This window comes from Streptomyces sp. NPDC026538 (assembly GCF_055567535.1).
Genome location: NZ_JBVHQG010000007.1, coordinates 1 through 230,686, shown reverse-complemented (window position 1 = coordinate 230,686; position 230,686 = coordinate 1). Strand labels below are relative to the sequence as shown.

General features: G+C 69.8%; 174 protein-coding genes and 32 pseudogenes (1 of these 206 cut by a window edge). 100 read left to right on the top strand and 106 right to left on the bottom strand.

Features of this window, described 5'->3' with window-relative positions; genetic code table 11:
• The 3 genes from ACZ4N4_RS27665 to ACZ4N4_RS27655 form a co-directional block, all read left to right on the top strand.
• On the top strand, nucleotides 1-288 hold the 3' end of the coding sequence (locus ACZ4N4_RS27665; protein WP_467593404.1) for a hypothetical protein. 846 nt of this gene lie to the left of the window's left edge; the window shows 288 of its 1,134 coding nt (coding positions 847-1,134); its start codon lies off the left edge, out of view; it ends in the stop codon at nucleotides 286-288.
• Between the two features lie 382 nt (nucleotides 289-670).
• A complete protein-coding gene (locus ACZ4N4_RS27660) occupies nucleotides 671-1,846 on the top strand; it encodes a glutathione-independent formaldehyde dehydrogenase (protein ID WP_467593399.1) in 1,176 nt (391 codons plus the stop codon).
• A gap of 312 nt (nucleotides 1,847-2,158) precedes the next feature.
• A complete protein-coding gene (locus ACZ4N4_RS27655) occupies nucleotides 2,159-4,336 on the top strand; it encodes an FUSC family protein (protein ID WP_467593395.1) in 2,178 nt (725 codons plus the stop codon).
• A 127-nt stretch (nucleotides 4,337-4,463) separates the two neighbouring features.
• On the opposite strand, the pseudogene ACZ4N4_RS27650 reads toward ACZ4N4_RS27655, so the two are convergent.
• The 4 genes and pseudogenes from ACZ4N4_RS27650 to ACZ4N4_RS27635 form a co-directional block, all read right to left on the bottom strand.
• Nucleotides 4,464-4,619 (bottom strand): annotated as a pseudogene (locus ACZ4N4_RS27650) (phosphate-starvation-inducible PsiE family protein); the annotation flags it as partial.
• A 584-nt stretch (nucleotides 4,620-5,203) separates the two neighbouring features.
• Nucleotides 5,204-5,584: a DUF2267 domain-containing protein gene (locus ACZ4N4_RS27645; protein ID WP_453579647.1), complete on the bottom strand. Its 381-nt coding sequence runs from the start codon at nucleotides 5,582-5,584 to the stop codon at nucleotides 5,204-5,206.
• A gap of 113 nt (nucleotides 5,585-5,697) precedes the next feature.
• Nucleotides 5,698-6,093 carry a DUF2267 domain-containing protein gene (locus tag ACZ4N4_RS27640; protein WP_453579546.1) on the bottom strand — a complete coding sequence of 132 codons (396 nt, stop codon included), beginning with the start codon at nucleotides 6,091-6,093 and terminating at the stop codon, nucleotides 5,698-5,700.
• A gap of 99 nt (nucleotides 6,094-6,192) precedes the next feature.
• The gene (locus tag ACZ4N4_RS27635; protein ID WP_467594309.1) at nucleotides 6,193-6,624 is read right to left on the bottom strand and encodes an Hsp20/alpha crystallin family protein; all 432 of its coding nucleotides are present in this window, start codon (nucleotides 6,622-6,624) and stop codon (nucleotides 6,193-6,195) included.
• A 127-nt stretch (nucleotides 6,625-6,751) separates the two neighbouring features.
• Between ACZ4N4_RS27635 and ACZ4N4_RS27630 the strand changes: the two genes are divergently transcribed.
• Complete coding sequence (locus ACZ4N4_RS27630) at nucleotides 6,752-7,399, top strand: type III effector protein (protein WP_467593390.1); 648 nt, start codon at nucleotides 6,752-6,754, stop codon at nucleotides 7,397-7,399.
• A 508-nt stretch (nucleotides 7,400-7,907) separates the two neighbouring features.
• Nucleotides 7,908-8,339 carry a hypothetical protein gene (locus ACZ4N4_RS27625; protein WP_467593387.1) on the top strand — a complete coding sequence of 144 codons (432 nt, stop codon included), beginning with the start codon at nucleotides 7,908-7,910 and terminating at the stop codon, nucleotides 8,337-8,339.
• A 26-nt stretch (nucleotides 8,340-8,365) separates the two neighbouring features.
• On the opposite strand, the pseudogene ACZ4N4_RS27620 reads toward ACZ4N4_RS27625, so the two are convergent.
• The 4 genes and pseudogenes from ACZ4N4_RS27620 to ACZ4N4_RS27605 form a co-directional block, all read right to left on the bottom strand.
• Nucleotides 8,366-8,935, bottom strand: a pseudogene (locus ACZ4N4_RS27620) (IS701 family transposase); the annotation flags it as partial.
• Nucleotides 8,936-8,965: 30 nt separating this feature from the next.
• Nucleotides 8,966-9,454: a hypothetical protein gene (locus ACZ4N4_RS27615; protein ID WP_467593384.1), complete on the bottom strand. Its 489-nt coding sequence runs from the start codon at nucleotides 9,452-9,454 to the stop codon at nucleotides 8,966-8,968.
• Between the two features lie 99 nt (nucleotides 9,455-9,553).
• Entirely contained in the window at nucleotides 9,554-10,342 is a 789-nt protein-coding gene (locus ACZ4N4_RS27610; protein WP_467593378.1) for a class I SAM-dependent methyltransferase, read from the bottom strand.
• Between the two features lie 583 nt (nucleotides 10,343-10,925).
• Nucleotides 10,926-11,516 (bottom strand): SMI1/KNR4 family protein, encoded by a 591-nt coding sequence (locus ACZ4N4_RS27605; RefSeq protein ID WP_467593375.1) that lies wholly within the window; start codon nucleotides 11,514-11,516, stop codon nucleotides 10,926-10,928.
• Nucleotides 11,517-12,176: 660 nt separating this feature from the next.
• Here ACZ4N4_RS27605 and ACZ4N4_RS27600 point away from each other — a divergent pair.
• Nucleotides 12,177-13,013: pseudogene (locus ACZ4N4_RS27600) on the top strand (IS110 family transposase); the annotation flags it as partial.
• 269 nt (nucleotides 13,014-13,282) lie between these two features.
• Here the strand turns inward: ACZ4N4_RS27600 and ACZ4N4_RS27595 are convergent.
• Nucleotides 13,283-13,981 carry an SDR family NAD(P)-dependent oxidoreductase gene (locus ACZ4N4_RS27595; protein ID WP_467593371.1) on the bottom strand — a complete coding sequence of 233 codons (699 nt, stop codon included), beginning with the start codon at nucleotides 13,979-13,981 and terminating at the stop codon, nucleotides 13,283-13,285.
• Between the two features lie 105 nt (nucleotides 13,982-14,086).
• Between ACZ4N4_RS27595 and ACZ4N4_RS27590 the strand changes: the two genes are divergently transcribed.
• Both ACZ4N4_RS27590 and ACZ4N4_RS27585 read left to right on the top strand, forming a co-directional pair.
• Entirely contained in the window at nucleotides 14,087-14,965 is an 879-nt protein-coding gene (locus tag ACZ4N4_RS27590) for a helix-turn-helix transcriptional regulator (protein ID WP_467593366.1), read from the top strand.
• Nucleotides 14,901-15,620: a winged helix-turn-helix transcriptional regulator gene (locus ACZ4N4_RS27585; RefSeq protein ID WP_467593363.1), complete on the top strand. Its 720-nt coding sequence runs from the start codon at nucleotides 14,901-14,903 to the stop codon at nucleotides 15,618-15,620. The genes ACZ4N4_RS27590 and ACZ4N4_RS27585 overlap by 65 nt, the downstream gene beginning before the upstream one ends.
• Here ACZ4N4_RS27585 and ACZ4N4_RS27580 read toward each other — a convergent pair.
• The 3 genes from ACZ4N4_RS27580 to ACZ4N4_RS27570 form a co-directional block, all read right to left on the bottom strand.
• A complete protein-coding gene (locus ACZ4N4_RS27580; RefSeq protein WP_467593360.1) occupies nucleotides 15,551-16,375 on the bottom strand; it encodes an MBL fold metallo-hydrolase in 825 nt (274 codons plus the stop codon). The two genes, ACZ4N4_RS27585 and ACZ4N4_RS27580, sit on opposite strands and share 70 nt — an antisense overlap.
• 140 nt (nucleotides 16,376-16,515) lie before the next feature.
• Nucleotides 16,516-17,352: an enoyl-CoA hydratase/isomerase family protein gene (locus tag ACZ4N4_RS27575; protein ID WP_467593355.1), complete on the bottom strand. Its 837-nt coding sequence runs from the start codon at nucleotides 17,350-17,352 to the stop codon at nucleotides 16,516-16,518.
• Nucleotides 17,353-17,398: 46 nt separating this feature from the next.
• Nucleotides 17,399-17,971: an alpha/beta hydrolase gene (locus ACZ4N4_RS27570; protein WP_467593349.1), complete on the bottom strand. Its 573-nt coding sequence runs from the start codon at nucleotides 17,969-17,971 to the stop codon at nucleotides 17,399-17,401.
• Between the two features lie 518 nt (nucleotides 17,972-18,489).
• On the opposite strand from ACZ4N4_RS27570, the gene ACZ4N4_RS27565 reads away from it, so the two are divergent.
• Together ACZ4N4_RS27565 and ACZ4N4_RS27560 are read left to right on the top strand one after the other, a co-directional pair.
• Nucleotides 18,490-19,065: a CGNR zinc finger domain-containing protein gene (locus ACZ4N4_RS27565; RefSeq protein ID WP_467593344.1), complete on the top strand. Its 576-nt coding sequence runs from the start codon at nucleotides 18,490-18,492 to the stop codon at nucleotides 19,063-19,065.
• Nucleotides 19,066-19,259: 194 nt separating this feature from the next.
• Entirely contained in the window at nucleotides 19,260-20,774 is a 1,515-nt protein-coding gene (locus tag ACZ4N4_RS27560) for an MFS transporter (RefSeq protein ID WP_467593341.1), read from the top strand.
• A 29-nt stretch (nucleotides 20,775-20,803) separates the two neighbouring features.
• On the opposite strand, the pseudogene ACZ4N4_RS27555 reads toward ACZ4N4_RS27560, so the two are convergent.
• The 3 genes and pseudogenes from ACZ4N4_RS27555 to ACZ4N4_RS27545 form a co-directional block, all read right to left on the bottom strand.
• A pseudogene (locus tag ACZ4N4_RS27555) lies at nucleotides 20,804-21,024 on the bottom strand (transposase family protein); the annotation flags it as partial.
• Nucleotides 21,025-21,244: 220 nt separating this feature from the next.
• Nucleotides 21,245-21,409: pseudogene (locus ACZ4N4_RS27550) on the bottom strand (glycoside hydrolase family 15 protein); the annotation flags it as partial.
• Nucleotides 21,410-21,772: 363 nt separating this feature from the next.
• Nucleotides 21,773-22,183, bottom strand: coding sequence for a winged helix-turn-helix transcriptional regulator (locus ACZ4N4_RS27545; protein ID WP_467593337.1), 411 nt, complete (start codon nucleotides 22,181-22,183; stop codon nucleotides 21,773-21,775).
• 100 nt (nucleotides 22,184-22,283) lie between these two features.
• Here ACZ4N4_RS27545 and ACZ4N4_RS27540 point away from each other — a divergent pair, with 100 nt between their 5' ends.
• Complete coding sequence (locus ACZ4N4_RS27540) at nucleotides 22,284-23,153, top strand: alpha/beta fold hydrolase (protein WP_467593333.1); 870 nt, start codon at nucleotides 22,284-22,286, stop codon at nucleotides 23,151-23,153.
• A gap of 38 nt (nucleotides 23,154-23,191) precedes the next feature.
• Here the strand turns inward: ACZ4N4_RS27540 and ACZ4N4_RS27535 are convergent.
• A pseudogene (locus ACZ4N4_RS27535) lies at nucleotides 23,192-23,593 on the bottom strand (transposase); the annotation flags it as partial.
• A 150-nt stretch (nucleotides 23,594-23,743) separates the two neighbouring features.
• Here ACZ4N4_RS27535 and ACZ4N4_RS27530 point away from each other — a divergent pair.
• Nucleotides 23,744-24,046 carry a hypothetical protein gene (locus ACZ4N4_RS27530; RefSeq protein ID WP_467593330.1) on the top strand — a complete coding sequence of 101 codons (303 nt, stop codon included), beginning with the start codon at nucleotides 23,744-23,746 and terminating at the stop codon, nucleotides 24,044-24,046.
• Between the two features lie 91 nt (nucleotides 24,047-24,137).
• Here the strand turns inward: ACZ4N4_RS27530 and ACZ4N4_RS27525 are convergent, their stop codons facing one another.
• On the bottom strand, nucleotides 24,138-25,112 hold the full coding sequence (locus tag ACZ4N4_RS27525; RefSeq protein WP_453579601.1) for a TrmB family transcriptional regulator: 975 nt from the start codon (nucleotides 25,110-25,112) through the stop codon (nucleotides 24,138-24,140).
• A gap of 218 nt (nucleotides 25,113-25,330) precedes the next feature.
• On the opposite strand from ACZ4N4_RS27525, the gene ACZ4N4_RS27520 reads away from it, so the two are divergent.
• Both ACZ4N4_RS27520 and ACZ4N4_RS27515 read left to right on the top strand, forming a co-directional pair.
• A complete protein-coding gene (locus tag ACZ4N4_RS27520; protein ID WP_467593326.1) occupies nucleotides 25,331-29,464 on the top strand; it encodes a S53 family peptidase in 4,134 nt (1,377 codons plus the stop codon).
• 398 nt (nucleotides 29,465-29,862) lie between these two features.
• Nucleotides 29,863-30,085, top strand: a pseudogene (locus tag ACZ4N4_RS27515) (IS256 family transposase); the annotation flags it as partial.
• Here ACZ4N4_RS27515 and ACZ4N4_RS27510 read toward each other — a convergent pair.
• From ACZ4N4_RS27510 to ACZ4N4_RS27500, 3 genes and pseudogenes are all read right to left on the bottom strand, one after another.
• Nucleotides 30,069-30,239: pseudogene (locus tag ACZ4N4_RS27510) on the bottom strand (helix-turn-helix domain-containing protein); the annotation flags it as partial. The pseudogenes ACZ4N4_RS27515 and ACZ4N4_RS27510 sit on opposite strands and share 17 nt — an antisense overlap.
• Nucleotides 30,240-30,270: 31 nt before the next feature.
• The gene (locus ACZ4N4_RS27505; RefSeq protein ID WP_467593323.1) at nucleotides 30,271-30,837 is read right to left on the bottom strand and encodes a GNAT family N-acetyltransferase; all 567 of its coding nucleotides are present in this window, start codon (nucleotides 30,835-30,837) and stop codon (nucleotides 30,271-30,273) included.
• Nucleotides 30,838-31,212: 375 nt separating this feature from the next.
• Entirely contained in the window at nucleotides 31,213-32,406 is a 1,194-nt protein-coding gene (locus ACZ4N4_RS27500) for a PP2C family protein-serine/threonine phosphatase (RefSeq protein WP_467593320.1), read from the bottom strand.
• Nucleotides 32,407-32,875: 469 nt separating this feature from the next.
• Between ACZ4N4_RS27500 and ACZ4N4_RS27495 the strand changes: the two genes are divergently transcribed.
• The 4 genes and pseudogenes from ACZ4N4_RS27495 to ACZ4N4_RS27480 form a co-directional block, all read left to right on the top strand.
• Nucleotides 32,876-33,136, top strand: a complete 261-nt coding sequence (locus tag ACZ4N4_RS27495) for a hypothetical protein (RefSeq protein ID WP_467593317.1) — start codon at nucleotides 32,876-32,878, stop codon at nucleotides 33,134-33,136.
• A complete protein-coding gene (locus tag ACZ4N4_RS27490) occupies nucleotides 33,091-33,312 on the top strand; it encodes a hypothetical protein (RefSeq protein ID WP_467593314.1) in 222 nt (73 codons plus the stop codon). Before ACZ4N4_RS27495 ends, ACZ4N4_RS27490 begins: the two co-directional genes overlap by 46 nt.
• Before the next feature lie 86 nt (nucleotides 33,313-33,398).
• Complete coding sequence (locus ACZ4N4_RS27485; RefSeq protein WP_467593311.1) at nucleotides 33,399-34,106, top strand: hypothetical protein; 708 nt, start codon at nucleotides 33,399-33,401, stop codon at nucleotides 34,104-34,106.
• Nucleotides 34,107-34,155: 49 nt separating this feature from the next.
• Nucleotides 34,156-34,542: pseudogene (locus tag ACZ4N4_RS27480) on the top strand (transposase family protein); the annotation flags it as partial.
• Nucleotides 34,543-34,673: 131 nt separating this feature from the next.
• On the opposite strand, the gene ACZ4N4_RS27475 reads toward ACZ4N4_RS27480, so the two are convergent.
• The 3 genes and pseudogenes from ACZ4N4_RS27475 to ACZ4N4_RS27465 form a co-directional block, all read right to left on the bottom strand.
• Complete coding sequence (locus ACZ4N4_RS27475) at nucleotides 34,674-35,456, bottom strand: ALF repeat-containing protein (RefSeq protein WP_467593308.1); 783 nt, start codon at nucleotides 35,454-35,456, stop codon at nucleotides 34,674-34,676.
• Nucleotides 35,457-36,203: 747 nt separating this feature from the next.
• On the bottom strand, nucleotides 36,204-36,992 hold the full coding sequence (locus ACZ4N4_RS27470) for an MFS transporter (protein ID WP_467593306.1): 789 nt from the start codon (nucleotides 36,990-36,992) through the stop codon (nucleotides 36,204-36,206).
• A 296-nt stretch (nucleotides 36,993-37,288) separates the two neighbouring features.
• Nucleotides 37,289-38,347, bottom strand: a pseudogene (locus tag ACZ4N4_RS27465) (ISL3 family transposase).
• Between the two features lie 222 nt (nucleotides 38,348-38,569).
• Here ACZ4N4_RS27465 and ACZ4N4_RS27460 point away from each other — a divergent pair.
• Nucleotides 38,570-39,805: a PP2C family protein-serine/threonine phosphatase gene (locus tag ACZ4N4_RS27460; RefSeq protein WP_467593304.1), complete on the top strand. Its 1,236-nt coding sequence runs from the start codon at nucleotides 38,570-38,572 to the stop codon at nucleotides 39,803-39,805.
• Here the strand turns inward: ACZ4N4_RS27460 and ACZ4N4_RS27455 are convergent.
• Nucleotides 39,747-40,418: a Ppx/GppA phosphatase family protein gene (locus ACZ4N4_RS27455; protein WP_467593300.1), complete on the bottom strand. Its 672-nt coding sequence runs from the start codon at nucleotides 40,416-40,418 to the stop codon at nucleotides 39,747-39,749. The genes ACZ4N4_RS27460 and ACZ4N4_RS27455 overlap by 59 nt on opposite strands.
• 166 nt (nucleotides 40,419-40,584) lie before the next feature.
• Nucleotides 40,585-41,001, bottom strand: a complete 417-nt coding sequence (locus ACZ4N4_RS27450) for a transposase family protein (protein WP_467593297.1) — start codon at nucleotides 40,999-41,001, stop codon at nucleotides 40,585-40,587.
• Nucleotides 41,002-41,340: 339 nt separating this feature from the next.
• Here ACZ4N4_RS27450 and ACZ4N4_RS27445 point away from each other — a divergent pair, with 339 nt between their 5' ends.
• The 5 genes from ACZ4N4_RS27445 to ACZ4N4_RS27425 all read left to right on the top strand — a co-directional run bounded on the left by ACZ4N4_RS27445 (nucleotide 41,341) and on the right by ACZ4N4_RS27425 (nucleotide 46,786).
• Entirely contained in the window at nucleotides 41,341-41,712 is a 372-nt protein-coding gene (locus tag ACZ4N4_RS27445; RefSeq protein WP_453580655.1) for a response regulator transcription factor, read from the top strand.
• A 4-nt stretch (nucleotides 41,713-41,716) separates the two neighbouring features.
• Nucleotides 41,717-43,201 (top strand): sensor histidine kinase, encoded by a 1,485-nt coding sequence (locus ACZ4N4_RS27440; protein WP_467593292.1) that lies wholly within the window; start codon nucleotides 41,717-41,719, stop codon nucleotides 43,199-43,201.
• 93 nt (nucleotides 43,202-43,294) lie between these two features.
• A complete protein-coding gene (locus tag ACZ4N4_RS27435; protein WP_467593289.1) occupies nucleotides 43,295-43,876 on the top strand; it encodes a hypothetical protein in 582 nt (193 codons plus the stop codon).
• 25 nt (nucleotides 43,877-43,901) lie between these two features.
• Nucleotides 43,902-44,978: a TRAP transporter substrate-binding protein gene (locus tag ACZ4N4_RS27430; RefSeq protein ID WP_453580662.1), complete on the top strand. Its 1,077-nt coding sequence runs from the start codon at nucleotides 43,902-43,904 to the stop codon at nucleotides 44,976-44,978.
• A gap of 38 nt (nucleotides 44,979-45,016) precedes the next feature.
• Entirely contained in the window at nucleotides 45,017-46,786 is a 1,770-nt protein-coding gene (locus tag ACZ4N4_RS27425) for a sensor histidine kinase (protein ID WP_467593284.1), read from the top strand.
• Between the two features lie 219 nt (nucleotides 46,787-47,005).
• On the opposite strand, the gene ACZ4N4_RS27420 is transcribed toward ACZ4N4_RS27425, so the two are convergent.
• From ACZ4N4_RS27420 to ACZ4N4_RS27400, 5 genes are all read right to left on the bottom strand, one after another.
• On the bottom strand, nucleotides 47,006-47,368 hold the full coding sequence (locus tag ACZ4N4_RS27420) for a hypothetical protein (protein ID WP_467593281.1): 363 nt from the start codon (nucleotides 47,366-47,368) through the stop codon (nucleotides 47,006-47,008).
• 43 nt (nucleotides 47,369-47,411) lie between these two features.
• A complete protein-coding gene (locus tag ACZ4N4_RS27415; protein ID WP_467593278.1) occupies nucleotides 47,412-47,978 on the bottom strand; it encodes a DUF6232 family protein in 567 nt (188 codons plus the stop codon).
• 15 nt (nucleotides 47,979-47,993) lie between these two features.
• Complete coding sequence (locus ACZ4N4_RS27410) at nucleotides 47,994-49,235, bottom strand: SH3 domain-containing protein (RefSeq protein ID WP_467593275.1); 1,242 nt, start codon at nucleotides 49,233-49,235, stop codon at nucleotides 47,994-47,996.
• 427 nt (nucleotides 49,236-49,662) lie between these two features.
• Nucleotides 49,663-50,319 (bottom strand): response regulator transcription factor, encoded by a 657-nt coding sequence (locus ACZ4N4_RS27405; RefSeq protein WP_453580672.1) that lies wholly within the window; start codon nucleotides 50,317-50,319, stop codon nucleotides 49,663-49,665.
• A gap of 849 nt (nucleotides 50,320-51,168) precedes the next feature.
• Nucleotides 51,169-51,474, bottom strand: a complete 306-nt coding sequence (locus tag ACZ4N4_RS27400; protein ID WP_467593272.1) for a hypothetical protein — start codon at nucleotides 51,472-51,474, stop codon at nucleotides 51,169-51,171.
• Nucleotides 51,475-51,786: 312 nt separating this feature from the next.
• On the opposite strand from ACZ4N4_RS27400, the gene uppS reads away from it, so the two are divergent.
• Nucleotides 51,787-52,473, top strand: coding sequence for a polyprenyl diphosphate synthase (uppS, locus tag ACZ4N4_RS27395; protein ID WP_453579450.1), 687 nt, complete (start codon nucleotides 51,787-51,789; stop codon nucleotides 52,471-52,473).
• Nucleotides 52,470-53,933 carry an oxygenase MpaB family protein gene (locus tag ACZ4N4_RS27390; RefSeq protein WP_467593269.1) on the top strand — a complete coding sequence of 488 codons (1,464 nt, stop codon included), beginning with the start codon at nucleotides 52,470-52,472 and terminating at the stop codon, nucleotides 53,931-53,933. Before uppS ends, ACZ4N4_RS27390 begins: the two co-directional genes overlap by 4 nt.
• A 224-nt stretch (nucleotides 53,934-54,157) precedes the next feature.
• Here ACZ4N4_RS27390 and ACZ4N4_RS27385 read toward each other — a convergent pair.
• The 3 genes and pseudogenes from ACZ4N4_RS27385 to ACZ4N4_RS27375 all read right to left on the bottom strand — a co-directional run.
• Nucleotides 54,158-54,629, bottom strand: a pseudogene (locus tag ACZ4N4_RS27385) (saccharopine dehydrogenase); the annotation flags it as partial.
• Nucleotides 54,630-54,676: 47 nt separating this feature from the next.
• Nucleotides 54,677-54,913 (bottom strand): annotated as a pseudogene (locus ACZ4N4_RS27380) (aldo/keto reductase); the annotation flags it as partial.
• Nucleotides 54,914-55,161: 248 nt separating this feature from the next.
• Nucleotides 55,162-55,719, bottom strand: coding sequence for a hypothetical protein (locus ACZ4N4_RS27375; RefSeq protein ID WP_467593266.1), 558 nt, complete (start codon nucleotides 55,717-55,719; stop codon nucleotides 55,162-55,164).
• A 110-nt stretch (nucleotides 55,720-55,829) separates the two neighbouring features.
• Between ACZ4N4_RS27375 and ACZ4N4_RS27370 the strand changes: the two genes are divergently transcribed.
• The 3 genes and pseudogenes from ACZ4N4_RS27370 to ACZ4N4_RS27360 form a co-directional block, all read left to right on the top strand.
• The gene (locus ACZ4N4_RS27370; RefSeq protein WP_467593264.1) at nucleotides 55,830-56,519 is read left to right on the top strand and encodes a TetR/AcrR family transcriptional regulator; all 690 of its coding nucleotides are present in this window, start codon (nucleotides 55,830-55,832) and stop codon (nucleotides 56,517-56,519) included.
• Nucleotides 56,520-57,067: 548 nt separating this feature from the next.
• Nucleotides 57,068-57,622, top strand: a complete 555-nt coding sequence (locus ACZ4N4_RS27365; RefSeq protein WP_467593261.1) for an NUDIX hydrolase — start codon at nucleotides 57,068-57,070, stop codon at nucleotides 57,620-57,622.
• 101 nt (nucleotides 57,623-57,723) lie between these two features.
• A pseudogene (locus ACZ4N4_RS27360) lies at nucleotides 57,724-57,906 on the top strand (IS256 family transposase); the annotation flags it as partial.
• Between the two features lie 52 nt (nucleotides 57,907-57,958).
• Here the strand turns inward: ACZ4N4_RS27360 and ACZ4N4_RS27355 are convergent.
• Nucleotides 57,959-58,525, bottom strand: a complete 567-nt coding sequence (locus ACZ4N4_RS27355) for a GNAT family N-acetyltransferase (protein WP_467593258.1) — start codon at nucleotides 58,523-58,525, stop codon at nucleotides 57,959-57,961.
• 74 nt (nucleotides 58,526-58,599) lie between these two features.
• Nucleotides 58,600-59,538: a MerR family transcriptional regulator gene (locus tag ACZ4N4_RS27350; RefSeq protein ID WP_467593255.1), complete on the bottom strand. Its 939-nt coding sequence runs from the start codon at nucleotides 59,536-59,538 to the stop codon at nucleotides 58,600-58,602.
• A 156-nt stretch (nucleotides 59,539-59,694) separates the two neighbouring features.
• On the opposite strand from ACZ4N4_RS27350, the gene ACZ4N4_RS27345 reads away from it, so the two are divergent.
• The 4 genes from ACZ4N4_RS27345 to ACZ4N4_RS27330 all read left to right on the top strand — a co-directional run bounded on the left by ACZ4N4_RS27345 (nucleotide 59,695) and on the right by ACZ4N4_RS27330 (nucleotide 64,891).
• Nucleotides 59,695-60,237, top strand: a complete 543-nt coding sequence (locus tag ACZ4N4_RS27345; RefSeq protein WP_467593252.1) for a hypothetical protein — start codon at nucleotides 59,695-59,697, stop codon at nucleotides 60,235-60,237.
• A 403-nt stretch (nucleotides 60,238-60,640) separates the two neighbouring features.
• Nucleotides 60,641-61,468 (top strand): alpha/beta fold hydrolase, encoded by an 828-nt coding sequence (locus ACZ4N4_RS27340; RefSeq protein ID WP_453579420.1) that lies wholly within the window; start codon nucleotides 60,641-60,643, stop codon nucleotides 61,466-61,468.
• Nucleotides 61,469-62,120: 652 nt separating this feature from the next.
• Nucleotides 62,121-62,987: an alpha/beta fold hydrolase gene (locus ACZ4N4_RS27335; RefSeq protein WP_467593249.1), complete on the top strand. Its 867-nt coding sequence runs from the start codon at nucleotides 62,121-62,123 to the stop codon at nucleotides 62,985-62,987.
• Nucleotides 62,988-63,148: 161 nt separating this feature from the next.
• Nucleotides 63,149-64,891 (top strand): MOSC domain-containing protein, encoded by a 1,743-nt coding sequence (locus ACZ4N4_RS27330; RefSeq protein ID WP_467593246.1) that lies wholly within the window; start codon nucleotides 63,149-63,151, stop codon nucleotides 64,889-64,891.
• A 435-nt stretch (nucleotides 64,892-65,326) separates the two neighbouring features.
• On the opposite strand, the gene ACZ4N4_RS27325 is transcribed toward ACZ4N4_RS27330, so the two are convergent.
• The 4 genes from ACZ4N4_RS27325 to ACZ4N4_RS27310 form a co-directional block, all read right to left on the bottom strand.
• Complete coding sequence (locus ACZ4N4_RS27325; protein WP_450972531.1) at nucleotides 65,327-65,674, bottom strand: VOC family protein; 348 nt, start codon at nucleotides 65,672-65,674, stop codon at nucleotides 65,327-65,329.
• Between the two features lie 15 nt (nucleotides 65,675-65,689).
• Nucleotides 65,690-66,778, bottom strand: coding sequence for an alkene reductase (locus tag ACZ4N4_RS27320; RefSeq protein ID WP_467593237.1), 1,089 nt, complete (start codon nucleotides 66,776-66,778; stop codon nucleotides 65,690-65,692).
• Nucleotides 66,779-66,840: 62 nt separating this feature from the next.
• Nucleotides 66,841-67,443 carry an NADPH-dependent F420 reductase gene (locus ACZ4N4_RS27315; RefSeq protein ID WP_467593232.1) on the bottom strand — a complete coding sequence of 201 codons (603 nt, stop codon included), beginning with the start codon at nucleotides 67,441-67,443 and terminating at the stop codon, nucleotides 66,841-66,843.
• Nucleotides 67,444-67,463: 20 nt separating this feature from the next.
• Nucleotides 67,464-68,507: a zinc-binding dehydrogenase gene (locus ACZ4N4_RS27310; protein ID WP_467593228.1), complete on the bottom strand. Its 1,044-nt coding sequence runs from the start codon at nucleotides 68,505-68,507 to the stop codon at nucleotides 67,464-67,466.
• A 71-nt stretch (nucleotides 68,508-68,578) separates the two neighbouring features.
• Here ACZ4N4_RS27310 and ACZ4N4_RS27305 point away from each other — a divergent pair, with 71 nt between their 5' ends.
• Entirely contained in the window at nucleotides 68,579-69,187 is a 609-nt protein-coding gene (locus tag ACZ4N4_RS27305; protein ID WP_467593222.1) for a TetR/AcrR family transcriptional regulator, read from the top strand.
• A gap of 956 nt (nucleotides 69,188-70,143) precedes the next feature.
• Here ACZ4N4_RS27305 and ACZ4N4_RS27300 read toward each other — a convergent pair.
• The 6 genes from ACZ4N4_RS27300 to ACZ4N4_RS27275 form a co-directional block, all read right to left on the bottom strand.
• Nucleotides 70,144-70,602 carry a carboxymuconolactone decarboxylase family protein gene (locus ACZ4N4_RS27300; protein ID WP_467593218.1) on the bottom strand — a complete coding sequence of 153 codons (459 nt, stop codon included), beginning with the start codon at nucleotides 70,600-70,602 and terminating at the stop codon, nucleotides 70,144-70,146.
• 125 nt (nucleotides 70,603-70,727) lie between these two features.
• The gene (locus tag ACZ4N4_RS27295) at nucleotides 70,728-71,210 is read right to left on the bottom strand and encodes a cupin domain-containing protein (protein WP_467593214.1); all 483 of its coding nucleotides are present in this window, start codon (nucleotides 71,208-71,210) and stop codon (nucleotides 70,728-70,730) included.
• Nucleotides 71,211-71,221: 11 nt separating this feature from the next.
• Nucleotides 71,222-72,145, bottom strand: a complete 924-nt coding sequence (locus ACZ4N4_RS27290) for an NADP-dependent oxidoreductase (protein ID WP_467593210.1) — start codon at nucleotides 72,143-72,145, stop codon at nucleotides 71,222-71,224.
• Nucleotides 72,146-72,322: 177 nt separating this feature from the next.
• On the bottom strand, nucleotides 72,323-73,213 hold the full coding sequence (gene sigJ / locus ACZ4N4_RS27285) for an RNA polymerase sigma factor SigJ (RefSeq protein ID WP_467593207.1): 891 nt from the start codon (nucleotides 73,211-73,213) through the stop codon (nucleotides 72,323-72,325).
• A gap of 164 nt (nucleotides 73,214-73,377) precedes the next feature.
• On the bottom strand, nucleotides 73,378-74,649 hold the full coding sequence (locus ACZ4N4_RS27280; RefSeq protein WP_467594306.1) for an MFS transporter: 1,272 nt from the start codon (nucleotides 74,647-74,649) through the stop codon (nucleotides 73,378-73,380).
• A 25-nt stretch (nucleotides 74,650-74,674) separates the two neighbouring features.
• Nucleotides 74,675-75,313, bottom strand: coding sequence for an HD domain-containing protein (locus ACZ4N4_RS27275; RefSeq protein ID WP_467593204.1), 639 nt, complete (start codon nucleotides 75,311-75,313; stop codon nucleotides 74,675-74,677).
• Between the two features lie 424 nt (nucleotides 75,314-75,737).
• On the opposite strand from ACZ4N4_RS27275, the gene ACZ4N4_RS27270 reads away from it, so the two are divergent.
• Nucleotides 75,738-76,457, top strand: a complete 720-nt coding sequence (locus ACZ4N4_RS27270; protein ID WP_467593201.1) for a hypothetical protein — start codon at nucleotides 75,738-75,740, stop codon at nucleotides 76,455-76,457.
• 7 nt (nucleotides 76,458-76,464) lie between these two features.
• Here the strand turns inward: ACZ4N4_RS27270 and ACZ4N4_RS27265 are convergent, their stop codons facing one another.
• The 4 genes from ACZ4N4_RS27265 to ACZ4N4_RS27250 form a co-directional block, all read right to left on the bottom strand.
• Nucleotides 76,465-77,346, bottom strand: coding sequence for an IS5 family transposase (locus ACZ4N4_RS27265; protein WP_467593198.1), 882 nt, complete (start codon nucleotides 77,344-77,346; stop codon nucleotides 76,465-76,467).
• 356 nt (nucleotides 77,347-77,702) lie between these two features.
• On the bottom strand, nucleotides 77,703-78,737 hold the full coding sequence (locus ACZ4N4_RS27260; RefSeq protein WP_467593195.1) for an NAD-dependent epimerase/dehydratase family protein: 1,035 nt from the start codon (nucleotides 78,735-78,737) through the stop codon (nucleotides 77,703-77,705).
• Between the two features lie 11 nt (nucleotides 78,738-78,748).
• Complete coding sequence (locus ACZ4N4_RS27255) at nucleotides 78,749-78,916, bottom strand: hypothetical protein (RefSeq protein WP_467593192.1); 168 nt, start codon at nucleotides 78,914-78,916, stop codon at nucleotides 78,749-78,751.
• A gap of 283 nt (nucleotides 78,917-79,199) precedes the next feature.
• Nucleotides 79,200-80,249, bottom strand: a complete 1,050-nt coding sequence (locus ACZ4N4_RS27250; RefSeq protein ID WP_467593189.1) for an aldo/keto reductase — start codon at nucleotides 80,247-80,249, stop codon at nucleotides 79,200-79,202.
• A gap of 75 nt (nucleotides 80,250-80,324) precedes the next feature.
• Between ACZ4N4_RS27250 and ACZ4N4_RS27245 the strand changes: the two genes are divergently transcribed.
• Nucleotides 80,325-80,861 (top strand): TetR/AcrR family transcriptional regulator, encoded by a 537-nt coding sequence (locus ACZ4N4_RS27245; protein WP_453579388.1) that lies wholly within the window; start codon nucleotides 80,325-80,327, stop codon nucleotides 80,859-80,861.
• Between the two features lie 273 nt (nucleotides 80,862-81,134).
• Here the strand turns inward: ACZ4N4_RS27245 and ACZ4N4_RS27240 are convergent, their stop codons facing one another.
• Entirely contained in the window at nucleotides 81,135-82,094 is a 960-nt protein-coding gene (locus ACZ4N4_RS27240) for a helix-turn-helix domain-containing protein (RefSeq protein ID WP_467593186.1), read from the bottom strand.
• Nucleotides 82,095-82,347: 253 nt separating this feature from the next.
• Here ACZ4N4_RS27240 and ACZ4N4_RS27235 point away from each other — a divergent pair, with 253 nt between their 5' ends.
• From ACZ4N4_RS27235 to ACZ4N4_RS27215, 5 genes and pseudogenes are all read left to right on the top strand, one after another.
• Entirely contained in the window at nucleotides 82,348-83,193 is an 846-nt protein-coding gene (locus ACZ4N4_RS27235; protein WP_467593183.1) for an SDR family NAD(P)-dependent oxidoreductase, read from the top strand.
• 24 nt (nucleotides 83,194-83,217) lie between these two features.
• Nucleotides 83,218-83,394 (top strand): annotated as a pseudogene (locus ACZ4N4_RS27230) (nitroreductase/quinone reductase family protein); the annotation flags it as partial.
• 382 nt (nucleotides 83,395-83,776) lie between these two features.
• Entirely contained in the window at nucleotides 83,777-84,757 is a 981-nt protein-coding gene (locus ACZ4N4_RS27225; protein WP_467593180.1) for an aldo/keto reductase, read from the top strand.
• A gap of 199 nt (nucleotides 84,758-84,956) precedes the next feature.
• Nucleotides 84,957-85,496, top strand: a complete 540-nt coding sequence (locus tag ACZ4N4_RS27220; protein WP_453579376.1) for an NAD(P)H-dependent oxidoreductase — start codon at nucleotides 84,957-84,959, stop codon at nucleotides 85,494-85,496.
• A 1,237-nt stretch (nucleotides 85,497-86,733) separates the two neighbouring features.
• A complete protein-coding gene (locus ACZ4N4_RS27215) occupies nucleotides 86,734-87,159 on the top strand; it encodes a DUF6003 family protein (RefSeq protein ID WP_450758383.1) in 426 nt (141 codons plus the stop codon).
• A 13-nt stretch (nucleotides 87,160-87,172) separates the two neighbouring features.
• Here ACZ4N4_RS27215 and ACZ4N4_RS27210 read toward each other — a convergent pair whose 3' ends face one another.
• Genes ACZ4N4_RS27210 through ACZ4N4_RS27200 form a run of 3 tightly spaced genes read right to left on the bottom strand, consistent with a single transcriptional unit; the run spans nucleotide 87,173 to nucleotide 90,646 of the window.
• Nucleotides 87,173-87,955, bottom strand: coding sequence for a phosphatase PAP2 family protein (locus ACZ4N4_RS27210; protein WP_467593172.1), 783 nt, complete (start codon nucleotides 87,953-87,955; stop codon nucleotides 87,173-87,175).
• Complete coding sequence (locus tag ACZ4N4_RS27205) at nucleotides 87,955-88,908, bottom strand: YihY/virulence factor BrkB family protein (protein WP_453579367.1); 954 nt, start codon at nucleotides 88,906-88,908, stop codon at nucleotides 87,955-87,957. Before ACZ4N4_RS27205 ends, ACZ4N4_RS27210 begins: the two co-directional genes overlap by 1 nt.
• Before the next feature lies 1 nt (nucleotide 88,909).
• On the bottom strand, nucleotides 88,910-90,646 hold the full coding sequence (locus ACZ4N4_RS27200) for a bifunctional phosphatase PAP2/diacylglycerol kinase family protein (protein WP_467593168.1): 1,737 nt from the start codon (nucleotides 90,644-90,646) through the stop codon (nucleotides 88,910-88,912).
• Nucleotides 90,647-91,028: 382 nt separating this feature from the next.
• Here ACZ4N4_RS27200 and ACZ4N4_RS27195 point away from each other — a divergent pair, with 382 nt between their 5' ends.
• Nucleotides 91,029-91,181 (top strand): hypothetical protein, encoded by a 153-nt coding sequence (locus ACZ4N4_RS27195; RefSeq protein ID WP_467593165.1) that lies wholly within the window; start codon nucleotides 91,029-91,031, stop codon nucleotides 91,179-91,181.
• Nucleotides 91,182-91,650: 469 nt separating this feature from the next.
• Here ACZ4N4_RS27195 and ACZ4N4_RS27190 read toward each other — a convergent pair.
• Nucleotides 91,651-92,049, bottom strand: a pseudogene (locus ACZ4N4_RS27190) (cellulosome protein); the annotation flags it as partial.
• Nucleotides 92,050-92,406: 357 nt separating this feature from the next.
• Between ACZ4N4_RS27190 and ACZ4N4_RS27185 the strand changes: the two are divergent.
• The 6 genes from ACZ4N4_RS27185 (at nucleotide 92,407) to ACZ4N4_RS27160 (ending at nucleotide 99,073) form a co-directional block, all read left to right on the top strand.
• Nucleotides 92,407-93,447 carry a LacI family DNA-binding transcriptional regulator gene (locus ACZ4N4_RS27185; protein WP_467593161.1) on the top strand — a complete coding sequence of 347 codons (1,041 nt, stop codon included), beginning with the start codon at nucleotides 92,407-92,409 and terminating at the stop codon, nucleotides 93,445-93,447.
• A gap of 116 nt (nucleotides 93,448-93,563) precedes the next feature.
• Nucleotides 93,564-94,805, top strand: a complete 1,242-nt coding sequence (locus ACZ4N4_RS27180; protein ID WP_467593156.1) for a sugar ABC transporter substrate-binding protein — start codon at nucleotides 93,564-93,566, stop codon at nucleotides 94,803-94,805.
• Nucleotides 94,806-94,825: 20 nt separating this feature from the next.
• The gene (locus ACZ4N4_RS27175; protein ID WP_467593152.1) at nucleotides 94,826-95,809 is read left to right on the top strand and encodes a carbohydrate ABC transporter permease; all 984 of its coding nucleotides are present in this window, start codon (nucleotides 94,826-94,828) and stop codon (nucleotides 95,807-95,809) included.
• Nucleotides 95,806-96,657: a carbohydrate ABC transporter permease gene (locus ACZ4N4_RS27170; protein WP_453579354.1), complete on the top strand. Its 852-nt coding sequence runs from the start codon at nucleotides 95,806-95,808 to the stop codon at nucleotides 96,655-96,657. The genes ACZ4N4_RS27175 and ACZ4N4_RS27170 overlap by 4 nt, the downstream gene beginning before the upstream one ends.
• Before the next feature lie 50 nt (nucleotides 96,658-96,707).
• Entirely contained in the window at nucleotides 96,708-98,480 is a 1,773-nt protein-coding gene (locus tag ACZ4N4_RS27165) for an amylo-alpha-1,6-glucosidase (protein ID WP_467593150.1), read from the top strand.
• 203 nt (nucleotides 98,481-98,683) lie between these two features.
• Nucleotides 98,684-99,073 carry a hypothetical protein gene (locus tag ACZ4N4_RS27160; RefSeq protein WP_467593148.1) on the top strand — a complete coding sequence of 130 codons (390 nt, stop codon included), beginning with the start codon at nucleotides 98,684-98,686 and terminating at the stop codon, nucleotides 99,071-99,073.
• Nucleotides 99,074-99,208: 135 nt separating this feature from the next.
• On the opposite strand, the gene ACZ4N4_RS27155 is transcribed toward ACZ4N4_RS27160, so the two are convergent.
• Nucleotides 99,209-99,655, bottom strand: coding sequence for a hypothetical protein (locus tag ACZ4N4_RS27155; RefSeq protein WP_467593145.1), 447 nt, complete (start codon nucleotides 99,653-99,655; stop codon nucleotides 99,209-99,211).
• 141 nt (nucleotides 99,656-99,796) lie between these two features.
• Between ACZ4N4_RS27155 and ACZ4N4_RS27150 the strand changes: the two genes are divergently transcribed.
• The 4 genes from ACZ4N4_RS27150 to putP all read left to right on the top strand — a co-directional run bounded on the left by ACZ4N4_RS27150 (nucleotide 99,797) and on the right by putP (nucleotide 104,599).
• Nucleotides 99,797-100,024, top strand: a complete 228-nt coding sequence (locus ACZ4N4_RS27150) for a hypothetical protein (protein WP_467593143.1) — start codon at nucleotides 99,797-99,799, stop codon at nucleotides 100,022-100,024.
• The gene (locus ACZ4N4_RS27145; RefSeq protein ID WP_467593140.1) at nucleotides 100,021-100,710 is read left to right on the top strand and encodes a SpoIIE family protein phosphatase; all 690 of its coding nucleotides are present in this window, start codon (nucleotides 100,021-100,023) and stop codon (nucleotides 100,708-100,710) included. Before ACZ4N4_RS27150 ends, ACZ4N4_RS27145 begins: the two co-directional genes overlap by 4 nt.
• Nucleotides 100,685-100,843, top strand: a complete 159-nt coding sequence (locus tag ACZ4N4_RS27140; protein WP_467594372.1) for a hypothetical protein — start codon at nucleotides 100,685-100,687, stop codon at nucleotides 100,841-100,843. Before ACZ4N4_RS27145 ends, ACZ4N4_RS27140 begins: the two co-directional genes overlap by 26 nt.
• 171 nt (nucleotides 100,844-101,014) lie before the next feature.
• Nucleotides 101,015-104,599 carry a sodium/proline symporter PutP gene (putP, locus tag ACZ4N4_RS27135; RefSeq protein ID WP_467593138.1) on the top strand — a complete coding sequence of 1,195 codons (3,585 nt, stop codon included), beginning with the start codon at nucleotides 101,015-101,017 and terminating at the stop codon, nucleotides 104,597-104,599.
• On the opposite strand, the gene ACZ4N4_RS27130 is transcribed toward putP, so the two are convergent.
• Nucleotides 104,596-105,513, bottom strand: a complete 918-nt coding sequence (locus ACZ4N4_RS27130; protein ID WP_467593135.1) for an inositol monophosphatase family protein — start codon at nucleotides 105,511-105,513, stop codon at nucleotides 104,596-104,598. The genes putP and ACZ4N4_RS27130 overlap by 4 nt on opposite strands.
• A 75-nt stretch (nucleotides 105,514-105,588) precedes the next feature.
• Between ACZ4N4_RS27130 and ACZ4N4_RS27125 the strand changes: the two are divergent.
• Nucleotides 105,589-106,009, top strand: a pseudogene (locus ACZ4N4_RS27125) (transposase family protein); the annotation flags it as partial.
• Nucleotides 106,010-106,073: 64 nt separating this feature from the next.
• A complete protein-coding gene (locus ACZ4N4_RS27120; protein ID WP_467593132.1) occupies nucleotides 106,074-106,274 on the top strand; it encodes a transposase in 201 nt (66 codons plus the stop codon).
• Nucleotides 106,275-106,814: 540 nt separating this feature from the next.
• On the opposite strand, the gene ACZ4N4_RS27115 is transcribed toward ACZ4N4_RS27120, so the two are convergent.
• Both ACZ4N4_RS27115 and ACZ4N4_RS27110 read right to left on the bottom strand, forming a co-directional pair.
• Nucleotides 106,815-107,369, bottom strand: a complete 555-nt coding sequence (locus ACZ4N4_RS27115; protein WP_467593127.1) for a hypothetical protein — start codon at nucleotides 107,367-107,369, stop codon at nucleotides 106,815-106,817.
• Nucleotides 107,370-108,131: 762 nt separating this feature from the next.
• Entirely contained in the window at nucleotides 108,132-109,166 is a 1,035-nt protein-coding gene (locus tag ACZ4N4_RS27110) for a helix-turn-helix transcriptional regulator (RefSeq protein WP_467593122.1), read from the bottom strand.
• Between the two features lie 493 nt (nucleotides 109,167-109,659).
• Here ACZ4N4_RS27110 and ACZ4N4_RS27105 point away from each other — a divergent pair, with 493 nt between their 5' ends.
• From ACZ4N4_RS27105 to ACZ4N4_RS27050, 12 genes and pseudogenes are all read left to right on the top strand, one after another.
• Nucleotides 109,660-113,766, top strand: a complete 4,107-nt coding sequence (locus ACZ4N4_RS27105) for a carboxypeptidase regulatory-like domain-containing protein (RefSeq protein WP_467593119.1) — start codon at nucleotides 109,660-109,662, stop codon at nucleotides 113,764-113,766.
• Nucleotides 113,767-113,842: 76 nt separating this feature from the next.
• A pseudogene (locus tag ACZ4N4_RS27100) lies at nucleotides 113,843-114,665 on the top strand (IS701 family transposase); the annotation flags it as partial.
• Between the two features lie 1,141 nt (nucleotides 114,666-115,806).
• Nucleotides 115,807-117,405 carry an arabinofuranosidase catalytic domain-containing protein gene (locus tag ACZ4N4_RS27095; protein WP_467593115.1) on the top strand — a complete coding sequence of 533 codons (1,599 nt, stop codon included), beginning with the start codon at nucleotides 115,807-115,809 and terminating at the stop codon, nucleotides 117,403-117,405.
• A 412-nt stretch (nucleotides 117,406-117,817) separates the two neighbouring features.
• Entirely contained in the window at nucleotides 117,818-118,966 is a 1,149-nt protein-coding gene (locus ACZ4N4_RS27090; RefSeq protein WP_467593112.1) for a ricin-type beta-trefoil lectin domain protein, read from the top strand.
• A 64-nt stretch (nucleotides 118,967-119,030) separates the two neighbouring features.
• Nucleotides 119,031-120,491 (top strand): annotated as a pseudogene (locus ACZ4N4_RS27085) (glycoside hydrolase family 10 protein); the annotation flags it as partial.
• Nucleotides 120,492-120,971: 480 nt separating this feature from the next.
• A pseudogene (locus ACZ4N4_RS27080) lies at nucleotides 120,972-121,946 on the top strand (arabinofuranosidase catalytic domain-containing protein); the annotation flags it as partial.
• 42 nt (nucleotides 121,947-121,988) lie between these two features.
• The gene (locus ACZ4N4_RS27075) at nucleotides 121,989-123,620 is read left to right on the top strand and encodes a glycoside hydrolase family 27 protein (protein ID WP_467593109.1); all 1,632 of its coding nucleotides are present in this window, start codon (nucleotides 121,989-121,991) and stop codon (nucleotides 123,618-123,620) included.
• Nucleotides 123,621-123,660: 40 nt separating this feature from the next.
• Entirely contained in the window at nucleotides 123,661-125,241 is a 1,581-nt protein-coding gene (locus tag ACZ4N4_RS27070) for an arabinofuranosidase catalytic domain-containing protein (protein WP_467593106.1), read from the top strand.
• A 69-nt stretch (nucleotides 125,242-125,310) separates the two neighbouring features.
• Entirely contained in the window at nucleotides 125,311-127,143 is a 1,833-nt protein-coding gene (locus ACZ4N4_RS27065; RefSeq protein WP_467593103.1) for an RICIN domain-containing protein, read from the top strand.
• A 46-nt stretch (nucleotides 127,144-127,189) separates the two neighbouring features.
• Nucleotides 127,190-129,589, top strand: coding sequence for a ricin-type beta-trefoil lectin domain protein (locus ACZ4N4_RS27060; protein WP_467593100.1), 2,400 nt, complete (start codon nucleotides 127,190-127,192; stop codon nucleotides 129,587-129,589).
• A 50-nt stretch (nucleotides 129,590-129,639) separates the two neighbouring features.
• The gene (locus ACZ4N4_RS27055; RefSeq protein WP_467593097.1) at nucleotides 129,640-131,622 is read left to right on the top strand and encodes an alpha-L-fucosidase; all 1,983 of its coding nucleotides are present in this window, start codon (nucleotides 129,640-129,642) and stop codon (nucleotides 131,620-131,622) included.
• A 58-nt stretch (nucleotides 131,623-131,680) separates the two neighbouring features.
• Nucleotides 131,681-133,015: a ricin-type beta-trefoil lectin domain protein gene (locus ACZ4N4_RS27050; RefSeq protein ID WP_467593094.1), complete on the top strand. Its 1,335-nt coding sequence runs from the start codon at nucleotides 131,681-131,683 to the stop codon at nucleotides 133,013-133,015.
• A 50-nt stretch (nucleotides 133,016-133,065) separates the two neighbouring features.
• Here ACZ4N4_RS27050 and ACZ4N4_RS27045 read toward each other — a convergent pair whose 3' ends face one another.
• Nucleotides 133,066-133,767, bottom strand: a complete 702-nt coding sequence (locus ACZ4N4_RS27045) for a FadR/GntR family transcriptional regulator (RefSeq protein WP_453579066.1) — start codon at nucleotides 133,765-133,767, stop codon at nucleotides 133,066-133,068.
• A 381-nt stretch (nucleotides 133,768-134,148) separates the two neighbouring features.
• On the opposite strand from ACZ4N4_RS27045, the gene ACZ4N4_RS27040 reads away from it, so the two are divergent.
• A complete protein-coding gene (locus ACZ4N4_RS27040) occupies nucleotides 134,149-136,380 on the top strand; it encodes an alpha-L-fucosidase (RefSeq protein WP_467593091.1) in 2,232 nt (743 codons plus the stop codon).
• Nucleotides 136,381-136,476: 96 nt separating this feature from the next.
• Here the strand turns inward: ACZ4N4_RS27040 and ACZ4N4_RS27035 are convergent, their stop codons facing one another.
• The 13 genes and pseudogenes from ACZ4N4_RS27035 to ACZ4N4_RS26975 all read right to left on the bottom strand — a co-directional run.
• Nucleotides 136,477-137,196: a FadR/GntR family transcriptional regulator gene (locus ACZ4N4_RS27035; RefSeq protein WP_457683606.1), complete on the bottom strand. Its 720-nt coding sequence runs from the start codon at nucleotides 137,194-137,196 to the stop codon at nucleotides 136,477-136,479.
• A complete protein-coding gene (locus tag ACZ4N4_RS27030; RefSeq protein ID WP_467593088.1) occupies nucleotides 137,187-138,197 on the bottom strand; it encodes an aldo/keto reductase in 1,011 nt (336 codons plus the stop codon). The genes ACZ4N4_RS27035 and ACZ4N4_RS27030 overlap by 10 nt, the downstream gene beginning before the upstream one ends.
• A 22-nt stretch (nucleotides 138,198-138,219) precedes the next feature.
• On the bottom strand, nucleotides 138,220-139,257 hold the full coding sequence (locus ACZ4N4_RS27025; protein WP_453579059.1) for a PfkB family carbohydrate kinase: 1,038 nt from the start codon (nucleotides 139,255-139,257) through the stop codon (nucleotides 138,220-138,222).
• Nucleotides 139,254-139,883 carry a bifunctional 4-hydroxy-2-oxoglutarate aldolase/2-dehydro-3-deoxy-phosphogluconate aldolase gene (eda, locus tag ACZ4N4_RS27020; protein WP_453579056.1) on the bottom strand — a complete coding sequence of 210 codons (630 nt, stop codon included), beginning with the start codon at nucleotides 139,881-139,883 and terminating at the stop codon, nucleotides 139,254-139,256. Before eda ends, ACZ4N4_RS27025 begins: the two co-directional genes overlap by 4 nt.
• Entirely contained in the window at nucleotides 139,880-140,641 is a 762-nt protein-coding gene (locus ACZ4N4_RS27015) for an SDR family oxidoreductase (protein ID WP_453579053.1), read from the bottom strand. Before ACZ4N4_RS27015 ends, eda begins: the two co-directional genes overlap by 4 nt.
• Nucleotides 140,638-141,681 (bottom strand): zinc-dependent alcohol dehydrogenase, encoded by a 1,044-nt coding sequence (locus ACZ4N4_RS27010; protein WP_467593083.1) that lies wholly within the window; start codon nucleotides 141,679-141,681, stop codon nucleotides 140,638-140,640. The genes ACZ4N4_RS27015 and ACZ4N4_RS27010 overlap by 4 nt, the downstream gene beginning before the upstream one ends.
• Nucleotides 141,678-142,115: an RbsD/FucU family protein gene (locus ACZ4N4_RS27005; protein ID WP_467593079.1), complete on the bottom strand. Its 438-nt coding sequence runs from the start codon at nucleotides 142,113-142,115 to the stop codon at nucleotides 141,678-141,680. Before ACZ4N4_RS27005 ends, ACZ4N4_RS27010 begins: the two co-directional genes overlap by 4 nt.
• Nucleotides 142,116-142,127: 12 nt before the next feature.
• Nucleotides 142,128-143,015: an amidohydrolase family protein gene (locus tag ACZ4N4_RS27000; protein WP_467593073.1), complete on the bottom strand. Its 888-nt coding sequence runs from the start codon at nucleotides 143,013-143,015 to the stop codon at nucleotides 142,128-142,130.
• A complete protein-coding gene (locus ACZ4N4_RS26995; RefSeq protein ID WP_467593068.1) occupies nucleotides 143,008-144,333 on the bottom strand; it encodes an L-fuconate dehydratase in 1,326 nt (441 codons plus the stop codon). The genes ACZ4N4_RS27000 and ACZ4N4_RS26995 overlap by 8 nt, the downstream gene beginning before the upstream one ends.
• Nucleotides 144,334-144,425: 92 nt before the next feature.
• Nucleotides 144,426-145,466 (bottom strand): ABC transporter permease, encoded by a 1,041-nt coding sequence (locus tag ACZ4N4_RS26990; RefSeq protein ID WP_467594303.1) that lies wholly within the window; start codon nucleotides 145,464-145,466, stop codon nucleotides 144,426-144,428.
• Nucleotides 145,467-145,470: 4 nt separating this feature from the next.
• Entirely contained in the window at nucleotides 145,471-147,036 is a 1,566-nt protein-coding gene (locus ACZ4N4_RS26985) for a sugar ABC transporter ATP-binding protein (protein ID WP_467593063.1), read from the bottom strand.
• 46 nt (nucleotides 147,037-147,082) lie between these two features.
• On the bottom strand, nucleotides 147,083-148,147 hold the full coding sequence (locus ACZ4N4_RS26980; RefSeq protein ID WP_467593058.1) for a sugar ABC transporter substrate-binding protein: 1,065 nt from the start codon (nucleotides 148,145-148,147) through the stop codon (nucleotides 147,083-147,085).
• A 625-nt stretch (nucleotides 148,148-148,772) separates the two neighbouring features.
• Nucleotides 148,773-148,926, bottom strand: a pseudogene (locus ACZ4N4_RS26975) (IS5/IS1182 family transposase); the annotation flags it as partial.
• Nucleotides 148,927-149,003: 77 nt separating this feature from the next.
• Between ACZ4N4_RS26975 and ACZ4N4_RS26970 the strand changes: the two are divergent.
• Complete coding sequence (locus ACZ4N4_RS26970; protein ID WP_467593055.1) at nucleotides 149,004-149,204, top strand: hypothetical protein; 201 nt, start codon at nucleotides 149,004-149,006, stop codon at nucleotides 149,202-149,204.
• Nucleotides 149,205-149,236: 32 nt separating this feature from the next.
• Here ACZ4N4_RS26970 and ACZ4N4_RS26965 read toward each other — a convergent pair.
• A pseudogene (locus ACZ4N4_RS26965) lies at nucleotides 149,237-149,797 on the bottom strand (helix-turn-helix transcriptional regulator); the annotation flags it as partial.
• A 128-nt stretch (nucleotides 149,798-149,925) separates the two neighbouring features.
• Here ACZ4N4_RS26965 and ACZ4N4_RS26960 point away from each other — a divergent pair.
• Nucleotides 149,926-151,509, top strand: a complete 1,584-nt coding sequence (locus ACZ4N4_RS26960; RefSeq protein WP_467593052.1) for a helix-turn-helix transcriptional regulator — start codon at nucleotides 149,926-149,928, stop codon at nucleotides 151,507-151,509.
• 7 nt (nucleotides 151,510-151,516) lie between these two features.
• Here the strand turns inward: ACZ4N4_RS26960 and ACZ4N4_RS26955 are convergent, their stop codons facing one another.
• Nucleotides 151,517-153,889, bottom strand: a complete 2,373-nt coding sequence (locus tag ACZ4N4_RS26955) for a carboxypeptidase regulatory-like domain-containing protein (RefSeq protein ID WP_467593048.1) — start codon at nucleotides 153,887-153,889, stop codon at nucleotides 151,517-151,519.
• A gap of 655 nt (nucleotides 153,890-154,544) precedes the next feature.
• Between ACZ4N4_RS26955 and ACZ4N4_RS26950 the strand changes: the two genes are divergently transcribed.
• Both ACZ4N4_RS26950 and ACZ4N4_RS26945 read left to right on the top strand, forming a co-directional pair.
• Nucleotides 154,545-154,883 carry a CbrC family protein gene (locus ACZ4N4_RS26950; protein WP_467593043.1) on the top strand — a complete coding sequence of 113 codons (339 nt, stop codon included), beginning with the start codon at nucleotides 154,545-154,547 and terminating at the stop codon, nucleotides 154,881-154,883.
• 380 nt (nucleotides 154,884-155,263) lie between these two features.
• Entirely contained in the window at nucleotides 155,264-155,824 is a 561-nt protein-coding gene (locus ACZ4N4_RS26945; RefSeq protein WP_467593039.1) for a transposase family protein, read from the top strand.
• A 56-nt stretch (nucleotides 155,825-155,880) separates the two neighbouring features.
• Here ACZ4N4_RS26945 and ACZ4N4_RS26940 read toward each other — a convergent pair whose 3' ends face one another.
• The 7 genes and pseudogenes from ACZ4N4_RS26940 to ACZ4N4_RS26910 form a co-directional block, all read right to left on the bottom strand.
• Complete coding sequence (locus tag ACZ4N4_RS26940; RefSeq protein WP_467593033.1) at nucleotides 155,881-156,405, bottom strand: hypothetical protein; 525 nt, start codon at nucleotides 156,403-156,405, stop codon at nucleotides 155,881-155,883.
• A gap of 337 nt (nucleotides 156,406-156,742) precedes the next feature.
• The gene (locus ACZ4N4_RS26935; RefSeq protein ID WP_467593030.1) at nucleotides 156,743-157,498 is read right to left on the bottom strand and encodes a hypothetical protein; all 756 of its coding nucleotides are present in this window, start codon (nucleotides 157,496-157,498) and stop codon (nucleotides 156,743-156,745) included.
• Nucleotides 157,495-159,126 carry a serine/threonine-protein kinase gene (locus ACZ4N4_RS26930; RefSeq protein WP_467593027.1) on the bottom strand — a complete coding sequence of 544 codons (1,632 nt, stop codon included), beginning with the start codon at nucleotides 159,124-159,126 and terminating at the stop codon, nucleotides 157,495-157,497. The genes ACZ4N4_RS26935 and ACZ4N4_RS26930 overlap by 4 nt, the downstream gene beginning before the upstream one ends.
• A 343-nt stretch (nucleotides 159,127-159,469) precedes the next feature.
• Nucleotides 159,470-159,598, bottom strand: a pseudogene (locus tag ACZ4N4_RS26925) (IS5/IS1182 family transposase); the annotation flags it as partial.
• A 56-nt stretch (nucleotides 159,599-159,654) separates the two neighbouring features.
• Entirely contained in the window at nucleotides 159,655-161,181 is a 1,527-nt protein-coding gene (locus ACZ4N4_RS26920) for a hypothetical protein (RefSeq protein WP_467593024.1), read from the bottom strand.
• Nucleotides 161,182-161,255: 74 nt separating this feature from the next.
• Nucleotides 161,256-162,098, bottom strand: a complete 843-nt coding sequence (locus ACZ4N4_RS26915) for an IS5 family transposase (protein ID WP_467593021.1) — start codon at nucleotides 162,096-162,098, stop codon at nucleotides 161,256-161,258.
• Between the two features lie 361 nt (nucleotides 162,099-162,459).
• The gene (locus ACZ4N4_RS26910; RefSeq protein ID WP_467593018.1) at nucleotides 162,460-163,347 is read right to left on the bottom strand and encodes an SCO6745 family protein; all 888 of its coding nucleotides are present in this window, start codon (nucleotides 163,345-163,347) and stop codon (nucleotides 162,460-162,462) included.
• Nucleotides 163,348-163,735: 388 nt separating this feature from the next.
• On the opposite strand from ACZ4N4_RS26910, the gene ACZ4N4_RS26905 reads away from it, so the two are divergent.
• From ACZ4N4_RS26905 to ACZ4N4_RS26895, 3 genes and pseudogenes are all read left to right on the top strand, one after another.
• Nucleotides 163,736-165,487, top strand: a complete 1,752-nt coding sequence (locus ACZ4N4_RS26905) for a DEAD/DEAH box helicase (protein ID WP_467593015.1) — start codon at nucleotides 163,736-163,738, stop codon at nucleotides 165,485-165,487.
• Nucleotides 165,488-165,553: 66 nt separating this feature from the next.
• On the top strand, nucleotides 165,554-165,943 hold the full coding sequence (locus tag ACZ4N4_RS26900; RefSeq protein ID WP_467594300.1) for a CBS domain-containing protein: 390 nt from the start codon (nucleotides 165,554-165,556) through the stop codon (nucleotides 165,941-165,943).
• A gap of 52 nt (nucleotides 165,944-165,995) precedes the next feature.
• Nucleotides 165,996-166,198 (top strand): annotated as a pseudogene (locus ACZ4N4_RS26895) (SCO5918 family protein); the annotation flags it as partial.
• A gap of 720 nt (nucleotides 166,199-166,918) precedes the next feature.
• Here ACZ4N4_RS26895 and ACZ4N4_RS26890 read toward each other — a convergent pair.
• Together ACZ4N4_RS26890 and ACZ4N4_RS26885 are read right to left on the bottom strand one after the other, a co-directional pair.
• Nucleotides 166,919-167,590 (bottom strand): hypothetical protein, encoded by a 672-nt coding sequence (locus ACZ4N4_RS26890; protein WP_467593012.1) that lies wholly within the window; start codon nucleotides 167,588-167,590, stop codon nucleotides 166,919-166,921.
• 291 nt (nucleotides 167,591-167,881) lie between these two features.
• Nucleotides 167,882-168,547, bottom strand: coding sequence for a hypothetical protein (locus ACZ4N4_RS26885; RefSeq protein WP_467593009.1), 666 nt, complete (start codon nucleotides 168,545-168,547; stop codon nucleotides 167,882-167,884).
• Between the two features lie 125 nt (nucleotides 168,548-168,672).
• Here ACZ4N4_RS26885 and ACZ4N4_RS26880 point away from each other — a divergent pair, with 125 nt between their 5' ends.
• Nucleotides 168,673-169,095, top strand: coding sequence for a PPOX class F420-dependent oxidoreductase (locus ACZ4N4_RS26880; RefSeq protein ID WP_467593005.1), 423 nt, complete (start codon nucleotides 168,673-168,675; stop codon nucleotides 169,093-169,095).
• Nucleotides 169,096-169,585: 490 nt separating this feature from the next.
• Here ACZ4N4_RS26880 and ACZ4N4_RS26875 read toward each other — a convergent pair whose 3' ends face one another.
• Both ACZ4N4_RS26875 and ACZ4N4_RS26870 read right to left on the bottom strand, forming a co-directional pair.
• A complete protein-coding gene (locus tag ACZ4N4_RS26875; protein WP_467593002.1) occupies nucleotides 169,586-169,948 on the bottom strand; it encodes a hypothetical protein in 363 nt (120 codons plus the stop codon).
• Between the two features lie 29 nt (nucleotides 169,949-169,977).
• On the bottom strand, nucleotides 169,978-170,637 hold the full coding sequence (locus tag ACZ4N4_RS26870) for a hypothetical protein (protein ID WP_467592999.1): 660 nt from the start codon (nucleotides 170,635-170,637) through the stop codon (nucleotides 169,978-169,980).
• Nucleotides 170,638-170,762: 125 nt separating this feature from the next.
• Here ACZ4N4_RS26870 and ACZ4N4_RS26865 point away from each other — a divergent pair.
• The 11 genes and pseudogenes from ACZ4N4_RS26865 to ACZ4N4_RS26815 form a co-directional block, all read left to right on the top strand.
• A pseudogene (locus tag ACZ4N4_RS26865) lies at nucleotides 170,763-170,876 on the top strand (IS5/IS1182 family transposase); the annotation flags it as partial.
• Nucleotides 170,877-170,990: 114 nt separating this feature from the next.
• A pseudogene (locus tag ACZ4N4_RS26860) lies at nucleotides 170,991-171,191 on the top strand (hypothetical protein); the annotation flags it as partial.
• A gap of 885 nt (nucleotides 171,192-172,076) precedes the next feature.
• Nucleotides 172,077-173,540, top strand: a complete 1,464-nt coding sequence (locus tag ACZ4N4_RS26855; RefSeq protein WP_467592996.1) for a sensor histidine kinase — start codon at nucleotides 172,077-172,079, stop codon at nucleotides 173,538-173,540.
• Nucleotides 173,541-173,615: 75 nt separating this feature from the next.
• Entirely contained in the window at nucleotides 173,616-174,008 is a 393-nt protein-coding gene (locus ACZ4N4_RS26850) for a roadblock/LC7 domain-containing protein (protein WP_351959241.1), read from the top strand.
• Between the two features lie 3 nt (nucleotides 174,009-174,011).
• Nucleotides 174,012-174,398 carry a DUF742 domain-containing protein gene (locus tag ACZ4N4_RS26845; protein WP_093498008.1) on the top strand — a complete coding sequence of 129 codons (387 nt, stop codon included), beginning with the start codon at nucleotides 174,012-174,014 and terminating at the stop codon, nucleotides 174,396-174,398.
• Nucleotides 174,376-174,996: a GTP-binding protein gene (locus ACZ4N4_RS26840; protein WP_467592991.1), complete on the top strand. Its 621-nt coding sequence runs from the start codon at nucleotides 174,376-174,378 to the stop codon at nucleotides 174,994-174,996. The genes ACZ4N4_RS26845 and ACZ4N4_RS26840 overlap by 23 nt, the downstream gene beginning before the upstream one ends.
• Nucleotides 174,962-175,573, top strand: coding sequence for a GAF domain-containing protein (locus ACZ4N4_RS26835; protein ID WP_453580125.1), 612 nt, complete (start codon nucleotides 174,962-174,964; stop codon nucleotides 175,571-175,573). The genes ACZ4N4_RS26840 and ACZ4N4_RS26835 overlap by 35 nt, the downstream gene beginning before the upstream one ends.
• A gap of 337 nt (nucleotides 175,574-175,910) precedes the next feature.
• Nucleotides 175,911-177,638, top strand: a complete 1,728-nt coding sequence (locus tag ACZ4N4_RS26830; protein WP_467592986.1) for a fatty acyl-AMP ligase — start codon at nucleotides 175,911-175,913, stop codon at nucleotides 177,636-177,638.
• 147 nt (nucleotides 177,639-177,785) lie between these two features.
• A complete protein-coding gene (locus ACZ4N4_RS26825) occupies nucleotides 177,786-191,474 on the top strand; it encodes an SDR family NAD(P)-dependent oxidoreductase (RefSeq protein ID WP_467592982.1) in 13,689 nt (4,562 codons plus the stop codon).
• Between the two features lie 91 nt (nucleotides 191,475-191,565).
• Entirely contained in the window at nucleotides 191,566-194,025 is a 2,460-nt protein-coding gene (locus ACZ4N4_RS26820) for a thioester reductase domain-containing protein (RefSeq protein ID WP_467592979.1), read from the top strand.
• Entirely contained in the window at nucleotides 194,022-195,161 is a 1,140-nt protein-coding gene (locus ACZ4N4_RS26815; RefSeq protein WP_467592977.1) for an alpha/beta hydrolase, read from the top strand. The genes ACZ4N4_RS26820 and ACZ4N4_RS26815 overlap by 4 nt, the downstream gene beginning before the upstream one ends.
• 553 nt (nucleotides 195,162-195,714) lie before the next feature.
• On the opposite strand, the pseudogene ACZ4N4_RS26810 reads toward ACZ4N4_RS26815, so the two are convergent.
• The 5 genes and pseudogenes from ACZ4N4_RS26810 to ACZ4N4_RS26790 form a co-directional block, all read right to left on the bottom strand.
• Nucleotides 195,715-196,470 (bottom strand): annotated as a pseudogene (locus tag ACZ4N4_RS26810) (transposase family protein).
• Between the two features lie 138 nt (nucleotides 196,471-196,608).
• Nucleotides 196,609-196,815, bottom strand: a complete 207-nt coding sequence (locus ACZ4N4_RS26805; RefSeq protein ID WP_467594370.1) for a hypothetical protein — start codon at nucleotides 196,813-196,815, stop codon at nucleotides 196,609-196,611.
• 71 nt (nucleotides 196,816-196,886) lie between these two features.
• A pseudogene (locus ACZ4N4_RS26800) lies at nucleotides 196,887-197,213 on the bottom strand (ATP-binding protein); the annotation flags it as partial.
• Nucleotides 197,210-197,722 (bottom strand): hypothetical protein, encoded by a 513-nt coding sequence (locus ACZ4N4_RS26795; protein ID WP_467594367.1) that lies wholly within the window; start codon nucleotides 197,720-197,722, stop codon nucleotides 197,210-197,212. The pseudogene ACZ4N4_RS26800 and the gene ACZ4N4_RS26795, both read right to left, overlap by 4 nt.
• A gap of 36 nt (nucleotides 197,723-197,758) precedes the next feature.
• Nucleotides 197,759-197,917, bottom strand: a pseudogene (locus ACZ4N4_RS26790) (Mu transposase domain-containing protein); the annotation flags it as partial.
• A gap of 677 nt (nucleotides 197,918-198,594) precedes the next feature.
• Here ACZ4N4_RS26790 and ACZ4N4_RS26785 point away from each other — a divergent pair.
• Together ACZ4N4_RS26785 and istB are read left to right on the top strand one after the other, a co-directional pair.
• Nucleotides 198,595-198,876: pseudogene (locus ACZ4N4_RS26785) on the top strand (ankyrin repeat domain-containing protein); the annotation flags it as partial.
• Between the two features lie 37 nt (nucleotides 198,877-198,913).
• Nucleotides 198,914-199,630 (top strand): annotated as a pseudogene (istB, locus tag ACZ4N4_RS26780) (IS21-like element helper ATPase IstB); the annotation flags it as partial.
• Between the two features lie 18 nt (nucleotides 199,631-199,648).
• Here istB and ACZ4N4_RS26775 read toward each other — a convergent pair.
• From ACZ4N4_RS26775 to ACZ4N4_RS26765, 3 genes are all read right to left on the bottom strand, one after another.
• Nucleotides 199,649-200,287, bottom strand: a complete 639-nt coding sequence (locus ACZ4N4_RS26775) for an HAD family hydrolase (RefSeq protein WP_467592974.1) — start codon at nucleotides 200,285-200,287, stop codon at nucleotides 199,649-199,651.
• A gap of 344 nt (nucleotides 200,288-200,631) precedes the next feature.
• Nucleotides 200,632-204,207 (bottom strand): trypsin-like peptidase domain-containing protein, encoded by a 3,576-nt coding sequence (locus ACZ4N4_RS26770; RefSeq protein ID WP_467592971.1) that lies wholly within the window; start codon nucleotides 204,205-204,207, stop codon nucleotides 200,632-200,634.
• 46 nt (nucleotides 204,208-204,253) lie between these two features.
• A complete protein-coding gene (locus ACZ4N4_RS26765; RefSeq protein WP_453580099.1) occupies nucleotides 204,254-204,598 on the bottom strand; it encodes a CU044_2847 family protein in 345 nt (114 codons plus the stop codon).
• 330 nt (nucleotides 204,599-204,928) lie between these two features.
• Between ACZ4N4_RS26765 and ACZ4N4_RS26760 the strand changes: the two genes are divergently transcribed.
• Nucleotides 204,929-205,363, top strand: a complete 435-nt coding sequence (locus ACZ4N4_RS26760; RefSeq protein ID WP_467592969.1) for a hypothetical protein — start codon at nucleotides 204,929-204,931, stop codon at nucleotides 205,361-205,363.
• Here ACZ4N4_RS26760 and ACZ4N4_RS26755 read toward each other — a convergent pair.
• A pseudogene (locus ACZ4N4_RS26755) lies at nucleotides 205,345-205,785 on the bottom strand (IS5 family transposase); the annotation flags it as partial. The gene ACZ4N4_RS26760 and the pseudogene ACZ4N4_RS26755 overlap by 19 nt on opposite strands.
• A 99-nt stretch (nucleotides 205,786-205,884) precedes the next feature.
• Between ACZ4N4_RS26755 and ACZ4N4_RS26750 the strand changes: the two are divergent.
• Nucleotides 205,885-207,086, top strand: a protein-coding gene (locus ACZ4N4_RS26750) for an IS3 family transposase (RefSeq protein ID WP_467592966.1) whose coding sequence is annotated in 2 segments (ribosomal slippage) — nucleotides 205,885-206,170 and nucleotides 206,170-207,086 — 1,203 coding nt in all. Because the reading frame shifts where the segments join, the coding sequence is not laid out codon by codon here.
• A gap of 454 nt (nucleotides 207,087-207,540) precedes the next feature.
• On the opposite strand, the gene ACZ4N4_RS26745 is transcribed toward ACZ4N4_RS26750, so the two are convergent.
• On the bottom strand, nucleotides 207,541-208,344 hold the full coding sequence (locus ACZ4N4_RS26745; RefSeq protein ID WP_467592963.1) for an 8-oxoguanine DNA glycosylase OGG fold protein: 804 nt from the start codon (nucleotides 208,342-208,344) through the stop codon (nucleotides 207,541-207,543).
• Between the two features lie 320 nt (nucleotides 208,345-208,664).
• Between ACZ4N4_RS26745 and ACZ4N4_RS26740 the strand changes: the two genes are divergently transcribed.
• Nucleotides 208,665-208,787 carry a hypothetical protein gene (locus tag ACZ4N4_RS26740; protein ID WP_467592960.1) on the top strand — a complete coding sequence of 41 codons (123 nt, stop codon included), beginning with the start codon at nucleotides 208,665-208,667 and terminating at the stop codon, nucleotides 208,785-208,787.
• Between the two features lie 497 nt (nucleotides 208,788-209,284).
• On the opposite strand, the gene ACZ4N4_RS26735 is transcribed toward ACZ4N4_RS26740, so the two are convergent.
• The 4 genes from ACZ4N4_RS26735 to ACZ4N4_RS26720 form a co-directional block, all read right to left on the bottom strand.
• A complete protein-coding gene (locus ACZ4N4_RS26735; protein ID WP_467592957.1) occupies nucleotides 209,285-209,581 on the bottom strand; it encodes a hypothetical protein in 297 nt (98 codons plus the stop codon).
• A gap of 74 nt (nucleotides 209,582-209,655) precedes the next feature.
• Complete coding sequence (locus ACZ4N4_RS26730) at nucleotides 209,656-210,432, bottom strand: DUF4253 domain-containing protein (RefSeq protein ID WP_467592954.1); 777 nt, start codon at nucleotides 210,430-210,432, stop codon at nucleotides 209,656-209,658.
• The gene (locus tag ACZ4N4_RS26725; protein WP_467592949.1) at nucleotides 210,432-210,836 is read right to left on the bottom strand and encodes a hypothetical protein; all 405 of its coding nucleotides are present in this window, start codon (nucleotides 210,834-210,836) and stop codon (nucleotides 210,432-210,434) included. Before ACZ4N4_RS26725 ends, ACZ4N4_RS26730 begins: the two co-directional genes overlap by 1 nt.
• Before the next feature lie 46 nt (nucleotides 210,837-210,882).
• Complete coding sequence (locus tag ACZ4N4_RS26720) at nucleotides 210,883-211,302, bottom strand: DUF4259 domain-containing protein (protein WP_467592946.1); 420 nt, start codon at nucleotides 211,300-211,302, stop codon at nucleotides 210,883-210,885.
• A gap of 61 nt (nucleotides 211,303-211,363) precedes the next feature.
• Here ACZ4N4_RS26720 and ACZ4N4_RS26715 point away from each other — a divergent pair, with 61 nt between their 5' ends.
• The 5 genes and pseudogenes from ACZ4N4_RS26715 to ACZ4N4_RS26695 form a co-directional block, all read left to right on the top strand.
• Nucleotides 211,364-211,582: a hypothetical protein gene (locus ACZ4N4_RS26715; RefSeq protein WP_467592941.1), complete on the top strand. Its 219-nt coding sequence runs from the start codon at nucleotides 211,364-211,366 to the stop codon at nucleotides 211,580-211,582.
• On the top strand, nucleotides 211,563-213,674 hold the full coding sequence (locus ACZ4N4_RS26710; RefSeq protein WP_467592938.1) for a HEAT repeat domain-containing protein: 2,112 nt from the start codon (nucleotides 211,563-211,565) through the stop codon (nucleotides 213,672-213,674). The genes ACZ4N4_RS26715 and ACZ4N4_RS26710 overlap by 20 nt, the downstream gene beginning before the upstream one ends.
• Nucleotides 213,675-214,120: 446 nt before the next feature.
• Nucleotides 214,121-215,521, top strand: coding sequence for a hypothetical protein (locus tag ACZ4N4_RS26705; protein ID WP_467592935.1), 1,401 nt, complete (start codon nucleotides 214,121-214,123; stop codon nucleotides 215,519-215,521).
• Nucleotides 215,522-215,541: 20 nt separating this feature from the next.
• Nucleotides 215,542-219,012 carry a hypothetical protein gene (locus ACZ4N4_RS26700; RefSeq protein ID WP_467592932.1) on the top strand — a complete coding sequence of 1,157 codons (3,471 nt, stop codon included), beginning with the start codon at nucleotides 215,542-215,544 and terminating at the stop codon, nucleotides 219,010-219,012.
• A 173-nt stretch (nucleotides 219,013-219,185) separates the two neighbouring features.
• Nucleotides 219,186-219,515, top strand: a pseudogene (locus ACZ4N4_RS26695) (transposase); the annotation flags it as partial.
• An 18-nt stretch (nucleotides 219,516-219,533) separates the two neighbouring features.
• Here the strand turns inward: ACZ4N4_RS26695 and ACZ4N4_RS26690 are convergent.
• Complete coding sequence (locus ACZ4N4_RS26690; RefSeq protein WP_467592928.1) at nucleotides 219,534-219,701, bottom strand: hypothetical protein; 168 nt, start codon at nucleotides 219,699-219,701, stop codon at nucleotides 219,534-219,536.
• Nucleotides 219,702-220,757: 1,056 nt separating this feature from the next.
• Between ACZ4N4_RS26690 and ACZ4N4_RS26685 the strand changes: the two genes are divergently transcribed.
• From ACZ4N4_RS26685 to ACZ4N4_RS26670, 4 genes are all read left to right on the top strand, one after another.
• On the top strand, nucleotides 220,758-221,651 hold the full coding sequence (locus tag ACZ4N4_RS26685; RefSeq protein WP_467592925.1) for a hypothetical protein: 894 nt from the start codon (nucleotides 220,758-220,760) through the stop codon (nucleotides 221,649-221,651).
• Nucleotides 221,652-221,804: 153 nt separating this feature from the next.
• Nucleotides 221,805-222,572 carry a hypothetical protein gene (locus tag ACZ4N4_RS26680; RefSeq protein ID WP_467592922.1) on the top strand — a complete coding sequence of 256 codons (768 nt, stop codon included), beginning with the start codon at nucleotides 221,805-221,807 and terminating at the stop codon, nucleotides 222,570-222,572.
• A gap of 99 nt (nucleotides 222,573-222,671) precedes the next feature.
• Entirely contained in the window at nucleotides 222,672-224,330 is a 1,659-nt protein-coding gene (locus ACZ4N4_RS26675) for a hypothetical protein (RefSeq protein WP_467592920.1), read from the top strand.
• Between the two features lie 122 nt (nucleotides 224,331-224,452).
• On the top strand, nucleotides 224,453-224,653 hold the full coding sequence (locus tag ACZ4N4_RS26670) for a hypothetical protein (RefSeq protein ID WP_467592917.1): 201 nt from the start codon (nucleotides 224,453-224,455) through the stop codon (nucleotides 224,651-224,653).
• Between the two features lie 142 nt (nucleotides 224,654-224,795).
• On the opposite strand, the gene ACZ4N4_RS26665 is transcribed toward ACZ4N4_RS26670, so the two are convergent.
• From ACZ4N4_RS26665 to ACZ4N4_RS26640, 6 genes are all read right to left on the bottom strand, one after another.
• The gene (locus ACZ4N4_RS26665) at nucleotides 224,796-225,674 is read right to left on the bottom strand and encodes a hypothetical protein (protein WP_467592914.1); all 879 of its coding nucleotides are present in this window, start codon (nucleotides 225,672-225,674) and stop codon (nucleotides 224,796-224,798) included.
• Nucleotides 225,671-225,910 (bottom strand): hypothetical protein, encoded by a 240-nt coding sequence (locus ACZ4N4_RS26660; protein ID WP_467592911.1) that lies wholly within the window; start codon nucleotides 225,908-225,910, stop codon nucleotides 225,671-225,673. Before ACZ4N4_RS26660 ends, ACZ4N4_RS26665 begins: the two co-directional genes overlap by 4 nt.
• 390 nt (nucleotides 225,911-226,300) lie before the next feature.
• Nucleotides 226,301-227,389 carry a serine/threonine-protein kinase gene (locus ACZ4N4_RS26655; RefSeq protein WP_467592906.1) on the bottom strand — a complete coding sequence of 363 codons (1,089 nt, stop codon included), beginning with the start codon at nucleotides 227,387-227,389 and terminating at the stop codon, nucleotides 226,301-226,303.
• A gap of 917 nt (nucleotides 227,390-228,306) precedes the next feature.
• Entirely contained in the window at nucleotides 228,307-229,323 is a 1,017-nt protein-coding gene (locus ACZ4N4_RS26650) for a hypothetical protein (protein WP_467592901.1), read from the bottom strand.
• Nucleotides 229,324-229,737: 414 nt separating this feature from the next.
• Nucleotides 229,738-229,968 carry a hypothetical protein gene (locus ACZ4N4_RS26645; protein WP_467592898.1) on the bottom strand — a complete coding sequence of 77 codons (231 nt, stop codon included), beginning with the start codon at nucleotides 229,966-229,968 and terminating at the stop codon, nucleotides 229,738-229,740.
• A 289-nt stretch (nucleotides 229,969-230,257) separates the two neighbouring features.
• On the bottom strand, nucleotides 230,258-230,686 hold a 429-nt coding region (locus tag ACZ4N4_RS26640), incomplete at its 5' end, for a DMT family transporter (RefSeq protein ID WP_467592895.1).

Below are 230,686 nucleotides of genomic sequence, written 5' to 3'. Positions count from 1 at the left end.
GTGGGTATCGGGGTGCTCGTCTGCTACGCGGGTTTGATCGTCATCAACTTGGTGTGGGCCCTGTTCATTCTCAACGGCCAAGTTTTCGCCTCCACAACACGAACCCCGCTGCACGCCGCGGAATACTGGACGTTGTCCTGGTTCGTCGCTTCGGTTGCCACGGTGGGCGGCGCGCTGGGATCGGGCTTGGAAAGCGACGAGGCGATCCGGGCAGCCGCCTACTCCAAGCGCGAACAGGAACGCCGCCACCTGCTCCAGGACGACGACGGTGACCAACTGGCGACCTGAGTCGGAGATTCGTCGGTGATCGGTGATCGGTGATCGGTGATCGGTGATCGGTGATCGGTGATCGGTGATCGGTGATTGGCGATTGGTGACTGGTGGTTGGTGGTTGGTGGTCGTCCGCGTTCGAAGAATCCGCTGATCGATCGGTGCGTGGCTGTTTCGCGTCGGGGGCCGACGGGGACTCGGAAGGCACGCCGCCGGAGCGCCGAAGCTCCGCCGGGCAAGCCCGCGGCTGCACCACCGTTCCACCCGAACCGGGTGAACGGCCCACAGAGGCGTGCCGGAGCCGCCGAACCCGTCGCACCAACTCCCGGGAGTCAGGCTCTGTAGGCCGTCTCCATCGCACCCGTGCTGCGGTCACGCCGCGGCACCGAAGGAAGCGATCATGAAAGCAGCGGTATATGAAGGCCCGCGAACGGTCACTGTGAAGGACGTACCGGACGCGAAGATCGAACACCCCTGCGACATCATCGTCAAGATCACCACCACCAACATCTGCGGTTCGGACCTGCACATGTACGAGGGCCGCACCTCGTTCGAGTCCGGCCGCACCCTGGGACACGAGAACATGGGCCAGGTCGTGGAGGTCGGCTCGGCCGTCCGCAAGGTCCAGGTCGGCGAGTATGTGGTTCTGCCCTTCAACATCGCCTGCGGCTTCTGCAAGCAGTGCGAGCGGGGTCTGACCAACTACTGCCTGACCATGCAGCCGGAACCGGCCCTCGCCGGAGCCGCCTACGGATTCGCCGACATGGGCCCCTACCAGGGCGGCCAGGCGGAACTGCTGCGCGTGCCCTACGGCGACTTCAACGCGCTGCGTCTGGGTGAGGACGCCGCCGAGCGGCAGACCGACTACGTGATGCTCGCCGACATCTTCCCCACCGGCTATCACGCCACCGAGATGGCCCACGTCAAACCGGGCGACCAGACGATCGTCTTCGGGGCCGGCCCCGTCGGGCTGATGGCGGCCTACTCCGCCGTCCTCAAGGGCGCCGGGCGCGTCTGGGTGGCCGACCACCAGCCCGACCGGCTGCGCAAGGCGGAGGAGATCGGGGCCATCCCGATCAACTCCGCCGAGCAGGAGCCGGCGGAGGTCGTCAAGGAGGCCACCCTCGGTCTGGGCGCCGACAACGGCTGTGAGTGCGTCGGATACCAGGCGCACGACCCCAAGGGACACGAGGACGCCAGCCTCACGCTCAACGGCCTGATCGACTCGGTCAGGTTCACCGGCGACATCGGTGTGGTGGGCGTGTTCCTGCCCCAGGACCCCGGCGGCGCGGAGGCCCAGGGGGAGCTGGAGGCGCAGGGCAAGGTCCCGATCGACTTCGGCATGATGTGGTTCAAGGGCCAGCACATGGGCACCGGGCAGGCGCCGGTGAAGAGGTACAACCGGGCGCTGCGGGATCTGATCGCCGGAGAGAAGGCGAAGCCGAGCTTCGTCGTCTCCCACGAACTCAGCCTGGACGAGGCCCCCACCGCCTACGAGCACTTCGACGCCCGTGACGAGGGCTGGACCAAGGTGGTCCTGCATCCGAACGGACACGGGAACGGCCACAAGCGGTAGGCGATCCGGGGACGCTGTGCCGCCGGTTTCCTCCGGACCGGTCCGGAGGAAACCGGCGGGCGGCGATCGGCCCGCACTCCGGCCGGGGCCAGGGGCGTTCGCCCGCGCTCCGGTCGGACCTGATCCAACGGCGATTGCCCGCGCTTTGGCCCGGTAGGACGCTCAGCAGTGTCCGCGGTGGCCGCACCCGGCCCAGCGGCTGTGGCCCCCGGCCTGTTCGCGGGGCCTGTGGGAGGCTTCCTTGCCCGACGGCTGCCGCACCTCGACCAGGCCGATGCGACCCGGCAGGGTGTTCCGGCTAGGCTCACACCCGTGACGTGGCTGCGGACCTTCGGGGAGGTCGTCCGATCCGGGCTCACGATCGAGGAGACGCGGCTGGAGCCCCTGCTCGCGCTGCGCACGGCCGCTGGGGTGGCGATCGTCGTCGGGCCGGCGCTGTGGCTGGTCTCTCCTGCGTATGCCGCGTCCGCCGCCCTCGGTGCGTACTCCGCGGGTGGGGCCACCTTCCAGCGCACCTGGCGTCCACGCAAGGTGATCGCGCTCGGCGCGGGTGCGGGGCTGGCGCTCAGCACCTTCGTGGGCTACCTGGCGGCGGGGCGACTCGTGACGTTCCTCCCACTGCTGGCCGTGTGGGCCTTTGTCGCGGGGATGGCGTGGGCCGTCGGATCCACCGCTGGGATCGTCGCAGCGACGACGGTCGGCAGCATGCTGGTGACCATCACCCTGCCCACGAGCGTCGGACGAGCCCTGGAGCACGCCGGGGTCATCGCGCTCGGGGGCGTGGCACAGGCCGTGCTGATCCTGCTGTTCCCGATCCGCCGTTGGGGGGCGCATCGTGACGCGCTCGCCGACGCCCTGGCCGCCGTGGCGGACTACGCGCGCCGGCTGCGGCACGACCCGACCGCCCCGTTCGACCCGGAGCCGTTGATGACGGCCCGGGACGCGGCCGCCGTGACGCCGTCCCAGGCCCGCACCCGTCCCCCTGTCCTCCACGGACCCCGGGGGCTCGCCGAGCGCATCCGGCCGGTCGTCGCCGCGCTCGCCGACCCGGACGTCGGCGCCCCGGCGGAGGGACCCGGGCGGGACCGCGCTCGGGAGTTGCTCGACGCGGCCGCCGACGTCCTGGACGCGGCCGCCCGTTCGATCCGCCGCGGCACTCCCGCCGAGGTGCCGCCCGGGAGCACGGACGTCCTGCGTGTCGACGAGGAGCACGAGGTTCTGGAGGGCCCCGCGCGGCAGGCCGCCGAGCGGCTCGTGGAACTGCTCGGCGAGGCGTTGGAGATCGCCGGGTGCGGCGGCGCACACGGGAGGACGCCCACGCCGCCCGGCCCCGCGGGCGCCCAGCTCCTGGTGCGCCCGACCATGTTCCGGCTGGTCCCGGTCGTCGTCCGGGCGGTCCGCCGTGAGCTCCGCCGGGACTCGCCCGTGTTCCGGCACGCCGTCCGCCTGGCGGCGGTGGCCACGCTCGGCTATCTGATCGCCGCTCGGCTCCCCCTGGGCCACGGCTACTGGGCGCCCATCGCCTCCGTGATGGTGATGCGGCCGGACTTCCACCGGACGTACGCGCGTGCGGTGGCCCGTCTCGCCGGGACCCTGGCGGGGGTCGCGCTCGCCACCGGGATGGTGCGGGCCCTGGGCCCGGACGCCCATGTGTTCGGCGCGCTGGCGGTGGTCTCGGCGGGCCTGTCGTACACGCTGATCCGTACCGGCTACGCCTACTCCCAGTGCTTCACTGCCGCATACGTCGTCTTCCTGCTCGGCATGGGCGGCCAGGCGTGGGAGCAGACGGTCCCGGAGCGGGTGGTGCTCACCCTGCTCGGCGGGGCCCTGGCCATGCTGGCCTACGTGGTGTTCCCCGCGTGGGAGACACCCCGGCTGCCGGGCCGGCTTGCGGACTGGCTCGCCGCCAACGGCCGCTACGCGGCCGCGGTGCTCCGCAACTACGCCGAACCGACCCGGGAGCATCACGCCGACATGCGCAGGGCACTGCTGGCGAGCAGGGAGGCACGTGCCGCCTGGCAGGAGGCATACGACCGGGCAAGGCAGGAACCGGTCCGCCCCAGGGGTCTGACGTCGCGCGAGGCCCAGGAGGCGCAGGAGGCGCTCAAGGGGTTCGGCCGGGCGGCGATGCTCATGGAGAGCCACGTCCCGCGGGCCGACAGTCGTTTCGTCCCCGCGGCGGAGCGGTTCGCCGAGGCCCTCGAGACGGACACCGCGAAGGCAGCGGTCGACGTGCGCGAGCACAGGAATCCGGACTGGGGGCGCGTGGAGGAGGCGCTCCACGCGTGGGAGGACGCTGCCGCCGGCAACCGGAGCCCGGTCGTGCGGCGCGAGGCGGAACTGCAAAAACGGGCCTTGGAAGACCTCGCGACGGCCGTGAGTCGCACACCCGTGGAACGGGACGTCGGCTCTGCTCGCGAGGAGCAGCGGGTGCGGGCGGCCATGGCGGCGGAAGGTGACGGATCAGGACCCGCGCACGGGGGTGGGTGACGGATCCGGCGACGGGGAGCGCCGCGTCTCCTGGAGCGGGATGTAGTCTCCCGGCCGTTGTCGAGAGCCGCCACACGTACGCCGGTGTCGCCATCACGAGGATCAGCCCCGCCAGGATGAGCAGTTCGATCCCTTCGACGTTCCACCGGAAGGTCTTCTCCGCCTCGGCTGTCACGATGAGCACCTTGCGGATGCCGGCAATAAGGCCGACGACGAGGAACGGCTCCGCATCGAGGGTCTGGTTCCTGATGGAGAGGCGGACGGTGTGGAGCAGTTCGGCCACGATGAACAGCCCCAGGCCGTTGTCCAGGGCGGAGAGAACGACCGTGTCCTCGCGGTACGGGCCTTGGACCGGCGTGATGACGTCGTGGACGACTCCGAGGTCAGGAGCCCCGCGAGCAGTACGAGGAGTGCCGCGACGACGAGGTGGATGCCGTCCTCGATGAGCTGCAGCCCTGTACCCGCCGCCCTCGATCTTCGGGAACGGGTCGCACAGTGAGCATGCTGGGCGTGCCCCGTCCCGCAGGCGAGGCGTGCTGCGGAACGGGTGCACGAGCGGTTCCCGCCCCTCTCCGTGGTGACAGCCCGGGGGAGGGGCGAGCGCGTCGCCAGGCAACAGGCCGCGCAGGACGAAGAGCCGCCGGCCCGTCGTCGGCGGTCCGGCACCCGCGGACCAGATCTCGCGTGGGTCGTGCGGTTGCAGCACGAAGCCCTGGTCCCGGGTGGACCAGGGCTTCGATCGATGGCCGGGAAGGGGGAACGGGTATCGCGGCTACGGCACCCGCGGTACGAGTCCCGTGGGGTCTTCGCACCCCGTGTACGCGTCATCGTGACCGACGCGCCCGGCGCCGGATGGGCACGCTGCGCTCAGGCGGCGGGGGTGAGTTCGGCGCGGCCGAACAGCAGCGCGAACCCGGAAGGGAGCTGGCGCAGGATGCGGGTGACGAGGTCGGGGCCGGCCAGGGCGGCGACGGCGGCGAAGACGGCTCCGGTGTCCCAGCGGGTGGTGGCCAGGGAGGCTTCGGCGCGGGCGGCGAGGTCCTTGACGAAGGCCCAGCCGGTCAGGGGCCGGGCCTCGGGGATCTGAGCGGTGAGGAGGCATGCGGCTTCGAAGGGGAGACGGGCGGCGAGCTCGACGCGCTCGTCGCCCGTCAGCTGGCGCCCGAGTCCCGCGACGACAAGACGGATGGCCTCATCGGCCCGCTCGCGGGTGGGGTAGGCGCCTTCGTAGCGGACCTTCTCCAGCATCTGTTCGTACGACGGGGCGGGCACAGGATGCACCGGGAAGTGCGGGTCGGGGAACACTTGGTGGGACTGCCTTTCTCTCGCCGGGACGGTGGTCACCGGGAGTGCGTGGGTGGTCAGGCGGGCTGGGGGCGTCCGAAGAGGAGGTCGTAGCCCGCGGGGAGCTGGAGCAGGATCTGCCCCAGCAGGTCGTCACCGGCCGCGTCGGCGGCGGTGCTGAGGACGGCGCTGACGTCCCAGGCCGCGGTCTGCTCGGTGGCCCCCTCGATCCAGGCCGCCGTCGCCCGGACGAACCGCTCCGGTGGCAGCGGCTCGGCGCTCTGCAGCGGGTTGAGCAGGATCAGGGCGAAGCCCTCCGGCAGGCGCGCCGCGAGCTGGGCGCGCACCTCGCCGACCAGGTGCGCCCCCAGCAGGGCGAGCACCACACGAGACGCGCGTTCTGCTTCCTGCAGGCTGTCGTACTCACCGCGTTCCTTCACCCGGTCGAGGAACGCCTCGCGTCGCAGAGTCACCGCCGCCACCTTCTTCGGTCGATGGGGTGCGGAGGACGGGAGAAGGGGGAGATCAGTGCCACCGCCCTCCGCCGTTGTTCGGGCCTTGTCGCCCTCGGGTCAGCCGGAGATCTCCCTGCGGCCGGATTCGCCGCCGATGGAGATCTTGCGGGGCTTGGCGCGTTCCGCGATCGGGATCCGCAGGGTGAGCACCCCGGCCTCGTAATCGGCCTCGATGTGCTCGGTGTCCAGCGTGTCGGCCAGCACGATCTGGCGGGAGAAGATACCCAGCGGCCGCTCCGACAGTTCCATCTGCACGTCGTCGGCTTTCGACACGGGCCGGCGCTCGGCCTTGACGGTGAGCATGTTCCGCTCGACGTCGATGTCGATCGCGTCCGCGCTGACGCCAGGAAGGTCGAAGGCCACCACGTACCGGTCGCCCTCGCGGTAGGCGTCCATCGGCATCGGGGACGGCCGAGACCAGGTGCCCGGGCCCATCAGCTGCTGCGCCAGCCGGTCCAGCTCACGGAAGGGGTCAGTGCGCATCAACATCGTGAAAACACCTCCAGCAGGTTCGGGCAGTTGCTGCCAATGCGCTTCACTGGAACCGTTGTAACATGTCATCCAGCGGATGACAAACACGTTGTCGTCCATTCGATGACAGACCCAGGGAGGTGCCGTGACGGCAGCCGACCAGCCTTCCGCGTTCAGCGCCGACGGCCGAAGTCCGGCCTCGTTCCACGCCGCCGCGGCGGCGCTGCACGCCATGGACGACGCCCTGCACACAGCCCGGCAGGGGACCTCCGACACTCTCGCCGCCAGCGCCGAGCAGGCCTTGGCCTCCTTGCTGCTGTTGCGGCAGATCCGCGAGCAGCTCGCCGGATGGGAGACCGGCCTGATCGAAACGGCCCGGCATGCGGGAGCCAGTTGGGCCGACCTCGCCCACCCCCTCGGCGTCGCCAGCCGTCAGGCCGCCGAACGCCGATACCTGCGCGGCCGGCCCGGCCCCGCCGGAACCACCGGTGAACAACGCGTCCAGGCCACCCGCGAACGCCGCGCCGCCGACCGCACCCAAGCCGAATGGGCCCGCCGCAACGCCGCCGACCTGCGCCGCCTCGCCGGCCAGATCACCGCCCTCACCGACCTCCCCCCCGCCGCCCGCGACCTGCTCGGCCAACTCCACGCGGCCCTCGCCCACAACGACCCCGCCGACCTCATCCACCCCCTCAACGCCACCCGCCCCCACCTGACCACCACCCACCCCGACCTCGCCACCCGACTCGACACCCTCACAGGTCCCGCCACGGCCCCGCCCCCACCCGACTGACCGAACACCCGCGAGCGGGCGGCCCGGTGCCCGCCGTTTCCGTTGCCGCCATTGGCAGCCGACAGGCCATCAATTCGCCATCTTCATTGCATATGTGCGTCTTGCCGTTGAGTTGCGCTCAATTCACTGGTCATGGCCGTCCCCGCCGTGCGCTCGCGCCGTGGGCCCCGATGCCGCAGATCCGCCAAGCTCCGCGCGGACAAGGGCTACGACTGTTTCGAGCTCCGCGACTGATTACGGCACCGGAACATCACGCTCAAGATCGCCCGACGCGGCATCGAGTCGAACGAACGCCTGGGCCGCTACCGCCGGAAGGCCGAACGCAGCATCTCCTGGCTGTTCAACTACCGGCGTTGAACGTCCGCTACGAACGCAAGAGCCGCCACTACGCCGCCTTCCTGAGCCTTGCCAACACCTTGATCTGCTACAAGCACCTCGCCAAACTCACCACGTGAGATGACGCTCCAGGCCGTGTGTCGGAAGTGAATCTTGCCCGTAGGGTGTCGGCATGTCGCTGAGCCACATAGCCCTCTCGTCCGGACGTTCGATCGAGCTCACCGAGTTGCGAATGTCTTCGACCTACGGAGGGATGCTGGAGGGCTACCCGTGCAAGCTCATCAACGACATGAAGGTCAGGAGCCTTCAGCGGCAGGCTGAAAGCGCGTTTTCCTCCACGCCAGTACACCTGGTTCCCCCCTCCCGCGAGTACCCGGACCAGACTGCCGGCGCCTTCGGCCCCGTTGAGGTGCTGCCTTCCGTGGCCTGCATCGGCGCCTTCCGCTCGATAGCGGTCGCCCCGGAACTCGACCCGGTGCTGCACCGGTCCGCTCTCACCGTGGTCTGGTTCCAGACCAGCTTGGATGTCCCGTCGGGCAAGGACACCGACCTCGTGCTGCGCAACATTCGCTGGGAAGAGCTGGCCCAGGACTACGAGCTCTAGCGACGGGTGCCGATCTCTTTGGGGTCGACGGCCATGACATACGACCAGCTGCGTTCTTCGAGCGCGAGCCGGAAAGAGACGCTGCGGCCATAGCCGGCATCCGCCACGATCACCGGCACCCGCAGTCCCTACGCGGCCAGCCGGTCCAGCAGCCCCAGAGCCAGATGTGTCTTGGACGCATGCCCGGCCTCTTCGGGGATCCCTTCCCGCCGCCTGTCGTCGTGCACCCATTCCTCGGGCAGGAACAACTCCCACTCCAACGGGCACGATGCCGTGTCGGTGGCGGCGTGCACGCTGACCGCGACCTGGCAGTTCGCCCGCTTGCCCAACGCCCCGCAATACTGGCGGCCCACCCCGACCGACGCCCGCCCGCACTTGGGAAACGACACGTCGTCGACCACCCAAACCTCGGGGCGGATCGCCTCGCACAACCGCTCGGCGATCCGCCGCCGCACCGGCAACGGATCCCACGGCGACTGGTTCACTAACTGCTGCAACGCTTGCATGTTGCCGTCCGGTAGGCGCTCAGCCATCGGCTGGATCGACTTCCGTCGGCCGTCTTCCACGGCACCGTCACCGTCGCAGCGATCCGACTCTGGCTGCGGTCTTGATCCGCTGGCTCAGCCTTAGTTATCGAACCAGACCACCAGACGGACGTTCTCGGCCCCGTGTCGCTTGGCAAGCACGGCCATTACCGACCAGACGTCACTCCAGTCCTCGTCACGCACGACCTGGCGCCGGGTGAGACGTGTCTCAGGCGCGGACGACCCCGCAATGGATTCCGTGCTGTCCCAGTCAGCCTCTTCCAATTCCGCCCAGTTGATCCATGACGGGCTGTGCGAGTCCTCCCGTTCCCACTCGAAGGCCCGCGTTGCAGCGCGTGAGGCGTCCAGCGGAAAGCCACGCTGCGCTGCAAGCGGCTCGAAGGACCCTCCGCGGACGCCGAAGAGGCAGCCGAAGGCCGCATAGGACCGGCCCTCGTAGACATGATCCAGAGCCATCGCCGGGTGCCAGCGGAAGAACGGCTCATCGTCATCATCGGGCTCGGAGCTGTCCATGTAGCTGTTCCTGACCTCGATGAATCCATGGATATCCGTGCCCATGAAGCCGATCATGGCAGCCGCGCCAGGTCGCTGGCCAGCAGATATCGCTGCTGCTGGAAACGGCTCACCTGGCGCGCGACGCCGAAGCAACGTTGATCCGCCGGACAGGCCCTAGTCGGCCTGCAGGACGAAGAACAGGAAGCACAGGAAGCGCGGCATGGCCTCGATGACTTCGGGGAACAGCTCGCGGGCGGCTGGGTCAGGCTCTGGCTCGCTGATGACCGTTATCCGGAAACCGGCACCGGTGAAGGCCTCGATCATCGCGTGCAGAGGCCTGTGCCAGATACTCATCAGTGCGGTCTGGCCGCCCATGGTCCACTCTTCGGTCCAGTTGGTGGTGTCGAAATAGTTGTACTCGGCCTCGCGTCCGGCCTGGCGGTGCATGAGGTTGATGGCAAAGGGGTGTTCGACGGACGTGATCAGCCGACCGCCGGGCTTGAGTACGCGTCGCAGTTCGGCCAGCGCCGGCCCCCAGTCCTCCAGGTAGTGCAGCACCAGGGACGCGACTACATCGTCGAACGTGTCATCGGAGTAAGAAAGTGGGCTGCCCAGGTCGGCCACCTGCAGGTCCGCACCGTTGCCGAGCCGCCGCCGGGCCAGCTCCAGCATCCCGGCACTCGCGTCGAAGCCGCTCACGATGGCGCCACGGTCGCGCAGCGCCGCGAACAGGGGCCCGGAGCCGCAGCCGGCGTCGAGGATCCGCCGGCCGGCCACGTCTCCGGCGAGGCGCAGCATCGCGGGCCGCTCGTAGTAGGCATTGATGAGGTTGGTTTCATTTTCGGCCGTGTACGCCTCGGCGAAGCTGTTGTAGTCGTTGACTTGCGGACGAGCCCCAGTCACCGCGGACGACGAGGTGGGTCCGGTGGGACTCGCGTGCTCCTGGCGCTCGTTAGGAATCATGGTGCGGGAGACGTGTGCTGTATCAGTTCGGTTCCTGGCCGCTCCCGATCGTCCGCACATCCTTGAAGATCCAACGAGTCGTTTGTTTGAGCATCACGATCACTGGTATCTCATTCGGCCTCGGGAACAGGCGTTCAGAGATCCCGGGGCCGCAGCATCCGTGGGGGCCGCGCGCCGTCCCCGCGGGGGACCAGGGGCGGTGCGGTGGGCAGCGCCGTCACCGGCTGCGTATCGTCGGCCGCGTCGGGCGGGCCGATGTCCCGGCGCCGTCGGCTGCGTAGGCCGGGTGTGCCTGTTTGTCTCGTTGCCGGTGCTGCTGTGCGGTCAGGCGTCGGGGGATGGCTGCGCATAGCCGCCCGGGCCGTTCGGGTTGTCCGCCGTTGTGGTGGGCACCGCGGTGGGCGTGTCCGGGGTGGTTGCCTGGACAGCGTCGGGGTGGAGGCGTCGGTGATGCACATGGCGACCGGGCCGGCCGCGATAACGCTTCGGAACGTCACGCGTGAGAGCCGACCGCGACGTTGCATCGCCTCCAGGCGGGCGCAGGCATCCTCATCTGGACCCGAAGCTAACCAGAAAACAGAACCTAAAGGTGAACAACAGGATTTGGTGGAAGGGATGGCCCCCAGCCCGGCGGCAAGAGAGCCCACGAACCGTGATTCAACCACTCCCCGAATTGGATGGGTCGGGCGCCGCCGACGTGGTCCAAGGACAGCGGGACGATCCGGTCACAGGTAGCCCGTCCGTCCCACCAAACCGTGCCAGCCAGTGAGCCGGCGAGGGCTAACAGGGTGGAGAAGCCGCAGCCGTGCTCCTGGATGACGATCGCACCGGCTGTCTTCAGGCGCTCGAACTTGTCGGCCTCGTCGTCCCAGGCACGCCAAGCTGTTCGATACGCGGCGTCGTCCCCAAACGCCTCAGCCCGTGGCTCACGCGCCATCAGTTCGTCGTCGGCTTCGGCATAGGAGTCGGGATGCGGAAAGGGAATGGCTAGCAGCTCGCGCCGCCACTCATCGTTCCCGGCCCACCACCAACCACGCCTGGTCCGCTCAAGCCTGAAAAGCGCCCCACCTGCGCTCACCTTGCGGAGATATGCCCGGTATTCCTCGGAAAAAGACACACCGAGTTCCTGTTCGGCCTCGACGATCTCGACTTCGGTGAGTGGCGAGTCTGTCATGGGACGAGCCTAAGCCGTGTCGTGCAGACCATCGGCCCGATCAAACGGCCCCAGCGTGACAGAGTCGAACTGATCCAAGAGACACGGCCTAGTGCTGGACGACCTCGGTCGGAACGGTGAGCTGGACTGGTCACAGTGCAAGGGGGAACTGACAGGCCCGAATGCTAATGGGCGGCGAAGCGAGTCATCACTATCCGAATCCCGAGTGATAGCTCCTTCGAAAGACCGCGAGGCTCGGTTCGTAGCGTTCGGTGCCGGGAGAACCGCACAGAAGCCCTGGGATTGGATCCCTATCTGAAGAGTCGGTCCCCGGCACCGTCCGACGTCACCACGCTCTGGTTGTCGGAGCCATGTCTTAAGTCCAGGGCCGTTGGGCCCTCTGCAGAGACGCCCAGGTCCCGCGTTCCAGCAGCCACATCGCATCCGGTCCGATGATCAGAGCGTTGGTGTTCGTGGTCCGAGCCACCCGCAGGAACCACCTCTCACGACGCCCGGGGCCTTCGAGCGCTCGCCAAGACTGAGGACCCTGCGGGGAGCTGGGGTCACGAACGGCTAATCGGATGCTGGGCCATAGAGCCCTTCCATTAGGGAGACGCGTGTCCCTACACGGCTGTGACCAGCAGCAATGCACCCTGAACCGAAAAGACGCGACAGCACTTCATGCGCGATTACTGCGGGATCCACTGGGCAAGTGACCACCACGACGTCGCGCTGGTCGACCAGGACAGAGCCCTGTTAGCCGAGGCCCGGATCGGCGACAACGCTACGGGCCTGCAACAGCTCCTGGACCTCCTGGCTGCCCACGGCGACAGCCAGGACGCCTCATCCCGGTCTCGATCGAGACCTCCCGCGGCCTGCTGGTCGCTTGCCTGCGCGCGACCGGACAGCCGGTCTATGCGATCAACCCGATGGCCGCCGCCCGCTACCGTGACCGTCGCGCGGTCGCCCGGCGCAAATCTGACCACCTGGACTCCATGGTCCTGGCCAACGCGTTGCGGACCGGTGCATCGGCCCATCGGCAGTTGCCACGTGATTCCGAACTGGCCCAGGCCATTGCGGCCCTGGCCCGCGCCCAGCAGCACGCGGTCTGGGACCGCACCTAGGTCGGCAATAAACCCCGCTCCCACCTGCACGAATACTTCCCCTCTGCCCTGGAAGCCTTCAGCACTCGCGATGGATTGTGCGTCCCCGCGACCCTGGTCATTCTGACTGCCGCCCCCACTCCGGGGCAGGCCGCCAGGCTCACCCGCGCCCAGTTGCGAGCGCTGCTGAAGAAGGGGCGGCCGCCAGCGCGGCATCGACGCGGAGGCCGAGATGCTGCGCGAGGTCTTCCGACGCCCCCATATGCGTCAACTGCCGCTGGTGGAGGAGGCGATGGGCCGTCAGACCCTCACGCTGGTGCGGAAACTGGAGATTGCCTGCACCAGCGAAGATGACCTCGCTGCAGCGGCGGTGGAGTCTTTCGACAAGCACCCGGACGCACAGATCATCACCAGCAGAGCCTCCGCCAACTTGAAGGCAGAGGTCAAAGGGCTGGCGTGACGGTCTCCCGAGGTTCTCACGCTGGTCGGAGGCGGCAGTCTCCGGAGTAGATCGTCTGTCAGCGGTTGACTTCAAGATTCGTCATGACGAGCAGGGCACGCACCCGGGCCCGACGGCGGCTACCGTCTCGACGTGCCGGGCCCCGGCTCGTACGTCCTGATCATACCGGTCTCGACGTTCGGCCCGTTCTGTTCTTCAGGGCCGGTGACCCGGCACTGACGGTGTCAGGACCAGGCGATCTCGCCATGGCGGTCGATGAAGCGTCCGGTGCCGGCACCGGGCCCCTCGGTGGCGAGGGCGACGATCGCGTCCGTGCCCTCGGTGACGGTCTGGGAGCCGCTGTGACCGTTTATGTCGGTCGCGGTGTAGCCGGGGTCGGCGGCGTTGACGCGAATGCCCTTGAGCCCTTTGGCGTACTGCGTGGTCAACATCGTCAGCGCCGCCTTCGAGGAGGCGTACAGCGGCACGACGACGTGCGACTCGGACCGGCCGGGGTCGTGGGTGAAGGCGAGGGAGCCCATGCCGCTGCTGACGTTGATGATCACGGGGTCGTCCGAACGGCGCAGCAGCGGCAGGAACGCGGTGGTGGTGCGGACCACGCCGATGACGTTGACGTCGAGGACGGCGCGGGCGTCGGCGGCGGTGAGGTCGCCGGGATCCCCGAAGGGACCCTGGACCCCCGCGTTGTTGATCAGGACGTCGATCCTGCCCTCGTGCTCGGCGACGTCCGCGGCGGCGGCGGCTACGGACGCGTCGTCGGTCACGTCGACGGGGACGAAGCGTGCGCCCAGCGCGGCGGCTGCCTCCTCACCCCGCCCTCGGTCGCGGGCTCCCAGGAGAACGGTGTGACCGCACGCGATGAGGCGGCGGGCGGTCTCGCGGCCGATGCCCTTGTTGGCTCCGGTGATGAAAGTGATCGTCATGCCTTCGATGGTTGCCTGGACGAGGGAGCCGGACCAGAGACGCTTCGACGGTGGGAAGACCAGTACCACCCTCGCGCCCCCGCATGTGATCGGGGACGCGGGAGGATGGAGAGCATGACGACGACACCCCCCGGGGCCGGACTGGGCGCGATGATCCGCACATGGCGGAACCGGCTGCCCCCGTCAGCCGCCGGGCTGCCGGTCGTCCGCAAGCGCCGGGCTGTCGGGCTGCGGCGCGAGGAACTGGCCGACCTGGCCGGAGTGTCGGTCGACTACGTCGTGCGCCTGGAGCAGGGGCGGGCCACGACACCCTCGGCGTCGGTGGTGGCGTCCCTGGCGCGCGCCCTCCAGCTGTCCACCGCCGAGCGGGACCACCTCTACCGGCTGGCCCAGATCGTGCCGCCGGCGGACGGCACGATCTGCGACCATCTCCCGCCCGGTATGCAGCGGGTACTCGTCCGCCTCGGAGACGTACCGGTGGCCGTGTTCGCGGCGGACTGGCAACTGGTGTGGTGGAACCACGGGTGGGCCGCCCTGCTGGGAGACCCCGTGGCCTCGCCGCCGCGGATGCGCAACTTCGCCCGCGACAGGTTCCCGGTGGACGTCGATCACATCCCCCTCGCGCTGTGGCCGGTCACCGAGACGGACCCCGACACCGCCGACGCCGCCCTCGTCTCCGATCTGCGCCGCGCCACCGGCCGCTTCCCCCGGGACAGTCGCCTGGCCGCGCTGGTCCGCGACCTGAACGCAGGCAACGAGAGGTTCGCCGAGTTGTGGGCGAGGGGAGAGGTGACCGCGAACCGCGAGGTCCGCAAGACGGTCGATCACCCGTCGGTGGGCCCGGTCTCCGTGGACTGCGATGTCCTGACCGACGGCGACACCGAGCTCAAGATTGTCATCATGACCGCCGCGCCGGGCAGTGAGGACGAGACCAAACTCCAGCTCACCACCGTCGTCGGCCCACCGGCCGGCACGCGCAACTGATCCGCCCCGCCCCTCGGCCGACCGACGGCTCACGGTTTTCGTGACGCACCAAACCGTTGGACACGCACCGACGGGTGATCAGGACGGCCCGCTGGCGGACTGCCCGGACAGCGCCCTCGTTCCGCCTGGCCACGAACCGCGGTGCCCTGATGACATCTCCCTCGCCGCGCTGGGTGGTCGGTGGACGCCGCTGGTAGTCCGCGAGTTCCTACGCCGCGGTCAGACCACATACTCCGAACTGTCCGCCGCCCTGCCCGCTCTCTCGGACAGGCCGACCCAGTTGACCAGTGCGGGCGTCATCGAGCGTCACCGCACCCCGGGCTGGCCTCCGCGCGTCCGCTACATTCTGACCAGCCAGGACCGCGCCCTGAAGAAGGTGGCCAAGCAGGGCCGGGAGGTAGTCCTGATCGACGGCGCCCTCATCCCCACCCGACGCAGCACAGGAAAGGCCGACCGAAGAAACTACAGTAACGGCCCCGTCGTGGTGCGAGTTCGGGGGGTGGTCAGCCCCCGAACAGCCGTGCCAACAGTCCTGCGGGTCAATACACCTAGGGCGTCCAGCTGGTGGACGTGCTGCTCCGTGGGTCACAGACCGAACATCAACCACGCCTGGTGGCTGACCCAGTCGGGATACAGCTCGGTCATGGCGTCGTAGAGTTCGCGGTCGCTCGACGCCTCCTCCTGGACCCGGCCGAAGTCCACGAGGTAGCGCTTCGTCGCGTCGATGATCTCCGGTCCGTCCGGGGCGCCCGGCTTCTTGTGGCCTGCGACGACAGTCTTCGGGTTCAGGGCCGCCAGACGGTCGAGCGCGGCGATCCACTCCTGCCGGCTCTCGGGTGTTGTCGCGCCGACGAACATGTGGCACCGGTTGTAGACGACGTCGCCGCCGACGACGAGGTCGATCGCCGGTACGTGCAGGGACGTGCTGTCGACGGAGTCGGTGCGGCCCTGTTCGATGATGCGAAGCTCGTGGTCCTCCAGGGTGAAGATGTCGCCGTCGTGGGGCTCGGGCACCGCGATCGTCGCCGGAAGCTGACCCGGCCAGAGCTTGCGGTAGGTCGACAGCCGCGGCGACTGTGCGCGCATCAACTCCACCGACTTCGGTGTGGCGATGGCCCGGGCGTCGGGAAACCGCTGCAGCAGCACGCTGAGCCCCGCGTAGTGGTCGATGTGACCGTGGGTGATGTAGATCGTGGTGAGGTTGCGGTGGTGCAGGGCAACCCAGTTGGCCAGTGCCTCGGCCTCTGCAACGGTGGTGAGCGTGTCGACGAGGACGGCGTCGGTCTTGCCGAAGATCAGGGTCGAGGTGGTCGGATCCCATGCCATCGGTGGCCCGAACGGCCGTGGCCGCTCACCCACAACGGCCTTCTCAGGCGCGGTGAAGACGTTGACGCTCAGTGTGGATGTCATGTCCTGCGTTTCCTCTCGGTGTCGGCGTGGCCGTGGCCCCTGCCGCAAGTGAAAGACCCTGGCCTGCCCGGGCCGCGGAGGCCGGCCGGTCATGTCAGGCCGGTCCTGGGCCCGGGCCGCCGCACGCGCGGGTTCGCGCCTCAGCCGGGGAACTCCTCCACGGCCTTGCCCAGGTCGCGCTCGAGATCACCGGGGGTCTGCAAGCCTCGTCCGGCCAGGTAGTCCAGGCGCTCGCGGGACTCGGGCAGGGCGAGCAGGCTCTGGAACGTGACGGCGTCGGAGCGGACGTCGGTGGGTTTCGCCAGCGTCAGGTCGTTGACAGCACGCTTGGCCGCCTTGACTCCCTCGGGCGGGAAGCCGGCGATGCGCTTGGCCAGGCGTTCGACGAAGCCGTCCAGTTCGGCGTCGGGCAGCGCGCGGTTGATCCAGCCGTAGCGTTCGGCGAGGTCGGCGTCGAAGTCCTCGGCGCCGGCGATCGCTTCGATGGCCCGGTGCCGGCCGAGCCGCCTGGTCAGGTGCTGGACGCCGCCCGCGCCCGGGAGGGCACCGGTGGCGGACTCGAACTGGCCGAAGACCGCGTTCTCGCGCGACGCGAAGATCATGTCGCAGGCCAGGGCGAGTTCGTCGCCTCCGCCTCGGGCACGGCCGCGCACCTTGGCGATGGTGATCACCGGGACCCGTGCCAGCTTGTACAGGAACATGCCGAGCGAGGCGTCACCGGGACGTCCGGCCTTCGCCGCCTCCGCGGTGTACTGCGGGACCGCGGTGAGGTCGACGTGGGCGGAGAAGTAGTCGGGCGAGGCGCTGTCGATGACGACGACGCGCACATCGCCGGGTTCGGTGTAGAGGGTGTCGACGAGGGAGACCAGGTCACGGACCAGGTCGACTCCGATGAGGTTGAGCGGACCTGCGTCGAGTGTGGCGAACAGGACGCCGTCCTCCAGCCGGGTACGGATCGACGAGTAGGTGAAGCTCATGGCGAATCCTGGGTGTGAGGAGAGCAGGGTTGCGGGGGCCGGTCTGTCACAGGTTCTGCTGGAACCACTCCAGGGCGGCGCCGGACGCCGCCTCGAACTGCGCGTGGTACGGGTCGAAGTGACCGCCCTCCAGCAGGACGAGGCGTTTGGGCTGCAGCGCCCGTTCGTAGGCCGTCAGCACTAGATCTGCGCCGGTGACGTGGTCGTGCTTGGCGACGAGCATCATGACCGGGGTCGTCGGGCCGATCTGGTTGATCCACTGTCCCGGGGTGTACATGCGAGCCCACCGCATCGCGCGCAGGGTCGCGACGTTGTCCATCACCTTCCCGTCGATCGGCAGGGTGTAATAGGCGACGGCGTCGGGGTCGGTGTAGAAGGCGGGGATCGACGGGTCGTCGCTGACGACGGCGCGAGTTGCCGGCGGCTCGCCGCGCAGCTGGGCTCGCTCGTCGTCGTCGAACAGCTTCTCCAACGCGACCAGTGCCGGGCCCGACGCCCTGCGCTGCCCGGTGGCGCGCCCGTCCACGGTGGGGACCTGGGCGACCACGGCCTTGATCCGGCGGTCGGTGGCAGCGAGGACGAAGGTGTGGCCGCCGGCGTAGCTGCTTCCCCAGCGCATACACCGAGTACCGGCTCACACAGAAGGGCAAGGCCCTGCGGGTCGCGCTCGTCGCACTGCGGCAATGGGGCGAGGACAACCTGTTCGACCCGGAGGGGGAACGGCTCGGACTCGTCGACCGTCGCGACGGCCTGCCAGTGGCCCACCTGGAGATGCGCGCCCATGACGGCCGCGTCCTGGGGCCCGACGATGTCGAAGTCCGCAGCATCGGCGCCTGAACTGATCACCGCCCGCCGACGGCGACCGATCCGACGGGGAGGTGTGATGCGGGTGCGCGCCATCGGCGAGCCGCGACTAGGTCGCGTCGTAGGAGTACAAGCTCTCCGGCGCCACGGCTCTCGGCGTAGCGGACGGCCAGGCCGTCGTTCGTGCGGAAGTGGGGAGTGACTCATCGCGTTCCCCTCTCAGAGCCCGAGAGATAGTAATTGGTATTCCTGTCAAGACACTTACGGCATGTAGCACGCACGGGCCCAGGTGTAATGGTCTTCATTAAATAGACCATGTGCTATGGTGGCCGCATGGCAGGAGAGGGCGGTACGCAGGGCGCGCGGCGGATTCCGGTGACTGCCGCGGCGATCGTGGATCTGCTCAATTCGCGACCGCACGGGACCGACCCCGCGTTCCCCGACCGGCTCGAGGACGCCGGGACGGCAGGGGCCGTCCTGCGTCCGTTCGGCCAGTCGCAGGATGCGGTGCCCGGGCCGGAGCGCATCGCCAAGGTCCGTGACCTGCGGACGATCCTCGTCGGAGTCGTCTCGGCCCCGGACGGCTCTCAGGCGGAAGACCTCTGGGCGGATCTCACTACGAGTGCATCCTCGGTCACGTTGTGCCACGATTTCTCGGCGTCCGGGAGCGTGCGGCTGCGGCAGGTGGGCGGCGATCGCGTCGTGGGAGGTATCACCCGTACGGTGGCCGAGCTTCTGGGCGACGGCACCTGGACCCGGATCCGCGTCTGCGACAACGAAGCCTGTCGTCATGTCTTCTACGACAGCACACGCAGCCGGACCCAGCGATGGCACTCGTACGAGACCTGCGGCAACAGGACGAACGTTGCCGCATACCGGGCCCGGAAGAATGCCAGGTCAGAGAACTGATGCGTGGCCCTGACGATCACTTGGGGAAACGTGCCCACCCTCGGAGGGCCTGCGGCACGGCCTCACCGCGCACCCAGGTGCACATCCTCGCACGTCACCGCCGACGTCAGCCCGCGCGCCGTCCCACTGGGACTCACGCCGCGGCGGCACCTTCCCTCGCCGGTGGTCAGGGGAACAAGGACGGAAGAACAGCCATGGCAACACAGGGATCTTCGACCGCCCGGCGCGGACGGGTGCTGGCACCGGTGCTCATCTACCTGAGCTCAGTGGTGGCGGTGATCAGCAGCCTCGGCGCGCCGCTGATCCCCACCATCGCCGCCGCCGACCGCGTGTCGCTCTCCGAGGCCCAGTGGTCCCTGACCATCACCTTGCTTGTCGGGGCGGTGGCCACACCCACCATGGGACGGCTCGGCGACGGCGCGCTGCGGCGCCCGACGATCCTGGGCGCACTAGCGGTCGTGCTGGTAGGGAACGCGCTGGCGGCCCTTCCCTTCGGCTTCGGCTGGCTCATCGCGGGCAGGGCGCTGCAAGGCGTGGGGCTCGGCCTGATCCCGCTGACGGTGGCGACCGCCCGAGACAGTCTGCCGCCCGAGCGCTCCCGTTCAACGATCGCGCTGCTGTCGGTCACCGTCGTCTCCGGCATCGGCGTGGGCTATCCGCTGACCGGACTGATCGCCGAGAACTTCGGGTTCCACGCGAGTTTCTGGTTCGGCGCGGCGGTCAGCGCGGCCGCCCTCGTGGCGGCGGCGCTCGTCGTGCCCAGCACGCGGCACCTCAGTCGGCGCCCCCTGGACGTGACGGGTGCGGTTCTGTTCGGCGCGGTCCTGGCAGGACTCCTCCTCGTCCTGAGCGAGGGACAGTCGTGGGGCTGGACCTCACCCACGCTGCTCGGCCTGAGCGCGGTGTCGCTGGTGTGCTTGGCGGTCTGGATCGTGTTCGAGCTGAAGACCGGTCAGCCGCTGGTGAACCTCCGTCAGCTGAGGAACCGTGTGGTGCTGACCGCGGCCGTGGTGGGGCTCGTCGCGGGCATGGGCACCTATCTTCTGCTGTCCCTGGTCACCCGACTGGCCCAAACCCCCACGGGCCCGAGCGGTGGCTTCGGGGTGTCGATCGTCGTCGCCGGGCTCATCCTGTTCCCCTTTTCGGCCGGCACCCTGGTGGCGAACAAGGTCGTCCACCTGGTGGCACAGCGCATGTCGTGGCGGCTGACCCTGCCGCTGGCCTGCGCGGTCACCTTGTCGTCCCTGCTGATGTTCGGACGGGCCCGGACCGGCCTGTGGGAACTCTTCGTCGTGATGGGCCTGAACGGGCTTGGCGTGGGCTGTGTGTTCGCGCTCATACCCGGCCTGGTCGTGACCGCAGTGCCGGCCGACGACGTCGGCAGCGCCATCGGCTTCAACCAGGTGCTCCGCTACGTCGGATTCACCACCGGAAGCGCCCTGAGCGCCGTCGTACTCGAAAGCCACACCGCGGCGGGAGCGGCCCTGCCGGACCCCGGCGGCTACGGCGTCGCCGCCGTGTGCGGGATCGTGATCAGCGCGGCAGCCACGGTGGCCGCGATCGTACTTCCGGGACTGCGGCGTTCGGGCGTGGATACCGCCGCGGGCGACGGGCACCCGACGGTGGTGAAAGGCGCGGTGGCCGTTCAGTCCTCCCCTCCGGCCAGTCCGAACCTCACCGTGTCCGTCAACGAGTCCGGACCGCATTAGACGATGCTCCCGGACGGTCGGCGTCCCGCCGGGGACGTGCAGCCCCGCTGCGCGAGCAGGGGACGCACTTCGCTGATTGCACGGGTGATGGTGGAGCGGTCCACGCCGAACCAGCAGGCCAGCACGTCATTGCCTGGTGCTGTTCGTGCCACAACGGCCCCACCTCAGCGACGAGTTCAGCGATCACTTCCGGCGACAGTCCAGTGACCCGGTACTCCGCCACAATCAACTCGCGTGCCCCAGCCCCCATCGTGCCCCGTTCAACGAGCTACCTGGGCGCCAAGCCACAGCCAACCGTGCACGAGGTCGTTAGCATGGCGTTCTGCCGGTAGGGCCGGGTCCTCAACTAGGTGTGCCGTGCCGAGGTGAGGGATCTGCGCAGCCGAGCGCGGCGTAGGCTTCCAGCACGAGCCGGGATCGGGGGCTCGCACGGCGAATGCTCCAGGGACGCCGCCGGGCCCGCCCGTCAGCACAGTGCGGTCGAGATTGAAGGCGGCGCTGATGAGGGCGAGGTGGATGAACGCCTGGGGGAAATTGTTCAATTGCTCACCGGCATGGCTGACCTCCTCGGCGTACAGGCCGAAATGGGTGGCGTAGGTCAGTATCTTCTCGAAGGCAAGACAGGCTTCGTCCAAGAACAACCGCGGATAGGTGCCCTCGACGGCCGACTTCGGGATCTTGGTGCACTTCGGGCAGAACCGGAAGATGCCCCCTCTCGAACACCATCTCCCCGTTGTCCTTCACCAGCTCCTTCGTCGCCAGCCACTGCGCCGGCGATTTCCCTTCCATCTCCTACTCGCCCAGCAGCCCGCAGCACCGCTGCATCGCGTCCGCGGCCGTTGCCGTGCCCTGCCCGTCGAAGTGGAACGGCGTGCCCAACACCATCGCGTCGAAGTCCTCCTCCGGCGTCGACCTGACAAAGCGACGTGGTATCAGGGCGGCGACGCCGGCTACATCGAGTACCCCAGCCACCAGTGCTGAGCGCGGAACCGGCCTGCCTACCCCTCATCGGCCTCCTGGTCGGCGGCTTTGTTGGCGCGGTCGATCTCGGCCATGTGCTCCTCCGCCCAGGTCCGAAGCCCCGCAAGCGCGGCTTCCAGGGACAGCCCGAGTCCGGTGAGACGGTAGAAGACCCGCGGCGGCACGGTCGGTTCGACCCGGCGCGACACCAGCCCGTCGCGGGTCAGGCTTCGCAGCGTCACGGACAGCATCTTCTGCGAAACGCCGGGCATCCGGCGTCTCAGCTCCGCGAAGCGCACCTCGTCCGGTGCGGCATCGGCGAGCGTCTTGACGGCCATGGACGTCCACTTCGTACCGATGCGGTCCAGCAACTGCCGCGTGGGGCACCGGGGATCGAACAGATCGCCGCGCACCCCGCGACCGGCGGCCCGGGCTCCTCGGGTGGTCACCTGTGGCTCACCACCTTCCCTGAAAGTGCCGTCTAGGAAGCGGTTGGACGGTTACCTATCGTTCTGTGGTCACCAATGGTAACCAGTCGGAGGAGCCGTCATGCCCGCCACCACCGCACACCAACTCCGCCGCATCGCGACGAACGGCATCCAACTCAATGTCGCAATCGCCGGGGACGGACCTGCGGTTCTCCTGCTGCACGGCTTCCCCCACACCTGGCAACTCTGGAGCGGCATCATGGGCCGACTGGCCGGGCAGTACCGGGTCATCGCCCCGGACCTGCGAGGCTTCGGTGCCAGCACACGTGCCATCGAGGGCTACGACGCAGGCACCCTCGCCGCCGACGCCGAAGGGCTGCTCGATGCACTCGGCGAGCCCTCGGCAGCGGTGGTGGGCATCGACGCGGGCGCCGCCCCCGCCGTCCTGCTCGCGCTGCGCCGCCCCGGCCTCGTCCGGCGCCTGGTCGTGATGGAGGCACTGCTCGGCCGCCTGCCCGGAGCAGAGCACGTCATCGCGGGGGGCGCTCCGTGGTGGTTCGGTTTCCACGCCGTCCCCGGCCTCGCCGAGACCGTCCTGGCCCGCAACGAGGCCCCGTACATCGACTGGTTCCTCGACTCGGGGACGCTCGGGCGAGGAGTACCCGACGATATCCGTGCGGCCTTCGTCCACGCGTACACCGGGAGCGAAGCCCTGCGCTGCGCGTTCTCCTATTACCGGGCCCTGCCCACCAGCGCGCAGCAGATCCAGGACGCCGTCGCGACAGCTCGGCTGACCGTGCCCACCATGGCCGTCGGCTCTCACCCCGTCGGCACCGGGCTCGAACGCCAACTCCGTCCCATCGCCGATGACCTGGTCGGACACCACCTCCAGGACTGCGGCCACATCATCCCCCTCGACCGCCCCGACGCGTTGTTCGCGCTCCTTGCTCCCTTCCTCTCCGCCGATCTGCCGATCTGCCGAAGTGACTGAAGCGGGGCCGAAGGATCACGGTCGGCGCTTCGGGCGTTCGTTCCTTGTCTGCCGCAGTCGACCGGTGAACGTCCGGTGGCCTCCCCGCCTCCAGGTGCCTTGGTGATCGCTCCGTCGACGGCGGTCTGGTCGAGGACGAGACCGACGATCCGGTCGTAGGACTTCAGTGCGAGCTGCATGAGCCGGGCGAAAGCGCCCAGTCGTATCCATTCGTCGCGGCGGCTGCGGATCGTGGTGGCCGAGCAGGTTGTGTCGGCGATCGCCTCGTAAGAACGGCCGAAGCGCAGCAGTTGCAGCATCTTGTCGAAGATGATCCGGTGGCTGATGCGTCAGCGGTGGCAGCCGAGTGGATGGTCCGGGTGGTACTCCGGCCGCTCGGGCAGCACGGCTGCGAATTGGTCCCAGAGCGGTTCGGTCAGCCATGATGGACGGGCGGGCACAGGTCTCCCCAGTGATCACGGAGCGTCCAACTCCATGATCACCGGGACCTGTGCCCGTCTGTTGCCGGTGTCCCCAACCGCGCCTGTCCGCGCGACCTCTAAGCGTCCGGCGCGGCTTCGCCTTCGACTGCGCCGGCGTGCCGACGGTCTGTGAGCAGGCCGTCCGTCGTGCTCGGCCTGAACCGAGTCCTCATCCTGGTCGGGATCAGCCCCAGGCCGATCACCCTCCGCGAGGGTCTGGCCTTCAACTATCTGGGCAAGCAGGTGCGCGGTCACTACGGCGGCAGCCCCGAGTCCGTCACCGAGCCGGTCCGGCTGGCCGAGGTCGGTCGTCTCGACCCGGCCCCGTCCATCACCGACCACATCCCGCTCGCCGAGGCCGCCGACGCGGTCAACCGGCTGGAGAAAAGAACGATGACCCGATCCGCCTCATCCTCGTCCCCTGACAACTGAACAGAAAGTTCATCAAGACCACCTCGGGCAGGGGCGAGTGAGCGCCGGTGCCCGAGGTCTTTCGTTCGCGGCCCCCTGATCCACAGGGGGTTCAGAGCCACCCGCGGCGGGCCGCCTGCGCGCCCGCCTGGAATCGGCTCGTCGCCCCGAGGCGGGTGGTCAGGTCGGTGATCCGGCGGCGCAGGGTGCGTTCGCTGAGGCCGAGTTGGCGGGCTATGGTCTCGTCCTTCAGCCCGGCATGGAGCAGGTGCAGCAGAGCACGGTCGGCCTCGCTGAGGTCGGGCTGCTCTTCCGTCTCCTGGGCCTCGCTGCCGAACACGGGGGTGGCCTGCTGCCAGCTGGCCTCGAAGAGGTCGACGAGGGCGTCGCACAGCGGTGACCCGTGGACCAGGGCGGCGGTACTGCGCAGGCCGTCGGCGCCGGCGGTGAGCGGAACGAGGGCATCGCGGCGGTCGAAGACCAGCAGTTTCAGCGGCACATGGGGCAGCACCCGGGCCTGTTCCCCGAGGAGCACGAGATGCTGGAGCAGTTCCGCGCGTTCCGGGACGGCCAGCACCTGGCTCGAGTAGATCGCCCGTGCCCGTACGCCACGGGCCAGCAGGTCCTCCTCGAACTGCAACGCGCTCGCGTCGGCCGTGAGATAGGGCGGGGTGTCGAAGCACAGGACCTCGTGCTCGGCGCCCGCCATCAGCTCGGTCAGCCAGGCGGTGATCGCGGTCGGCCCCTCGACGATCTCCACCAGCCGGCTCGGATCAGAGCTCAGCTTGCGCTCGTTGAACTCGGCCCCGTAGGCGTCCAGCGTGGCCGCCGCGCGTTCCAGCTCCAGACGGCGCGCGCGGATCAGGGCGGCCAGGCCGATGCGCGGGTCCAACGGGGCGTAGCGGGTGGGCCGTCCCGCCGAGGGAACCGCGAGGCCCGCGGCGACCAGTTCGTCCAGCATGCGGCGAGCTTGTGCCGTGCCGCAGGACTGGTGCCTGGCCAGTTCGGTCGCCGTCAGTGGCGGCGAAGCCAGCAGATGGCGATAGGCGCGCTCGGTCGGATCGTCGAGACCCAGGGACTCCAACACAGGTACGCCTCTCCTTCGCACGGACCGGCCCGGGCAGCGTGTGGCCGCTACCGGCCGCTGACTGGTATCGGCCAGCCATTCCTCACCCGGTGGGACGGGCGTGCTGGAACAGTACCGGCATCTCCCTAAAGGCGGTTCACCAGTGCTTTCTGCGACGCGACCGCCCTGTTCCCACCCGAGAGGCACACAGTCCATTGAGAATCCGAATACGCGCTGGCATGGTCACCACCGTGCTCGGGCTTACCGCGGCCCTGCTGGTCACGCCGCCCGCTCGGGCGGACGCCCCGCCGGACGCGAGGGGCATTCGGCTAACCGCCGCCGCGATCGAGAAGCTCAGCAAGCGGTACCAGACACGGATAGACGGCACGCCCGGACAGGTGGCCGCCCAGCAGGGCCCCGCCGCTGCCGCCCCGGCCCCGCAGGGCACGGCGCCGACCCTGAAGGCAGGCGCGGAGAACCGGACTGACGCCGCGCCCACCGCTCCGGGCCTCAAGCGGACCGGCCAGTGGGAGACCGCGCGGGGCTTCGCCGAGGGCGTGGCGCTCGGCGGAACCAAGGACTGGGTGGGCGTTTTCAGTGGCGGCACCGTCGCCCGTTACGACGCGCAGGGCAAGCAGGTGTGGGGCCGCGGAGCCACCTCCTTGTACAAGGACTGGCAGGTGACCCCTGACAACTGGTTCCAGCCGTACGACTATCTACCGAATCTCTATGTCGGCTACAACCCGTACCAGATGTCTGCCAGCGGCAAGCACCCGTACGTGACAGGCGACTTCAACGACGACGGTGTCGACGACGTCGCCGTGGCGTACGCGGTGGGCGACTGGCCGGGCCGGCCGTACTCGTCGCCCGGTTCGCAGCTCCACTACGGCACCTTCGTCACCGTCCTGGACGGCCGTACTGGAAAGGCTGCGTGGCACAAGCTGCTTCCCGGCTCCGTCGGAACCATGCTGGTCCAGGACGGCAAGCTGCTCGTCGCCGACTCCACCGGCCCGGACTGGGGCGCCGATCCGGTCGCCGAACAGGGCGACAGCCGCAGCAACCTGACCGCCTTCAGCTTCCGCCGGGCCGCTCACGGAAACCTCGCCGGGACCGCCGACTGGACCTACTCGACGCACGCGCCCTGGGCCCGCTGGGGCGATCTGACGTCGCTGGGCGCCGGCCGGATCGCCGCGTCCTGGTCCGACACCCCCATGGGCCTGGGCAACCCGCGCCCGGCCGGCGGCAACGTGCTGGTGCTCAAGACCTCCGACGGCAAGGTCGCGTCGCACGTCAAGACGCCCGGCTACCCGCGCATGCTGTTCAAGGACCCAGGCGCGGACCGCGTCCTGGTGGTCGAGCAGAACGACCCGTTCGACAAGGTTCGCTGGGACCTGACCGCGATCGACGCGCACAGCGGTGACCGCAGGGTGCTCGCCTCTCGTGAGGGCACCGTGCCGGAGGCGTTCCAGGTCCTGCCGAACGCCCACGGTGGTCAGCCCCGGTTCGCGGTAGCCGAGCTCGGCGTCGACGCGGACCTGTCGGACGGTCAGAGCACCATCTCCGGCTGGGACGGTCAGGGCCACGCCCTCTGGTCGTATACCACCGCCTCCACGGTCGGTGGGCCCAATGCCCCGACTATGGAGCTGTCGTCCGACGCGAAGGGCAGCGAGGTGTTCGCCTCGCTCTCGGACCCGACGAGAGACACCGCCGCCACCCCCGCGGGTCCCGAGCACACCCAACTGCTCGGACTGAATGCCGCGACCGGTCACCTCGACTGGCGGCAGGAGGGGGCCGTCTCCGGCGACACGCTCACCCGCTACCAGGGCGGACTCCTCACCGTCGGCTATGACGACACCGCCTACACGGTCAACCCCCGCAGCGGCAAGGCGCAGGCCATGCCCCTGGCCGGCGACCTCTACACGGCCGTCGCCACGGACGTGAACGGCGACGGGACCAAGGACCTGATCACCGGTGGTCAGAGCCGCGGCGTCTTCGCCCTCGACGGCAGGACCCTGAAGAAGGCGACGCCGACCGTCCTGTGGAGGGCAACGGTCGACAGCTCGGTGCACTCCCTGCGTCTCCTGCCGAACCCCGGCAAGGGGACCGGCGACTCCGTGGTGGCCGCGACCGATCAGGGTTTCGCCGTTCTGAGCACGCACACCGGTGACCTGCGGACGCATGTGCACACCGGCGGCTTTGTCGCCTCGCTCACGGTCGTGGGCAACGGCCACAGCGGCTCCGAGATCGTTGTCCCGGGCAGCAGCCTGACCGCATACACCGCGCAGGGCAAGAAGCTCTGGACGTACCGGCCGAAGGGCACGGAGGGCAAGAGCCTGTTCTTCTCCAGCGTCACCACGGACGACGCCGGACACCTGTTCTTCGAGTACGGCGGCACGCACAACGGGGGCCTACCCAAGGAGGCCACCGATCCGGCGCCGACGGCGGTCGGCCTGGACGCCGTCACCGGCACCCCGATCTGGACCGAGACCCCGACCGGTTCGGGCGCCGTCGCGATCGTGCCGACCAACCCGGCCCTGGCCGATCCGAACATCCCGGGCGCGGACGGGCACGGTGTCGCCTTCGCGTACACCGGCGATTTCACGACCTACCACCACCTGGTCCAGATCCTCGATTCCCGCACGGGCGCAGTGATCAAGACCTACGACAGCCCCGGGATGTCACAGGGCTTCGTCGCGTCCAAGAAGACCGGCCTGGTCGAGATGCGCGAGTTCAACGACATGGTCTACCCGGCGGACGGCAGCGAGCCCTACGACGTGCCCACCTTCTTCGGCTTCCACTCCGGAGTGTTCGCCAAGTCCGTCGGCGGAACCGAAGCGTTTGTCGGCGCCTACCAGGCTCTGTGGTCCTACGACACACCCTTCGCGGACAACGACGGGTTCCTCCGCGAGAGCGCCGTGGACTCCGCCCTGGGGGCGAGTCAGGTCCAGACAGCCGAGCTGGGCGACGGGCCGGGAGACGACATGATCGGTCTCGCGCTCGACTGGCGCGCCCTGCGAATCTCGGCCTCGGCGATCGGCGACGGCGTCAACGACATCGACTACTTCCCGCACGGCCTGACCACCTACCAGCTCTCCGAGGACGAGCCCACCCGGATCCCGACCCCTCCGGGCGGCGGCACATCGGTCGCGGCCCCGTCAGCCGCTGCCCGGGCCGATCAGCCCGACGACAACCGTCCCCGCAGCGCGAGCCCGCTGAAGGAACTCGACATGCCGATCGGCACCGCTTCGGTCCCGATCGAGATCCAGAGCAAAGCCGCGGCAGCCAAGAAGCTGAGCGTGGGCCGGGACAACACCAGTGAGGTCACCCGCGGCTACACCCCGCAGCAGATCCAGGCACGCCTGGGCCTCAAGGGTGACGGCACCGGCCAGACGATCGCGATCGTCGACGCCTACCACTATCCGACGGCGAAGCAGGACCTGAACCACTTCTCCGCGCACTTCGACCTGCCGCAGACCTGCGACACGGCGAGCGCGGGAGCGGACTGCTTCGACTTCCAGCAGGTCTACGCGGACGGCACCCAGCCCGACGTCGACACCGGCTGGAACGAGGAAGCGGCGCTGGACATCGAGTGGGCGCACTCGGTGGCCCCGCACGCCAAGATCGTCCTGGTCGAAGGCACAGACCCGACCATGGCCGCGCTCTACCGGGCCGATGACGTCGCCGCGGCACTGCACCCGGCCGCGGTCAGCAACAGCTGGGGCTCCGGCGAGTTCTCCGAGGAGGCCTTCTACGACGGCCACTGCAAGCTGGCCGACTCGGTCTGCGTCCAGTCGACCGGGGACTCCGGCTACCCCAGCGGCTACTCGGCCACCAACCCCTACGCCCTGGCCATCGGCGGCACCAACCTCCAACTGGACGCCGACGGCAACACCACAGGCGAGACGGCGTGGAAATCCACCGGCGGCGGCCTGAGCTACTTCGAGCCGCGCCCGGCCTACCAGGACGGCGTGCAGTCCTCGCCGCTCCGGGCCACGCCGGACGTCAGCTTCGTGGCCGATCCCACCACCGGTGTACCGGTCTACATGACCATGACCGTCGGTGACACCACCAGGTCCGTGTGGTTCGAGGTGGGCGGCACCAGCCTGTCCGCCCCGATCTGGGGCGCGATCATCGCCTCGGCCGACCAGCTCCGGGCCACCGCCGGCAAGCCGCACCTGGCTTCCGACGGCCCTGAGGGTGACACCGCGCACACCGATGTGTACGCGCTGGACAGCGCCTCCCTGCGCGACATCACCTCCGGCTCCAACGGCCCCTGCGGTGCCGAGTGCACCGCCGGGCCGGGCTACGACACGGTCACCGGTCTCGGCTCGCCCATTGCGGGCGTCGACGCAGCCCTGGCGGCGCTGAGGTAAGCGCCCAGCGCAAGCACGCAGGGGCCCGGCATCCCTTCTGGACGCCGGGCCCCTGAGCTGTCAGTCGAGGCCGGGCAGCGGGCGCTGGGTGACCTCACGGGCGTCGTCGAGTTGCCGCTCCAGGGGTGTGGCGGGCTGGGTGCCGGCAGGCGGCCGACCGAGGCTTCGCCGATGTCCTGACGATGAGCACTTGCGGAGCCGGCGAAGGACGAGGAGATCGCGTCCTTGCGCAAGCAGGTGCGCGAGCTGGAGATGGAACGTGGCATTCTGCGCCGGGGAGCAATGCTCGGCACCTGTGGATCAGTTTCGGGAGGGACGCGGAAGGCGTACCTTCCCGATGATCCTTTGATGGTCTCCGGGTAGGCCCGCGTCACAGCGCGGGTCGGGAAGGCTCGCCCGTGTTGCGCGTAGTCACCGACGACGGCTCCACCCAGTCCGGCTCCCTGATCGACGAGATCGTCCGCGAGGGCGCCCGCCGGATGCTCGCCGCCGCCCTGGAAGCAGAAGTCAACCAGTACATAGTCGAGTTGGCGGCCGAGGCAGATGAGGCGGGCCGCCGCCTGGTCGTCCGCAACGGCCACCACCGGCCCCGGACCGTAATCACGGCGGCCGGTCCAGTCGACCAGCGGTTCGCCGACATCCGGGTCACCCTGAACCGTCGGGCCACCTCCCGGTCTCTGGCTCCGGCCTCGATCAGGTCAGCGGCAGCGAGCCGGACTTGCTCACGCCGAGCCCATTCCTCGCCCGTCAGTCCACCGCCATCGGGATACCTCATTCTCCTGGCATAGCGCGGCCCACGACGGCCGTCACGGGTCATGCCTCGCCCCGTGGCGCAAGTCGTGAGCATCTCGGGGGATCCGGTACAGCACGCACTGGCGAAGCGACCCCTCGGGCACGCTCGGATCCTCGAAGTCGTCGGCTGGATCCCGGGTCATGCCGATCCGCCGCATCACTGCCTGGGAACGAAGGTTGTGGACAGTCGTCGACGCCACCAATTCCGGCAGCGCGAGGGCCTCGAAGCCGAAAGCCAGGCAGGCCAGGGCGGCCTCGGTGGCGTAACCGTGACCCCACGCCGAACGCATCAACCGCCAACCGATATCCACCCCCGCGAACGGCATGTCCTCGCCCACTTCGTCCAAGCCGACACGCCCGATGAACTCACCAGTCTCCCGCGCTTCGAGCGCCCACCACCCAAAACCTCGCTCGTCAAACTCCGTCTGCATGAATGCCACCGCTGCATCGCTCTGCTCCCGCGTCAGCAGTGCTCCCAGGTGTTCTCGGACTTCAGGATCGGCGTTCATAGCCGCCCACGGTCCGAGGTCGGACTCCCGCCACCGGCGGAGCAGAAGACGATCGGTTCGCAACTCTGGCATGCCACCCAGCCAATCTGATCAAGATCAGGGTGTCGATCGGTTATGTCGAACCCTACGGTCCTCGTCCATGCCAGACCCGCTGCGCAGATCCTCACGGCTGACACCACCCGGCGGGACGCCATCCCGTCACGACCCGAAGTGACCCACACCATTAAAGATCTCTAGAGGAATACGGCCCGGATGCGAACATCGCCCGGCACATCAAGACCGGCATCGTCTCCGGCCAAGACGAAGGGGAATAGGCACCGATGGGAATCCTCACCGACAGCCTCGACAAGGCCAGCGCCGCACACTTCACCCGCCCCCTGCCGAAGTCGGCCCAGAAGCAGTTGCAGTGCCGCTCTCAGTAGGGACTCAGGAGCAGGCCGTTGCGGCTCATCGCTGCGGGTCGGGTCTGGTCTCGGCTGGCCGGCTGCGATTGCCGTGCCAGTCCAGTATCAGGACCGTAGCGTCGTCCTTGAGGCTGCCGTGGCAGGCGTCAAGCACCGCGGCGGTCAGGGTCCGGACGGCTTCTCGGGGGTGCAGCGCGCGGGTGTCGTGAACGACCGAGGCCAGGTCGACGGCCGCGGCACCGCGCTCCTGCATTCCGTCGGTGAGCAGGACCAGGCGGTCCCCGGGACGCAGGTGCAGTTCCTGTAGGCGGTAGGTGGTGGGTGCCGCCACACCGAAGGGCAGGTTGGCGGCGAGTTTCACCTCTTCGACGGCGTTGTCACGCAGCAGCAGCGGCCGGGGGTGGCCGGCGTTGACCAGTTCGCACAAACCCGTTTCGAGGTCGACACACAGCAGCTGCCCGGTGGCCAGGCCGCGGCTGTGACTCAGCAGGGTCTCGTGGGCGTGGCGGGCCTGCTTGAGGGCGTCACAGCCGCTGCGACGTGCCCGCCGCAGCGCGCCGACCAGCAAGGTGGCCAGCAGAGCGGAGTTGGTGTCGTGGCCCATGGCATCGGTGATGGACAGGTGCAGGGTGTCGCGGTCGAGGGTGTAGTCGTAGGTGTCGCCGCCGATGTCGTCGGCCGGGACCAGCCCGGCGGCGAGGGTGAACTGGGCCGCCTCGCAGCAGGGCGCCGAGGGAAGCAGCTGGTGCTGGATCTCCGCGGCCAGGCTGGTCCTGGTGGTGCGCCGGCCCAGGTGGTACAGATCGGTGAAGCGGCGGTCCGTGACGATGATGTAGGCCAGTGCGTGGGCCGCGTCGCGGACCTGTCGGAGCACGGTCTCGTCGGCGGACTGCAGGGTCACCTCCAGGACGCCGATGCAGTCGCCGCGGTTGGTGACCGGCGTGATGACGCGCCGCCCACCCTGTCCGTCCGGCTCCACATGCTGGCGCTGACTCTGCAGAACGCTGTCGTAGACACTGCCCTGCAAGGCGATCGTCTCGCCAGGGTCGGCGGCCTCATCGCCGGCCGCGGCGAGGCGTACCAGTCGCTGGCCGATGAGGTCGACGAACAGGAAGGACGCGTGCTCGGCACCGAAACGCTTTTGCAGGTCGTGTGCCACGACGTCGACGGACTCACCGGGCGGGGCCGCTTCCGCAGCGGCCAGCAATTCGCCCAGTTCCAGATCTCCACCCTTCACAGCAACCTCCTGTCGGTTGCCGCATCTTCTTCCCCGAGTCTGCGCAGCATCACCTGATCTGCCCATTTCTCCTGGTCAGGACAGCGGGCCAGATCGGTACGAGCAGGGCCCGGGTCCGTCAGGGGGCGCCCGTGGGCGGTCGTGCGGCCAGTGCGTCGGCGGCCCTGGATACAGAGGAAACAGCATGTCGACTGCATGGCGCGCGATCCGGGGACGGACCGATGCGCTGTACGGGGTCGTGTACCAGGCCGCGCTCTTCCGGTACCTACCGGAGCAGTTCGCGGTTGCACCTGGCCCTTCGGACGAGGCCGCTGGTATGCCACCGTCCCGCAATGGTGCCCGCAGGCGGAACCTGCGGTGAGTGTCCGCGTCGCATGTCCGGCTCGCACGTGTCCTGGAGGTTCCTCGCGGGATAACCTCGGGCGGATCGCGCGGCCTCACGCCACCACTGGTGAGGGCGCCGTGTGCTGTGACCGAAGTGCTGCCCAGCTCCGACAACGCCGGCGACGACGACGCCGACCGCGAAGCTGTCGAACAGGAGCGGGCCAAACTGCGGGAGTTTGTCGCAGGGCTGACCGCCGACGACATCAAATCGGGCGGCTGGTTCACGAAACTCTGCACCCAGGCGTTACGGTCGTACGCCGAGAAGGCCACTTGGGAGTACTTCCAGCAGAAGTACAAGGCGTGCCCGCGCACGGCATCGTCGGGCAGCAGATCAAGCTCGCGGTAAAGAACGCCATGATTGAAGGCGGGATCGCCTCCAGCCTCTACGACGGGACGATCGCCGTCACCATCGGGCCGTTGGGTGGCGCGAGCCCCGTCACTGTTCCGGCCATTGTCGTCACCTTTATGGTTGACCTGACGTACATCACCCAGCTGCAGATGCGCCCAAGGGCTGTCCAGTAATCGATCACGGGTGGCTGTCCTGTGCGAGGCGCATGATGGAGGGCTCGCAGGTCACAGGCCCGTTGGCCAAGCCTTAGCATGCCTTCGTGACGCGGCCCTGGACGAAGGGCGAGATGGCGGATGAGTTTGCCCAGTTGCTCGGGATGGCTCCTGTCGGCGTGGACGGCGGCAACCTCACGTTCGCACGGGGAGACTTGCAGTCCACACTCTCGATCTGGAAAGACCGCTACGACCGGGCGATGTTCGGCTGGATGGTCGTCACCTACGACACCGCTCTTCGTGGCCCGATGGAGAGCTTCGGCGGAATGAGCATCCGGATCGACCACCCGACGCCAAGTTTCGAAGCGAACCCGACCAACATCCCCCCGGGGGCCTGCCACCGCTGGCCGGCGAGTGGAAGTCCCCTGGGGAGGGAGGCCACTGCCGCCGTCACTGATTACGGGCGTCCCTCCTTGCACTTCGTCCGCGACCGCCACGACCTGGGCCTGCTCCTGCTGGCAGATACCCACGTTCACCGCGACAGCGTCTGGTCCTTCGCACCGACCAACAACGAGCCGGGACGGCTTGCACAGGCGATCCTGCTGGCCCGGCACTGCGGGGACCAAGAGCTGGAACGGGCGGCCGTGGCCAAGCTGCGGAGGCGAGGCGAGGAACCTGTGTCGCCCTGGCCTGACTACCTCTTCCGGCAAGCCGTCGCCGACTGGGCCAAGCAGTACTCCAAGGCCACCGGGATCCACCTCAGTGACTTGGCCATGCTCAAGCGGAAACGCCCTCACTGTCCCGAGGCCCCGTAATCTCAAGGTCCCCGTTCCAGTGCTTGCTTACCCGCAGCATGATCTCCATGTGGCTGCCGTGATCACATCCTCGGAACCGTGCTGGATAACCCCGTTCACGGGGCTGACCCCACATAGCTACAACAAGGTCGTTGCCGCACTGCGCACAGGCGGCGCCGACGATGCACGGCGGGGACGGCCCTGGAGCCTTCCGCTGGAAGGCCGGGTGCTCCTAGTGGCTGCGTACTGGCGCACCAACCTCACCATGCGCCAGCTGGCACCGCTCTTCGGGATCTCCAAGTCTGCCGCTGATCGCATCATCGACCACATGGCTCCTCTGCTGGCCCTGCAACAGCGCAGGCGCTTCAGCGCGGTCACCGTACTGGTTGTTGACGGCACCTTGGTGCCGACGCGTGATGACACCGTGGCTGAGCAGTCGAAGAACTATCGTTACTCCATCTAAGGCCTGTCCGGCGGTTCATGCCGCAGATGCGGGGCTGCGCGGACCCGCGTCTGCCGCGTTGCCGGGCCGGGCCGCGTGCGGCGCGGCCCGCCCCGGACGGTTGGGTTTCCGCGGATGTGCTGTGCTCAGCTGTCGATCTCGTACTGGCCGATGGTGCGGAAGTAGCGGAGTGCCTCCGGGCTGCCGTCGTCGAGGACCGCCTGGATCGCGTCGTACATGGCGTCGCTGATGTTCGGGTCCGTGAGCATGTGGGTGATGTACACGCGGTCGTCCTCGGCCTGCGCGAGCCGGTATCCCGTCCATCGGAAATAGCTCAGGGCTTCGGCGGTACCGGCATCGAGGGCGGCATTGGCCTCCGCTATCACCCTCTTGTCACCGTTCTGAGTGGCCACGTACAGGATGTGTGCCACGGCCACGGAGTCGTCCTCGACCTGGGCCTGGGCGTACCCCGTCTCCAGGAAGGCACGCAGCGCTTCCGGGGTGTTGGCGTCGAGGGCGGCGTTGGCCGCCTTGATCACCCGCTTGTCACCGTTCTGGGTGGCCACGGCGAGGACACGGGCGACCGCGACGGAGTCGTCCTCGGCCTGGGCGAGGCGGCATCCCGTCTCCAGGAAGGCCCGCATGTCCTCCGTCGTACCGCTCAGCGCCTTGTTGGCCTCGCGTAGTACGCCCGCCCCGGCGTTGTCGTCCATGAGGATGTTCTGGATCGCGGCCCTGACTTGGTCGTCGGTCAGCTCATCGACCGGCGTCCCAGTGCCGGACGAGATGTCCGGGCAGGCCGTGGCAGGCGTGGTGGTGACGGGCGTGGTCGGCGTGGACGCGTCGGCGGCGAAGGCCGGTGCGGTGAAGAGAAGGGCGGGCGTCAGAACAGTCGCGGCGACCAGCATCGCGGCGCGGGTCGGTCTCATGGATGTGCCTCCGTATTCGGTGGGTTGATCGGTATGAAGCATCCACATGCCAGGTGCACGGATCAACACGTTTCTCGGCGTCGGACGGTCCTCAACTGTGCGGAGATGGTGGCGAGTTCGGACTTCACCGATGTCAGCGTACGCAGTCCGTCCCAAGTCCTTCGTTCGGGTTCGGGGCGGGCAGAGAGCCGCTGGAGGCGGCAGCAGGTGGCTGGCGTTCGCGCGGCTCGAGCGGCGCCGGCGATCAAGCAGGAACGGGTTGAGGGCCGGCCCAGCGCCTTCCTCCCGGTGGAGGTCGTAGACCGAGCGGAGAACGGTCTCGCAGCGCACCTGCGTTCGCGCCGCGTACTTCGGCCCCAGCGTCGGCTTCCCCGTCACCTGATTCGGTAGGCCCGCCGATAGCGGTCTCTTACGCTGCTGCGCCGGCGCCATCACCGCGGTCAGTTCCGCCCGCTGGTGCCGCCAGTGCGCCTGCACTGGTGTGTCTGCGCTCTGCATCCGCCGCATTGATCCCGGGCATCCGCCCGCTCCGCGCGATCTCACACGATCACGCAGCGGTGAAAATGGCCGACCTCTTCGATCCCAAGCCGGAGGGGTGGGGTCTGCGTGGCGACCCCTACGTCTGGCGGTCCCTTCGCGACCACCTGTCCGGTACCGACATTCCGACATCGGTTGACGAGGTGGCCGGCCTACTGCGGGCAACATTCAATGAGCTCGTGGGGGCTCGACCTTGCCACCGCCCCAGAGTCACACGTGTACCGGGGGCAGTACGCCCACGGCGGCATGTCCAGCGGCCGCATTCATCGACACTTGGAGGGATCGGTTGGTGCCCATGCTCGTGGAACGTGTGAAGACTCGGTCGAGTTTTCGGCGTTCAACGAGCCCGTGACCCTCACACCGCCCTCTGCCGACGACGTCTTGGACCTGGACAAGCTCCAGCAGTGACCCGGGCCCCGCCGCCTCCCGTACAGGTCGGACCACCACACCGGCGCAGGGTCCGCACGGGCCGCCGACGGCACTGGGACGCAAGTGAGGCCGGGCGCCGTTCACCGCACCCGGGCGGCTGGTGCCGGCGGTCTCTGCCGCGGAGCGGACCTGGAAGGCCCAGGGCGCGCCGATGGAGCCGGTGTACGCGCTGAGGTGGGGTGCGGTGCCGCCGAAAAGCGCCGCGGCGATCGAGCTGACGGCGCCGCCGACCGGGGCGCGGTGCCGGGTCGTGACGTTCTCGGACTGCACGGCGGGCGGCTGGGGGCCGGACATGCCCCACAGGGCGAAGATGACGGTCGCGGGAACGGCGAGCGTCCACCATGTGGACCCGATGATCGTGAACGCCGGGTAGACGAGCGCAGCGAACACGATGCCGTAGGCGATGGCCAGCGGACGGCGCCCGACGCGGTCGGAGGCCCATCCCCAGAACGGCATGAACGCGAGTCCCACGACCTGCGCGACCAGCAGCGACCAGTAGGCGGCGCTCGGACTCATGTGCTTCTGCGTGATGGCGTAGGTGCCGGCGTAGGCGCTCCAGGTGTACTGCACTACGGAGCCGAGGCTCAGTGTCCGGAGATGCCGGAATCGCGCGGCCAACGGCGCCGTGCCGGCTGCCGCGGCCGGCCCTCGGGCTCAGGTCCTCATCGCGGGCGGCGGACGGAGGGAAAGGCGCCGCGCCGGGCCGCGTGCGCACATCCCGTTACCGGCCACGGCCGGCTGATCCTGAGCGAGCAGGCGTCGATCCGCGCGCCGGGTGTCCGCGAAACCCACGAATTCCGATTTGCCGGTTCGTTGACTGGGCAAGGCTGCCCTATGCCATCCGGCAGGCTTGCCAAACCGGGCCTTCACAGTCGAGCGGTGCGGAGGTGGCCACGGACTCGGCGGGTGGTGACGCAGCGTGTGCGTAGCCGCTGGTTCGTGGCGTTGCGGAACCCGAAGGCGGCGCGGACGACGAGCTTGATCACGCGGTTGATGCCCTCGCTCTTGGCGTTGCTGTGTCCGCTGTCGATGAACGTGGCGATCCCGTTCCACCAGCGGTCCACGGTGACGGCGAGGGTACGTACTTCCGGGATGTCGGTGTCGGCGCACCAGGTGAGGAACCTGTAGCGGGCCTGGCCGATGCGGTGGCGGTCGGCGCCGGCGCGGGCCAGAGCGAGGGGGCGCAGCCTTTCCTGGGCGATCCAGGCGCTCAGCAAAGTCTGTCCGATCTTTCCCTCGTCCAGCAGCGGATTCCACATCGTGGCGAACTGCTCGTCGGTGAGGTCCTCGCGGTTGCGCAGCAGACGCCTGCGAGCCTTCCATTCCGGGTCAGGGGCGCGCCCGCGTCATCCGCGGAGTTCGGCGGTGGTGCGGCGCCGCACCAGGGACAGCCTCTTGTTCGCGAGCTGCACGACGTGGAAGTGGTCGACCACGACGGTGGCTTGGGGCAGGCCGGTGTTCAGGGCGGCTCGGGAGGTGGCCGACATGTCGATGGCGACGTGCCGGATTTTGTTGCGCCAGGTCAGGGGAGGGGTGGCGAGCCAGGCCAGCGCGTCGGCGACCGTGCGGCCTTCGACCTGGCCGAGAAGGCCACCGGCCCCGAGCGCGTCCAGGAACCCGGTGTGCCACCGGTCCCTGGTGAGCTGCCACTTGCTGCTGTCGGGATCCTGTTCCCAGCGGGGCCGTCCCCGCCTTGTCTCGTCGATTCCCAGCACCTCGACCTCGGGCAGCGGTGCTTCGACGAACTGCCGGGCGGCCTTGAAGGCGTCCATCACGGTCGGCCAGGAGAGGTGCAGATCGCGGGCGGCCTGGATGACCGTGGAGCCGGTGTCCCGTATCCGGCGCCCGGCCGCGCTCCGCAGCCTCCCGGTCAGCCGGGCGCCGGCCGGGATCCGCGGGATCTGTTCGGTGAGGTCGACGACCACCCGGCGGACCGCCCACCAGCGGGGCAGAGGCGGCCAGCCCCTCGTCGAGTTCGCGACCGGAGCAGTGGTGACTGCCGCGCCCGCGAGCGGACGTCGGGAAACAAACTCATTTCCGTGAACGCATAACATAATAATGTGCACCTATTGTGACTTTTCATGTGGTGATGCTCGCCCTGGTGATTCTCAGGCTGGTAGGCGGGGCGGTTGGAAGGGGCTGCGGTCGTGAGCGCTGAGCAGAGTGGACTTCCCCGGTTGCTGACGGCAGCGGAGACCGCGGCGCCGGTGGATGCCGTCGGTGTGATCGCGGAGGACCTGCGGCGGCGCTTCGAGGCCACGAAGGTCTCTTTCCTTATCGTGGATCTGACAGGGAAGGCGGTGGCGCGGCTGTCGACCGCCCCTGCGGGGGATGGGCGGAAGGTGGAGCGGATCCCCTTGTTCGGCAGTGTCTACGAGGAGGTGATCCGTACGCAGAGGCTGTATCAGGAGGCGACCGCTCAGGGGCAGCGGGTGATCGTGCCGGTCACCAACCGGGGGGATGCGATCGGGCTGCTGGAACTGCTCCTGCCGGTCGATCCCGGCGAGGACGTCCTTGCCGAGGTCGGGGAAGCCGCCCACATCCTGGCCTACATCGTGATCGCCAACGGGCGTTTCACTGACTTTTACACCTGGGGCAAACGCTCCAGACCGCCCACCCTGGCAGCAGAGATCCAGTACCAGCTGCTTCCCGCGTCGCTGTCGTGCGAGGCCGCGCAGTTCACGCTGTGCGGGAGTCTGGAGCCCTCCGAAGACCTCAGCGGCGACACCTTCGACTACACCCTGGACCGGGACACACTGCACGTGTCGGTGACCGATCCCATGGGCCACGACATCGATGCTGCCCTGGCCGCCACGGTCCTGGTGAGCGCCCTGCGCGGCGCGCGCCGCGCGGGAGCCGGTCTGGCCGAACAGGCCCACCGGGCCGACCAGGCACTCGCCGACCACGCCCACGGGCACGCCACCGGGCAGCTACTGCGCGTCAATCTGCACACCGGGCAGGCCCAGCTCGTCAACGCCGGGCACCCCTGGCCACTGCGCATGCGTGAGGGCAATGTGGAGGTGATCGCCTGCGAGGTGGACCATCCCTTCGGGCTGTCCGAGTTCGCGACCCTCTCCTACCGCGTTCAGGACCTCGATCTGCGCCATGGTGACCGTTTGCTCATGTTCACCGACGGCATGGTCGAACGGCACGGGGAGAAGGTCGACCTGCGCGCCTTGGTGGAGCGCACTCGGGGCCTGCACCCGCGGGAGACCGCTTTGATGCTGACATCCGCAGTCCGGGATGCTGCCCACGGCCGGCTCGAAGACGACGCCACCGTGATGTGTCTGGACTGGCACGGCCCCCAGGAGACCCAACGACACGTCAGCTCCGGCGCGGACGTCCAACAAGCCTCAGCCAGCCGCGCGAAGCAGAAGCCGTGATCAGAGTGCTCTCCTGGACGGTGCCGGGGTACCGCGAAGGTCCGGCAAGGACTTGGCACGCTTGAAATCGCAGATCGTTACGGAATGGAACCGGAAGGTGACAACGGTCCTGCTCGTCCGCGACAGGCAGGCCGTGTGGCGCGCGATCGGATTCACGGGAAGGAGGGCCTGCTGCCTGAGTCCCTGACGGCGATCGCGTGCTGCGGGACAAGGACGCAGCCCCACATGAGTTGAAGGGGCCTCTGGGCCCACTCTTACCCTTCTGGGTGCGGCCGGCGTTGATCACACCGAGGCGTTCGAGTAGCAGTCCCTCCCGGGTGGACCACGGGCAGATCTCGACACTCTCCACGCCGCACATTTCTATGAGGCTCTCGGCGATCAAGCCTCCCGCCATGGATTGCTCGGCGCGGTGCCGGGAGATGCCTGGCAGCGTGGCACGGCGGTCCGGGCCGAGTCTGGCCAGCAGGGAAATCACCGGCCGGAGTGGAGGCAGGGTCAGGTTTGGTCCCGTACGAGGTGGTTCGTTACGTGTGGCGTTGGGGGGGGGCCGTGCAAGCTGCTCGAAAGTTTTCGAGCAGGCAAGGACCCGCTGGCCGGCCTTGGCCCGCGGCACGTCGGGTTGCGCACTAAGAACTCCTAACGGAATGATCTTTCGGGTCAGGAGTCGATCTCCCAGTGAGCAGTGTGCATGGTGAAGTTGCAGGTCACGGGTCTGGTGTGCGCGGGGTTCTCGATACTCGGGCTGGTCGCGGGTGGATGACTTCGGTGAAGATCGTCGGTCATCGGGAGACTTCGCGGTTCGTCAGGACCAGCAGGGCCCTGATCAGGGCCGTCGCCCACTTCGGGCCGGTGCGGACCTTGCCGAGGACCCGCCAGTTCTTGAGATGGGCGACGTGCTCGACCGGCGCCCGGACGGCGGCCAGTGCTTTGTTGGACAGTTTCTGCCCTCGGGTCAGGGGCCGGTTGCGGGCGGCCTTGTAGCCGGTGATCACCGTCGGGTCGGCGTCCGGGTCGCTGTCGTCGACGCCGACGAACCCCAGGTCGGCGATGGCGCCAAGCCCGGCCGCCCGCAGTTTCGCGGTGAGCTGGTCGTGGCGGCAGACGGTGATCTCCGAGGATCGTCCGGGGCGGGCCGCCGAGACCCACAGCAGGCGGCCCGGTCGTCGGTGAGCGCGATCACCAGCAGGCCATGGCATTTGTGCTTGCCGGAGTAGTTCTTCCGGTTCGCTGTGCCGGTGCGCCGCCGGGTCCGTATCAGGGTGCCGTCGAGCAGAACCACCCCGCCACCCGTTCGGGCGATCTTCTTGAGTGCGCGGTCCAGGCGCGGGGCGCGGGCGGCGAGCAGGCTGACGGGTGAGAGGGAACTCGACCGCGTCCAACGTCTTCTCCAATCGACGACCGCGGGTACTCTCCGCAGCCCTCCGAGGAGGATGCGCCCCGATCCGGGCGCCGGTCGAGCATGGCTTCGCGCACCTGAAGAAGAGTCCAGGGTCTACCCCGGTGTGCCGGAGTCATGGGCGTGTCACCATGCGTCCATGAGGCCGACGGTGCTCATCGTCGATGATCACGCCCCATTCCGGGCCGCCGCACGGGCGGTGCTGGAGGCCGAGGGGTTCGGTGTCGTGGGCGAAGCGGGGGACGCCACGTCGGCTTTGGCCGCGTACGCGCGGCTGCGTCCCGAAGTGGTGCTGCTCGACGTGCAGTTGCCGGGCCCGGACGGGTTCGCGGTGGCGGAGCTGCTCGCCGTGGGGCCGGGCGGCGGCCCGGCCCCGTTCGTCGTGCTGATCTCCAGCCGTGCGCACAGCAGCTACCGCGAACGGTTGCGCACCTGCCCGGCCGCCGGGTTCCTCACGAAGGACGAACTGTCCGGGGCCTCGCTGCGAGCCCTGCTCGGCCGGGGACGGTGAGGCTGTGGACGGGTGGGATCTGTTCGCCGGCTGCGTCCTGCTCGCCGCGGGCATCGCGTGCGGCCGGCGGCGAGCCGGGAAACTGCTCGTCTGCTGTGGGGTCGCCTGGTTCCTCGGCGACGCCACCGGTGGAACGGTGTTCGCGCACCGAGGGGTGCTGTTCTTCCTGATCCTCACCTACCCGGCGGTGCGGCTGCGGCCGGTCGCGCCGGTGCTCGGCGCGGCCGCGTTCGGCGGCCTGACCGCGGCCTACCCGCTGACACGGATCGACCCGGTGGCGGTGGGGGAGGCGGTGCTTGTCGTGGCGGGGGCGGGGCTGCGTCTGCGCGCCGCCCCACTCGCCGAGCGCGGGGCCCGGGGCATCGCCTGTGCTGCGGCGGTGCTCCTCGCGGGCGCGGTGGGGTGGGGAGCGGTGGCGCGAGCGCGGGGGCTCGCGGACGACGTCGCCGTGCTGCGAGCGTACGAGATCGTGGTGGCGGTGGGCGGGTTGGGACTGTGCGCCGGGGTGCTGCTCGCCGGGTCGTCCAGGGCGACCCTCGCTCGCCTCGTCGTAGACCTGGGTGAAGCCGACGGCGACGGTCCGCTGCGCGCCAGGCTGGCACCGGTGCTGGGCGATCCGCGGCTGGTGCTCGGCTACTGGGTGCCCGAGCAGGGCCGCTACGTCGACGAGTCCGGGCGCCCGGTACGGCTGCCGCCCGCGGGGGCGGGCCGCGTGGCGACGCCGCTGAGCGACGGGGAAAGGCCGCTCGCGGTGTTGGTGCACGACGACTCGATGCCTCACGACCGGGCCCTGCTGTCCGCCGTGGCTGCGGTGGCCCGCCTGGCGGTCAGCAATGCGCGGCTCCAGGCGGACGTACGCACCAGGGTGGCTGAGCTGGATTCCTCGCGGCGCCGGCTCGTCGAGGCCGCCGACACCGAACGCCAGGCGCTGGAACGGCGGTTGGACGACGCGGTGCTGGCCCGGCTCGACCGCGTCGCCGAGTTGCTGGGCGGGGCCGGCGACTGGGCCGTGCCCGTGCGCGACGCGCTGGGGCCCGTGCGCGCCGAGCTGCGGGAGTTCGCCCGCGGCCTGCATCCGGCGATCCTGATGCGCGATGGTCTGGGCCCGGCCCTCGCCGAGCAGACCGCTCACTGTCCGCTGCCGCTCACCCTGGAGGTGCCCGAGCGCCGCTTCGATCCGGCGGTGGAGGTGGCCGTCTACTTCATCTGCTGCGAGGCGCTCGCCAACGCCGTGAAGCACGCGCACGCCACCCGGACCACCGTCCGGATCACGGCCCGCCCGGACGATGGTGTCGAGGTGGAGGTCCGCGACGACGGAACCGGCGGCGCGAGTCCGGGGCTGGGCTCCGGGCTGCGCGGGCTCGCCGACCGGGCCGAGGCGCTGGGAGGCACGCTGCGCGTGGACAGCGAACCGGGGGCCGGCACCCGCGTCTTCGCACAGATTCCCCCAGGGACAACCCTGGGAGCGAGCGGAAGTTTCAAGGGCTGACCCGGATGTGCGCGCCGCGTCCGATCCGTACCGTCGAAGCAGCCAGAAACGGCAACTGGCCGCGGGGGACGCGGCTGAAGGGGGGACGGCGGGATGAACGGGCTCAGAACGGCGACGTGGTCGGTGGTCGCGGCGCTGGCACTCACCATGACGGCGGCCTGCGGTGACGGCGGAAAGCCGCAGGCCGCAGCGGGGCCGGACGGGCGCTCGGGGGGTGCGTCCGTCCGGCCGAGCGGGGTGTACACGGTGACCACCACGCTCACCGACATCCGCAGGGCGGGAGCGTCGCGCGGCGAGGAGATGCCGGAGAACTACGGCACGTGGGTCTACGTCTTCAACGGCGACCGGCTCGCCTACAGCCAGGAGAACGAGGCCTCGTGCACCTGGGCGTACGGCGCAGTCCGCTTCCACGGAAGGCAGCTCACCTGGGAAGTCCTCAAGGGCGGCTTCACCAGGTCGCCCAACCAGGCGTACAACAAGCCGGGCGAACTGTTCTCGTTCAACATGAGCATGTACCGGGACACGCTCACCATGTCCGAGGCACCGGGCTCCATCTCGCCTGCGCCTTTCTTCGCGAAACCCTGGCACCGGATCAGTACGGTCCCGTCCGACAAGCACTTCAGCCGCAACTGCCCACCGCCCAAGGACTGGACGACCGCCGGAAAGGGGGCGTGACGCCATGCGCGCACGACGTAGGGCCATGAGCGGATCGCCGGCCGTGATCCTCGGCCTGACCCTCCTCGCCGCCACCGCCTGTTCCGGCTCTGCATCCGCCGACAAGGCAGGGGGCCAGAGTGCGGCGAAGCCGGTCCTGCTGACGCTGGAGACGACCTTCGGCACCACCGAGGACATGGACGCCTTCCTCGGGAACGTGCAGATGCTGTCCCACGACACGCTCCGTATCCAGGTGGAGACGGACGCACACCATGAGGAGGGGCCCGACTTCGACGAACAGACCCTGCTGGACGTCAAGCGGGGCAGGGCCGACCTCGCCGCTGTCGGCAGCCGTGCCTTCGACGCGACCGCCGACGCCCGATCCGTGGGGGCGCTGACGGCACCTTTCCTGATCACGAGCTACGACGCCCAGGACAAGGTGCTCGCCGCTCCGGCGGCCCGGCGCATGGTGCGGGCGATGGACGGCGACGGGCTGACCGGTATCGGCCTGCTGCCCGGCGGCCTGCGCCGTCCCTTCGGTGCGCGCACACCGCTGCTCGGCCCCGCCGACTACCAGGGCCGCACGTTCGGCGTCCAGGAGTCCAAGGTGGCGGAATCGACCCTGCGGGCCCTCGGAGCGAAGCCGGATTGGTTCGCGGCCGGCGGAGCCGTGGATGCCTACGGCGGGTACGAACAACAGCTCCCCTCGGTCGCCGGCAACGAGTACGACAAGAACGGCATGATCGCAACGGCCAACGTGGTGCTGTGGCCGCGGCCCGTGGCCATCGTCGCCTCCACCGCAGCCTTGAAGCGACTGACGCAGGAACAGCGGTCCGTCCTGCGCAAGGCGGCGCAGCTGGCCGTGCCCGGCTCGGCCGCGGTGCTGCGCGCCCACGAGAAGGAGGCCCGGGACAACCTCTGTCGCCGCGGCCAGAAGTTCGTCGCCGCGAGTTCCGGTCAACTGGCCGCCCTGCGCAAGGCCGTCCAGCCGGTGTACGACCAGCTCGCGCGCGATGGGCAGACCAAGGCGAACCTGGACGACATCACCGCACTGGTGAAGGGCGTACCGCCCGAGCCCGCCGTCTCCTGCAAGGGAACGTCCGGCGTCGCGAACTCCCAGTGAGGCCGGCCGGGGCGCCGCCGGGCTGCCGCTATTCGGCCATGACACGGGGAGCCGTCGCGCATCTCCCGCTCTGGGTGGCCGGTCTCGCACTGGGACCGGCCACCGTCGTCCTGGTGCGGGCCCACCCCGCCCAGGCCCTCGCCGACACCCCGGAGCGGGCCGTGCTGGAACTTGCCGCCGGCTGGGTCCTGTTGGCCGTGGGGCTGGTGGCGCGGCTCCGAGAGCCCGGCAACCGGACCGGCGGTCTGCTGGCGGCCGCCGGGGCGGCTTCCTTCCTCGTCGAGTGGGCCAACCCCGGCATCGGCTGGACCTCGGCGTTCACCGCGGGTCTGGTCCTCTACGCGGCCGGACCTCCCCTGGTGGCCCACGCGGTGCTGGCCCACCCCGCCGGACGCCTGGGCTCCTGGCCGGCCCGCGGTCTCCTCCTGCTGGCATACGGCAACGCCGTGCTGGTCCTCGGTCTGCTCCAGGCGGTCGTCTACGACCCCTGGGGCGCGGGTTGCACCGACTGCCCGGGCAACGGTCTGCTGATCGTGGCGAGCTCCGGCACGCTGGACGCGCTGGCCCGGATCGGCATGGCGGTGGGCGCCGTCTGGCCGTGCGCCCTGATCCTGCTACTGATCCGGCGGGCCGTGCGGGCCTCGCCCGCGCTGCGCCGGGTCTCCGCCCCGGTGTGGGGGGCGGGCGGGGCGTACGCGACCGCGGTCGTCGCCGACTTCCTGCACGGCCTGCCCCGGCACACGCTCAGCAACGACCCGACCGACCAGCAGCTCTGGCTGGTCCAGGAAGCGGCTCTGCTCCTGCTGGCGGCCGCCGCGACCTGGCCGTGGCTGCTGGAGCGCCGCACCAGGGGAGCCCTGGCCGACCTGGTCGTCGAACTGGCGGCCGCCCCGGCTCCCGGCGGCCTGCGCGACGCGCTCGCCCGCGTGCTGGGCGACCCGTCCCTGACGCTGGCGTATCCACTGGCGGACGGCAGGCTGGTCGACGCGCGGGGACGACCCACCGCCCTGCGCACCACGGGCGGCGAGGCGAGCGGGGGTGACCGGCACGGCCGCGCCGCGGCCGACGACAAGAGCTCCGATCTGCCCGTCACCGTCACCGAACTGGCCCGCGGCGACCGCACCCTCGCCCTCCTTGGCCACCGCCGCGAGCTACTCGCCGAACCCCGGCTCGGCCCCGGCGCGGAGATCGCCCGGATCTCCCGGCTGGCGCTGGACAACGAGCGGCTGCACGCCGAACTGGCCGCGCGCGTGGCCGATCTGCGGGCCTCGCGGGCGCGGATCGTGGCCACCGGGGACACCGAGCGCCGGCGACTCGAACGCGATCTGCACGACGGGGCCCAACAGCGCCTGCTGGCACTGGTGTTGATACTGCGCCTCGCCCGCACCGGCGCGGTCCGCCCGTCTCCAGAGGCCGACGAGGCCGAGCGTGAGCTGCGCGCCGCCATCAAAGAACTGCGTGCGCTGGCCCACGGCCTCTTTCCCACCGTCCTCGCCGAGGAAGGGCTCGCCTCGGCGGTCGGCGCCCTGCTGGAGGAGACCCGCTCATCCGCCCGGATCACCGCTCTGCCGACGCGGCGACTCGACCCGGCCGTCGAAGCCGCCGCCTACTTCGTCATCGCCGAGGCCATCGCTCACCACGCCACCACCGTGAGCGCCGTAATCACCGACGATCGGCTGCTCCTCGACCTGGACGGCACCCGCGACCTGGGCCTGCTGCGGATCGCCGACCGGGTCGGCACGCTCGACGGCATCGTCACCGCGCCCGAACCACCGCACACCGCGATCCGCGTGGAGATCCCATGCTGACCCCGCCCTGCGTCCTGGTCGTGGACGACGAAGTGCTGCTGCGCCAAGGACTCCGGCGACTGCCCACCGACTCCGGCCTGGACGCGCGGCTGATGGCCGAGGGCTGCTCCAACCGTGGCATCCGCGATCGGCTGCACATGAGCCCCCGAGACTCTGGAAGGCCACGTCCGCGGCATCTTCGGCGCATTCGGCCTCCGCGACCTGGGAGCCGCGGGCTGCTCACCTTCCTCCGACGAGCCCTGTGACCAGCGCCGCCACGCCGCCCCGTACCGCCGCCAGCACCGCTTCCGTGGCACCGCTCGCAACCGCCCGGCTGAGCGCCCGCAGGCGGCCCGGCCGAGAGCGTACCGCCGTGACGACCGCACCGGGATCGGTGACGCTGCCATCCGCCGCCACCACCCCGTCTTGGATCAACTGAGCGACGAAGGCCCGTAGTTCACCTACGGCGGCGTCCAGCTCGGCGGGGGAGACCCCCTGGGAGTTGTCGGTCCTGAACGTGTTGCCGCTGCCGCCGGTCTGGATGTTCTTGTCGCGGCCGACCTTGTCGCCGCCGAACTTGTCCCCGAAGACGTAATCGGACATCCCTGGCCCTTTCTCCTCTTGATCGCGATCGTGGTCCTGATCGTTATGCGGGGGACCCGGTCTGGATGTTCTTGTCGCGACCGATCTTGTCCCCACCGAACTTGTCCCCGACGACGAGGTCCCCTCGCACGTGCAGGATCTGTTCCGTGGACGGCGGATCCTCGATCGCGGCGACGATCGCCGCCTGGATGCGGTGGATCTCGTTGCGGGCCGTCCCGGACAGCGCGGTGTACTGCGTGCCCGCCGTCTCGATGAGCAACGCGTACCACTTGCGCCGGAACAGCAGCCGGTAGAGCAACAGGCCGAGCAGGTACGCGATCCGGACGGCCAGCAGCGCGGCGAAGGCGGTGGCGATCCGCCGTGCGGTCTCGGTCTCTGCGGCGCCGAGCCGGGATCCGAGGTCGACGCGCGGCAGCAGCAGGGTGATCGCCCCGCCCAGGAGCAGGAGGGAGGTGATCTCGCGGAGCGGGTAGAACGTCGCGAGCTTGCCGTGCCACACCACGCGCAGGGTCTGGACCCGCGAGATGTTGGCGAGCGGGTAGGTCTCGTGGCCGATGGTGAGGACCCGCTTGGCGATGCGGATCTCTCCGACCCTCTTGGTCCTGCTCATCGCTGTCGTCGCCTCTCACTCGGCCACGGTCGGAGCGGCGCTCGACGGGGCGTCGGTCGTCGGGTCCGGGGGGTCCGTTGTCGGGTCGGAGGGCTCGACGCAGTCGGGGAGCGACACGGCGTCGGGGCCGCCGGTGAGCGCGGTGGCCGTCACCCACCCCGTGCCGCCGGTGGCGCGGAGCAGTTCGACCCACAGATCGCTGTCGTAGCCGTGGGCCTGCACGCGGTCGCCGTGCGCCGCGCACAACGCCTGGTACCGGCCGCCTGCCTGGACGTAGCTGATCTGGGCGTCGGCGGTGCTCGGCCCGGTGCGCACGGGTGCCGCCACGGCGCCGGTGACGGGCGTCGTCGCCCCGGGAGTTTCGCTGTCGGTGGGAGTCTCCGTCGGCGTGGCTGCCGGTGGGTCCGTCGGTGTGTCCGAGGGCGCGGGCGCGGGGGCGGCCACGTACACCGTCGTCGGCGTCCGGCGGCTGGCCGTCACCCGGTCGCCCGGCCGGGGGGCGGCGTCGTCGGCGGGAGGCAACTGTACGGCGTCGGCCGCGTCGTCGGTCGGGATGACGACCCGCGAGACCGCACCCTCCTTGATGCCGTCCGCGGGCGCGGCCGCGTACTGCACCTGGAGGCACTCCGCGGCCAGTCGCGCCACGACGCCTTTGACGTCGGCGCCCGCGGTCACCTCGGGCAAGGTGATGCGGACGCCGCCGGTGCCGGCGGCGCAGGAGGACGCCGAACTGGTCGGCAGGGGAGAGTCCTGCTGCTCGGGGGCGTCGGCGATCTGCAGGCGCGTCACTTTGCCGGGACGCGTACGGGTCGCGTCGACCAGCACCGTGCCGCCCTGCGCGAGCGCGAGATCCTGCCCGTTCAGAGAGGGCTGGACGTGCCGGCCCTTGGTGTGGACCTCGTACGCGGAGTAGACATATCCCGTGCCATGAGCGCCCTGGACGAACGCCGCATTCCGGGTGGTCGTCGCGGCGCGCGCCAGATGCCGGATCAGGACCACCAGATCCTTGCCGGTGCCCAGTTGCCGCTGGAATCCGCCGACAGACACCTCGCCGAGCGGCGTGACGATCTTCGCGTCGGCGGAGACACTGACGTGGCCCGCCGAGTCGATCGTGAACGACATCGGCAGGAACGCCGGTTTGACGGACACCGACCCCGAGCCGCAGCCCTCGAAGCCGGCGACGAGCAGTCCCGCGACCATGACCAGGGCGAGCGGCCTGACGGCCTTGCCCCGTGTGTTCCCCGTGTCCCCCTGCATGGCGTTCCCCCCAATTCCCCTGATGCGACGTCCCACCAGTCTCCGCGCGGAGGGGATCGGGAACCTCCAGGCAGACACCGGTCCGTGGGCGGGCCATCTCAGGGCTGACCCTGATGCCGTGGCCGCCGCGGGCCGTCAGCATGGGGATCATGAGGCGCGGCGTGCGGCGGTCACCCGCGAAGAGCACCTGGGATCGTGCTCCTCGACCTGGAGCTGCCGGGGGAGAACGGCTTCCCCGTGACGCGGGAGCCGAACGCCCTGACGGTCGACACGGTCCTCGTGTTGTGCCCGGTTCACGAAGCCGACGGGGTCGCCGCGCGCATCGCCCGCTCACCGGCGGCCGGTTTCCCGACGAAGGAGCGCCTGGCGGTATCAGGGCCCTGGCGGCCCCTTCACCGACTAGAGACCGTGACACCGGGACCGCACCTCAGCAGTCGCGTGACTGGAGGTACGTCAGTACGGCCAGGACCCGGCGGTGATACTCCCCCTCGCTCTCGTCGGGCAGTTCGAGCCGCCGGAAGATGCTGCCGACGTGGGTCTCGACGGTCTTCACGGTGACGACGAGCTGGTCGGCGATCGCCGGATTGGTCAGGCCCTGCGCCATGAGTCCGAGTACCTCCACTTCGCGTCGGCTGAGTCCGGCCAGACCGCCACGCCGGCGCGTGCCGTTGAGGAGGAGTCCCAGCACCTCCTGGTCGAACTCGCACTCGCCGGCGGCGATCCGGCCGACGGTGTCGAGGAAGTGCTCGTCGGCGACGCGTTCCTTGAGCAGATAGCCGACACCCCTGACATCGGAAGCGGTCAACTCGGCAAGGTGCGTGACCTGGACGCTCTGGGACAGCAGGAGGAGCCCGATGCCGCGGTGGGACTTGCGGATGTCCACGGCCGCCTGCAACCCTTCCAGGCGTTTCGTCGGCGGCATCCTGATGTCGATCACCGCAAGGTCGGGGACCGTACGGGCCACTGCCGCGCGCAGCGCGTCCGCGTCGCCGACCTGAGCGGTGACCCGATGGCCCCGGCTCTCCAGCAGCGCGGCGAGGGCGGCCCGGAAGAGGCGTTCGTCGTCGGCCAGCACGATCCGCAGGGGCCTGGGCGGGGGCGGAACACTCGTGTTGCCCCCGAACGGGCCGCGCTTCGGCCTCGGAAGGCCTTTCGCCGCATCGTATTCCGTCATGCCCGTCCGTCCTCCCCCTCGCCGGAAGCCCCCGCGGCCGCGGACGCCGGCATGGCCAAGTCCCCGCAGCGCGTGGCAGTTCCGCCGAGACGACCGTTCCCCGCCTACGCTCGCTGAACACCGCCATGCTGCCACCGAAAACCGCCACCCTGTCCCACAGCCCGAGCACCCCGGTGCCGCCACCCGGGTCGCCACCGCCGACGCCGCCGGCGACCGTCGGGCGCAGCACGAGTGCCGTACCGCCCGGGCGCGCTCATGACCAGCCCATAAACCCCGAAATTGACCTCGCCGACGACCCGCTCTGCTGACAGGTGAGGGAGACTGGGGTCTGCCCGGGTGCTGCGGCTACTTACCGAACTCCACAGGGCTGGCGTGCGCGATGTCATCGTTCCCTGCCCGGTTGAGCACGTCACACTCCATCAGTACGGCGCCAACAGAGCCGTGCGCTACCTGCGCGGCGCGCTCGTCACGGCCGGCGCCCTCGTCCCATGGTCCGGCTCCACACCGGTGAGACCGCGGAGCGGACGTCTTCCAGGACCGCCGCGCCTACGTCTGGAACAACGACCGGGACACGGCGATCCTGCGCAACGACCACGGCCGTTTCGTCGACGACCTCGCGTGGGGCCACCGCGGCGACCATCGCAGCAGCGGCGGCACCTGCCTGCCGGCGGTGACTGGTCCGGACGTAATGCCCGGTTGCCGCCGCGTACCGTCTTCCTCTGCCTGGCCCGTCACCCACTTCCGCCCTGGTGACGGGCCTCACGCATGCCCCTTGCGGTCGAGGGTGACGGTGATGGGCTGGTCGGGGCAGACGGCAAGGCGCTCGGCGGGGGTGATGGTCAGTTGGCGGGTTTTTTCGGCAACCCAGTCGGTGACGTACGTGCACCAGTAGCCGGCGTACGGCGGCAACCACTCGGTCGGGTCCTTGTCGGCCTTGGACCGGTTGGAAGCGCGCGAGTTCGCGGATTCTTGGATGCGGGCACGCTCCGACCCGCCCATCGATTGGAGCTGTGAAAGGACCTGTGCGCGAGTTCGCCGCTCTAGCACTCGGACAGATTCGATCATACGAGTCAAGGGTGACGGCCACTCATTCGGCCGGTCAGCGCCCTTTCGCGCTGTCAGACTCCCGGGAGGGAACGCGCCGGTGGGGCGTGGGCGAGGCGGGAGCGGCGACGCAGGGTGGGCGTGACCGAGTGCGGTTCGGCCGGCCGTGCCGCTCCGGACGGGGTGGGGCCGAGCGTGACGGACCACGGCGTGCCGCGCGCACGCGCGGTGACGGAGGACCGGCCGGGCGAGCGACAGCGCGGTGGCGGACCCGGCGGGCAGCAGCAGGACGAGGGGGCGGCGCGTGCGGGGCCGCGGCACGTGGCCTGCGTGATGGACGGCAACGGCCGTTGGGCGCAGCGGCGTTCGCTTCCCCGTACGGCGGGTCACCGGGCCGCGGAGACCGCCGTCATCGACGTCATCGAGGCGGCCCGCGCCGCCGGCGTGGAGTGGCTCAGCCTGTACGCCTTCTCCACCGAGAACTGGAACCGCCCTGGCAGTGAGGTCGAATTCCTGATGCGTCTGGTGCGCCGGGTTGTGCGCAAGCATGCGCCGCTGCTGCTCGCGCGCGGCATCCGGTGCCGTTTCCTCGGGGCCGCCGACCCGCGCATCCCCAGTGAACTGGCCCAGGACTTTGACGACTTGGCGGTACTGACCGCTGACAATCGGGGGATGACGCTGACCGTCGCCTTCGACCACGGGGGGCGTCGGGACATCGTCGAGGCCGCAAGGTCGCTGATCCGCAGTGGGACGCCCGCCGACGAGGTGACCGAGCGGCTCTTCGCGGACCACCTGCCTTTCCCCGACACCCCCGATGTGGATCTGGTCATCCGTACCTCCGGTGAGCAGCGCATCTCCAACTTCATGCTCTGGCAGGTCGCCTACGCCGAGTGGATCTTCCCCGAGGCCCTCTGGCCGGACTTCCGTGCTCCGGACTTCCTCGCCTGCCTGCACACCTACCGGCACCGCGACCGCCGCTTCGGTGGCGTGCCCGCCCGGACGAACGGAGATCCATCATGACCACCGAAACCACGGGAACGGCCGACGGGGCCTCCCTGTTCGGCCCGAAGTCGCAGTTCAGCGCCTTCTTCGATGACCCGCGCTGGGCCCTGGCCATGATCCGCGCCACCGTGCTGGAGGCCGCTCACCCGCAGATCGGCGCCGCCCTCGTCGACAACTCCACCTTCGTCGCCCACCCCTGGCGCCGACTGCGCAACACCTTCCTAAGCATGCGGCGCATGTTCGGCACCGACCCCGCGGTACGCGAACGGGAGGCCGCCCGACTCAACCGGCTGCACGCCCGCATGAGCGGCTCCGACTCCCGCGGCCGCGCCTACGACGCGATGGACCGCGCGACCCGCGCCTGGGTGGTCGCCACCCTCTTCGAGAGCGCCGTCACCATGTGCCGGCTGAGCGGCCAGCCGCTCGGCCAGGACACGATGGAGCGGATGTACGCCGAGTACCGCGCGTTCCTCGCCGCGCTCGACGGCGACGCCGCAGAACTCCCCGAGGACCTCAACGACTTCTGGCGATACTTCGACCGGGTCGTCGAAAACGAGCTGGAGAACACCGAGGCGGCCCGCGTCATCCTCTACCGGCTCTTCGACCACCTGCCCGCCCCTGCGCTGCTCGACGGCGCGCCGACACTGTGGGCGGCCGGCCGCGCTGTGGCCGGTCCGCTCCTCGGCGCGATCACCGTCGCCTCGCTCCCCGAGCCCTACCGGCGCCGGGCCGGCCTGCCCGAGATGCCCGGCGCCCCAACCCTCATGCAGGGCGTCTACCTCGCAGCAGGGCTCGCCCGATTCCTGCCCGAGGGCTGGATCAACGCCGAAAGCATCATCGAAGCCCTCTCACTCTCACCCGACAGCGACGACCCCCGCGCCCGCACCGTCACCGCCTTGCGTGCCCGCATGAAGCGGGCATCGGCCCTGCTCCGCCTCCTCACACCACTGAGCGGCTACATCAACCCCGACCCGGCCCCTTCGGCGGGCACAGGGGAGAACCGACGCTCGGCGGAGGAGTTCTTCCGCCGAGTGCTGGACCAGACCGGCGACGGCCACCTTGACTGGCCTGACCTCGCCGCCATGGCACGCGAACTCTCCACCCGCCTCGACCTGGACGAACCGGAGGAGACCCGGCTCTACGATGCCTTCGCCGCCTGGTGGCGCGAGCTCCAGGCCGCCCTGGACACGGACGGCGACGGCCGCGTCAGCGCCGAGGAGTACGCCACCGCCGTCCCCTCCCTTGCCGGACCCGCGCTCATCCGCGTTGCCGAGGTCCTCTTCGACGCCACCGACAAGGACGGCAACGGGAGCATCGACGCGGACGAGTACCGAACCCTCTTCCGCACCGCCTTCCACCGCGACCTCACCACCACCGACGGCGCGTACGGCCAAAGCGCCTTCGTGGGCGACTTCCTCTCCTTCATGGCGGGCCGCCGCACGGGCACCCCGTACGACCCCCTCCTCGCCGACGCCTGAGAGGTCGTTCTCTTTCCGAACCTTGTGTGCGGATTCCGCTGGTCAGACATGGGATGGGGGTGGTCGCGGAAGCATCGAATCGTTGCTGATCGAGTCGCCGTGGCGGTGTCGGACGCCGTCAATGCGGGCGGTTCTGGAAGCGCGGCGGAAGGCCGCGAGGGCTGCGGCAGGAGGATCCGGGTGCCGTCCCGGTCGGTCACCGACGCCGGGGTGACCAGCACGGCCAGGAGCAGTCCGATGTGCGGGTCGAGCGTGCGCAGGAAGTCGGGGGCGTCGAAGGTCTCGCCGGCGGAGGCGCCGCCGACGGTCTTGGTGCGACCGGTCAGGACGCGTTCGAGGGCCTCGGTGACGAGGGGTGCGGTGACGGCGTAGATGTCCTGGCCGCCGGCCGTGGCCCGGCGTTCGTCTTCGCCGGAGCGGACGACGACGTCGACGAGGAAGGTCTGGTCCGAGCACCCGCTCGCGTCGGCGGCAGTGGGGGCCGGTGTGTGGGGAGTGGCGACGTCGCGAGCCGCCTCGGCGCTCACGTAGGTGATTCCATCGGGGATGGCGAGGTGCTGCGTGACGGTGACGACGTCCGGCATCGTGAACTCCCCGATCACCGCCCGACGACCTATCGGTTCCGGGAACGTCCACTCCAGGGTGGGTGCGGCGGTTCCACTGTCCGCCGTTGTAGCGCAGCCGACGGTCGCCGCGTGCTCCGCCGCGACCTCGGAGAGGCCGACGTGCGCGATCTTGCCCTCGTCCCGCAGCTCCTCCCTCGTGCCGATCTGGTCGGCGAAGGGCACGTCCGGGGCGACACGGTGAAGGTAGAGAAGGCGGATCCGGTCCACGCCCAGCCGGGGCAGGGTTATCTCGCACTGGTGGCGCGGAAAGGCGGGACGGCCGAGCTGCGCCCATGCGCCGGGCCGCGGTTGCACCTGGCCCACCTTCGCGGCGACGAGCAGACGGTCGGGGTAGGTGTGCAGGGCCTCGCGCAGGATGTCCTCGACGACGCCGAAGCCGTAAGTATCGGCCGCGTTGATGTGATCGACGCCGAGCCCACTGTCCGCCGGACCAGCCGGATCGAGCGGTCCCTGTCCGTCGGCGGCCCTCAGACCCCCGGCTCGGCAAGCCTTGTAGCGCCGAACACCATCCGCCGCACCGGCCTGTCGCCGAGCCGGCCCCGGTCGGGGACGCGCCGACTCGCGCGCCGCGTCCGGTTGCCGCGATCCTCGGTCGCCGCCGGTCAGCCCCTGCGGGTCGAGCGGGACAGGCGGAACGCCGAGACGAGGAAGAAGATCCCTCCGAGCGTGGCGTAGCCGGCGAGGGTGGTCAGCGAGGGGTCATCCTGTGAGGCGTCTCGGATGAAGGAGGCGCCGGCCAGCACCGAGATGCCGCCGCTGAGGATCATGGCCCATTGGCCGCCCATCGACCGTCGCGCGATGCCTACGAGGAGCTGGATGAGACCGGAGACGACTGCCCACGCGCCCCAGACGCGGAGCACGTCGGCGACGCCCGAGGTACTGGCGACCGCGACGCCGACGGCGGCGAGCGCGCTGATGGCCATGTTGGCGTACAGGCCCTTGACCTGCCCGGCGGCGCGTGCGGACCTGGCGTCGACGACTGCCGCGGCCACGTCGAAGGCGGGATAGAGGAACAGCAGCAGCTTGGCCTCGGCGGTGAGCTCGGAGCCGGACACCAGCAGGAGCGCGGCCCAAGCGGCGGCGAAGACGAAGCGGATGACGTACAGCCGACGCAGGGCGGCTGCGGCACCGACGGGCTCGGCGAAGGTGGTGGATGCCATGGGGTTCTCCAATGACTGCGGGATAGAGAGAACGTTCTCTCTTGTGCGCAGCTTGGCATGCCCTTCCCGTGAAAACAAGAGAGAGCGTTCTACCCGCTACAATGAACGATATGACCAAGAAGGAAGCCGGCTCAGGCACCGGCCGGCGAGTCTCCGAGGCCCGGGAACGGCTCTTGAGGACCGCCGGGCAGCTCTTCTACGCGGAGGGCATCCACACGGTGGGCGTCGACCGTCTGGTCTCCGAGTCGAAGGTCACCAACGCCACCTTCTACCGCCACTTCCGCAGCAAAGAAGACCTTGCCGTCGCCTACATCAAAGTCGTCGACCAGGCGATCCGCACCCAGATCGACTCCCTGATGGCCGCGGACGTGCCGACCGACGGCATCCTGCGGGGCATCGGCGCGTCCCTGGTCGAGCAGATCCGCTCGCCCGGTTACCGCGGATGCGCCTTCCTCAACGCGGCAGCGGAATTCCCCGATCCCGACCACCCGGTCCACCGTGCCGTCGTGCAGCACCGCGAATGGTTCCTGCAGACGATCACCGGACTGTTCGCCGAGATCGCCGCAGCAGAGGCCGAGCACGCCGGGCGGCACTTCGTCATGCTCCGTGACGGTGCGATGAGTGCCGGTTACCTCGGCGACCCCAACCTGGCCGGCGAGACCTTGCTGCGTGGCATTGAAGGACTGCTGCGGATCCACACCGCCCGTGGGCTCGACGAGCGCGCCGCCTCCGCGCCCGGCAAGGCCTCCTCGGCGGCCGCGACGGTCTTCGACATCGAGTGCTCGCCGCCCAGCGCGTAACAGCGGCCGGGGCGCGACCATGGGCGTCGACGTGGCAGGTGGCAAGGCGCTCGGTGAGCGTGTTCTGCTCGGCGGAGTCGATGTTCAGCTGGGGTAGTTTCACGTAATTCCCCAGGTGCCCGTCTGTCCGACGGCTGCTGACGCGTGTCGTCAGAGGTCGATGTGATGCTCGGAAGCCGATGCGTCATCGACCGAGCGGTAGCGCGAGACGCTGTGTGCCGGGCGGAACGGCAGGTCGTGCAAGCGCACGCCATCACGGCGAAGTGTGCGTCGGTGTCCGGTCCGTAGCGTAGGGGGCCACCTCGCCCCCTCCGTATTCGTTTCCGTCGAACTCGCCGGCGCCGGCTCGCTCGATCACCTGGTCAACGGAGTGTAGTGGCCGATGACGGCATGCTCGGCGTCGGCTTCTTCCCCTGTGTCGGCCCGGGAAACGATCTCGTCCGAACCCGACGTCGCCTGTCAGTGCTTCCTGCCAGGATGCGCGGATGACCTCAACTGACCATCCGCACATCCACTGTGACGATCGGCCGCAAGGCTGCCTTCTGGAGTTGGTCGGCGCGATCGAGCCCTGGGACGAGCTGGAGCGCACGCACCTCGAGACCGCCACGGAGTGGATCGCCGGCGGAGCCCCGGTCTACCGGGTGCGCAAGCCGGATGTTCCTGCGATGCACCTGGTGAGCTACTTCGTCGTCCTTGACGACGCCCGCGGGCAGCTGCTGCTCGTGGCACACCGCAAGGCGGGCCTGTGGCTGCCGGCCGGCGGACACGTCGAGCCGGGTGAGGACCCGTGGGCTGCGGTGGTCCGAGAGTGCCGTGAGGAACTGGGCATTGAGGCCGTGGCATCGTCGATCACCGGGGAGATTCCCCTCTTCCTCACCGTCACCCAGACCCGGGGGCAGGGCGCACACACCGACGTCTCGTTCTGGTACCTCCTCGACGCCGACGCTGAGACCGTCACCTCCTATGATCAAGGCGAGTTCGATGGGATCCGGTGGCTGACCGATGAGCAGGTGCTCGAGGAGCCGGACGAGCTGCTCGACCCTCACATGCACCGATTCACCCGCAAGCTGCAGCATGCCCGGGCCGGCAGGCATTGCGGGTAGTTTCTCCCGACCGTCCGCGGTGCCCCATGACCCGCCGCGACGGCACAGTGCCGTCACCGACACAAGCACCGCTCACGCCGGCGGCCACCTACCGGCCGGCCTCCTCCGTGCGGCTGCGGACCAAGGTGACGGAGGGTGCCTGCAGCCGGGCCGCCGGGCTGGCGCTGGTCTTCAAGCTGGTCGAGTCAGCCCAGGCCCGCTGGCGGGCTGTGAACGCTCCCCACCTCGTTGCTCTGGTCCGTGCCGGGGCCCGCTTCGAACGCGGCCACCTCGTGAACGCTCCGAGACCCTCTCGGCGTGAGCAGCCTCAGCCGATCCGCAGAAGCCGGGAGGATCTCAGGCACTCGGGCGCCGTATGTGCAGGTGGCCATCGCGGGGGAAGGAGGGCGGTGCCGCGGGCAGGATGGTGTCGAAGTCGTAGCGGCTCTTCTGTGCAACCCGGCACGATGCCAGGTTGTCCACCTGGTGCAGGAGTTCGAGACGCTCCAGCCCGTCGGGTTCGAAGGTGTCGAAGGCCCAGCCGCTGAGGGCCTCCAGAGCGCGGGAGGCCACTCCCCGCCCGCGAGCGTGCGCCGCGGTCCAGTAGCCCACTTCGGCCGCCGGTTTGCCGGAGGTGACTTCCTTGAGGACCACGTTGCCTACCAACTGTTCGCGAACTGAACCGGGTTGTGCCTCAAGGACGGCGAAGCCGAACCGGTCCCCCGTTGCCCAGCCCCGCTGCTGAGCCTGCACCCGGCGTGCCCCGTCGGCATCGTTGTCCACGACAGATCTCGTCCACTGGCGCAGTGCGGGATCCCGGCTCACCTCGACCAATGCGGCAACGTCCTCCATGCGCCAGGGGCGAAGAACGAGAGCGGGAGAGACCGGCGACGCGGCCACCTGAAGTACGACCGGGGCACTCATCAACCGATCATATGTGGCGGCGTTTTCACCCGACGCCAGCGGCGTCCGCCCCATGCCGCCTTGCGACCGCCCCGTCATTGCTGTGTCCGGACGCGCAGAGCCTGGACGGACCAATCGAACACTGGAGCCAGACTCTCCGGGGCCGGCCAGCCGTTGACCACTGCGAGCAGTTGGAGGTACCGCTCCCTGCGGGGGTCACTCACGGTCTCCAGCCGCGTCGCCAGCCGGCGGCGAAGCTCAACGTCGTCGGGGCGGCCGAGGAGGTGCGCGCAGTGCGCCGTGAACGCCGCGACGATAGGATCGGCCTGGGGCGAGGCCGGGTCGATACCGGCGGCCAGGGCCGGGCCGACCTGGTCACGGACGACTGCGGCAATGTCGCGTCGCGGGCCCATCGTGTCGCTTCGGGTTTGCTCGGCCGCCTGGTCCTCGGCCATCCGCCGCATGACCGCGCGGAAACCCGGGTCCAGGGACATTTCGGCCAACTCCACCCACGCCTGGACCTGCTCTGCCTCCGAGTTGTCGGGCAACTCGGGGGTCATCGAGCGCATGACCCCCGCGAATGCGGGGGCGGCGTCAAAACCGCCGAAGACGGCGTCGAGGAAATCGCCGATCAGACGTCGGCGTTCGTCCTCGGAAAGCTGGGCCAGCCGGTGCATGAGTTCCGTCTCCTCAGGTGTGGACCCGCGCTCGGCCACCGTCATCAGCACCGCGCGCCGCAGGCGCAGGACGCGGATCTGCGCTGCCAGTGCTTCGGCGTGCGCCGCGGCGACCTCGGGAAGCGAGAGCTCGCGGTCCACGACCTTGCGGATCGTGGGAAGGTCCAGTCCCAGCTCGCGCAGGGTCCGCACGAGGTCCAGGCGTGCGACGGCGTCGATGCTGTAGAGGCGGTAGCCGGCCGGGCTGCGGTCCGTCGGCGCCACGATTCCGCGATCGGAGTAGAACCGAATGGTCTTGACCGTGAGACCGGTCCGTCGAGCGAGTTCGCCGATCGAGTAGAGCGTGTCGCCGTCCATGCCCCCACCTTTGTGTCTCCCCCTACTGGAGACTCAAGTCCCTTCGCCTGCCGGCAGGCAACCACTCCTCATCCACAAGTCTTGACGATTCCTCGGAGTTGGCAGTGCCAACAGACAGAATCGGAGACCAAGTCGGCCATGACGGAGGCACCTTCAATGAAGGTGCTTGTCAGTGACGAGGTGCACGATGACTACGGTCAGATCTTCGTGCAGAGCGGCGAGGTCCAATGCGACCTGGAGGAAGCCTTCATGGGACAGGCGGGTGTCGGGCTCTGTGGGGGCGGGACGGACGGGATGCTGCTCTTGCTGACCGGTCTGAGGATCGGCGGCGTCCGCTTCACCGCCGAGCTGCATTACAGCCGACCAGAGCTGGACGAGACGTGGGAGGAGATCGTCGAGGTCACGTTCCAGCCGGTGTCCGAGGAGACTAGGTTGCAGCAGTGGAACGGAAAGAGGTCGTGGGATTTGGGACTGGAGGTGCGCGACTACCGCGTGCGGTACTCCGCCACCGGTATGGCTGCGGGGAAGAGTAAAGACGTCCGGGAGGACGACGAGCCTCAGACCGGTGAGCGGTATCTACTGCAGTTCTGGCCTGCCGTCCCCGAACCTGTCCGGCTGCTCAAGCAGACCAGCCACAGTGCTGCGCACTGGCACACGTTCGCCGACCAGGTGAATAGATCTGAACCAAATGCAGGCTGATCACTGGACATTCGGCGAGCGCTCGCGGACTGCGTCGCTGAAATTGCTGCGGTCGACGTTCAGCGCGCCGAGCGTGCGCATATCGTCGGCGCGTTACGGGGCGCCTGCACCGATCACGGTAGCCGAGGCAAACGCCGAGTGAGCGGCCTCGGCCGTACGGGGATGAGCGCGGGGGCCTGCGCCTGGGCGCGCGTGAATTCGGTGCGGCGGGTAGCGTGAAGGCGCGAGGCGCTCAGCGATCGCCCGGCGCATCGTGCGCCTTCCCCAGGTACCGGCTCGACTTACCGACCATCGAGTTGACGGCACCGATGGCCTCATGCGAGCTGACGCCCATGTTCTCCGGACGAGTCAGACCGCACGGGGCTGCGGCACTTCACGTCGATTCGATCGAGAGGGGCATGCGATGCCTTTCATCACCACCAGGGACAATACCGAGATCTTCTACAAGGACTGGGGTACCGGACAGCCCGTGGTCTTCAGCCATGGCTGGCCGCTGAACGCCGACGCCTGGGACCCCCAGACCCAATTGATGGCCGACAACGGATTCCGCGCCATCGCCCACGACCGCCGCGGCCACGGGCGCTCCGGGCAGACGTGGAACGGCAACGACCTGGACACCTATGCCGATGACCTGGCGCAGCTGATCGAAACCCTTGACCTACGTGATGTCATTCTTGTCGGGCACTCCACCGGGGGTGGCGAGGTTACGCGCTATGTCGGCCGCCACGGCAGCGGCCGGGTCGCCAAAGCGGTCCTGCTCAGCGCGATCCCGCCGCTGATGCTCAAGACAGATGCCAACCCCGAGGGGCTGCCGCGGGAGGTGTTCGACGAGATTCGCAAGGGCGTGGCGACCGACCGTTCGCAGTTCTACCAGGACCTGAGTGCCCCCTTCTACGGCGCGAACCGCGAGGGCCACCAGGTGTCCCAGGGCACCCGTGACGCGTTCTGGCTGTGGTCGCTGCAGGTGGGGATCAAGGGTTCCTACGACTGCATCAAGGCATTCTCGGAGACCGATCTGACCGAGGACCTGCAACGCTTCGACTTCCCTACGCTCATCGCGCACGGTGACGACGACCAGATCGTGCCCATCGTCGCGGCTGGTGAGAAGTCCTCGAAGATCGTCAAGGACAACACGTTCAAGGTGTACGCCGGGGCCCCGCACGGCCTGTCGATGGTCGCTCCGTTCAAGGACGTCTTCGACGCCGACTTGCTGGCCTTCGCCCGCGGCTGAACACACGAGACCCCGGGCGCCGGCCGGCCCCCGGACGACACCGTGAGCACAGGCCGCCGCGGGTGTCGTGTGCGGTGCCGGACGGCGGCCGGGGTCCCGTTCAGGGGCGCGGTGGAACGCTGGTCTGACGCCCAGTAGCGGCACGATTTGCCGCTGGTTCGACGGACATTGACACCAAGCTCCGATACAGGGGGAAGTCGGCGGTAGCCGTCGGAATCCAGCACAGAGCTGGGCGGTCAACTCGGCCTCGCGGTAGGAGGCCGGACGGGAAGGGCTATACGGCATTGCGGCATTCCTGGCTGACGTCAGGGATGTCGGGCCTACTGCCGGGAGATCCCGCAGAGACAACGACGCGATTGCTGTGACTCTCTGCTGTGATTGTGTTCCGTAATGTGTTGGTACCCGTGATCAAGCGAGCTGCACGTGAATTCCGTGGTCCCATTTATTGGTTCTGCTGCGTTGTGCTCCCTGCGGGTCAGGTCTAGCGTGAGGAAGGTGGCAACCGGCGCCATCTGCCGCGAGGCACCACGCCGCCGAGGGAAAATGGTTCCCGAGCCTCGACGGCGACCGTCCTGACCTTGGTCGTGTCCAGCCGGGTTTTACACGGGCGGATTTGACGCAGTTCCGCGCCCACGGGCGCCCGGAGGTCGATGTGCTTCCCACGCGACACAAGACAGCAACCATCAAGGGCCAAGAAGTCTTCTACCGCGAGGCCGGCCCCAGCGACGCTCCGGTCGTGCTGCTGCTGCACGGATTCCCGAGCAGCTCGCACATGTTCCGCCATCTCGTCCCCGCGCTGGCCGACGATTATCACGTGATCGCCACCGACCACATCGGATACGGCCACTCCGCCATGCCCAAGGTGGACGCATTCGACTACACCTTCGACAACCTCGCAGGAATCACCGCCGGACTGCTCGACCACCTAGGCATGAACCGTTTCGCCATGTATGTGCACGACTACGGAGCACCGATCGGCTGGCGCCTTGCGCTCGACCCTTCCTTCGACGTCAGCGCGATCATCTCGCAGAGCGGCAACGCCTACATGGAAGGATTCGCCAAGCCCTTCTGGGACGACCTGTTCGCGTACGCCACCAATCCGGGCCGCGACACGGAGCCGGGCGCACGGGCCAAATTCAGCCCGAGTACGACCCGTTGGCAGTACGAGAACGGCGCCCCCGACACCAGCCTGGTCAGCCCCGACACCTGGACCCTCGACCAGCTCCTGCTGGAACGGCCGGGCAACGATGAGATCCAGCTGACGCTGTTCCGCGACTACCCGAAGAACATCGAGGGGTACCCGAAGCTGCAGGAGTACTTCCGCACCAGCCAGGTGCCCCTGCTCGCGGTATGGGGCCAGGGGGACGAGATCTTCGGGCCGGACGGCGCGCGGGCGTTCTCCCGTGACCTGCCGGAGGCGGAAATCCACCTGCTGCCTGCTGGGCACTTCGCCCTGGAGACGCACCTGGACGCCATCAGCGGATACATCCACGGATTCCTCGGACGCGTCCTGACCTGAATCGTGTCGAGACCCGCACACCGATGCCGACAACGAACTGCCCCGATCGACACGGCGGCCACGGGCCAGAAGCTGATACCAGGGCTTCCCAGTCGGAGCGGCGTGGGAGGCGCCACAAGAGAGGTGGCGTGGTGGCCACGTTGACAGCAGTGAATATCGGAATGCCGAAAGACGTCCCCTGGCACGGAAAGACCGTGCACACCGGCGTCTACAAGCAGACCGTTGCCGGACCTCGGATGGTGCGGCGGCTGAACATCGACGGGGACGGCCAGGGAGATCTGGGCGGCCACGGCGGTGAGCAGCGGGCCGTGCTGGTCTACCAGACCGACTCCTACCGCTTCTGGGCGAACGAGCTGGGCCGCGACGACCTCACCCCCGGGCAGTTCGGTGAGAACTTCACCGTGGACGGGTTGCCCGACGACGAGGTCTGCATCGGGGACCGATACCGCATCGGGGATGCCCTGTTCGAGGTCACCCAACCTCGGGTGACCTGCTACCGGGTGGGCCTGCGTATGGGCGAGCCACAGATGGCCGCACTGCTCGTGGCCCACCACCGCCCCGGCTTCTACCTACGCGTCATCGAGGAAGGCGAGGTCGAGGCCGGGCAAGAGATCGTCAAGGTCTCCACCGGCCCGGAGGCGATGACCGTCGAAGAGATCGACCGGGTGCTCTACCTGCCCGGACACACCCGTGAACAGGTCGAACGGGCCCTGCGGATCCCCGCGCTGAGCCCCGGCTGGCAGGGTTCCATGCGGACCCTGCTGGACCAGGCCGACGGCGAGGGTGGTGCTTCCTCGGGCAGCGCCGGACTGAACACCGCGGCCACCGCACCGCCGCCTGCCTGGCCGGGCTTCCGCCCGCTGACTGTCACGCATATCCAGCCCGAGAGCCGCAGCGTGTTCTCCCTGCACCTGGCCGACGCAGACGGCTCGGCGCTGCCGGCCGCGCTGCCGGGCCAGTTCCTCACCGTCAAAGTCCAGCCCGCGGGCGGCGTGCCACCCCTGATCCGCAGCTACTCCCTGTCCGGCGAGCCAGGCACCGGCGCGTACCGGATCAGCGTGAAGGTCGAACCGCACGGCTCCGCCAGTAACGAGCTGCGGGCCCACATCCGGGTCGGGGACCAACTGGAGGCCGCCGCGCCCCGCGGCACCTTCTGCCTGACCGGCGGCGACAACCCGGTGGTGCTGCTGTCGGCCGGGGTCGGGGTCACCCCCGTCCTGGCCATGCTGCACGCCCTCGCGCATGACCGCTCCACCCGTCAGGTGTGGTGGCTGCACGGAGCCCGTGACGGGAGCGAGCACCCCTTCGCCCAGGAGAGTCGCGACCTGATCGCCACCCTTCCTATAGCCCGGTCGACCGTCTTCTACAGCAGGCCTGCCGCCGACGACCACCTTGGCGTGGACTACGCGGAAGCAGGCCGCCTCTCGGCCGAGCCCGTCCGCCGACTCGGCCTACCCACCGATGCCGACGCGTACCTGTGCGGCCCCACCGCATTCATGGACAGCCTCACCTCCGCTCTCGTGGACTGCGGTCTCGACGCCTCCCGCGTCCACACTGAGATCTTCGGCGCGGGCCCCGCCATCACCCCCGGGATCAAGGGCTCGGCAACCGGGCCCGCGCCCCACCAGCCCGCGGGGCCGCCCGGCACCGGACCCGAGGTCTCCTTCGCCCGCAGCGGACTCACCGTCCCCTGGAACGACGCCCAGGAGTCCCTGCTCGAACTCGCCGAAGCCTGCGACGTCCCCGTCCAATGGTCCTGCCGCACCGGGGTCTGCCACACCTGCGAACTCGCCCTCATGTCCGGCACCGTCAACTACTCACCCGACCCCGTCGAACCTCCCGCCGAGGGCAACATCCTCATCTGCTGCTCCAAACCCGCAGGAGGGGTTGTACTGGACCTGTGAGACGACGGCCCGTATCCCTGATGTGGCGCAGGACCTCGACTTTCCAGTGATCTCGGACGAGCGCCGCGAGTTGGGCGGGTGTCCTGCCCGGCGGTCAGGATGGTGACGGCATAGACGGTCTTGATGGTGGTCCTGCCGGTCTTGCGGTTCACCCGACCGCGCTTGATCTGGAGCGCTTGGCGGGCGGCCGGCGCGGTCGGTGAAGCAGAGCCGGCGGACCCTTGTCTCAGCGGGAAGGCAACGGCCGGGGAGCACGGGGTCGGCGCGTACGCCGAGCCGTTCCCGGACCTGGGGAGGGGCGTCGGCGTTGCAACCCGTTGACGCCGCAGTAGGTCAGCGGGCGGATCCGTCCATGCGATAGGGCCCTGACTTGTGTCGAAGCCCGCTCAACTTGTCATGCGGGGCTCAGACCCACGCCTGGAAGGTAGGACAAGCTCAGGCGCGGGGCTGCATGTACTCGAAGACAGAGCCGTCCGGGTGGCGGGCGACGATCCTGGTGCCGTTGGGTACTTCGTTGGGCGCTTCGAGGATCTCGGCGCCGGCCTTGCCGAGGGCGTCGAGAACGGGGGTCAGGGACTCGACGATGACGGTCGCGTTCTGCGACACGTACTTCTCCAGCGGGCCGGAGTAGAGCAGGAAGGGTCCTACCAGTGCCAACTCCAGTTCGCGGTAGGGGAATCGGCGGACCTCCACGTCCCCGGCCAGGTCCTGGTAGAGAGGGATCGCGTCTTCGAGGTTCTCGACTTCGACATTTGCGATCATTGCTCGGATGTTGCTGCTCACGGAGATCTTCCTTGCTCAGTTGGCGGTGAAGACGGGGTAGTCGGTGTAGCCCTCGGTGTGACCGGCGTAGTAGGTGTCCCGGTCGCCGTCGGCCAGCGGGTGGCCCTGCGCGAAGCGCTCGACGAGGTCGGGGTTGGCGATGAAGGGGGCGCCGAAGGACACCGCGTTGACGATCCCGTGGTCGAGGATCTCGTTGCCGAGGGCCTGGGTGAAGCCGAGGTTGGCGACGATGTTGCCCAGGTAGTGGGCGCGGTAGCGGGAGAAGAGAGCGATGCGCTCCTCGATGGTGCCGGGGGTGCCCAGGAGGTGCAGGTAGGCCAGGTTGCTGTCGTTGAGCTTCTTGAGCAGCTGGTCGTAGTCGGCGAGCGTCTCCTCGTCCGCGGTGAACGTGGTTCCGTTGTTCCAGCCCGGGGACATCTTCACGCTGATGCGGTCGCTGTCCCACACGTCACTGACGGCGTCGAGGATGTCGAGGAGGAACTGGGCCCGCTTCTCGCTGCTGCCTCCGTAGGCGTCGGTGCGCTGATTGAGACGTGGGTTGAGGAACTGCGGGATCAAGTGGGACTGCTGGGCGTGGATTTCCACGCCGTCGAAGCCGGCGCGGCGGGCGTTCTCGGCCGCATGGCGGTAGTCGGCGATGGTGGCGGCGATCTCGGCGGCGGTGTAGGCGCGCGGGGTGACGGTGTCCTTCGGGCCGGAGGGGGTGAAGGACTTCTCGCCGGGGTTGATGGCCGAGGGTCCGGCGGGCAGGCGGCCGCCGAGGTGGTCGGGGTGGGAGGCCGCGCCGAGGTGGCCGAACTGGGAGACGATCCGCCCGCCGGCCTCGTGGACGGCTTCGGTGACCTTCACCCAGCCGGCGGTCTGCGTGTCGGTGTAGATGCCGGGCGCGTTGATGAAGCCGATCGCGTCGGGGTTGACCCAGGTTCCCTCGGTGACGATCAGGCCGGCGCCGGCGCGCTGCGCGTAGTAGGTCGCGTGGATGTCGGTGGGGGCCAGCTCGGCGTTCTGAGCGCGGGCGCGGGTCATGGGGGCCATGACGACGCTGTTGGGGAGCTCCAGCGCGCCGAGGCGGACGGGCTGCAGCAGGGGCTGGGTGGTGGACATGAGCAACTTCCTTGTGCTGAGGGGGGATGAGGAGGAGAGCGAGGAATGGGCGAGGGCCCGGCTCAGTCCTGTTTGAGGGCGTGGAGGCCGGACAGTGGGCCGCCGAGCTGCATGAGGCGTCCGCCCTCGCGCAAGGAGCCGAGGTCGACGGGGGCGAAGCCGAAGGCGGCGGTGAGGTCCTTGACGGTGGTCTTGGCGTCGGCGTCGTCACCGGCGAGGAAGAGCACCTGGCGTCCGGCCTGGTGGCGCGGGTCCGCGGCGATGTACTGGCCGTAGAGGGTGTTGAACGCCTTGACGACGCGGGCTCCGGGCAGCAGTGAGGCGACGTGTTCGCTGCCGGTCAGCTCGCCAAGGTCGGCGATCTTCATGGGCGGCGGCGGGGAGGCGAACTGGTTGGTGGCGTCGATGACGATGCGCCCGTCGAAGGGTGGCAGGCCGGCTACCGCGTCCGGGATCTGGGGCCAGCCGACTGCGAGCACGACGAGTTCCGCCGCGGCGGCTTCCTCCGGGGTGCCGGCGTGGGCGAGCGGTCCGAGTGCGTCGGCGAGGCCGGCCAGGGAGGCGGGGCCCCGGCTGTTGCTCAGTACGACCTGGTGGCCGTGGGCCACGGCGTGGCGGGCGATGGCCTGGGCGACGGTTCCGGCGCCGAGGGTTCCGATCTTCATGGCGGTGCCCTTCGTGGGGTTCAGGGTGCGGGACTGGTGAGCAGGACGGTTCCGCTCTTGCCGGGCCGGCGGACATGGTCGATGGCCTTCGCGAAGTCGGCGAGGTCGTAGCCGGCGGCGACCTCGAAGAGTTCCGGGGCCGTCGCGGCCAGACGGGAGGCGAAGGCGACGTCCTCGGCCCGTTCCTCAGGGGTGCGGGCCATCCACTGGCCGATAGACACGCCCCGCACGGTCAGGGCCCGCGGGGTCAGCGCGAGCGACTCCAGCGGCGTGCTGCCGGAACCGAGCTGTCCGTAGGTGATCAGCGTGCCGCCGTCGGCGAGCAGCCCGACCAGCTCACCGGTCAGGGATCCGCCCACCGCGTCCAGTACCACCTGGGCACCCCGGCCGCCGGTCGCGTCCCGGACCTGAGTGCGCCAGTCCGCGTCGGCCGTCGAGATGGTCGGCAGTCCGGGGAAGCGCTGCCGCAATCTCTGCGCCCCCGTGGCGCTGCGTACCAGATTGACCAGCGGGATGCCGTGCTTGAGTGCTGCGGCGCTGACCAGCTTTCCCACCGACGAACCGGCGGCCGTCTGCACCACCGGACCGGCCTGGCCGTGCTGGGCGTCCTCGACCGCCCGCAGCAAGGAGAGCAGGGTCAGCGGGTTGACCAGCATCAAGGCCGCGGTCTCGTCGCTGAGGTCCTCGGGCACCGGCACCACAAGATCGGTCGGCGCCGTGATGAGTTCGCTCCACGCGCCCGGCACCGGGAAGAACGCCACCCGCTGACCGGGCCGCAGATCCTGCACACCCTCGCCGACAGTCTCGATGACACCCATTCCCTCCACGCCGGGAATCCGTGGCGTGGCGAACCGCTGCCGCGGCCCACCAGGAAGGCCCTCCACTCCCGCCAGGTCGCCGGGGTGGATCGGCCGGGACAGCACCCGCACCCGCACCTGCCGGGCCGCGGGCACAGCAGGGGCCGGCTGCTCGCTCAGGCGTAGTACCTGCCCGGCTTCTCCGTGCTGGTCGTGGGCGATGGCGCGCATGACGGTCCCCTTCCACGGACTATTGATGATGGTCATCATTGGAACTTCTGCTATGATGAGAGACATCATTAAAAATGTCAAACGGAGAGCGACGCGAGAGGACGGCCATGCCGCGGATCACCAAGGAGGACAAGGCCCGCAACCGGCAGAACATCCTCGAAGCGGCGGGCCGCATGTTTCGCTCGCAGGGCATCGACGCGGTCGGCATCGCCGAGTTGATGAAGGAAGCCGGACTCACCCACGGCGGCTTCTACAACCACTTCGCCTCCAAGAACGACCTGGCCGTAGAGGTGTGCGCCGCCTCCTTCGCCGCCTCGCTCGGGAGCCTGGCCCGGACGATCGAGGACGGTCCGGGCCAGGCCGGCTCTCCGCTGGAGCAGGTCGTGGCCGGGTATCTGTCCACCGCGCACCGTGACGCCCCGGACGGCGGCTGTCCCTCCGCCTCCCTGGTCACCGACGCCGGACGGCACAGCGAAGCCGTACAGAGCGCGTACGCCGAAGGCGTCGAGGGTTACCTCACCGGCTTCACCGCCGAGTTCCTGCGCGAAGCCGAGGAGAAGGGCCACGAGCTCGACCCGGCCGAGGCCCGCCACAGGGCCATCCGCCTGCTCAGCGAAATGGTCGGCGCGCTGATGCTCGCCCGCGCCGTACGCCACGTCGAGCCCGACCTCTCCGACGAGATCCTGCAGACCGGCCGCAGCCACGCCCTCGACTGATGCGACTCAGGGCAGCTGCGGGACGTGGAGCTGAGGCGTTCGCGATAGACGGCCCGGCCCCGACGGGCGCGGGAATGGACGCGCTCCCTACAAGGCTGATCGGACTGACCTGGTTGAGGGCTCTACTCCTCCGCGCCGTCTTCGTCGAGCTCGATCGCGTCCGGGTCACGCAGCGGACGTAAGCCCTCGGCACGGCACGGGGGCGTCGAAGCTGTAGCGGCCCAGGGCGATAAGGGTTCTTGCCAACGGCTGTATCGATGTTCCCCACGGCCGAGCTGGGCCCCTGCGCACGGTTCACGGGATCCGATTGGGCCGCGGCTGCGTCGACAGTGCTCAGACCGGGGAACTGGGCTGCGACAGCGCACCGCGTAGTTGCCGGTTCTCCACGGTCAGCTGGTTGACGGCGCGGACGAGGTGATCGATGTCGGTCTGCAACAGCGACAGCACTTGGCGTCCTTGACGCGGAGTTCCTTCAGCTTGACGATCTGCTTGCGTAGACGGATCTCGGAGTCTGGCGTCTTACCGCGCACCCTGACCTGCGCATAGAAATCGTTCTTGAGGTCCGGGTGCCGCTGGGTCAGCGCGGGTCTCCTGATGCTCTATGGATTCGACACCCACGAGCTGTTCAGGAGGCCCCGTCTCCATGCTCTCGCCCGACGAGGATCACCCCACCGGGCACCACGTTCGACTATCACTGCTCAAGATCGGATGGACCGGCGCGGCCTGGCCGCCCTGTTCTGGTACATCGTCAACCCGTACGGCACCTTCCGCCTCGACATGGACAAGCGGCTCGGCCTGGCTCCCCTGGCCGTTCCCCGTGCGCGTACGCCGTCGGAGGCCTCCGCGCTTGTGTGGGCCGGGGCAGCTCGGACCAGCTGCCCGAGTGATTCCACCATCACCTTCACGACGGTGGAGGCTTCGGCAGCCCCGTATCACCGCCGGTGTCACCGTCGAGGTCAGTATCCGACGGGGTAGCGGCTGGTGATCGCGACGCGGTTGAAGGCGTTCATCACCGTTGCCAGCCAGGCGATTGCCGAGACCTGGTCCGGGGCGAGTACGGCCGCGGCGGCGTTGAAGTCCTCGTCGCTGACGTGTCCGTCCGGCACGCGTGTGATCGCCTCGGTCAGGCGGAGGGCGGCGCGGTCGGTCTCGGAGAAGTAGCCGGTCTCTGCCCAGGCGGGCAGCACGGCGATCCGGTCGGGGTTTTCGCCCTTCTTGAGGGCGTCGCGGGTGTGCATGTGCAGGCAGAACGCGCAGCCGTTGATCTGAGAGGTGCGGATCCTCAACAGCTCGACCAGGAGCGGGTCGAGGCCCGCTGCGGCGGCGGCCTCTTCCACCTGTGACGACAGAGCGATGAGGGTCTTGTAGGCGGCCGGGTGCTGCTTGCCGATGTTGACGCGCTGGGGGTCGGTCATGATTCCTTCGATTCGTTCGGGTCGCCTGCGCCGCGCACTTGGCGTGCGTGGGGGTGGCCGTTCGGGTGTGTTTGGCAAGGGCCGAGTGTGGGGCGGGGCGGTTGCCGTCCGCTGCGTGCCCCGGCCTACGACGCCGGGTCGTCGACTTTGAGCTTTTCTCCGGTGTTGGAGACGAAGACGACCAGGAGCCTGGCCCGTTCGGTCGGGCTGGTGTTCTCGGTGAGGAGGTGGTGCGCACCCGGCGTCTCGACCCAGTTCTCGCCCTGGTGGTAGGTACTCACGGGCTTGCCTGCGAGCTGGCTGCGCACGGCGCCTTCCAGGACGTAGGCGTAGACGAACGCCTGGCCGTGCCGGTGCGGCATCGCGCGTGCGTTGGGCGGGAAGTCGACGATCACCGAGGTGAACGTCTTGCCCTTCACATTCGGAAGGGCCTGCTGGAGCAGCGGCTTGAGGGTTTCGGTGGGGCGTGTCGATGCCATGGCCGCAGGCGATGCCACGGCTGCGGTCGTCCCCTTGACGTGGGTGGGCTGGGCCGAGGTCGAGCAGGCCGTGGCCGCCGTCAGCGTGGCGACGGCCAGGAGGCCGGCGGCGATTCGTATTCCGATCACAAGGGGTCTCCTTATTCAGCTTCCGTGACGCGGATGATCGTCTTGCCTGGGGTGCGCTTGCCGGGGGCGAAGGCGGAGGGCGCTTCGGCGAGCGGCCGCACAGCACCGACGAACGGCTTGAGCCGGCCGTCCCTCAGCCGCGCGGCGAGATCGGTGAGCCGGGCGCGGTCGGGTTCGACGACGAAGAAGATTGCCCGCCCGTCCTTGGGGTGGACCTTGGGCGGCATGACGATGGTGACCAGCGTGCCACCGGGGCGCACCAGGGCGGCCGAGCGGTCGAGGATGTCGCCGCCGATCACGTCGAACACGACGTCGGCCTCGCCGGCGTCCTCCAGCTTCTCGGTCTGCAGGTCGATGAAGGTGTCGACGCCGAGTGCGAGTGCCTTGTCCCGCCCGGAGGCCCGGCCGGTGCCAATGACGCGGGCGCCGGCCTCGTGGGCGAGCTGAACCGCGATCGAGCCGACGCCGCCCGTGGCACCATGGATCAGGACGCTCTGACCTGCGGTGAGGCGGCCGTGGTCGAACAGGCCCTGCCAGGCGGTCAGCCCGGAGATCGGCAGCGCGGCGGCCACGGTGTGGTCGATGTCCGCCGGCAGCGGGGCGAGGTTGCGGGCCTCCACCGCGGTGAACTCGGCGAGTGTGCCGTTACGGGTCCAGTCGGTCAGGCCGAACACCCGCTGTCCGACGCTCAGGCCGGTGGTGCCGTACCCCAGCTCTACGACGACACCGGACAGCTCGTGCCCGGGCACGCTCGGCGTCCGGTCGCGGCCGGCACGATCGGTCCACGTGGCGGGCCAGTCCAGCTCGCCAGGGGTGAACCCGGCGGCGTGCACCCGCACGACGACGTCGTTCTCGGCCGCATGAGGGTAGGGCATGTCCGTCAGGGACATGCCGGCCAGACCGGCGTCACGGTCTCGCACAGTGATGGCTTGCATACAGGTCCTTACTACGGGGGGCGACTCGAGCGCACGGCGCTCGCGCGCAGGGCTCACAGCGGCTGCAGGTGGATGTATGCCGTGCCGCATGATCGATCTCACCTGCTCTGGCGTCTTCCTTCGTCGCCCGTTGCGTTCTCACCAGGGAGACGAGGTGGCCCCTACGTGTGTGACAGCTCAGACGCGCACGAGTTTGTCGGGATTGAGGACCCTGCGGTACGCGGTGATCAGACCACCTGTGATCTGGACCGTGTCGACGGAGTAGACCCGGCCTTCCCGGTGGAACACGAGCGCCAGCTCGCCGCCGACCTCGGCGAAATCGATGTGGTCCGGATGCCACCGGCGCCCCGTACGCACCATGACCTCGGCGACGCGCTCGCCGCCGTGAACGAGCTTGCGTGCCGCCAAGACCTTGCCGCCGCCGTCGGTGACGTAGACGGCGTCTGGGTGGAGGAGCCTGACCAGGCCGGCCAGGTCCCCGGCCTCGTACGCGGCGCGGAAGACCGTGAGGACGCGTTCGCGCTCCGCCTTCGACGCCTGCGGCGTGGACTGCTTCGCCTTGGCCACCCGCCGTCGTGCCCGCGAGGCGAGCTGCCGGGCAGCCGGCACGGAGACGTCCAGCACTTCGGCGATCCGGCCGAACTCAAGGCCGAAGACATCGTGCAGGACGAAGGCCACCCGCTCAGGCGGGCCCAGCTCTTCCATGATCAGGAGCATCGCCGAGCTGACGGACTCGTCGACGAGTACCGGCTGCGACGCGTCCGGCCCTGTCAGCAGCGGCTCCGGCAGCCACGGCCCGACATAGGTCTCCCGGCGGAAGCGGGCGCTCTTGAGAATGTCGTACGACCGTCGCGCAGCCACTGTCACCAGCCAGGCCCGCAGATCACTGATGTCCTGCAGATCCGCTCCGGCCGCCCGCAGCCACACGTCCTGGGTGACATCCTCGGCATCAGCCACAGTCCCCAGCAGCCGGTAGGCCACACCGAAGACCGCGGGCCGGTGCCTCTCCCATTCGGCTCCGAGCGGGTCCTCCTGCTTACACCGTCCGGGCCCGTGCCCGTCACCCATACAGATCGCAGCCTCCTCCAGCTTGCGGATGCAGCGTAGCTATTTCGATCTCAGGATCTTCGAAGACAGCTCCGCAGAAGCGAGCCGACCCGCTCCGACATGACAGCCGCAAGTCCTGATCAAGCTGCTTCGGGGATGGTGTCGGCGCAGGGCGTGCGGCGCGCTCAGCAGCGGGACCGTTCGCTACGAGGTCCGCTTTCCCGACCTGTGGGTATCGGATCGTCGGTGGGCCTGTGAGCATGTGATCGTCCGGCGCGCAGGGCCGCACCCAAGGACAGCGCCCCGACGAAGCCGACGTACAGATAGCCCGTAGTCTCCAGCCCCCATGAGGGCGCCGCGAGCCCGGCGGCGAGGGCCGGAAGACTCAACGCCGCGTAGCTGATCACGTAGACGGCCGAGAAGACCTCCGACCGCGACTCCACGGTGGTGACCGCGCTGATGGCGCGGAGGTTGCCGTTGAACGTCAGGCCGACGCCCAGCCCCGCGACGACCGATCCGCCCACGTATACGGCCGGCGATGCGACAGCCATGGCCACCGCCAGCCCGGACGCACCCAGAGTCAGGAGAACCGCCCCCAGCAAGGTGGCGAGCCGAGCCGCATGCCGAACGGACCACAACCCGCCCACGCTGTTGGCCACAAACAGCGCCGCGATGCTGAGCCCGCCCGCAGCGCCGGACCGCACATGCAGGACATTGCTCACCAGGGACGGAGTGAGCGCGAGGAACAGACCCGTGACGGACCACCCCGCGACGAGGGCGGGAACGGAGGCGAAGAACTCCGGCCGGGCTTCCCGAGGAACCCGGACTCTGGGTCGCAACGACGCCAGTCCCACCGCTCGCGGGACGAGTGTCTCAGGGATCGTGAGGACGACCGCGGCCAGAACGACGAAGGTCAGCGTCAGGACGGGAAAGACATACGCATCGGGACGTGAGGTCGACTGAACCAGCAGCCCCACCACTCCGGCACCGGTGGCCATGCCAATACTCGTGCCCACCGCTGTCGTCGTGGGCCCCAGATGCGGACGTCTCTCGGGTGAGAGCTCGACCAGTCCGGCGGCAAGAGCGCCCGTGGCCGTCCCCGTGGCGATGCCCTGCACCACCCGGGCGATCAGGAGGGAGACGACGCCGTCGGCCGTCCAGAAGATCGCCGTGCTGGTCGCCGCCACCAGAAGGGCGGCGACCAGCACCGGGCGGCGACCCAGCTGGTCGCTCAGCGATCCGACCATCAGCAGGGCGCCGAGCAGACCCACGACATACACGGCGAAGATCACTGTCAGCATCGTGACCGACAGGCCCCAACGTTCCCGGTACAGCGGGTAGATCGGTGACGGTGCGCTTGCCGTGGCCATCATCACCACATTGGTGCAGGCCAGCACGGCGAAGGCCGCACGTCGCCCGAGACGACGCCCGTCGCGAGGGCCACTCATACGTTGCATCACGTTGCCCTTTGTGGCGCCTTGATCAGCTCGGCCAGGGAGCGCCCATGATGCGCTCGACCGTGGTTGTGCGCCGGAAGTCGGGAATGAAATGCTCCAGCACATCCGAATTCACGGTTCCGTTCGTGGTCTCCGGGCGGTGCTTGAGTCCCTCGACGAAGGCCTGCAAAAACTCGTTCTTGAAGTCACCCCGCGGATGGACGGCAGTGATCTCGTGCACCTGGCTGCGATCCAGCTCTTCCAGGCCCAGGCCGAGCACGTCGGTCAGAACCCCCAGATTCGTGATGGCGATCTCCGGGCCCATCCGCCCGGGAATTCCCGGGGTCGTGTGCAGCGCGATCGCTGTCCACACCACGTCGGCGGCCGTGGCCGGGAAACCGCGGTCGAGCATGAACGTGCGTGCGTGGTCGGCTCCATCGACCTCGAAGCGCTGCTCGACGTCGGAAAACGGCGTCAAGAGGCCCGTGTCGTGAAACATGGCGGACAGGTAGAGAAGCTCCGGATCGGGCTCCAGGCCCAGCCTGTGCGCATGCATGGCGCCGAAGACGAAAACGCGCCGGGAGTGGTGGTAGATGAGGGGGCTGGTCATCTCCTGCATGAGGCGGGTGGCCTCGGCGACCGCCACCGTTTCAGGAATCTCTACCCCCGCGATGATCTCGCTCATGATCTCTGCTCCTTCCGAAGTCGGTGTGTCACGAATGGACGGTGCGTCCGTCTTCCACACTGCCAACCACCCGGCGTCCGGCGCTCCCTCGGTCCGGCCATGAGTCACCCGAATCCGGACAGGCGTGCGAGGGGAGAGCACACACGGCCTGCCGTTCTCCTGTTGGCCCGTGCCCGCCGCCGAGCAGACAAGCTGTCCGGTGTCCCCCGGCGGGTGATCTTGGGTGGGCGGACGTGACCGGCCCGGTCTGTGCGGGAGTTGATCGCGTGTGCACCCAATCCGACGTCTGCTCACCACGGCGGCCGCCGTCGCCGCCGTCTTGTCTGCTAGGGCCTGTCCGATGGGTCCCTCGGAGCCACCACGACAGACTGCGAACGCGGAGGTGGAGTCGCTCCCGGCCGCCTTGGGAGGGTTCAATGCCCAGGTGGTGAACTGGGCACAAATGCGCGACTGCAGATTCGACGTCGATCGCGTTCCTGAACTCTTGGAGCGGGTGGAGCGCCAGGACGAGCATGAAGCGTGGAAGGAGCTGGGGTGGCGGCTCGTCCTTGAGCACGACCTGCTGTCTCCCGCCAGTTTCGCTGCCTTGCCGCGCCTGGTGCGCCTCGCGCCACACAGCGCGGAGGCGCGTGGCCTGGCCGGGAAGATCCTTGAGCGCGCGGCAGGGCGGCACGGCTGCGATGGTCTGCTGGCGGACTGCACCGACGCGATCAGGGAGTTCCGTGAGGTGCTGGACGGGCATCTGCGGTCGCGGCCGGCTGACTACCTGGTGTCCTTCCGTGCCCTGCTCGCGGTCGAAGAGGAGTACCACTGGGCGAACGCTCTGGAGGGCTTCACGGACGACATCATTGGCGTGGACTGTCCTCATTGTGGCGTCGGCGTGACGATCGCCATCGGCGGCTTCGGCTGCTACTCGCAGGTATGCGACGGGGGTGAGGAGATCCGGCGGGACCTGCGTCCGGCGGCCGCTGAGGAACTCACCGGAACCGGGAGATGGATGCATGAGATCACTGTCCGCGACGGGCAGGAGGCGCTCGCCGACGGGATTGCTAACCTGTTCGGTAAAGCGGAATGCCCGCGCTGTGCCAGCGTCTTCACCGTCGCGGACGAGTACACGTCCGCCAACCGTCCGGTCATGCGGTAAGCCACGGCTACGAGCGGAGCCACAGCCGGATCGCGGCGACGGTGACCGTGCCGTGGAAAACGTAGGCCCTCTTGTCGTAGAGGGTTGCCACTGCTCGAAAGCTCTTGAGCCGGTTGATCATTCGCTCCACTTCGTTGCGACGGCGGTAGATCGCCCGATCAAAGCCGGTCGGTCGGCCGCCCTTACTGCCTCGACGTCGGCGGTTGGCGCGCTGGTCCCGCCTCTCCGGAATGGTGTGCTTGATCTGGCGTTGCCGCAGGTAATGGCGGTTGCGACGGGACGAATAGGCTTTGTCTCCGCCGAGGTGGTCGGGGCGAGTGCGTGGGTGTCCGCCGCCTGGCCGAGGAACTCGGATCTGCTCAAGCACGGGGATCATCTGTGGGGCGTCGCCCCACTGGCCGGGCGTGATGATGAGGGCGAGCGGGCGCCGCCCGCCCTCACCAGCCAGGTGGATCTTGCAAGTCAGTCCACCCCGTGAACGCCCCAGGGCCTCGTCCAATCGGTGCCGAGCCGGTGTGCTGCGCTGTCCCAGGATTCTTGGTGGGCTTGAGCGAGCGCCTGCTGCGTGCTGATGGGCGCGGCAGAAAGTGGAGTCCACGCTGACCATGCTCCAGTCGATCCGGCCTTCAGCGTCGGCCGCGGCCTGAATCGACCGCAGGACCTTCTCCCATGTTCCGTCCGCTGACCACCTGCGATGACGGTCATGAACCGTCTTCCAATTCCCGAAGCGCGACGGCAGGTCCCTCCAAGGCAGGCCAGTCCGCTGCCGGAACAGAATCCCGTTGATCACTCTGCGATGACACTGCCAACGCCCGCCCCGTCCGCGGTTCTTTGGGACGTGTGGTTCCAGCAGAGCCCACTCGTCATCCGAAAGATCACCCCGCCCCACGAGACTCGAAACGATCCACCTGCAGACGAGTCGCTCGACCCATCGGACAGGGCTTAGCTCGGCGTGCGGTGCGGGGGCGCCCTGCGGGCGGAAGCCGGTCTGCGTGGGCGGAGCCGAGGGGATGGTCGAGGGTGGCGTACAGGCAGCTCGGAGCCCGGGTCGCTGATCACGTGGGCTGCCACCACCCTGATGAGCAGACACATCACCCGCCGGATTTCCCGCCGCGCCGGCCAACAGCCCTCCGGGAGCGGGAACGGGACTGGTCATCATGGTCCTGCCGACGGGGAGGGCCACGTCGTCCCGGCCGTGACGCCAACGCCGTCGCCCGGCCGGCGGAGGGCTGCCGCTGCGGTCTGTTACGAGGCGGTCTTTGTCCCAATGCCGTGGGCGAGGAGGCTCTCGGCGGTGTCTGTGATGGTGTCCTCGATGGGGCGGGCTCGCCACCCGAGGAGCTTCTCCGCCTTGGTACTTGTGGCGTCGAGATCCTGGCCGAGTTGGTGTTTGAGCAGTCGCAGTTCCGGGTTCACGATGGCCAGTGTGCGAGCGACCCATACGGGCAGTTCGCGGGTGGGGGCCTTGGCGGCCCGTTCACCGAGGCGGTCGTGCAGGATGCGTGCGATGTCGATGACGCGCAGGCTGTGCCCGGCGATTGCCAGGAAGCGTTCGCCGGCGGCTGCCGGATCGGTCATCGCGCGCAGGTGCAGATCCGCGACGTCGCGCACGTCGACGAAGCCCATCCCGAAGGGCGGGCACGCGGGAACCTGTCCCTCGAGCATTCTGCGGACCAGACGCAGGGATGGCGGGTCGTCCGGGCCGAGCAGGGGTCCAAGGACCCCCACGGGATGAACGGCTGCCAGTTCCAGATCACCACCCTCGTCCTGGACGAAGTGCCAGGCGGCACGTTCGGCGAGTGTCTTGGAGCGCTGGTAGGGCGGGATGTCGCTGTAGAGGTTGGTCCAGTCCTCCTCGGTGAACGGGGTCGAGCGTGAGGGGTGCCCGATCCCGATGGCGCCGAAGGCGCTGGTCAGGACGACCCGGCGGACGCGGGCGTCGCGGGCGGCGCGCAGCACCCGCAGGACGCCTTCGCGTGCCGGGACCACCAGGTCGTCGTCGTTCGCCGGCGTGTGGCGCAGAGTCGGCGAGGCCACGTGGAGGACGAAGTCGCAGCCGGCGACGGCCGAGTCCCACCCTTCAGGGTGTTCGAGGTCGGCGCGTACGACGGTGAGACGGTCGTCGTCGAATGGTGTGACCGCGTGCAGCCAGGAGCGCAGTGCCGGCTCGCGTTGCAGGTCGCGGACCGTGGTGCGGACGGTGTGCCCGGCGTCGAGCAGGGCGTGGATGCACCAGCTCCCGACGAATCCTGTCCCTCCGGTGACCAGGACTCGTGTCATCTGTCTCTCCTTCAGCTCTCGGCTCGTGCGGTAAGGGGTGCCAGCGGGTGCGTCGCCCGGTGGCGTTGGGTGGCGGCCACGCTGCTTCCGAAGAGGGCGTGGCCGATCATGATCGGGTAGATGACGGCGCGCTCGAACAGGCCGATGTTCCCCAGCCAGCCGGTGAATACGTCGGTCATGAAGAGGCGGAACGCGATCAGTCCGGCGGTGCCGAGCGTGGAGGATGCCGGAGATGACCCAGCCGGTGTCCATCACGGCACCGAGGGGGAGTGGGCGACTTGTCCGAACGCGGTCTGCGGCGGCCGGTCAGGCCGAGGTGGCTAACCCGGTTGTACAGGGGCAAGTACGGCGGGTCCTGCCATGCGGCGCCGGTGATGAACTCGGCGATCCAGGACACGAGCGGGCCGAGAAGGATGAGGAGGGCTCAGGCGCGGGCAGCGGCGCCGGAGCGGACGATGGGGTTCATGCGAGAGCCATTCCGGGGACGCGCCTGCGGATGGCCTCCATCTCGGCTTCGTCCGAGATGCCCTGCCAGTCGTACCGGGGCGTGTACGGGGCCTCCAGGGCGCGCACCTCGTCGTCGGTGAGCTCGACGCCGAGGGAGGCCACGGCCTCGTCGATCTGCCGGATCGAGCCGGCGCCGACCAGCGGCGCGGTGACGACCGGCTGGCGCCGCAGCCAGGCGAGCGCGACCTGTGCGCGGCTGACGCCGCGGGCGTCCGCGGCCTGCCCGACCGCGTCGATGATCGCGTGGTTGGATGCCTCCTCTGTCGGCGAGTAGAGAGTGTCCGCGTAGGCGCCGTCGGTCTCGGAGCGCACCGTCGAGCGGGCGTCGTCCCACGCGCGGGTGAGGCGGCCGCGGGCCAGCGGCGACCAGATGATCGTGCCGACGCCCTCGTCCAGGCACAGCGGGATCATCTCGCGCTCCTCCTCACGGGCGAGGAGGTTGTAGTGGTCCTGCATGGACACGAACCGTGCCCAGCCGTTCTGCTTCTGCAGGTGCAGCGCCTTCGCGAACTCCCACGCGTGCATGGATGAGGCGCCGAGGTAGCGGACCTTGCCGGCCTTCACGAGGTCGCTGAGCGCTTCGAGGGTCTCCTCCCAGGGGGTGGAGTTGTCGTTGCGGTGGATCTGGTAGAGGTCGATGTAGTCGGTGCCGAGGCGGCGCAGCGAGTGGTCGACCTCGGTCATGATCGCCTTGCGCGACAGGCCGCGGCCGTTGGGTCCCAGCCGCATCGGATGGCGCAGCTTGGTCGCGATCACCACGGCATCACGGTCGGCGAAGTCCTTGAGCGCCCGGCCGAGGATCTCCTCGCTGGAACCGTTGGAGTACATGTTCGCGGTGTCGAAGAAGTTGATCCCCGCCTCCAGCGCGTGCTTGATGAGCGGGCGTGCGTCCTGTTCGCCCTTCGACCAGACGGGGTGCCCGCGGTCGGGCTCGCCGTAGGTCATCGCGCCGATCGCGATCGGGGACACGTCGAGGCCGGTCGTGCCGAGCTTGATGTAATGCATGACGCTCCTTAGAGTATGTGGAGAGCTCTCCGCATAACGTAGTGGAGAACTCTCCACTTAGCAAGGTGAGGTCCCGTGGTCCGCTCGGACGCCCGTGAGAACAGGGCGCGCATCCTCGCCGCCGCACGCGAAGCGCTCGCGGCGGACGGCAGCACGTCGATGAACCAGATCGCCCAGCGCGCGGGAGTCGGCGCGGGCACCCTGTACCGCAACTTCCCCACCCGCGAGTCGCTGGTCCTGGCCGTCTATCAGGACGAAGTGGCACGCATCGTCGGCACCGTGCCCGACCTGCTGGCCCAGATGCCGCCACTGGAAGCGCTCCGCAGCTGGACGACCGACCTCGTCGAGGCCATGCGCAGAAAGCACGGCCTCGGCGATGCCCTGGGCCCGGGCGCGCACCAGGCGATCAGCGAGCAGAGCTACGGGCCGGTCATCGCCGCGATCACCCAGCTCCTCGACGCCGGGAAGAAGGACGAGAGCATCCGCCCGGACGCCGACCCAGGAGACTTCCTCCAGCTCACCGGCGCCTTGTGGCGCGCCGCGTCCAGTCCCGAGGACCGGGCACCCCACATGCTCGCGCTCATCCTCGACGGACTCCGCCCGCACCGGTAAACGACGCGCACGCGACAGGGCCTGTCAGATGAATGACTCTTCTGGGAAATCGGCCCGTTTATGGCGGGGGTTGGCAGTTGTCCGTTTGTCCGCAGTGCCGCGAGCTGGAGTGCTATGTCACCCCAGCGGCCTCGCGTAGCCGGCTGCGTATCTCTTGGTGGACTCACACAGAGCGACGCGTAGACGGCTGCGCTGTCCTGGCCTCGATATCGGTGGCGGATGCTGCCGCTGGTCCGCAAAAGTTGCCGCAGATCGAGTCGCGTGGTTCGTCGGTCAGTCGGGTGTCTCGGCCGGGTCGGCGGGCTGGGAGTCGGTGGCCGGCGCGGACCGCTCGATGTCGTCGTTGGTCGCGGCCCAGCTGGCCAGCAGGTTCAGGGCGTCCTGCGAGGGTGACGCGGGCTCGGGGGTGTAGGTGAGGAGGAACTGGCTGGGGCCGTCGGGGAGCGGGAAGGTTTCGAAGGGCAGGTCGAGGTCGCCGACGACCGGGTGGTGGAGGAGTTTCACGCCGGTGGTGTGCATGCGGACGTTGTGGGCGGCCCAGCGGCGGCGGAATTCCTCGCTGCGGGTGGACAGTTCCCCGATCAGGTCCGTCAGCCGTCGGTCGTAGAGGTCGCGGCCGGCCTCGGCGCGCAGCATGGCGACTGTGTCGTTGGCGACTTCGTCCCAGTGGCGGAAGAACTCGGTCGCGTGTGGGCTGAGGAAGACGAACCGGGCGTTGTTCGGCGGCCGTACGGGGTCGGCGTAGACGGGGGAGAACAGGGCGCGCCCGAGGTGGTTGGCGGCCAGGATGTCCCCGCGTCCGCTGAGGATGAACGCGGGTGTGCCGGCCATCGAGTCGAGGACGCGCTGCACCGCGGGCCGCACCCGCTGCTGGGCCGGGCGGCGGCGTGGCGGACGGGTCGTGCCGGCGCCGCGCAGGAGGTCGAGCAGGTGGATGCGTTCGGCCTCGTCGAGCTGGAGTGCTTGCGCGATGCCGTCGATGACGCTCTCGGAGACGCCGGTGGCGTTGCCGCGCTCCAGCCGGGTGTAGTACTCGCTGGAGATGCCCGCGAGGAGGGCGACCTCCTCGCGGCGCAGCCCGGTGACCCGTCGGCGCTCTCCGCCGTACAGGGGCAGTCCGGCCTGCTCGGGGGTGACCTTGGCCCGGCGCGTGCCCAGGAATTCCCGGATCTCCGCGCGGAAATCATCGCGGATGTCGCGGTTGGTGCCCTGTGGGTGGTTTCTGCCTGCCATGCGTTTCACTCTACGAGTGCTTCCGCCGGGTTGGGGGTCCCTGTCAGTGACCCCCTCAGCAGGGACTCCCACACGCGCGTGACAGGCGGTTTTGTTGGTGGTGCACCGCCCACGGCGGTGTGAACCGTCTGGACAGACGGCGCTTGTGCCGCCGGTCCCAGCCCCCTCTGTGGCGCTGTCGGCGCTGCACGCATCACGAACCTCCCCCGCACACAGCGGGTGCCGGATCACGGCGCCTGAAAGGAACCCCCCCATGAGCAAGGTCATTCTCGTCACCGGTGCCGGACGCGGTCTGGGCACGGACATCGCCCGCGAGGCCCTCGCCGCAGGCCACCAGGTCGTCGCCACCGGCCGCCGCCCCGAAGAGGTCGAGAAGACCCTCGGCGGACCGCACGACAACCTGTTGGCCACCAGGCTCGACGTCACCAGCCAGGAGGATGCCGAGGCCGCCGCGCAGGCAGCCGTCGACCGCTTCGGCCGCATCGACGTCCTGATCAACAACGCCGGGAACCTCTTCACCGGCTACTTCGAGGAGATCTCGCCCGCCCAGATGCGCCGGCAGTTCGAGACCAACCTCTTCGGCCCGATGAACGTCACCCGCGCCGTCCTGCCGATCATGCGCAAGCAGCGCGCCGGCCACGTCATCACCATCACCTCGACCGCCGGCCTGGTCGGCATGGAGTTCACCTCCGCCTACGCCGCCTCCAAGTTCGCGGAAGAGGGCTGGATGGAGTCCCTGCGCCACGACGTCGAGCCGTACAACATCCACACCACGATCGTGGAGCCCGGCTACTTCCGCACCGAACTCCTCGTGGACGGCTCCACCAACTGGCCCGAGCTGTCCATCGACGACTACGCCCCGCGCACCGCCCCCAGGATCGAAGGCATGAAGAGCATGAACGGCAAGCAGCCCGGCGACCCCGCCAAGCTCGCCCGCGCCCTGCTCACCATCGCAGGACAGGACAAGCCGCTGCTGCGCTTCGTCGCCGGAGCGGACGCCATCGAGGCCGCCGAGGCCAAGGCGAACGAACTCCTCGCCCAGGCCGAGGCATCCCGCGAACTGGGCGACAGCCTGGCCTACGACGACGCCCACGCCTGACCACCACGCCCCGCCCGGGACGGCGACCTGCAGGACCGCCCGGCGCGCCAGGACATGCTGGCCCGCGAGGTGGCCGGGGAGGAGAAGGCCGTGTGGTGGGCCCGAGCCGTCGAGGCGCTCCCCGACTACGCGGAGTACCAGAAGAACACGGACCGCGAGATCCCCGTCCTCGTCCTGGAGCCGGCGGCCCCCAAGCACTGACCCGACGCAGCCGGTTCAGCCCGCAGACCGCCCCGCTGCCTCGCCCTGGCAACACCAGCGCCGGTCTTCACCTGACCGCGGCCGCCTCGAATCCCCCAAGGTTCGGCCAGGGCACGCCCGGCTGCCTGGACGAAGCACAGCACGGACGACCGCGGCATCGCCGTCCTCGGAAGCCTGACCTACGACCACGCCCACGCCTGAGCACCATTCCCCGGCCGAGGCCGGAAGCCGCCGGGTGCGCCCACGGCGCTGAGCCGCCACCGGGAACGACGCCCGCGCCAGCGGCGCACGGACCACCCAAGCACGGCCCACCAACTGGTGGCACACCCCCCTGACCATGCCCACCGACCGGCCTGACGGCCGTCACGACAAGGAGTACCGGATGAAGCACGTATCACTGGGCGGGCTCGATGTCTCCCGCATCGGCCTGGGAGCCATGACCATGGCCGGCACCTACACCACGGGCGGAGGACTCGATGACGCCGAGTCGATCCGCACCATCCACCGGGCGCTGGACCTCGGGGTCACCCACATCGACACCGCCGAGATCTACGGCCCCTTCCACAGCGAGGAACTCGTCGGCAAGGCCATCAAGGGCCGCCGCGACGACGTCGTCGTGGCGACGAAGTTCGGCCTCGTCTCCCACGCCGGCGACGGCCCCGGCGTCATCGACAGCAGCCCCGGCAACGTGAAGACCGCGGTCGAAGGCTCGCTCCTGCGGCTCGGCACCGACCACATCGACCTCTACTACCAGCACCGCGTCGACCCGAACACCCCCATCGAGGAGACCATCGGCGCGCTGGCCGAGCTGGTCGCCGAGGGCAAGGTGCGCCACATCGGACTCTCGGAGGCCGGTCCCGAGACGATCCGCCGGGCGCACACCGTGCATCCGGTGGCCGCGCTGCAGACCGAATACTCCCTGTGGACCCGCGACGTCGAGGCCGAAATCCTCCCGCTGCTACGCGAGTTGGGCATCGGGTTCGTTCCCTACTCGCCGCTCGGCCATGGCCTGCTGACCGGGCAGATCCGCACCGTCGACGACTTCGCCGACGACGACTGGCGCAAGACCAACCCGCGTTTCACCGGCGAGAACTTCCAGCGCAACCTGCGCATCGTCGACGAAGTGCAGGCCATCGGCGCCGAGATCGGCGCTACCCCGGCCCAGACCGCGCTGGCGTGGGTGCTGACCCGCGGCGACGACATCGCCCCCATCCCCGGCACCCGGCGGGTTACGCGCGTCGAAGAGAACACCGCCGCCGACGCCATCGCACTCAGCGCCGCCCAGCTCGACCGCCTCGACAACCTCACACCGGCCGCGGGCGAACGCCACGACGAGGTCAACATGGCCAGCATCGACCGCTGACCGCTGACCGCTGACCGCTGACCGCTGACCGCTGACCGCTGACCGCTGACCGCTGACCGCCGGCGCCCCTGCGCCCGGATCAGCCCACGCGCCTGGACTTCGCGAAGGACTGACGCCCCGGCGAAGTTCCCGACGCGTCACACCCGACCACCCTGCATCCCTTCACCCATTTCACTGATCACTGAAGAGGTTTCTCGCCATGTCCAAGGTTCTCCTCGTCGTAGGCCACCCCGACCTGTCCCGGTCGAAGGCCAACGCGGCGCTCGTGGACGCCGTCCGCGATCTGGCCCATGTCACCGTGCACGACCTCTACGCCGCCTACCCCGACTTCCAGATCGACGTCGACGCCGAGCAGGCGCTGCTGGCCGAACACGATGTGATCGTCTTCCAGCACCCGGTGTTCTGGTACAACACCACGCCCCTGTTCAAGCAGTGGCAGGACAAGGTCTTCACCCTCGGCTGGGCCTTCACCATGGACGGCGCTGCCTCGCAGCTGGCCGGAAAGAAGGCCGTCGTCGCCGTCACCACCGGCGTCCCCGCCGACCACTACACCCCCGAAGGCGCCAACCAGGCCCCCATCGAGACCCTCCTCAGCAACTGGCACGCCACCCTGCGGCTTTGCCAGTTCGACATCCAGCCGATGGTCAAGCTCTACGGCACCGCCTTCGGCCTCTCCGACGAGGACTTGACCGCCGCCGCCAAGCAGTACAACGAACTGCTCGCCTCCTTCGCGGCCTGACCGCACGACGACAGCCGCCCTCGCCGATCGCGACGCGGCGGCGATGTGCCCCACCGGTCTCCGGTCGTTTTTCGCCGGATCGGCGCCAAGCGACCGGAGATCAGTGTCGTAAGTATCGGCGGCGACCGTGTCGTGAAACAGCGACCGCTCGTCGCCCAGCGCCGTCGGCTCGCAGGAGCTGGATTGCGGGGTGAGCACGTCAGCCGGACCCGGCTCCTGATCTCCATCCGGGTCCGGTCTTCGTATCGGATGAGGTCAGGGCCGTGACCTCGGGGTCTGTCGGGCGCGTGCGGGCAGGGGCAGGGGCAGGGGCAGGGGCAGGGGCAGGGGCAGGACGGCGGCTCCCTGGTCTCACGCCACCCGGACGGGAATGCCCGACCGGCCCACCGCGTTGTACGGAGCGTGGTTGTGGAGGGGACAGTGTCCCCGGGCCTCACCTATAGCCCATGAGGACGATCGTTCGGCTGAAGCCTCATGGAGCCTTTCGCCGCGTAGGCGACCGCCCTTCACGACCACGCGCACATCTGCCCGCCCGCGGGACCTCGAGGGCGGGCAACGCCATGTCCGGCCGCGTCGGCTACCACCGCATGCCGAGTTCATGCAGCGCCATACGCCGCTCCGGGCTCAGCTTCCTCGCCCTGCGCCGGGTGTTGTCGAGCCACGCCCCGAGCTGGGCGAGCCTCTCTTCTGCGCCGGCGAGACTGACCTGGAATCCTTCGACTTCGCCGAGCCAGTCTTCACCTTGGGCCTCGACTCTTCCACGCCGTCGGGCATCATCTGGGGTCGAGGTCGGGCAGAGCCTCCACACGGGCCTCTGGCAGCTCCCCGGCATACGGGACGCCCGTTTTCCCCGGGCCGCGCGCCGTTCGGCGTTCTCCACTGTCTTCCGGGCCGCTGCGCGCTGGTTCTTCAGCCATACCCCGAGGGGGAAGCCGTCCCGTCCTGCTGCGGTCCGGGGGGGGGGGGGGGGGGAGCAGATGCCCGTCTGCTTGCGCGTACGACCTTGCGACGGCGAGGCCGGCTTCCCACGCGGATGCCTGCACCGACCACACCATCCGGAGCGTCTCCAGCTGCTCCACGCGTGCGGCTTGCAGGTTCGCGGCCGCGCAGTACGGCGCTGATCGGCGATCCACACCCCGAGCGGGTGCCCGCCGGGCGCGCCCCAAGCCTGTGGGGTGCGGCGGCATTACCATCTGTGTCCGCACTCATATCGACACCGACAAGGCGGAACCGCCCGATGGCTGACGAGGCTTACCTCTTCCTGCTCCCCGACCGTCACCCGAGCCTCGGCGCCGCCATGGCGGCCGTCGCGCCGCTGGAATGCGACCAGACTCCGGCCGTGCGGGGCTGGATCTCCGCCCACGATGTGGCCCCCTCCTCCGAGCAGTTGAGGATCCTTCCCGCCGGATCGGAGATCCTCATCCCCGAGGAGGCCGAGCGGCTGCCGATCCCGCTGACCGCGGAGGAGGAGGTCCGCGTTCAGCAGGAGTGCGCACCCCAGACGGTCACCGACATGGAGCGCGAACTGCTGGACTACCGGGACACCACCCAGGGCTGGGAGACCTTGGTGCACCGGGCGCTGACCGCGGGCATCCCAGCCCCGCGCATCGCCCGGCTGACCGGACTCGACCCCCAGGAGATCGGCCGCATGACCGGCGTGTGACGCAGGGCCGCCCTCAGCGGGAGGCGGAGTCCGGTTCGGGGCTCGGGCCGGTGAGCTCCGGCTCCAGCCCTTCACCGACCGGCGCGGGCCGCCGGCCCGCGTCGGCCCGCCATGCCTCGAAGGCACGGCCGGTCAGCACGACGACGGCGAGCCCGAGTAGCCATCCACCGAGCACGTCGCTGAACCAATGCACGCCGAGCGCGACCCGGGTGAAGCCGACTCCGAGCACCGACAAGACCGCAACGGCCCAGCACGCGACGCGAGCCCGGCGCGGCACCATGGGCAGCAGGACCAGCAGGAACACGGCGAACGAGGTGGTGGCGGTCATCGCGTGCCCGGACGGGAAGGAATAGCCCGGGGCGTGCGCCACGGGGTCCTCCAGCGCCGGCCGTGCCCGCTCGACCAGCGTCTTGACGCCGAGCCCGATCAGTCCGCCGGCCACCGCGGTCACCGCCGCCCACGCGGCCAGCCGCCGGGCACCGCGCCACAGCAGCCAGCCGGTCAGCAGCGCCACGCCCACGCGCAGGGTGAGGGGGTCCCACACGTCGTCGGAGAGCACGCGCAGCGTGCGGGTCCAGGCCGGGTGGTCCAGGGCGATCCGGTGCAGACCGTTTGCCGCGTCGCGGTCGAGGTCGCGCAGTGGCCGCCACCGGCCCTCCACGAGGACCAGCACCAGGGCGAACGGCACCGAGGCGGCCGCGGCGACGGCGACCGCCGCGAGCAGCCGGACACCGAACCGGCGGTCGGCGTCGCTTCGGCGGCCGGGAGAACGCGGCGTATGGGGTTGTGTCGGCATCAGACCCCCGGGTCGGGTTGGATCGGTTCGGGCCTGCGCCCCCGCACCGCCTCCAGTTGCGCGGCGAAGGAGAGCCCGAGGAAGAGGGCGATCGAGGTCAGGTAGGCCCACAGCAGCAGGGACATGAAGGCGCTGAGGGGGCCGTAGACCGTGTCGAAGGAGCCGCTCAGATCGAGGTAGAGGGTGAGCAGCCAGGTCAGGGTCATCCAGAGCACCAGGTAAAGTGCCGCGCCGAACGCCAGCCAGGTGTAGCCCGGTTGGCTGCGGCGCGGTGAGTACCGGAAGATGGCGCTGGCGGAGATCAGGGCGAGCAGCAGCCCGAACGGCCAGCGCACCACGTTCCACGTCGTCTGCGCGGTCGAGCCGAAGCCGTAGACCGAGCCGGCGGCCGAGGCCAGGTCGTCGCCGGCGACCATGACGACGAAGCCCAGGCCGAGGGGGAATCCCGCGCAGAGCGCCATGACCAGCCCGCGCGCGTACTTGAGGTGGAAGGGCCGGTCGCGTTCGTTGCCGTAGATACGGTTGGCGCCCCGCTCGATCTGGCACATCGCCGTGGTGACGTTGACGATCGAGAAGATCGCGCCGAACCAGAGGGCGAGCTGGCCGTCGTCGCCCGCCTTGCGCCTGCTGCGGTCGAGCGCGTCATCGACCACCTCCGCACTGGGCCCCTCGGCGATCCGGTGGATCGTCAACTCGGCCATCCTGCCGATGTCCTCGGTGTGCAGGCTGGTGGAGAGGCCGACGAAGGCCAGCGCCAGCGGGATCACCGCCAGCACCGTCTGGAGGGCGAGCGCGCGGGAGTGGCTGAACCCGTCGGCGTAGCGGAAGCGGAGGAACGCGTCGCGCAGCAGCGGCCAGCCGCCGTAGCGGCGCAGCGTCACCCACGCCTCGTCGGCGGAGAGCTCGTCCCCGCTCATGTCCCGGGTCTCCGGGACCTTGGTGGAGCTGCCCATGTCAGCCCTCCAGGTCCGGGACCAGCACGGTCAGCGCGCCCGGAACGACCTCGACGGACAGTCGGCGGCCGGAGCCGACCGCGTCCCCGTCGATCTCGCGGGGCTGCGGGGACTCGAAGGTGAACTCGGCCCGTTTGAAGGTACGGAACTCCGGCTGCCCGCCGCCCTTCCGGCCGGCGCCCTTCCGCCCGTCCCGCCTGCGGTGCGGCAGCAGCGCGCCCACGGTGCGCAGCCAGCCGCCGGGGCCGCGCGGGTCGAGCATCAGCAGGTCCAGCAACCCGTCGTCCGGGCGGGCGTCGGGTATCAGGCGCAGGCCGCCCTGGAGGGCGCCGGTGTTGCCGACGAGCACCATGCGGGCCGTACCGCGCAGGGGCTCGGCTCCGTCCAGCCGGACGCTCAGCCGCATCCGGGAGCCGCGCATCGCCTTCGGGACGGCCAGGACGTACGCGGGCCAGCCCAGCACGGCCTTGGCCCGGTCGTGCTCCTGCGTGTACTGCATCATCGCGGCGTCCAGACCGACGCCGGACATGACCGCGAAGTGGGTGGCGGGGATGCCGTCGCCCTCGACGCGGGCGAGGTCGACCGCGCGGGTCGTGCCGCCGAGGGCGGCGTCGAGCGCCTCGGCCGGAGCCAGCGGGAGGCCGAGGTTGCGGGCGAGGAGATTGCCGGTGCCGCACGGCACGACGGCGAGCGGGACGCCACTGCCCGCCAGACGGTCGGCGGCCGCGCGCACGGTGCCGTCGCCGCCGCAGACCACGACCAGCTCCGCCCCGTCGCCGAGGGCCTGGGCGGTCTGGCCACCGCCGGGGTCGGCGGCCGTCGTCTCCAGGAACACCGGTTCCCGGTGACCGTGCCGGGCGAGGACCTCGCGCAGCTCGTCGCGCGTGCCCTCGTCGGTCGCGGTGGGGTTGACGACCACGGCGATCCGGCCCGGCCGGCGTCCCGCGCGGCCGGTTTCGGCGGCGACGGGCCGGGCGACGGGCGCCGACACGCGGGCGTCGCGGAGCAGGGCCTGACCGACCACCAGCAGGGACAGCCCGCCGTTGATCAGGCCGCCCAACACGTCGGTCGGGTGGTGCATGCCCCGGTACAGGCGGGACACCCCCACCACGAGCGGCAGCAGGAGCAGCGCCGCGGCCACCACGCGCCGCCAGGGCCCTCGTAGGCGGGTCAGCGCGAGGACGGCGAGACCGCCGTAGAGGGCGGTGGCCGCACCGGTGTGGCCGGAGGTGTAGCTGGAGGTCGGCAGGGAGCCGTCGAGCCGGTGCACCTCGGGTCGCTGCCGCTCCACCGCGATGGTCACGACCAGGAAGACCAGCGACTGCAGCGAGACCGCGAGCGCCAGGAACGACGCCTGGCGCCACAGCGACAGACGGGGTGCCAGGATCAGTGCCAGGCACGCCGCCAGCGTCACGACGATGACGGTGAGCGTGTTGCCCATCTGGGACCCGATCGAGGAGAGCGTGGTCAGGGTGGACGTACGCAGCCGCTCCAGGCCCCGGTTGACGCCGTCCTCCGCCGTGATCGGCCAGATGTGCCGGGCGGGGCCGGTGATCAGCAGGCCGAGCCCGATCATCAGGGCGGCCTGGCAGGCGGCCCCCGCACCGATGGACGCGGCGGCCCGCGCAAGTCCGCGAGGCATCCGGCGGCCCCGCCCGGTGGTTGTCGCCCCGGCGGTGGCGGGGCGGGGGCTGTGCTCGGGCAGGCCCGCTGATCTCTCCGGTACGGCGGTCGGCATCGCTTCTCCCTGGGTCGGCGGTCGGCAGGTGGGGCCGCACCACACGGGGCAGCCCCATCGCACTGATGCCCCCGGAGGCGCGGAGCAGGCGGTACGAAAGAAGGGGCGGCCCGCGCGGGACCGTCCCTTCGCCGTTCGCGGAGGACATCAGGCCAGGAGCTCCACCTCCGCCAGGGTCGACGAACCGTGCGGCACCAGGCGGTACTTGCCGTACGTCCCGCGCTTGGAGCCCAGGCGCTCGCGACAGCGGGGCGCTGGACCAGCTCCTGCTCGGTGTTCGCCCGGAGCCCTAACGCCGCCCGGGTCTCGCCCCGATGCCGACGCCGTCATCGCCCGCACCACACTGATCATCGGGGACCGGCAGTCCCAGCATGTACGCCTGGTGCACGACCTTGTGACCGGTGCCCGGGACGGCGCCCTGTTCACCGACGACATCCGCTGCCCCGTACATGTCGTCGACCTGGGCGCAGCCCTGCTGGAACTCGGGTCCGCGAAGCGAACGGCGTTCATCACCCTGGGGGAGCCGACGCCGTGAGCCGCCATGAACTCGGAACCCTCATCGCATGGCGTGACGGGCTCAACGCCTCGCGGCTTCCTGCGGGCCTGCGGGTCGCCAGCCCCGTACCCGGTGCACTCGAAGTCCGCCTCGACAGCCACGCCACTCAGCGCAAGCTGCCCACCACGCCGCGGGGCGCCCGCCACTTCCCCGCTGCGGGGCCGGCATCATCCTCATGACCCGCGGCCTGGCCCACTCCCGCCGCCAGCCCGAGGCGACCCCATCCCGAACCCCCGGCCCGTCCGAGCCCCCCGGCCTCTGTCCTGCTCGAAAAAGCCCTGAGCCACCTCGACACACGGCCGCCCACCAGCCTCCGGCCAGACCACCCCGCCCTGTGCGACTCCCTCGGCGTCGTCCCCCTCTCCTACGCGGCGCTCGACGCACGACTCGCACGGCGCGCCCTGGCCGCCGTACTCGAACCCCGTCCCCGAGGCCTGGTTGGACGACACAGGACCTGCTGGACCTGCTTCTTGATCTTCGCCTCGAAGTCGGCGAGCCGTGCCGGACCGTCGTCGCCCGGCCACTCGTACGGGAAGCCGCGGTAGATGTCGGTCATGTAGATGTAGACGTCCTTGCCGCCGGCGTCCACGAACGGCGGCAGCATCTCCAGGGCGTCCGCGCCCGGGTGCTGGGGTCCGTCCTGTGCCTTCGTCGACACCGTCCGGACGTGCATGCCCTCAAGGACGTTGCGGCTGGGCACGCCATCGCCGTAGACGCCGTAAAGCGAGCCGGAAGCGCCTCCGTGGAAGGCACCGGTATCGGTGGCGAGGTCGATCGTGAGGCGCTCCGGTTCCGCCGCGCCGGCCGTACCGGCGGCGGGTATCGAGAGTAGGGCGGCCAGGGCTATAACCGTGGTGGCACCCGGGCCTGCTCTTCTTCTTCTGCGTCTGCGGCGCACTGCTCCGTTGGGTGATCCGTCCCGTCCACGATGCGAACCGGTTCGACGGTTGCCGAGATGTCCGGGTCTCAAATAGTGCGGCCCGGATCCGGGGGACGTGGCGGCTGCTTGCGGCTGTCGAACCGGTTCGGCGGAAGCTAGCACCGCTGGAAATGGGTCAGCAATACCCTTGACATGGATGGGTCGTTGGTTTCCTGGATGTCTGCGCAAGGTGTTGACAGCTACTCCGGACCGCTCCTACCTTCCCTTCACGCGAACCGGTTCGACAGTCGGCTCGCTCTCGAACCGGTTCGACCAAGGAGTGCCGTGAACATCGGTGAGATCGCCCGGCGGGCCGGTGTCTCCCGGAGCACCGTCTCGTACGCGCTCAGTGGCAAGCGTCCTGTGTCGGACGAGACCCGGCAGAAGATCCAGCGGGTCATCGACGAACTGGGCTACCGCCCGAATGCGAGCGCCCGTGCCCTGGCCAACGGCCGGACCAGCACCATCGGACTGGTCTTCCCACCGGCCGGCAACCACTACACCGGCATGCAGCTGGACTTCATCGGCAGCGTGGTGGAGGCTGCGGCGGCCTACGACTACGACGTGCTGCTGTCCCCGAGCGGCGTGGACAGCGACCGCTCGTTCCAGCGGGTGCTGGGGGAGCGGCGGGTCGACGGCGCGATCCTGATGGAGATCAGGCTCCAGGACGACCGGATCGACCACCTCGTCGCCGAGAACTTCCCCGCCGTCTGCATCGGTCGCACCGCGCAGCCGGACGGCGACTGGTGGGTCGGCCTGGACCACACCGCGCTGGCCGCCGCATGCGTCCATCACCTCGCCGACCTGGGCCACCACAGGATCGCGTTCGTGAACCGGCCCGAGCGCATGCTGCGTGCCGGCTACGAGTCGGCGCACCGAGGGCTGGACGGTTTCACCAAGGCCGCGGCCGAGCGCGGGCTCACCGTACGGACGTACAGCTGCGGTGACGACGCCGCCTCCGGGGAGATCTGTGTGGAGCGGATCCTGCACGACGATCCCGCTACCTCGGCGCTGGTCACTCTCAACGAGGCCGCACTGGGCGGCATTTACCGTGGCCTGTCCGTGGCGGGCCGCCATGTGCCCGGTGACTTCTCCGTCACCGGGGTCGTGGCCGGCCGGTGGGCGGAGACGGTGACCCCGCAGCTCACCGCGGCGGACGTACCGGCGGAGCAGATGGGACGTCTCGCCGTCGAGCTGCTGGTCGAGCGGCTCGACCATCCGGGCGCGGCACCGCACCACCACCTGCTCGCGCCGCCCATCTCGTTGCGCGCGAGCACGGGCCCCGCCCGCACACCCTCGGATCCCGGGCCCGGCTCGAGCGCCTGACGTCCACTCGCTTCTCCCACGTCTACAGCTTCGCTTCCTCTCCGGCCGTGTTCGGCCGGCGGCTTCCCGACCCGCACCTTCGGCATGCCCTTGCCGAAAACACAAAGGAACGCCCCATGAACGGATCCACCGGTCGGCGGCTCACCGCCGCGGCCTTGACCGTCGCCGCCCTCGCCACAGCCACCACCGCCTGCTCGTCCGGTGGCAGTTCCTCCGCCAAGGGAGACGACAGCGGCACCTACACGATCTGGGACCCCTACCCGCAGTTCGCCAAGAACTCGGCCTGGACGAAGCTGCTCGACGCGTGCGGCACCAAGGCCGGTGTGAAGATCAAGCGGACCGGCTTCGACACCGGCGACCTGGCCAACAAGACGCTGCTGGCGGCGCAGCAGGGCAACTCCCCGGATGTCCTCATCGTTGACAACCCCGTGGTGTCCACCCTGGCGGAGGCCGGAGTGCTCACCACGACGGTCGACAACAAGCTGGACACCTCGAGGGTGGACGCCAACCTGCTGGCGGCCGGACAGTCGGGCGGCAAGACGTACGGCACGCCGATCGGCGCCAACACCCTCGCCCTCTACTACAACAAGAAGGTCCTGAGGGCCGTCGGCGTCGACATCGCCTCGGTCAAGGACTGGCCCTCTCTGACGGCGGCCCTGGAGAAGGTCAAGAAGGCAGGGAAGAAGGGCATCACTTTCTCCGCGATCGGTACGGAGGAGGGCAGCTTCCAGTTCCTGCCGTGGTTCTGGGGATCGGGGGCCAAGCTGACCCAACTCGACTCCTCCCAGGGCGAGTCGGCGCTGTCTCTGTGGCAGGGCTGGCTGGAGAAGGGCTACGCCCCCAACTCGGTGCTCAACAACACCCAGACCACCAGCTGGCAGGAGTTCGCCACCGGCGACTACGCCTTCGCCGAGAACGGCACCTGGCAGCTCGCCAACGCCGAGAAGGCCAAGCTCGACTACGGCGTGCTCCCGATCCCCGCCGCCACGGGAGGCAACGCCGCCGCCCCGACCGGCGGCGAGTTCGTCACCCTCCCCGTTCAGGACGACACCGGCCGCTACGCCACATCCCAGAAGCTGACAGCCTGCCTGACCAGCACCCAGAACCTGTACGACACCGACACCACGCTGTCCTACGTGGCGCCCACCAGCGAGGTCCAAGACAAGCAGGTGGCCGCGAACGCCAAGCTGAAGCCCTGGGTCGACGCGGTCAAGGCCGCCAAGGGACGCACCAGCGACGACCTCGGCACCAAGTACCCAAAGATCTCAGAGCAGATGTGGAGGGCCGTCCAGACAGCCCTCAGCGGGGCCAAGTCCCCGAAGGACGCTCTCACCGCGGCCCAGAACGCCGTCAAGTAACCGGAAGTCAAGGGTCGTTGATGAACCGCACGACACACCTGCCGGATCGCGGGCCCGTGCTCAACCGGAACGGGGCGGCCACCGCCGCCCCGCCCCCGGCCCGCACCACGCCCCGGCGCCGCCGCACCTCCCAGCAGTGGGCGGCCTGGGCCTTCCTCACCCCGGTCACCCTCTACCTCGGCCTCTTCTACGCCTATCCGCTCTACCGCAACCTCGACCTGAGCCTGCGCAACTACACTGTCCGCTCCTTCGTCCAGGGCAACGCGCCTTTCACCGGCTTCGCCAACTACCGCACCGTCTTCGACGATCCGACCTTCGGCCCGGCGCTCACCCACACCGTGGTGTTCACCGCCGTGTGCCTGTTCTTCCAGTACGCCATCGGCCTGGCCCTCGCGGTCTTCTTCAACCAGAGCTTCCGGCTCTCCGCGACCCTGCGCGCTCTGTTCCTCGTCCCCTGGCTGCTGCCGCTCATCGTGTCGGCGTCCACTTGGTCGTGGATGCTCAACAGCGACTCCGGGATCGTCAACGCCGCCCTGCACGCCGTCGGCATCGGGCCGGTCAACTGGCTGACCTCACCGTCCTGGTCGCTGACCTCGGTGATCATCGCGAACATCTGGATCGGCGTCCCGTTCAACCTGGTCGTGCTGTATAGCGGCCTACAGTCCATCCCCAGCAGCCTCTACGAGGCGGCCGCCCTCGACGGCGCGAACGCCTGGCGGCGCTTCTGGCACATCACCTTCCCGCTGCTGCGCCCCGTCTCCGCCATCACCCTGCTGCTGGGCCTTGTCTACACGCTCAAGGTGTTCGACATCATCTGGATCATGACCAAGGGCGGTCCGGCCGACTCGTCCACCACCTTCGCCACCTGGTCCTACCAACTCGGCTTCGGCAACCTGCTGCCCGCCTTCGGCCCCGGTGCGGCCGTCGGCAACCTGCTCGTCGTCGCCGCCCTGGTCTTCGGCCTGGTGTATCTCCGAGTCCAGCGAAAGCAGTACTCCTCATGACCACCCTCGCCACCGCACTGCGCCCGCGCCGGGCCCGCCCCACCACCTGGTGGAAGACGGCCACGGGCCTCGTGCTCACCGCGCTCATGCTGTTCCCGGTCTACTGGATGCTCAACGTGTCGGTCACCCGGGACCAGGACATGCGCAAGAGCCCGCCCGACCTGATCCCCGTGCACGGCACGCTGGAGGGTTACCAGGCCGTTCTGGACGATCAGTTGCCCTACCTCGGCACCAGCCTCGTCATCGGCCTCGGCACGGTCGCACTGACGGTGGTGCTCGCCGCACCCGCCGGCTACGCACTGGCCAAACTCCGCCCCCGCGGCGGCGGCGTGCTCAGCTTCCTCCTCCTGGTCGCCCAGATGATCCCAGGCATCATCATGGCGATGGGCTTCTACGCCATCTACCTCCAGCTCGGCCTGCTCCAGTCCGTGCCGGGCCTGATCGTCGCCGACTCCACGCTCGCCGTCCCCTTCGCCGTATTGATCTTCACCGCGTTCATGTCCGGCATCCCCGGCGAGCTGCTCCAGGCCGCACAGATGGACGGAGCCGGGCCGCTGCGCACCTTTTGGTCGATCGTCCTGCCGATGAGCCGCAACGCTGTCGTCACGGTGTCGCTGTTCGCGTTCCTGTGGTCCTGGTCCGACTTCGTCTTCGCCAGCACCCTCGCCAACGGCGGCGCCCACGAACCCATCACCCTCGGCATCTACCACTACATCGGCAACAACAACCAGCAGTGGAACGCCATCATGGCCACCGCCGTCGTCGCTTCGCTGCCCGCCGCGGTGATCCTCGTCCTCGCCCAGCGCTACGTCGCCGCCGGCGTGACCACCGGAGCCGTGAAGGACTGACCCTCCCACAGACCACCGGCGACCCCAGCTGAAGAAACGAGTACCTCTGCATGACCGAAGCACGATCCGGCCCGGCCTTCTCCCTCCACGACATCCCGTTCAGCACACATGGATCCTGGTTCGGTATCTCCCCGGTGCTGGCGGAGAAGACCTACGCCGAAGACCTCCACCTGGTCTCCCACCAGAACGGCATGCACGCCGTCCTGCGCCTCGTCCCACTCGATCCCACCACCCGCGAGCGGGCTGAGGCCCGCGTCACGGCAACACCAAGTCTCCTCACCTGGAGCACTCAGGAGGGTGGGCACATCGATCTCGCCTACGAGTCGCCGGACACCGTACGCCTGCGCGGGCACGGGACGGACCTGCACATCACCGCAGCGGCGCAAAAGCTGACGCCCTTCACGGGGACGTACTTCTTCCGTGATCCGGTGGACGGGTCGTTCGTTTTCACCTCGTACGAGACCGGGCGCCGCTACCGCGTCACCGTGCTGTCCGGCGTCCTACGCGCTGCCACCGGAAGCCAGGCCCTGGGCGACAGCGACCGTGGCCTCAGCGTCGGCGCGGAGGTTGACGGAACCTGGGAAACCGCCGTCGAAGAACTCGACACCGCACGTAGCCCCTACATCTCTCGGACGACGTTCAGCCAGGTCGCGACCACAGCGGAGCGGGAATTCGCGGCCTTCGCCGACGCGGTGGCCCCCTGGCGCTCCTCCCGTACCCCGGCCGCCGAACTCGCCGCGTACGTCCTGTGGTCGGCGACGGTCGACCCGGCCGGCCTCGTCACCCGGCCCGCGGTGCTGATGTCCAAGCACTGGATGGACAAGGTATGGAGCTGGGACCACTGCTTCAACGCCCTCGCCCTGGCGCCCGGAGCGGCCGCCCTCGCCTGGGACCAGTTCTCGCTGCCCTTCGACCACCAGGACGAGAGCGGAGCCCTGCCCGACTCGGTGACCCACTCGGAAGTCCTCCACAACTTCGTCAAACCACCCATCCACGGCTGGGCTCTGAGCAACCTGCGCAGACGTCTCCCCCAACCCCTCGATCGAAGCGAACTTGCCCAGGCCTACGACAGATTGCGGCGCTGGACGGACTTCTGGCTCACCTTGCGCCGCTCGCCGGACGCCGCGCTGCCCCACTACCAGCACGGCAACGACAGTGGCTGGGACAACGCCACCACCTTCTCCTCCGAACGCGTGGTCGTCACTGCCGACCTTGCCGCTTTCCTCGTCCTGCAACTGCGTGAACTCGCCACCTTGGCCGAGGAACTCGGTCTCACCGATGACGCGCGGAAGTGGACACGCAGCGCGGAAGACACCCAGGCGGCCATGCTCGACGAACTCTGGACGGGGCACCGGTTCGTCGCCCGGAGTGCTGAAAGCGGCCAGACCTGGAGCAGCTCCAGCCTGCTCGACCTGATGCCGATCGCCCTGGGCGAGCACCTGCCCGACAACGTCGCCAAGTCCCTGGCCGCCCGCATCGAGGCGCATCTGACGGCGCACGGGCTAGCGACCGAACTCCCCGCCTCCCCGCACTACCGCCCAGACGGCTACTGGCGGGGCCCGATCTGGGCACCCGCCACGGTCCTCGTCGAGGACGGTCTGCGCCGAGCCGGCCACGACCGACTCGCCGACGAGATCAGTGCCCGCTTCCGGGCGCTGTGCGAAAGCCATGGTTTTGCGGAGAACTTCGACGCCCTCGACGGGACTGGCCTGCGCGACCGCGCCTATACCTGGACCGCAGCCGGCTACCTCCTCCTCGCCGAAGCCCACGAACGCCGGCGTGCCCTCGATGTAACCGCTACTGCGAACGAGGCGACGCCTTGATGGCCGGGAGGCTGCAGGCGTGGGATCAAGGCGCCGACGTTCCTGATAGCCATCGGGGCTGCCCCCCGGGAGGAAGCCGCATGCCGCGAACGGCCCTTCGCTTCTCAAAGAGTTGTCCCGGCGAGGTTGTTTGGTGGCGCTTCACCAGGACGTGTTGAGGAGGCTGCTGGGGCGAAGGCGTTCCATGTGGTGGTGGGGGGCAGGTGTGGCTCTTCGGTCGCCCGTTCGGACAGGCCAACTACGAGGTCCGGGTCAAGAGCTGGGGCGAGATCCCCGATGCTGGGGTCCGCTCGGTCGGTCAGATCGCCAAGGACTTCGAACTGACCGAGACCGCGGTGCGTGACTGGGTGAAGCAGGCCGAGGTCGATGCGGGCGAGCGGGACGGCCTCACCAGCAACCGCGAACGCGAGGACTGTCCGCACTACGGCGGGAGAACCGCGAGCTTCGAGGAGAGCCTGGGCCTGTCCCGCGAACGGGTACTGGGCCGCCGCGACCGGGATGTCATGCCGTCTGGCTATGTACGCGAGAACGGGAGTCATTTATCAACGACTTCGGGAGGCATCTCGCTATTGCCGACGCATGATCAATGTTGACGAATTCGGGAGTCACTCATAGCCGTCCGCCGGCAACTCGTCGGGCCGCGGTGTCGATGAGCGGCTCCTTCCTTCCGTAGGAGGACAGCGCGCCGGCCGTGCGGCCGCCTCGGGCTCCCTGCCCCGGTCGAGGGGTCAGTGGTCGGTGATGGTGGTGTCGACCGCATCTGGGTCTGCCTGGTACCACTCGCCGGAGGCGATGCCGGCGATGATGTGGCGCCAGCCTTGGGTGCGCTGAGCGCTGGTCGGAGCTTTGTCAGCCATCCAGATCTCGGTGCCCACCGGGAGCACCTCCTCTGGGTTTCCTTTGCCACCAAGCGCCAGCGTGAACTCCGGGTCGTCGGGGTCGCTGCGGGTGTAGGCGATGCCGTCCTTCTGCCACGCCTCAAGGCCGAAAGAGGCCAGCGGGGCGATCCACCACGTGCCCGTGTCGGGACGAAGGAGCAGGACGCGCTCGCCGGGCATGGGCACGTCGGTGTCCTTCACCCGTGAGGCCAGCTCCCTGATCCGCACTGTGGGTTCGACCTGCAGCCCGAAATTGGTACGACGCGAGACCGTCACGGTGAGCAGGTAGTACGGCACGGTCGGCCTCCGGCAGTGCTTGCATGCGTCATTCAGACCTAGCCGATCATGCCGCGATGAGTCGTTCAATCCACGACGGGTAAAGCCGCCACCAGGGCCGGTTGACTGACTCCCGCTCGTGAACACCGACCTTTCGCGCAAATGTGCGACTCCCGTTTACGCATCGAAACGACGTCGCAGCTCACGTACAAAACCATGCCGTCCGACCTCGCGCGTCAGGCGCGCGCCGCCGACCTCGCCGTGATCGCCGAGGGCGCTCCCACGCAGCAGGAGGAATTGATCGCCTGCCCGATGGGTCGCGGGATTTCCTCACCAGCCTGTTCCCGCTCAAGACTGCTTCCGGCACCCTCTACGCCGTATGCGGTGTGATCACCGACATCACCGACATCACCGACCGAGTCGCGGCCCAGCGCGAAGTACGGCGGGCCAACCGGCGCTACCTCGCGCTGCTGGAATCGGCTCCCGACGCCCTGCTGATCACGGACGGCACGAGGTGTCATCGGCATGGCCAATGCGCAGGTGCAAAAGTTGTCGGGTCGTTCGTCGGCCGACCTCGTGGGCCCCCGGTCGCCGACCTGGTGCCCGCCCTGCGGCGTCGTAGGCACAGCGCGGCAGGCGGATCCGAAGCCGATCATCCTGGACCGCGGCCTGTACGGGTTGCGCAGCGACGGCGTGGAGTTCCCCGTGGAAGTGAACGTCTCCAGGCGCCGGGCTGGACGCGTTCGTGGCCGACCTGGCGGACCAGCTCGTCACCTGCGTCTACCTGGTGGATCAGAGTACCCACGAGGTCACCCTCTGCTCGGCGGGACACCTCCCGGTCATCGCCCCCCGGCGGGCCCGCCCGAATACTTCGGACGCCGGTCGGGGTACCGCTGGGCGTAAACGATCCGTGTAGCGCAGGGGTGCCGTTCCGGAAGGCGACCCGACCGGTGCCGCCGGGCTCCACGTTGGCCGTCTATACCGACGGATTGGTCGAAAGGCCCGGCACCGATATCGAGACCCAGATCGACACTCGCCCGCACGCTCGACTTGGCGCCGAAAGGAGCACCCGTTGATCAGGAGGGCCTCGACCGGGCCGCAGACCTGCTGATCAAGACGCCCCTGCCGGACATGGCCACCCACGACGACGATGTGACACTGCTCTTGATCGGCCTGCCCCTGCCGAAGGGAGAGGGCTTTCGTGCCTGATTGCCGCGATGGCGGTCTTCTCCGGCCTCGGCGTGGCACAGTGCCCGTGCCGGCCCCGACGCGGGTGGCACCGGCCGCCGACGGCGACCGGAATCTGTACATTTGTAGGGATCACGACTGTCGGTCGTGCGGTTGTAGCCCCGTGCTCATGAACCTCGCAGGCGAGGCATTATGTCCGACTTGAGTGCGCCGATCGTGGCCACGTTCCTCGTGTACGTGGCCGTCATGATCGGAACTGGTGTCTGGGCCTACCGCCGTACGCACACCTTCGCCGACTTCGCCCTGGGTGGCCGCAGGCTCCCCGCGTTCGTCGCTGCCCTGTCCGCAGGGGCCAGCGACATGTCCGGCTGGCTGTTCCTGGCGTTCCCCGGCGCGGTCTATGCGGCCGGTATCGGCGCCAGCTGGATCGCGGTCGGCCTGGTGCTCGGTACGTATTTCAACTGGTTGTTCGTCGCGCCGAGGCTGCGCACCTACACGGAGCGCGCCGGGAACGCGGTAAGCCTGTCGGCCTACCTGGAGGAGCGGTTCGAGGACCGCACCCGGATGCTCCGGATGGTCTCGGCTGCGGTGACCCTTGTGTTCTTCACCGTTTACGTCGCCAGTGGGCTGGTAGCCGGCGGGCTGCTGTTCGGGCACATCTTCGGTGCCGGGTTCGGGCTCGGGGTGGCCCTGACCGCCCTGGTGATCGTCGTCTACTCCTGCCTGGGCGGCTTCCTGGCCGTGAGCCTGACGCACGTCATGCAGGCCACGCTGATGTTCCTCGCCCTGCTCGTGCTCCCTGTCGTCGGTATCGCGACGCTCGGCGGCTTCGGTGCGCTTCGTGACGCCCTCGACAGCAGGACGCCCAGCCTGTTGGACATGGGTGCCACGGTCGACTTCGTGAACGGGCGGTGGTCGGGGGGCGGCGGGTCGCTCGGCGCCGTCTCGATCATCTCGTTGCTCTCGTGGGGCCTCGGCTATTTCGGGCAGCCGCACATCCTGGCCCGGTTCATGGGCATCCGCAGTACCAGTGCCGTACCCGCGGCCCGCCGGATCGAGACCGGGTGGGTGGTCGTGGTGCTGGCCGGTGCCACAGTGGTCGGCCTGCTGGGCATCGCGCAGTTCGGCACGCCGCTCCATGACCCGCAGACGGTGTACATCGCACTGAGCCGGACCCTGTTCAGTCCGTGGGGCGCCGGTGTGCTGCTGATCACGGTGCTCGCCGCGATCATCTCGACCGCGGACAGTCAGCTCCTCGTGTCGTCTGTCGCCCTCACGGAGGACTTCTACCACGCGTTCCTCAAGCGGCGCGCCTCGGACGAGGCACTGGTGTGGGTGGGTCGCGCCGCCGTCGTCGTCGTGACCCTCGTGGCCTCCGTGATCGCGCTCAGGGGCGGCGGGCTGCTGGGGATCGTGGGGTACGCCTGGGCGGGCTTCGGGGCCGCTTTCGGCCCGGTGGTCCTGCTCTCGCTGTACTGGCCGCGCATGACCTGGGCAGGGGCCATGGCCGGGATCGTGTCCGGCGCGGTCACGGTGCTCCTGTGGCGTGTGGTCAAGCCGCTGCACGGCCCCTTCTGGTCGGGCGTCTACGAGATGATTCCGGGCGTCCTGGTCGCCACGGTCGCGGCACTGATCTTCGGCAGGTTCGTCGGCCGGCCCCCGAAACGGGCCTTCTGGCGGATGCCGGGCGGCGGGGTGAGCCAGCTGATGCTCACACCCTTCCTCAGCCACGCACCGGTCGGTATCGCCGTCCTCGACACGGATCTGCGGTACGTCTGGGTGAACGAGCCACTGGCCCGCCAGATCCCCCTCAAACGGCGGCTGGGACGGCGGATGGCGGAGGTCCTGCCGCAAGCCGAGGCCGATGCCTTCGAGGAGCAGATGCGCGAGGTTCTTCGCACCGGTGCTCCGGTGATGGACTACGAGTACCGAGGTGCCGACTACGCGGTGCACGATCGGAGTCGCGCGATCTCCGCCTCCTTCTTCGCGATGAAGGACCGCCACGACCGGAACGTCGGTATCTGGTACATGATCATCGATGTCACCGAGCGATGGCGGGCCCAGGAACGCCTGGCCCTGCTCAACGACGCCGCCGCCCGTATCGGAAGCACCCTGGACGTGACGCGGACCGCGCAGGAACTGGCTGACGACGCTGTGCCGGCCGTCGCCGACTTCGTCGCCGTCGATCTGCTGGACTCGGTCATGAGGGGTGAGGAGCCGGCACCCGGGCCGATCGGCATGGCGCCCGTCATCCGACGCGCGGCGCAGCAGTCGGTACGCGAGGGCTGTCCCGAGGCATCCCTGGCCGTGGGGGAGACGGTCCGGCGAGCCCCGTCCTCGCCCGTGACCCGCTGCCTGATGGAGAGCAGGACCCTGGTCGAACGGGTCTTTGACCGCACCAACAGTCCGTGGGTGACCGTGGACGAGACGCTGGGCGCCTCGTTCCTGGACTACGACTTCCGCTCGGCGATGGTGGTCCCCGTGCGGGCACGCGGCGTCACCCTGGGCGTGGCGACCTTCGCCCGATCACGGAGGCTGGGGCCCTTCGAGGAGGACGACGTACGTCTGGCCGAGGAACTCGTCTCCCGTGCGGCGGTGTGCATCGACAACGCACGCCGTTTCACCCGCGAACGCACCGCAGCCCGCTCCATGCAGCGCTACCTGCTTCCGCAAGAGCTGACGGGAGGGTCCGCTCTCGCCGTGGCCTCGTGGTACCTCCCGGCCGATGCCCCCAGCGGTGTGGGCGGCGACTGGTTCGACGTGATCCCGCTCTCCGGGGCAAGGGTCGCGCTGGTCGTGGGGGACGTGGCCGGGCACGGCATCAACGCGGCGGCGACGATGGGGCGCCTGCGCGTTGCGGTACGCACGCTCGCCAACCTCGACCTCTCTCCGGACGAACTGCTGGCCCACCTGGACGATCTGGTCATCGGCCTCATGGGAGCGCACGACATCGATGCGCCGTTGGCGGCCGAGGGTGAGGCGACGGGCACCGCGTTCCTGGGCGCCACCTGTCTGTACGCCGTCTACGACCCGGTCAGCAGGCGGTGCACCATGGCCCGGGCCGGTCACCTCCCCCCGATGATCGTCGCTCCCGACGGCGCCGCCGACATTCTGGACCTGCCAGCCGGACCACCGCTCGGCCTCGGCTACCTCCCCTTCGAGTCCATCGAGACCGAGCTGGAAGACGGCAGCCTCATCGCCCTCTACACCGACGGCCTCATCGAGTCCGTCGACCGGGACATCGACGTCGGGCTCTCCCGGCTGGGCGATGCCCTCACGGCGCCCCCGCCGACCCTGACGGGGACCGGGCAACGAGTGATCGACAGCCTACTGACGGGTCCGCCTGCCGACGACGCGGCCCTGCTTCTCGCCCGGACCCGGGTCCTGGCCCCGGACCGCGTCGCCTCCTGGGACCTGCCCAGCGATCCGGCCGCCGTCGCGCACGCCCGCGACCTCGCGGCTCAGAAGCTGACGGAGTGGGGCATCCCCGATCTGACGTTCACCACGGAACTCATCGTCAGCGAACTGGTGACCAACGCCATCCGCCACGCGACCGGACCGGTCTGCCTGCGCCTTATCCGGGACCGTGGCCTGATCTGCGAAGTCTCCGACGCCAGCAGCACATCGCCCCGCCTGCGCCACGCACGTACCACCGACGAGGGGGGACGGGGCCTGCTGATCGTTGCCCAGGTGGCCCGCCGGTGGGGCACTCGTTACACGAAGACCGGCAAGATCATCTGGACGGAGCAGGTCATTGCGGCCGACGCGATCGACTAAGACTTGTCCCGCAACCGCTGGTCGGGGCGAAATGGTGTATCCGCAGGGAGGGTCTCCCAGTTGGCGGCCACGGCGATGTCCAGGAGTTGTTGGTGGAGTCCGGGGCGGGCGAACAGTGCGGCTCCGGTGTCGTGCCGGTGCTGGCCGGTGAGGTCGCTGAAGGTGCCGCCGGCTTCTTGCACGATGGGGATCAGCGGGGCGATGTCCCAGGGGCCGGCTCCCAGGAGGAGGAAGGCGTCCAGTTGACCGGTCGCGACCAGGAGGGCGCCGTGGCAGGTGCCTGACCCGCTAGACGGTTTGCGGGGCGCCGGCGCGATGGGAACCGCTGCAGTCCAGTCGAGCGACGGTCGGACCCGCGAGACGCCCCGGGCCAGTCTCGCGGCCACGGCGCGTTCCTGCTGGTTCAGTCTGGACGGAGGCGGCCAGATGCCGACCGCCGCGTCCTGGGCACTTCCGCCTTGGGAGAGGGCCAACCGGTGCAGCGGTGCGGCTGGGTTGGACGGGCATGGACCCGCCCAGGAGCCTGAGTTCGGGCTGGCCCACCACCGGTGGCCAAGGGCCGGGGCGGAGACCATGCCCAGGGTGATGCGGCCGTCCTCCTCGACCGCGATCAGGGTGCTCCACTCCGGTTCGCCGGCGAGGAAGCTCGCTGTACCGTCGATGGCGTCGATGATCCAGCGCCGTCTGCCGTGGCCATGGGCGCCGAACTCCTCACCGATGAACCCGTCGTCGGGATGCTCCAGGCGGATCAAGGAGCGAAGGATGAGTTCGATCTCCCGGTCGGCGTCAGTGACGGGGCTCCCGTCGCTCTTGATGCGGGATTCGATGGTGGCGGTCGAGAAGTAGCGTCGGGCGATGGCATCCGCCTGGTCGGCGAGGCGGTGCGCCAGTTCCAGGTCTGCCGGGTCCGTCACGAGGCCGCCCTTCCCGCCGTGGTCCGCCGTTGAGGCTCCGGATGGAGCGTACAGGCGCAATGCCATTATCGAGGCGTGGCTGCTGTGATCACGGCGTCGGAGCCGTCCTGGATTTCCCCGTTCACCGGACTGAACCCGCGCTGCTTTGCCAAGTTGGTGAGCGCACTACGTCGCGAGGGCGCTGACGGGAGCCGGACGGGCCGACCGTGGAGCCTGCCGTTGGACGACCGCGTCCTGCTGGTCACGGCCTACTGGCGTACGAACCTGACACTGCGCCAGCTCGCCCCGTTGTTCGGCATCTCAAAGTCCGCCGCGGACCGCATAGTCGACCACCTCGGTCCGCTGCTCGCACTCCAGCCCCGCAAGCGTGCTGATCGTGGACGGAACTCTGGTGCCCACCCGCGACCACACGGTGGCCGAGCAGTTCAAGAACTATCGGTACTCCACCAACCATCAGGTCGTCGTCGACGCCGACACCCGCCTCGTCGTGAGGGTCTGCTGCACGATCGGGTGACATCTGAACTGGCTTGCCCTGTGGGGCGGGTGGGAAGGATGTCGCTGTGCCCAAGCCTTATCCGGAGGAGTTCCGCCAGGACGTCGTGCGGGTTGCGAGGAATCGCGCGCCGGGTGTGACGGTCGAGCAGGTGGCCACCGACTTCGGAGTCCATCCGATGACGTTGTGGAAGTGGATGCGTCGCGCGGACATCGACGACGGGAGCAAGCCCGGAACGACCATCCAGGAGAGCGCAGAGCTTCGGTAAGCGCGTCGGCGGATCAAGCTGCTGGAGCAGGAGAACGAGGTCCTGCGCCGGGCCGCGGCCTACCTGTCGCAGGCGCATCTTCCGGGAAAAGGATCTACCCGCTCGTGAAGGAGCTGGCCGGGGACGGGGTGCCCGTCACGGTTGCGTGCCGGGTGCTGAAGCTCGCCAGACAGCCCTACTACCGCTGGCTGGACCAGCCGGTGACCGATGCCGTGCTGGAGGAGGCGTATCGCGCGAACGCGCTGTTCGACGCGCACCGTGACGACCCGGAGTTCGGCTACCGCTTCCTGGCCGACGAAGCGCGCGGCGCCGGCGCCGTGATGGCGGACCGGACTGCCTGGCGGATCTGCCGGGACAACCGCTGGTGGAGCGTGTTCGGCAAGAAGCGCGGCAGGGGCAAGAAGGCCGGCCCGCCGGTGCACGACGACCTGGTGTGCCGTGACTTCACCGCGACCTGTGCGAACCGGCTGTGGCCCGCCGACATCACCGAGCACGCCACTGGCGAAGGCAAGCTCTACCTCTGTGCGATCAAGGACGCCTTCAGCAACAGGATCGTGGGCTACTCCATCGATGCGCGGATGAAGTCCCGAGCGCCAGCATCAACCGGTTTCGCACTGGCTCACGCCGCGCGACCTCCAGCAGGTCCAGCCACTGCTGCTCCGTCGGGATCCAGGGCAGCTTGGAAAACCGCGGCACCAGCCCCCGCTGGCCGTTCGCGCGCCGGCCAGGTGTGTACCGCCCACGGCCCACGGGATTCGACTCGCGCAGCCCTTCCTCGACAAGAAAGTCGTAGAACAGGCGCACCGGCATCAGCCGCTGCTGGATCGTCGCGTTCGCCAGCCCCACCCCCGACTCGATGGACACGACGTTCGCCCCATGGCGATGCGGCTGGCACGTCAACTCGCGGACGAACACACCCACATGCGATCGACCCGCCGACAGCGGATCGAACGCCTCACGCTCACACAGCGCCAGGTACTCCGCCAGCCCGCGCGCGTAGGCGTCCAGGGTCCGCGGCGCGCGCCCGAGATCTTCCCATGCCTGCAGCCAGGTGGCCGCGTGATCGTTCTGCGCCAGTACCGGCCACTTGGCCATGAGTACCGATGTACCGCTCAAGCCGTTCCCCAGGATCGTGGACGAAGCCGGGCTACATGATCACCCAGGCAGATTCCACGTAACTTCTAATGTCTGGAGCCGCTCTAGGTCGTCCGGGAGATCCCGCGAGTCGAACATTTTTGGGTTCTAGATGTGCGACCGCACTCTCTGCTCTCGCGTGTTCGATTTTCTGTTCGATGCTGTGGCGGGGGAGGTGAGCGCTGGATGAGTGCGGAGTCGACGGGGCGTCGGCCGGGTGTGGTGATGCATGTCTTGCTGTCCAGCGGCATACCGCATGCGTGAGGGACGCTCCGTCCGGCGCAGCCAGCACCAGCGTCGTCCCCGCCCCGAGCAGGACGATTCCGAGGTTGTAGGTGTGGGCGCCGCGCCGGTTCAGACGATGACACTCCTTGAAATCCCGCCGATGCCGCCGCTTGTGATCCTCGGCCGACGGCCGCGGGGGCCGGAAGGCTCCGGCCCGCTGGGGGCGGAAGGTTCCAGTCCTCGATGTCGGCCAGGGAGTAGAAGAACTCGCGGGCCTGGAAGCCGTACTGGATGCTGCCAATGAGAGAGATGACGGCCAGAGTCAGGAGCATCATCGCGGGTCCTGGCCAGCGAAATTGTCCGGCATCGGCGCCCAGCGAAGCAGGCCCCGGCGAGCAGAGGGGCGGCCACGAAGGAGGCCGCTTCGGAGGCAGGCCCGGCGCCGAGCCGCGTCGGTTCGGCCCAACGAACGGATGACCCGGCCACGTTCGCGCTCGCTTACCCCTCCGGATCCCCCAACCAGCCGCGTTCCTGGGCCAGCAAGGCTATCTGGAAGCGGGTCCGTGCGCCCAGTTGTCTGCCCAGATCGCTGATATGCGTCTGCACGGTCCTGCGGCTGAGCCGTAGGGCGCGCGCAATGGCATCGTCCTTCATTCCGGCGGCCATCAGCCGAAGGATGTCCCGCGTCCGGCTGGGTAGTGCGCCATCGTGTCGTGCGGCGCTCTCGGTGGGTGAAGCGGGCTGGCTTTCCACCGAGAGGGGCACCGCACGCTCCCATACGCTTTCGAAAAGGGCTATCAGTACGTCCAGCAGCGTTGAGGAGTGCACGACGAGTGAGCCTGCGGCGGGATCGTCCCTACGCAGTGGCATGATCGCCGCGGCGCCGTCGAAGATGACCAGTTTCATGGGCAGTCCGGGCAGGAGCCGCAATTCCCCTTCCGCGGCGTTGCCCCCGAGGGCTGTCTCCAGGCATCCGTCGTCTGCGATTCCGTTGCTGTCGTAAACGGATCGGAGCCTTACGCCGGCACGGACCGTGGCGCCCGCAGCGGTCGAGGCATCTGCAGGGTTGACCTGCGAGGTCACATACGGCGGCTTCGCGAAATGCAGCACCTCGTATCGACTGCTCCTCAGAAGGTGCACATAGCGGGCGCCGACCTGTTCGTCGCTCTCGACGACCTCGAAGAGGTCCGAGGCGATCTGTCGGCCCGGGGTCGCGCTGTAGACCTCGTGCAGCTGTTCCGCGTACAGCTCCGCCTTCGCCAACTCCTGTCGTTTACGGGCCAGAAGAGCGCCCAGCGAAGAGCGAGGTGGGCCGGCGCTCCAGCGCGTGGGCCGTTCCCCGACGCGAACCGCCAGGAGTTCGGTCTCCAAGGACCTCAGGACGGTCCGGGCCGTCGGGGCTGACACGCCGATCCCCTCCGCGACGGCGTCCGCGTTCGCGTCCGGATGACTGACCAGGTATTCCAGTGCCTGCCGGGCAAGGGAGCCCAAGCCGGTGCCTGCCCACAGTGCATCCAAGGAGGACGCGTCCATCAGCAACTCCTTGGAAGTTCGCACGAGTTGAGGTCGATGCTACGCAAGTGCGCAACTGCGCGGGCCCGCAGGCGGCGGATCTTGTCAGGCGCGGCCGCCAAGGTGAGGATGATCACAGGTCACCGGTGCGGTGATCGCCGTTTTGATGTCACGACAGAGAATCATTTCCCTCCGGAAATGGCCCGCGCGGTTTTTGAGCGACGGGCCCATTGGCATGGAGATTTATTCCCGGTCCTGGACCGGGTCCTACTTCGCATGGAAACTGCTCAGGACATGCACATGTAACACGCAGCCTATTGTCAATTGCCCCCTGAGGTACGCCAATTGATTGCGGTGAATGCGGCTACCCGCGTTCACCGTCGACCGGGAACGACGTACAGGTCGACCCTCGCAAGGCAAACTGAGGGGCAACGTTTTGCGCACTTCACCAAGAACCCGTTCAGCTTTACGCCGAAGAGCCGCCGCCTGCCTGACGCTCCTGAGCGCCGCGGCGATGACGGTCCTGGGCATGCAGATCCCGGCACACGCGGCGGTGCCGTCCGTCGCGCCCGCCTCGGCGGCCTCGGCGGCGAAGAAAAAGGTCGCCCTCGAACCGTCCTGCGCCACCCCCAAGAAGGGCGAGGCCGCCTGCTTCGCCCTGCGCCGCACCGACACCAAGGCCGTCACGGGCCTGCTGACCGCCTCCGTCACCCCCAGCGGGTACGGCGCCGCCGACCTGCAGAGCGCCTACAGCCTTCCTGCCGACGGCGGTGCAGGCCAGACCATCGCAATCGTCGACGCCTATGACGATCCCAGCGCCGAGGCCGACCTGGCCGTCTACCGCGAGCAGTACGGGCTGTCCGCCTGCACCGCCGCCAACGGCTGCTTGACCAAGGTCGACCAGCGTGGCGGTACCGACTACCCCGCGCCCGACGCCGGCTGGGCCGGCGAGATCTCCCTCGACCTGGACATGGTCTCCGCGGCCGCGCCGAACGCACACATCCTGCTCGTCGAGGCGGACCAGCCAAGCTTCGAGGACCTGGGGGCGGCCGTCGACGAGGCGGTCGCGCTCGGCGCCAAGTACGTCTCGAACTCCTACGGCACCAACTACAGCAGCACCCCGGGCAGCGGCGAGAGCCCCGACGAGACGACGTACGACGCCCACTACAACCACCCCGGTGTCGCCGTGGTCGCCTCCTCGGGCGACAGTGACTACGGGGTCGCCTACCCGGCCGTCTCCCCCTACGTGACATCCGTCGGCGGCACCTCACTGGTCCGGGACTCCGGCACCACACGCGGCTGGTCCGAGTCGGTCTGGAACCGCAACGGCCTCGGCCCGGGCTCCGGCTGCTCCCTCTACGAGCCCAAGCCCGCCTTCCAGACTGACACCGGATGCGACAAGCGCACCGTCGCAGACGTCTCCGCCGTCGCCGACCCGGCCACCGGCGTGGCCGTCTACCAGACCTACGGCGGTGGCGGCTGGCAGGTGTACGGCGGCACCAGCGCCTCCTCACCGATCATCGCCGCGGTGTATGCGGCTGCCGGGACACCCGTCGCAGGCACGTACCCCAACTCCTACCCCTACGCCGCAGGGACCGGTCTCCATGACGTGACCGACGGCGACAACGGCAGCTGCACCCCTGCGTACCTGTGCACCGCCGGGGCCGGCTACGACGGTCCGACCGGCCTGGGCACGCCCGACGGCCTGGCCGCGTTCCGCAGCGGCCCGCACGGCAAACTCTCCGGCACCGTCACCGACGACAGCACCGGCAAGCCGGTCGCCGGAGCCACCGTCACCACCCAGGGCGGCGGCACGGCGCACACTGGTGCCGACGGGGCCTACTCGCTCGTCCTGCCGGCGGGCAGCTACGACATCACCGTCGAAGCCTACGGCTACGCCAGCAGCACCGCCTCCGGCGTGTCCCTCGCCGACGGCGACACCCTCACCAAGAACTTCGCCCTGAAACCGGTCCCCAGCCGGACGGTCTCCGGCAAGGTCACTGACGGCTCTGGCCACGGCTGGCCGCTCTACGCCAAGATCACCGCGGACGGCGTGCCCGGCGGCCCGGTGTGGACGGACCCCCTGACCGGCGCCTTCGACCTGAAGCTGCCCCAGGGCCACGACTACACCCTGCACGTGGACAGTGCCTATCCCGGCTACACATCGCGCACCAAGAAGATCACCGTCGTGGACTCCGACCAGAGCCTGAACGTCGCGGTGCCGGCCGACCCCTGGGCGGCCACCCCTCCCGCCGGTTACTCGGTGCGGGACGAAGGCACCACCGAGCCGTTCGACGCGACCGACTCCGCCCCCAAGGGTTGGAGTGTGGGCAACGCCGACGGGACGACCGGCGGCTGGACCTTCGACGACCCGGGCTCGCGCGGCAACACCACCGGCGGTGACGGCGGGTTCGCGATCGTCGACAGCGACCACTACGGCGGCGGAGCGCATCAGGACACGCAACTGCTCAGCCCTGTCTACGATTTCACCGACAACCCCGCACCCGAGATCGCCTTCGCCAACGACTACTGGGCCATCGGCGGCCAGAGCGCGGACGTCGACGCGACCACCGATGGCGGCGCCACCTGGACCACGCTGTGGTCCGCCACCGGCACCACCTTCGGCGCGCAGAAGGTCGAACTCCCGCTGACCGACTACGCCGGCAAGTCATCAGTGCAGCTGCGCTTCCACTTCACCAGCTCGTTCGGCTGGTGGTGGAAGGTTGACAACGTTTTCATCGGCCAGCGCCACGTCACGACCCTCCCGGGCGGTCTGCTCACCGGCGCCGTGACGGATGCCAACACGACAGCGGGTCTGGTCGGCGCCACCGTGACGAGCAAGGACGACAATAAGCAGAGCACCGTGACCTTGGCCACCCCCGACGATCCCGCCCTGGGCGACGGCGTCTACGCCCTGTTCTCCTCTCTCGGCAGCCACGGCTTCACCGCGGCGAAAACGCACTACACCGGAGTCGACAAGACGGTGAAGGTGCGGGCCGACAGCGCGGTCGGCGCGGACTTCGCCCTCGGCGCCGGGCAGTTGACACTGGACAAGACCTCGGTCACCGCGTCGGTTGGCTGGGGCGAGCAGACCACCAAGACCCTGACTGTCAAGAACACCGGCACGGCGGCCGCCACCGTCGAACTGGGCGAACAGCCCGGCGGGTTCAGCATGGCCTCCGCCAACGGCGCCCCGCGCAAGCTGGTCAAGGGCTCGTACTCCCCGCTGTCCAGCAAGGCCGCCGCGACTGCCGCGGGCAAGACTGCCAAGGCGGTCCCGGGAGCCGCCGGCGACGCCTGGGAGGCAGCCGCCGACCTGCCGGTGAAGCTGATGGACAACGCTGTCGCCACCAACGACGGGAAGGTCTACTCCGCCTTCGGCTTCAACGGCAGCGCCGACACAAAGGACATGTACGCCCTCGATCCCGTCGCCGGCACCTGGTCCAAACTGGCCGCCGCGGCGGACACCCGGGAGGACCCCGCCCACGCCTTCATCGACGGCAAGTTCTACGCCGTCGGCGGCTGGGGACCCAGCGGCGATCCCGACGCCAAACTGGAGATCTACGACCCGGGAAGCGACACCTGGACCACTGGCGCCGCCTCGCCCAAGCCCTACGCCGGCTCCGGCAGCGCCGTGCTCGACGGCAAGCTCTACGTGGTCGGCGGCTGCGGGGCACAGTCCTGTGGCAGCACGGATGTCACCGCCTACGACCCGGCCGCCGACAGCTGGTCCACGGTGGCCGACTATCCGGAGCAGATCTCGTGGAGTTCCTGCGCCGGCATCAGAGGCAAGCTCTACTGCGCCGGCGGTGTGAGCGGCAGCAGCGAGGTGAAGCACTCCTACGTCTACGACCCCGCCACCGACTCCTGGTCACAGGTCGCCGACCTGCCGATCACTCTCTGGGGCTCCGCCTATACCTCAGCCAACGGCCTGCTGGTGGCCGCAGGTGGCGTCACCAACAACAGCATCACCAACCAAGCCTTCGCCCTCGACCCCCAGGCCGGAACCTGGGCCGCCCTTCCCAACGCCGACACCGCCACCTACCGCGGCGGAGGCGCGGTCGGCTTCTTCAAGGTCGGTGGCGGCGTCGCGCTCGCGACTCCCGCAACGACAGTGGAGGTGCTGCCGGGCTACGACCAGGGAGAATCGGGTGACGTCAGCTGGCTGAGCGAAAGTACGCAGCAGCTCACTGTCCAGCCTGGCAAGAGTTCGAAGGTGACGATCACCCTGGACGCCTCCGTGGCGGAGGTGACCCAGCCGGGAGACTTCACCGCCCAGCTGTCCTTGAGCTCCGACACCCCGTACTCCCTGTCGAGGCTCCCCGTGGAGATGCGCGTCGCCCCGCCCAGCACCTGGGGCAAGATCACCGGCACGGTGCTGGGGGTCACCGCCGCCGGCGGTACCGCGCCGATCGCCGGGGCCACCATCCAGATCGACACCTGGGCGACGAGCTACACGCTGACGACGGACGCCACCGGCGGGTACGCCCTGTGGCTCGACGTCCGTAACAACCCGCTCTCCGTCATCGTCGCCAAGGACGGCTTCCAGCCGACCGTCGCGACGGTGACGATCAAGAAGAAGTCCACTGTCACCAAGAACTTCACCCTCAAGAGAAAGTAGGGCCAACCGAAAGCCGGGGTGGGCCGCTCGCCAGCAGGTGTCGGCCCACTCCGGCTGCCGGCAGTGGCCGTGGCCACTGTCGTGGGCGACCTTCACGATCAGGTTCGGGGCATGGACCGACGATCCCGAGCGGTGCCGCAGGGCGGCCCTGGACCCCGACGAGGTGCGTTTCGCCACCAAGACGCAGCTCGCCGCCGCGATGCTCGAGAGGTTCTGGGCCGGCGATCACACGGCCCGCTGGGCCACCCGCGACGAGGTCTACGGCGGCAACCCGGCCCTACTGTCGATGATCGCTACGCACGGGACGGGATACGTCATGGCTCCTGCCGCACCGAAGTACACACCCCTGCTGGCAAGTTCCGTGTCGACGTGCTGATGCGCAAGGCGCCACGACGCGGCTGGCAGCAACTGTCCGCAGGCGCCGGCGCAAAAGGCCCGCGCCGTTACGACTGGGCCGCCATCGGCCTGATCCCACCCACGCGGCGGGCACCTGCCAGCTGCTGATCCGCCGCAACCGCACCACCGGCGAGGTGGCCTACTACCGCTGCTTCAGCCCGCGGCCAGTACCGCTGCCCGCCCTGGTCCGCGTCGCCGGAACCCGCTGGAAGATCGAGGAGACCTTCCAGGCCAGCACGGGCCTCGCCGGCCTGGACGAGCACCAGGTCCGCCGCCACACCCCCTGGCTGCGCTGGGTGACCCTCGCGATGCTCGCCCACCCCTTCCTGGCCGTCATCCGCGCCGACGAGCACTACGAACACCCCGGCCCCACCGGACTCATCGCCCTCACCTGCAACAAAATACGGCGACTATTCGCCCTGCCCGCCGCATCCCCGAACGGCCAACGCGACCATCGCCTGCACTGGTCCCTATGGCGTCGCCGACACCAGGCACGCCTTCGGTGCGGCCGTTGTGGTGGGGCAAGGTGAGGCCGGCGTTCACGGCGGACCGGTCGAGGACGGCGTTGGCGGACAGCGAACCGAAGCTCATGGCCGAGACATTGATCCCACACCAGGTCACCACCGTGGCGCAGGTGGTACTCCGACAGGCCGCCCTCGCCGGTGTCGTGCGCAAAGCCTCCCAAGGCGGCACCCACCTGTGCTGATGGGCGGGTCGCGGGACGGGCGAGGGGACGCCACCACCAGTCGATGCGCGGGAGGTCCGATGATCGGCCCGGATCGGCCGCGGACCAGGCCGTCTCACGTCATTGGCGCAAGGGCTACAGTTCCAAGGCGATCCGTGGATGTCTGCGTCGGCGTCACCGTCCGCGCATCGGCCCTGGCGTTCGTCCGGTGCCGGCCGGGCGAAGGGCTCCGCGGTCTCCCCGATAAGGAAGCGTCCGAGGCTGTCCGTTGAGGGCTGCATGGTGGCTGGCCGACCGGCCGTCGAGGTACCTGGTGGCAAGAGATGACGGAGGACTCGTACGGTTTCGGACAGCGCAGTAAGTACGGTCTCGCCTTCATCGGGTTGGGGCTGTGGGCCCGTTTCGCGTCGCACGACGTTCCCACGTCAGGGCGAACCGATTCGACGCAAGCGATTCGACGGGGGTTCACGACCGGCGTTGCCCAGGCCAGTCGCGCAGTGCGAAGCGCAAACGGCGCCAACCCCCGTTCAGGGGCGTCCGCTTCGGCGAGTGGCCTTCGCTCCGGTGCTCCGTGATCTGGGCCCACTCGGAGATATTCCTGTTCAGTGGCCCGATGGAGGGTCATCCGTAAGTTCGGTGGACGGCCGACGGTCACCCTCGCGCGGCCTCCAGCACCATCGCGGCAGTAGGTCGGGCCGCGGTCCGGGCCCGTTCCATCGCAACTTTTCGTGCTTCCCAAGAGCTTGCGAACCGCGGCAATCAGCAGTCGAATCGATTCCGCAACAAGGTCCGCGGGAAGTGGCTCCTCACCCTTGGCCGCTCTGCGAGACCGGCAGCACCGTGTCCCCCCGACACCTCTCGGCAATCCCACTGCACAACGGCACGTTCAGGCACTTCGGCATGTGTCACCGCCACCACCGCAACCCGACCGGGTTGCACCGGCACGGTAGGGAGTCCAGATGGGAACCACACGTACAAGACGCCGTCTGCTGCCCAGGCGCGACAGCGTCGAGCGGTTACTCGCGGCGGTACACCACCGTGGCGCGCCCCGAAACGCGTCGCCTCGGACTCATCTCCCTCCGTCGGCGGGCACGGCCCGTTCCCGGTGGCAGACGTTCGCCCGGGCGGGGGCCGCGGCCGCGCTCGTCGCCGGCGCTCTGGCCGGCGCCACGGCCACGGCCGGCACAGCTCGGGCCGCCACGTCCGGGCCCTGTGACATCTACGCGGCAGGCGGCACGCCCTGCGTGGCGGCGCACAGCACCACCCGAGCGCTGTACGCCTCGTACAACGGGCCCCTGTACCAGGTCCGGCGCGCCTCCGACAACTCCACCCGTGACATCGGGGCCCTGAGCGCGGGCGGGTACGCCGACGCCGCCGCCCAGGACTCGTTCTGCTCCGGGACGTCCTGCCTGATCACGGTCATCTACGACCAGTCCGGCCGCAACAACAACCTCACCCAGGCACCCGGCGGCGGCGCCGCGGGCGGACCTGACAACCTCGCGAACGCGACCGCCGCGCCCACCACGGTGGGCGGACACAAGGCCTACGGCGTCTTCGTGGCGCCCGGTACGGGCTACCGGAACAACCACACGAACGGCATCGCCACCGGGGACAACGCCGAGGGCATGTACGCGATCTTCGACGGCACGCACTACAACGGCGGCTGCTGCTTCGACTACGGCAACGCCGAGACGGACAGCAACGACGACGGCAACGGCACGATGGAGGCCATCTACTTCGGCAACATCAAGGTGTGGGGCTACGGTTCGGGCAACGGTCCGTGGATCATGGCCGACCTGGAGAACGGCCTCTTCTCCGGGGTGAACCAGCATTACAACGCCAACGACCCGACCATCAACTACCGCTACACGACCGCCATCATCAAGGGCGGCCCGAACCACTGGGCGATCCGTGGTGGCAACGCGCAGTCCGGCGGCCTGTCCACGTTCTACGACGGAGTCCGCCCCAACGTCTCGGGATACAACCCGATGCGCAAGCAGGGCGCCATCATCCTGGGCACCGGCGGCGACAACAGCAAGGGTGCCCAAGGCACCTTCTACGAGGGCGTGATGACCTCCGGCTACCCGTCGGACGCCACGGAGAACGCCGTCCAGGCCAACATCACCGCCGTCGGGTACGGCAACTCCGCGGGGGGCGGGACGAGTACCGGCGCGCTGCACGCGGTGGGCGCGGGCAAGTGCCTGGACGTGCCGAACTCCTCCACCACGGCCGGCACACAACTGCAGATCTGGGACTGCAGCGGCGGCGCCAACCAGACGTGGACCCGTACCTCCTCGGGCCAGCTGACCGTCTACAGCGGCAGCAGCCAGATGTGCCTGGACGCGTACGACAACCAGACGTCCGCCGGCACCAAGGTGGTGACCTGGCCGTGCAACGGGGGTGCCAACCAGCAGTGGCAGGCGAACTCGGACGGCACCGTCACCGGCGTCCAGTCCGGGCTGTGCCTCGACGTCACCGGCGCTTCCACGGCCAACGGCGCCCTGGCAGAACTCTGGCCGTGCAACGGCGGATCCAACCAGCGGTGGAGCCTCAACTGACCTGACGGGCTCCGGTCTGCGGCCGGCCCACCACCGGCCGCGGGCCACGCGTCACGAGATGCGGACACCGGACCCCCGGACACGGCACCTGGCGGGAATGGCACCGCCGAGCAGCCGTTCGCCGGCATCGACCAGGCGCGGCAGCCCGCGCACCGGCTGTCGGCCGATTCGGACGCCGTGGTCCACCTGGTAGGCGGAACCTGCCGGTTGTCCGAGCCGCTGGGCTTCGGGTCCCGCGACGGAGGCCGGAAGCGCCTGGACGCCTACGGCGGCGCCCGCGGCTCCGGCCGGCAGTCGCACCAATGGCCCTGCAAGAACACAGCCGGCACCAACCAGGACTTCACCCCAGCTGACCGTTCGATTCGTGTGCTCGTTCTCCCCACCCACTGTCCCGCACCAGTGAGGAACGCTCATGAAGAAGTGCTCGGTATCCCTTGCCGCCGCGCTGATGGCCGCGCTCGCCATCGGCGCCGCGCCACCCGCGGAGTCCGCCACCGCCACCGGGGCGCCGCCCTCCGCCGAAGGTGCTGCCGCCGCGCCCGCCCCGCTGCGGCTGATGCCGTTGGGCGACTCGATCACCTGGGGCGTCGGCAGCCCGTCCGGGAACAGCTACCGCGGTTTCCTGGGGAACCAGCTGTCGGCCGAGGGGCATGCTCTGGACTTCGTCGGCTCGGGCCGCAACGGCACCATGTCCGACCCGGACAACGAAGGCCACTCCGGCTGGCGGATCGACCAGATCGCCGGCATCGCCGACTCCGTGCTGGCCCGCTACCACCCGAACGTGGTCACCCTGGAGATCGGTACCAATGACCTGAACGGCAGTTACCAGGTCCCGACCGCCCCCGACCGGCTCCGCGCGCTCATCGACCAGATCACCCGCGATGCCCCCGACGCGACCGTCCTCGTCGGCACCGTGATCGTCTCCACCAGCGGCACCGAGGAGGCCGTCCGTCCCGCGTTCAACGCCAGGCTCCCCGGAATCGTGCAGGCCGAGCAGGCCGTCGGCAAACACGTACGGCTGGTGGACATGAGCGCTCTGACCAGTGCGGATCTCTCCGACGCGCTGCACCCCAACGACAACGGCTTCCGCAAGATGGCGGACGCCTTCAACGCCGGGGTCCAGGCCGCGGACGCGGCCGGCTGGATCAGGCCGCCGGTGTCGGCGGGCGGTGAGATGCGCTCCGGAGTCGTGGGGAAGTGCCTCGACGTCAACGACGGCAGCACCCTCAACGGAACCGCCGTGGACATCGCGGCATGCAACGGCTCCGGCGGACAGCAGTGGTCCGCGCTCTCCGACGGCACCCTGCGGGCGCTCGGCAAGTGCCTCGACGCAACGGGCCGCGGTACCGCCAACGGCACGCGAATCGAGGTCTGGGACTGCAACGGCGGCGGAAACCAGCAATGGCAGGCGTACAACGGCGGCTACCGCAACCCTGCCTCCGGCCGCTGCCTCGACTACCCCGGCTCGTCCACCACCGACGGAACGCAACTGGTCCTGTGGGACTGCAACGGCGGTGCCAACCAGCAGTGGACCGCGCTGCCGGTCACCCAGGCCCAGTGACCCCACCCGGCCGGGGCACCGACACCCGGCCGGTACCACCCCCACACAAGGAGACCGATCCCTCATGTCCTGGCTCAACGAAGAGCCCCGTCCGCGCAAGATCCTGGCCCTGGCAGCCGTACTGACAGCCGGCACGGCACTGGCTCTGGCCGGCCCTGCCAACCCCGCCGCGCACGCAGCCTCCGGCACGCTGGGCGCGGCAGCGGCCGAAAGCGGCCGCTACTTCGGCACGGCCGTGGCCGCCGGGAAGCTCGGTGACGCGACCTACTCGGGGATCCTGGACCGCGAGTTCAACATGATCACGCCCGAGAACGAGATGAAGTGGGACACCACCGAACCCTCCCGCGGCAGCTTCAACTTCGGGCCCGGCGACCAGATCGTCAGCCACGCCACCGCACACGGGCAGAGGATGCGCGGGCATACGCTCGTCTGGCACTCTCAGCTGCCCAACTGGGTCAGTTCCATCACCGACGCGAACACCCTGCGCAGTGTGATGGACAACCACATCACCACCGAGATGACCCACTTCAAGAACAAGATCTACGCCTGGGACGTGGTCAACGAGGCGTTCGCGGACGGCAGCAGCCAGCACCGCAGCTCGGTGTTCCAGAACGTGCTGGGCAACGGCTTCATCGAAGAGGCCTTCCGCACCGCCCGGGCCGCCGACCCGTCGGCCAAGCTCTGCTACAACGACTACAACATCGAGAACTGGTCGGATGCCAAGACCCAGGGCGTCTACGCCATGGTGCGCGACTTCAAGTCCCGTGGCGTGCCCATCGACTGCGTCGGCTTCCAGTCCCACTTCGGCACCGGCGGCCCGCCGTCGAGCTTCCAGACCACCCTGTCGAACTTCGCCGCGCTCGGCGTCGATGTACAGATCACCGAACTGGACATCGCGCAGGCACCGGCCGCGGCGTACGCGAACACCGTCAAAGCCTGTATGAACGTGGCCCGCTGCACCGGCATCACCGTCTGGGGCATCCGGGACAGCGACTCCTGGCGGAGCGGTGACAACCCCCTGCTGTTCGACGGCGGCGGCAACAAGAAGCCCGCCTACGGCTCGGTCCTGAGCGCCCTGGGCGGTAGTGGGAGCGGCAATCCGGGCGGCATCGTCCCGGGGACGGTGTACTCCTTGACCGACGCTGCCGCGGGCCGGGCGCTGGACGTGCCGGGCGGGCAGACGGCCAACGGCACGTCCCTGCAGGTCTGGGACGCCAACGGCGCAGCGAACCAGCAGTGGCGGGCGAGCCAGAACAGTGATGGTTCGTACACGCTGACGAATGTCGGCAGCGGGCGGGTTCTCGACGAGCCGGGTGGTCAGACGGGCAACGGCACGCGGATGGAGATCTGGGACGCCAACGGCGGTGCCAACCAGCACTGGCGGGCGAGCCGGAACGGCGACGGTTCGTACACCCTGACCAACGTCGCCTCCGGCAGGGCACTGGAAGTGCCCGCAGGGCAGACCGCCAACGGAAGTCCCGTGCAGGTCTGGGACTCCAACGGCGGCGCCCATCAGCACTGGAATCTCGGGTGAGGTGATCGGCGCGAGGTAGGCCGGAAAGCGAAAATCCGCGCTCGGTACCGCAGCGGTCGCCGGGCGCGGTTCAGGCATGCCCTCAGGCGGCCTCATCATGAGCCAGACATGGGATGTATAAAGCGGTGAATCGTCAAGAGACGTCTATTGACAGGGCGTTGAGCCTGTGGGATCACTATGCGACATGGGATGTATACGCGTTCCCTGCGAGTGCTCTCGGGCACTCTGACGGGAGCGGTCGACACCCCTCGCGCACCTTCTCGGACAGGCACGGCACTCTCCGTCCCCTTCCCCCCGCCCATGCGAGGACACAGAATGCAGCCTCCATCCGCTCCGCCCTGTCGCCCCACCGCTCCTGCGTCGCGCCTGTCCGCGGCGGCCGCCGCGATCGTGATGGGGCTGCTGGCCGTGCTGCTGGCGACCGGGCCGACATGGTCCCCGCCGGCGTCGGCGGCACCTCTGGTGAGTTCGGCGCCCCAGGGGTCCGGCCCGTGCGACATCTACGCCACGGGCGGGACCCCGTGCGTCGCCGCGCACAGCACGGTGCGCGCCCTCTACCGCTCGTACAACGGCCCCCTGTACCAGGTCAGGCGCGCCTCGGACAGTGCGACCCGGGACATCGGCCTGCTGGCCCCCGGCGGCTTCGCCGACGCCGCGGCCCAGAACGCCTTCTGCGCGGGCACGAGTTGCGTGATCACGGTCGTCCGCGACCAGTCAGGGCACGGCAACGACCTGTGGTACCAGGGCTCGGCCCAGGTCCCTGGATCGAGTCAGAGCAGCCCCGCGAAGGCGACGTCCGAGTCGTTGACCGCCGGGGGCACCAAGGCGTACTCGCTGTACATCAACCCCGGGAACAGCTACTGGCGGGACGGCCACCTGACGGGCGTGCCGACCGGTGCGGCACCCGAAGGGGCGTACATGGTGACCAGCGGCACCCACGTCAACGGCGGCTGCTGCTTCGACTACGGCAACAGCGAGACGACCAGGAAAGCCGACGCGGCCGGGGCGATGGACGCGATCAACTTCGGCACCGAGTGCTGGTTCGGCGGCTGTTCGGGAAGCGGTCCCTGGGTGCAGGCCGACCTCGAATGGGGGCTGTACCCAGGCGGCAGCACGTCCTGGAACCCCGACCAGCGTGCGTTCGCCGGCAAGTTCGTCACGGCGATGCTGAAGAACAACGGCACGTCCAGGTTCGCCCTCAAGGGCGGCAACGCCCAGTCGGGCGGCCTGACCACCCTGTGGGACGGCGCGCTGCCCGGCGGATACAGCCCCATGAGGAAACAAGGGGCCATCGTCCTGGGCAGCGGCGGCGACTGCTGCAAGCCCGGCGGCGGCGCCAACCTGAGCGCCGGCACCTTCTACGAGGGAGCCGTCGTCGCAGGCTATCCCTCCGACGCGACCGACAACGCGGTGCAGGCGAGTGTCACCGCCGCCGGCTATCGCTGAACGCCCGTCAGTTTTCCCGACCCGTCCAGGAGTAGATGTCCCATGCCCACGACCAGTCCGCTGCCCCCACTGCTGTCCCTGCGCAGAACCCTGGCGTTCACCCTCACCACCGTGCTGCTCGCCGTGGCCGCACCCCTGATCGCCCTCGGTACCGCACCACCCGCCGCCGCCCTCGGCAACGGACTCGCGCCGACTCCGCAGATGGGCTTCAACGACTGGAACGCCTACGGCTGCGACGTCTCCGAGGCGCTGATCAAGTCCACCGCCCAGGCGATGCACACCAACGGCATGCAGGCGGCGGGCTATTCGTACGTCAACATCGACGACTGCTGGATGACCCACAGCCGCGACTCCGGCGGTCACCTGGTGCCGGACCCGGCGAAGTTCCCCGACGGCATCAAGGGCACCGCCGACTACGTCCACTCGTTGGGCCTGAAGCTGGGGATCTACGAGGACGCGGGCACCGCCACCTGCGCGGGATACCCGGGCAGCCTCGGCCACGAGACCACGGACGCGCAGTCGTTCGCGTCGTGGGGCGTGGACTACCTGAAGTACGACAACTGCAACAACACCGGCGTGCCGGCCCGGACCCGGTACACCGCGATGCGGGACGCGCTCGCGGCCACCGGCCGACCGATCCTGTACAGCCTGTGCAACTGGGGCCAGGAGAACGTGTGGACCTGGGGCGCCGACGTGGGCAACAGCTGGCGCACCACGGGAGACATCAGCCCGACCTTCTCCAGCATGCTGTCGATCTTCCACAGCAACGTGGGGCTGGCCTCCTACGCCGGACCCGGCCACTGGAACGACCCGGACATGCTGGAGGTCGGCAACGGCTCGATGACGGCCACCGAGAACCGCAGCGAGTTCAGCCTCTGGGCGGAGATGGCCGCGCCGCTCATCGCCGGCACCAACATCCCCCAGGCGAGCGCCTCCACTCTGTCCACGCTGACCAACTCCCGGGTGATCGCGGTCGACCAGGACCCCCTCGGCAAGCAGGGCACCATGGTGTCGTCCGCCGGCGGCCTGGACGTGCTGGCCAAGCCGCTCGCGAACGGGGACGTGTCGGTCGCGCTGTTCAACGAGACGGGCTCCACGGCGACCATCACCACCACCGCGGCCGCGATCGGGAAGACCGGGGCGTCCGCCTACACCCTCACCGACCTGTGGTCGGGCGGGTCCTCGACCACCTCCGGCACCATCAGCGCCTCGGTACCGGCCCACGGCACGGTCATGTACCGGGTCGCGGGCGGCACCAGCAGCGGCGGAGGCACCGGCGTGACAGGGGAACTGCACGCGGTCGGCGCGGGCAAGTGCCTGGACGTGCCCAACTCCACCACCACCGCAGGCACCCAGGTGGAGATCTGGACCTGCAACGGTGGCGCCAACCAGACCTGGACGCACACCGCATCCGACCAGCTCACCGTCTACTCCGGCACCGGTCAGATGTGCCTGGACGCCTACAACAACCAGACCACGCCGGGCACGAAGGTGGAGATCTGGCAGTGCAACGGCCAGAGCAACCAGCAGTGGACGCTGAACTCCAACGGCACGATCACCGGCGTCCAGTCCGGCCTGTGTCTGGACGTGACCGGCGGGGCCACGGCTGACGGAACCCTCGCCGAGCTGTGGACCTGCAACGGGAGCAGCGGCCAGCAGTGGACGCTGGGCTGACTCCCCCCTGCCCCTCGGCACCGCCACGGAGGAGGACTCCTTGCCCGGATCAACAGCCGACCGCCGGCGAAGGCGCTTCCCGGCGCCGTTCCCGATCGCCCGGTTCCTGATCGCCCCGTTCCCGATCGCCTCGTTCCTGATCGCCCTGGCGTTGGCCCTGGCCGCGTGGGGCACCCCGGCCTTCGCCACGTCCCCGCGGACCGGCACCACCATCGCCGTCCACGACTCGGCCCCCGGCCCCGCGGCCGCCGCGTCGCTGCCGTGCGACATCTATGCCGCCGGCGGAACGCCGTGCGTGACGGCCCACTCCACTACCAGGGCGCTCTTCGCGGCGTACGACGGACCGGTGTACCAGATCCAGCGGTCCTCCGACCACGCCTATCGCGACATCGGGCTGCTCGCCCCAGGCGGGTACGCCGACGCCGCCTCCCAGGTGTCGTTCTGCGCGGGCACGTCGTGCACGATCACGAAGATCTACGACCAGACCACCCGCCACAACGACCTGCCGATCTCCTGGGGCGGCTACTGGAAGGGGTCCGGTCCGAGCGGATCGGACGTGGGAGCCGACGCCATGGCCCTGCCGGTGACCGCGGGCGGCCACCAGGTCTTCGGCGTCAAGGTCACCCCCGGTGTCGGTTACCGCATCGACCACGCGAGCGGCGTTGCCACCGGCTCCCAGCCCGAAGGCATCTACATGGTGACCTCGTCGAACTTCACGAACCAGTGGTGCTGCTTCGACTACGGCAGCGGCGAGAACTCCCACACCGACACCGGCAACGCCACCATGAACGCCATCTACTGGGGCAACGCCTGCTGGTTCGGCGGCTGCACCGGCAGCGGCCCGTGGGTGGAGGCCGACCTGGAGAACGGCATGTTCCACACCAGCACCGGCTCCAACAAGGACCCGAACAACCAGGGCGTGCACCACCCGTTCGTCAGCGCGTGGCTGAAGAACAACGGCACCAGCAACTTCACCCTCAAGTACGGCGATGGTGCAGGCGGTGGACTGACCACCACCTTCTCCGGCCCCCTTCCCAACGGCTACTCACCGATGAAGGTCGACAATTCCGTCCTCCTCGGCACCGGCGGCGACAACAGCGTGTCGGGACAGGGCGAGTTCTTCGAGGGCGCGATGACGGCGGGTTACCCCTCCGACGCCACCGAGAACGCCGTCCAGGCGGGCATCACCGCCGCCGGGTACGGGACGTCGGGCGGCGGGGGCGGCACCACCGGTGCGCTGCACGCGGTGGGCGCGGCCAAGTGCCTGGAGGTACCGGGCAGTTCGACGACACCGGGCACCCAGACGCATATCCGGGACTGCTCCGGCGGGGCCAACCAGACCTGGTCGCAGACCGCCTCCGGTGAGCTGAGTGTCTCACTGGCAGGCAGCCGCCTGTGCCTGGACGCCTCCGGGCAGGGCACCAACCCCGGCACGAAGGTCATCACCTGGACCTGTAACGGCCAGACCAACCAGCAGTGGACGCTCAACGCCAACGGCACCGTCACCAGCGCCCAGTCCGGGCTCTGCCTGGACGTGTCGGGCGCCGCCACCGCCAACGGAACCCCCGTACAGCTGTGGACCTGCAACGGCCAGTCCAACCAGAAATGGACGCTGAGCTGACCCGGTGAGCCAACGCGCCCGACTCCGGGGCGGGGGCATCGCGCCGCCGCCCCGACTCAGGAGGATCGGATGAGGATGACAGCGAGACCCGGCATTGCGGCCCTGGTGACCGGCATCGTCATGACACTCGTGCTGGCGCTGGTCACGACGGCGCCGAGCCAGGCCGCCTCGGGCACGTCGCTGAGCGTCGACCTGGCCTCGCCCCGGGGACCGTCGACCGGCGTGGGGGAGGGGTTCCTGTACGGCGTCAGCCAGGACGGCACCCAGCCCGTCGACCAGTTCCTGCAGCCGCTGGGGATCAACGCGTTCCGCGGCGGCGGATGGTTCTCCGGCGGTTGGATCAGGGACGGCTACCAGTACGGGTCGGCGACCCGGGCCGACCTCGACTCGATCACCGCGCAGGCCCGGCGGCTCACCCGGCCGCCGTACCACGCGCAGTACCAGGTGCTGGTCAGCGACATCTACGGCGCCAACGGCGGCCAGCCCTCGGACACCAGGTATCCGTGCGACAACGGCGACTGCTCGAACTGGATCAGCTTCATCGACGCCACGGTGGGGGCCCTGCAGGCGTCGGGGCTCACGTTCTCCTACGACATCTGGAACGAGCCGGACATCTCCGTGTTCTGGACCCGGGGTGTCAACAGCGCGCAGTACTTCCAGATGTGGGACACCGCCTACCGGGAGATCCGCCGCATCGCCCCCGGGGCGCAGATCGTGGGGCCGTCCCTCGCGTTCACCCCGCAGCGCAACCCGGGGGAGTGGCAGACCTGGCTCGCACACGTGAAGGCCGCCGGCACCGTCCCCGACATGATCAGCAACCACAATGAGGGTGACGTCGACGACCCCGTCACCGTCGCCCAGAGTCTGCGCAACGCCCTGAGCTCGGCGGGCATCGGCCCGCTGCCTCTGTCCTCGAACGAGTACCAGCCCGCCGACCGGCAGACCGCCGGTGTGACGGCCTGGTACCTGGCGCGGTTCGCGCAGTCCGGATACACCAATGCCATGCGCGGCAACTGGGTGTGCTGCGTCACGCCGAACCTGACGGGAGTGCTCACCCAGAGCGGGGGCACCTGGCAGCCGACCGGCAACTGGTGGGCGCTTCGGGACTACGCCGACATGACGGGAACCCTCGTCGGCACCTCCGGGCAGGTCGGCTCCACGGCCGTAGCCGCCTCCGAGGACTCCGCCGCCAAACGCGCCGTGGCGCTCATCGGCGACTCCAACGGGTACACCGGCGCCGCGTCCGTGACCTTCGACGGACTGTCCTCCGTGCCCTGGCTGACGAACGCGGGCAGCGTCCACGTCACCGTGCACCGCATCCCGGACCAGGCACCGCTCGGTGCGCCGCAGACCGTGTACGACCAGAACGTGAGCGTATCCGGTGGCTCGCTCACCGTGCCGCTCACCTTCCAGGGTGCGCACGAAGCGTTCGCCGTCTATCTCACCCCGGCCTCCTCCGGCGGCACGGGCTTCCCGGACGGCTACCACCCACTCGTCGTCGCCGACGACAACCTGTGCCTGGACGTCTACGGCAACTCCACCGCGGCGGGCGCCGTGGTCGACCAGTGGACCTGCAACGGGCAGGACAACCAGCGGTTCCTGTTCGTGCCGGCCACCGACGGCTACGGCGAACTGCGCGCCCAGCACTCCGGCCAGGACGTGGCGGTCACCGGCGCATCCACGACGCCGGGCACCCCGGACATCGTCCAGCAGGCCCCCGGCACGTCCGCAACCGCCCTCTGGCTGCCCGTGCGCCAGTCCGACGGCTCCTACGCCTTCCAGAATCGCAACAGCGGCCTGTGCCTGGACGTCTACGGCGCCGGCAGTACCCCAGGACAGCAACTGGACCAGTGGCAGTGCAAGAACGCGCCGGGCACCAACCAGGACTTCGTCGTCCGCTGACACCGCACCCGACGCGGACCCCACCGACCTGCGAAAGGAACCCACCGTGTCAGCAATCAGACGGCTGCTGCGGCGCCTGCGCGCCTCGACCGCCGTGCTTACGGGCCTCCTCCTGGCCGCCGGCGGCCTTGTCGGCACCGTCGCCGCCCCGGCGCACGCCGCCACCTCGATCACCATCAACGGGGCATCCGGCGGACGGACCTTCGACGGCGTCGGCGCGATCAGCGGAGGCGGCGGCAACAGCAGACTCCTGATCGACTACCCCGAACCCCAGCGCGGCCAGATCCTCGACTACCTCTTCAAGCCCGGCTACGGGGCCTCCCTGCAGATCCTCAAGGCCGAGATCGGCGGGGACACCAACTCCACCTCCGGCGCCGAGCCGAGCCACCAGCACACCCGCTCCGACCTGAACTGCGACCGCGGCTACGAATGGTGGCTCATGGAGCAGGCCAAGGCCCGCAACCCGGACATCAAGCTCTACGGCCTCGCCTGGGGCGCGCCGGGCTGGATCGGAGGCGGGAACTTCTGGTCCACCGACATGGTCAACTACCTGGTCTCCTGGCTGGGCTGCGCCAAACAGCACGGCCTCGCCATCGACTACCTCGGCGGCTGGAACGAACGCGGCTACAACGTCTCCTGGTACGAGCAACTGCGCAGCGCGCTCAACTCCAACGGCTACGGCAGCGTCAAGATCGTCGCAGCCGACTCGGACTGGACCGTGGCCAACGACGTCAACTCCAACTCCGCGTTCGCCGCCGCGGTGAGCGTCATCGGCACGCACTACCCCTGCGGTTACCGCTCGTCCCAGTCCAACTGCTCGGTGCCGTCGGCCGCCACCTCCTCCGGCAAGCCCCTGTGGGCCAGCGAGAACGGCTCGGACGACTACAACGGGGGAGCGCCCGCCATGGCCCGCGGCATCAACCGCGGATACATCGACGGCCGGATGACCGCGTATCTCAACTGGCCGGTGGTCGCCGCGATCACGCCGAACCTGCCGTACCCCACCATGGGCCTCGCCCTGGCCTCCCAGCCCTGGTCCGGGCACTACACGATCGGCAAGAACACCTGGGTCATGGCGCACACCAGCCAGTTCACCGCCCCGGGCTGGAAGTACCTCGACGCCTCCAGCGGCTACATAGGCGGCAACCGGAACAACGGCAGCTACGTCTCGCTGAAGTCCCCGAACAGCTCCGACTACTCCACCGTCATCGAGACGATGGACGCCGGCAGCGCCCAGACCCTGAACTTCGACGTCGCCGGAGGCCTGTCCAGCGGAACCGTCCACGTCTGGTCGACCGACGTGAACTCGTCGAACCCGGCCGACTACTTCGTGCACACCGCCGACGTCACCCCCTCCGGCGGAGGCTTCAGCCTGGCCGTGCAGCCCCATCGCGTCTACACCCTGACCACCACGACCGGGCAGGGCAAGGGCAGCCCCGCCCAGGGCGCCATGAGCCTGCCGTACAGCGACACCTTCGACGGCTACGCCACCGGCACCGAGGCGAAGTACCTCATGGACTGGCAGGGCGCCTTCGAGGTGACGGCCTGCGGCGGCGGCCGCGGCGGCAAGTGCGTGCGTCAGATGAGTCCCCAGAAACCGATCACCTGGGACGCGCTGTCCGATCCGCACGCCCTGCTCGGCGACGTGGGCTGGAGCAACTACACAGTCTCCTCCGACGTGCTGCTCGAACAGCCGGGATACGCGGAGCTGATCGGCCGCGCGAACGGCCAGGACTACAGCAGCACCGGCGGACTCGACGCCTACCACCTGCGGGTGAGCGACACGGGTGCCTGGTCGATCCTGAACTCCGACACCAGCGGCACCGCCTCCACCCTCGCCCACGGCACGACCACGGCACTGGGCACCAACCGGTGGCACACTCTCGCGCTCAGCTTCTCCGGGACCACCATCAGTGCCGTCATCGACGGTTCCACGGTCGGCTCCGCCAACGACCGCACCTGGGCCGGCGGACAGGTCGGCTACGCGACCGGCCAGGGCGAGACGGCACAGTTCGACAACCTGTCCCTCACCCCCGGCAGCGGCGGCGGAGGAGGCGGCACGACCGGCCCGATCGTCGGGGCCGCCTCCGGCCGGTGCGTGGATGTGCCCAACCAGTCGCAGACCTCCGGAACGCAGGTGGAGCTGTGGGACTGCAACGGCGGCAGCAACCAGCAGTGGACCAGCACACCGGCCGGTGAGATCCGGGTCTACGGCAACGCCTGCCTGGACGCGGCGGACAGCGCCACCAGCCCCGGCACCAAGGTCGACATCTCCGGGTGCACCGGCGGCAGCAACCAGAAGTGGACGCTCAACGCCGACGGCACGATCACCGGCGCCCAGTCCGGCCTGTGCCTGGACGCCACCGGCGCGGGAACGGCCAACGGCACCCTGCTGGAGCTGTGGACCTGCACCGGTGCCGGCAACCAGACGTGGAGGCGTGAGTAACCGGTACCGGCCGAGAACGCCACCCTGCCAACGGACCTGGAAGGACCCGCATGACTTCCTCCCCCCGCCCGATCAGCCGGCGCCGCATGCTCGCGGCGACCGGCGCGGCCACGGCCTTCGGCCTGCTGCGGTTCGCACCCCAGGTCGCGGCCACCGACGGCCCCGCGAGCTACACCGCGAGCTGGTCCTCCGTGGACCAGCACCCGCCGTCCCCGGCCTGGTTCAAGGACGCCAAGTTCGGCATCTACTACCACTGGGGCGCCTTCAGCGTCCCCGCGTACGGCAACGAGTGGTATCCGCGCAACATGTACATCGGCGGCTCGAACGAGAACCAGCACCACATCGCCACCTACGGCGACCCCTCGGTGTGGCCGTACCACAACTTCATCGACGGCGCCCGCGACAAGGCCGGCAACTTCGTGCAGTTCGCGCCCAGACTGGCCTCCCAAGGCGGCAGTTGGGACCCCGACGCCTGGGCCCGGCTGTTCAAGTCCGCGGGCGCCCGGTTCGCCGGCCCGGTCGCCGAGCACCACGACGGCTTCTCGATGTGGAACAGCCGCGCCAACCCGTGGAACTCCGTCCAGCACGGCCCCCGGCTCGACCTGGTCGCCCTGCACGCGCAGGCCATCCGCGCCAAGGGTCTGAAGTTCATGGCCTCGCTCCACCACGCCTACCACTTCAACGGCTACTACGACCACGTGCCGTCCCAGTCCGACCCGGCCCTGCGCATCCTCTACGGACAACAGGGCTCGGCGGCCGAGAACAAGCTCTGGTACGACAAGCTGGTCGAGGTCATCGACGGTTACCAGCCCGACCTGCTCTGGCAGGACTTCGACCTGAACCTGGTGCAGGAGTCCTACCGGCTGCAGTTCCTCGCGCACTACTACAACCAGGCGGTCGCCTGGAACAAGGACGTGGCCGCGACCTACAAGGACGGCCTCGACAACAAGGGCGAGGTCTTCGACTTCGAGCGCGGCGGCCCGGCAGGACTGCTCACGCCCTACTGGCTGACCGACGACAGCATCTCCTCCTCCAGCTGGTGCTACACGGTGGGCATCGGCTACTACACGACGCAGGCGCTGCTGCACTCGCTGATCGACCGGGTCAGCAAGGGCGGCACCATGCTGCTGAACATCGCCCCGATGGCCGACGGCACCATCCCCTCCGCACAGCAGTCGATCCTGCTCGCCATGGGGGACTGGCTCGGCCGCTTCGGAGAGGCGGTCTACGGCACCCGCTCCTGGTCCGCCTACGGCGAGGGCCCCACAAAGATGGGCGGAGGCTCCTTCAGCGGACCGGTGGCAGGCAAACCGCAGGACGTCCGCTTCACCCGCAGTCAGGACAACAAGGTCCTCTACGCCACCACGCTGGGCTGGCAGGGGGCGACCACGACCATCACCACACTGAACTCCAACCAGATCAACCTCAGCAGTCTGACCGGCGCCCAACTGCTGAACAACGCCGCCGGTACCTACGTCAACCTGCCGGCACCGACCCAGGACGCCTCCGGCCTGCACCTGACCATGCCCTCGACGAACCCGCCGTTCACCGCCCTGGCGTACACGGTCAAGCTCACCTTCTCCGGTGACATCCCCGTCCTCGGCGCACCGGGCGGCTCCACGACCTGGGTGAAGATCGCCAACGTGACCAGCGGCCTGGTGCTCGACAGCGGGGGCAACGTCGCCTCCGGCTCCAACCTCAAGCAGTGGAACTACGACGGAAGCGCCAACCTGCAATGGCAGTTCGTCGACCTCGGCAACGGCTACCACCGCATCATGAACCGCGCCAACGGCCTGGCCGCCGACAGCTGGGGCAACGCCGCCAACGGCGCTCCCGCCCGCCAGGAGGCGTGGAACGGCGGCAACAACCAGCAGTGGTCGCTGAACAGCCTCGGCGACAACCGCTACCAGATCATCAACCGCGGCACCGGCACGGCCTTGGACGGCAGCGGCAGTACCGCGGTGGGGTCGTCCACGGTGCTGTGGACACCGAACTCCAGCACCAACAACCAATGGACGATCACCGGCGTGTGAACCACGCCGGGAGTCGACGTGGTTCACAGTCATCCCTCGAGACCGGAAGAAGGAGTGCATGAAACACAAACCGCTCTTACTGCCCGTCGTGGCGGCGATACTTCTCGTCCTGTCAGCTGCCGGCACCTCGTTCGGCAGGAGCGCCGCCGCACCCCCGTCGGTCACCGCGGCCGCCGGGTCGACGGCCGGCTGCGGCAAGGCCCCGGCCCTGACGAGTGGCAACCACACCATCCAGAGCGGTGGGCAGACTCGCAGCTATATCCTCCGGATCCCCGCCGGCTACGACACCAACCACCCCTACCGGCTGATCTTCGGCTTCCACTGGCGCGGCGGCACGGCGGCCGACGTCGACTCCGGCGGAACCGACGGATACAACTGGTCCTACTACGGCCTGCGGCGCCTCGCGGACAACGCGAACAACAGCACGATCTTCGTCGCCCCCCAGGGCATAGGCAACGGCTGGGCCAATTCCGGCGGTCAGGACGTGGCCTTCGTCGACGCGATGGTCAGCCAGATCGAAGCAGGCCTGTGTGTCGACACCACCCAGGTGTTCTCTGCGGGCTTCAGCTACGGCGGTGCGATGTCCTACGCCCTCGCCTGCGCACGGGCAGGCGTCTTCCGCGCGGTCGCGGTCTACTCCGGCGCGAACCTGAGCGGCTGCAACGGCGGCACCCAGCCCATCGCCTACATGGGCCTGCACGGCCTCAGGGACAACGTCCTGCCCATCCAGTCGGGACGGGACCTGCGCGACACCTTCGTCCGGACGAACGGCTGCACCCCGCAGAACCCGCCCGAACCGGCTTACGGAAGCCTGACCCACATCATCACCACCTACTCCGGATGCCGGTCCGGCTACCCCGTCGTGTGGGCGGCGTTCGACGGAGCGGGCCACGACCCCGGCCCCATAGACGGTTCCACCGGTGACGGCTGGCGCACCTGGACGTCGGCCGCGGTGTGGCAGTTCTTCACCCAGTTCGGCTCCAGCACACCACCGCCCCCGCCGTCCGGCAGCCAGGAGATCGTCGGCCAGCAGTCCGGGCGCTGCCTCGACATCAACAACTCCACCACCGCCAACGGCACCCAGGCACAGCTGTGGGACTGCAACGGCGGCTCCAACCAGCGGTGGACCCTTACCGCCGCCAAGCAACTGATGGTCTACGGCAACAAGTGCCTGGGCGTGGGCCAGGCCGCGGGCAGCGGCACCCCGGCGGCGATCTGGGACTGCAGCGGGCAGGCGGACCAGCAGTGGAACGTCAATGCCGACGGCACGATCACAGCGGCACAGTCGGGACTGTGCCTGGACGCCAGCGGCCAGGCAACCGGCGACGGGGCGAAGGTCCAGCTGTGGACCTGCACGGGCGGCGCGAACCAGCACTGGCGCCTGATGAACTAGGGCGCGGCCAGGCACGGCGCAGAGCCCGGCCGGGGGCCGGCCCCCGTTCGCTATGCCTGTGCGGTGTTTGATCGCAGATGCTCGCGGAGCCAGTGCTCGGTGTTGCTGACGTGCAGCAGGGCCGCGGCCTGGCTCACCGCGGCGTCGCGGGTGCGGAGGGCGTTGTAGATCGCCTCGTGCTCGGCGAGGGTCCGCCCGGCGGACTGGTCGTCCAACTGGCCCCGCCAGATCCGGGCGCGCAGGGTACGGCCCGAGATGCCCTCGAGCAGGGTGAGCAGGCTCTCGTTGCCGGTGGCCGCCACGACCGAGCGGTGGAAGGCCGCGTCATGGACGTTGAGCCGCTCCACGTCGTCGCTCGCCTCCCGCATCGCGTCCAAGTGGCCCTTGACCTCGGCCAGTTGGTCGTCAGTGATCCTGGCGGCCGCCAGTCCGGTGGCGAGCGGTTCGAGCAGCCGCCGGACCTCCATGAGATCCAGCAGGGCGCCCGTGTCGCTCTGGAGGAGCTCCACGGCGCCACCAAGTCCCTCCAGCAGCAGGCTGGGCTGGAGACTGGTCACGTACGTGCCGTCGCCTCGCCGTACCTCAAGCACCCGGGCCACGGCCAGTGCCTTGACCGCCTCGCGTGCGAGGTTGCGGGAGAGGCCCAGCTGCGCGGCGAGCTCCGGCTCCGGGGGCAGCTTCGCGCCCGGCGGCAGCGCGCCGGAGCGGATGAGCTCACGGATCTGCCCGATGGCCCTGTCTGTCAGGGACAACGTGAGCTCCTTCCGTGAGCGCGCGGTGTGGTCCGGTGCGCGAGTGACCGGGGCGGCGCGTCGAGTGTGGCGCCGATGATACCGGGGAGGCCATGGCGGGTCCGCCGTCGGTGTGTGCCGCCGCCCCATGGTGCGTCGCGGGACGTTGGTGAAGCCCTTTCGGACCCCGAAACATTGTATGTTTGCCGGTGAATAAATGGCAGCAGATGGCGTATGTCGGTACAAAATCCCAGGTGAGAGCCTGTTTTCATCCCTGCACGCCCGTTGACATGGCGGCGACATATGGCGGACCTTCTTCCGTAACAACCGGCGCGGCGCGTGGTGACTGTCGCGCCGGTCCCGCCTCTTCCGTCTGCCTCCGTCCGACACAGGGATGCCCCCATGCCCAGTTCGATCAACAGACGTCAGTTCCTCGCCGGCGCCACCTGCGTGGCCGCGGCGGCCGTCGCGGGGGGAGTGTTCGGCGCCGGCACCGCGCAGGCCGCCCCCAGCACCTACACGCCCGCGTGGAGTTCGGTGAACCAGCACCCGCCCGCCCCGGAGTGGTTCCAGGACGCCAAGTTCGGCATCTACTTCCACTGGGGCGTCTTCAGCGTCCCCGCGTACGACAGTGAGTGGTATCCCCGCAACATGTACATCGCCGGGAGCAACGCCAACACGCACCACATCGCGACCTACGGCGACCCCTCGGTATGGCCGTACCACAACTTCATCAACGGAGCGAACGACAAGTCGGGCCACTTCACCCAGTTCGCACCCAGACTCAAGTCCGCCGGAGGGAACTTCGACCCCGACGAGTGGGCCCAGCTCTTCGTCGACGCCGGAGCGAAGTTCGCGGGACCCGTCGCGGAGCACCACGACGGATTCTCCATGTGGGACTCGCAGGTCAACGAGTGGAACTCGGTCGCCAAGGGCCCCAAGCTCGACCTGCTGAAGCTGTTCACCACGGCGATCCGCGCCAAGAACCTCAAGCTGCTGGTGGCGATGCACCACGCCTACAACTTCAACGGCTACTACGACCACGTGCCCGCCCAGACCGACCCCAGCCTGAAGAAGCTCTACGGACAGCTGGGCTCCACCGCCGAGAACCAGCTCTGGTACGACAAGCTCAAGGAAGTCATCGACCGCGCCCAGCCGGACATCCTCTGGGAGGACTTCGACCTGAGCAAGGTCGACGAGACACAGCGCCTGAACTTCCTGTCGTACTACTACAACCAGGCCAACTCCTGGGGCAAAGAGGTCGTCGCCACCTACAAGGACGGCTTCAACGGCCACGGCGAGGTCTTCGACTACGAGCGCGGCGGCCCGGCCGACCGGACCGCGCCCTACTGGCTCACCGACGACAGCATCTCCAGCTCCAGCTGGTGCTACACGCAGGGGATCGGCTACTACAGCGTCCAGCAGATGCTGCATTCCCTGATCGACCGGGTCAGCAAGAACGGCAACATGCTGCTGAACATCGCGCCGATGGCCGACGGCACGATCCCCCAGGGGCAGAAGGACGTGCTGCTCGGTATCGGCGACTACCTGAAGCGCTTCGGGGAGTCGATGTACGCGACCCGCGCCTGGACGCAGTACGGCGAGGGCCCGACCCGGATGGGCGGGGGCGCGTTCACCGCCCCGCTCGTCGGCACAGCACAGGACATCCGCTTCACCCGCAGCAAGGACAGCACGGTGCTGTACGCCACCCTGCTGGGCTGGCCAGGCAGTTCACTGAAGATCAAGACGCTCGGCTCGGACCGCATCAACCTCTCCTCGCTCACGTCGGTGAAGCTGCTCGACTCGACCGCCGGCACCTACATCAACCTCGCCGCGCCGACGCAGGACTCCTCCGGGCTGACCGTGACGCTGCCCTCCTCGGCGCCGTACACCGCGGGCGCCTACGTCCTCAAGCTCAGCTTCTCCGGCTCGATCCCCCCGCTGCGGCCGGCGGTCGGTGCCGTGGTCTACCAGGACATCAACTACTCGGCGAACTACGCGGTGCTCGACCCCGGCACCTACACGGCAGAGCAGCTGCAGCTGGCCGGGGTGGACGCCCAGAGCATCTCCTCCCTGAGGCTGGCGGCCGGGAACCAGATCGTCGCCTACAGCGGTGACAACTTCACCGGCACCTCCTGGACCTTCACCGCCGACAACCCCGACCTCAGGGTCACCGGCCAGAACGACCAGATCACCTCCCTGAAGGTGCAGTTCAATCCGGCCACCTACTTCCGCATCACCAACGTCACCGACGGTCTGGCCCTGGACAGCGGAGGAAACGTCGCGTCGGGATCCAACCTCAAGCAGTACACCTGGGACGGCAGCCCCAACCTCCAGTGGCAGCTCGTGGAGGTCGGCGGCGGCTACTACAAGCTGGTCAACCGCACCAACGGCATGGTCGCCGACGGCGGGGGTGCCACGTCCAACGGCTCCCCGGCCCAGCAAGCGGCGTGGAACGGCAGCAACAACCAGCAGTGGACGGTCACCCACCGCGGCGAGGGCATGTGCACCATCGCCAACCGGGCCACCGGCCTCGTCCTGGACGGCGGCGGGAACGTGGCCTCCGGCTCCGTCACCAAGCAGTGGGGCTACGGCAGCAGCACCAATCTGCTGTGGACCTTCACCGCCCAGTGACAGGGGTGTGATGGCGGCGAACTGAGGGGATGCCCGGACGGAGAACCGTCCGGGCAGTCCCTCTCGCACCGTTGCGGCGGCGCGGACGCCTCGGCCTCATCCAGCGGATCCCGTCACCGGCAAGGCCTCCGTGGACTCCAGGTGCTCCCGCAGCCACTGCTCGGTGTTGTTGACGTGCACCAGGGCCGCGGCATGGCACAGCACGGCGTCACGTGCGGCCAGTGCAGCGTAGATCGCCTCGTGTTCCGCCAGCGTACGGGCCGCCACCCGGGTGTCCACCAGACCACGCCAGATCCGGGCCCGCAGGGTGCGGCCCGAGATGCCCTCCAGCAGGGTGATCAGCGTTTCGTTGCCGGTGACGTCCACGATGGCGCGGTGGAACGCCACATCGTGCGCGTTGAGACGCTCTACGTCGTCGCGCGCCTCGCGCATGGCGTCCAGATGCCGCTTCACCTCCGCCAGTCTTTCGTCCGAAAGCCGGGCGACGGCCAGGGCGGTGGCGGCGGGCTCGAGCAGACGCCGCACCTCCATGAGGTCCAGTACGGCACCGGGATCGCCCTGGAGCAACTCCACCGCGCCACCGAGGCCCTCGAGCAGCAGGCTCGGCTGCAGGCTGGTGACATACGTGCCGTCGCCCCGTCTGATCTCCAGCACGCGCGCCACGGACAGCGCCTTCACCGCCTCGCGTGCGAGGTTGCGGGAGAGCCCGAGCTGGGCGGCCAGCTCGGGCTCGGGGGGCAGCTTCGCGCCCGGAGGCAGAACCCCGGAGGCGATGAGTTGGCGGATCTGGGTGATCGCCTTGTCGGTCAGGGACACGGCTGACTCCGCTCGTCGGGCGCGAAGGGGGTCTCGGCGCGGAGAAGCCCTTGGTCGCGCAGGTCGTGCCAGAGCTCCTGGGGGATGGGCTGTTGGTGCAGCCCCGCGTTGCGCCGCACCTGTCCGGGGTCGCGCATGCCGAGCGTGACGTTGATGACGCTGGGATGAGTGAGGGGGAAGGCGATGGCGGCGGCGGGCAGGGTGGTGCCGTGGGCCTGGCAGACGTCGGCGATGGCACGGGCGCGGTCGACGAGTGCGGGCGGGGCGGCCCGGTAGTCGTACTTCATGCCTTCGGCGGGCCGGTCCTCGGCGAGCAGGCCGGAGTTGAAGACGCCGACGGCGACGACGGCCTTGCCGTGTTCCTGTGCGGCGGGCAGGACGTCGTCCAGGGCCGACTGGTCGAGGAGGGTGTAACGGCCGGCGAGCATCACCACGTCGGCGGCGGTCTCGCGCAGGAAGCGGGCGAGCAGGGCGGACTGGTTCATGCCGGCGCCGATGGCTCCGATGACGCCTTGGTCGCGCAGTTCGGCGAGGGTGGGCATGGCCTGGTCGGCGGCTTGTCGCCAGTGGTCGTCGGGGTCGTGGAGGTAGACGATGTCGAGGCGGTCCAGGCCGGTGCGCTCCAGCGTCTCCTCGATGGAGCGCAGCACGCCCTCGGGGCTGAAGTCCCAGTGGCGGCGCAGGTCGTCGCGGACCACGAAACCTTCGGTGTCGACGCCCGTCGGGTGGTCGTTGGGGACTAGGAGGCGGCCGACCTTGGAGGAGATGACGTACTGCTCGCGTGGCCGGTCGCGCAGGGCGGCGCCCAGGCGGTGCTCGGAGAGGCCGAGGCCGTAGTGGGGAGCGGTGTCGTAGTAGCGGATGCCCGCGTCCCAGGCGGTGTCGACGGCGGCCGCCGCGTCCTCGGCGCTGGTGGTGCGGTAGAGGTTGCCGATGACGGAGGCGCCGAAGCCGAGCTCGGTGACCTGGACGGCGGTGGTGGGGATCGTACGGCGGTGCAAGGGTGCTCCCGGGAGGGGTGGTTCAGCGTCGGACGTGTGCGGTGGCGCCCGCGAGGAGCGCCTCGACCTCGGCGAGGGTGGCCATGGAGACGTCACCGGGCGTGGTCATGGTGAGGGCGCCGTGTGCGGTGCCGTAGGCGAGGGCGCGCTCCAGGCCCGCACCGGTGAGCAGGCCGTAGACGAGTCCCGCGGCGAAGCCGTCGCCGGAGCCGATGCGGTCCAGGACGTGCAGACCGGGCATGCGGGGGCCGCTCACCAGCCCGGTCTCGCGTGACCAGGCCAGCGAGGTCCAGTCGTTGACCCCGGCCGAACACACCGTGCGCAGGGTCGTCGCCAGTACCGCCGCCTGCGGCAACTGGGACGCGACCGCGGTGAGCGCGTCGGGTACCTCGTCGTCGGTCAGCCGCACGGCGCCCGGATGCGGGCCCGCGAGTCCGAGCGCACCCACGACGACGTCGGCGTGCCGGGCCAGGCGCCAGTCGGTCTCGCGGGCCCGGTCGGCCCCGCCCCGGCCGTCCCAGAGGCTGGGCCGGTAGTTGGGGTCGTAGGAGACGGTGACACCGTGGCGGCGTGCGGCCGCCATGGCCTCGTCGGCGACGTCGGCGGTGGTGTCGGACAGCCCGGCGAAGATGCCGCCGGTGTGGAACCAGCGCACTCCGGCCGAGAAGACCGCGTCCCAGTTGACGTCCCCCTTGCGCAGCTGGGAGACGGCCGTGTTCGCGCGGTCGCTCACGCCCAGCGCGCCGCGGATGCCGAAGCCCCGCTCGACGAAGTTCAGGCCGTTGCGTGCCGTGCGCCCCGTGCCGTCCGCCGCGACCCAGCGGATGTGCGACGTGTCGACGCCGCCCTGGAGGATCAGGTCCTCCACGAGCCGGCCGACCGCGTTGTCGGCGAGGGCGGTGACGACGGCGGTGCGCAGGCCGAAGCAGCGGCGCAGTCCGCGTACGACGTTGTACTCGCCGCCGCCCTCCCACACCTGGAAGGTGCGGGCGGTGCGGATTCTGCCCTCGCCGGGGTCGAAGCGCAGCATGACCTCGCCCAGGGCGATCACGTCGGTCACGGTGCCGTCCTCTCCACCGCCTCGGCGGTCAGCCGGCGGATCTCGTCGTACGCGCCGCGTTCGAGATGGCCGGGCGTGGCGATCCAGCTGCCGCCCACGGCGAGGACCGAGGGGTGGCCGAGGTAGGCGGGCAGCTGGTCGGGCCCGATGCCGCCGGTCGGAACGAAGCGCGCCTGCGGGAAGGGGGCGGCCAAGGCGCGGAGCATTGCGGTGCCGCCGAGCGGTTCGGCGGGGAACAGCTTGACCGTGTCGAGGCCCGCCTTCAACGCGCGCATCAACTCGCTCGCCGTCGCCACGCCCGGCACGACCGGCACCCCCAACTCGCCTGCTTTGGCGATGACGTCATCGTCGAGACCCGGCGAGACGAGGAACTGGGCCCCTGCCGCCACGGCCCGTTCCGCCTGCTCGGCGTTGAGCACGGTGCCGGCTCCGACGGTCAGAGCGCCGTGCGCCGCCATCGCCTTCACGACCCGCTCGGCGTCCGGCGTGCGGAAGGTGACCTCCGCACAGCGGGCACCGCCCGCCGCGAGTGCGTCGGCCAGGGGGCCGGCACTCGCGGCGGACGCCACGGTGAGCACGGGCAGGAGCCGCGACCCCGCCAGTACGGAGGCCAGGCCGGCGGTCATCGGCCGAGCCATCCGCCGTCGACGGGCAGGGTGGTGCCGTGGACGTAGTCGGAGGCGGGGGAGGCGAGGAAGACGGCGGCGCCGCCGAGGTCGTCGGCGGTGCCCCAGCGTCCGGCGGGGATGCGCTCCAGGATGGCCCTGCTGCGGGCCGGATCGTCCTGGAGGGCCTGGGTGTTGTCGGTGGCGATGTAGCCGGGGGCGATGGCGTTGACGTTGACGCCGTGCGGCGCCCACTCGTTGGCCAGTGCCTTGGTGAGACCGGCGATGCCGTGCTTGGCGGCGGTGTAGCCGGGGACGGTGATGCCGCCCTGGTAGCTGAGCAGGGAGGCGGTGAAGACGACCTTGCCGTGTCCGCGGGCCACCATGGTGGCGCCCACGGCCCGGGTGAGCGCGAACTGCGCGGTGAGGTTGACCTGCAGCACCAACTCCCAGTCGGCATCACTGTGCTGGGCGGCCGGCGTGCGGCGGATGGTGCCCGCGTTGTTGATGAGGATGTCCACCGGGCGTTCGCGTCCGGCGAGGTTCTCGCCCAGGGCGCGTACGGCGGCGGGGTCGGCGAAGTCGGTGCGGATCGCCTCGAACGAGCGCCCGGCGGCCAGCACCTCCTTCTCCACCTGGCTGCCGGACTGCTCCAGGTGGGCGCTGACACCGATGATGTCGGCGCCGGCCTGGGCGAGGGCGCGGGCCATCGCCTGACCGATGCCGCGACGGGCGCCGGTGACGACGGCGAGCTTCCCGGTGAGGTCGAAGGCGCTCATACGGCGGCTCCCCGGGTGTCGTCGGTGCAGTCCACGAGGATCTTCATCACGTCTCCGCCGCTCTCCAGCGCCTCGAAGGCGGCCGGTGCCTCGGTCAGCGGCACGATCTTGGTGATGAGGCGCTGGGCGGGGATCGTGCCGTCGGCGACCAGGGTGACGGCCCGCTCGAAGTCGCCGCGGTCGTACAACCGGGCCCCGACGAGGGTGAGTTCACGCCAGAAGAAGCGGTGCAGGTTGATCTCGCGGGGCCGTGGGTGGATGGCGACCAGGCACAGCCGGCCGCGCACGCCGAGGACGTCGATGGCGGTGTCCACACCGGCCGCCGCGCCGGAGACCTCGAAGGCGACGTCCGCTCCCGCCTCGCCCGTCCACCGCTGGACGAGTTCGGTGATGTCGGTGGCGGCCGGGTCCCAGGTGCTCAGGCCCAACTCCTCGGCGAGCAGCCTGCGGTGGGCGTTGAGTTCGACCACGCGTACCTCGGCGCCGGCGGCGCGGGCGACCAGGGAGATGAGGATGCCGACGGGTCCGCCGCCGACCACGACGACCTTCTCGCCCTCCTTCACCGCCGCCCGGCCCACGTCGTGCACCGCGACCGCTGTCGGCTCGACGAGCGCGGCCTGGTCCAGGGGGAGGGTGGCGGGCAGCCGTATGAGAGTGGAGGCGGGCACCGTCCAGCGCTGCTGCATGGCGCCGGGCGAGTCGATGCCGATGAAGTCCAGATGCTGGCAGATGTGCTGGTGACCGGCGCGGCAGGCGGGACAGGTGTCGTCCCAGCGCAGGGGCATCACCGTGACCGCGTCCCCGGGCCGCCAGCCCTCGACGCCGGGTCCGACGCGGATGATCCGGCCGGCCATCTCGTGTCCGAGGACGGCGGGCGCGGCGACCCGGGCATCCATGTCGCCGTGGAAGATGTGCAGGTCGGTTCCGCAGATGCCGACGTAGGCGGGGGCGAGTTCCACTTCGCCGGGGCCGGGCTCGGAGGCGGTGGCCGGTGCGGTGTCCAGGGTGCGGGCCGAGGTGTATCGGACGGCGAGGGTCATCGTGGGGTCAGGGTCCCTTCCGCGCGGACGCCGATGGTCAGCAGCAGGTTGGCGTAGGTACGGGTGTCGCCGGTGACGACGGCGAGGGCCAGGTCGAGGGAGCGGGCGGCGTCGTAGAACGCGAAGCGGCCGAGGGTGTCGACGGGAACCGGTGCCAGTCGGGAGCGGTACTCGGCGATGGCCGCCGGCTCCGGCTCGCCCTCGGGCGGCACCATCACCTGCGCCGACTCCACGGGCAGGGCGCGCAGCAGCACGTCCAGGACGGTGGTGACGTCGAGGGTGCCGGGTGCCAGGTTGAGGTGGACGGTTCTGGCTCGTTCGCCGACGGCGGTGCTGGCGGGGTAGTGGCCGTCGGCGAGCAGGACAAGGGCACCGTGCCCGGCTCCGGCCAGTGCTTCGAGGATGCCGGGGTGCAGCAGTTCGGTCAGCAGCACGCAGTCCTCTCCTTACTTCTGGTTCTCGTGGTCGGACAGGCGGTAGAAGGCGGTCGCCGTCTCGCAGAGCACCGCGTGCCGCTCGTGCGGCGAGCAGTCGTCCAGCAGGTGCTCGACGGTGGCCGCCCAGCGGGACCAGCCTCCGGCGAGCACGCAGACGGGCCAGTCGGAGCCGAACATCAGCCGCTCGGGGCCGAAGGCGGTCAGCAGGACGTCCCAGACGGGGCGGATGTCGTCGATCGTCCAGGTGCGGTGGTCGGCCTCGGTGATCAGTCCGGAGACCTTGCACCGCACCTGCGGGTGGCCCGCCAGCACGCGCACCTTGCGCACCCAGTCGGAGAACGCGGGCTGTCCGATGGGCGGTTTGCCCGCGTGGTCCAGCACGAGCGGGAGGTCCGGGAAGCGCTGGGCGAGGCGGATCGCCTGGTCGAACTGGTAGCTGCGGATGAGTACGTCGTAGCCGAGGCCCCGGTGCTGTACGGCGCGCAGGCCCCGCTCGACGGCCGGCTGCTGCAGCCACTCCGGGTCGGACTCGCCCTGCACCAGGTGGCGCAGGGCCCGCAGGTACCCGCCCCCGGACCCGGAGCGCAGTTCGTCGAGTACGTCGCCGACCGTGGGGGAGGTCAGGTCCGCCCAGCCGACCACCGCGCCGACCAGCGGGTCCTGGGCGGCGAGGTCGAGCAGCTCCGCCGTCTCCGCCACGGAGGTGACGCACTGCACGACCACCGTGCTCGTCAGCCGGCGTCCCGCCAGGGGCCGGTCGGCGGCCCGTCGCAGGTCCTCGATGCCATGGCTGCGGCGGATCGGCTCGTGGCCCGGTTCATCGAGCCAGGCCTGGGGCCGGCGGTCCAGGTCCCACACGTGGTGGTGGGCATCGACCAGGGGCAGCGGTTCAGACACGGGCGGACCAGACCGGGCCGTCGGGGTAGCTGTACTCCTTGAGGGAGGCGGGGTGCATCTGTGCGCTCAGTCCGGGCAGCGTCGGCGCGAGGTAATGGCCGTCGACGATGCGGACCGGGTCGACGAAGTGCTCGTGCAGGTGGTCGACGTACTCGATGACCCGGTCCTCGGTGGTGCCGGAGACGGCGACGTAGTCGAACATCGACAGGTGCTGCACCATCTCGCACAGGCCGACGCCGCCGGCGTGCGGGCAGACGGGCACGCCGAACTTCGCGGCCAGCAGCAGGATGGCGATGTTCTCGTTGACGCCGCCTACGCGGGCGGAGTCGATCTGGACGATGTCGACCGCGCCGGCCTGCAGCAACTGCTTGAACACGACACGGTTGGCGATGTGTTCGCCGGTGGCGACCTTGATGGGGCTCAGCGCCCTGCGGACGGCGGCGTGGCCGAGGATGTCGTCGGGGGAGGTGGGCTCCTCGATCCAGTACGGGTCGTAGGGGGCCAGAGCCCGCATCCAGTCGATGGCGGGCTGGACGTCCCATCGCTGGTTGGCGTCGACGGCGATGCGGATGTCCGGGCCGACGGTCTCGCGGGCGGTGCGCAGGCGCCGTATGTCGTCCTGCAGGTCGGCGCCCACCTTCAGCTTGATCTGGGTGAAGCCGTCCGCGACGGCCTCGCGGGCGAGGCGGGCCAGCTTCTCGTCGGAGTAGCCGAGCCAGCCGGGGGTGGTGGTGTAGGCGGGGTAGCCCTGGTCGAGGAGGCGGGCGATGCGCCGCTCACGGCCGGGTTCGGCCCGCCGCAGGATCTCCAGCGCCTCCTCGGGCGTGAGGGCGTCGGACAGCCAGCGGAAGTCCACCTGGGCGACGAGCTCCTCCGGTGACATCTCGCCCAGCAGACGCCACACGGGCTTGCCCGCCCGCTTGGCGGCCAGGTCCCAGGCGGCGTTGACGACCGCGCCGGTCGCCATGTGGATGGCGCCCTTCTCCGGCCCCAGCCAGCGCAGTTGGGGGTCGTGGACCAGGGAGCGGGAGAAGGCGCCGAGGTCGGAGCAGACCTGTTCCACGGACAGGCCGACCACGTGCGGGGCGAGGGTGGCGATGGCGGCGGCCTGGGCGTCGTTGCCGCGCCCGGTGGTGAAGGCCAGGGCGTGGCCCTCCAGCCCGTCGCCCGCGTCGGTGCGCAGGACTACGTAGGCGGCGGAGTAGTCGGGCTCGGGGTTCATGGCGTCCGAGCCGTCGAGGTGTTCGGAGGTCGGGAACCGCACGTCCAGGACGTCCAGGGCGATGATGCGGGCTGACGGGGGCACGGGGGAGGACATGGCGGCAACTCCTGTGAGGGGCTGGGGAGACGGGTCCCCCTGCGACGAGACGTGAACGCGGCGGAGGCAGGGCGGCCGGTGGGCCGCCCGGGTCACTCCTGGACCTTGCCGCCGGTGATACGGGAGATGGCGAGGGCGACCAGGATGATCAGGCCGTTGAGGGCGCCGATCCACTGGGCGGGGACACCGGCCAGCGTCAGCACGTTCTGGATCATGAAGAGCAGCAGGATGCCGCAGAACGCGCCGAACATGGTGCCCCTGCCGCCGTTGAGGCTGATGCCCCCGATGACGGCGGCGGCGAAGACGGTGAAGATGTAGCCGTTGCCCTGCGCGGAGGCGACCGAGGCCAGGCGTCCGGAGAGCATCAGCCCGGCGAGGGCGGCGAGCACGCTGCCGGTGACGATGACGATGCACAGCACCCGGTCGGTGCGGATGCCGGCCGCCTTCGCCGCGTCGACGTTGCCGCCGATGGCGTACAGGGAGCGGCCGAAGCTGGTCCAGCCGAGCACCACGATCGCGACGGCGAACAGGGCCAGGCAGATCCAGATCGAGGCGGGCATGCCGAACCATTCGGCGGTTCCGGTGTAGAGCATCGACTGCGGCAGCTGGAAGAAGGTCTGACCGCCGGAGATGCCGGTGAGGATGCCGCGCAGCACGATCAGCATGCCGAGCGTGACGATGAAGCCGTTGAGGCCGAAGCGGATGATCAGCAGCGAGTTGATCACGCCGACGAGCGCGCCCACGGCGAGGGTGAGGGGGACCGACCAGGCGCCGGGGAGCAGACCGAGTCCGTGCCCGGCGCCGGCCGGGACGACCAGCCAGGCCGCGACGCCCGGCGCCAGACCCATGGTGGACTCCAGGGACAGGTCCATCTTCTTGACGATCAGGATCATCGTCTGGGCGAGGACCAGCAGGGCCATCTCGGACATGGTCTGTAGGACGTTGATGAGGTTGTCGGCCTGCAGGAAGACCGGGTTGACGATCTGTCCGACGATCGCGATGACGACGATCGCCGGAACGAGCGCCAGGTCGCGCAGCCGGGCGAGGGGGATCCGGCCGCCGAGCAGCGCGGTGCGCCTCTGCCCGGTCTCCACGGCCTGGGCGGCGGCGTCCGCGAGGACGGTTTCAGGCATTGCTTCAGGCATGCAGGTCCACTCCTTCCATCGCGGCCACGAGGTCGTGGTCGTGCCAGCCGCGTGGTATCTCGGTCGTGACCCGGCCCTGGAACATCACCAGGATCCGGTCGCACATGCGCAGGTCGTCGAGTTCGTCGGAGGCGATGAGCACGCCGGTGCCGGACTCGGCGGTCTCCTCGACCTTGCCGAGGAGGAACTCCTTGGAGCGCACGTCCACGCCGGCGGTCGGGTTGATCAGGACAAGCAGCCGCGGGTCGTCGGCCAGGGCGCGCGCCATGACGACCTTCTGCTGGTTGCCGCCGGACAGGGCGGAGACGGGCAGCTCCGGTCCGGGGGTCTTGATGGCCAGGTTCTCGATCATGCCCTCGGCCAGCCGGTCGCGCAGTCCGCGGCTGAGGAAGCCGTTCCTGCCGAGCCGCCTGGGCACGGACAGGGTCGCGTTGTCGGCGATCGACATGTCCGGCACGAAGCCCTGGTGGTGCCGGTCCTGCGGAACGAACCCGGCGCCGGCCGCGAGCGCGTCGGGCACGCTGCCCGGCCGGGGCCGGCGCCCGGAGATCTCCAGGTCCCCCCTCACGGCGGCGCGCAGGCCTACGACGGTCTCGGCGACCTCGGTACGTCCGCTGGCGGCGGCGCCCGCGAGGCCGACGATCTCCCCGGCGCCCACCTGGAAAGTGACGTCGGTGTAGGTGTCGTCGCTGCTCAGACCGTGCACGGTCAGCGCGGGCACGCTGCTCTTGTCCAGTCTGGCGGTGCGCTCCTGGCGCCGATCTGCCGCGGCCTCACCGGTCATGGCGGCGACCAGCTCGGTGCGGGGCAGTTCCGCGACCGGCGCGGTCACGATGTGCGCCGCGTCGCGGAACACCGTCACCATGTCGCAGATCTCGTAGACCTCCTGCAGGTGATGACTGATGAACAGGAAGGTCACGCCCTGGCGTTGCAGGTCGCGGATGCGGTCGAAGAGCCGGTTGATCGCCGCCGCGTCGAGCTGCGCGGTGGGCTCGTCGAGGATGATGAACCGGGCCCCGAAGGACAGCGCCCGGGCGATCTCGACGAACTGCCGCTGCTCGACGCTGAGGTCGCCGGCCGGGGACTGCGGGTCGACCTCCACCGACCAGGCCGACAGCAGCTCCTGGGCCCGGCGGCGTACGCCGGTCCAGCTGATGAACCGGTGGGGGCCGTGGTGGTGCCGGTTCAGGAAGAGGTTCTCGGCGACGGTCAGCGTGGGGATGATCGTCGACTTCTGGTAGACGCAGGCGACGCGCCGGCGCCAGGCGTCGCGGTCGCTGAGCCGCGGGGCGGGGTCGCCGCCGAAGGTGACCGTCCCCTCGTCGGGGGCGTGCAGGCCCGTCAGGACGGACACGAGGGTCGACTTGCCGGCCCCGTTGCGGCCGACGAGTGCGTGGGTCTCGCCGGGCCGGATGGTGATCCGGGCGCCGTTCAGGGCCACCGTCGGACCGAATCGTTTGACTATGCCCGTCGCCTCGACGACGGGCGGGGCCGCGGAGGCCCGCCCGTCGTCCGCCGGGGCGGGCGCGGGGGTGACAGTACGCTCCCCGTCGCTCATCTCAACCGCCTTGTTCTGGATAGCCGTTGGTCCCTGACCGGGCAGGTCAGTCGAGGTGGTTGCCCCACAGCGACGTGTCGTCGCTCTTGACGCTGGGAACGCCGCCGTAGGTGCCGCCGTCGGCGGTGACCAGAGGAGCGGAGAGCTGGTCCTCCAGCAGACCGTCGCGGACCTGGATGATCGTGCTGTCGTGGTCGGTCTTGCCCGGCTTGAACGTCTTCCCGTCGATCGCGGCCTTGAGGTAGTACAGGGCGTACTTGGCGTACAGGTCGGCGGGCTGGGAGACAGTGGCGTCGATCTTGCCCGCGGCGATGTCCTTGAGCTCCTCGGGGATGCCGTCGTTGGACACGATGAAGACGTGCTTCTTGTCCTTCGGATCCACCAGCAGGCCCTTCTGCTTGAGCACCTGCAGCGTGCCGGACAGGCCGAAGCTGGATTCCATGTAGACGCCCTTGATGTCCGGGTTGGCGGTGAGGTCCGTCTGCAGTTTCTGCGCGGCGACCGCGCCGTCCCAGTTCGTGGCCTCGCCGAACACCTTGATGCCGGGGTAGTTCTTCTTCATGCAGTCGTTGAACGCCTCGGTGCGGTCACGGCCGTTGATCGAGTCGAGGCCGCCCTCGAGCATGACGACCTTGCCCTTGCCGCCGAGCTTCGTGCCGAGGAACTGGCAGGCCTTCTCGCCGTAGGCGCGGTTGTCGGCCCGCACCACCATGAACACCCTGCCGGTGTCGGGACGGGTGTCGACGGTGACGACGGGGATCTTCTTCGCCTCCAGCTGCGCCAGGGTCGGCGCGATGGCGGCGGTGTCCTGCGGCGCCATCGCGATGCCCTTGACGCCCTGGCTGATGAACGTCTGCGCGTTGGCGGTGAGCTTGGCGACGTCGTTCTGGGAGTTCGTGGTCTTCAGGGACAGGCCGAGCTGCTTCGCGAAGTCGGGCGTGTACTTGATGTAGGAGTTCCAGAAGTCGGTGTCGGACCGTGGGTAGTCGACGCCCACGAGCGGTTTGTCGCTCGACGAGGCGGAGGTGCCGGAGCCGCTGCTGCACGCACTGAGCAGCGTCAGCGCACAGACGACGGACGCGGTGGAGCCGAGTGCGGTTCTGATTCTCATGGGTACTTCCTCGCGCTGGTCCCGGAGCGGGGTTGTTACACCGATGCGACGATTGGGTGTCGCTCTCAGAGAGATGGGATGTTTATAGGGTGGGCGCGAGGGGATTGTCTAGAGGTCTGAAGAGGGCGCTTGAAGAATGCCGCTAGAACGGGCGACTGGAGGCCCACGTCATGGGATGTCGACAACAGATCCATCCCATCAATGTTGCGAACCTGTGATGGGATGTCTCTTGCGCCCGGATCGCTCGATGGCCGCGCCGGTGCGCGTCGGCGGTGCGTGGCTGCGACCCCGTCAGAGCGCGTCCGTGGGCCCCGGGCTGACCGGTGAATGCCCGTTCGGGACCTCACAGGCCCGAGCGTCGAGGTCGTCCGTGGCCTTGACGAGGTCGCCGGGCTCGGCCGGCACATGTGAGGGCCTTCGATCGACGGCGAACTGCTGCCATGCGGACCGCTCCCGCTCGTGCCCGCACGGCCGGGGCCGTGAGCGGACTCGACCAACGAGACTGCACGACGCGCGGCTTGCAGGTACGCCCACACCTCCACGACGTGCTGTGCCGGATGTGCCGAAGGCGACTGGGTCGCTCTGCTGCCGACACCAGCCCCGGGTACGTCTGGTCTGCCGTAGGTCATGGGCGAAGCCGGAGTCGAATCGAGGCGGGGGCGACAGTGCCGTGGAGGATAGGCGCGCTTGTCGAATCTCGTGGCCACCGCCCGAATGTCCTTCAACGCGTTGATCGTGCGCTCAACTTCGTTCCTCCGCTTCCGGACCGTCTCCTCGAAGCGTGGGACTTGCCGGCACCCGACGACCACAACCCAGCATCGGCGGCCGCGGCGAGGCGGGCGCGCCAGGCGGCGTCGTGCTTGTCGCGGACATCGGGCCCTGGCGCGGCTGCCACGGCGGCGTGGAGACCCTGTTAGCGGGGATCCCCGGCGAGCATGCCCGCCTGGTCGCCGCCGGCCGATGCCACCGGGCCCGCCGCCCGGCCGCCGCGACCGGTCCGTACGGGCTCGGCCGCGCCGGGCCGGCCCCGCATCGGACGGTGACCCACCAGGACTGACGAGCAGTCAGTTCGCCTGGGAGCGCCGGGACTCAGAGCCAGCCGCGGCGAGCGGCTGCCAGGCGAGCTGCATCCGCGTGTCGGCGCCGGCGAGCGTCATCATGTGCTGGATGTGGCGCTGCACGGTGCGCCTGCTCAGCCCCATCTGACTCGCGATGGCCTTGTCGGCGACACCCGCCACGAGCAGCGAGAGTAGCCGGGCGGTCGGTCTCGGTCAGCGGGTCGGCGTCGACGACCCCGTCGGTGCCCTCCATCCCGCCGGACGCGCTGACGTTCAGCGGGACCGCGGTCTCCCAGTAGCGCTCGAAGAGCGAGGTGAGCGCCTCCAGCAGGCTGCTGCCTCGCACCAGCGCGGCCGTCGCCACCTGGGGACTGCCCTGGGGCCCACCGGGGACCAGCGGGCAGATGGCGATGGCGCGGTCGGCCACGGCCAGGCGCAGCGGCAGGTGCGGGACCGACCGGGCCACCTCACCGGCGCGCACACCTTCCACGACGTTGTCGACGGCGCCCTCGTCGTCGAAGAAGGCCTGCTCGTACAGGACGCGGTAGCGCACCCCGCGGGCGAGGGCGTCGTACTCGGCGCGGTTGCTGCCCAGTCGTCGAAGACCGGAGAGGTCGGCAGGTAGTACGGGACGAAGGGCGCCGAGGTGCCGGACACCTTCGCCCGCAGCTGCGGGGCCACCATCTGCCCATCGAGGGCCACGGCCTGATCCAGGGCGTGATGTTCTTCGACGTCGCCAAGCGCATCTACGTCAGCCCGACCGCGCAGGTCACCGACGGCACCTTCGAGTTCGCCTCGCGCTCGACGCGGGCCAGCCATGAGCACGCGGAGGAGCACTTGCAGGTGCTCCCGGAGATGACAGCAGTACAGGTCGGCGCCGGAGGTGACGCCGAGGATCGCGGTGAAGCGCTGGTAGGTGCCGACGCGACTCTGCGCGTGGGCCGGGTTTGCGGTCGTCAGATTCCAGGGACAGGCGCTGGCCCGGCATCTGCGCGGACTGCCGATAGCCGCTGCCGGGCAGCGCGTACGGAACACCGGACAAGTAACGGGCGTGTCAGCTCTCGTCCTGCCAGTACCTCGGCCGCCCGGCCGGCCGGGATCGACGTAGCATCAAGACGGTACCCCGTCGGTCGGGCTCGGGTTCGCCCGGTCTTGCAGCACACAGGAGTGGCAAACCCCATGGACGCACCTGCGGACAGCCCATGGTCCGGAGCCGGTCTGGACCCGCTGACCGGTCGCGTTCTGGAACACCTGGTGACTGTGCCGTCGGCTGACGCGGACGAAGTCGCGGCAGCGGTCGGAGCGTCAGCGGCGGACGCGGCGCGGGCTCTGCGCGACCTCGCCGACGCCTCGCTCGCCCTGCGCACCGACGCTGCCGCGCCACGCTGGGCGGCCGGCCCTCCACGCACCTCCCTGAGCGCCCTGCTGGCCCGTCGGCGGGCTGAACTGGCGCGCACCGAAGGGCTCGTGGAGCGTTTGCACGAGATGTACGAAACGGTGTCCGGACCGCGCTCGGCCCACCTGGTGGAGCTGTTGGAGCGCGAGGACGAGGTATCGGCGCGCTATGCCCAGCTGCTCAAGGGTTGTGCGACCGAAGTGCTGCACTTGGCGAAACCGCCCTACCTCACCAGTTTGGGGGTGGCCGCGGAGGCATCAGGGGTAGCGGACGGGGTGCGGATGCGTTCCGTGTACGAGACCGAAGGCTTCTCCGACGAGGTGTCCCTGGCCACGGCGGTGCGCGGCACCGGGCGGGGCGGGGAACTTCGGCTGGCGCCACGGCTGCCGGTGAAACTCGTGGTGTTCGACCGGACCGCGGCCCTGCTGCCGGTGCGGGGGGACCGGCCGTCCGCCGGCTCACTGGTGGTTCACTCGCCCGCGCTGGTCGAGGCGCTGGCCGACCTGTTCGAGAGCGTGTGGCGACATGCCGAACCAATGTCCCTCTCCAGCCGGACCGATGCGACGTCGCCGGCCGGCGGACACCACGGCACGCCGCTGCCGGACACCGGGGCGACGGGGACACCCGACCCGCGCACCCGGGAGATCCTGCACCTGATGGCCGCGGGGATGAAGGACGACACGATCGCCCGCGTACTCAAGGTGAGCCGCCGCACCGTTCAGAAACATGTCACCGACGCGGGCACACGGCTCGGCGCCCGCACCCGCTTCCAGATCGCCCTGCTGGCGGCCGAACGGGGGTGGTTGACGGGTGGCTCGGCGGAAGGCTCCGGACAGTCTGCCGCAGGGGCGGTTACGCGGCCCGGCATCACCGCGCACGGTGCCGTACCCGTGGATACGGCACCGTGATCGAGGCCTACGTGGTGGGCTTCAACGCGAAGTCCCTGTGGGTGACCCGGTCCCGGTGCACCACGGTCCGGCGGGTGAGGAGCCGGTGGCCGTCCGCGCTGGCCTGGAGGGTGTGTACGCCGGGGGCGCGCGAGAACAGGGTGTAGAGACCGTCGCCCACGGCCGGGTCCTCCGGCGTGGCCACGGTGAGTACGGCGGTGTCCGGCGCCGAGGTGTCGGCGACCTTCGCGCCGATGATCGCCGTGCCGGTGCGGGCGTCCTGAACGGTTCCCACCGTCAGCCCGCCCGGCACCGGCTCCAGCGTCCGGCTCTGCACGCTCACGTCGTCGACTTCCCAGAAGTAGGCCCAGTTCGCGACGAAGTGGAAGCGCAGCCGCACCGACGACTGCCCGGCGTACTGCCGCAGCGGGACGCTCAACGTGAGGTGGTCGGCCTCGCCGTTCTCCTTGGGACCGCCCCACACGTTCTGCCAGGTGGCGCCGTCGTCGGTGCTGGCGTCCACGGTCATGCGCTGCTGGCTGAGGTTGGTGATGTAGTGCGTCTTGAAGGTGAGACTGGCCGACTGCGCCGTGGACAGGTCGTAGGCGGGGCTGACCAGTGAAGTGTCCTGATGCGGTCCGAAGGGCGCGTTGTCGCTCTCGATGGTCGCGAAGGAGCCGCTGCCGCCGGTGGCGTTGCCGCGCTGGGTGGGGTCGTCGAACTGCCAGCCGTTGTCGCTGTCTGCCGGGCTCGCCACCGTCCAGCCCTGTGGTGCCGCGGTCGGTGTGTCGAATCCCTCGGAGTGCTCGGTGGTGTGGAGGGCGTATCCGACGGCGGTGGCCGCATCCGGGTCGGCGGCCAGGGCGCTGTCGGCGGTCACGGCCTTCCTGCCCACCGTCACCTCGCGGGAGACCGCCTCGTAACCGGGCAGGGCCGCGGTGACGTCCAGGGTGTAACCGGCTTGCTCAGGAAGGGAGATGTCGTACCGGCCGGTGACCGGGTCGGTCCACACCGGCGGCTCCGGCGAACCCTCGACGGCGATCCGGGCGTACAGCGGCCAGCCGTGTCCCGAGCCGTCCCGGACCGTGCCGCGCACATGGGTGCGGGGCAGGGCCTTGAGGCCGAAGTCGCGTGTCACGGTCTCGCCGTCCGCGATCTCCAGGGAGACCGGTGCCGTGGACGCGTAGCCGAAGGCCGTGACGGTGAGCCCGTCGACCTCGCCTGCGGGCAGGTTCAGGGTGTACGTGCCGTCGGCGGTCGTGGTGGCCACGTCGAGGCCGGAGGCCACGGTGGCGTCGGCGACGGGTTTGCCGGTCCTGGTGTCCGTCACTTTGCCGGTCAGGGTCCCGCTCGGGCCGCTGCGGAAGGCCGCCAGTCCGGCCGGGGTGCCCAGGCCGGTGGGGCCGTCGTAGCCGGTGCCCGCGGTGCACAGGTAGGCGGAGGCGCAGGTGCCGTTGGATCCGGAGGTGATGTCGTTCAGTCCGGTGCCGCCGGCCGTGTACGGATACGCGTTGGGGTAGGTGCCCGGGCGCGGTGAGCCGGCCAGCGCGTAGACGCCGGCGATCACCGGGGTGGCCGCGCTGGTGCCGCCGTAGGTCTGCCAGCCGGTGCCGTGGCTGCCGAACGTCGAATAGACGGCAACGTTGTCAGCCACCGCGGAGACGTCCGCGACACTGCGTCCCTGGCAACCGGTGTCCTGCTGGAAGGATGGCTTGGACTGGTACGACGCGCAGCCCGAGCCGGGCCCGTAGGGGCCGCGCTTCCACACGGTCTCGTCCCACCCGCGGGCAGTGTCCGGGTCGGCGACCAGATTGGTGCCGCCGACCGCCGTCACCGTGGGAAGGGTGGCCGGGAAGGCGACGCCGTAGCCGTTGTCCCCGCTCGCCGCGACGACCGCGACGCCGGGATGGTCGTAGGAGGCGCCGTACGTCGGGACGTCAGAGGCGTAGTCGCCGGAGCGGCCGTAGGAGTTGGACACGTACTTCGCGCCCAGCTCGACCGCCTTGTCGACCCCGGCCGCGAGCCGGTCGAGTCCGTCGTTGTCGGTCTCCACGAGCAGGATGCGCGCCTGCGGGGCGACCGCGGAGACCATGTCGAGGTCGAGGGCGATCTCACCGGCCCAGCCGTCGTTGGACAGCGGGTAGTCGGTGCCGCCGCGCTGGTCCACCTTGCTGAAGCAGCCGTTGGCCGTGGTGCACGGCGGCAGCCCGTACTGGGCGCGGTAGACCGCCAGGTCCGCTTCGGCGTCGGGGTTGTCGTAGGCGTCCACGATGGCGATGGTCTGCCCCGCGCCGCCGTCGGCCGGGAGGCTGTAGGCGCTCTGCAGGTCCTGCGGTCCGAGCCCCGGCGGCGTCTGAGCCGCGGCCAGCCGGAGCAACGGGGACTCACTCGTGGAGCGCATGGCGAAGCACGACGCGTGTCCCTTCGCAGGCGTGCCGCACACGGGAGTCAGGCCGGTGGCCACGCCGGCTTCGTTGTCCCGAGAGGTGTCGAGGCGGGCCGGAGGGGCAGCGGCATCTGAGGGCGTGGCCGGCATGGCATGCGCGGGCGCCTCGATGCAGAGCAGAGCAAGGGCGGCGAGCCCCAGGGCGGTCACACCCGAACGGAGCCGCGGGGCCACGGATATTCGCTCTCTTCGGAACGCGGATTGCTTCACTTCGTACCCATCGTGACGGGCCCTCGGAATCGGGCCGGGAACAGGGGAGACCTGCGCACAGGAAGACGTCCCGGACAATTAGCCGGTCAGGCATGACGGGATGTCAATAGGCCCTTCGTTACACGTTCATTTCCCGGAGACTGCCGACTTCCGCCGAGGGTTCTCACTTGTGCAGAATCACGAAGTGGCATGGCAAGTCCCGCGCCGGGCAGCAGAGTTCCCAGTCACAATGGACGGGGCCGCCCGAGACCTCCGCTGATTACTGCATGCTCCGCACCCTTTTCCTCTCGAAATAGCCGAACAATGAGGTGACTCGGCCATGATGGCCGTGCCTGAAGAGTCCCCTAAATGATCTTCCAGTGCTACGGGCAGGCTCGGCTGCCGTACGAAAGTTTCTGGTGTGGGCGACGTCGTGCAGTCGCGCGATGCCGGGCGTGGCGAGGTGGAGGACGTCGCCCTCGACGCCCGCTCCGCGCACCCGCGCCTGCCGGCCCCGCGGGTTGGCAGCAGGAGGCCTGGCGGCGATGGCGCGGCCTTTCTCGGCCCTGCCGGGTATCGCGAGCTTGAGGCTCACCCAGAGGCCCTCGCGATGCTCCGTGAAGATCATCAGCGTTACGGCTGGGCGCCGGCAGAAACCGAACAGTTCTTGCCGGGACTGGACCGGGCCGGCGAGCCGACCGCCTATCGGTTCCGCTGCTTGCACTGCAACACAAGCCTGGCATCCTGGGACATCGGCTGACAGCAGCTTATTCCGCGCCGTGATCACGGTCATCGTCGGTCGTTCGCCCGCTTCGTTCCCTTCTCGACTTCACCGACGTCCTTGTGGTCGAGGCGGTCTCCACTCCTCGCCCGGGTCGGTGCCCGGACAGTCGGAAAAAGACGAGGCGTAGACACAGCGCGTACCAACGTGCCCTGGATGAACAGCGGTTGCGCCAGCAAATGGTCGTCAATTCCGGGTTCTGGCACAGATCTTGGGGAGTCGTCGCAAAGTGTTACCCCGTCGTTCGATTGCGAAGAGTTGGGTTCGCGTGAGACCGCGTACGCCTTGTCGTCCATCGAGCAGAATTGACGCTCCATCAACTCCTAGCCACCCGCTGCTGCAGCCGGTTGTCGCCGGTGATGGTGCTGGTCACGCAGACCGATGCACCGTTCTGGGACTCGCTGGTGTTCGACGGAATCGACGATATAGAAGTCGAGGCAGCCACAGCCGCCTTCGGTACGGTCGAGGTGGCGGCGAGAGGCCGCGCGGTCGGCTCTTCATGTCCCGACTGCGGCCGTTTCTCGGACCGAGTCCACGACCGCTACCAGCGCAGGCTGAAGGACCTTCCGCCACCTGAGCAGGGCTTTGTGATCCGGCTGACGGTCCGGCGCTTCACCTGCGGAGCGGCGGACTGCCCGTGGCGGACGTTCGCTGAGCCATTCTCGCAGCTGACTGTCCCGCACGCGCGGTTCCCCACGCGGCTCAACCAAGCCCTGGAGCGAGTGGGGCTCGCGCTGGCCGGGCGGGCCGGCGCCCGGCTGGCGGCCCAGCTGAGCTTCGGCGTCGGCCGGATGACCTTGTTACGCAGGGTCATGGCATTGCCCGGTCCGAAGTTCAGAACTCCACGTGTGCTGGGCGTGGACGAGCTCTACGGCCGAGCAGGATTCGAACTCCTCCGCAAGAGGATCCTGCTTCAGTGAACCCTCCGCGATCCCGACCCCGATGTTGCGCCAGAAACGCCTTCGGACCTCACTCGTCAGAGGCGCGGCCCGACAGTGGGATGCGAGACCAAGGTACCGGCCGTGATCTGCAGTTGCGCTTCCCATGCCGCCTCGTCGAGCCCCAGCGTGTACTCGATGCAGCACGCGCATGGCGGGAGTAGCGCCAGGAATGCTTGCTCCTCAGCGGTCTCGACCTCCATCTCCGACCACTCGTCCGATGCCAACCCGCCGAGATCCACCTCCCCGGCGGTGAATCGCTTGGCCAGCCTGCGCAGCGCGTAGCGTCGGGCCAGGTGGTGATCTGGCAGATCGATCCCCAATTCTTCGAGAGCCTGCTCGAACGTGTCGCGGATGTCCCGGGGGTCCGCGTGACGCGGCAGGCCGGCGAGCTCACACAGGGTCGGCGTGTCCATTCCCGCTGCGAGTGCCTGGGCAGCTGTCATGGGCAGGTCTTCCGGACACACCTGATCCGCCTGATACAGCCACGCTGCCACCACCAGGGGCGGATAGGTGCTGTGGACAGGGCTGTCAGGTTCGGATGTCTCGTCTATCGCTGCCATGGTTCATACGATGCCAGCACGGCTTGCGAGAGCGTCTTGCAATTTGGACTGTCCCGGCAAACCGCCTGTGGTCCGACCCAGCTCATGCTGTTGCCCCGGTGACACTCCGCGACCGCTCCCCAAGATCTGTGCCAGAACCGATTCTGGGGAACGGCGTGGGTATCCCCCGCCAGCAGGTTCTTGGGCTGATGGTGGTACATCGTGCGTGCGGTTCTGACCTGGGCGTATGCGTGATGCGACGGGTGGATGGCGTGGGCCGGCCCGGATACGGTCCGGATCTTGGCCGTGAGTTGCCTGCCTCGGAAGGGCGGAGTCGGCCGACGATCCGGGTCGGCCGTCAGGGACAGTCGTACGAGAAGTGGGCGGCGGTCGCCCGGTGACCGGGAGACAGGATGCGCAGTTCCGCCCGTGCCGCACGGTGGCCCGGTCCCTGGTAGGTCCATCGGAGGTGCAGGCGCGCGTGTCGCTCCCCCCGGACCATCACCTCGTGCAGGACGTCGGAGGCGGTGCCGTCGCTTCGGACCCATCGGTAGGAGAGGGTGCCGCGACGGCCGTTGGTGGTGATCAGACCGACGATCTCCGCGGTGCCGTCGCATCCCAGAACCGTCGGCCTCGCCGTGACGGCAACCTGGGTGACCGCCACGGACTGCCCGAAGCGCTGCCAGGCCAGGAACACCAGGACGGCTGCCACCAGCAGCGTCGGCAGAGCGTTCTTGCGCAGCCTCCGACCGGAGGACGCGGGAGCCGACGACGTGGCGGGAAGTGTCCGGACGGTGCGGTGCGCGACGGCGGCCGTCACACCGGGCCCGAAACGCAGCACGCTGCCCTCGACGCGGTCAGGCCGGGTCGCGGAAGCGCTCGCCGGAACCGGTTCGACGAGGGTGTCGTCCGTTTCGGGTCGCAGGATCCAGTGGCTGGCCAGCACGGTGGCGCTGTACTCGCTGTCGGGGCTGGAGGGCCGGTCGTCGGGGACGTGGCCTTCGGTGGGCACGAGACGGAGTGTGGTGCTGTGCGCGTCGGCGGGTGCGAGCGCCTGCGTGGGCTCCGCACCCTTCACCGTCGGCGTCGGCGTGTTGTCGCTCTGAGCAGTCATCGGATCTCACACTGCCTGGTCAGGATCTGCTGCGAGGCGCCGCCGGAAACCGGCGCCGGAGTGGTCGTGGCCTGGACCGTCCAGTAGCAGCCGTCGTTCTGGAAGGTGTGGTCGACGGTGATCGTGTACTGGGTGGCTCCGCTGCGCTCGAAAGTCTGGGACGCACCGTCGGGGGAACCGGCCCCTCCGCTCGCCTTGTCCGTGAACCACGAGACGGTGACGGAGATCGGCCCGCTGCCGTCCGTGGTGATGGTGATGGTCGCGCTGGAGGTCGTGGGGCCCGTCTGCCGGAAGGCCGATACCGCGACGTTCTTGACGGCGGCAGCGACAGGCGGGGTGGAATAGGCGGTCGTCGGTGTCGCCGGCGTGGACGTGGTTGCCTCGCTGGGCGTCGTCGACTGCGTGGGTGAGTCGGTGGCGGAGGCGGAAGGTTGACCGGTCGGTGTGGTCGACGGGCCCGAGGAGGAGACACCGGGTGTCGGCGACAGGTCGCCTGAGGGGGTGGGCGCCGTGGGCGGGGCGGTGGGCGGCGCCGCTTCGGTGCCGGCCCGGGCCGTGGTGGTGGCCAGGGCATCGACGGTCGGCTCGGCGGCGCCTGCCGAAGCGTGATGCATTCCGTAGGTGAGCAGGAGGCCCAGGAGCACGGCGGCAGCTGAGACGAGCATGCCGGGTCGGCCAGGTCGCCATGACGGGGCCCAGTCGTGGCGTGGTGCATGGCTCAGGACCGTACGTGCGGTGTCCGTTGTTGATCTGGGGGAGCGGGTGGACGGCAGCAGCAGCGCCAGAAGGGCCACCAGGGCGGCCAGCCGGGCGCGGCCGCGTTCCTCCCAATCGGCGCCGTAGACGGCGCCGGCGATCGCCTCCAGTTCCGTCACGAACGCCTCGGCCTGTGCCGGCCGCTGGTCCGGTTCCTTGGCCAGACCGCGGCGGACCAGCTCGCGCACCGCTGCGGGTAGCTCCTCCACAGGGACCGGGGCGTCGACGTGCTGCAGGGCCAGTTCGGCGATGTTGTCGCCCGAGTACGGCTTGTGCCCCGTCAGGCACTCGAAGAAGGTGGCCGTGGCCGCGTACACGTCCGCGGCGCAGGAGGCGGGGGAGCCGGTCCACTGCTCGGGGGCCATGTAGGACGGGGTTCCGGCCACACCCGCGCTGGTGCCGGCGTCCACCGCGATACCGAAGTCGACGAGCTTGGACGATCCGTCCGTCTCGACCAGGACGTTCTCCGGCTTGTAGTCGCGGTGGACGACGCCGATGCGGTGTGCGTCGGCGAGACCGAGCAGTGATCCCTTGAGAAGGACGAGCGCGGCCTCGGGATCGAGTGGCCCCTGACGGGTCAGCAGCGTCCGCAACGAGACACCGTCCACCAGTTCCATGACGATGGCGGCGCCCTGCGGGCTCTCCACGTACTCGTACAGGCCAGCCACGTACAGGCTCTGCAGTCCGCCGAGCAGGCGCGCCTCCGCCCGGAAATCGTGCACGAAACCAGGCCGCGTGCGCAGGGACTCGCTGAGGTACTTCACCGCGACCCGTACGCCGGTGTCCGCGTGCACGGCCAGCACGACACGACCGCTCGCACCCGACCCGAGTTCGAGAGAGTCGGTGTATCCGGGCACCACCCATGTGCTCACGTCATCCCCCCAGACGGCATGCCGCCGTACCTGACCAACTCCCGAAGCGGCTGGACCATGCGTGCTTTGAGAGACACATTTTCAGCCGCGGCGGTTCCGGAACAGGACCGTACGGGTCCCCCCGTCGTCGGCGTGTGCGGTTGGGTCTGCCGGTGGCGACAGCGCAGTCAACCAAGGGCGCTTACCACTCGTCCCCGTGGATGCCCCGTACCGCTTCGCTGACCCTTGCCGCGCATCGCCTCGGCCACCCCCCCACCATCACGAAAGAGGCCTGCATGCTCCGCACCCACTTCACGCCGCTCGACTTAGAGGCCGCGCGGATAGGGATGCGGTCATGGTCGGTGGTTCGGGCGTTCTCCCACTGGTGAGTTGTCCATCCCCGCCGGGTCAGACTACGCACGGTGATAATGGTGTCGGTGAGGTCAAAGGATGCCACGATGGCAGTGGCGCGCCGCTCGTAGCAGCGGGCGAGGAGGCTGCTTCGGCAGCCACTGCTTCCTGGCGGACGGCTGCCCGCCGTGCTCGTCCTCAGTTGACCTCCCGCACTCTTGCAGCGGTCCGCTCGGCGAGCTCGTGGATGCCGTTCGCGGCGTTCTCCGAGAGCTCGCCGAGTATGGCGTCGGCGGCGGTGAGGAGGGCACGGGTCTCCTCGGGGCGACCCGCGTCGGCCAGGGCGAGGGTGAGCCGGTAGTGCTCCTCGGCGATGAAGCGGCCGAGGTTGACCTGCTGCCAGTGGCGCAGTGAGTCGTCGCCTGGGGTGGCCAGGGCGTCGCGCACGGCGGCCAGGCTGTCCACCGCCTGCGGCAGCTGGCCCGCCTCCCGCTCCAGGCGGGCGAGGGTGTGCCGGGCCGAGGCCCGGTCCCATGCCGTCTCTTGAAGGGCGGCGTACAGGCGCTGGGCGCGCAACGCCTGGCGAAGGTCGCCGAGTTCCTCAAAGTCCCGGGCGAGACCTCTCAGCGGAGCCGCGGCCAGGGTGCGGGGCGCCTCGGGGCGGCGGAGTCTGCTCTGGTCCATGAAGATGTTGTCGAGTTCGCGGATCAGCGCCACCCGCGCGAGGTCCGCCATCCCCTGGTCCCGCGCCAGGTCGGTCCACGTGGAGACCGGCTCGTCCGACGGGTCCCTCCCGAACATCGACTCGTCGAGCGCCCGCGCCCACTGTTGCAACTCGTCCGCGCTTGCACCCGGTTCCGGCATACCGCCCAGACCGCACGCCGTGTCGAAGTCCGTCTCCCGGACCTCAAGCAGCAGCGGTAGATCTCCGGTGTCCCCGCGCAACCCCACCAGCACGGCCGCGAGTCGCAGTTCGTCCGTCATCGATGACCGTGTCTCGTGCCGCAGCAGATGCCGCAGCAGCTCCAGATCCCCCTCGGCGCGGTCGAACTGCGCGGCCCGCAGGGTGATCCGGCGCCGGACCGGGTCCTCAGCGACTTCACGCCATGCCGCGTGGTCGCCCTCCCGCAGGCAGGCAAGATCGGCACGACCCGCCGCGAGCACTGGCTCCCACAGCGGGGGACCGGCCGGGCCTATCCGGTCGTACGCGCACCCCTCATCCGCGTTGAGCAGTACGAAGTCCGGCTCGGTCCGCAGCAGCGCGACGCGCAACCTGCCCACCAGCTCGACCGGGGAGCGTTTCGGGAAGCCCAGCGCAGCAAGGAGCTCGGCCCGCTCCTCGTCGATTCCGTAGCACTCACGGATCTCGTCCTCGGTCTCCGCGACGCACGCCAGGATCTTCTCGTCGCCGTCGTCTGGCGACAGACCTGTGTAGCCGCGCCAGCCGGGCAGGCCGATCACGAGCTCCAGGGCCTCGTCAACACTGGAGCCGATGATCCCCGCGGCGCCCTCCGAGTCGGCGTAGAGCACCGAGCCTTCCGCGCACACGAAGTACGTACCGCCGGTATCATCCCCGGCTACCGTCTCTAGCGGCTCACCCGAGGCGAGGCGGACCTCCTCGACATGGCCGTGGACGGCGCGGTCCAGGTCGAAGCCGAAGGGGAAGGCGGCCAGTTCGGCCAAACGGCGGTCCTGCCGCAGCAGCCGTAGCGCGTGATCCGTCATGTCACAGAACGTAACACCGTCCACGGACAAAGGACTCGCGGCCTCTGTAATAGGCCGTGCGGATCGGGGTGCGGTCATGGTCGGCGGTTCGAGCGTTCGCCCCAGCGGTGAGTCGTCCAAGCTTGCCGGATCAGACTGCGCACGGTGATGATCGTGTCGGCGAGGTCGAAGAAGGCGTCGATGACGGTGGTGCGCCGCTCGTAGCAGCGGGCGAGCCGGTAGAAGGCGTTCTGCCAGGCGTGGGTGCGCTCGACATGCCAACGTCGACTGGCCTGCATGAGAGCCTTCTCGCCTTTGTGCGCGATGCGTCCGTGCAGGCCGCGTTCGCTGAGCAGCGCGCGGGTTTTGTCCGAGTCGTAGCCGGCGTCCAGGTGCACGGTGATGTTGCCGGGCAACGGCCCCAGGTCGTCCAGACGGTCCAGGGTCGGCGCGAGCAACGGGGAATCGTGGCGGTTGGCGCCGGCCAGGACACGCCCCAGGGGAATGCCGTATCCGTCCGTCATGCCCGAGCGTTTGAGGCCCTGTTTGCCGCGGTCGACCGGTGAGCGACCGGCGACCTCGCCGCCTCCGGGGGCCTTCGTGATGGAGTCGTCGACGGCGATCTGGTCGAGGACGAGGCCGACGATCCGGTCGTAGGAGTCCAGCGCGATCTGCTTGAGCTGGGCGAACACGCCGAGTCGTATCCACTCGTCGCGACGGCTGCGGATCGTGGTGGCCGAGCAGGTCGTGTCGGCGATCGCCTCGTAAGAACAGCCGAAGCGCAGCAGTTTCAGGAGCTTGTCAAAGATGACCCGGTCACTGATGCGGCGGCGGTGGCAGCCGAGTGGATGGTCCGGGCGGAACTCCGGCCGTTCGGGAAGCAGAGCTGTGAATTGGTCCCAGAGGGGTTCGGTGAGCCATGATGGCAGCGCGGGCACAGGTCTCCCTCGTGATCACAGAGCGTCGCAACTCCATGATCACCGGGACCTTGTGCCTGTTCTGCTGCCGGGCCCCAACCACGCCTATCCGCGCGACCTCTTAGACGGTGTTCGCCGTTGCCGACGTCCAGGCCGAGGAAGACGTCGATGCCGCCGGTGTCGATGACGTGCAGGCCTCTCCGTCACGCTTCGTCCGGCCCTGGCAGGGCACGAGCTGCCACATCCACGTTACAGAGACCTCTTCCGGCCCGGGTGAAGCCTGCCTGGCCCGAAGGTCGCAGGCTCCATTGCGGTGCCGTGGAAGAGGCAACGGGGGCGAGATGGATCCGCCGGGGAGTGTTCCCGACCTCGGGGTGTTCGTTCATGCGCTCTCTTCGCTGAGTCGGTCGACTGCCCACGGCAGGAGCTCCTTGGCCAGTGCAAGACTGAACGGCCTTACCAGTGAGCGAAGTTCGGCGCAGGCGGCAGGGCCGAGCGCGGTGTAGGGGAGGGCGGCCAGCCTGTCGGTGGTGTGCTCGATCTCGGCCCTGCACCGCGTACCCTCCTCGGTCAGGGCCAGGTGGGGGTCGTCGTCGAGCCACCCACGCTCACGCAGGGTCTGCACGGCCTGCCCCCACTGCTCCGGCGACCATGCCCGCGAGTCGCGCAGCACCGCTGCGTCGATGTCGCCGGTGGCGGCATGCATGACGAGCGCCTCGAGCCCGCTCAGTCCGGCAGTCAGAAGTGCCGCCACGTGACCGTCGCCACGGAACTCCCGCAGCAGGGTCTGCGCGTGCCAGAGCACGAGGTGGGGTGCACTCGGCCACGGCAGTGCGGCGTGCGCGGCGAAGAGGGGACGCCCCTGTGGGTGACGCACAGTCACTTCAGCGGCGATGCGGGCCAATTCGGCTGCACGGGCGAGCTCTGGTGAGGAGACGTCCGCGCCGAGTACACGGCGGAGCGTGGCATCGATCCCAGCGAGTCGGGCGGCGGCGAACTGCTGTGGTGTGGCGGCCTTTCGAGCCGCCGAAATTGCTTGGCGCACCACTTCGGGATTGAAGTTGTAGAATGTGGCGATCACCAGATTTGCCGGAGCGGCGCCGAGCGCGGCGGAGCGGGAGGCGAAATACCCCGTCCTGGGGTCCACACCCAACTCGGCGTACCGACTTGCGGCTTCGGGTGAGAAGTAGACGGCCCCGTGGTAGGGCTCGAGAGTTCTCCAGGTCTGGCGAGCGAGGGCCAGACTGTCGCGGTCCGTGTTCTGCGTCATGAGTGGTTCGCCGTCCTGAGGCGGATGAAATGTTGCAGTTCATCGAGCACACGACGGTGCGTGGACACATTTGAACGTACCGTCTAGTCGGTATGTTATCGAAGGGCGGCTCCGACGACTACCGCCCTGTAACCAGTTCTCCAGACCACCGTACACATCCAGCCGCGACACACGACCGTGTTGATGCGGGCCCGGCTGGGGACCTGCATGATGCGCGGGCCTCGGCAGCGTGATGGAGGCGTGCAGACCACGAAGATAGCCGCAATCTCGGGGACCAGCACACTGTTCGGCCCGGGCTGCGGTGACAGCGGCGGATAGGAGTATGCGCTCCTGCCGAGAGGGGTGACGGAGTGGTCAGGGCCCTGAGTGACCACAAACGGATTCCCCCATGAAGGCCACGACCGCCCGCCGCGCCCTGCCTGTTCTCGCCCTTGCCCTGACCGGCATGGCGCTGACCGCGTGCGGCCCGGGGACCGACGGTGCCTCCTCCGGCGGCTCTTCGGCGGCGGCCGGCGCCGACGCCCCGTCGGGCACCTCCTCGACGGGCGGACGGGCCGCCGCCGACGGATCGTCGTCCTCCACGTCGAACGGCCGCTCCGCCGGCCAGGACCAGGGATCCGGAAGCGACGGCGGCCCGGGGGCGTGCGCCGCCTCGAACCTGAAGGACGCGGCGGAGAACCCCGATTGCGGCGCCGGCACCATCTACTTCCAGCTCGTCTTCCAGAACACCGGCGCGATCCCCTGCACGCTCAGCGGCTTCCCGGGAGTCTCCTTCCGCGGTCGTGACGGCGCCCAGATCGGCAACGCCGCCACCCGTGACAGCGGCAACTCCGTGACGACGGTGACCCTGCTCCCGAACGGCCACGCCACCGCGGACGTCAGCGCACCCGACGGCCGGTCCGGCTTCTCCGCCGACGAGTGCAAGCTCACGGAAGCGTTCCCGATCCAGGGCGCGACCCTGCCCAACACTCTCGCGGGCCGCGATGCCCTGGGACGCGGGCGCACCGGCTCCGGCAAGACCCTCGCTTTCGGTTTGGCCTTGCTGGCCCGCACCGCCGGACAGCGCGCCGAGCCCCGCCAGCCGCTGGCCCTGGTTCTCGTGCCGACGCGTGAGCTGGCCCAGCAGGTGACCGACGCGCTCACCCCCTACGCCCGCTCGGTGCAGCTGCGTCTCGCCACGGTCGTCGGAGGAATGTCGATCGGCAGGCAGGCCAACGCGCTGCGCAGCGGTGCCGAGGTCGTCGTCGCGACACCGGGCCGTCTCAAGGACCTCATCGACCGCGGGGACTGCCGGCTGAACCAGGTCGCGATCACCGTCCTGGACGAGGCGGACCAGATGGCCGACATGGGTTTCATGCCCCAGGTCACCGCGCTCCTGGACCAGGTCCGCCCCGAGGGACAGCGGATGCTGTTCTCCGCCACCCTCGACCGCAACGTCGACCGCCTGGTCCGCCGCTACCTCACCGACCCGGTCGTCCACTCCGTCGACGCGTCCGCGGGTGCGGTCAGCACGATGGAGCACCACGTGCTGCACGTCCACGGCGCCGACAAGCACTGGACGACGACGCAGATCGCGGCGCGCGAAGGCCGGGTGATCATGTTCCTGGACACCAAGCACGCCGTCGGCCGCTTGACGCAGGACCTGCTCAGCAGCGGGGTGCGGGCCGCCGCCCTGCACGGCGGCAAGTCACAGCCGCAGCGCACCCGAACCCTGACCCAGTTCAAGACCGGGCACGTCACCGTGCTCGTGGCCACGAACGTCGCCGCCCGCGGCATCCACGTCGACAACCTCGACCCGCCCACCGACCACAAGGACTACCTGCACCGCGGCGGCCGCACCGCCCGCGCCGGCGAGTCCGGCAAGGTCGTCACCCTGGTCACCCCCCACCAGCGCCGCGACATGAGCCGCCTCATGACCGCCGCCGACATCACGCCCCAGACCACCCAGATCCGCACCGGCGAAGAGGCACTCGGCCAGATCACCGGCGCCCGGACACTCTCCGGCATCCCCGTGACGATCACCGCGCCGGTCACCGAGCGACGTCAGCGCAGCACGTCGTCCTCACGCGGCCGACGCAGCCCCGCCTCGGCCGCCCGGCGCAGGACCGGACGGCAGTCGTCGTTCAAGGCGGCGGCGTAAGGACTTCGTGCCAGGTCCAGGAAACTGGCCCACCTCTGCAGGAGGCACGTTGCGACGATGGTTCAGATGCAGCACCGCTCGACGCGCGCCGCCCCCGTACCCAGGACGGTGGCCGACGCATGGAGACCGCCGGGCCACAGGTCTCTGGACGACATGACCGTCGAGGTGGCCCTGTCCGTCATGGCAAGCGCCCGCACCGCACACCTGCTCGTCTGCGACAACGACGGCGTGTGCACCGGACTTCTCACCCACGCCCAGCTCACCGCGATCCGCGACAGCTCCGCGTACACGGACCGGGTCCAGCTGCGGGACATCCTCATCGACCCGGGGCCCTTCGCCTCCCCCGTGACCACCATGGCCGAAGCCGAGCACGCGATGCGCTGCCGCCGCCTCGATGCCCTGCCCGTGGTCGACGAACACGGCAACGCCCTGGGCGTCCTCGCCCTGGCCCGCTGACCGCCTCGACCGCGGCAGTACCATCCCCTCGTTCTTCTCCCTGTGAGGCATCATGCGCTGTGTCACCGCCCGCTTCCCCTTCGACCTCACCAAGAGCGGCGTCCTGGAATCGATGAAAGGCGTCAAGCCCGAGGAAATCGTCGGGGCATCCGTGACCATCGGTCGTCGCACCTACCCGTCAAGCAGGTCGGGCAGGTCGTCACCCGCCAGGACCGCCGCGACTTCAGCGCCGGAGAAGTCCTGCGGGCCATGACCCAGCTCGGCTTCACCTGCCGCGACCTCTCCCAAGTGGGCGCGGCACCGACGTCATTCCCTTCGTGCCAGAGCTCAAGTTCATCACGGGTGTTGCTCTCGGCCTCTTCCGTGCAGCGGAGGCTTCGCAGCACCGTGGCCATGATCGGGGCGTAGCACTTCTCCCAGTGGGCGATCTGGGGTGTGGAGAAAGCCATCAGACACACGCGCTGGCCGCCTCCCCCCCCGGCCTTGGGAGGGATGGGGATGATCGCGTGGAACTGGGCGGTGCGGACCTTGAGTTCTTCACCGCTCGGGGAGAAGACTGCAGGAAGGACGTAGATCTGGCTGCGGGTGAAGACGGCGCCCTGGCCGCACGGAGCGTCGATCACCGATGCGGCCCCGCCTCCTCTTCGCGGGTCGAGGATCCCTCGCAGGGCCCCCATGACTGCGGTGGCGGGATCGTCGCCGTGGGGGAAGTCCACGACAGCGACGGCGAGCGAGCCGATGGAAGTCTCGCCCTCGCCGGACCGCAGCCAGTTGGTTGTATACACGACGCCGGCATCTGCGAGCAGCGCGAGATCTGCTGGAGTGTGCGGGCCATCTCCGCCCGTGGCTGTTGCTCAGTTTCTGGCGCCAGTGGGGCGGAGGTGCTTCCGGCGTTCACGGTGGCCCAGGCCGTGTCGAAGTCCATGTCCAGAGGCATCTCTTCGAACTCGGTGGGAACCGAGAAGTCGACCCGTATCACCGGCCGCTGCCGCTGCCGCTGCCGCTGCCGCTGCCGCTGCCGCTGCCGCTGCCGCTACCGGGATGCGGATCGGTGGGCCCGGGAGACGGCGCGGGGCTCACCTGGCCGGACCGTTGTTGGTCGTGGAGGTCCACCAGCCACCGGTTCTTCTCATACCACTGCTTCATCCACCGAGGGGTCAGGGCCGCGGCCACGGCGACGCCGAGCACCGCCGCCATCACGGCGAGGGGTGTGTTCGGGCTGTCGCGCAGTACCCACGCGAGGGTGAAGCAGCCGAGGCTGAGCGCGGCGATGAAGACTACGAATCCCCTGATGCCGTTGGCCTCGTAGGCGGCGAGACCTCGCCGCTTCGACGCCATGTCGACGGCCGTGACGGAGCCGACCGTCCGTGGTGCTGCACCAGGGACGGTCCACGTCGCCAGGAGCGGACCTCCCGTGCGCAACCGGTCGTGCGTCTGCCAGGCGCGTTGACGAGCCGTTGGGGAGTCATCGCGCACAAAGATCATGCGCATCGTGCTCCTGCTCACCGCCTCGGCTTGCTTGAGGTCGTAGCCGAACTCGAAGCCGATCGCGGTGATCATGTCGGACTGGCCTGCCTCCAGGCCGCTCAGACTGAACTCGGCAGTGCCGCGCCCGTCGAAGTGGGCCAGGATCTCTGGATCTTTCATCGTGTGGCTCACTTTCCCTGCCGGGCTGCCTTGTCCTTCTCGGTTCCAGCTTCCCAAGCGTTCTCGAACGCCACGAGCAGAGGGGCTCCGGGGATAACCGGGGATGCCGCGACCTCAGCGACCTGTCGCTGATTGTTAGGCGCCCAGTACCCGAGTGCGGTCGGATCGCCCAGGAAGGCCGCAACCGTATCGACCAGGCCGAATTGGAAGCATGGACTGCCAGGCGACTGTCGACGGCCACCTTGGATATGCCTTTGAAGCCGCCGCCGAAGGGCAGTACACCGAGAGCGTCTACGGCCAACGTACGGTTGAAGACCACTGATTCTCCGCCGACGGCTCGGGCGGCGCCGTGCAGTGCCACTGCGCCGAGGGAGGCACTCGGAGCGACGTCGATGCCCTCCGCAGACGCGAGAAAAATAGGCGCAAACGGCCCGGACACCGCAGAGACGAGGGCGACAATGAGCGAGGCTGCGCCCAGCGCGGCCCTGATGGTCCCGAGCACGTCACCAAGGGCGGCGATGGCGTTCGCATGCTCCGTGAGCCACTTGACCGCGTCCGCCACAGCCGCACTGATCTCTTTGGCGACGACGTCGGCGAGCGCGTCAAGTAGCTGCCCAAGGCCTTGAAGGCGTCGCCCAGCTTGTGCATCAGACCTGGCTCGTTCGGCGCGATGTCCATCGCCTTGTCGGGGCGTCGGGCGACCGATTGGCCTTCCAGGTCGTAGTCGCTGGCCAGTTTGCGGGCCCGAGCGCGGTACAGGTCGAGATCGGACTGCGCGGTAGCGGCCGCCAGCTCCGCCGAAGACCTGTCCTTCTCGGTCTTCTCCCGCTTGTTCGCCTCAGCATCGTCCTTCGATGGCAGGTCGATCAGTGGTTTGGGCGGCAGACCGGCCAGCTTCTGCTTCGCCGCGTGCAACGCGTCCTGGGCGTCCTGCGCGTGCTGCTCCAGGACCCGCATGGTCGCCAAGAATCGCGATCTTCACAGCGGCCCTGCGAGCGCGCTCGCGGGCGCGTCCCCATGAGAGTGTGGACAGGAATCAGCGGGCGGGCATCCGCTGTCGCGTCGGATCGAGGAGAAGCACCATGTCGAAGCCCCCGCTCACCCCCGAAGCGGTCGCCATGATGAAGAAGGCGAACCCGGCGGTCATCGCCACGCTCCGATCGGACGGTCAGCCGGTTTCCACCGCCACCTGGTATCTGTGGGAGGACGACGGCCGCATCCTGGTCAACATGGACGAGGGCCGCCGGCGCCTGGGGCACCTGCGCAACGATCCGCGGGTCACCCTCACGGTGCTGGACGAGGCCGACTGGTACAACCACATCAGCATCATCGGCCGAGTCGCCGAGATCCGAGAGGACAAGGATCTCACCGGCATCGACCGGCTCAGCATGCAGTACACCGGTAAGCCCTACCCGCAACGGGACCGGGCGAGGTTCAGCGCCTGGATCGAGATCGAGCGCTGGCACGGCTGGGGCGCCCACAAGGACAGCAACCAGGCGGGGTGACTGGGGCGTCGCTCGCGCTGCGATAGCGGCGGCTCCGGGCGGTCTCACCGCACACGATGCACGGCGACATCCCCACACCGGACTGCACGTTCAACTCCCGCCCCGGACACAGCAACCAGAGTCGATCCACCTCATTGTGCCAGCCGTTGTAAGAGAGGCGCCGGTTTTGGTGACTTCGTGACGGGCACCCGAGGGCGGGCACTTAGCCAGCCGCCGCTGACGGTGTCGGGGCGGCGGCGGCACGCCTGACGCTGAGGACGCGATCCGCACGAACGGACGACCCCGGCAGCGGCCCCCTCACGCCGGACGACGCTGGACTACCGTTCGCACGGTGAGGCCGCAGACGTTCCTCCACAGCACCCGGACGTCCCCCCGGAGCGAACCGTCCCGGGCGGAGGGCTAGGGGGGGCGACGACGCCTAGCCCCCGTGGACCCCCGTGGACGACACCGTCGCCGGGGACCGGGGGAGGGTGCAGCTTTTCCGGCGCTGTCACCGGTTCGCGGCCCGCCTGCCGTCCAGCAGTCCGTGCAGGTGCGCGGCGGCGTTCTCGATGTCCGCGTATTTCTGCTGTCCGGCGCGTACCTCGGCGGAGAGCACGCCGCAGCGGTGGACGCGCTCGAAGTCGCCGTAGGGGAACTTGTACCGGCCCTTGCTCTCCTCTCCCATCTCGTCGTCGATGCCCAGGTACCACCTGGCGTACTCGGTGAATCCGTGCTCCTCGAGGTAGGCGTTCTCGTCCGCCGCCGAAGGCCGGTGCTTGCTCCACTCGTCCCGGTCGTCCAGGACGATGCGGCCCTCTTCGATCAGTTTCTTTGCGTGGTTGAACGCCCTCGCGTTCAGTTTCACGGTCATGCCGTTCACCGCCCTCTCGACAGTCGTGGTCAGATGTCGGCTGCTGCCGCCCGGATATCCTGTCGCGTGCGCGGCGCGATCTGCTGCAGCCATGCCGCAGTGGTCAGGGCCAGTTCGACGGCCTCCCGGGTCCGCTCCTCGCCGAGCAGTTTCTCGACCTTGAAAGCAATGCTCGCGAGCGTGTCGTCATCGGTGGCAGGCACCAAGTAGGGCTCCAGGCCCGGCGGATAGGGTGTGCGCTCCCGGTACTCACGCATCGCGGTCACGACCGGGGGCACCGCGCTGTACCTGTCGAGGAGGCCTATGAAGACGTACAGGCGGGCCACCAGCCGTGCCAGGCCGGGGTGCCGGTCCAGCCAGGACATCAGCTCACGCTGATCACCGACGTGGGCCATGATCTGCGACATCTCCTCCGCGACCCGGTTGGGCCAGGTCGAGTGGAAGGGCAGCGGCCGCGGCACCTGATAGGCGAGCGCCGCCTCGCCCTCCGCGTCCAGCGTGCCGGCGACGAATTCGGCGACCTGCCTGTGGTCCAGTCCGTAGTCGGCCGGCGCCGCCCGGTCCTGTGAGCTCTGTGACGAGTCGTGGCGCAGAGAAAACAGCTCTTTTCCGATCTTGCTCAGTGTTCGCCGCATCGGCGGAGGCGATGGCAGACGGAAAGCGACCTGGAATTCCAGTATCCGAGCCATGAGGCGACGATGCACTTCCAGCACCCGCCGGCCAAGCGCGGCGGGCTTCGGATGGGACGCGAGGTGTCCCGCCCGTCCGGCCCCTCCATGCTGCGGGAAGCCGCCACGACACCTGTGCACCTCGCCGAACCGTCGGCACCCTCAAGTCCTGGCGGCTCCTACGTAAACTCGGCTGCTCGGCCAACCGCATCACAAGTCTCGTTCAGGCTGTCCTCACCCTGCATCTGACCAGCTCAGAGCGAGGACGGAAACGGCTCACTCTCTCGACACGGAAGGGCGGAAAGCCCGGCCCGTCAGGAGAGGCGTGGAGTGTTGTCTAGACCTCTGTGGGATTCGTCGGGCACGATCGGTGCATGGAGAGACCGCATTTGCCGACCACTGAGTACGCTGTCGTGGCGATTCGTGACCTTGCGGTGGAATTCGGGGTGAGCATGACCGGCACCGACAACATCGGTGCCGACCAGACCTCGCGCCGCACCTCAGCAGAGCTGTTCACCGTGTTCGACCCCGACGGCTCGCTGCCGCACGAGGCGTTCGTGGAGCTGGCTGGCGCGTAGCGCGCGATGAGGCCGTCCAGGTAGGCGGGGCCGAACGCGCCACGTCTTCACCGCAACAGTCGGTCGCGGTGGGGCACCGCGACCTGCTCCGCCGCCGCAACGCGGGGCCTCCCGCCCCGAACGTCCCAGGCGACCGCGCGCCGTACGTTCCGTCAGTGGGGTCGGCGTCCTTGGCAGCACGGTCGCCGCATCCCCTGTGTGGAACATCCTCGAGGAGCACGGTATCGGCACCGCACCCGAGCACACCTGCACAACCGGCGCTGCATTCCTACGCCGTCAAGCACAGGCCATCCGCGCCGTCGATTTCTTCGCGACCAAGACCCTGACCGGGGCGACCCCGTACGTCCTCGCGAGGTCGAGCACGCCACCCGGCGTGTGCGGATCCCCCGTGCGAGCGCGCACCCGACCGCGGCATGGGTCACCCGACTCGCGCGAAACATGCTCATGGACCCTCAGGACACGGACGCCGGCGTGGCACCCTCGGTGAGCAGGGCAGGTCCCGTGCCGGCCTGCTAGTTGCCGGTCGTGCGACGCAGGACGCCGTCGTCGTCGAACTCCGGCCTCGGCAGCCGTAGCGTCACGTCGGCGCGGTCGGCCAGAGCCACGTCGACCTTCTTGAGCATCTCGTCGAGCTGTGCCCCGACTCACACGCCGGACGGGCACATCGAAGCGAAGATAAGGACAACGGTTCGATCTCTGTGCCTGTCAGAGGCTGGACACCGGAGTCCTGGTGCGCGGTAACGTGCCCGCTCGGCCTGATCATCGCACTGTCCAGGGACTGTTATGCCCGATCCTTTCACGCCGCCGGACGACCGGCCGGCAGCGCCCGTGACCGCCCGTGTGACGGCCGAGTCGCGAGCCGGGTCCTTGAGGCGGCGTCAGTTGCTGTGGTCCGTGCTGCCACCGGGCGTGGTCGCCGTGGTCGGTGCGGTGGCCACCGCGCTGGTCAGTGATGGCCACCTGGACCGGGCGGACCAGGTGGCGATGTCCGGCGGTGTGGTCCTCATCGGCGCCATGGCGGCAGGAATCGCGGGTGCAAGGGCTTCGGCGGAGGCACGAGCAGTCACCAAGCGCTGGACGGAGCTGTCCCGTGCGGCCGACCGGGACCGTGCCGAGCTGGCCGAGCTGATCCGTGTCACAGCCGAGGGCAGAGCCGAACTGGAGTCGCTGTTCCATCGGCTGAGGGCCGGGGAGCCCCCGGTGCGGCGTCGGCCGGAACTGCCCCCGCAGACCGGCCCGGACGAACTCTCCCGCCTCGGGTTCGAGATCGCCGCGGCCCGGCACGAGGCGGAGGCAGCCCTGCTGGAGACCGCCGTTGGTACGCTCGGCGCGGAACACACCGCCCGGCTCGAGCAGTTCGAGGTGTTCGCTAACCTGGCGCGTCGACTCGAGTCACTGGTGCACCGCGAGATCGGACTGCTGGACAGCCTGGAGAACGAGGTCGAGGACCCCGACCTGCTCAAGGGGCTGTTCCGGGTGGACCATCTGTCCACCCGGATCCGCCGCTACGCCGAGAACCTGGCCGTGCTCGGCGGCGCGAACACCCACCGCCAGTGGACCCGTCCCGTCGGCCTGACCGACGTGCTACGTTCCGCCGTCGCCGAGATCGACCAGTACGCCCGGGTCAGGCTGGTCCCGCCCATCGAAGGAACGGTCAGCGGCCACGCCGTGGTCGACGTCGTCCATCTGCTGGCCGAGCTGCTGGAGAACGCGACGGTCTTCTCACCGCCCCAGACCACCGTGCACGTGCGGGTCGAGCCCGTCGCTGCCGGGGTGGCGATCGAGGTCGAGGACCGAGGCCTGGGCGTGTCGGCAGCCGAGCGCAACCAGATGAACACGGTGTTGGGCGCACCCGACAAGGTCGCCCTCGGCGAGCTGCTGCAGGACGGCCGGATCGGCCTGTACGTGGTCTCGGTCCTGGCCCAGCGGCATGACATCGCCGTGCAGTTGCAGAGCAACGTCTACGGCGGCACGCAGGCCGTCATGGTGTTGCCCACGGCACTGCTCGGCCCGCAGCCGGCAGCTCCCGCGCCCGAGCACCCCGCTGTCGCGACCCCTGACGCGGAGCCGCAATACCCAGGGGAACCCGAGGCGACGGACCCCCCGGCGACAGTGCCGACCGTCGTCGCGGATCCGCGCGTGTCCGATTCCGAACCCCCGCCCGCCCCGATGCCCTCCGACGGCGAGGACGACCGTCCGCGGCTGCCTCAGCGCCGCCGCCAGGACCACGCCGCCGAACAGCCGCACCCGGTCCCCGGCACCGCCGAGGACATCGCACACGACCCGGGCCTGATGGCCGCGTTCCAGACCGGACTGCGCAGAGCCGAGGAAGCGGAGACGCACTGACAGCCGAGCCGCCCTGAAGGCCTCCGGGCCCCGTCCAGCAAGCCGTTTCCTTCCGTCGAAGAGGAGTACACGATCGTGGCGAGCGAAGACCTTTCCTGGCTGTTGACGGGTCTGGTGAACCGGGTGCCACACACCCGAAGTGCCTTGTTGCTGTCCTCGGACGGACTGGTGAAGGCAGCGGAGGGACTCGACGGCGACGCCGCGGACCAGTTGGCCGCCCTTGCCAGTGGGCTGTACTCGTTGGCACGCAGCGCGGGCCGGCACTTCGACGACGGCGGTGACGTGCGACAGATCGTGACGGAACTCAGCTCCTCGCTGCTGTTCGTCTCGGCCGCCGGGCACGGCGCGGTGCTGGCGGTGCTGGCCGGACGCGAGGCGGACGCAGCGGTGCTGGGCTACGAGATGGGGATGATGGTGAAGAGCGTGCGCCCGCACCTGGCCACACCGCCCCGGCACCCGGTGGGATAACCGATGACGCCGGTCCTCCCAGACGGACCGCTGATCGACGAAGCGGTCGGGCGGCTGGTCCGTCCCTACACCGTGAGCGACGGCCGGACCAGGGCCACGTCCCACTTCACCCTCGTGACCGTGGTGCGGGCCACCGGCGCCCAGACGCAGGGCGCTTTCGGACTGGACCATGCGCAGGTGCTGGCGCTGTGCGAGCGGCCGGTGAGCGTCGCCGAGGTCGCGGCCCGGATGCAGGTGCCCGCCGCCGTGGTCAAGGTGCTGCTGTCCGATCTGGCCGAGGGCGGCGCGGTGGTCGCCGGTGATGCGCCCCCGCCTGCCCCGGGCCACTCCGCACGACCTGATCGAGACCTCCTGGAAGCGGTACGCGATGGCCTCCTCAAACGACTGTGATCCGCTGCCCGCCAATGTCCTGCCGGTGGGCATCAAGGTGCTCATCGCCGGCGGGTTCGGCGTGGGAAAGACGACCTTCGTCAACGCGCTCAGCGAGATCGAGCCGCTGAGCACCGAGGAGCTACTGACCGCGGTCAGCGCGGCCACGGACCGGCTGGACGGGGTGGAGAACAAGGCCACCACCACGGTGGCCCTGGACTTCGGCCGGATCACGCTCAGTCCGTCCCATGTCCTGTACTTGTTCGGCACGCCAGGACAGGAACGCTTCTGGTTCATGTGGGACGAGCTCTCCGAGGGAGCGCTCGGGGCGGTGGTCCTCGCCGACACCCGCAGGCTGGAGCACTCCTTCGCGGCGGTGGACTTCTTCGAGCGGCGTGGCATCCCCTTCGTCGTCGCCGTCAACGAGTTCGACGGCGCCCACCGCTACCGCGCGGAGGAGGTGCGGACCGCTCTCGACCTCAGGCAGGAGGTGCCGGTGGTGCTGTGCGACGCCCGCGTCCAGAGCGCGGGCATCCGCGTGCTGCTCGAACTGATTGAGTATCTGCTCACGACAAGGAGTTCCCATGGCAGCGACACCGACCAACTCCTCCGGGCCTGAGTCCGGGATCGCCCTGCGACACCTGCTCCTCCCCCCGGAGGACCCACAGGTGCGTACCCGAACCGAGCGGCTGCGCGAGCTGGGCATCGAAGCCCGCCCGGATACGGAACTCGACGCCTTCGCGCGGAAGCTGGCACACCGTACCGGTGGCTGCTACGCCGGGGTCAACTTCTTCCTCGACGCCGACCGCCAGTACTTCGCAGGGTTGTACAGCGTCGCACAGGACACCACGGCCCACGTGGGACCGCCGTTGCTGGAGGACCCGGTGCCCGGCCGCGTCATGCCCCGCGACATCGACATGGGCATCTGCCCGCACGTGGTCAAGCGCCGCCGGGCGCTGGTGCTGGAAGACATCCGGGACTTCCCGCGGTTCGCCGGTAACCCCGTGGTCGACGCGATCGGTGTCCACTCCTACTTGGGCGCACCGCTGATAGACAGCACCGGCGTGGTGCTCGGCACGATCTGCGTGGTCGACCAGGACCCGCACCCATGGGGGCGTACGGGGCTGGAAACCATCAAGGCCATGGCAGCGGAACTGGTCGAACGGCTCGAGGAGTCGGCGCGCCGTCGCAGCTGACCGGCGGCCAGTGAGCGGTTCCGACCGTCGGGAGGGCGCCGGGTGCGTGGACGGGCGAGCCGGCCCGGCGGAGCCGGCGGACAGCCAACTCCTTTTGGACACGCAGCGTTTACATGCGTTCGACCCGTCGACCGGCGGGACTTGTTATGGTGTTACTCATTGGTAGCAAGTTGAGTGGGGGGGCGCGGGGAGGCCTGCGGCCATTTCGCCGCCGGGCTGGTGGCGAGGCGGATGACCTGGCAAAGGGGCCCGGTCGACAGCTTCTGCGCGTGTGCATCACGCGCCCGTCGAGCTCCGGTTCCCTCACCCGCTGACCCGGACAGGTGGAACTCGACGCATGGCTCGTACCCTGGTCGAATTACTGACCGTACACGCCCAGCAACAGCCCGACCGCACCGCCTACCGGTACCTCCTCACCGGCGACTGCGACGGGGACACCCAGGAGATCTCCTACGGACAGCTGGCCCGCCGCTCCCGGGCCGTCGCCGCCTGGCTCCAGGACCGTGGCCTGGCCGGCTCGCGTGCCCTCCTGCTCCATCCGCCCGGCCTGGAGTTCGTCTCCGCCTTTTTGGGCTGCCTCGCCGCCGGCGTGGTCGCCGTGCCGGGGGTGCCCCCGAAGGGACGGTCGCAGAACCACCGCGCTCTCATCCGGATGAAGCGTCTGATGGCCGACTCCGACGCCAAGGTGATCCTCGGAAGCCGTGAAGTCGTCCGCGCCTTGCGCACCTGGACCGAGCACCTGCCCGACCTGGACGCGGTCACCTGCGCCGCCACCGAGGACATCCCCGACGACGCGGCCGGCTCCTGGCACGCCCCCGACCTCACCGCCGACTCGGTGGCCTTCCTGCAGTACACCTCCGGCTCCACCTCGGCTCCGCGCGGTGTGGCGGTCACCCACGGCAACCTGCTGGACAATGAGCGGATCATCACCGAGCGGATGGGGCACACCCCGGACGTTCTCGCGGAGCACGACGGGGAATTGATCCTCAGCTGGCTCCCCGTGTACCACGACATGGGTCTCATGGGCCCGGTGCTGAACACGCTGTACCTGGGCGCCACGGCCACGCTCTTCTCGCCGCTGCACTTCCTGCAGAGCCCCGATCGCTGGCTGACCGCGATCAGCCGCTACCGGCCGCACACCAGCGGCGGCCCGAACTTCGCCTACGAGCTGTGTCTGAAGCACGCCACCGCCGACCTGGTCGACAGCCTCGACCTGAGCGCGTGGAAGGTCGCCTTCAACGGCGCCGAACCGGTGCGCGCGGCCACGCTGCGACGATTCAGCGCGGCCTTCCGCGCGGCCGGCTTCCGCCATCAGGCGTTCTACCCCTGCTACGGCCTGGCCGAGGCCACCTTGATGGTCACCGGCGGTGCGGTGGACGCCCCGCCCACCCTGCTGGAGGCCGCCGAGACCGGCCCGCACGCCGGCGAGGCGGACGCGGCCGCCGTGGGCTGCGGCCGGCCCGGGGCCGGGATCACCGTGGTGATCGCCGACCCTGAGCGGCAGGAGGAACTGCCCGAGGGCGAGGTCGGCGAGATCCGGGTCGCCGGCGCGAGTGTGGCCAAGGGTTACTGGCGCAACACCCTTGCCACCCGCGAGACCTTCCGCGCCACCCTGTCCGGCCGCGAGGGCCGCTTCCTGCGCACGGGCGACCTCGGCTTCCTGCGGGACGGCGAACTGTTCGTCACCGGCCGCCTGAAGGACCTCGTCGTCATCGACGGGCGTAACCACTACCCGCAGGACCTGGAGCTGTCCGCGGAGTTGTCCCACCCGGCACTGCGGCCCGGCTGCACCGCGGCGTTCTCCGTGGACGCCGGCGGCGTGGAGGGCGAACAGGTCGTCGTGGTGGCCGAGGTGGCGCCCGAGGCGGCCGGCGAGGCCGAGAAGATCACCGACCTGGTGCGCAGCGCGATCGGTCAGGCCCATGGCCTGTCGGTGAGGGACGTGGTGCTCGTCCGCCCCGGCACCATCCCGAAGACGTCCAGCGGGAAGATCCAGCGCCACGCCTCCCGGGCGGCCTACCTCGACGGCACCCTCGCCTCGGTGGACGTGCCCGTCACGGGATGACCCCACCAGCCGCCGGCGCGCCCGCCCGCGCCGGCCGCACGTCCGTCGACTTCGGCCGTACATCACCCGATCTCAGCCGTACGCCGCTGCCGCACGCGGTCGTGCGGAATCCGCCCGCGTCACCGTTGCCTGAGGACACCTGCCCAGATGCCTGCGAACGAGCCCCGGAAGCAGTCCACCATCATGCCGCTCACCACTGCCGAGGACGTACGGGCCTGGCTGGGGTCGGCCGTCGCCGAGGCCGCCGGGCTCGACCCGCGAGCCGTCGACCCGGACCGGCCGATCGCGGAATTCGGGCTGGGGTCACGCCGGTTGGTGACGCTGGCCGCGGAACTCTCCGCACGGACCGGCCGACCACTGGAGCCGTCGCTCGTCTTCGACCACCCCACGATCGCCGCGCTGGCCGACGCGGTCCTCGGCGGGCCGCCCGCTCCGACGGCCGGCCCGGTCTCCGCCGAGGCTCCGCCGCGGGCGGCGGACGGCGACATCGCCATCGTCTCCATGGCCTGCCGCTTCCCCGGTGGCGCCGACGATCCCGAAGGGCTGTGGCGGCTGCTCGCGGCCGCCGAGGACGCCATCTGTGAGGTACCGGCGAGCCGTTGGGACACCCAGAACCTCTACGACCCCGACCCCGAGGCCACCGGCAAGGCGTACACACTGCGTGGCGGCTTCCTCGACGGCATCGACCGCTTCGACGCCGCCTTCTTCGGGATCTCGCCACGAGAGGCCGACGCCATGGACCCGCAGCAGCGGCTGCTGCTGCAGACCAGCTGGGAGGCGATCGAGCGGGCCGGGATCGTCCCCGCGACGCTGCACGGCAGCCTCACGGGCGTCTACATCGGCCTGTACGACAGCGGATACCTCGCCGCCGCCTCGCTGGCCCAGCTCGACGGGCACGTCGGCACGGGCTCGGCACCCAGCGTGGCCTCAGGGCGCATCGCCTACACCCTCGGTCTGCAGGGCCCGGCGGTCACCGTCGACACCGCCTGCTCCTCCTCCCTCGTCGCCCTGCACCTGGCGGCCCGCGCGCTGGCGGCAGGTGAGTGCGACCTCGCCCTGGCGGGCGGCGCGAGCCTGCTGGTGACCCCGCGGGGACACGTGGAGTTCAGCAGGCTGCGTGGGCTGTCGCCGTCCGGGCGGTGCAGCCCCTTCTCGGCCGACGCGGACGGCGTGGTGTGGGCGGAGGGCTGCGGTGTGGTGCTGCTCAAGCGGCTGGCCGACGCTCGCCGCGACGGCGACCGGGTGCTCGCCGTGGTCAAGGGCTCGGCCGTCAACCAGGACGGCCGCAGCCAGGGTCTGAGCGCCCCCAACGGCCCGGCGCAGGAACGGGTGCTGCGCGCCGCCCTCGACGCCGCAGGACTCGCACCGGACGACGTGGACCACGTCGAGGCGCACGGCACCGGCACCCGGCTCGGCGACCCCATCGAGGGTCGCGCACTGGCCGCCGTGTTCGGACCGGGCCGCCCCGCCGACCGGCCTCTCGGCCTCGGCTCGCTGAAGTCCAACATCGGTCACACCCAGGCCGCCGCGGGCATCGGCGGCGTGATCAAGACGGTGCTCGCGCTCGGGCACGAGCTCATGCCACCGTCCCTGCACGCCGAGCCCCTCACGGAGCACGTCGACTGGGCCGGCAGCGGCCTGGCCGTGCACGGCAGCGCCCGGGCGTGGCCGCGCGACGCCGCCCGCGTGCGGCGGGCCGGGGTGAGCGCGTTCGGCATCAGCGGCACCAACGCGCACGTCGTGCTGGAGGAGGCACCACAGGACGTCGTCCCACCGGCCGGGGCGGAGGCGGAGTCGCGCGGCCCGACGCTCTTCCCGCTCTCCGCCCGCACGCTCCCCGCGCTCCAGAGCCAGGCCGGCCGACTTCACGCACGTCTCGTCGGGCGGCCGGAGTTGCCGCTGCCCGCCGTGGCGGGGACGCTGGCCCACCACCGCACCCACTTCGAGCACCGTGCCGTCGTCCAGGCGGCCGGCCGGGACGAACTGCTGAGCGCGCTGCGGGCCCTCGCGGAGGGCCGGCCCGATCCCGACCTGACCGCCGGCCCCCGGCGGACGCTGCCCGCGGGCAAGGTGGCCTTCGTCTTCCCCGGTCAGGGCGCCCAGTGGGCCGGCATGGCCCGTGACCTGCTCGAACGCGATCCCGTGTTCGCCGACGAACTCGACCGCTGCGACGCCGCCCTGCGACCGTTCACCGTCTGGTCCGCGACTGCGGCTCTGCGCGGTGAGGCGGGAGCCCCGTCCCTGGACCGTGTGGATGTCGTCCAGCCGCTGCTCTTCGCGGTGATGGTGTCCCTGGCCGCGGTGTGGCGGGCCCGCGGCGTCCGGCCGGACGCCGTGATCGGGCACAGCCAGGGCGAAGTGGCCGCGGCCTGCGTCGCCGGCGCGCTCAGCCTCAACGACGCGGCCGCGGTGGTCGCCCTGCGCAGCCGGGCCCTGGCCGAGCTGTCCGGCACCGGCGCCATGGCCTTCGTCGGCCTGCCGCACACCGAGGTCGTCACCCGCATCGGGGGTCTCGGTGGCCAGGTCTCGGTCGCCGCCGTGAACAGCGGCCGGGCGACCGTGATCGCCGGTGACGTGGAGCCGCTGGAGGGCCTGCTCGCCGACCTCGACGGGGAACAGGTCTTCGTCCGTCGCCTCGACGTCGACTACGCCTCCCACAGCGCCCGGGTCGAGCAGGTGCGTGCGACGATCCTCGACGAGCTCGACGGCGTGACCACGTACCCCACGTCGGTCGTCTGGTACTCCACCGTCACCGGTGAGCCGGTCACCGAGGAGCTGGAGGCCGACTACTGGTACAGCAACCTGCGCGAGCCCGTCCGCTTCGCTCCCGCGGTGGAGCGCATGGCGGCAGACGGCTACCGCCACTTCGTCGAACTCAGCCCGCATCCGTCCCTGCTCACCGCGATGCACACGATCGGCGAGGACCTGGGCCACGAACTGGTCGTCGTCGGCTCCCTCCGCCGCGACGAGGACGGACCCGCCTGTCTGGACCGCGCCGCCGCCGAACTGCACATCCACGGACGGCGGTTGGACTTGCGGTGCATGGTCGCCGACACCGCGTGGGCGGACCTGCCGACCTACGCCTGGGACACCCGGCGCCACTGGATCGCACCCGAGTCCGCTTCGGTCGGTCCGGGCCTGTTCGACCGTGCCGCGCACCCGTTGCTCGGCGTCCAGTTGCAGTCGGCCGACGAGACCCGCTGGACCTTCCGCAACGAGTGGTCCCCGGCCACCGCTGACTGGCTGTCCGACCACACCGTGTTCGGCCGGACCGTGATGTCCGGCACGACCTTGCTGGAGCTGTGCCGGGCCGCACTCGCCGTGGCCCGCCCGGACGAGCCGGCCGACGTGACCGACCTGCTGTTGCTCGCACCCCTCGTGCTGCCCGCATCCGGCACGGTGGAGGTGTCCGTCGAGGTGGTCACCGCCGGCCCGGCACCCGAGCTCACCGTGCACAGCCGCCCGCGCGGCCAGGAGGCCACCTGGACCCAGCACGCAACCGCCTCGGCGGCCGGGACGACCCCGGTGGCGGGGCGGCCGCCGACGTGGCCTCAGGCGGCGGAGCCCGCCTGGAGCCCGGACACATACGAGCGCCTGACCGGGCTCGGCCTCGGTTACGGTCCGGCCTTCCAGGGCGTACGGGAGGCGGTGGTGACCGGCGCCGGCGAGCTGCTGGCCCGGCTGTCGCTGCCGTCCGTGGCCCACGACCCGGCCGATACCTACCCGGTGCACCCCGCGCTGCTGGATGCGGCGCTGCACGTGGCCGCGGCCCTCGAAGGAGGCGCCGCCCCCGATGGCCGGGTGCTCCTTCCGGTCGCGGTGGGCCGCGCAGCGCTGTCGCACCGCGGCGCCGACGACCTCACCGTGCTCGTGCGGCGCACCGCCGCCACCGAAACGGATCTCACGCTGGACGTGACGCTGTGGGACGCCGACGGCCTCCCCGTGGGCCGGCTGGAGGGGGTACGGCTGCGGGCCGCGAGCCCGGCGGATCTCGTCGGCGGTTCGGGCAACGGGCGGCACCTGTACGAGGTGGCCTGGACGTCCGCGCCCGAACCGAGCGTCCAGCAACCGGCCGGTGACTGGACGGTCGTCGGCGATCCGTCCGATCCGGACGTCGTCGCGGCCCTGCGCGGCCTCCAGGCCGCGGGGATCCCATGTCGCGACACGGGTGGCGACGTGCTCGTACGGTTCTGGCCACCACCGGCCGAGGACGCCGAGACGGCCGCCGCCGCACGACAGGTGACGGAAGCCGCGCTGACCGAACTGCAGACACTCGCCGCACAGGAGAAGGCACCCACCCGGACCGTCTGGGTGACCCGCGGCGCGGTCGCGGCCGACGACCGGGACACCGTGCCGGGCCTCGCCCAGTCGGCGCTGTGGGGCCTGGCCCGCAGCGCCCGTGCCGAGCATCCGGACCTCGGGCTGACGCTGCTCGACCTCGAGGACACCGATCCCGCGGCTGCCCTGCTCGCCGCCGTCGCGCACCGGGACGAGCCCGAACTCGCCGGGCGCGCGGGCACCTTGCTCGTGCCCCGGCTCGTGCGCGCCCGCGCCGCCGACACGGACCGTGCACGGACACCCGTCGACGGCACCGTACTGATCACCGGAGGCCTCGGCGCCGTCGGACGCCACATCGCCCGGCTCCTCGCCGAACGGGGCGTGCCCCGCCTGCTGCTGACGTCCCGGCGCGGAGCCGACGACCCGCGCGCCGCCGAGGTCGTCGCGGAACTGGCGGCGCTCGGCGCCGCGGTCGAGGTGGCGGCCTGCGACGTCGCCGATGCCGCGGCCTTGGCCGACATCGTCGGTCCAGTCGCCGGCGAACTCCGCGGCGTCGTGCACTGCGCCGGCGTCCTGGACGACGGAGTGGTCGCCGAGCTGACCCCCGAACGCCTCACGCGGGTGCTCAGCCCCAAGGTGGACGGCGCCACCCACCTGCACCGGCTCACCGCGGACGCGCAGCTCGACTTGTTCCTGCTGGTCTCCTCCGCCGCCGGTGTCGTCGGCAACGCGGGCCAGGCCAACTACGCCGCCGCCAACGCCTTCCTCGACCAACTCGCCCAACACCGGCGCGCCTCGGGTCTGCCCGCGGTGTCGATTTCCTTCGGCGCCTGGGCGGGCGAGGGTCTCGCCGCCGAACACGCCGACCTGGAGCGGATGGCCCGCCTCGGCCACCGCGCCCTGCACCCGGAACAGGCCCGCGAACTCGTCGAACTCGCGCTGCGCCGGGGCGCCCCGCACCTGGTCGCCTGGGCGCTCGACCTGGCCCGCCTGCGTGAGACCACGGCCGGTGCGGCCGCGCTGTGGCGCTCCCTGCTGCCCGCGCCCCGCACCGGGCAGGACGGCGCGGACGGCCTGGCGGACCGGCTGGCCCGGCTGCCGGAGGCCGAGCGCGCCGACCGCGTCCTGGCCCTGGTCCGCGAGGAGGCCTCCCGCGCCCTCGGTCTGCGCTCGGCGGAGTCCGTCCGCGCCGACCAGCCACTGCGCGACCTCGGCATGGACTCGGTGACGGCGGTGGAGCTCCGTAACCGCATCGGCGCCCGCCTCGGCTCCCGGCTCCCGGCCACCCTGCTGTTCGACCACCCCACCCCCGCCCGCCTCGCCGAACACCTGCTGGCCACCGTGATCGCGACGAGCGGCCCCACCGGCCGCCGCCCCGCCGCCGCGCCGCACCCCCGCACCGTGGCGCACGACGAGCCGGTCGCCCTGGTGGCCATGGCCTGCCGCCTGCCGGGCGGCGTGGGTGACCCGGAGGAGCTGTGGCAGCTGGTCGCCGAGGGCCGTGACGCGGTCGGCCCGTTCCCGGCCGGGCGCTGGGACGTCGAGTCGCTGTACGACCCCGACCCGGAGGCGCCGGGCAAGTCGTACGCCCGGGAGGGCGGCTTCCTGGACGACATCGAGTCCTTCGACGCGGGCTTCTTCGGCATCACCCCGAAGGAGGCGGCCGCCATGGACCCGCAGCAGCGGCTGTTGCTGGAGACCGCGTGGGAGGCGCTGGAGCGCGCCGGGATCGTGCCCGCCGAACTGGCGGGCAGCACCGCCGGCGTGTACGTCGGCATGTTCGGCAGCGACTACCTTTCGGGCTCGCGGCTCGACCAGTTGGACGGGTACGTCGGCACCGGGTCGGCGCTCAGCGTGGCCTCGGGCCGGCTGGCGTACGCGCTCGGGCTGCACGGCCCGGCGCTGACGGTGGACACGGCGTGCTCGTCGTCCCTCGTCGCGGTGCACCTGGCGGCGCAGGCGCTGCGGTCGGGCGACTGCGACCTGGCGCTGGCCGGCGGTGTGACGCTCATGGTGACCCCGCAGACCTTCGTGGAGTTCAGCCGGCTGCGGGGCCTGTCCCCGACCGGCCGCTGCCGCTCCTTCTCCGACGACGCCGACGGCGCCGTCTGGGCGGAGGGCGCCGGCATGCTCGTACTGAAGCGGCTGAGCGACGCGCGGCGGGACGGCGACGAGGTGCTTGCGGTGCTGCGCGGCACGGCCGTCAACCAGGACGGTCGCAGCCAGGGCCTGTCCGCGCCCAACGGCCCGGCGCAGGAACAGGTGATCCGGCGGGCCCTGGAGCTGTCCGGCCTCGAACCCGCTGACATCGACTACGTGGAGGCGCACGGCACGGGCACAACGCTGGGCGACCCGATCGAGGCGAACGCCTTGGCGCAGGTCTTCGGTGCCTCCCGCCCCCGGCACCGCCCGCTGTACCTGGGCTCGCTCAAGGCCAACCTCGGGCACACGCAGGCCGCCTCGGGCATCGCCGGACTGATCAAGGTGGTGCAGTCGCTACGCTACGGGATGCTGCCGGCCACCCTGCACGCCGGCACACCGAGCCGGCACGTCGAGTGGTACGGCAGCGGCCTGCGCCTGCTGCAGGAAGCCGTGCCGTGGCCGGCGGCGAAGGCGCGCGTCCGGCGGGCCGGCGTCAGCGCCTTCGGGATCAGCGGGACCAACGGCCATGTGATCGTGGAGGAGGCCCCGTCGTCCGCGCCGGAGCCCGGTCTCGCGGGTGAACAGCCGTCTGGCAAGCGGCTGTTCACCCTGTCCGGGCGGAGCGAGGCCGCGCTGCGCGGGCAGGCCGCACGGCTGGCCCGGCACCTGACCGGGGACACGCCGCTGCCGGACGTCGCCTACACCCTGGCCCGGCACCGCAGCCACTTCCCCTGGCGGGCGGCCGTCACGGCGGGCGACGTGGACGAACTGCGCGCCGTGCTGGATGCGTTGAGCAGCGGACGAACGCAACCGGCCACGCCGCGGGAGGAGCAGTCGGGCAGGGTGGCCTTCGTCTTCTCCGGGCACGGCGGCCAATGGCCCGGCATGGGCATGGAGTTGCTGGCCGGGTCGGCGGCGTTCCGCGAGGAGCTGACCCGGATCGACGAGGCGGTGCAGCGGCACGTCGGCTGGTCGGTGCTCAACGCGCTGCGGGCACCGGAGGAGTTCTCCCCGCTGTATCGGACCGAGTGCCTGCAACCGGTGCTGTTCGCGGTCGACGCGGCGTTGGCCGCCGCGTGGCGGGCCCTCGGCGTGGTCCCGGACGCCGTGGTCGGGCACAGCCTGGGCGAGATCGCCGCCGCGTACAGCGCGGGCGCCCTCGGCCTGGACGACGCCGTGGCTGTGGTGACCGGTCGGGCCGAGGCCGTCGTCCCGCTGGTCGGGCAGGGTGGCATGGTCGCGGTGGAACTGCCGCGGGCGCGGGTCGAGGAACTGCTCGCCCCCTACGCGGGCCGGCTGTTCGTCGCCGCGGTCAACAGCGCGGGCTCCACGGCCGTCTCCGGCGCCGCCGACGCGCTGGCCGAGCTGCGCCGCGGGCTCGAGGAGCGTGGGATCGCCGTACGACGGCTGTCGACGCCGTTCGCCTCGCACACCCCGCTGATGGAACCCCTGCGCGAGGAGCTGCTCGACCGCTTCTCCGGCATCCGGGGCGCACGGGCGTCGACCCCGCTGTACTCGACGGTGCTGGCCGAACCCGTCTCCGGCGACCGGCTGGACGCCGGGTACTGGTACGCCAACCTCAGACAGCCCGTCCGGTTCGCCGACACCGTCCGACGGATGCTGGACGACGGCTACCGCTACTTCGTCGAGCTCAGCCCGCACCCGTCGCTGCTGTCGTCCATCGAGGCGGTTGCGGCCGAAGCCGGCATCGACGTGGCCGGCGTCGGCTCGCTGCGCCGCCAGCAGGACGGACCCGGCATGCTGCTGCGCGGGGTCGGCGAGCTGTACGTCGCGGGCCACACGCCCGACTGGCCCGCGCTGTTCCCGCAAGGCCGTCGCGTCGATCTGCCGACGTACGCCTTCGCCCGCGAACGCCACTGGCTCACGCCCGCCCCGGCCACAACCACGGGCTCCTCACCGCTCCTCGGCACCCACCTCGAGTCCAGTGACGAGCCCGACCGGCACCTGTTCCAGAGCGACATCGACCTGCGGGACAGCCGCTTCGCCTATCTGAGGGACCACCGGGTGGACGGCGAGGTCTGGCTGCCCGGCGCCGCCTTCCTCGACATGGTGCTGGAGGCGGCCTCGGCGGTGCAGGACGGGCGCCAAGTCCACCTGAGCGAGATCGAGTTCGTGCAGCCGTTGCGGATGGATCCCGAACGGCCCGTACGGGTGCAGCTGGTGCTGCGGCCCGCCCGGGACGGCTTCCGGTCCTTCACCGTCGCCTCCGCGGGCGTCGGCGAGCGGAGCCCGCGGTGGGTGCGGCACGTCGGCGGACGCGTCGCGGTGACCGGCGAGCAACCCCCGCCCGACGCACGGCTCGACGACTTGCGGCTCACCACTGTGCGTGAGCAGTGCACGCAGGATGCGGACCTGCCGGCGGTGTACGCCGGTCTGAGCGCCCTCGGCATCGACCACGGCCCCGCCTTCCGGGGCCTGGAGCAGGGCCGCCGCGGCCACTCGGCGGCCCTGGGCCGGCTGGCCGCCAGGCCCGCCGCGGGTCATCTGCTGCATCCCGCGGTCCTCGACTCCGCCTTCCACACGGCCGCCCTGCCTCAGGACGCGCCCGAGGGCCGGGCGTTCGTGCCCGCCGGGGCGGGGCGGCTGCGGTTCACCGGCCGGCGCACCACGCCTGCCTGGGCCGGCTGCGCACTGCGCTCCGTGTCCGGCGACACCGCCACCCTGGACATCAGGATCTGGGACGAGGACGAACAACTCGTCCTGGAGATCGAGGAGTTCCGGCTGGCCGCGCTCTCGCCGCCGGACGGCGCCCTCTTCGAGACCCGCTGGCACCCGCGCCCGGTGGCGCAGGAACCGCCGGTGAAGGGAAGCTGGCTGATCCTGGCCGACGACACCGGGGTGGCGGATGCGCTCGGCGAGCGGTTCGGGTCCTCGGTGCCGCATGTCTTCGCCCGCCGGGGCAACGCCTTCGCCGTCGAGGGACCGGGACGCTACGTCCTCGATCCGGCCGACCCCGACCACCTGGCCCGGCTGCTGGAGGAGGCATTCGCGGGCGGACCGCCCGAGCAGGTGGTGCAGCTGACCGCCCTCGACGCCCCGGCGATCGCCGACGCCGGATCGGCCGAGCAGGCGGCGCGACTGTGCTGCCTGAGCACCCTGCACCTGGTGCGCGCCCTCGTCGGCCGTCCGCAGGGCCGGGCTCCGCGCCTGTTCGTGGTCGTACGCGGCAGTCAGGCAGCCGGCGACAGCACCGGGGTGACCAACCCGCAGCAGGCGCTCGCCTGGGGCTTCGGGCTCACGGTGGCGCAGGAGTACCCGGAGCTGTCGACCACGCTGATCGACCTGCCGCCCACCGACGGCGTCGACGCCCTGTGGACCCAGCTCAGGCACGCCGACGACGAACGGCTCGTCGCGCTGCGCGGCACCGGCCGCCTGGTGCCGCGCCTGGCCCACACCCGCCCGGACGACGGCCATCACGGCGAGACCTCAGTGGACGGTGTGCACCTGATCACCGGCGGTCTGGGCGGCCTCGGCCGCGTCGTCGCCGAGCGGCTGGCCCGCCGCGGGGCCCGCCGACTGGCTCTCCTGAGCCGGGGCACGCCCGACGCGGAGGCCGGCAACTGGATCACGGGTCTGGAAGAGCGAGGCGTCACCGTGCACCTGGCCCGCGCCGACGTCGCCGACCGGGAGAGTCTCACGGCCGCCCTGGACGCCGTACGGCACGCCTGCGGCCCGGTCGCCACGGTCGTGCACGCCGCTGGTGTGCTCGACGACGCCACGGTGGCGAACCTGACCGACGAACGCGTCCTGCGCGTCCTCGCCCCGAAGGTCCTGGGCACCGCTCTCCTCACCGAGCTGATCCCGGAGGCCCGGAACCTGGTCCTGTTCGCCTCCGCGGCAGGACTCCTCGGGTCGGCCGGGCAGAGCCCGTACTCGGCGGCGAACGCCTTCCTCGACGCCTGGGCACACCACCTTTCCCACTCGAAGCGCCGGGCGCTGAGCCTGGACTGGGGTGCCTGGGCCGGGGTCGGCATGGTCGGCGAGTCCGGCATCCGGGCCGCCGAGACCGGCCGCTCGGGCCTGGTCGCGTTCTCGCCGCAGGAGGGCGGCGAGCTGTTCGAGCGGGTCCTGGCCACCGCCCGCCGCCAGCTCGCGCCGATCGCCCTGGACCGGGAGGTGCTGACGCTCGTCCCCGACGCCGTGCGCACCCGCCCGATCCTGGGCGACCTGGTCACCGTCCCGGCGGGCACGGCCGCCTCGGACGACCTCGTCACGAAGGTGTTCGCGGCGACGACCGACCAGGACCGCGCCACCTGGCTGGAGGCGTACGTCCGGGCCCGGGTCGGCGAGGTCTCCGGAGGAGCGGTCGACGCGTCGGCGACCACGGCCCTGAAGGAACTGGGCTTGGACTCCCTGATGCTGGTGCGGTTGCGCAACGCCTTCGTCCGCGAACTGGGCGTGGCGCCGTCGGCCGCGGACGTGTTCGCGGCGTCCGACATCCGCGGCCTCGCCCAGGCCCTGGCCGAGGGCCTTCCGGAGCGGGGCGCCGTGGCGCGGCAGGACTCCGGCGACCTTGCCCGGGAGGTCCCGGAGACCGAACTGCGGCCCGCGACGCGCGACGTCGTACGACTGCTGCGCAGCGCCCGGCCGGGCATGCCGGACGCGGCGCACGGCATCGGCCTCGCCGCACGGCTGACCGCGCCGACCACACCGGAGACGCTCACCGGCATCCTCACGCGGCTCGTCGCGCGACACGCGGCCCTGCGCACCGCGATCATCACCGGGGAGGAAGGCGTCCGGCAGCTGCGCGTGGACCGGGAGCCGGCGGAGCCGGTGCTGCGCTGCACGGCCGTCGAAGGCCCACTCGACGGCGCCGAGTGCCTGCGCGCCCTGATGGAGCCGCCGTTCGACCTGGCGACGACACCGCTGTGGCGGTTCGAGCTGGTGGACGGTGGCACACACGGCCAGATTCTGGTGTTCGGCGCCCACCACGCGGTCAGCGACCTGCAGTCTCTGCTGCTCGTGGCCGGGGAGATCGACGCGGAACTGTCCGGCACCCCCCTCGACGCCGCCGTCACCAACCGCGACATCGCCCTGCTCATCGAGGCCCAGCAGGGCGGCGAGGGGGCGGGCGCCGAGTGGCGCGAGCACTTCCACGGCAGCGAGCGGCTCGACCTGGAGCTGGACCGGCCGACCCCGGCGACCCGGTCGTACCGGGCCGGCAGCGTGACCGCGACGATTCCCGACGGGCTGATGGAACGGGTTGCGGCGGCCGCGAGCAGGCTGGCCGTCACTCCCGCCGCCTTCTGCCTCGGCACCCTGACGGTGCTGCTGGCCAGGAAGCGGGAACGGGAGCGGTTCGTGCTTGCCGTGCCCGTGGACACCCGCATCCACGCCGACGCGTACGACGCGGTGGGCTTCTTCGGCGTGCCGGTGCCGTTCCCGGCCGAAGCCCGCGCGGGCGAACAGGTGGCCGAGGTGCTGCGCCGCACCGACGCGCGCCTGCAGCGCCTCCTGTCCAAGGGCGCCATGTTCACCGACGTCCTGGCCACCCTGGCCCGGCAGGGCCTGCACCGGGAGAACGCGCCGCTCGTCGAGGTCTACTTCAACTACGTACAGTCCTCGCGCCACCTCACCCGGCTGGAGGTGTTGCCGGCCGGCACCGGCTACTCCGACCTCGACCTGATGATCACCATGACCCCGAACGCGGCACGCATCCGGCTCGACCACAACGTGGACATCCTGGACGCCGCGGCCACCGCCGAGCTGGGGGAGGAGTTCCTGCGGTTGCTGGGGGAGGCCGCTGAGGACCCTGCGGCACCGGCGCGCGCCGGCACCGCGGCTCCCGCGGGTACGGCGCCCGCACCTCGCCGGTCCCTGGCCCTCGCCGCCACCTTCGCCCTCGGCAACCTCCCGCTGATGTGCGAGGCAGCTGTCGAGAACGGTGCCGGGGACGGCGGACCGGCGATCACCGAGGCGCCGTACCACCACGTGCTCGCGAGTCTCCAGGACCCCTCGGGTGTCTTCGCCGACCCCGCGACCGCGGTGGGTGCGGTGCTGCTGCGGGCGGTGGACCTGGAGCGCTTCGGCCCGGTCGACGACGCGCTGCTCGCCGAGCTGCGCACCGCCTACCCGACCGCGCTGAAGGCCCTGTCGGAACGCACCCGCAAGCCGCTGATCGTCGGCTTCCTGCCCGCCGCCCGTCAGGAGGACCGACTGACGCAGTGGGAGCGCGAGGTCGCCGCCGACCTGGCCGGGCTGCCCGGCATCGCGGTGCTCGGCTCCGACGACTGGACCCGGCACCACCCGGGCGGGGAGCGCTTCGACGAGCGGACCGAGCGGCTGGCCCACCTGCCCTTCACACCGCCCTTCCAGGCGGCCGTGGCGCTGCGGCTCGGCGAGGTCGTACGGGCGGTGCTGCGCCCCGCGCCCAAGGTGATCGCGGTGGACGGCGACGAGACCCTGTGGGGCGGGGTCGCCGGCGAGATCGGCCCCGAGGCCGTCGACCTGTCCGGCCCGCGTGCCCTGCTCGCGCGCAGGCTGCTGCAGTGGCGCGAGACGGGCGCGCTGCTGGCGCTCGTCAGCAACAACGACGAGGTCACAGTCCGCGCCGTCCTGGAGCGCCCGGACAGCCTGCTGAAGGCGGAGCACTTCAGCGTGCTGTCGGCCGCCTGGGGACCGAAGCCGCGCCGCCTGGCCGAGGCCGCACGCACGCTCGGCCTCGGCCTGGACAGCTTCCTGTTCCTGGACGACAACCCCGCCGAGATAGCCAAGGCGCGCTCCGCGCTGCCGCAGATGCTGTCGGTGACCTGCCCGCCCGCGGACGAACTGGAGGAGTTCCTGGACCGGTTGTGGCCGCTGGTCCCGGCGGCGGCGACCGCCGAGGACGCGCTGCGGGCCGGGTTCTACGCGCAGGAGCGGGAGCGGGAGACCGTCCGCGAAGCGGCCGGGTTCGAGGAGTTCCTCGCACAGCTGGAGCTGGAGGTCGACGTCCGGGCGCTGTCCGAGGCCGACGTACGGCGGGCCGAGCAACTCGTCCGCCGCACCAACCAGTTCGCACTCCACTCCCGGTCGGCCGACGGCGGCGACGTCACCCGGTGGCGGGAGCGGGGCGAGGTGTGGACGGCGGCGGCCCGGGACCGGTTCGGTGACTACGGGCAGATCGCCCTCCTCGCCCTGTGTGCGGACCGCGACCAACTCGAGGTCATGGGCTGGCTGATGAGCTGCCGGGCGCTCGGCCGAGGGGTCGAGGAACGCCTGTTGCAGTGGCTGGCCGACCGTGCCGAGGAACTGGGCTGCACGAAAGTCCGGCTGACGGCGGAGCGCACGGAGCGCAACGTACCGGCACGGCGACTGGTGGCCGCGCTCGGCGGCGGTGACCAGGACGACGAGAGCCTGGAGGCCGTGGTCGCACCGGACCACCTGAGGGCGTTCCGGTCCTGGGAGCAGCAGTGAGGACGTGCCGCAGCAAGCAGGCGAGGACTTCCTCGGATGTCGGAAGCAAGGGATAAGGACGCGCACATCGTGAAGGGCTCTCATGCGTGACATGACCGAGGAATTCGGGCAGCGGGCCACCGCCGAGGCGATCGAGCGCGGTGGCGGCGGGCTCGGCGTGGACGACCTGCTGGCCAGGGTGATGCAGGCCGCCACCGGTGCGGACTCCGGTGCCGCCCCCGCCCCGCTCCGGGACGTGGACGGCGTGGCCGCCGCCATCGCCGCCGCGGCGGGCCGCCATCTGCCCGCGGGACACCTGTCGCCCGACGCCGACTTCTTCGACGCGGGGGGCACGTCCGTGCACGCTGTGGAACTCGTCGCGGAGCTGGAGGGCGAGCTGGGCATCGAGTTCGACCTGGACGAGGTGTTCGCCGACGCCCGTCCGATCAGTCTCGCCCGGCGCTGGCTGCAGGCGACCGGGGCCGAAGCGTCGAGCGAGGCCACCCCGCGGGCCGTGCACGCAGGCACCCCGGCGCCCACCGTCCAGGGCACTCCGCCGGTTCCGGTCGCCGGTGCGCGGCCGGCTGCCGGGGCAGGTGCTGTTGCGGCACCTGGCACGCTGCCGCTCTCCGCAGCGGGCGCTCGTCCGGCTCTCGCCCCGCGCACCCTTCCGATGCCGACGCCGCGCACCTCACCGGCGCCTCGCCCCCATGCCGGCAGTGGCGACGAACGGTACAGCAGGGCCTGTCGCGAGGACCTCGAGCAGATCCTCGCCGATCTGAGCCTCGCCGACCGCCTGCCGTTCGCCGACGTGCCCGAGCCGCTGCCGCCCCGCCGGATCCTGCTGACCGGCGCCACCGGCTTTCTCGGCAGTCACATGCTGCTCGACCTGCTCCGGCACAGTGACGCGCATGTCCATTGCCTGGTCCGTGCGGCCGACGAGGAGGCGGCCGTCGCCCGGCTCGGCGAGGCGCTGAAGAGTCACCGACTGCCCTGGTCGTCGGAGGTGCGGCGCCGGGTGACCGTGCTGCCCGGCGACATCCGGCGGCCGCGGCTCGGCCTGTCCGACGAACTGTGGCACACGCTCGCCCACGCACTGGACAGCGTCGTGAGTGTGGCCGCGGCCGTGGACTTCCTGCGCGGCTACCAGTCGCTGCGGGCGAGCAACGTCCTCGGCGCGCTCACCCTCGCCGAACTCGCGGCCACCGGGCGGCCCAAGCCGCTGCACCACATCTCCTCGATCGCCGTGTTCAACGAGGTCGGCATCACCTCCATGGGCGAGGACGACCCACTCGCCCACGTCGACCGGCTCGTCTCGGGCTACGACCAGTCGAAGTGGGCCGCCGAGGCCGCCCTGCGCCGTGCCCGCGATCACGGCCTGGTCGTCACCGCACTGCGCCCCGGCGGCATCGGCGGTCACACGAAGACCGGCGCCTACAACCCGCAGGACCTCAGCAGCGGCCTGATCTCGGCCTTCGGACGCTTCCGCACCGTACCCGCTTTCCGCTACCTGAACGCGGCCCCGGTGGACTGGGTGAGCCGGGTCGCCGTCGCCGCGATCTGCGAGCCCGACGCCTGGGGCTACGACTACAACCTCACCGGTGTGCCGAACACCCTCGACGACGTCGTCCGTGACATGGCGCTCGGAGGTATGCACGTGCGCGTCCAGGACTGGGACGAGTGGCGCGCCGACGCTCTGGCCCGCCTGGAGGCCGAGCCGGTCCCCGAACTCGCCTTCCTTTCCAGGGTGTTGCGCAGCCCTACCGCCCTCAAACTGTGTGAGGCGACCCTGAAGGGCCCGGCGGCCGAAGGCGCACGCACCGCCGCGCTGGTCGCGGCGCTGGGGCTGCCGCCCGCGGCCCGCTACGACGCGCAGGCCCAGCTCAGCACCTTCGAGCGGCTCGCCCAGGACGGCCTCGCCAAGCTGCCACACAAGGACGACCAGCCCTACTTGTGGTTCTCGGAGACGACGGAGGGCAGCGTGGGACCGGTCGGCGCCTCCGCCGACACCCCCTGCTCCATGGCGCTCACCCTCTCCATCGCCGGCATGTACCAGCTGGTGAAGGAGCGCCGGGTTGACGTGACCGGCGAGGTCGTCTGCACCGCCGTACATCCCGAGCCGCTGACCGTCGAGCGCGGCGACGTCTGGATCCGCCCCGAGGAGGGGATCCCGCAGCAGCACGGACTCAGGCACCAACTCCTGCGCTACCGGCTGCGGTTGCGCGACGCCGACGGCGGCCACTGGTGGCTGGAGGGTCACAAGTACGCCCGGGCCCGCCGCGACCTGTGGCGGCAGACCCGCGCGCTGACCGTGCGGATCGGCCGCGAGGGCGAGGCGGCGAGCCTGGCGGGTGAGGTCGTCGTGCCGGCGGACTCCTACGTCCGCGACCAGATCGACGGAATCAAGGTCGACCCGCGTCTGACCAGCCAGGAGAAGCGGGCGGCCAAGCTGACCTGGCTCGCCTGGTTCGGCCTGGAGATGGGCCGCGGCCTGCTCGGCCCCTTCGCCCGCGCCGCCGCGGACCTGCTCGACCTGCGCCGCACCCCGACCCCCACGGAGCGCCACCGATGATCTTCAGGACGACCACCTCCCGCGCCGGCGGGTCGGCGCTGCCCCGGGTCAGGACCACCGCGGCCCTGCGCCCGCTGCATCACCGCCTCGACCCTGCCCGCGTCGAGGAGATCCCCTTCTGGGCGGACGACGGCGTCCGGCTCGGCCTGACCCGCATACACACCGGCGCCGCGGACCGCCCCGCCGTGCTGCTCCTGCACGGACACACCGCGTCCGCCGACATGTTCCTGCTGCCGGAGACCCGCAATCTGGTCGACGTTCTCCTCGACGACGGCTACGAGCCCTGGCTGCTGGACTGGCGGGGCAGCTGCCGGTTGCCGTACAACGAGACCGGCCAGAGGTACACGTACGACGACGTGGCCCTGTACGACATCCCTGCGGCCGTCAATCACGTCCGCGAGCGCGTGGGCGACCGCCCGGTGTTCGTGGTCGCCCACTGCATCGGCTCGCTCACGCTGTCCCTGAGCATGGCGGCGGGCCTGGTGCCGGGCCTCGCCGGCGTGGTGTCCCAGGGTGTGTTCCTGACGCCGAAGCTGGCAGGCCGGACATCGCTGCGGATGTCACTGGCGGGGGAGCTGCTGAAGACGCGGATCGACCACATCCCGGTCGACTTCCGCAAGGTGGGCCTGTGGTCGAAGTACACCCCGTTGTTCGCTCTGGCTTCACGGGAGGCGAGCTGCCCGGACCCGACCTGCCAGATCCTGCACAATTCCGCCTGGGGCACGGGCGCCTCGCTCTTCGTGCACGAGAACCTGTCCGAGCCCACCCACGACCGCCTCGCCGACCTCCTCGGCCCCGCGCCGCTGTGGATCCTGCCCCACCTGCGCCGCATCGAGCTGGCCCGCAGCGTGGTCCGCTGGCACGAAACCGACCACCGCTACCGTCAGCTGCCGCCCAATGCGCTGGACGCGGCCAGCCGGATCGACACCCCCGTGCTGCTGCTCGCCGGCAGCGACAACGGGTTGTGGCTGGACTCCCAGCGGCTTTGCCACGACGTACTCGCCGAGCGCCAGCCCCAGTTGGACGTGTCCTACACCGAGATCCCCGGTTACGGCCACCTGGACACATTCCTCGGCCGGGGCGCCGCCCTGGACGTCTTCGGTCACATCCTCGATTTTCTCGGCGGACGGCGGTGACGGCCGGCTGGCCGGCCGACGACAACCAGGGCACCATGTTCATGGCTCTCACCTGTGGCGACGCCGAATGCGCGGTTCACACCCGCTTCCGGCGAGGGAGACGCAGAGCGTCTGCCGCGACCGGGGGGTGCCGAGGCCGGACGAGGCGAACGGGGCGGAGTGCTGCAGGCTTGCGGGTGCGGAGGAGGGGCCCAGCCAGTTGTCGGCGTGCGCTGAAAGAGCTCTCAGAGGCCGAGCCCGCCTTGAGTCACGACACCCGTATCGTCAGCCGTCAACTTCCCCCACCGACACCGACCGGCCGACCTGGGCCGCCTACGAAGAGACTCGGTACCTGGGCACCGTCCACAGTCGGTTCGACCTCGACGGACGCTGGCACGTCCAGTCCCTGAACGAGCGCCACCTCAGCCTCGACGATGCCCTCCGCGCCCTGCGTCGACCCGCCACCTGGGCAGCCGACTGAGAACATGTCGGCCGGTGGGCTCGCGGCATCCTGAGCGACCCGCACCTGCGCGTCCTCGACGTGCAGACCACCAGGCTCGACACTGAGCCGTTTTCAACCTTGGTTTGAGCAGGCCATGTGGAGGGTGAGGACGGCCTGAACAAAGGTGGTGATGCGGGTGGTGCTGCATCGCAGCTTGCGCAGCAGTCGCCAGGTCTTGAGTGTGGCCATGGCCTGCTCGCCCAGTGCCCGGATTTTGGCACGGGCCCGATTGACCGCCTGCTGACCTGCGGAGAGCTTCTCCCATCGCCCGCGGTAGGGCACACGGACGGTTCCGCCGGCTCCTTGGTATCCCTTGTCGGCCCAGCAGCGGACGCCGGCCTCGGCCAGGGAGTCGGGAATGCCGTGTTCGCGGGCCGCGCGAAGGTCGTGAACGGCTCCGGGCAGCGCGGGTGAGGCCTGCCGGGTCGGCCAGGACTTGGACGTTCATGCCGTGTCTCTTGTGTTCCCGGAATAGAAGGGCTGGTCAGCACCGATGCGGTCGATCGGCAGGAGAGTTCCGTCCAGGATCACGAAGGCTTTGCGGGAGGCGGCGCGCACCGCTTGGGCGAGGTCGGGAGCGAGGGCGGCCAGCAGTTCGACGGCCTCGCTCACGTACCGGTAGACGGTGCTGAGGCTGATGCCGAACCCGGTGGCCAGCTGGGCGTAGGTGTGTCCGCATCGCAGGTGGGCGAGGACCAGCAGGGCCTGTCGGTCCGTTCCGAGTCGGCGCCACCGTGTTCCGCGTTCACGGCGCAGGGCTGTCAGCTTCCCGGCCAGGAACCGTAGGGCTGAACTGGACAGATCGAGTCCCGATGGGTAGACAAGCATGCGAAGCGCTCCGGGCGGACAGGTTGATCTTGGTCGACAACTCGTCTACCAGGAGCTTCACTTGGTCATACACTCGGTGCCCCGCTGCCGTGCGACCTGAGGTGACCTGGACAGGGGGCGGAGGCTCCGCACCGGTCTTCAGAGCACAGGCAGCGGAAGCGCCACCCGTCGTCCCAGACCGAACTCCTCGGCCTCGTCGTTACTGACGACCGCAACTGCTCCTGCAGGGACCCCGGGCAGCGTGGCCACGCGGGACGCCACTGCCAGCAGATCCCTCTCACCGGCTCCGGCGACGAAGAAGACGTAGACGTCCCCGTCCTCCTCTCCCTCATCGAAGACTTCCACGTCACCCTGGTCTTCGAGACCGGACAGGAAGTCCTCGACCTCCTCGATCCAGGGAAACGGGTAGGAACCGTCTTGATCCAGTCGCAGCTGGCGAGCGTGTGGATCACAGCCGCGTCGATGTCCGGGTTCGCGTCGAAGTCGAAGGTCCGCAGGGACTTGTCCCGGGGGAATCCTGCCGCCTTGATCCGCCGTTCCGAACGGCGCCGGGACCGGTCATCGCACTCGGCCATCAGCAGCTCGGCGAGGAAGCCGCGGTAGGTCATCTGGTCCTTCAATGCCCGGTCGGCGATGTCGGAGAACTCGTTTCTGATCGAGGGGAGCCGCAGCAGGCGGCAGGCGGTGTCGATGGCCGTGGTGGCGGCCTGCTCGGTCAGTCCTCGCTGGCGGGGCAGGGTCACTGTGCTTCTCCCTGGCGGTGTTCACCGCCGCTGGCGCGGCGGCGTCGGAGCACTTGGTCGTAGTGGGTCACCGAGGGCAGAGGCCTGGTGTCCGGGGGAAGATGCGCGAGCCGCCACTCGTGCAGGAACGTCACCGTGGCCGCGCCGCCAGCGTCCGCCGGCGAAGGGTGCCCGGCGGGTTCGTCCTCGCCCTGGGCGACCTTGCGGGCCTCCAGCGCGACCGCGTCCGCGGTCAGGGCCCCGGCCCGCAGAGCCATTGCGAGGCCTGCGACCAAGTGCTCGTGCGAGATGTGGCGGGCCAGCAGCAGCACCTCGATCAGGGCCCTGGTTCCGGCGGTGTCTCCGTGGGCCCTGACCGCCGCGGCCCACCAGGCGTCATGGACCGGGGTGAACTTGCCCGCCGAGCGGGCCTGTTCGAGCGCCGTCGCGCCGGGGAAAGCCCCCAGCTTGCGGATCAGGGCCTCCAGGTAGTGGTCCAGATCCAGGCGGCAGCCGCCCTTCGCGATCAAACGCTCATGCCGGGCAACTTCCACGTTCCGGTCGTAAACCACCAGGTGAGAAGCGTGAAGCACAACCCGGACCCGCTTGCCGATCAGCCGGACCGGAACCGAGTACCGGTTCGTGCGGACCGCGATCTGGCTGTAGCGGTCGACCCGCGGAGTGAACAGCCGACCCGTCTCGAACGGCTCTTCGGGCAGCGGCATCAGCAGCGGCCGCTCGACCTGGAAGTACTCGTCGATCGTCCGCGGCCGCGAACCGATCCGGCGCCGGCCGTCATGCAGGTCCCACTGGTCGACGAGCTCAGTTCAGCTCGGCCAGCGAGTCGACCTCGGGCACCGGTGTGAATTGGTTGCGGCGGAAGTAGCCGATCTGCCCTTCCACTCCGCCCTTCTCGTGGGCGCCCTCGATGCCGGGCCGGCAGTAGAAGCTCTCGAGCTGTGCTGTCCGGCGTCTGCAGCTCCTCCAGCGAGCGGATCTCTGCCACGGTTACGACCTCCTGTGTGGGCAACCCACCAGAATGCATGAGGAGTTCACACTGCGCCATCGCTTTTGTTGCTGCTGGATGAGGGCGCGATTCGCCAATCGTGCCTGCCTCGCAGTGTCCGCCCGTACGCTCGCCGCGGGGTTGGGACGACACGTGAAGACCCGCGAAGAAGCCGAGCCCACGGCGGCCCCTCAGCGAGTGACGCCTGCTCCAAGGGGAGTGCACCCGGCCAGGACTTCGGCAGCGCCCCCTGCGATGGCGCGGGTGGTGCTGAAGTTGACCTGACGAGACGGATTCCGTTGGGAGCGGGCTGGGTGATATGACTACGTAGGGTTGATCTTGCGTTACGGCACGCTGCGGGGGGTGCCCCTATCTCTTTCGTCAAGCTGGGTGAGGATGGTCGGCATGACGGATCGGGATCGGTTGGGGCGGGCCGCGGTGCACTCTGCGGCTGGCGGTGGAGACGTGGACGGCCTGAGGGCGCTGTTGGCTGAGGGCGCCGACCCTGGGGCTGTTGATGCCGAGGGTTGGACTCCGCTGCATTTTGCTGCTCAGGCTCAGGTGCCCGCTGCCGTCGAAGTCTTGCTGGCCGCGGGTGCGGCGGTCGATGTCGTGGACCGTCATGGCAATACGCCGTTGTGGAGGGCGGTGTTCTGTTCGCGGGGCGAAGGCGGGACGATTCGGCTCCTTGTGGAAGCCGGTGCTGACCCTGACCGCCGAACGGGCGGCCAAGGACCAGATGACCTACCGCGGCTTCCTCGCCGAACTGCTGATGGCCGAGTGCGACGACCGGGCCAGACGCCGCTCGGAAAGGCGGATCAAGGCAGCCGGCTTCCCGCGGGAGAAGTCGTTGCGGACCTTCGACTTCGAGGCCAACCCCAACATCGACCCGGCCACCGTGAACACGCTGGCCAGCTGCGAGTGGATCAAGAAGGGACAGCCGCTCTGCCTGATCGGCGACTCCGGAACTGGTAAGTCCCACATGCTCATCGCTCTGGGCACCGAGGCCGCCATGAAGGGCTACCGCGTCCGCTACACGTTCGCCACCAAGCTGGTGAACGAGCTGGTCGAGGCCGCCGACGAGAAGCAGCTGAACAAGACCATCGCCCGCTACGGCCGCGTCGACCTCCTCTGCATCGACGAACTGGGATACATGGCACTGGACCGGCACGGCGCCGAGCTCCTCTTCCAGGTTTTGACCGAGCGCGAGGAGAAGAACAGCGTCGCCATCGCCTCCAACGAGTCGTTCGGCGGCTGGACGAAGACCTTCACCGATCCCCGTCTGTGCGCCGCCATCGTCGACCGGCTCACTTTCAACGGCACCATCATCGAGACCGGCACCGACTCCTACCGTCTGGCCAGCACCCGAGCCCGAGCCGAACACGCAGAAGCGGGCTGCCCACCGCTTCACCGCCTGGCCGGCAACCGCTGAGGGCCGGCCAGGCCGAGATTATCCGAGCGGGACACGCCCTGCAACCCGGGGACCAGCGTCCAGATGAGCTGCGATCCGCGTGATCGTCCTGGCGTTGTCCTCGAACAGATGCGCCTGCATGCCCGCCGCCTGGGCCGCCTCAACGTTTACGGCGAAATCGTCGATGAAGAGGCAGCTCTCCGGCCGCACCTCCAGGCTGGCGCATGCGGCCTCGAAGGCACGTGGGTCCGGCTTCTCGATGCCGATCTCGTGCGAGTACACGATCTTTTCGACCAGTTCGTCGAAGTGGTACAGCGCCGTCTCCCGCACCCGGGCACCGACGAAGCTGTTGCTCAGGATGCCCAGCCTGCAGCTTCCCCGCAGCCCTCGCACATAAGCGATGAGTTCCTCGTTAGGCGTCCCCAGGTATTCCGCCCAAAGATCCGCCATGAAGGCTTCCACCTGGGACGCATCGAGCTCCAGGCGTGCTGCCACCTGCTCGTGAACCTCTCGTTCGCTGATGCTCCCGATGCTCCCGGCCTGCCACACGTCGCACATCCGCTCGTGCACAGTGCCCGGCGACAGCACCAGCCGCTCTTCCCACCGCTGCACGCATCCTGTTTCCGGCGTGATCTCCAGCACGCCACCGATATCAAGAATGACGCAGGTCTCCGTCACTCGAACTCCCCCCTCTTCGTCCGGCCGGCTGGCGAGCGCACACCGCCCGCTCATGTGATCTATGGAGACACTGTTGTCCTTCCTGCTGGGGCAAGGTCAAGCGATCTTGGAACCTTGTGGCAGCCCTGTTGCGAGCCGCGACACGACTCGGCTGCATCAGCAGGTGCCTTCAAAACTCATGACGATCTGCGGAGTCCTCGGCCGAGCGACGACGTCAGAACTCGTCAACAAACGCTGTCGCAAGAAGTGAACGAAGCCAGCCTGGCCAGGGTGTGTTGGGTGAGCGTGCGGCGCCGCGCGGTGGCTGCAGCTGCGCGGTGAGTTCCGGTCCGCCGAGGGCTTCGCTACCCGTCCAGCGCCGTCCGCACTGCCGGATCCGCCGCCAGCTCCTCGTAGATCCACGGGGCGTTGAGCGGGGCCTGGTTGCGGGTGCGGGTGGTGAGCAGTGAGCGGGTTTCCTCGCGGGCCCGGTGCGTGGTGAGCGTGCCTGCTCTGCGGTGGGCCAGGATCGTGCGGATCCGGTCGAGTTCCTCGTCCTCTGCGGTGTCCGGCGCGTCACCCTCGGCGCCCGCAGCCGGGTCGTCGGCGAACAGGCGGGCCGCCGCATGGCGGATCAGCACCTCCGCGCGCAGCATCGCGGGTGCGTCCGACGCGTCTCCCAGTGCCAGTCGCTCGGCGCGGGCCAGGACGTTCACGGCCTGCTGGTGGGCGTCCTCGGCGGCGTAGACGGCGCTCAGGTCGATCAGCGTTTCCAGCACCCGGGGACGGTCGTTGCCACGCTCCCACCAGTCGGCTGCGACCTGGTAGAGATGGACTGCCGTGGCCGGGTCGTCGAGCAGCGCGGCGGTGCGGGCCGCGTTGGTGTGGCAGTTGGCCGTGTTCCAGGGGTCCTCGGCCTGCTCCCACAGCGCAGCACCGCGCCGGTAGAGGCCAAGCGCCTGCTGCAGATTGCCCGCGTCCTCCTCGGCGACCCCGCACTCGTTGCAGGCCATCGCCCGGTGTTCGCTGCTGCCCCAGCGGTCGGCCAGCTCCACGGACTTGCGGCCCCAGCGCAACGCCTCGTCGGTGTTGCCGGCCCGGCGGGCGATACGGAAGTTGTTGATTGCGACGGGGACGGCGGCCGCGGCCCGCCCGGTCGTGGTGAGCGTGTCGGCGGCGCGTTCCCCGGCGCTCAGCGCCCCGGCCCAGTCCTCCGCCTCCCACAACAGCATGCTCAGCTTGAACTCGGCCTCGGCGACCCGGACCGGCAGCCGGTGCTCCCGGGCGAGCTCGACGGCCTTCCGTGCCGCCGCGACCGCGGCCTTAAGCGCCTGGCCCGACCGCAGCGTGTCCGCGTTCAGAAGACAGGTCTTGACGGCTTCCTCGGGATCCCCGCGGCGCAGATGCAGGGCGATACGATCGTCGTTGACGTCGACGACCGCGTCGAGTTCACCGCGTGCCGAGTACAGGACATGCAGCCCGATCATCAGTTCCGTGGCCATGTCCAGCCAGCCGTTCTGCTCGGACAGGGACAGCGCGGCGTGAAAGCGGCTCGGGTCGAGCTCGCCGATCAGCTGCGCCCCGTACCGCTGGTCGGTGATCTCCGCCAGCCGGTTGACCAGATACGCCACCCCGGCCCGCTGGAACTCCTGAATCTCCGCGGGCGGTTCGGTGAGGTCCAGCTGCTCGCGGGCATATAGCAGGACCAGGTCGTACAGGCGGAAGGTGGCCAGCAGCGCACCGGCGGGCAGCCGGACGAGGTCCTGCCGGGCCAGACTTCGATCCACCAGCCGGTTCAGCAGCAACTCCTGCCGCATCGCGGGCGCCTTCAGGCAGTGCCCGAGCTCCGCCCCGCTGACCGCCGCGCCCGGCGCCGCCGCGATCAGCCGGAACACCCGCTGGGCCGGCGGGTCCAGGGCGTCGTGGCTGAGCCGGATGGCTAGGCGCACGGCGCGGTCCCCGTAGGCGAGGGCGTCCAGCCGGACCGACTCCTCCTCCAGGAGCTGGACGAGATACGAGGCGGGCGGTCCCGAGGGATGGGCCAGCCGCGCCCCGGCGATCCGCAGCGCCAGCGGCACATCGCCGCACAGCTGCGCCACCCGGTCCAGCGCGGCGGGTTCGCAGGCGTCGGGGCGTTCCTGGCAGCAGCGGATGAGCACCGCTACAGAATCAGGTCTTGCCAGCGGACCTACATCGAGGACCAGCCCGGGGTCGGCGTAGTCCTGGGCGCGGTCGCGCGAGGTGACGATCAGAGCGCAGCCCGCCGGTGCCTTGACGAACGGCCGGACATGGGCGGCGTCGGCGGCGTTGTCCAGGACGAGCAGCACGCGGCGCTCGTGCAGGGCGGCGGTGAGTGCCGCGAGCTGCCGGGCGTCGTCCGTCAGTTCCGAGCCACGGTCCAAGCGCAGCGCCTCACTGATGATGCGTACCACCGTGCGGGCGTTCAGCCGGGCCTCGGGCATCAGGCCGCGCAGGTCCACGTAGTACACGCCGCCCGGGAACGCGGGGGTGAGGGCGCGGGCGGCCTCGACGGCCACGGTGGAGGTGCCGGCGCCGGGCTGGCCGGAGAGGAACGCGGTGGCCGATCCGTACCGTGTCATCCGGCGGTCGATCGCGCGGGCGAGACGGGCCACCAGCTCCTCGCGTCCGGCGACGCGCGGGTCGGGTGCGGGCAGCCGGCACATCTGGACGGCCACGGCGGCGAGTTCGGCGCGGCCGGGGGCCGGTCCGGGGACGACGGGGGCGCTGTCCGTGTCGTCGGCGGCGGGTGGGCGGGGCGGGACGAGCACGGCTTCCACCGATGCGGAACGGATCGGCGGCAGCAGGTGCAGCAGCGCGTGCAGGAAACCGGACAGCGGGATGCCGTCCCCGTCCAGCAGCGCCTCGCGCAGACAGCTCCGGCAGGTGTCGGACAGCTCCGTGAACATGCCGCCGGGCAACTCATCGGCCAGCACTCGCCGCACACTCCCGAGCAGCGCCCGCGCCGCGTGCGCCGCCATCTCGTCCGCCGGCCCCGGCAGCGGTGCGGACCAGCGGTGCAGCGCCTCGTCGTGGTCGGCGAGCCGGGGCAGCAGAACGCGTGGTTCCAGGCCGCGCAGCCGCAGCCGACGGCGGAACTCGTCGGTCTCCCGTCGGCTCCAGGCGCCGGCGGCGGCCCGCTCCAGGATTTGGCCGAGCAGGTCCTGGAGCGGGCCGTCGCCACGGCAGGTGTCGTCGATCGCGGTGAGCACCAGGGCGGCTTCGCGGGCCGTTTCCGCTGCTCCGGTCACTGTGGTGCGGGGCGCGGGGGTGGCGTCGTGGGCCGAGATGAGGGTGCCCGGCTCGTCGCCGAGGGTCAGCCGGCTGCGTACGGTGATTTCGGCCGGCCCTTCGAGCAGGTGGGTGAGGTCCTCGGTTCTGGCCACCCAGACGGAGTCGCGCAGCCAGCCGTCGGCGCTGTTGTAGCGGGCCGAAACCACGCCGAGCACCACTCCGTCGGTCAGCCGGAGTACGGGGGCGCCGCTCATCCCGGGCAGCAATGCGGACGAGGACAGCCGGCCCAGCGGGACACCATCTCGTACCGTCCAGCCCTGCCAGCTGCCGGTGGCATGCAGGAAGCGGTAGTCGTGCCCGGGATCGTCCACCCCGGCCACGCCGTTCACCACCACACCGGTCAGCAGCCGCACCGCGTCCGTGGGTGCCCACCCGGGGACGGACTCCTCCAGCGGCCGGGCCCGGCGCAGCACCGCCAGATCGCGTACGTCGTCGACCGCGGTGACCTTCGCCCACTCGGCGGCCGCCCCACCGCCGAGCGCGTCGGTCCGCACCTGTGCGCCGGGGTACCCGCAACCGAGCCCGGCCAGCACATGCCAGGCGGTGACGACAATGCCGGGCGCCACCTGGAAACCGGTGCCCGCCGGTGCGCCGTCGGGGCTCAGTACGCGTCCCAGACTGCGCGGCACCCGGGGATGGCGCGTCGCCGCCTCCATCATCGACCCCCCGACGGCGCTACGCGGAGGCGTCCGGGACAGCGGCGCTCCGGTAGGTCATCCGGACCACCAGCGACGCCTCACCGGCGGCGGCGGCCACGATGACGTTCCCCTGCGCCGAGAACTTCAGCCCGAACTCGACCTCGACCTGCTCGGGCCGGACCGCGCGCTGGTGCAGCCGGTCAATCGCCTGGGCGGCGGAGGTCGCGATCTCCACCACGGCGTCGCGAGCATGATCGAAGGACTCCACGACCTGGCGGCCTGCTTCCTGCAGCCGTGAGGTGGGCTGCGATCCCGGCACGGGCACGGTTTCCACCAGCACCTCGACCGCGCCCACCCGTAGAGGGATCAACCGGTTTGTCATGCAGACAACTTGTCACAAGCAGCCCGGCGTTGTCCCTGCAGACGGCTGGATCCGTGGGCTGTCGGTAACGGGTGCGAGGGTGGCTTCCACACGCGCCGGGGCCGGCGGCGACCGGTGATCGTGCCGTGTATCTGCAGACTGTCGAACACGCTGCCAACCAGTGGGCCACGGCTTGGGCTTGGCTCCGGGTCGCCAAGTGCCGATGCTCGCGCGCGCGGTGGTCTGCCCGGCTGGGCCTCGTAGGGACTGAAGTGCAGGCGTGTTCGGGGTTAGGACCTGTCCGGCGGATCTTGCTGGTCACGTGGTCTGGGCACCGGGCATGATGCTGCAGTGGATGAGTGGGTAAATTTCTTCATCGCGCTTGATGACGAGTCGGCGGCTGCGGTCAAAGGCGTCAGCCTCCGCCCAGCGTTCAAGATCGTTCCTGTGGGTATCTACGATCCTGCGGACGCCGTAGTCGAGTGGGAGAGCCTCTTCACTGGAGACAGTCCGCAAGAGCTCATGCGGGCTGGCGAGCCGCAGGTGCTGACTGAGATCACGAACGATGGCTACTACGTCTTCGTGATGTCTGAGCGGCTCCAGGCCCTGCTCGCGACTGAGGATCCGCTGCGACTTGAAGATGTAGCTCTTAAGTGGTCGCACCTGCGGCGGGCTGATGGGGAGTTCGTCGAAGAAGGTGAGGCTGTCAGCCACCTTGCTGAGCTGGCATTTCTGGCCCGTACTGCCACTGGCCAGGGAGCACGGCTCTACTGTTCCGTGCGGTAGCGGTCTGGGAGGCACCACAGCCTGATCGAGGCGAGGGTGATCGTGCCGTGAAAGACGTATGCGCGCTTGTCGTAGCGCGTGGCAACGGCTCGGGATTGCTTGAGCCGATTGATCGTTCGCTCGACTTCATTGCGGCGCTTGTACATCTCCTCGTCGAAGCCTGCGGGTCGGCCTCCCCGGCTGCCGCGCCGTCGGCGGTTGGCCCGCTGGTCCCTCGGCTCGGGGATGGTGTGCTTGATCTGGCGTCTACGCAGGTAGAGGCGATTTCGGCGAGAGCTGTACGCCTTATCGCCACCCAAGTGGTTGGGACGCGTGCGCGGGTGCCCTCCGCGGGGGCGTCTGACCCGGATACGCTCCAGGACGGGGATCATCTGTGGGCTGTCGCCCCACTGGCCGGGGGTAACCAGTAGGGCCAGCGGCCGGTGTGACGGGTCGATAGGTCTGCGGTGGTCGGGGGGCCTTGACCCTTGATCCTGGACACACGAGACACTGGATCCTGAGGATCTGAGAACGGACATCTCGTGGTCATGAAGAACTATCCGCCGCAGTTCAAGGCGGACGCGGTCGCGGTGTACGAGTCGCGGCCCGAGGCGACGATCCGGCAGGTCGCTGCCGATCTTGGAATCAACCCCGAGACCTTGCGGAACTGGGTGCGGGCAGCCGGGGCCAGCCGGCCGCGGGGACGCCGGGCAGAGGTGCCGACCGAGCCGCCGACGCCGTTGGAGGCGGAGAACGCCGCTTTGCGCAAGAAGGTCCGTGAGCTGGAGGAGGAGCGCGAGATCCTGCGCAAGGCGGCGAAGTATTTCGCCGGGGAGACGCGCTGGTGAACCGCTTCCAGTTCGTTGCCGACCACCAGCGCCGCTACGGCGTGAAGCGGCTGTGCACCATCCTGGGCATCGCCCGCTCCAGCTTCTACTACTGGCGTGGGACGGCCGCGGACCGGGCCTCCCGGCAGGCGGCCGACGCCCGCCTCGCCGCCCGGATACGGGCCGTGCACCGCGAGTCGGACGGCACCTACGGCGTCCCCAGGATCACCGCCGAACTCCGCGACGCCGGCGAGCGAGTCAACCACAAGCGGATCGCGCGGGTGATGCGCAGCATCGGCCTGGCAGGCGTGCGGCTGCGTCGCAGGCACCGCACCACTGTTGCGAACCCGGCCTCGGCGAAGGCCCCGGACCTGATCGGCCGCGGCTTCACGGCAAGCGAGCCGAACACGAAGTACGTCGGCGACATCACCTATCTCCCGCTGGAGGGCGGGAGGTTCCTGTATCTGGCCACCGTCATCGACCTCGCCTCACGCCGCCTGGCCGGCTGGGCGATCGCGGACCACATGCGCACCGATCTCGTCATCGACGCCCTGGCCGCTGCCGAGCGGACCCGCGGCAGCCTCGCCGGAGCGGTCATGCACACCGACCACGGGGCCCAGTACACCAGCCGGGCCTTCGCCGACGCCTGCCGCCAGGCCGGCGTCCGCCAGTCCATGAGCGCGATCGGCTCCAGCGCGGACAACGCGCTCGCCGAGTCCTTCAACGCGACCTTCAAACGCGAGACACTTCAGGGCCGCAAGACCTGGCCCAGCGAACGCGAGGCCCACCTCGATGCGTTCCGCTGGCTCAACCGCTACAACACCCGACGCCGTCACTCCCGCCTCGGACAACGCAGTCCCATCGCCTACGAGACAGCCCTCGACACAACATCAACTATCCTGGCCCAAGCCGCATAGCCGGTGTCCAGGAGTCCGGGTCAAGGCCCCTCTACAGCGTCTTCGGCGCCCTGGACTTCACCGACCCGCGCACGATGCTGCCGGCCGCGGCCACCGCTCTTAAACCGGGCGGGCGTCTCGTGTACTCCGTACTCGCCCACTACCTGAGCGGAGCGCCCGCCGAACCCGAAGCAGTACCCGGCACCATCTCCGCACGGACAGCGGACGGCGAGAGGACCACCATGAACCGGTGGGTTCTCCAAGAGCCCGTATGGGCCAAGCTGCTAGCCGAAGCCGGATTCACGAAGATTACTTCCAGGGTGCTGCTGACCACCGCTGACGGACCGCGTACCGCCGACACGCTGCTGATGAGCGCCTACCGCCCCTGCTGACACAGGTGGGAGGCTGCTGTGCCTTGAGGCTGCCTTTGGGAAGCTGCTGTGCCTTGAGGCGGTCTTTTGCGTCATCAACTGGATCACTCACATGCGGCGCTGAACAACGCGCACTCGAGCAGATCGGGAGCCGCACTGGAGGGCCAGCCGTCGCTGGCGGCCAGCTGACAGCCGGCGGCGTGCATGAGAGAGAGGTAGACCCCATAGCGGTGGGGCGACCAATTTCCTTCCGCCCACACCCAGGCGGCGATGGAGCCGTCCGGGTCGTGGCCGCTCTCCCGGCCGACCGCAGTGGCCATCCGCCGCAGGCACCGAGACAGGACACGGTCGAGGATGAGCGGCCGCGGGCCGTGCGCAGGCGGCAGCGCGGTGCCGGTGAAGTACAGGAACTTGGTGAAGAAGGACGGCCCGAGTCCGGGAACCCGCTGGTGGAGTGCCGCGTAGGCCTCTTGTGGGCCGTGTTCGCGCAGCGCGGTGACGGCGGCTTCCAGCGCCGCGTCCAGGCCTTCGACGGCAAGGATCCGGTGCAGTGTGGCCGGTCCGCTGCCTCTGGGAGTGCCGCGTTTGCCCTTGCCCCACACGCAGGTTGCGACCAGGGCCTCCCTGAACGCCTCACGGTGCAGTGCGTCGGCGACGGCCAAGGCCACCTCGGCCCGGCTGATAGCGGCGTCACCATCGGCACAGGTCAGGGCCAGCGCCGACGGCCACGGGGTGATCTGCGCCCATCGGCTGGGGGTGTAGCGGACGGTGTGTGCGCCGGGCGTTCCGTCCGTATAGTCCAGCGCGTTCTCGTTCCACCAGCGGCCCAGCGCCCGCACGGCGGCATCAGGCAGCGGACGTGCGGACATCTCCCGGTCCACCGCATCCGCCCGGTCCTGTCTGTTCACGTTCCGCTCCTCGAGGTCCTTCCCCGACGGGCACCGGCCGTCATCCGTAACGCTGCCCAGCCGGGCGTGGTGGGCGGGTGCTGAACAAGGTAGCGAGATGCGTGCGTTGATGCGGTCGAACCAGCCGACGGCCCCAGCCCCGCCACCTCCCGCACACCCAGCATGACGACCTGCAGGAAGATCCCCTGCTGATCGCCCTCGGCAACGCCCGCGCCGCCCGCGAGGCTGCCGACCGCGAGATCCGCCACCTCCTCGCCTACGGACGGGAGTTCCACGGGGACCGCCCCTACAAGCTCGAACCCTTCGCCCAGGCTACCGGCATGACACCCTCCGGCATCCGCACCGCCTACACCAGCAGCGAGATCCAGACCGTCGCCCGCCAGCTCGGCCGCACACCCGACAGCCGCCGCACCCGTCCCCCGGCCACACCGGAGTCCTCATGACCGGCCACCCACGCCCGCTCCGCCCACCTGCGCCTGCCGGCCGCCGTCATAGAGGGCACCATCCACCCGGTCGTGGCCGTGCCCGCCCACACCCCGGCCTCCGCCCTCTATCTCGCCCACTGCATCGGATGCGGCACCACCTACGCCGGCCCGTGGAAACGGATGACCTCCTCCCGCGCCGCCTGATGGCACCGTGAACTGCAGGTCGCACAACCTGCCGACCGCCCGCCCGCGTTGCACTGCACGTTCTGATAACCAGACGGCGACCGCGAACCCCGCCCAGCACGCGGCGCCGCTTGCATGGCCGGAAGCCTGGGGTCGAAAAGGGGCCGCTTGTCTTTATCGGCCAGTGGCTGCGTGGTGTCCATGGCGCGGCGATAGCCGGACGCCGGTCGCTCCCGACGTCTCGAAACGGGTCCTGCGCCCACCTGGCAGGCCCCGCGCTCTGGGGCGGACGAACTTGGTGTTTGACCTCTGCAGCGGTCCGCTAGGTGGATTCAACGCGTGGGCTTCACGACATGCCCCAGCACGACGAGACCGACCCCTATGGCGAGGAGCGAGACCGAGTGAACGTTCCAACTCACCAGCATCAGTAGGGCTCCTGCTCCCCAGAGCCTCGGCTGCCGAACTCGTTGCTGCAGCCAGTGACCCGGCATGTGGCCCAGCAGCAGGGCGTGGACTCCCAGGACTGCCCACACGAGGGTCAGCACGAACAGCGCCAACGCCAGCACGCCGAAGATGAACAACCCGATCCCCCTGATACCTGCTGCCGCGTCATAGACGGTGTCAATCAAACGGGGTGTTCACCCATGCCCCCGATCAGGCACGTGTGAAGCCCATGAAGATCGTTCCCCGGTCAGGGTATGTCTCAGTCCCACCAGAAGTCCCAGTGGTGGACTCCGGTGATCCGCTGTGCGTATGCGGCCAGTGTGTATGGCCTTGTGCCTTGCCAGATGTTGTCGGGGCAGAAGGCGAAATGCTCGGCAGCGACCAGGAGAGCATCCTCTTCAGTGGTCGGTGGAGCTGCGATGCTGAGATGCAGGGTGGAGAAGCCGACCGCGACGACGCGGGCGCCGAAGCGGCTCTCCCAGTCGCCGACGACCGCGGAGAACTTCGCCGTGTCATTGTCGTAGTTGGCGGGACCAGACCAGCCTGCGGTGGTGAGGGCGTCGGCACCAGATGCGGCGGTGACCAGCCCCAGACGGGAGCGGGGCCAGCTGTCAAGGAACACCCGGGCGTAGTCGGCGGCCAGTTGATCGGCGCTCGTCACGGACTCTCGGCCGGGTGCCCGCCCGGGCCAGCTTTGCCCGAAGGGGGCGGTGACGGCGAGGCGCTCCTCGGCCGAGAGCGTGTCGTCGTCTTCGTCGACGGTGGTGTACGTCGCCCACCACTTCGCGAGAAGGCCGGCTGGGTCGTGGTCCGCGACGACGGACATCTGCTCCGGGAAGACCTCGCCCGATCCCCAGGGGCGGAATTCGGCATCTTGCGGATCGAGCGCGTCGAGCAGCAGGGGCCACTGGCCGGAGACGCTGTGCTCGGCGTGCATCCGAACCCACAGCCCAGAGGTGGCCGGTCCGTCGCTGAGCCAGAGGGGTTGGGAATCCCCGTCGCCTTCATTGGATGTGATCATCCGGCCGGGAGGCATCACAGAGCGGCTCCGGTCACGCGGTCACGGAACTGCTGGAAGGCATGCCAGCCCGCTGTGTGCCCCGGCGTGATCAGGTCCCCTTCTGCGCAGTCGAGGACCTTGCACTGCAGCGCTTCGGCCAGACGGAACACGGGCGTGAGCATGTCGTCGCCGGAGCCCCGGACGTGGAGCATGATCGAATCCACCGGGTCTTCTGAGCCTATGTTGAGTTCGATCGACCAAGTGGGGCCGGAAAGTTCGCCCCACGCCGGATCCGAGAGATCAACTTCGGGAACGGCCTGGGCGACAGCCGCGAGCACGTCGCATTGCCGGCCCAACGGGTCCGCAGCGCAGTCTGCGGGAAGCCCGTGCACCGAGGTGACGTCGTCGGGCAGGCGGAGGAGGAGCACATCCCAGCTCATGGGGGCCTTTCAGGCAGGACTCAAGTAGCGGTTGCGGTGGGTCAGGTCAGGCTGAACTGTCCTCCGGGGGCTGTGGCAGGAGCACGTTCTGCAACTGGCGCATGTTCGCACGCCAGGGGCCGCCATCAGGCTCGGCCCATAGCTCCATCAGCTCGGACGGCTCGGTCATGACACGGTCGAGGGCCCGTAGAGCGAGATCGCGCATGCCGGTGAGATCGGGAAGAGGCTCTTTCGGCCCATAGACCGGATCGACAGGCTCACCCCCCAGACATTGGGCCGCGACAAGGGCGGCCCCGGCCACCGCTACATCTGATGCGCCCGCTTCGAGGTAGTCGGCATAGTCGATCACGTATGTCAAAGCGCTGCGAACCATGCCCGCACGTTCGCCCGAGAGCGCCTCGTCAAGGTCACCGCAGAAGTCCGCTGCGGTGTCGTTGCCGAAAGGGCCGGCGTCCCAAGTGCCCATAGATTCTCCTGATCATGGCGTTGACCGGAGAATCCTGACAGAGGCCACTGACAACGGCCGCATGATCCAGACCTGGCCAGAGCAGGAACTGCTGCTTGGTGTGGTCGAGCTGCTTCTGAAGGGCGAGTTCGCGGAAAAAGTGGACCAGCTGTCCGGCGTCGGCAACAAGATCACTCCTCTGCGCGAGACGGTGGGTCACGGAAGCACGATGGATGGCCCGGAACGCCCCGTTGTCAGTGTCGGCTGGCATCGTTCTGATCATGTTCGACGGACTTCATGACATCGACTGGGCGTCGATGGAGCACGCGTACGGTTCGGCCGAGGAGGTGCCGACGCTGCTGTGGGCGCTGCGTTCTCCGGAGGCCGGGGAACGCAGCAAGGCTCTCGACCGCTTCTACGGTGCTCTTCACCACCAGGGCGACGTGTACCCGTCCACGGCAGCTAGCCTCCCCTTCCTGTTCGAGTTGGTCGTAGACGGCGCCATCCCCGAGCGGGCAGCCGTCGTGGCGCTGTTGGTCAGCATCGGCCGGGAGTCCCTCGACCGGGCCTTTGGGGACGACGGTACCGAGATCGAGTATTACCCGCCGACGGGCTACACCCAGGCCGTCGCCTTCCTGCGCGAGCGGGGTGCGAAGTTCGCCGAACTCGCCCGTGACCCGGACCCTCACGTGCGCCTGGCCGCGATTCCCGGGCTCGGGTTCTTCCTCGATGATGCCGACCAGGCCGCCGCCGTGCTGCGCGAGCGGCTGGACGCCGAGCAAGGTACTGCGGCGCGGCTGCGGATCGTGGAGGCGGCCGCCGCCCTGGCCCTACGCCTCCAGACGGCCGCGCCCCTGGTGATGGACTGGCTCACTTGGCTCGCCGCCGACCCGGCCCAGGGCCCGATGAGCCGCCTCGCGGCCGTGGTCCAGCGGGCCCGCTGCGCCCCGGACGAGATCGGCGAGAACGTCGTGCCGACCGCCGTCCGCCTGCTGCGCAAGAGTGCCCGCGCCTTGCCCGTGCGGCGGATCGCACCGGCTCCGAGCCGCCTGGCGGCACCCACGCACACAGTCGCGCCCCAGATCGCCGCCGCGTTCGAGGATCTCGACCGGCGCACGCGCGTGTACGCACCGACCACCCTTCTGCTGCGCTCGTTCCACGAAGTTCTGGGGGCCCGGGTGCCGGAGCGCACTGAGGTGCTGGCCGAGCAGCTGGCGAGCCCCGATCCCGGATCGCGCCTGGACGCGGTCCGTATGAGTGGGGAACTGATGCGGACCTGGCGTGGGGACCACACCCGTCTCCTCCTGCTGGTCGCCGGCCAGCTCACCACGGACGACCATGAGGTTGCCGCCGAGGCTGCGTCCGTCCTGGAGGCCTGCCACCCAATCGCAGCCCCAGCCCGGGAGGCACTCGCCGCGCACACCGCCGCCCAACGCGCGGCGCACGGCCCGGGCGTGTGGGCGGCACCGGATGCGCTGCTGCGCAGAAGCCACCAGGAGGCTATCCGGGCCGTGGCGCGCCTCGGCGACGTACGCGCGCTGCCGAGTCTGCTGACCGCGCTGGACGACGACGTCGACGCCTGGCGTGCGATCCAGGTCGCGGGACATCTGCCGCAAGCCGTCGACGAGTTGGTGCCACGGCTCTGCGACCACCTGCGCCGCATCGACCTCTCCCAGCAGCGGACCGAGATGAGCGCCAACGCGATCCTGGCCGCCCTGGCCACACTGGGCCACCCGGCCGCGGTACCCGCGGTTGCGGACACGCTCCGGGCCGCAATGGAACATGAACAGCACGGCATCACGCCATCGGCCCTGAAGGCACTGCGGGTGTTCGGCCCGGCGGCGGCCGATGCACGAGACTCGGTCCGGTCGCTGACCACCGCCACCGACGCGCGCGTACGCCCTGCCGCCGTCGCCGCGCTGTGGGCTGTTGGCGGCGACCTGACCGAGGTCATGCCGCTCCTGCTCAGCCTCCTCGACGACCACATTGATGACGCGGCCGACTTGCTCCGCGAGATAGGCCCGCCCGCCTCTGCCGCCCTGCCGCGCCTGCGAGGTCTCCTGACGCACAGCTATGAATGGGTCCGGGTGCGTTGCGCGGCCGCGCTCTGGGAGATCGGTGGCGAGGCGGAGGCACCGGCCGTCCTGGCCACCCTGCTGGAGGCCATGGCTCAGAACCCGGCGACGGCCAACCACGTCGTGGCCTGTCTTGACCGCATGGGCCCCCTCGCGGCACCGGCACTGCCCCTGCTCCGCGAGCACCTGGCCCTGCGTCGTCGCGGCGGCAGGTTCCAGAGCGTCGACTACGACGAGGATCTCCAGCGGGTCGGCCGCGCCCTCATCACCCGACTCGATCCTTCAGCACCGGGAGCTCCTGCTCCGCGAACAGCGTAAGGCTGCGCCATCCAGCGCCACCGCAGCGGCGAGAAGGACTCGGTCACGGGCGGGGGCACCGGCGGCTCCTCCAAGGGAGGCTCGGGAGACACGAGGCGGCGGGCTGCGGTGCCCGGCCATGCTCGCGTCCTGCTCGGTACTTGTCCCAGTGGACACCTGTCCCGGCGGCGCCGAGCCGAGACGCGGGAAGCCGACGACCGGGACCAGGGCCGAATCGTCACCAGTCCCCGCCACGGCCCAGCCCCCTGACGAGGCGGGCGTCAAGAGACGCGGCATACGCAGGGTGTGTTGTGTCCCCTTACGGGGGACACAACGCTGGGACATGTCGTCTCGGGCGGACAAAGATGTCAAGCAGAGACGACTGCTGCGGTCGCCTCGCACTGAGCGCTGCGGTGCCGTGGCAATGGGGTCTCGGGGCCGGCGGAGGTGCGCTAGCTTCGTGCCGCATGGAAGACACCTCCCAGCTGCGGCAGGCCGTCCTTACCTGGCTCGAACAGGCACGCGATCTGCCCTCCATACCTCAGGCCATCACCGATACAGCACTGTCAACGCAGCCGGGATTCGAAGCCGTGATCAACGCGGTAGTGAACGCCGCGCCGAAATCCGAGCACCGCGACCTGTACGGCAAGGCCGACGGTGACTGGCTGCCCACATGGTCCGTGCTCCTGGGAGGATCGAGATTGGGTGACGCGACCCGTCTGGTCGCCCAGGGCGCGACAGTGCCGGTGGAAGAGGTCGCGGACAGTTTCGTCGCCTTCTGCACGGCGCCCGCGCCGGCAGTGGAGGACTGGCTGTTGCTGACCGGCGACCTTCCCGAGGGGACACGGATCCCGCTGGGCCGCTACACCCTGCAGACCTTCACCGCCGACGAACTGAAGCAGTTGGGCCCCATGCCTGCCCTCCAGGGCCTCCAACTAGGCGGGCTCGACCTCGATCTCCTGGCCGGCGCACCGTTCGTCCATGTCCCCGATCCGGACCGTGCCTCGGACCGCAGCGGCGCACCCTGGTTCGACTTCACCGGCCCGCGGCCGGAAGCCCGGCACTGGAGGGCGCTGCTGCCGTTGATCCTATGGAGCCCCGAACTCCTGCATGTCGACGCGGTGTTCGACGTCGAGCGCGGCCGCCAGTTCGGCCTGCACCAAAACCGTGTACCCACCACCCTCCAGATCTACGACGACCACGACGGCAGGCACAGGGAAGCCGAAGTCCGCGAGACCGGCAGCTTCTACGTCACCCGGACAGAGCTCCCGCGCCTGCAAGCCTTCTGCACCGCCGTGACAGCGAAGATCGACGCCGTCATGGACGGCACCACCAGCAGTCGAAGGCTGCCCAGGAGGCGCGCCCTGCGCCTGGAGCGCGCCGCCCGGCACCTGCTGCAGGCTCACCAGCGCACCCACAGCGACTACGGCGTGTGGGAGCAAGAGGCCGACGAGTTGCACCTGGACTACGTCATCGCGCTGGAAGCCCTGATCGCCAGCTCCAACGACAAGCACGAGGGCATCAGCGAAAGAATCCGGTCCCGCGCAGCCGCCCTGTTCCTCACCCCGTCCCTGCGCCAGCAGGTCGAGACAATCGTGCAGGAGGCCTACAGCGCCCGCTCCAAGTACGTGCATGGGGACGTCCTCAAGGACCAAGACGAGCACAAGAAGCTGGCTGCCCTGCGCAACCTCAGGCTGATCGTGCGGCAGATCGTTCTGCGCTGGCTCGTCCTCACCCCCTACGACACGGAAGACCTCGCACCGCTCCTCGACGCCGCGGCCGACGGCACCGATCGCGCGCGCACCATCGACGAGCCCTTGCGAGCCTTCTTCAAGACAACGCCACCACAGGACAGCAACCGGCTCTGAGTCCGGCTACGGTGGCGGCCGTGAGTGATGCGACGCAGGCCGACGGCGGTGGCGAGTGTGGTTTGCAGCCGGTGGACGAGGCGCTGGCGGCTTCGCTGAGGGAGCAGGGCGAAGGCGGGGCACGGGCGCTGGGGCTGCTGAGCGACGCGTACCGGATGCTGACCGACGACCGCTACGAGCAACCGGGAGAGATCGCGGAGTCGTGCGTCCGCGGCGCAGTCGACGCCCTGCTGAAGCTCCCGGGCGGGGGCACACCCCGCGGTCTGAAGAGCACGGCCAAGGACCTGCTGAAGGCGGTGGACGCCTACCGGCCCGACAGCCGGCGGGATCCGCAGCAGGCACTGCAGCGCATGCGGCAGGCTGCCGACGAACTGCGCGTCGAGCTCGACACACCCGGCGGCTACCACCGGCGCCGGGCCAAGGCCGTGGCCGAGCGGGTAATGGACCAGCACCTGGGCGTCGCACAGGAAAACGCCCTGGACGCATGGGGCAAGCTGTACGCAGTCACCTCCAACGTGGTTCACGGCAGCGCCTCGCAGCAGGCCGCCGCCCGTTATCAGCAAGTGGTGCGTCTGGCACGGGAGGTGTTCGTCCCGCTGCCCGGCCGCGCCGAGCAGGTCCTGGAACTGGCTGAGCGGCAGGAGCCGACGGCCCAGGACGCGGAGATGCTGGCCCAGTGGGCGGACCCGCGCGCCACCCGCTATTTCTTCCTATCCCAGCCGGCCGCCGCCTGGCTGGAGCTGCTGGACGACATTCTGCTGATGCCTGACACCAGCACCTCTGCCGGGAGCTGGCCGGCCGCTCCCTACCTCGACCACCTCACCGAGACCGACCCCGACCGGGTGAGGCAGTGGCTGGCTGACCACGCCGCAGCGGCGGCCGCGGCAGGTCCAGATGCGACGGCCGCCCTGCTGCGCCTGGCCGCACGGCCGGGCATCGTACTGACCCGCGAGATCCGCGCGGTCATCACGGACCTGACCAAACCCGAGCGCGATCCGCGGACCACGCACGGCTGGCTGCTGCGCCTGGCCGCCGACTGGGCCCAGGACATCCCCCTCACCGGCCGCGACGAGGACTGGATCCGCACGGTGGAGGGCATTCTGCGCGCCGCCGTACGCGCCGAGCACGCCACCGACCAGGAGATCAGGGCCGCGGCCCAGGACGACAGCCTCACCGACGACGAGGTACAAGAACGCCTTGCTGCGCTGTCCGCCCACCGCCTGTCCGACTGGGACACCGCCCAGCTGCTCGCCGCCCTCGTGCACACCGCCCACCCTCCCCGAGGGAGGGGCGCCGGGGACAGCCCCATGCCCACGATCGCGCCGCATCCGCAGGTGCGCACGATCCGCTACGTACTTGCCGCACTGCTGCGTCTGGACACCGAACTCACCGAATACGCCTCCCGGCACGCGGTCGTCTTCCGCCGAGATCTGGCCGAGGTGTCCCTGCAGCGTCCGGAGGCCTTCGTGGGCCTCGTGATCGCGCGCGCCGTTCTCGACCTGGCCGACGCCGACGCGCGCGCCGACGTCGCACTGGCCGAGCGGACCGAGGCATTCACGGGAAAAAAGCTGGCCCAGGCCGACCCAAGGCTGCGGGACCGGCTGCTGGCCGCCCACCTCGAGCAGACCGGGCCCGACACCCTTACGCCGCATCCCACAGGGCAGGCGGCCGCATGGTGGGAGCAGGCCCGCAAGCTGGTGCCCGCCCTGCTGGCCCACCGCCCCACACCGGAGAGCGCCCGCCTGACCGACCTGGTGCGCCGCCTGTGGCCGCCCGGCACGGCCGAAGCCCTCCACGCCGAGCTGGCCGCCGCCTTCGGCATCCCGCCCGGCCCGGAAGGACTCGCCACTTACACCCCTGACGCAGCACGGCCGCCGCGCACCTGGCTGCGGGTATGGGACTGGTCCCCGGTCCTGCCCGAAACCGTGACGACCCTGTGGGAGCCGGTCCTCACCCTGCTGCGCACGGTCAAGCCGTCCGGCCCGCCCGACCCCCGCGCCGCCGACCCCCTCGTCGTGATCGAGGACCCGGGGCCGCCCGCCGTCACCACCGAGCAGACCATCGCCCTCGCCGCCGGCCAGGGCCCGCTGGCCGCAGCCGCCGCCCTGGCCGCCGCCCCCGATGCCGGGGACAGCCGCTACCTGATGGTCCTGCGTACCGCGATCGACAGCGACCCGGCCGCCTGGACGACAGCCCCAGCCGACACCGCCGCCACGCTCACCTTGCCGGAACTGCGCGCCTTCTACCTGTCTATCGCCGCCGACCACACCCGCACCCCCGGCGCATTCCCAGGCCAGTCCCTCACCGAAGCCGCCGTGACAGCCCTCACCTGGTCCGCTGCCCCCCCCACCGCATCCGCCGACCCCGACGAGGACGAACCTCCTGCCGCGTACCTGGCCGAACAGGCCCTACTCGACCTGCTGACCGCCGCCTGGCGCACCGACACCGACCTCGCCGACCACTTGCCCGCAGCCCTCGACCACCTCTACGCCCTGACCACCACCATGACCACACACGTTCCAGCCATCGACGACAGCCCGGCCGACACCGGCGACTTCCTGGGCACCGACACGGCAGGACGCGCCCTACAGTGCCTGCTGGAGCACGCCCGCCACCACGACCGCACCACCGGCGAAGGCATGCCCGACCGGCTCAGGCGCCACCTCACCCTCATTCTCGACGCCACCGGCCACACCGCTCACACCGCCGCCGCCCTCGGTCGCTACCTCCCTCAACTCCACCAGCAAGCCCCCGACCTCCTGCACGAGCACCACACCGAGCTGCTCGCCCTGCCCGACAACGGCACATCGGCAGCCATCTCATGGCTGCACTGGGGCCCCGCACACCCGCCGCTGCTCGCCGAACTCGACTGGCCCGCACTCCTGGCCCGCCTGCGCCAGGACACCCCGCCCCAAGCCTTCGACCACACCGCCCACGCGCTGCTCACCCATCCCACCGCCCTGGGCGCCCCCCAGACCCTGTTCACTGCTCTCGCGCACGGCAAGGGCGGAGCGGCCGCCATCTCCCGGCTGCTGGAGCGCATCGCCCACCTCGCACGTGGAGCGGAGACGACGACGGTGAGCCTGTGGCAGGCGGCGCTCGAGGCTTCTCTCCCGGACGGCGCTCTCGCCGGGGCGGGCGCCTTCGCGGACATCGATATGGACGACACGACCTGGCTCGACCTCACGCTCGCCTCCGCACGCCACACTCCCCAACTCACCGACGCCGACGACGTCGCCCGGCGCGCCGCCGACCACCCCGGCACCGAGCAGGCAGCGCAGATCACCGCCCTGCTCGTGGCTCACCCCAGCCCCTTGCCGTGGACGGACACGACCGTCCGCAGCCACGCCCGCCGGCTGCTGACCGCCGCCGGGGATCTCCCTGCTGGCCGACGGCCCGACATCGCCCTCAGCCAACTGCGCGAAGCTCTCATCACCGCAGGGGACGTCGACGCTTACCGGCTGGGCCAGGACGAAACGGCCAAGCGCTGAGCAGCACGTCGACGTTCTTTCCCGAGCGCCCGACCAATGCTCACCGGCGAGTGGTGGTGAACAGCCTCCGCCACCGAAAAAGAATGAACGGCGGGGGCGCTCACGTCGGTCTGGCAGGCGGTGCACCACACACTGCCGGGACGACACCTTCCGGCGTCACGCGGGCCGTTCGCGGGCCGGGAAGACCGAGGACCCGACCCGATGCCGTCCTGGCAGACCGCGCGTACTCATCCCGCGCGATCCGGAATCACCTCCGCCGACATGGAATCCGCGCTGTCATCCCTCAGCCGTCCGACCAGATCGGCCACCGCCTACGACGAGGCCGCGGCGGCGGTCGCCCACCGGCTTTCGACGCCGAGGCGTATCGGCAACGCAACGCGGTCGAGCGATGCATCAACCGGCTGAAGCAGTGGCGCGGCCTGGCTATGCGAACGGACAAGCTCGCCATCGCCTACCAGGCCGCACTCCACTTCGCCGCCATCCTCATGTGGGCACGGCGATGATGACGAAGCGACGACGATTCAGTCGTAGAAGAAGAGCTCAAGGTCCTCAACGGATCCCGGCCCGGTGAGGAAGCCTTCGGCCCTCGCGATCTCGTCGTCTGGTGGCAGCTCACCCTTCAGGAGCTGCCGCATCCAGTTTTCTCCTTGCTCGCCGACCGCGTAGATGGCAGACAGCAGCTCGGTCATGCCAGCAGGGCTGGGTGGGATTTGTCCGGCCACTGGTTGGAGTACCCATCCGCCTGATCGGGCCGCGAGCCGCAGTACCCCCGGCCCAGTTCGCGATCCTCCCGATGCGTACGTGCCACGAGTCGTCGGTGAACGGGGGCATCCGTCCGCCATGGAGAGGGTTTGTGGCGGCGCCGATGTCCCTGATGACTTGCCGTTCCACGGCGTCGCGGACCCAGCGCCCCTCCTGCGCTTCCTCAATGGCGGCCTCCCACCACTTCCACGCGCCGGCGAGTCGGTCCGCGAATGTATCCATCCGGACAGACTTCCATGCGTGATGCCACAGGCATCAAGGGGACGCCGATCAGCGGATCGCCCCATCAAGGAGACAGGCTCTAGACGCTCCAGCAGGGCCTTCGCCTTCGCCTCGGCCTCCGGGCTCGGCGCGCTGCCGAGGGCGGAGGCGAGCTCGGCGCGGGCGAGCTCGGCTCGCTCGGCGTACTCGGCCTGCGTCGGAGTGCCCTGCGCGAGGTCCTCTACCAGGCTGCGGATGGTGGTGCCGTGCTCGGCGGCCAGCTGGGCGAGCCGGTCCCGCGCGGCCGTGCTCGCGCGCCCCTCTACTGCGGGTAGAGCAAACGCATGGCGGCATGCTCCGGTAGTCCCGCGACCGGCCCTCGCCCCCGTCTTGTTCCGGAGAGGGCACGCAGTCGGTACGCGAGATGTGCGCTTGAGGTACGGGCTAGCTGATGCCTGGCGCTGGGGACAGGGCCCATGCACGACAGCCGCATCATGCCCGTGCCGTGCTGGCACGCTAGGAGCAGGTCCGGGTCGCGCTAGGCCTGGGCGCTGGGTAGTGAATGGCCAGGTCGGGCTCGCGCCACCCGTGGATCTCTGCGCCGACCGGGAAGCAGGCACCGCTGCAGCTACCGGACCCGCGTGCTGGGGCGTGTGGCCGGCCCGTACGGCGAGGAATATGGACGGAGGGCTCCCGTTCCGTGTAACCCCCGAGCCGGGACGGGAGCCCCCTGCCGCAGGCGGCCTACCTGAAGGCGGGTGGTGCACTGCACCATGCTGTCCATGAGGGATCAGCCAGCTGAAGAATTCGCCCGGTGCGCTGTCGTGCTGGCCGCGGAGTTGCGCGAGACACGGCATGACGGTGCGGTAGCCGCCGACCCCAAGGACCCTTTCGCCGCTCCTGCCCCGACAGGTGATGACCCTTTCGCTCCGTTTATGGCGGGCCGGGAGGGCGTCTTCGATCAGGCGCTGTCCAACGGGCTGGCTGCGATCGTCGCTTCCGAGTGGCCGGGCAAGGAGGTGGACCGCAGGGGACGGGTCCTGCCGGCCAGCGCGCTGCTCAGGGTGATCGAGGAACACATCCCGGCTACGAACGGCATCGTCTGCGTGCCTGACGAGCATCCGATGCCGGAGATCCCCCAGGGCGACATGGACTCGCTCTTCCAGGCGCCTCCTCTCTCGTCGCACACCCGCATTGATGTGCGCACGCTCCAGAACGGGATCGAGGCCAGTCAGGCGGCCCGCCACGGCCGCGGCGCAGGAGCTCTGCAGCATTGCCACATCGAGGCCCTGCTGGCCCTTGACGGCCACAGGAGCCTTGGAGTGATGGGGGAGGAGCAGCAGGACCGGATCCAGCAGATCGCGCAAGCAGAGGACGCGGCTTCCCAGAAACGAGCTGCCGAGTACCTCGAACGGATCGGGGAGGAAGAAGCCACCCGGCGCGCCGAGAACGTGGCCAACCCCAACGCCTACCACCCGAAGCACAACCCGGATGGACACGACCTCGACACCTGCCCCGTCTGCGGGCACGAGACGTTCTGCGTGGAAGGCCTCGATCCTGTCTTCGGCCGGGTCAGGTACGGACAGTGCCTGGTGTGCACCTACACGCGCACCCCGGGCGCCGCAGAGGACGAGGCATTCACCGAACAACTCCGGTCGATCATGGACGACCAGTGATGCCTTCCGGCGCCCAGAGCCGTGGCCTTCGGCGGCCCGCACCGAGGACGAGGACGGCTGGAACTTGCCACGCCCGCCCGTCACCGGCGCGCCCCGGCCCGGCGCATCAAAACGGCTACCTCGCCCGGCCCTTGCGTTCTACCGTTGTTGGGCATGAGCACGCAGGCCTTCCGGGGCGCCTACCTTCTGCCGCTGTTCCACGCGATCGAGCAGGCCCGCGGTGATGGCGCCTACCGGCAGCTGCCCGCACCCGATCCAGCCAGCAGCCTGGCCACCGACGACGCCCCGCTTGGCCCGTACGCCGGCGCGCATCTGATCCGCGCCTCCTACACCGCCGGCTTGGCCCACACCGACGCGCTGCGCCGCCTGACGGCGGCGGGCGAGATCGACCCGACCAGCCCCTGGACGCTGCTGCGCGGCGCCCTGGAGAACTTCGCCACCGGCCTGTGGCTCCTCGACGGCCCGGGCCGGGCCGAACGCCGGCGCCGCGCGCTGTCGCTATGGGACGAGGACATGCGCAACCGTCAGCAGCACGAGACGGACACCGGCCACCAGCCCTCCGGCGGCGGGATGACCGGCGCGCAGCGCCGCGCCGAGATACGGGGCATCGCCGACCGTCTCGGCCTGCCCCCGCTCACCCGACCCGGGACCCACCAGATCGTGCTTGCTGCCGCGCCCACCGCTGGCCTGACCGCGGTCAAGGTGGGCGCAGCCTGGCGGGCGGCCTCCGGGTTCGCGCACGGCCGCTACTGGCCCAACCTGCGCGCCTCCCAGCCGCGTGCGGCCATACCGGGAGCCGACGGAGTCCACACCGTCGCCCTGGTCATCGACGAGGACCAGCACCGGCCGCTGGCCGAGTACTGCCACACCATGTTCAACCGGCTGCAGGAGCACTACGCCGCGCGTGCCCGGGCCCGCTGACCGCATTCCGACTGCCCGGCCCGCCGGAGGGGACAACTTCGGACCGCTGGGCGATGGCCGGGTGCTGTGCATCGGCAGGAGAGCACAGGAGCGGGGGAGATGTCCGGCAACGCAGAGACCAACGTGCGTATCGCACCCAGCGCCCTTGAGGCCTTGACGCGGGTCATGGCCCGGCGTGCGACGTCGCGGGATGCGACGATCCGCGAACTGCTCACCGAGCACGTCGCCGCGCAGGAACAGAGGCAGCCCGAGGACCGGATCACCCACATCTCCACCGTGCTGCGCTACCCGCGGCCGCCGCGCTGGCGAGGCGACCCCCGACACGACGTCCCTCTGCGGGTCCGGGCACCTGCCAGTCTGCTGCAGCGGGCCCGCGCCATCTCCCTGCAACTGCCCGGCCAGCACCCGCGCGCCCACCGGGACTACCAGGGCCGCCTCCTCACCGATGCGGTGACCACAGCCATCGCCCAGGCCGAACCCTTCACCGACACCTTCCTCACCGGCCTGCTCCCGCTCCTGCGCCACGGCGCCGCACTCGGCCTGTGGCGGCTGGCGGTGGCCGCAACCAGCACCGCACCGGAGAAGACCCTGCTGGAGGAAGCGGAGACCGTACGAGCCGGCTACCGACGGACCGACACCCTGCCGACGCCCGACCAGCACCACGTTTTGCGTGTCGCGGAGGTCCTGGACGAGGAGGAGGCATGGCATGCGGCCATGCGGTTTCGGATAGCCACCGTCGCAGCCCGCCGCTTCCTCACCGGCCCTCGCGCCGAGGCCGTCGAGCAGGCCCTGTACGAGCAGGGCGACGCCTGGCAGCGGCTGCGGCAGAAGTTTCTCAGGATCGACTGGGAAGGCAGGTCGTTTCGACGGCGGAACGGAATCACGAGTTACGACTGGACCGGCCGGGGCGGAACGGCAGTCTGGCGTGCCGAGCGCCGAGTCAACCTTGAGTACCTCGAGGACTGGCTGGTCGACCGTGTAAAGGGCGATCCTGCCGCCGGCGTGATGGAAGACTCCGGAGCTCCCCTCTGGCTGCTGCGCACACCGGCTGCCTGGTCTGCTCACGCTCCCTGGAGCGCCTCCGGCCGTGTTCCCCGGCTGTGCGCCTCGTGGGTCGCAGAAGGCCGCCTGCTGGCCTTCCCCTACCGCAACAGGCAGGCCTTCTGGCCGCTCCAGCGACAGCAGGGCACACCCGGGCTGGCACCCGTACCCGGCTTCGAACCCGTGGCCGCCGCGGCCGCCGGGCTGCGCCCCGACAAAATCACCGGCTTCATCGAGGCCGTCCTCATCGACTGGAGTCACACCTTCGCCGAGGAACCTGAGGTGCGGACCGTTCTGGACCTCCCGGCAGACCGGGCTCGCCGCTTCGGCCTCATTACCGCTGAGGAACAGCACCGGGCCATGGCTAAAGCCCGCGCCATGACGCTGAAGACCATGGACGACTTCATCGCCTGGGCCGCAGAAGAGGGGGCAAGCGAGTTCGACCTGCACCAGCTGAAGGAGGCGCGGGGCAGCGCCCGCACGTTCCACCGCCTTACCCGCACCTACCCCCGGCACGCGAGGGCGAAGTTCCGCGTGGCTTGGGCCAGCTGGGCATGGCCCGGGGAATCGGTGGCCGCCGAACTCGCCGCGGGGTCCCCGCCCGCCCTCGTACGGTGGCTCGCCGCTGCGGCCCACAGCGGAAGCTCCCTGATCCTGGAGCGGGCGATGGAGCAGGCCTGGCACCGCGCCTTCGACCAGCACGGATTCCGCATGTGACACCCACCGATACACAGAAAGCCCCTCGCTCCTGTGAGTTGGATGCACGCTCGACGCACAATCCGGGCACGGCATTTGCGCACCGCCCATCGGCGCGCCCGTCAATGGAGGGGGACCTCGCAATGAACCGACCGCTGATCTCGATTCTGGCCACCGGTGTCACCAGCACAGCAGTAGCGCTGACCGGTGCACCGTGGTGGCGAACCGCCGCGGCCTTCGGCTGCCTCGGGCTGGGCCTGGCCGTCATCGCGCTGCAGTCGGTCTTCCCCCAGGAATCCGCTCACCGACTCGACTGGTGGCGCGACCGCCGCCGGCAGCGGTAGTGCCCGACGCGCGTCACAGGAGCAGCCACCGCATGCACGGCGGAACCCTGCCACCCTGTCTGTGACAACCAGAAACGCAGGCCGCCGTGCACCCCGCCGAGCGGGGGAGTGCCGGCCGGAGCCCAACAGGAAGACGGCTGGGTCAGCGGCCGACCTCGTCGACGGAGCGGGCACGATCGAGGTATGCGGCCAGCTCGGCGCGCAGATCGCCCTGGACGCTGGCCGCCAGCCTCATCTGCCGCTCGTCGAACTCGGCTTCGGTGAGCGAGTCGATCCAGGCGACCCTGCGCCGGTGCTCGGCCTCTTCCTCGTCACGCAGCTGCTGGTCGTACCAGTCGAGCTCGGGTTCGACGCGCCACGCCAAGGCAGCCTCGTTCCCTTGGCGCCGCCCCTCGGCCCACTCGACCACCGCGCACGGGTAGGAGGACACCGGCCCAGGCAGCCCGGCCAGGATCCGCGAGCGGCCTTCCAGCAGGGCACGGGTGGCCTTCTCGCCAGCACCGATGGCCGCAGCGAAGTCGATCAGCAGCTGCTCACTGGCCAGCCCCCGACCGTTCAGGGCGTTGTCGAGGTCCCTGCGGGAGAACCGGCCCCCGCCCGCGGCGACGATCGCGCCCGGGGTGGGACCGCCGGCGGCGACGACCATGAGGGCCATGGCCCTGCCCATCCCGGCCGGGGTGGTGAAGCGGCGCGGCACGTACCGGTCTCCGGCCGCCAGGACCGGCTGCGGGCAAACGGCGCCCGCAGCCGCCTCCCACACCAGAGCGGCCGTGGGGCCGTCGGCGTCGGCGCCTCGGGCGAAGGCGAGGACGGTGTACCGCGTGGGCAGTCGGCCGTTCGGGGTCAGGGCCCGGCGCAGGGTGCACTCGGAGATGGGCATCCCGGCCAGCGTCGCCCGGCGGGCGACGCTGTCGAAAGTCCGTCTGCCCTTGGCGTTGCGCATCCAGCCGCGCAGCTCGGTCAGTTCCACGGGTTCGGCCGCCCGCCTGCCGATCCGCCCCGGGCTGCCGGGGCGGCTCACTCTCGGTTCCCGGAGGCGAGAGCGGCGAGCAGGCGGCTCGCACGCCCGGGCAGCAGCAGGAGACAGACCGCCGCGACAAGCGCCGTCAGCACAGCGGGAATCGGGCGCTGGAGGATGGCGAGCACGGTCACCGCGGCGATGGAGGCGATGAGGACACAAGCCTCACCGGCTCCCAGACGCCGGGACGCGTCCGGGGCGGCCGGCCGGGCGCCGGCGCGGCCGGTGGACGGGTGCATGGGCATGACGGTATCTCCAGGTACGTGTGATGGGGGTCGAATAGCCGCAGGCCCGGCGGGACTTCGCCCGGCGCGGTGAGCCGATGGTGGCAGCGTGCGGACCGCGTGCGCGAGCCGATCACGCCCGACCCGGAATGGACGTACCTTCCACGGTCGACGCATCCGAGCAGGTCAGACCCCAGAACCGAGCAAAATGCCATTCATGCCCGAAGCAGAGAGCCCGGCCTCCACGAGCGGCCGGCGACTCGTCTTTGTCCGCCTGGACGCACGCACGCCGCCTGAGCCCCCCCGGCGAGCGGAACGCTGGCGCTGCCCGGAGCGCCCGGCCACCCTTCGAGAACTTCAGACGGACCCACCGGGGCCGTCATCCGCATCTTCACCCACCCCGCGTCAGCCCTTCGTCAGCTCCTCCATGGAGCGCATCCACCTCTCCCCGAAGCCGACGGCCCCCGTCTCGTCGCCGGGGATGCTGAAGATGTCTGGGTTCTCGGCGAACTGGTCCATCAGGATCTGGTACAGCCCGTCGAAGAACGGCTCGAGGAAGACCGCCAAGGACTCGGCGAACTGCCTGGGGGAGGGGTTGATGGCGATGACGTGGTCCAGGAACGGGAACATGCCCCACTCGTCGATCCGCTGCCGTAGCGCGGCCTGCGCGGGGGTGTCCGGCAGGAGCAGTCCGTGCAGCACGTACAGTCCGTAGAACATACGCAGACCCACCAGCACCTCTCGCGCGCGCACCAGCTCCTCGTCACTCGCCCGCAGGACCTGAGCCACCATGTCCGCGTTCTGCTGGAGCAGCCCCCAGTCCACAGGCGGCCCCTCGCCACGCTCCGCGGCACCCAGCATCTGTGCCCAGTCCTCGGCCGTCAGCCCGAACATGCCGAAGGCGGCGAACCCCTCGGCCAGCGCGTCCGCCCCGACCTCCTGCGCTCCCAGGCCGATCGCGGCGGCCACATGCACCATGCTCCTGGCGTCCGGCCCCTCGGCCTCGGCCGGCACGTCCCCGCCGGCTTCGAGCGCCGCGCGCACCAGCGTGGGGTTAGCCGCCCCGCGAGACGAGCCCATGAGCCGTCCGGCGGCCGCGTACAGCGCGTCCTGTCCTTCCTCGCCCGCCCCGGCCGCGCTGCGCGCGAACTCCACCAGCCTCTGCGACGCCGAGCGTTGCAGCGCCCACACCAGGGCCTCGCGCACGGCGGCCACCGGCGGCTCCGGCACCCGGGCCGCCCCCGGCCGCACCGGCGGCGTGCCGGCCTCGGCGAACCACGCCAGCACAGCCAGCCGCCGGTCCCGCCCCTGCCGTAGATGCCGGGCCAGCGCCGCCGCGCTCTCCACCACCAGCGGATCGACCGCGTCCACCACCGACCCCCGGCCGCGCCCCAGTCCCCGCCGCCGATGACGCGGCAACAAGCCCACTCGCCGCCAGCTCTCCAGCTGGCTTGGCGTCACCACCACCTCGCGCGCGGCAAGTTCACGGACCACTTGCAGATCAGCCGGACTCGGCGCCCCTCGTGCCATGCCCACCATTACAACCCCGAGAAGCGCAATTTTCTGCGGTCTCGCGGCTCTGGCTCACTGGTCCCAGCACCACAGCCCACGCCGCTGAACCCGGCCCGACCGAAGGACACCTCGCGATGCCGAAGAAGAACCGCACGCCCTCCACCACCTCGCCCCAGGACCAGTGTGCGCCCGCTCCCGCCTCGTGGCGGCGCCTTGTCTCCGTAGCGCTCCTCGCCGGAGCCGTCCGCCACATCGGAGCCCTTCTGGCTGGCCTCGCAGTGACCTGGTGGCAGCACGACTGACACCCCCTACCCGCCTGGCACACCCCCCGCTGAGGTGATGTCAGGCGGGTTCGGCTGCAAAGAGGTTGAGTTTCTCTTCGTGCTCCCACTCCGACACACACAGACTTGCCCACCACAATCTCCCTCTCAAGGGGGCACACACCCAGACCCGGATTCACCCAAAGTTCTGAGGTGAAGGAAACGATCGGTCGACAAACCCAGGCCTGCTTCTGCAGGTGATGGTCTGCGGGGGAGTGTCAGTTGGGCATCGTCATCTGAGTGTCAGTGGCGCAGGCTCAGTGACCTGGTGGTTGGTGCTGACGGGTGGTGCCCACCTGTTGCTGACATGAGTGACGAAGGGCCATGTCATTCTCACGCAGACTGCTATAGGGGATGCGGAGTTTGTGCTGGTCGGAGGTTGCAGCGGCCGAGTATGGGGCGGGTGAAGGCTCACGACAGCGTGCCATCGAGGCCGGGCAGGATCTGGACCGCGTTCCGGCAACCGACGACCTGGTGCGCAACGCCGTACGGTGCGAGCCCGGCAGCGCAGCAGCCGGGCACACCCATTCCGGGGAGAATCTGGCGGCCCTGGTCGGCCGTTATCACCGTGCAGCGCACTTAGGTCGCTGGTCTGCCAGGAAATCGGGCGGTTTCGCTCCTGTCCTCGGGGGTGACGGGCCCGGTCCAGAAACGATGAGGCAGGGGTTTCCTGGTCTTCTGGTTGGCTTCCCACCTCTTCTTCTCCATGGCCTGGAGATCATCCGCCTTTGCCGCGCGCAGGCCCGATTCGATGACGAAGTGCCGCGCCCAGTCGTAGTCGTTGGACGTTACCTCCTCCAGGGCCTTTCCGATGTAGTAGCGCTTGTCGCCGTTCCTGTAGGTGCGGACCTGGGGGGTCAGGATGTGGAAGCGGGCCATGCTCGCGTAGTCGATGCCGAGACTGATGGCCAACAGAGTGTCCTGGGTGACTACCATGAAGTTGTCGAGCTTCTCGAGTCGCCTGAGACCAGGGTCCCGATACTCCCCGCGAGGCTCATCGAAAGGGGAGGGCCTCTCGCTGAAGTTGAAGGCTGACCGTCTGGTTGGCTCTTCGCCGCTCTGGTAGTTGGTCAGCAGTGCCTGGAATGCCAGGCTGAGGCCGGCCATGGCCTGGACGTAGTCGCCGATGTCGGCATGCGTTTGTGTGTCGTGCAGCAGTTGCTTGACCTCGTGTTGAGTCAGCAGGTCGACCATGTCGACAGTGTCGAGCTCGACACCGAAGATCTTGGGGGTGACCGTGGTGAAGAAATCGACAACGGTCTCGCGGGCCTGCTCGATCTGGTGCGCGGAGGGGAAGGTTCCGTTGTGCTTGAGAGCGACGCGGGCGTCGTTGAGGCGCCTCATCTGATCCTTCTTGGGAAGTTCATAGACTGGTTTGATCGCTTCCCAATAGCTGAGGAACTCCGCGTTCTTCTTCAAGTCCACGCCCAAATGCTGCGCGGCGAGGCCGATGAAGTTCTCCACCGCGTCGTGGAAGGACGTGATGGCCCGGGAGCGCAGTGGCGAGGGTTGCCCACTCTGCTCGACCCCCTCGCGGTACAGGTACCGGACGTACGCGAGCCGCTGAACTGTCAGCGGATCAAGAGGCTGCGCCATTACAACTCCAGGGGATCGTCATGTGCTTGAGATTGTGACGGCGTGCGGAGCCCTGCTGCACCAATATTTCCGTGCGACCCGCGCAGCCCAATCGCCCAACGGCAGCCACGGCCGCGCATTGCCCACCGCGATGGTCTGCGGGGGAGTGTCAGTTGGGCATCGTTGTCTGAGTGTCAGGCGTCTCAGTCCAACGCGTCGAACAGCAACTGCTGAGCGGGGCTGGGGGAAGCAGCAGGCTGCCGTACCGGCCTCGGCCAGCGCGAGACGGCACGCGTCCCGCAGGGCGAGCCTCTCGTGCCGTGCACCGTGCACCAGCCGTAGCCGAACGTCTGACAGCCCAGCACCAGTACCTGCCGCGCCGTTCCAAGAGCACAGGACTCCGAAGACGGTGGGCATTGCTGGGCGGTGGCGTCTCTACGAGGCTTCTGCCTGCAGCGGCCAGCTCAGGGTGGCAAGCCCCGTCGGACCGCCGATGTGCACGTACTGCGGGCGGCCGGGGGTGTGGACGATGTTGGTGACCGGTGCCGCGGTGAGCAGGGAATGCACGAGACGCCCGGTGAGGGGCTCCCACAGCCGCATGCCGGTGCCGTTGCCGGCTGCCAGCAGACAGGTTCCCGGGACGTGGGGGAGCGGTGAGTTCGCCACTGGCCACGTGCCACACCAGCAGCCGGGAGCGCGCGGCCCCCATCACCGGGCAGCGGCCGGTGGGAGAGGGCAGCGCCAGCAGCGCGGTGATGCGCTGGCCGCCGTCGGGTAGTCCTGCCACCTCGCCGGTGGTGGCATCGACGACGACCGCTCCGGTGTTGCCGGCCACCACGACGGCGATCCGGTCGTCCGGAAGCCGCACGGCGCAGCAGCGGTTCTCCTTGAACGAGCCGCTTGCGATCGGCGCCACGTCAGGTCCAGGCCGAAGCTGCCGAGGCGGACCAGTAGCTCAGCCAGGGGCACGTAGTGCTTTCCGTGCCAGGCAGCGATCCGGTGCGCTGGGCCGGCCGGGTGGTGGTGCTTTCGACGGCACGTTCCTGGGGCCGAGTGTGGCCGGGGGCCCATGTCGGCGGGTGGCTGTGGGGGAGCGGTGGTTGAGCAGCACGACGCCGCTGATGACGACGGCGCCGCCCGCCACTTCGAGCGGATGGGGGATCTCGGACAGCCACACGAACGCGACGACCAGTGCGACCGGCGGCACCAGGTAGAGGGCGCCGGTGGATACGGCGAGCGGCAGCCGGGCCACGGCATAGCCCCAGATCACGAATCCCACGGCGGAGGGGAGCAGGCCGAGGTACACCACCGAGACGAGCGCTGACGACGGGGCGCTGACGATGGCACCCAGTGTCGCTGGAAGCAGCGGCAGCGCGAAGACCGT

What these genes read in the sequence shown, in the direction of transcription:
- ACZ4N4_RS27250 (WP_467593189.1), bottom strand. Translation starts at nt 80,249, where the DNA reads ATGCATTACATCAAGCTCGGCACGACCGGCCTCGACGTGTCCCCGATC.
- uppS (WP_453579450.1), top strand. Translation starts at nt 51,787, where the DNA reads ATGGACGGCAACGGCCGTTGGGCGCAGCGGCGTTCGCTTCCCCGTACG.
- ACZ4N4_RS26660 (WP_467592911.1), bottom strand. Translation starts at nt 225,910, where the DNA reads ATGCACCCGTCCACCGGCCGCGCCGGCGCCCGGCCGGCCGCCCCGGAC.
- ACZ4N4_RS27590 (WP_467593366.1), top strand. Translation starts at nt 14,087, where the DNA reads ATGGAGAGCATGACGACGACACCCCCCGGGGCCGGACTGGGCGCGATG.
- ACZ4N4_RS27210 (WP_467593172.1), bottom strand. Translation starts at nt 87,955, where the DNA reads ATGCCGACACAACCCCATACGCCGCGTTCTCCCGGCCGCCGAAGCGAC.
- ACZ4N4_RS27110 (WP_467593122.1), bottom strand. Translation starts at nt 109,166, where the DNA reads ATGGACGCGTCCTCCTTGGATGCACTGTGGGCAGGCACCGGCTTGGGC.
- ACZ4N4_RS27450 (WP_467593297.1), bottom strand. Translation starts at nt 41,001, where the DNA reads ATGCCATGGCCTGCTGGTGATCGCGCTCACCGACGACCGGGCCGCCTG.
- ACZ4N4_RS27425 (WP_467593284.1), top strand. Translation starts at nt 45,017, where the DNA reads ATGACACGGGGAGCCGTCGCGCATCTCCCGCTCTGGGTGGCCGGTCTC.
- ACZ4N4_RS27350 (WP_467593255.1), bottom strand. Translation starts at nt 59,538, where the DNA reads ATGGACGGCGACACGCTCTACTCGATCGGCGAACTCGCTCGACGGACC.
- ACZ4N4_RS27475 (WP_467593308.1), bottom strand. Translation starts at nt 35,456, where the DNA reads ATGAGACCGACCCGCGCCGCGATGCTGGTCGCCGCGACTGTTCTGACG.
- ACZ4N4_RS27200 (WP_467593168.1), bottom strand. Translation starts at nt 90,646, where the DNA reads ATGCCGACCGCCGTACCGGAGAGATCAGCGGGCCTGCCCGAGCACAGC.
- ACZ4N4_RS27570 (WP_467593349.1), bottom strand. Translation starts at nt 17,971, where the DNA reads ATGCGCTGGGGAAGCAGCTACGCCGGCGGCCACACCTTCGTCCTCGCT.
- ACZ4N4_RS26765 (WP_453580099.1), bottom strand. Translation starts at nt 204,598, where the DNA reads ATGACAAACCGGTTGATCCCTCTACGGGTGGGCGCGGTCGAGGTGCTG.
- ACZ4N4_RS27520 (WP_467593326.1), top strand. Translation starts at nt 25,331, where the DNA reads ATGGTCACCACCGTGCTCGGGCTTACCGCGGCCCTGCTGGTCACGCCG.
- ACZ4N4_RS27580 (WP_467593360.1), bottom strand. Translation starts at nt 16,375, where the DNA reads ATGACATCCACACTGAGCGTCAACGTCTTCACCGCGCCTGAGAAGGCC.
- ACZ4N4_RS26715 (WP_467592941.1), top strand. Translation starts at nt 211,364, where the DNA reads ATGATCCAGACCTGGCCAGAGCAGGAACTGCTGCTTGGTGTGGTCGAG.
- ACZ4N4_RS27275 (WP_467593204.1), bottom strand. Translation starts at nt 75,313, where the DNA reads ATGAGCGAGATCATCGCGGGGGTAGAGATTCCTGAAACGGTGGCGGTC.
- ACZ4N4_RS27505 (WP_467593323.1), bottom strand. Translation starts at nt 30,837, where the DNA reads ATGCCAGAGTTGCGAACCGATCGTCTTCTGCTCCGCCGGTGGCGGGAG.
- ACZ4N4_RS27340 (WP_453579420.1), top strand. Translation starts at nt 60,641, where the DNA reads ATGCCTTTCATCACCACCAGGGACAATACCGAGATCTTCTACAAGGAC.
- ACZ4N4_RS27240 (WP_467593186.1), bottom strand. Translation starts at nt 82,094, where the DNA reads ATGGCAGGCAGAAACCACCCACAGGGCACCAACCGCGACATCCGCGAT.
- ACZ4N4_RS27400 (WP_467593272.1), bottom strand. Translation starts at nt 51,474, where the DNA reads ATGATCGAATCTGTCCGAGTGCTAGAGCGGCGAACTCGCGCACAGGTC.
- ACZ4N4_RS26670 (WP_467592917.1), top strand. Translation starts at nt 224,453, where the DNA reads ATGAACCGACCGCTGATCTCGATTCTGGCCACCGGTGTCACCAGCACA.
- ACZ4N4_RS27040 (WP_467593091.1), top strand. Translation starts at nt 134,149, where the DNA reads ATGCCCAGTTCGATCAACAGACGTCAGTTCCTCGCCGGCGCCACCTGC.
- ACZ4N4_RS26830 (WP_467592986.1), top strand. Translation starts at nt 175,911, where the DNA reads ATGGCTCGTACCCTGGTCGAATTACTGACCGTACACGCCCAGCAACAG.
- ACZ4N4_RS27050 (WP_467593094.1), top strand. Translation starts at nt 131,681, where the DNA reads ATGAAACACAAACCGCTCTTACTGCCCGTCGTGGCGGCGATACTTCTC.
- sigJ (WP_467593207.1), bottom strand. Translation starts at nt 73,213, where the DNA reads ATGGGTGACGGGCACGGGCCCGGACGGTGTAAGCAGGAGGACCCGCTC.
- ACZ4N4_RS27540 (WP_467593333.1), top strand. Translation starts at nt 22,284, where the DNA reads ATGCCCGCCACCACCGCACACCAACTCCGCCGCATCGCGACGAACGGC.
- ACZ4N4_RS27255 (WP_467593192.1), bottom strand. Translation starts at nt 78,916, where the DNA reads ATGACCGACGTATTCACCGGCTGGCTGGGGAACATCGGCCTGTTCGAG.
- ACZ4N4_RS27375 (WP_467593266.1), bottom strand. Translation starts at nt 55,719, where the DNA reads ATGGCATCCACCACCTTCGCCGAGCCCGTCGGTGCCGCAGCCGCCCTG.
- ACZ4N4_RS27430 (WP_453580662.1), top strand. Translation starts at nt 43,902, where the DNA reads ATGAGCGGATCGCCGGCCGTGATCCTCGGCCTGACCCTCCTCGCCGCC.
- ACZ4N4_RS27225 (WP_467593180.1), top strand. Translation starts at nt 83,777, where the DNA reads ATGAAGCACGTATCACTGGGCGGGCTCGATGTCTCCCGCATCGGCCTG.
- ACZ4N4_RS27625 (WP_467593387.1), top strand. Translation starts at nt 7,908, where the DNA reads ATGTCGCTGAGCCACATAGCCCTCTCGTCCGGACGTTCGATCGAGCTC.
- ACZ4N4_RS27605 (WP_467593375.1), bottom strand. Translation starts at nt 11,516, where the DNA reads ATGACAGACTCGCCACTCACCGAAGTCGAGATCGTCGAGGCCGAACAG.
- ACZ4N4_RS27075 (WP_467593109.1), top strand. Translation starts at nt 121,989, where the DNA reads ATGCCCACGACCAGTCCGCTGCCCCCACTGCTGTCCCTGCGCAGAACC.
- ACZ4N4_RS27370 (WP_467593264.1), top strand. Translation starts at nt 55,830, where the DNA reads ATGACCAAGAAGGAAGCCGGCTCAGGCACCGGCCGGCGAGTCTCCGAG.
- ACZ4N4_RS26835 (WP_453580125.1), top strand. Translation starts at nt 174,962, where the DNA reads ATGGCAGCGACACCGACCAACTCCTCCGGGCCTGAGTCCGGGATCGCC.
- ACZ4N4_RS26825 (WP_467592982.1), top strand. Translation starts at nt 177,786, where the DNA reads ATGCCTGCGAACGAGCCCCGGAAGCAGTCCACCATCATGCCGCTCACC.
- ACZ4N4_RS27300 (WP_467593218.1), bottom strand. Translation starts at nt 70,602, where the DNA reads ATGACCGACCCCCAGCGCGTCAACATCGGCAAGCAGCACCCGGCCGCC.
- ACZ4N4_RS27355 (WP_467593258.1), bottom strand. Translation starts at nt 58,525, where the DNA reads ATGAGTGCCCCGGTCGTACTTCAGGTGGCCGCGTCGCCGGTCTCTCCC.
- ACZ4N4_RS26980 (WP_467593058.1), bottom strand. Translation starts at nt 148,147, where the DNA reads ATGAGAATCAGAACCGCACTCGGCTCCACCGCGTCCGTCGTCTGTGCG.
- ACZ4N4_RS27175 (WP_467593152.1), top strand. Translation starts at nt 94,826, where the DNA reads ATGAACCGCACGACACACCTGCCGGATCGCGGGCCCGTGCTCAACCGG.
- ACZ4N4_RS26685 (WP_467592925.1), top strand. Translation starts at nt 220,758, where the DNA reads ATGAGGGATCAGCCAGCTGAAGAATTCGCCCGGTGCGCTGTCGTGCTG.
- ACZ4N4_RS26890 (WP_467593012.1), bottom strand. Translation starts at nt 167,590, where the DNA reads ATGAAAGATCCAGAGATCCTGGCCCACTTCGACGGGCGCGGCACTGCC.
- ACZ4N4_RS26845 (WP_093498008.1), top strand. Translation starts at nt 174,012, where the DNA reads ATGACGCCGGTCCTCCCAGACGGACCGCTGATCGACGAAGCGGTCGGG.
- ACZ4N4_RS26815 (WP_467592977.1), top strand. Translation starts at nt 194,022, where the DNA reads ATGATCTTCAGGACGACCACCTCCCGCGCCGGCGGGTCGGCGCTGCCC.
- ACZ4N4_RS27615 (WP_467593384.1), bottom strand. Translation starts at nt 9,454, where the DNA reads ATGATCGGCTTCATGGGCACGGATATCCATGGATTCATCGAGGTCAGG.
- ACZ4N4_RS27105 (WP_467593119.1), top strand. Translation starts at nt 109,660, where the DNA reads ATGACGGTCCTGGGCATGCAGATCCCGGCACACGCGGCGGTGCCGTCC.
- ACZ4N4_RS26960 (WP_467593052.1), top strand. Translation starts at nt 149,926, where the DNA reads ATGTTCTTCGACGTCGCCAAGCGCATCTACGTCAGCCCGACCGCGCAG.
- ACZ4N4_RS27320 (WP_467593237.1), bottom strand. Translation starts at nt 66,778, where the DNA reads ATGTCCACCACCCAGCCCCTGCTGCAGCCCGTCCGCCTCGGCGCGCTG.
- ACZ4N4_RS27315 (WP_467593232.1), bottom strand. Translation starts at nt 67,443, where the DNA reads ATGAAGATCGGAACCCTCGGCGCCGGAACCGTCGCCCAGGCCATCGCC.
- ACZ4N4_RS27090 (WP_467593112.1), top strand. Translation starts at nt 117,818, where the DNA reads ATGAAGAAGTGCTCGGTATCCCTTGCCGCCGCGCTGATGGCCGCGCTC.
- ACZ4N4_RS27420 (WP_467593281.1), bottom strand. Translation starts at nt 47,368, where the DNA reads ATGTCCGATTACGTCTTCGGGGACAAGTTCGGCGGCGACAAGGTCGGC.
- ACZ4N4_RS27010 (WP_467593083.1), bottom strand. Translation starts at nt 141,681, where the DNA reads ATGACCCTCGCCGTCCGATACACCTCGGCCCGCACCCTGGACACCGCA.
- ACZ4N4_RS27435 (WP_467593289.1), top strand. Translation starts at nt 43,295, where the DNA reads ATGAACGGGCTCAGAACGGCGACGTGGTCGGTGGTCGCGGCGCTGGCA.
- ACZ4N4_RS27410 (WP_467593275.1), bottom strand. Translation starts at nt 49,235, where the DNA reads ATGCAGGGGGACACGGGGAACACACGGGGCAAGGCCGTCAGGCCGCTC.
- ACZ4N4_RS26710 (WP_467592938.1), top strand. Translation starts at nt 211,563, where the DNA reads ATGTTCGACGGACTTCATGACATCGACTGGGCGTCGATGGAGCACGCG.
- ACZ4N4_RS27330 (WP_467593246.1), top strand. Translation starts at nt 63,149, where the DNA reads ATGCCGAAAGACGTCCCCTGGCACGGAAAGACCGTGCACACCGGCGTC.
- ACZ4N4_RS26990 (WP_467594303.1), bottom strand. Translation starts at nt 145,466, where the DNA reads ATGCCTGAAACCGTCCTCGCGGACGCCGCCGCCCAGGCCGTGGAGACC.
- ACZ4N4_RS27345 (WP_467593252.1), top strand. Translation starts at nt 59,695, where the DNA reads ATGAAGGTGCTTGTCAGTGACGAGGTGCACGATGACTACGGTCAGATC.
- ACZ4N4_RS27390 (WP_467593269.1), top strand. Translation starts at nt 52,470, where the DNA reads ATGACCACCGAAACCACGGGAACGGCCGACGGGGCCTCCCTGTTCGGC.
- eda (WP_453579056.1), bottom strand. Translation starts at nt 139,883, where the DNA reads ATGACCGCCGGCCTGGCCTCCGTACTGGCGGGGTCGCGGCTCCTGCCC.
- ACZ4N4_RS26955 (WP_467593048.1), bottom strand. Translation starts at nt 153,889, where the DNA reads ATGCGCTCCACGAGTGAGTCCCCGTTGCTCCGGCTGGCCGCGGCTCAG.
- ACZ4N4_RS27015 (WP_453579053.1), bottom strand. Translation starts at nt 140,641, where the DNA reads ATGAGCGCCTTCGACCTCACCGGGAAGCTCGCCGTCGTCACCGGCGCC.
- ACZ4N4_RS26985 (WP_467593063.1), bottom strand. Translation starts at nt 147,036, where the DNA reads ATGAGCGACGGGGAGCGTACTGTCACCCCCGCGCCCGCCCCGGCGGAC.
- ACZ4N4_RS26885 (WP_467593009.1), bottom strand. Translation starts at nt 168,547, where the DNA reads ATGCGGGTCCTGGAGCAGCACGCGCAGGACGCCCAGGACGCGTTGCAC.
- ACZ4N4_RS27610 (WP_467593378.1), bottom strand. Translation starts at nt 10,342, where the DNA reads ATGATTCCTAACGAGCGCCAGGAGCACGCGAGTCCCACCGGACCCACC.
- ACZ4N4_RS26725 (WP_467592949.1), bottom strand. Translation starts at nt 210,836, where the DNA reads ATGAGCTGGGATGTGCTCCTCCTCCGCCTGCCCGACGACGTCACCTCG.
- ACZ4N4_RS27220 (WP_453579376.1), top strand. Translation starts at nt 84,957, where the DNA reads ATGTCCAAGGTTCTCCTCGTCGTAGGCCACCCCGACCTGTCCCGGTCG.
- ACZ4N4_RS26900 (WP_467594300.1), top strand. Translation starts at nt 165,554, where the DNA reads ATGCAGCACCGCTCGACGCGCGCCGCCCCCGTACCCAGGACGGTGGCC.
- ACZ4N4_RS26730 (WP_467592954.1), bottom strand. Translation starts at nt 210,432, where the DNA reads ATGCCTCCCGGCCGGATGATCACATCCAATGAAGGCGACGGGGATTCC.
- ACZ4N4_RS26820 (WP_467592979.1), top strand. Translation starts at nt 191,566, where the DNA reads ATGACCGAGGAATTCGGGCAGCGGGCCACCGCCGAGGCGATCGAGCGC.
- ACZ4N4_RS27280 (WP_467594306.1), bottom strand. Translation starts at nt 74,649, where the DNA reads ATGCAACGTATGAGTGGCCCTCGCGACGGGCGTCGTCTCGGGCGACGT.
- ACZ4N4_RS26705 (WP_467592935.1), top strand. Translation starts at nt 214,121, where the DNA reads ATGGAAGACACCTCCCAGCTGCGGCAGGCCGTCCTTACCTGGCTCGAA.
- ACZ4N4_RS26840 (WP_467592991.1), top strand. Translation starts at nt 174,376, where the DNA reads ATGGCCTCCTCAAACGACTGTGATCCGCTGCCCGCCAATGTCCTGCCG.
- ACZ4N4_RS27165 (WP_467593150.1), top strand. Translation starts at nt 96,708, where the DNA reads ATGACCGAAGCACGATCCGGCCCGGCCTTCTCCCTCCACGACATCCCG.
- ACZ4N4_RS27445 (WP_453580655.1), top strand. Translation starts at nt 41,341, where the DNA reads ATGAGGCCGACGGTGCTCATCGTCGATGATCACGCCCCATTCCGGGCC.
- ACZ4N4_RS27305 (WP_467593222.1), top strand. Translation starts at nt 68,579, where the DNA reads ATGCCGCGGATCACCAAGGAGGACAAGGCCCGCAACCGGCAGAACATC.
- ACZ4N4_RS26945 (WP_467593039.1), top strand. Translation starts at nt 155,264, where the DNA reads ATGGTGCTGGTCACGCAGACCGATGCACCGTTCTGGGACTCGCTGGTG.
- ACZ4N4_RS27180 (WP_467593156.1), top strand. Translation starts at nt 93,564, where the DNA reads ATGAACGGATCCACCGGTCGGCGGCTCACCGCCGCGGCCTTGACCGTC.
- ACZ4N4_RS26720 (WP_467592946.1), bottom strand. Translation starts at nt 211,302, where the DNA reads ATGGGCACTTGGGACGCCGGCCCTTTCGGCAACGACACCGCAGCGGAC.
- ACZ4N4_RS27635 (WP_467594309.1), bottom strand. Translation starts at nt 6,624, where the DNA reads ATGTTGATGCGCACTGACCCCTTCCGTGAGCTGGACCGGCTGGCGCAG.
- ACZ4N4_RS27645 (WP_453579647.1), bottom strand. Translation starts at nt 5,584, where the DNA reads ATGCTGGAGAAGGTCCGCTACGAAGGCGCCTACCCCACCCGCGAGCGG.
- ACZ4N4_RS27310 (WP_467593228.1), bottom strand. Translation starts at nt 68,507, where the DNA reads ATGACCATCATCAATAGTCCGTGGAAGGGGACCGTCATGCGCGCCATC.
- ACZ4N4_RS26910 (WP_467593018.1), bottom strand. Translation starts at nt 163,347, where the DNA reads ATGACGCAGAACACGGACCGCGACAGTCTGGCCCTCGCTCGCCAGACC.
- ACZ4N4_RS27565 (WP_467593344.1), top strand. Translation starts at nt 18,490, where the DNA reads ATGGCAGGAGAGGGCGGTACGCAGGGCGCGCGGCGGATTCCGGTGACT.
- ACZ4N4_RS26905 (WP_467593015.1), top strand. Translation starts at nt 163,736, where the DNA reads ATGAAGGCCACGACCGCCCGCCGCGCCCTGCCTGTTCTCGCCCTTGCC.
- ACZ4N4_RS26650 (WP_467592901.1), bottom strand. Translation starts at nt 229,323, where the DNA reads ATGGCGCAGCCTCTTGATCCGCTGACAGTTCAGCGGCTCGCGTACGTC.
- ACZ4N4_RS27290 (WP_467593210.1), bottom strand. Translation starts at nt 72,145, where the DNA reads ATGCAAGCCATCACTGTGCGAGACCGTGACGCCGGTCTGGCCGGCATG.
- ACZ4N4_RS26880 (WP_467593005.1), top strand. Translation starts at nt 168,673, where the DNA reads ATGTCGAAGCCCCCGCTCACCCCCGAAGCGGTCGCCATGATGAAGAAG.
- putP (WP_467593138.1), top strand. Translation starts at nt 101,015, where the DNA reads ATGTCCGACTTGAGTGCGCCGATCGTGGCCACGTTCCTCGTGTACGTG.
- ACZ4N4_RS27065 (WP_467593103.1), top strand. Translation starts at nt 125,311, where the DNA reads ATGAGGATGACAGCGAGACCCGGCATTGCGGCCCTGGTGACCGGCATC.
- ACZ4N4_RS26940 (WP_467593033.1), bottom strand. Translation starts at nt 156,405, where the DNA reads ATGGCAGCGATAGACGAGACATCCGAACCTGACAGCCCTGTCCACAGC.
- ACZ4N4_RS27660 (WP_467593399.1), top strand. Translation starts at nt 671, where the DNA reads ATGAAAGCAGCGGTATATGAAGGCCCGCGAACGGTCACTGTGAAGGAC.
- ACZ4N4_RS26740 (WP_467592960.1), top strand. Translation starts at nt 208,665, where the DNA reads ATGACACCCTCCGGCATCCGCACCGCCTACACCAGCAGCGAGATCCAG.
- ACZ4N4_RS27415 (WP_467593278.1), bottom strand. Translation starts at nt 47,978, where the DNA reads ATGAGCAGGACCAAGAGGGTCGGAGAGATCCGCATCGCCAAGCGGGTC.
- ACZ4N4_RS26675 (WP_467592920.1), top strand. Translation starts at nt 222,672, where the DNA reads ATGTCCGGCAACGCAGAGACCAACGTGCGTATCGCACCCAGCGCCCTT.
- ACZ4N4_RS27595 (WP_467593371.1), bottom strand. Translation starts at nt 13,981, where the DNA reads ATGACGATCACTTTCATCACCGGAGCCAACAAGGGCATCGGCCGCGAG.
- ACZ4N4_RS26995 (WP_467593068.1), bottom strand. Translation starts at nt 144,333, where the DNA reads ATGTCCTCCCCCGTGCCCCCGTCAGCCCGCATCATCGCCCTGGACGTC.
- ACZ4N4_RS27260 (WP_467593195.1), bottom strand. Translation starts at nt 78,737, where the DNA reads ATGACACGAGTCCTGGTCACCGGAGGGACAGGATTCGTCGGGAGCTGG.
- ACZ4N4_RS27150 (WP_467593143.1), top strand. Translation starts at nt 99,797, where the DNA reads ATGTGCGACTCCCGTTTACGCATCGAAACGACGTCGCAGCTCACGTAC.
- ACZ4N4_RS27235 (WP_467593183.1), top strand. Translation starts at nt 82,348, where the DNA reads ATGAGCAAGGTCATTCTCGTCACCGGTGCCGGACGCGGTCTGGGCACG.
- ACZ4N4_RS27055 (WP_467593097.1), top strand. Translation starts at nt 129,640, where the DNA reads ATGACTTCCTCCCCCCGCCCGATCAGCCGGCGCCGCATGCTCGCGGCG.
- ACZ4N4_RS27560 (WP_467593341.1), top strand. Translation starts at nt 19,260, where the DNA reads ATGGCAACACAGGGATCTTCGACCGCCCGGCGCGGACGGGTGCTGGCA.
- ACZ4N4_RS26690 (WP_467592928.1), bottom strand. Translation starts at nt 219,701, where the DNA reads ATGACCGAGCTGCTGTCTGCCATCTACGCGGTCGGCGAGCAAGGAGAA.
- ACZ4N4_RS27170 (WP_453579354.1), top strand. Translation starts at nt 95,806, where the DNA reads ATGACCACCCTCGCCACCGCACTGCGCCCGCGCCGGGCCCGCCCCACC.
- ACZ4N4_RS27205 (WP_453579367.1), bottom strand. Translation starts at nt 88,908, where the DNA reads ATGGGCAGCTCCACCAAGGTCCCGGAGACCCGGGACATGAGCGGGGAC.
- ACZ4N4_RS26935 (WP_467593030.1), bottom strand. Translation starts at nt 157,498, where the DNA reads ATGACTGCTCAGAGCGACAACACGCCGACGCCGACGGTGAAGGGTGCG.
- ACZ4N4_RS27115 (WP_467593127.1), bottom strand. Translation starts at nt 107,369, where the DNA reads ATGGCCAAGTGGCCGGTACTGGCGCAGAACGATCACGCGGCCACCTGG.
- ACZ4N4_RS26920 (WP_467593024.1), bottom strand. Translation starts at nt 161,181, where the DNA reads ATGACGGATCACGCGCTACGGCTGCTGCGGCAGGACCGCCGTTTGGCC.
- ACZ4N4_RS27095 (WP_467593115.1), top strand. Translation starts at nt 115,807, where the DNA reads ATGGGAACCACACGTACAAGACGCCGTCTGCTGCCCAGGCGCGACAGC.
- ACZ4N4_RS26875 (WP_467593002.1), bottom strand. Translation starts at nt 169,948, where the DNA reads ATGACCGTGAAACTGAACGCGAGGGCGTTCAACCACGCAAAGAAACTG.
- ACZ4N4_RS26870 (WP_467592999.1), bottom strand. Translation starts at nt 170,637, where the DNA reads ATGGCTCGGATACTGGAATTCCAGGTCGCTTTCCGTCTGCCATCGCCT.
- ACZ4N4_RS26680 (WP_467592922.1), top strand. Translation starts at nt 221,805, where the DNA reads ATGAGCACGCAGGCCTTCCGGGGCGCCTACCTTCTGCCGCTGTTCCAC.
- ACZ4N4_RS27215 (WP_450758383.1), top strand. Translation starts at nt 86,734, where the DNA reads ATGGCTGACGAGGCTTACCTCTTCCTGCTCCCCGACCGTCACCCGAGC.
- ACZ4N4_RS27575 (WP_467593355.1), bottom strand. Translation starts at nt 17,352, where the DNA reads ATGAGCTTCACCTACTCGTCGATCCGTACCCGGCTGGAGGACGGCGTC.